This window comes from Pseudomonas sp. R45(2017) (assembly GCF_002112305.1).
In the GTDB taxonomy this organism is placed as follows: Bacteria; Pseudomonadota; Gammaproteobacteria; order Pseudomonadales; family Pseudomonadaceae; genus Aquipseudomonas; species Aquipseudomonas paraglycinae.
This window is the reverse complement of the sequence record NZ_NEHH01000006.1, coordinates 57,672-288,357: the sequence shown is the minus strand read 5'-3', so window position 1 is coordinate 288,357 and position 230,686 is coordinate 57,672. Positions and strand designations below refer to the sequence as shown.

Sequence of the window (230,686 nt, the reverse complement as noted above, 5' to 3'; positions counted from 1 at the left end):
CAAGAGCAAACCTGAGGTCAACGTCGAGGCCAATGGCCCGGCCACAGCGACTCCGGGAATGATCAAGGCAGCCCCGGGCGAAAACCCGGCGAGCATCCACGAGCCTGGCTACACCGTCGGCGTCGAAGCCCAGGTGCAACCGGCCTACTGGACCGCGGACTGGTCGCGCTACGTAATGCGCGGGCTGATCCTGCTGCTGTTCATCGCCTCGATTCTCAAACTCTCGGCGCAAAGCTTCTCGCCGTTCCTTTACTTCCAGTTCTGAGGGATCTGACATGACCCGCTCATTACGCATTTTCTACATCGCGCTGTTTCTGGTGACCCTGCTGGTGCTCGGTCTGTGGTCGGTGCGCAGCTTCTTCGGCTTCAGCACCAACGCCGATGCGACGGTGCTCAACGGTCGCTGGACCAAAGCCGTGGAAACCCACTACGACGACGAATTCCCGATCAAGCGTCTGGGCACCAACCTCTGGGCCGCGCTGGATTTCAAACTGTTCAACGAAGGTCGTCCGGGCGTGGTGCTCGGCCGCGATCAGTGGTTGTACAGCGATGAGGAATTCAACCCGATCGTCAACGAAGAGCTGAACCTGCAAGGCAACTATGCGCTGGTCGAAGGTGTGCGCCAGACCCTGAAAGAGAAAGGCGTAAAACTGGTGATGGCGATCGTGCCGGCCAAGGCTCGCCTGTACCCGGAACACCTGGGTGAAGTGAAACCGGCAAGCATCCACGCCAACCTTTATCAGGACTTCCACGCCCGTGTCGCGGCGGACAAGATCCTCGCCCCCGACCTGCTCGGCCCGCTGCAAGCGGCCAAGCAGAACGGTCAGCAAGTGTTCCTGCGCACTGACACCCACTGGACCCCGGAAGGCGCGGAAATCGCCGCCAACACCCTGGCCAGGACCATCGCCGACAAGTTCCCGCTCAGCGGCGAGCCGCAGCGTTTCGTCACCACCCCGGCGGAGAAGGTCACACACAAGGGCGACCTGCGTCTGTTCCTGCCGCTGGATCCGCTGTTCGAAAACCTGATGCCGGCCAAGGAACCGCTGCAAAAGCGCAACACCGTGGCCGTCGAGCAACCTGCCGGGGACGACGCCCTGTTCGCCAACAGCGAAGTGCCGGTGGCCCTGATCGGCACCAGCTACAGCGCAAACCCGAACTGGAACTTCGTCGGTGCGCTCAAGCAAGCGCTGCACAGCGACGTGGTCAATTACGCCGAAGATGGCCACGGCCCGATCCTGCCGATGCTCAGCTACCTGAAAAGCGATGACTTCAAGAACAGCCCGCCACAGGTGCTGATCTGGGAGTTTCCTGAACGATATCTGCCTGTGAACAACGAAATCGGCGACGCCGACCCGCAGTGGGTCGCAGAGCTCAAACAAGCCGGCGCGCGCCAACAAAACGTAGCCATCAACACTAAATCCGAGACGCCCGATCGGGCGCAAAACTGAAAGAGAGGTAACACCATGACTTTCACTACAACTCCTCGTCGTCTCGCCAAACGCTTCGCTCTGGTTGCCGGTCTGAGCGTGCTGTCGGTCCAGGCCTTCGCCGGTGGCGACGCTGCGCTGTACGGCCCGACTGCACCGAAAGGCTCGACCTTCGTGCGCGTCTACAACGCCAGCAACGCTGAAGTCAGCGCCACCGTCGGCAGCACCAATCTGAGCGACGTCGCGCCGCTGGCCAGCAGCGACTTCAGCTTCATGCCGGGCGGCGACTACAGCGCCAAGGTCGGCAGCCAGACCCTGCCGGTGAAACTCGCCGGTGACCATTACTACACCTTGGTCAACAACGCCTCCGGCGCGCCGCAACTGATCGAAGAACCACCGTTCAAGAACAAGCAGAAATCCCTGGTGCGCGTGCAGAACCTCAGCGACAAGTCGCTGACCCTGAAGACCGCCGACGGCAAGACCGACGTGGTGCCGAACGTCGCCGCCAAGGGCCGTGGCGAGCGTGAAATCAACCCGGTGAAAGTCAGCCTGGCGCTGTACGAAGGTGACAAGAAAGTCGGCGACGTGAAACCGGTCGCCCTGGAGCGCGGTGAAGCAGCCGTGCTGTACGTCACCGGCAACGGCAGCAACCTGTCGCCAGTCTGGGTGAAACGCCCGGTGTCGACTCGCTAATCGCTCGAGCTATCAGCTACAAGCCTCAAGCTGCAAGTGAAGTGCTTCTAACTCGCCGCTTGCAGCTTGCAGCTCCCAACTGCATTTTTAGGAGTAAACAATATGATTCCGGTGATCTTGTCAGGTGGTAGCGGCTCACGTCTTTGGCCGCTTTCGCGCAAGCAGTTTCCCAAGCAGTTCCTCGCCCTGACCGGCGAACACACACTGTTCCAGCAAACCCTCGAGCGTCTGGTGTTCGAAGGCATGGACACCCCGATCGTGGTCTGCAACAAGGATCACCGCTTCATCGTCAACGAGCAGTTGGCCAGCCGCAATCTGGAATGCCAGCGGATCCTGATGGAACCGTTCGGTCGCAACACCGCGCCGGCCGTGGCGCTGACCGCGATGATGCTGGTCAATGAAGGTCGCGACGAACTGATGCTGGTACTGCCGGCCGACCACGTTCTGGAAGACCAGAAAGCCCTGCAACGCGCCCTGGCCCTGGCCACCGTCGCCGCCGAAAACGGCGAGATGGTGCTGTTCGGCGTACCGGCCACCAAACCGGAAACCGGTTACGGCTACATCAAGTCCACCGGCGATTCGCTGCTGCCGGAAGGCGTCAGCCGCGTCTCGCACTTCGTGGAAAAACCCGACGTCAAACGCGCCACCGAGTACGTCGAATCCGGCGGTTACTACTGGAACAGCGGCATGTTCCTGTTCCGCGCCAGCCGCTTTCTCGAAGAGCTGAAAAAGCACGATCCGGACATCTACGACACCTGCCTGCTGACCCTCGAACGCAGCCAGCAGGATGCCGACACCGTCACCCTGGACGAAGCCACCTTCGCCTGCTGCCCGGACAACTCCATCGACTATTCCGTGATGGAAAAAACCCAGCGCGCCTGCGTGGTGCCGCTGACTGCCGGCTGGAGCGATGTTGGCTGCTGGTCGTCGCTGTGGGAGGTCAACGAAAAGGACGCCAACGGCAACGTCAGCAAGGGCGACGTGGTGATCCAGGACAGCAAGAACTGCATGATCCACGGCAACGGCAAACTGGTGTCGGTGATCGGTCTGGAAAACATCGTCGTCGTCGAAACAAAGGACGCCATGATGATCGCCCACAAGGACAAGGTTCAGGGCGTCAAGCAGATGGTCAACACCCTCAACGCCCAAGGCCGCAGCGAAACCCAGAACCACTGCGAGGTGTACCGTCCGTGGGGCTCGTACGACTCGGTGGACATGGGTGGCCGCTTCCAGGTCAAGCACATCTCGGTCAAGCCGGGCGCGTGCCTGTCGCTGCAGATGCACCACCACCGCGCCGAACACTGGATCGTGGTCAGCGGCACCGCCGAAGTGACCTGCGACGAGAACGTGTTTCTGCTCACTGAAAACCAGTCGACCTACATCCCGATCGCCTCGGTGCATCGCCTGCGCAACCCGGGCAAGATCCCGCTGGAAATCATCGAAGTGCAGTCGGGCTCGTACCTGGGCGAAGACGATATCGAGCGCTTCGAAGATATCTACGGTCGCTCTACCCCGATCGAACGCGGCGTGTCGGTGAAAACCATCGCGCAGTAAGCGTTCCGTAAAACAAGAAGTCCCCGTCCAGCCCGCTGCGTCCCCTATCCGCAGCGGGTTCGGCGGGGGCTTTTTTTTCGCCAACCGCCTCCAGGCTTAGGTAGGATGAACCTTCCCTGCCCACGAGGTTTCGCGACATGTTCATCGGCGTCTTGCTGGTCATCACCTGGCTGATCCTGCTGTTGCGCTACCCGGCCAAGGCCTTGCCGGTGTCCATGGCCGCCGCCGTTGGCCTCGGGTTGGTGGCGATGTGGGTGGTGTGGCTGGACAACCGCGAGGTCAAGCAACTGGCGCGCCTGGAACTGCGCATCGTCTATGCCCCCGAACACTGCCCCGCCGACCGCCCGCTGCTGCTCAAGATGAACAACGGCAACGACGTGCCGCTGACCGAACTGCGCTGGCGCATCGCGGCGTACGCGCCGGGCGACACCGTGAACCTGGCCGACAATCAATACGCCGCCCCGCGCTATCGCGGCCCCGGCGAATTGCAGCCCGGCGGCAACTGGGAAGACTGTCTGCCGATGCCGCCGTTGCGTCCCGGTTATCGCCCGCAGACCCTGGAGTTTCGCGCCGAGCGATTGCAGGGTAGTTTCTCCGACTGATCCCCTCTCCCACTCTTTTTGCACAAGGAAAGCGCCATGCCCGTTGCGTTGATTACCGGTTGTTCCAGCGGCATCGGCCGCGCCCTCGCCGATGCCTTCAAAAGCGCCGGTTACGAGGTCTGGGCCAGTGCGCGCAAGGCTGAAGATGTCGCGACACTCGGTGCGGCCGGGTTCACGGCGGTGCAGCTCGACGTCAATGACAGCGCAGCGCTGGAACAACTCGCCGAACGGATCAACCAGCAACATGGCGGCCTCGATGTGCTGATCAACAACGCCGGTTACGGCGCCATGGGGCCGCTGCTCGACGGCGGCGTTCCGGCCATGCAGCGCCAGTTCGAAACCAACGTGTTTTCGATTGTCGGCGTGACCCGTGCGCTGTTCCCGGTACTGCGCCGGGCCAAGGGCCTGGTGGTGAATATCGGCAGTGTTTCCGGGGTGCTGGTAACGCCATTTGCCGGCGCCTATTGCGCGTCGAAAGCGGCGGTGCACGCGTTGAGCGATGCGTTGCGCATGGAGCTGGCGCCGTTCGGGATTCGCGTGATGGAAGTGCAGCCGGGGGCAATTCAATCGAGCTTCGCCAAGAATGCCGGGCATGAAGCCGAACAACTGATCAACGAACAATCGCCGTGGTTTCCGTTGCGTGAAGGCATTCGGGCGCGGGCCAAGGCCTCGCAGGACAAACCGACCCCGGCCAGCGAATTTGCTGCCGAGCTGCTCAAGGCTGTGCAGCAGAGCAAGCCGCCACGCCTGATCCGCATCGGCAATGGCAGCCGGGCGTTGCCGTTGCTGGCGACGTTGCTGCCGAAAGGGTTGCTGGAATTAACGTTGATGAAGCGCTTCGGCTTGCGCGGGCAACTCTGAAACCGCGTCAGCCCCATCGCGGGCAAGCCCGCTCCCACAGGTTTTTGTGTCGTACTGGATATCTGAATGCCACGCTAAACCTGTGGGAGCGTGGCTTGCCCGCGATGGCGCCAGTGCAGACACCGCAGAGCTTCACCCCCAGCCTTTCATGAAATCAATGAACGCCCGCACCTTCAACGGCAGGTGCCGGGTGTCCGGGTACAACGCGTATACCCCTTGCTGGGCGAAGCGGTAATCCGGCAGCAAACGCTGTAACCGACCGGCGTCGAGGTCTTCCTGAATCAGCCACTGCGGCAGAATCGCGACGCCTTGCCCGGTCAATGCAAAGGCACGCAGGGTCGCAGAGTTGTCGGCAACAATGGCAGTGGTTCCCGGTTTTGGCTGGTAGACATGCTCGGTGCCGGCCGGGTCGCTGACCGTCATTTCCGGCACTCGCCCATGCCCGAGCGTCGGCATCGACTCCAGCACCGCCAGCGTATCGACCGGCACAAATCGCTCGATCAAACCCGGCGCCGCCACTGCAAACACCTCGAACGTCGACAACTGCACCGCCCGCAGATTGGAGTCGTGCATGCGGCCCAGACGAATTGCCATGTCAAAGCGTTCGGAGATCAGATCGGCATGGGTCGAGGACGTGGACAGGTGAATGTTCAGTTGCGGTTGCTGCTGTCGAAACACCTCCAGCGCCGGCACCACCTGAGCCAGCGCGAACTCCACGGTCGTGGTGATGCGCAGGGTGCCCTTGAGTTGCGAGTGCTCCGAACGCGCTTCCTCGATGGCCAACCGTGCTTCGTCCAGCGTGCGCAGACAGCGTCGGTAAAAACGTTCGCCGGCATCGGTCAGGGCCAGTTGCCGGGTGTTGCGGGTGAGCAAGGTGACGCCCAACTCTTCTTCCAGCCGTTTGAGGTTGAAGCTCACCACCGCCCGCGTTTGTCCCAGCGTATCGGCGGCTGCGGTCAGCGAGCCGGCCTCGACCACGGCTTTGAAGGTATCGAATCGATCCAGGCTGACCATGTTCGCAGCGCTCCCCGTCAAAATAATTTTGACAAACTAGCAGCCAAACCAGCGTATTTCTATTGCCGCCAGCGCCCTACCCTGCACGCCTCATCACAGGGAAGCTGCAATGGCCTATCGCTCGAAAGTCGCGCTGGTGTATCTGTTGGGGTTCGCCCTCGACCTGCTGAACATGTTCGCCGCGAGCATCGCCTACCCGGACATCGCGGCGCAGTTGCACGCCTCGGTGACGCAACTGGCCTGGATCACCAACGCCTACATGCTCGGGCTGACGCTGATCATTCCGATGAGCGTGTGGCTGGCTGCACGGGTGGGCGAGCGGCGGCTGATCCTTGGTTCGTTGCTGGTGTTCGGGATTGCCTCCGGGCTTATCGCTCAGGCGGGGTCGATTGAAAGCCTGATCGGCTGGCGACTGCTGCAAGGGCTGGGTGGCGGGTTACTGCTGCCGGTCGGTCAGGCCTTGGCCTATCGGGAGTTTCCGGCGACACAACGCGCGCACTTCACCGGTGTGGTTTTGCTGGTGGCGCTGATGGTGCCGGCCCTGTCGCCGGCGGCTGGAGGCTTGATCGTTGAGGCATTGTCGTGGCGCTGGATTTTCCTTCTGAACATGCCGGTGGCGCTTTTCGCTTTCGGCCTGGGCCTGCTCTGGTTGAAAGCGGATCAGGCAGCGAGTGAGCGCCCGACACTGGACGCCCGCGGCCTGCTGCTGGCGGTGGCAGCGCTGAGTCTGTTGCTGATGGCCGTCAGTCTGGCGAGTGCCCCCGCAACCCGACATCTCGCGGGCGGTGTCCTGCTGCTCAGCGTCATCACCTTGTGGATCTACCAGCGCGATGGCTGGAACAAACCGGGTGCAGTCCTTGATCTTCAACTGATCAAGAACCCGTCATTGCGCCTGGCGATGCTGATCTATCTGTTCGTGCCCGGCATCTTTACCGGCACCAACATGATTGCCGTGTTGTACCTGCACGATCTCGGTTTCGGCGCAGCACAGACCGGGGCGCTGATGCTGGCCTGGGCGGCGGCCTCGGGCGTGGCGATCATGCTGGGTAAACGCAGCTTCAACCGGATCGGTCCCAAGCCGTTGCTGATTGTCGGCATGCTGCTGCAATGCCTCGGCATCGTCGTGCTGATGCAGATCGATCAACCCGCCAGCGGCCCGTTGATCCTCGCCTATGCCCTGATGGGACTGGGCGGCAGTCTGTGCAGTGTCACCGCGCAGACTCTGGCATTTGTCGGCATCACGCCGGAGAAAATGGGCCACTCCAGCGCTCTGTGGAATATCAACCGCCAGCTCGGCTTCTGCCTCGGCGCGGCACTGCTCAGTTCATTGCTTGGCGCCTTGGGAGCCAGCGGATTCAAATACTGCTTTCTCGCCGCTGCACTGCTCACGCTGTTGCCGATAGCCGCCGTGCTGCGTTTCGACTCGACAAAATTACTCGCCCTTCTGCGCTCACCTCACCTTCAGGAAAAATCCACATGACTGACTACGCCGACTATTTTGACGAAGTGATCCAGGCCCATGAGGCCATCGAACGATGGTTTGCCGTGGAGGAAGAAGAGGCCGCACTGGAGCGATTGCTGACGCGGTTTTCGCCCCGGTTTTCCATGATGACGCCACTGGGGCGAGTGCTGGATTTCGAGGCCTTGCGTGCGCTGTTTCAAATGGCGGGCGGCAAGAAGAGCGGGTTCAGGATCGAGCTCGACGAGCTTCGCGGGATTGCCTTGCATGAAGGCGGCGCGACGGTGAGTTATCGCGAACAGCAGACCGATGCGAGCGGGTTGCACACGGATCGACGTTCAACCGTGGTGTTTGAAAAAACCGAATCCGGGCGGGTGATCTGGCGGCATCTGCACGAGACGTTTTGCCAGGGCTGACACCGTCCGGTTATGGCGAGGGAGCCTGCTCCCTCGCCAAAGGATTACTCGGCAGCGTCCTGCTTCACCACCACCGTGCAGGTAATCCCCGCCGCCAGCAGCACACCCTCCGGCACTTCATCGATGTGAATCCGCACCGGCACTCGCTGGGCCAGACGCACCCAGTTGAAGGTCGGGTTCACATCGGCGATCAGCTCGCGGCTTTCCGGGTTGTCGCGGTCGTAGATGCCGCGGGAAATGCTCTCCACGTGGCCCTTGAGGACTTCGCCGCTCATCAGTTGCATGTCGGCTTTGTCGCCAACGCGCACGTGGGGCAGTTTGGTTTCTTCGAAGAAGCCATAGACCCAGAAAGAGTTCATGTCGACCACGGCCATTTTCGCTTCGCCGATGCGGGCGTAGTCGCCGCGATGCACGTTGAGGTTTGTCACGTAGCCGTCCACCGCCGCACGTACCTCGGTGCGTTTGAGGTTGAGTTCGGCGGCTTCCAGTTGCGCCTGGGCCTGTTGGTAATCGGCCAGTGCGGAGTCGGCGATGTTGCTGGCGTCGTCGCGGTTTTCCTTGGAGATCACCAGGTTGTCGAGGTCGGCGCGGCGATGGGCGTTGACCTTGCGCATCTCCCACGTGGCCTTGCGCGAAGCCACCAGCGACTGCGCCTGTTTCACCGCCAGGCGGTAGTGCTCGGGGTCGATCTGCATCAGCAGATCACCTTTCTTCACCAACTGGTTGTCGCGTACCGGCACGTCGACCACTTCACCGGTGACGTCGGCCGCGACGTTGATGATGTCGGCGCGCACCCGGCCGTCGCGGGTCCACGGCGTGTTCATGTAGTGCTCCCACAACGTGCGGCCGATCCACAATGCCAGGGCCAGCACCAGCAGGGTCGCGAGCAGGCTGAAAAACTTTTTCATCGGGACAATTCTCAGACTCAACGGTAGACAGTCAGCGCCATGGCGCCGAACAGACAGGTAAACAGGCTCAGGCGCAGCAGCGCCGGGTGCCAGAAGAAGCGGTACAGATCGAACCCCGAAAGGAACCGGTCCAGCGCCCAGGCCAATGCCGCAGCGACGAAAAACATCAGGGTCATGGTCGGCATGTACACACCGTGGAAGGCGATTTCACGAGGCATGGGCAAGTCCTTCGGGCTTGGCGATGGCGTAGGCAGCGAGTGGCGATTGCGGGTCGAGCAGCGAGGTGCGGATGAAGTGCAAATAACTCTTCACCCGACGCAGCGCCGAGGTATCAAAGTGCGGTGCGAACGGCTCGTCAGTGGCGGCAACCCGGCTGATCGCGTGATCGACCGCGACCAGCGCGCGTTCCAGATTGCTCGAATTCGGTTGCAGGAACAGCCGCACCAGCGAACGCCCCATGACCCGGATCGCCTGACGCCATGGCTGGGATTCGGCATACGCCGGATGCACCGGCAGGATCGCCTGTTCCTTGCGCAACTCGATGATCGCGTGGCCGACTTCCAGCACCACAAACATCCAGCGCAGCAGGTTTTTCTGCACCAACGGCTGACCGGCTGCCAGGCCATAAGCCTGATGCATCAAGTCGCGGGTACGGCTTTCGAAACTCGACGCCAGGCCCTTGAGTTTGCCGCTGATCGCGTACACCACTTGCCCGCGCAGGTCCTGCTCCAGTCGCCGCCACAACCAGCGGCTGTTCGGCGGCAGAATGATCGCGCCCGCCGCCGCGCAAACCAGCATGCCCATGACCATGGCGATGTAGTCGTTGATGAAGGTGTAGGGGTTGTAGATCGTCAGGTTGTCCGGTACCGAACCGGTGCTGAAGAAGATCAGCAGACCGAGGCCGACACCGGCATATTGCGGTCGCGAAGCGAGGAACGAGCCGAGCACGATCACCGGCGCGAGCATCACGCACAGCAGCGGAAAACCGTCGATCCACGGGAAGATGAAAAACATCTCGACGAAGCCGATCAACGCCCCGAGGAACGTACCGCACGCCATCTGAAACGCCATGCGTTTCGGGTTCGGTGTCGCCGCCGACAGGCCAACAGTGGCGGCAGCGATCAGGGTCATGGTGGCGCCGCTCGGCCACGCGGTGGCGACCCAGTAACTGCCGAGCACGACCAGAATGAATGCGGCACGAATCCCCGAAGCTGCCGCCGCCCACCAACTGGTTTGCGGGGTGAACGGTTCGTCCCAGCGCTCGCGTTCGTGGCTGTGATCGGCCAGCGAAGCATGGGTCTGTGCATAACTGTGCAAGTCATCGACGAAGCGATAGAGCAACTCGTATGCGGTGTGGAAATCCAGTTGTTCGGCGTCGCTCGGCTCGCTCTCCTGGAAGATCGCCCGCAGGCTGCGCACCCGCGCCGGCAAGCCTTCCTTGTAAGCCGCGAGCGCCAGCACCAGACGCGCCGCGTCCGGACTGGTCAGGGCGCGGCCGCTGAAGCCGTCGAGCACTTCGGCCAGGTCCTGCAGACCCGGTTTGATTGCCGCTTCCACATGGTCGGCGCCGTTGCGGCGCAGGCGTTCGAGCAACTGGTGCAAGGCGTTGAAACGGGTGGTGATGCCCATGAATTCGCTGTTCAGGCGACTGAGTCGACCGTTGCGCCGACGCATGTGCGGGTCTTCGAACACGGTCACGCTGCGCAGTCCTTCCAGCCCCACCGCTTCGGCGATGAAGCGTACGTTGCTGGCCTCGAACGACTCCGGTTTGCTGCGCCCGCGCAGGCCATCGGTGACGAACAGGGCGAACACACCGAAGCGCTGATACAAGGCGTTGCGCATCGCCGCGCTGGCGGTTTGCGGCAGGATCGCGGCGCTGACCAGGGTCGAGCAGAGAATCCCCAGCGAGATTTCCAGCACTCGCCACACCGCCGCCATGAACGCGCCGTCAGGATGGGCTAGCGCCGGCAGGCCTACCATCGCAGCGGTGTAACCGGCCAGCACAAAACCGTAGGCGCGGAAGTTGCGGCAGCGGGCGGCGCCGGCCGAGCAGATGCCGACCCAGATCGCCAGCGAACCGAGAAACAGTTCGGTGTTCTGGGCGAACAGCGAAATCAGCGTGACCATCATCGCCGACCCGGCCAGAGTGCCGAGGAAGCGATAGAAACTCTTGGCGAACACCTGACCGCTTTGCGGCTGCATGACGATGAACACGGTGATCATCGCCGTGCGCGGTTGCGGCAATTCCAGGCGCATCGCCAGCCACAGGGTCAGGAACGCGGCAATCAACACCTTGAAGATGTAGACCCAGGTCACGCCATCGCTGCGCGCCCAGTCGAAGAAACCCCGGCGCCATTCCAGGGAGTAGAGCCAGCGCAAAGGTGCGGGCAAGGGAGTCATTAAGTCTTGCTCAGTGGTCGAGGGCTTGAAGAAGGGCCGGGGTTTTCGGTGCAGCGGTCTGTTCGGCTGTCGGCACGTCTTTACCCGCACCAAGGCCACCGCCCAATGCCGTCACCAGTTCCGCATGGGCGCTCAAGCGCGCCGCCTGCACCTGCTGCTCGACCTGCTGCTGTTTGAACAGCAGGGTCTGGGCGTTAAGCACGTTGAGGTAATCGGTGAGGCCGCGCTGGTAGGCGATCATCGCGATGTCGTAAGTCTTCTGCGCGGTGGCCACCGATTCGGCGGCGAACGTCTGCTGCTTGTCCATCGACTCGCGGCGGATCAACTGGTCCGAGATGTTCTTCAGCGCATTGACCAGTGTCTGGTTGTAATGCGCGACGGCGATGTCATAACCCGCCGAGGCTTCGCCCAGTTCGGCACGCAGTCGCCCGCCGTCGAAGATCGGCAGCGAGATCGCCGGCCCGACGTTGTAGTTGAGCTTCTTGCCGGTCAGGAACTCCAGCGCCCCGCCGCCGGTGGCCATGTAGCCGAGGCTGCCGACCAGATCGACGTTGGGGTAGAACCCGGCATGCGCGACCTCGATCCCGCGCGCCTGCGCCGCCACTTGCCAGCGACTGGCGACCACGTCGGGACGCTGGCCGAGCAGTTCGGCGGGCAATGCCGACGGCAGTTTCAACGCCGCGCCGAGGGACAGGGTCGGACGCTGCAACTGCGCACCGGCGCCCGGGCCTTTGCCGGCCAATGCCGCGATCTGGTTGCGGCTCAGAGCGATCTCTTCGTCCAGTGCATCCAGTTGCCGATGGGTTTCCGGCAGCGGGGTTTCGGCCTGGCTGACTTCAAAGTGCGTACCAATTCCGCCGTTCAGGCGTTTCTGCGCCAGCTCGAGAATCTGCTGTTGCTGCTTGAGCGTCGCCGCCACGATGTCGCGCTGGGCGTAATGCAGCGACAGCTCGATGTAGGCGCGCACGATGTTGTTCTGCAATTCGAGCTGCGCCTGACGCGCCTCGGCCGCGCTCATGTGCGCCAGATCGACGGCCCGCTCGGTGCTGTTGCTTTCACGCCCCCAGAGGTCGAGGGCATAACTGAAACCCAGCGCGGCGTTGTTGTCCCAGGTGGTGCTGTTGGCCAGCTCACCGGGACCGTAGAACTGGTCGGTCGGCCAGTTGTGGCGCTTGAGGGTCGACTCGCCATTGATCTGCAACGACTCGGCGGCTTCGGCGACACCGGCCAGTGACCGGGCCTGACGCACGCGCGCGGCGGCCATGGCCAGGGTCGGGCTGCCTTGCACGGCAAGGTCGATCCAGCGATTGAGTTGCGGGTCACCGTAGACTTGCCACCATTGGGCGGTGGGCCAGTTTGCGTCACGGGCGGCGTGGGCGATGGCCTCGTCGGTGGCCAGTTCATTGGCCTCCAGAGCCTTGCCCTGCGGGGCAATTCCTCCGGTTCCAATGCAGCCGCCGAGACCTAACGAAAGAGCCAGAACACTGAGCGGCAAAAGCGCTCTGTTGATGCGACGCGGCACTGCTGCGAATTCCTGAGGTGGGAGATGTTTCGAGGTGGGCGCAATTCTAGGGGGGTGCCATGACGGCGATAAGCTGGGAATCCTGTGAATCTTTGTTACCGTTAACGAGATAATCCCTTGGTCGGGGGTCTCAGCCCCTGAAACTTCGTGTCACAATTTGCCATCTCCCTTGAGAGCACCCCATGGACACTTTGCAAAACATGCGCGCCTTCAGTTGTGTAGCCGAAGCCGGCAGCTTCACCGCCGCCGCCGTGCAACTCGACACCACCACCGCCAACGTCTCGCGCGCGGTCTCCAACCTTGAGGCCCACCTGCAAACCCGCTTGCTCAACCGCACGACCCGCCGGATCGCCCTCACCGAAGCCGGCAAGCGCTACCTGCTGCGCTGCGAGCAGATCCTCGCCTACGTCGAAGAGGCCGAAGCCGAAGCCAGCGAAGCCCACGCCCGCCCGGCCGGACAGTTGAAAGTGCACACCATGACCGGTATCGGCCAGCACTTCGTGATCGACGCCATTGCCCGCTACCGCAAGACCCACCCCGACGTGACCTTCGACCTGACCATGGCCAACCGCGTGCCGGACCTGCTCGACGAAGGCTACGACGTGTCCATCGTCCTCGCCCGCGAACTGCCGGACTCGGGCTTCGTCTCGCAACGCCTGGGCATCACCTACAGCATCGTCTGCGCCTCCCCGGCCTACGTAAAAGCCAACGGCTGTGCACAAAAACCCAGCGACCTGCTGAACCACGCCTGCCTGCGCCTGGTGAGCCCGGTGATCCCCCTGGAAAAATGGGCCTTCGACGGCCCTGACGGCCAGGAAATGGTCACCATCAACAGCTCACCTTTCCTGGTGAACTCCGCCGACGCGATGAAAAGCGCGATCACCAGTGGCATGGGTGTCGGTGTTTTGCCGGTGTACGCCGCGATTGAAGGCTTGCGCAATGGCTCGCTGGTGCGGGTCATGCCCAACTACCGCTCGCAGGAACTGAACCTGTACGCGATCTACCCGTCGCGGCAGTACCTGGATGCGAAGATCAAGACCTGGGTTGAATACCTGCGTGGATCGTTGCCGGAGATATTGGCGGGGCATCAGGCGGAGTTGGCGGCTTATGAGATGAGTGGGAGTCTGGCGGGGGTGCGGGTGGCGAATTGAGTTGGCCGGTCTGAAAAATGGGGGAATACGGAGGGCGCCAACCCCTCACCCTAGCCCTCTCCCAAGGGAGAGGGGACCGACCGAGTTGTTTGGGAGAAGTACGCCGATATGACACACCGAGGTGAATTCGGGTTTTAAAAAAGCACACATTCCGTCTCTGCTTTGGCTTCCCACCACTCAACACGATGAGCGTTAGCTCGAGTACCGCTTTTGACGTGCCGGCCCCTTCGGCAGGCTGAGTGGAGGGATTTATCCGGGGGTGGGAGCGCAGCGACCGTGCGGCGCAGCCTCATGCATCGAGAGGAGGTGCAGCGAAGCAAACCGTAGGCGATGCCCCCGGATGAATCCCGGAACGAAGGAACACCGAGCCAAAGCGAGGTGCCGAACGCCGGGGCCCAGCGTTTTTGGTTACTTTTTTCTGGGCCGGCATTCCGGGCGTTTGAAAAAAGTGACTCGCCGTAAGGGCGAAACCCTAAGAAGCCGTTACCGCAGCAACGGATATTCACCCAAAACCCCAAGAACCTGGTCGGCCCAAAGGCCGCCAAGACAACCCAAAACAGAAATGTTAGCTTGCTTGGCATCACACCAGCCGCCAAGCCCGAGCCCAATGCCAATGAAAAAAACAGTCCTGGCCTTCAGCCGCATCACCCCCCCCATGATCGAACGCCTGCAACAGGACTTCGATGTCATCGTCCCCAACCCGAAAAACGGCGACATCAACGCCCAGTTCAACGAAGCCCTGCCCCACGCCCACGGCCTGATCGGCGTCGGTCGCAAACTCGGCAAGGCCCAACTGGAAAACGCCGCCAAACTCGAGGTGGTCTCCAGCGTCTCCGTCGGCTACGACAACTACGACCTCGCCTACTTCAACGAACGCGGGATCATGCTCACCAACACCCCGGACGTCCTCACCGAAAGCACCGCAGACTTGGCCTTCGCCCTCATCATGAGCAGCGCCCGCCGCGTCGCCGAACTGGACGCCTGGACCAAGGCCGGCCAATGGCAGGCCAGCGTCGGCGCACCACTGTTCGGTTGCGACGTACACGGCAAGACCCTGGGCATTGTCGGCATGGGCAACATCGGCGCCGCCGTCGCCCGTCGCGGACGCTTCGGCTTCAACATGCCGATTATCTACAGTGGCAACAGCCGCAAGACCGAACTGGAACAGGAACTCGGCGCGCAGTTCCGCAGCCTTGACCAACTGCTGGCCGAAGCCGATTTCGTCTGCCTGGTGGTGCCGCTCAGCGACAAGACCCGCCACCTGATCAGCCATCGTGAACTGGCACTGATGAAGCCGGACGCGATTCTGGTGAACATCTCCCGTGGCCCGGTGGTCGACGAGCCGGCACTGATCGAAGCCCTGCAAAACAACCGCATTCGCGGCGCCGGCCTCGACGTCTACGAGAAAGAACCGCTGGCCGAATCGCCGCTGTTCCAGCTGAAAAACGCAGTGACCTTGCCGCACATCGGCTCGGCGACGAATGAAACCCGCGAAGCCATGGCCAACCGCGCACTGGCCAATTTGCGCAGCGCCCTGCTCGGCGAGCGACCGCAGGATCTGGTCAATCCGCAGGTCTGGAAAGGCTGACAAAAAAAGGGGCAGACGTCGCCAAACGTCTGCCCTTTTACTGCCAGAACACTCAGGCCAGTTTGCCGTGACTCGGCATTACCGGCGCCTTGGGTTTGCGGAACACCAGCACATTGCCCAGCATCACCAGCACCAGTCCGGCCAGTGCCGGCGCCGTCCATTGGTAGCCTTCGGCAAACGCCGAAACATTCAAAGCCACCACCGGGAACAGTACCGTGCAATAGGCTGCGCGTTCAGGCCCCATGCGACCGACCAACGTCAGGTACGCCGTGAAACCGATCACCGAACCCGGTATCACCAGGTACAGCAGCGCGCCGATGTAACGCGACGTCCATTCCATCTCGAACGGAATGCCTTTAATCAGACACCACACCGACAGCATCGCCGCGCCGTAGGCCATGCCCCAGGCATTGGTCGTCAGCGGCTTGAGGCCGGCCTTCTGTTGCAGGCTCGAGAGCATGTTGCCCGCCGAGAAACACAAGGTGCCGCAGAGTGCCAGGCCAAGGCCGAGCAGAGTTTGCGGACTGGCGTGATGCCCGGCCAGCTCCGGCCAGAACAACAGCCCCAGACCAAACAACCCCAGCGCTCCGCCCATCAACACATTGCGCGCAATGCGCTGGCCGAAGAACACCCGCGCATTCAGCGCGTTCCACAAGGTCGCGGTGGAGAACACCACCGCCACCAGACCGCTGGGAATCCATTGGCTGGCGGTCAGGAAACACATGAAGTTGACGCAGAACAGGCACAAGCCCTGCGCTACGCAGATCAGATGCCCGCGCCGGTTCATCGGTTGCAGGCGACGGCTGAGCAGCAACAACGCAAACAACACCAGCGCCGCGAGACCGAAGCGGTAGACGATCGATACCGGAATCGCCACCACGCCCAGTTGCCATTTAAGGGCGATCCAGGTGGTGCCCCAGATCAGTACGGTCAACAAATACAACGACAGGTTCATGGCAGACACTCCTCGATTGGGTTTCAGTGTCCGCCTGCGCCCTCGACACTCGCTTGCATAAACTTGCGCTTTTGTCGGCGCGCAGGCTGGCAGCGCGAAATCTACGGAGTAGGATGCAAAGCGTTGAAGAGAACCGACCATGGCCGCCATCGATACCCTGCAAGTCTTTCAAGCCCTCAACAATTCGCCAAATGCACGCCTTGTGCACAGCGCCGAGTTGGGTGACGGCTTGTCTGCAGCTTTGTGGACCAATCATCACGACGCCCAGGAATACGAAGCGCCGAGCCATCACACCCTCTCCTGCTACATCGCCGGCGGCACCGGCACCTTCCGCCGTGGCGAACCCGGTAACAAGGGTGGCCCGGACAAGCTGTGCATCCTGCCGGCCGATCACGAATCGGGTTGGGTCATCAACGGTGATATTCGCCTCGCTCACCTGTACTTCAGTGCCGAACAATTTGCCTTGGGTTGCGTCACGCTGCTGGATCGCGAGCCTCGGGAAATGCAGCTGCGCGAACAGACTTTTCTCGAAGATCCACAACAGGCCCGACGGTTTCGCCAGTTACTGACCCTGAACTGGGACGAACCCGGCGAGCGCTTGCTGACCAGCAGCCTGGCCCACGAACTGATCAGCCATACCTTGCTGAGCCAGGTCGGCGTACGCCAAGGCTTGCGCCTCAAGGGTGGACTGGCGCCGCATCAGCGCCGGCAACTGGTGGAATTCATCGACAGCCAACTGACCGAGCCGATCAGCCTCGGGCAACTGGCAGGCTTGTGTGCGTTGTCGGAATACCACTTTGCGCGGATGTTCCGGGTGAGCTTCGGCCTGCCGCCGCATCAATATGTGCTGGCGCGGCGTTTGAGCCGGGCGCGTGAGTTGTTGCGGGGCACGGCATTGCCATTGGGGGAGATTGCCCTGGCGTGCGGATTTGCCAGTGCCAGTCACTTCACCAACCGCTTTCGCCAGGTGCTGGGTGGAACGCCCGGCGAGTATCGCCAGGCGTTTTTGCGCTGATCAGAACTCCAGCGTGCTCGACAACGAAATCTGCCGCGAGTCGCCCATCGACACGAAGAACCGGCTCGCCGCCGAGGTGTAGTAAGTGCGATCAAACAGGTTCTTCACGTTGAGCTGGAACTTGACCTTCTGCCCTTCAACCTTGGTGTCGTAAGTGGCGAACGCATCGGCCACGGTGTAGCTCGGCAGGTCGAAATCATTCACCGCGTTACCCGCTCGTTCACCCACATACCGCGCACCGGCGCCGACCCGAAGCTGATCGCCACCGATCACGCTGCCGAAGTCGTAAATCGCCGACAACGAGCCGGTATTCTTCGCCACGTTTTGCAGCTTGTTGCCTTTGTAGTCCGGATCTTCCGTGACCTCGGCGTCGGTGTAGGCGTAGCTGCCGATCATGCTCCAGCGGTCGCTGAGCTGGCCGGTCAGATCCACTTCCAGACCACGGGAACGCACTTCGCCGGCAGCGCTGTAAATCGTGGTCGGGCCTTCGGAATTGGCCACCAGCACGTTGCGTTTCTTGATGTCGAACAGCGCGATGTTGCCGGTGACACGCCCCGGAATGTCGAGGCGTGCGCCCAGCTCCCAGGACTTGGCTTCTTCCGGCGCAATGCTGCCGTCGAGCACGGTACTGCTGCCGCTCAGCGGAGCGATGGTCGAGTTGGGTTTGAACGATTCGGTGTAGCTGCCGTAGAACGACAACGCGTCGGTGTAGCGATACACCAGGCCTGCGCGCGGCACCCACTTCTGGCCGTTGCTGTCGGTGTTGGCCTTGAACGGCACGCCTTTGCCGGCGTACTGGTCGTACTCCTGGAAGCGCCCGCCGGCCACCAGAATCCACTGGTCGTTGAGGTGGATCGAGTCCTGCAGGAACACCGAATCGCTGCGCAGTTCGTCGGTCTGCGCACTGTCCGCCGGGCTGACGGTGGTGCCTTCGACTTCGCGGCCGTAGACCGGGTTGACGTAGCTGAAGGTGCTCAGGCTTTTCTGGCGGATCAGGTCGGCGCGGTAGATCTTGCGATACTCGTCGTCGACACCGAACACCAGATCATGCTGCATGCCCAGCACGTTGACCTTGCCTTCGAGACTGGCGGTGGTGAAACGGTCGGTGCTGATCGCGCCCTGGGTGCCGTCCATGCTGCGGGTCAGGGTGCCTTTTTTGGTGTCGATCGCCGTTACGCGGACCTGGCTGGCGTCGTAGGTTTCGCGGTTCCAGCTGTAGCCGAAATGGGCTTTCCAGTCGTCGTTGAGTTCGTGATCGGCCTCGAAGTGATAGAGGTCAGAACGCCCTTCCATGTCGTTGAATTTCTCGTCGAGACGTTCGTTGCGCGAGATATCCAGCGGATGGTTGGTGCGCGGATCGATCAGGGTTCCACGATCGAACGGGGTCAGGAATTCGCGGTGCTCATAGGCAAACAACAGCTTGGTGCGCTCGCCATACCAGGCCAGCGACGGCGCGACCAGAGTTTCACGATGCGTGCCGAAGTTGCGCCAGTAATCTTCGTCTTCATGGTCCAGCACCATGCGATACGCGAGGCCGGAATCCCCCAGCGCACCGGTGCTGTCGAAGGAGCCGCCGCTGCCATTCTTGCCGTCGCCGTAGGTCGAGCCGCGCAGGGTCAGCGCGTTGTACTGGGTCAGCTCAGGCTTCTTGCTGACCATGTTGACCACGCCGCCTGGATCCTGAATCCCGTAGAGCAGCGAGGCCGGGCCCTTGAGCACTTCGACGCGATCCACGGTCGCGTTCATGCCACGGCCCTGCACCACCGGCATGCCGTCGCGCATGATCGAGCCGTTGCGGTTATCGCCGAAGCCACGGGTCATCACCGAATCCTGGGTGCTGCCCAAGGTGTTGCCTTGGGTGATGCCGCTGACGTTGGCCAGTGCATCATCGAGATTGCGCGGTGCCTGGTCGCGAATGACCTGAGCCGGGATCACGTTGACGGTCTGCGGGATTTCCTGAAGCGAAGCGGAAGAGCGCATCACCGAACTGGTTTCCGGTGGCTGGTAGCTCATCGGCTGGTTGACCACCGAAGTGATGGTGGTCGCGCCCAGATTCAACGCACCTGCGGTCGGTTGCGGTTCGAGCGCCAGGGTATGGCTGTCGGTGCGGCGGAAGGTCAGGCCGGAGCCTGTGAGCAGACGTTGCAGCGCCTGTTCGGCACTCATCTGGCCGTTGATCGCTGGAGCGGTCAGGCCATACGGCGCCTCATCGGTGTAAACCACGCTCTGGCCGGTGACGCGGCTGAAATCGCTCAGGGCCTGAGGCAAGGGCTTGGCGGCCAGGGAAAAACTGAACTGCTTTTGTGGCTGACTGCTGACGGATTCAGCGGCCAGCGCCACGCTCACCGGCAACAGGGCCAATGCCGAAAAACTCAAGGCCGAAACGCCTAACCACTGTTTGACCGAACCCGATTTTGCCCTGGACTTCATTGCTCATGACCTGTGTAGAACCGCAGCGGATGCGAATGACTCGCACTTTCTGTCACTACACGAATGGCGTCCGGGTTTACCTCACCACAAAGTTGAAAATATTTTCAGCGCAGGATGATCAGCTTGCCCAAGACCTGATGCTGCTCGAATCCCAACACCCCTTGCAGCGAGTTCAACACTGCCTGCGGGTCCTTGCTCGGAAAGCTGCCGCTGACCTTGCGCGCCGCCAGTTCGTCGTTGAGCAACACGATCCGTCCGGGGTAATAACGCCGCAGATCCTGCACCACATCGGCCAGTGTCGACTTGTAGTAAGTCAGCCAACCCTGGCGCCACGCCAGTTGCGCTTCGCTGTCCACGGCGTGCAGTTTTTCCGCAGTGCCTGCGCCGTACGCCACTTGCTGGCCGGCGGTGAGAATCTGCTGTTGATCATCACGGGACGCTGTCACGCCAACGCGTCCGGACAGCACAGTGACTTGTGCGCCATGGGGTTGCAGGCGCACTTCGAACTGAGTGCCGAGCACCCGCGCCTGGCCCTTCTCGGCCTCGACCACAAAGGGATCGCCCGTGTGAGTCACGCTGAAAAATCCGGCGCCGCGGCGCAATTGCACATGCCGCTCGCGATGACTGAAATCCACGGCGATGGCGCTGTCGGCGTCCAGCGTCACCTGCGATTGATCGGCCAGCGTCACGGTGCGAATCTCGCCCGGTGCCGACACGTAATCGGCGCCCAGATCATCGACCCAGCGCTGCGGCTGCCAACCTGTGCCGAGGCTGATCATCAACAACAGGCAGGCCGCCATGGCCAAAGCGCCGGCCCAACGCCGGATCTGTGGACGACGCGGCCGGTTCATCGCATTCAGATAGCCCTGCAGGGCGAACGCCTCTTCATCGGCCAGAGTGCGCGCCGGCCCTTCGCTCAATTCCCACACCACTTGCGCCTGGGCGTAGGCCTCGGCGTGGGCCGGGTCAGCGTGCAGCCATTGGCTGAAGGTCAGTTGATCACCGGTGCTCGGGCGGTCGTGCAGCAGGCTCAGCCAGGCGAACGCGGCCTGTTCCTGAGCGGGCGTCGGGATGACGCGGTCGGTGTGATTCACGGTGCTTTCCATGGCGTGCGTGGCGCGGGTTCGCGCAGGCTGGCCTTGCAGGCCTCGAGGGCGCGCATCATATGTTTTTCCACGGCGCTTTGGGACAGGCCCATGGCTTTGGCGATCTCGGCGTACTTGCGCCCGTGAATGCGATTGAGCAAAAAAATCTGCCGCGTGCGCTCGGGCAGCGCGCGCAACGCCGCTTCGACATGGCGCAAATCGTTGCCTGCTTCAAGTGCGGCTTGCGGTTCGCTGGCGCTGCTGTCCGGCTCCTCCGGTTGCCAGCCTTCGTTGACCCGCACCCGCGCGCCTTCGCTGCGCAAATGATCGATGGCGATATTACCGGCGCAGCGCAACAGATAAGTGCTGAGTTCTTCGACCTGAACCAGCGGTCGACGCCAGAAACGCAGGAACAGATCCTGCACCAGATCCGCCGCCGTCGCCCGGCAACCGACGCGCCGGCTCACCAGCGCTTCCATCTGCGAACGCTGGGACAGGAACACCTGAAGAAAATGCGCACGGGCGCCATGGGGTTCGCCGTCGCGATGCTCAGGAGGATGGCCGATCAACATGTCAGTTCAAGGCCCACGCAGCGACCGGGCTGGCGAGCAGGCTCAGTCCGGCCATGGTCAATGCCAAACGTGGTCGATAGGGCAACAACAGCACCAGAGTCAGCGCGCTGAGCATCAACACCGCGCACCAGTCGACCAGACCGAAGCTCCAGCCCTTCATGAAAACCGCCGCCCAGAGCGACAGCCCCAGCAACATCCAGCCTGCGAGCTTCAGACCTTGCCGACGGCGGGCCGAAGGTTTGTGGCCCAGCAGCTCTTCGTGATGCCGGGGCATCGCCAGGCACAGCGCGGTGAAAGCGGAATAACAGAGCAACAGCGCCAATAGCATTCAGTTCGCACCTTGCTCGAGGGTGATCGGCCGGGCCTTTTCGCGGGCTGGTTTTTTCACGCTGACGGTGTACCCGGCGCGCTGCATTTTTCGGGCAGCCCAGGCGAGGAAAAGGCCGCTGCCCAGACACGTCAGGTCAAAACCGGCCAAGACCCAATCGCCTTCGGGCACTGTCACGCCGAGGTGATACGGGGAGGTCAAACCGTTAAGAAGCGGCACTGCGACAAACAGTGCGGCTCCCAGAGACAGCTGTTCGACCCAGGCCCTGCGTCCCGGTCGAAACAGGGCGTGCACCACGCTCAAGCCCCAGGTGATGAAGAACGCGTTCACTTCCCAGTCGTCACGCCCGACCAGACTCACCGGCAGCAGACGATTGGCCCAGAAGAACACGGCGACCGCTGCCACCAATCCGGCCATGCTGGCGATGTTCAGCACTTCCACCAGCCGCAGTTCGAAAGGCATCACTCCCGTCTTGGCGTGTTTGAGCTGACGCTTGCCGAGCCAGATCACCAGCCCGGTGCCGATCATCGCCGTGCCCGCCAGACCGCAGATGAAATACAGCCAACGCAGCACCGGCCCGGCAAAGTGCCCCATGTGCAAACCGTAGAAACTGCCGGCCACTGCCATCGCCATCGGCTGTTGAGATGGGGTGCCGATGATTTGCCCGCTGACGCCATTAAAAGTCACCGCGCTGCCGGCATCGTTCACCACCCGGTCGGAACCCGCACGGGACATCACCACCGAGGCGTTGGCATCGCCCGGATTGTTCACGCTGATACGCCCGACATGTCCACCCGACCATTGCTCGCTGGCCGACCGCAACAGTGGCGCCAGCGGTGCCAGTGTCGCCGGTTGACCGGCAGGCTCGGGAACGTTGGCGGCGGGAAACACCTCGTCGTAAAACGCCCGGACATTGTTGCCGTACGAAGCCAGAATGCTCGCCGGCATTACCATCGACATGAAGATCACCAGACTGCTGTAGGTGATCATCAGATGAAACGGCAGCACCAGCACGCCCACCGCGTTGTGCCCGTCGAGCCACGAACGCTGGCCCTTGCGGGGGCGGAAGGTGAAGAAGTCCTTGAAGATTTTCTTGTGGGTGATGATCCCGGTGATCAGCGCGACGAACATCACCATCGCGGCGATGGTCGAGAGCCAGCGGCCCCACGGATAAGGCATTTGCAGCTGGAAGTGGAAACGGTAGAAGAACTCGCCGCCCATGCTTTCTCGGGCCTGTACTTCGGCACCGGTCTGCGCGTCGAGGATCTTGCGAGTGAATGCACCCCGTTCACCGGGTTTGGCTGGCGTCTGCTGCCAGCCCACGCTCAGACCGGGATCGCGGGCGTCGGGCAGGCCAATGATCCAGCGCGAAGCGTCGGGGGCGTTTTGTTGCAGATACTGCTGGGCCAGCGTCAGGCTTTTTTCGGCATCCAATGGATGGGCGTGGATTTCCGGCTGCATCCAGTGACTGGTTTCGTCCTTGAAATAGGCCAGGGTTCCGGTCAGAAAAATCGCGAACAACAGCCAGCCGAAAACCAGCCCGGTCCACGTATGCAGCCAGGCCATCGCCTGCCGAAAACCCTCTTTCATGCCAGCCCCAGACCGCGTGCAGCCCCGGAAACGGTGGCCAGAATCACGCTCGGCACCAGCAAACCGACCCACGCCGACCATGCGCTGCGACAGGCGAAACACCAGAGCACCGCCACCAGATAGACCAGGAACGAGACGGTCATGCCGGTGACCACCGCTTCGGCACGGTTCAGCGGCAACCACAGCGTCAGCGTGACACTGGCCAGCGCCGCGACCAGATAGCCGCCAAACACCGCCGCGAGCACTCGCGACGTGACGGCCAGACGATAGGACATGGGAAGAGCGGCGAGTTTGGCTTTCATGTTTCGACCCTGAAACGGTTAACGCCCGATCAACAGACCGAGACGACAGGCATGCGATATTAATGATAAATATTCTCATACGCAAAAGAGTCTGATTGCCGGGCATCACTGACAGCCCTACAATGCGAACCATTCTTGTTCTCTAACGCATCCCGCATGCGCCCGGAGTAATGCCGTTGTCGTCCGCCCATCCTGTCGAATCGCTGTATCAGGCCCACCACAGCTGGCTCACCGGCTGGCTGCGGCGCAAACTCGGCTGCCCGGACAGCGCCGCCGATCTGGCCCAGGACACCTTCATCCGGGTGCTGACCGCCCGCGAGCCGCCGGTGATCATCGAGCCGCGCGCATTCCTCACCACCTTGGCCAAACGCGTGCTGTTCAATCATTACCGCCGCCAGGATCTGGAGCGCGCCTACCTCGACACCCTCGCGCAGATGCCGGAAATGGTCGCGCCTTCGGAAGAAGAGAAAGCGATCATCCTGCAAACCCTGATGGAGCTGGATCAGTTGCTCGACGGTCTGCCGCGCGCGGTCAAACGTGCATTTCTGCTGGCGCAGGTCGATGGCCTGACCTATCCGCAGATCGCCGCCGAACTGGGCATTTCCGTGGCGACGGTCAAACGCCATCTGAATAAAGCGGCGATGCGCTGCTACTTCGCCCTGTGAATCCGCCGATGGATTTTTCCGCGCAAGTCGCCGAACAGGCGGTGCACTGGTTGCTGGAAATGCAGCAAGGCCAACTGAGCCCGCGCCAGCAACAAGCCTGGCAGCAATGGATCGACGCCCACAGCGAACACCGCCGTGCGTGGGAGCACATTCAGCGAGTCAATTCGCGGTTGCGCGGGTTGTCGTCGCCACTGGCCCACGCCGCGCTGAATGCGCCGAAGTCAGGCAGCCGTCGTCAGGCGCTGAAGTTGTTGCTGATTCTCGGCGCTGGCTCGGCGGTCACCTGGGGGATGCGCGAGCACAATCCGTTGCCATCGCTGCTGGCCGATTACCGCAGCCCGGTTGGTCAACGCCGCAAGATCTCGCTCGGCGCCGGCGGCCAATTGCAGCTCAACACCGCCAGCGCGGCGGATGTCCGGGGCGATGGCCTGATCCGCCTGCTCGAAGGCGAAGTGCTGCTGACCGCCACTCAATCCTTCGAAGTGCAAACCGCCCAAGGCCTGTTGAAAACCCAGGGTGCGCGGATCAACGTGCGGCAGTTTGCCGACCGTACACAGATCGCACTGTTTGAAGGTCGGGTCGAATTGAACGCGCAAGGTCGCGCGCCGATGCTGCTGCCGGTCGCCCGACAACTGAGTTTCAGCGCCACCTCCATCAGTGACGCCAAACCGCTGGACGCCAACAGCGGTGCCTGGGCCGACGGCATGCTGGTGGCCGCGCACATGCGCCTGGGCGATTTCCTCGATGAACTGGGTCGCTACCGCCGCGGGCAGCTCCATTGCGATGCGAAAGTTGCTGAATTGCTGATCTCAGGGACTTATCCACTGGACGACAGCGAGCGGATTCTCGATCTGCTGGAAATCAGCCTGCCGGTGAGAGTGAAGCGTTTTACTCGCTATTGGGTGACGGTCGAAGCCAGAGCCTGATCGCTCCGCGCCCCTGTAAAAAATAAATGAGCCGTTTTTCAGATCTGGCGTGACAGAGAAGGAAAGCCCCCCTTGATTCAACCTTCTCAGGACCGTCCTCCATGCACCCCACCCGCCTCACGCCGCTGGCCCGAACCCTGCGCAACCTTGTCCTCGGCGCCAGCCTGAGCTTCAGCGCCCTTCCCTATGCGCTGGCTGCCGACACCAAGGCTTACCACATCGCCCCGTCGTCGCTGGAGAATGCCCTCAACCAGTTCGGCCGCGAAGCCGGTGTGCTGATTTCGTTCGGCTCGCAGGTTACCAGTGGTGTGCAAAGCCGTGGCCTCGAAGGTAGCTACACAACCGAGCAAGGTCTGAATGCACTGCTTGAAGGCACCGGTCTGCAAGCCCGCGCCGAAGGCGGCAATGCCTTCAGCCTCCAGCCGGCGAACGACAGCGCCCTGGAGCTGGACACCTCGAAAGTGGTCGGCGACTGGCTGGGTGAAGCCGCGCAGGTCAACGTCTTCGAACATCCCGGCGCCCGTGACGTGATTCGCCGCGAAGAATTCGAACGCCAGGGCGCGACCCAGGCCCGTGATGTGCTCAACCGCATTCCCGGCGTCAACGCCCCGGAAAACAACGGCACCGGCAGCCACGACATGGCGCTGAACTTCGGCATTCGCGGCCTCAACCCGCGTCTGGCCGCACGCTCGACGGTGTTGATGGACGGCATTCCGGTGCCGTTCGCGCCTTACGGTCAGCCGCAGTTGTCGTTCGCGCCGATCAGCATGGGCAACATGGACGCCGTGGACGTGGTGCGCGGTGGCGGCGCCGTGCGTTACGGCCCGCAGAACGTCGGTGGCGTGGTCAACTTCGTGACCCGGGCGATTCCGGACGAGCCGACCGTGAAAGGCGGTTTCCAGACCGAAACCAGTCCTTCTTCCAGCCATGACGGCTTCAAGACCAGCGCCAACCTGCTGGCCGGCGGCACCAATGCCAACGGTCTGGGCGGCGCGTTGCTGTACTCCGGCACTCGCGGTGGTGACTGGCGCGAACACAGCGATACGGAAATCGACGACCTGATCCTCAAGGGCAAATACCAGCTCGACGAAGCCAACAGCTTCAACGCCATGGCCCAGTATTACGAGGGCAAGGCCGACATGCCCGGCGGCCTGAACGTCGCCGACTACGATGCCGACCCGTATCAGTCGACCCGGCCGAAGGACCAGTTCTGGGGCCGTCGCACGATGTTCAATTTCGGCTATCGCTATCAGGAAGATCGCCGCGAGTTCACCGCCAATACCTTCTTCACCAAAACCCTGCGCAGCGGCTATCTGGATCAGGGCACGTTCCTGTCGCTGTCGCCGCGCGAATACTGGGTTCGCGGTCTGGAAACCCGCTTCGCCCAGGGCTTTGACCTTGGCGCCACCAGCCATGAAGTCGGCGTCGGTTATCGCTACATCAACGAGGCCGGCCACGAACTGCGCTATCGCACGCCGATCGCCAGCAACGAATACCCGACCACCAACAGCCGCAATGACCGCGACACGCGCGGCGGCACCGAGGCCAATGCGTTTTTCGTCGATGACCGGATCGACATCGGCAAATGGACGATCACCCCGGGCGTGCGCTACGAGATGATCGAGTCGCAGCAGACCAACAACCTGACCAACGTCAAATACAAAGGTGACTACAACACCGCGCTGCCGGCACTGAACGTGCTGTATCACCTGACCGACAGCTGGAACCTGTACGCCAACACCGAAGGTTCGTTCGGCAGCGTGCAATACAGCCAGATGCCCAACCGCGTCAGCAGTGGCGAAGTGAAACCGGAGAAGGCCCGCACCTGGGAAGTCGGCACCCGTTACGACAACGGCGCGCTGCGAGCGGAAATCGGCGCGTTCCTGATCAACTTCGACAACCAGTACGAAAGCAACCAGACCAACGACTCGGTGATCGCCCGTGGCGAAACCCGCCATCAGGGCATCGAGACCAGCGTCAATTACGCTCTCGACGACTTGAGCCCGGCGCTGGCCGGCTTCGATGTCTACGCCACTTACGCCTATGTCGACGCAACCATCCGCGAAGACGGGCCGAACAAGGGCAATCGTGTGCCGTTCTCGTCGAAACACAAAGGCACGATCGGCGTCGGTTACACCGAAGGGCCGTGGAAGCTTAACCTGGACAGCAGCTTCCAGAGCGACCAGTTCGCCGATAACGCCAACACCTCCAAAGAAAGCGCCGACGGCAGCACCGGCAAGATCCCAGGCTACATGCTGTTCAGCAGCCGTGCCGGTTATGACTTCGGCCCGCAGCTGTCGGACCTGAACGTGGCGGTGGGGGTGAAAAACATCTTCAACACGCAATACTTCACCCGCTCGTTCGATGACAACAACAAGGGCAAGTATGTCGGTGAGCCGCGCACGGTGTACGTGCAGACCTCTGTCGCTTTCTGACCCCTGCTGAAAACAGAAAGGGCCTGCAATTGCAGGCCCTTTCTCATTGGGTGGCTTGGAAAATCAGCGCATCAACTGTTGATCGCTGCCTGTTCGTTCTCGTCAAACTCTTCCGCCAACAGCTTGTCATTGGCTTTGCTTGTGAATGGCACCACAGCGGCTCGCGGTTTGCCGCGCAGTTTGCCAAACAGGTGCTCCAGCGCGTGCTCCAGTTTTTCGGCTGCACCATCGATCGCCTGTTCCAGCGAATCGGCTTTGTGGGTGACGGAAATCGGTTGATGGCCTTTTGGCCGCGCTTCCAGTTGGCAGCGCAAATCATGGGGACCTGGTTTGTCACCGTTCTCGTCGCTCAGATGGACTTCGACACGGGTCAGGTCTTCCTCATAACGGTCGAGCGTGCTCTCAATTGTGGTTCGTACCCACTCCTCCAGTCGTTTGCTGCTTTGAATATGGTTGTCGCTGTTGACTTGGATTTGCATAGTTCATCCCTTATTTCAGCTAGCTCGCAAGAGGCCTGGAACAGGATTTCGTGACCTCTTGATTACAACAATCGGCCCGCCGGACGAACATTTCAACCCCTGAAAAAAGATAAATATTCATTCGCAAAAAAAGCCGGACAACCGAGTAAAGCGCTGGTAAGGTCGGGAGTTGGGTCGCTCCGGCACCCCGAAAAATCTGCTCACAATTGGCCATCACCCAACGGGTGCAGGCTGCGGAAAATCCCCGCCTCTTCCACCAGCCAGTCATGCACCGCACGCACGCCCGGATGGCTCAACGCTCCCGGCGCGTAGAGCAATACATAGCGCTTGTGATTGGGCACCGAAATCCCGAACGGCACGATCAACGTCCCCCGCTCCAGCTCGTCGTTGAGCAACGTGCGCCGGGCAATCGCCACGCCCATGCCGGCAATCGCCGCTTCGATGGTCAGGTGGTTGCGATTGAACGTGTGCCCGCGCCGCACATCGGCACCCTCGAAACCGATGGCATTCAGATAAAACTCCCACTCCGCGTATTCATAGCTGCCGCGCCAGGCGGTGATGTCATGCAACAGCGGGAAGTGCACCAGATCCGCCGGCCCGTGCAGCGGCGGCCGCCCGCGCAACAGACCCGGCGCGCACACCGGGAAAATCTGCTCATCGAGCAAGGCTGTGGATAACAACCCCGGATAGCTGCCGTCGTTCAGGTCGATGGCCAGGTCGAAATCTCCCTCATGCAACGGCACGCTGCTGTCCTCCGCCACCAGCCGCAACTGGATGTCCGGGTAACGCTGTTGCAGACGCGGCAGGCGCGGGGTCAGCCATTTGCTGAGGAACGACGGAATCGAACGCACCCGCAGAATCCCGCTGATCATCCCCGCATCCAGGCGACGCAATTCCGCATCGATGCTGCCGTAAGCCTCGTTGACCGTGATCGCCAGTCGCTGCCCTTCCGCGCTCAGCTCCACACCGCGCGCGCGGCGATGAAACAGGCGAAATCCCAGCCGCTCTTCCAGCTGTCGGATTTGCTGACTCACAGCCCCCGGCGTGATGTGCAGTTCCTCGGCACAACGGGTGAATGACAGGTGCCGCGCGGCACAGGAAAACACCTGCAGCCAGACGTAAGTCTGGGCGTGCAATTGACGACTCATGGTTTAGTCCTGCTAAAGGCTTACTTAGGAAGTTTCGTTAGTCACGTTGAAGCGAGGCAGGCAGTATCGCCGACATTGCGCTTGTCCTACAAAAAATGGCAGCGATTCCTACTCCATTGCTTGTAAGGGTTTAGCATGGCTATCAGTGTTTTCGATCTATTCAAAGTCGGCATCGGCCCGTCCAGTTCCCACACCGTCGGCCCGATGCGCGCTGCGGCGACCTTCGCCCAGGCGCTGATCGACCAGCATTTGCTGAACGATGTGCAGCGGGTGGAAATCCGTTTGTACGGCTCGCTTTCGGCCACCGGCGTCGGCCATGCCACTGACCGTGCAACGGTCATGGGCCTGATGGGCGAATGGCCGGACAGCATCGATCCGTCGACCATCGAGCCACGCATCCAGCAACTGCGCGAGACCGGCCAACTGTCTCTGGCCGGTAAACGTTCAATTGCCTTCAACTGGCAGCACGATCTCCTGCTGCTGGACGAGAGCCTGCCCTACCACCCGAACGCCATGTCGCTGACAGCCTTCGGTGCATCCGGGCAACTGTTCGAGCAAACGTACTACTCGGTCGGCGGCGGTTTCATCATCGAAGCGGCCGAAGCGGAATCGGGTGTGGCGCCGGCCGGCGACGTCGAGTTGCCTTACGAATTCTCCAGCGCCGTCGAACTGCTGGCGCTGTGCAAGCAGCACAACCTGCGGGTTTCCGAACTGATGATGGCCAACGAACGGGCCTGGCGCAGCGACGCCGAGATCCGCAAGGGCCTGCTGCACATCTGGTCGGTGATGCGCGAGTGCGTCGAGCAAGGCCTGCGTCACGAAGGCGTCCTGCCAGGCGGTCTGAATGTTCCCCGTCGTGCGGCGAAATTGCACCGCAGCCTGCTGGAAATCGGCAAGCCGAACGTCATCAGTTCGACCCTGTCGGCGATGGAGTGGGTCAACCTGTTCGCCCTCGCCGTCAACGAAGAGAACGCCGCCGGCGGGCGCATGGTGACTGCACCGACCAACGGTGCCGCCGGGATCATCCCGGCCGTTCTGCACTACTACATGAAATTCAATCCAGACGCGTCCGACGATGACGTGGTCGCCTTCTTTCTGGGCGCGGCAGCGGTCGGCATCCTGTGCAAGAAAAACGCCTCGATTTCCGGCGCCGAAGTCGGCTGCCAGGGTGAGGTCGGCTCAGCTTGCGCCATGGCCGCTGCGGGTCTCGCCGATGTGCTCGGCGCCACGCCTGAGCAACTGGAAAACGCCGCCGAAATCGGCCTGGAACACAACCTCGGCCTGACCTGCGACCCGGTCGGCGGGCTGGTGCAGGTGCCGTGCATCGAGCGCAACGCCATCGCTGCGGTGAAGGCGATCAACGCCACGCAAATGGCCCTGCGCGGCGACGGCAAACACTTCATTTCCCTCGACCGGGTGATCCGCACCATGCGCGATACCGGCGCCGACATGCATGACAAATACAAAGAGACTTCACGGGGCGGCCTGGCCGTGAGCTGGGTGGAGTGCTGAGGAGCACTCCCTGACTGCCCGTAACACGTGAGCCCGAGCAAGAATAATAACGAGGCAAAAACGATGACCGATGTACGCACACCTGCTGCCGAAAATCCCGCTGTAGACCGCACACGCAACAACGAAACCGCCCACAAGGGCTGGAGCAAATTCGACACCACCTGGATGCTCGGCCTGTACGGCACGGCCATCGGTGCCGGCACCTTGTTCCTGCCGATCAACGCCGGTGTCGGCGGCTTCTGGCCATTGCTGATCCTGGCGTTGCTGGCGTTCCCGATGACCTTCTTCGCACACCGGGGCCTGACCCGCTTCGTGCTGTCGGGCCGCTCCGGTGACATCACCGAAGTGGTGGAGGAACACTTCGGCATCGGCGCCGGCAAGCTGATCACGCTGCTGTATTTCTTCGCGATCTTCCCGATCCTGCTGGTGTACAGCGTGGCGCTGACCAACACCCTGAGCAGCTTCCTCGAACACCAGTTGCACATCGCCCCGCCGCCACGTGCGGTGCTGTCGCTGGCGCTGATCCTCGGCTTGATGACCATCGTCCGCTGTGGTCAGAGCGTGATCGTCAAAGCCATGAGCGTGCTGGTGTATCCGTTCGTCGCCGCGCTGCTGTTGCTCGGCATCAGCCTGATTCCGAACTGGAACGGCGCATTCTTCGCCAGTGCTCAAGAACCGATGGAAATGTCGGTGTTCCTCAAGACCCTGTGGCTGGCGATCCCGGTGATGGTGTTCTCGTTCAACCATTCGCCGATCATTTCCGCCTTCGCCGTCGAGCAGAAACAACGCTACGGCGACCAGGCTGAACGCAAGAGCAGCGGCATTCTCGCCATGGCTCACGGCATGATGGTGGTGACGGTGATGTTCTTCTGCTTCAGCTGCGTGCTGGCACTGTCGCCGGCGGATCTGGCAGCGGCCAAGGCGCAGAACATTTCGATCCTGTCGTACCTGGCCAACCACTTCCAGACTCCGGTCATCGCTTACGCCGCGCCGCTGATTGCGCTGGTGGCGATCACCAAATCCTTCCTCGGCCACTACATCGGCGCCAGCGAAGGCTTCCAGGGCATGATCGTCAAAAGCCTGCGCAGCCGTGGCCGGGTGATGTCGGCTAGCTGGCTGAACCGTGCGACCGCGCTGTTCATGATCCTCAGCTGCTGGGCCGTGGCGACCTTCAACCCGAGCATCCTCGGCATGATCGAAACCCTCGGCGGACCGGTGATTGCCTGCCTGTTGTTCCTGATGCCGATGTACGCGATCCGCCGCGTGCCGGCCTTGCGCCAGTATTCGGGCCAGGTATCCAACGTATTCGTGGTGCTGATCGGCCTGATTGCACTGTCAGCGATCATCTACTCGGTTCTGCCCTGAAACGGGCCGCAAACGAAGAAGGCGAGCCATGGGCTCGCCTTCTTTTTGGCCGGTTTCATTGTTCGACAATATTCCCGGCATGTCCCTTGCTACATCACTGAAGGAGACAGGACCACGGAAAGGCCAATGGTCAGGTTTGGCGAACCAACCCGATCAAGGCCGGTCAACAACTGCACGTTCAATCAGGCGGTGACGCATCATGGACAATCCTTTTCAGATCATTACCGATGCCTTCGCGCCGGACTATCAGATCAACCTGAGCATTCAGGGGCTCGACGGCAGCATCATGCTGACCCTCTCCAATGGCGGCCGGATCGTCGCCAAACGGATGATCAGCGCCGAACAGCGCAACGACCCCAAACGCCTCAAACGGCTGGTGCAAAGCATTCAGTTCGGCATCGCCATCGAACAGGGCCACAGCGCCATGGCGATCCTTGATGCCATGACTCGCGGCGACGGAATCACTCCGCCACCGCGTCGGGCCAAACATCAGCCCCGGCCAGCCGCCGGCCTTTAAAGTTCGCCCTTCTCCACTTCCGGATGTTCACTGGAACCCGTGCCGATCTTGCGGTGCGGGTTCTCGATTTTCACCGAAGGGAATTGCGACGAGGCGTAACGCACCACCAGAATCGAGAACGCCAGCAGCAGAATCCCGCCGCACAGGTAGATGATGCCCATGTCCGGCGGGTTGTGGTGCGAGACGTTGGAGATCAGCAGGCGGGTCAGTGCGGTGATCGCCACGTAGATCAGGAAGCGCACCGGCATGTGGTTGGTCTTGAAGTAAATCCCGACCATCGCCCCCAGTTCCAGATAGATGAACAGCAACAGAATGTCATCGATCTTGATGTGCCCTTCCTCGAGCATCCCGAGAAATTCCATCACCGCCGCCCACGCGGTCACCGCACCAATGGCGAACAGCGCCAGATAGTGGAAGGTCTCGACGAACAGGTTGCCCAGGGACTCGGCCAGTTGGTGCACGTTTTGCCGCAGTTTCTCGGCCCAGTTGATTTTCACGTTGAAGATTCCTTAGCCCGGTTCGAGCGGATGTTGCTTGCTGGACGTGACGGTTATTGCACACGTACGCAGATGCATGCAGAAAAGAGGCCACGCCATCATGGCGAGGCGGCGCGGAACCCGCGCCGTGGCGTTTGGTCGCACCTGTGCGCAGGTATCGGGCTGACAAAATCCGAATCCGGTCTACATTGAAAAGCCACTACCCAAAGCGCAGGGATTCGCTTATCCTTTTCGCTGTATATAGATACAGTAGTCGCAAAGACAACTTAATGTGAAGGCATGTGAGGTGGTGAATGGCCGTCGAAGTGGTATACCGCAGCAGCCGAGATCTGGAGCGCTTGTTCATGGATAAAGCCGAAGCTGACCGTCATGACAAAATGCTCGAACTGGCCGAACTGTTGGCCGAAGTGCTGGAAAAAGCCGTTCCTTCGTTGAGCGAGCAGCAAGTGGAAGAAGTCGGGATCTTCATGGCGAAGAACCGCGATGTGTTCGCCCGGGCGTTCAAGAGCCAGCCTGATGCACTGTCGGAGCTGATCAACGCACCGGCGGCACCGGTTGTGGCAACCGAGCCGGCAGACGTGGCCGAACCGGCAGAAGCGCCAGCCAAACCTGCCAAAGCGGCGAAGGCTGCGAAGTAAGCGACACTTGGATTGAAGCCTCTGAATTGAATAGCCCCTGAGTTGAAAGACTCGGGGGCTTTTTCATGCCCGGACAAACCTCAGCGGTACAACACCTTCTCCGCCAGCTCGTCCGCCACCCGCGCGGGTGAACGTTTTTCCGCCTGGGCATGGGCGAAGACTTCGGTCAGACGCGAACTGATTTTCGACAGGTGCGCGGTAATGGTCGTCAGTTCTTCGCCCCGATGCTTGAGGGAAACGTAGATCAGCCCGCCGGCATTGATCACGTAATCCGGCGCATACAGGATTCCGCGCCGTTCGAGTTGATCGGCGACATCCAGGTGCGTCAGTTGATTGTTGGCCGAGCCTGCCACCGCCGAGCAGCGCAACTGGGTGACCGTGTGGCTGTTGAGCACACCGCCCAAACCGCACGGCGCGAGGATGTCGCACGGCGTGCTGAGCAACGCGTCGTTGGCAATCGGATGGGCGTTGAGCTGTTCCATCGCCAGTTGCACCTTGCCGTGGTCGATGTCGCTGACCAACAGTTCGGCACCGGCTGCGTGCAGCTGTTCAGCGAGGGCATAACCGACGTTGCCCAGCCCCTGAATCGCCACGCGCAAGCCTTCGAGGTTATCGCTGCCCAGCCGCGCCATGGCCGTGGCACGAATTCCGGTGAACACGCCCATCGCCGCATGCGGCGCGGGGTCGCCAGCCGAAGTGGTGCTGGTGACATGCTGGGTCTGCTGGGCGATGCAATCCATATCCGCCACTGACGTGCCGCTGTCGATGGCAGTGATGTAGCGCCCGTCGAGCTGATCGATGCAACGGCCGAAGGCTTCGAACAAGGCGCCGCGGTTTTCGACATGGGCCGGCCGCACGATCACGGCCACCCCACCGCCCTGGGCGAGACCAGCCAATGCGGCCTTGTAGCTCATGCCCTGGGCCAGGCGTATGGCGTCCTCGACCGCGGATTCGTCGTTCGGGTAGGCAAGATAACGACACCCGCCCAGGGCTGGCCCGAGGCGACTGTTATGAATGGCAATGACCGCCTTCAATCCGGACACCGGATCAACGCTAAGGTGCAGCGATTCCAGGCGAGTGCTTTGCATGAGAGCGAACATCGGCAGGCTCCCGAATCACTTCTGGTAGACGCCAGTATAGGCTTGCGCCTGAAAATTGCTGAAGCGCACGGGAATAAGGCCCGACAGCGACCAATGCGTTGCGGCATAACCCGATGGCAGAGCGGCCCGGCACTGGACGAATGGCAAAGACGGGGCTAAAACGAGGCATGCCCCGGAGATTTAGATGAGTCCGCGCCAACGTTTCTTCGAGTGTCTGCACCGTTCACCGCCCGCGCTGTTCGAAGCGGCGTTGTGGATGGCTGCCGAGCACGACAAACAAGCCGATCCCGAAGCGCTGTTGCAGGAATTCAAGGAACTGCAGCAGCGGGTCAGCTATGGCTTGCCGTTGCTGCCGGTCAGCGAGCTGGCGCAACCGCTGCTGCGGCGCATGACCGATCTGGGATTTGCCCAGGATGATTTCGTACCGCTGCGTCCGCAGGCCGCAATGGTGCACAAAGTCATGCAGACCAAACGCGGCCAGCCGCTGGCGCTGGCATTGATCGCCCTGGAACTGGCTCGTGGCCTGGAGATTCCGCTGGTGGGCGTGAACTTCCCCGGGCATTTCCTGCTGAAGGTTCCCGGGGCCGATCACCTGCTCGATCCGTGCGGCGGACGGCGCCTGTATCCGAACGACTGCCGCGAACTGCTGCACCGCCAGTACGGCCATCAGATGAAACTCAACGCCGACCACCTGCTGACTGCCGAACCGATGCAGATGCTTCAGCGTCTGTCACGCAACCTGCGCCAGCTGCACCTGACCCACGACGACTTCATCGCGGCGCTGATCGATGCCGAGCGCGTGCTCGAACTGGGCAACGCCAGCGCCGCCGACTATCTGGCCCGGGCCAGTCTGTACCAGCGCCTCGATTGCCCGAACGCCGAGCGTTTCGATCTGGAGCACGCGCTATTGCTCAGTGACGACCCGATTCAGCGACTTCGCCTGACGGAACGGCTGGGGCATCTGCCACCGAACTCAGTCGTCCACTGATCCCTTGTGGGAGCGAGCTTGCTCGCGAATCAGGCGACACGGTCGATCAGTCAAACCGCGTTATCGTTCTTCGCGAGCAAGCTCGCTCCCACAGGATTTTGCGCAAGCTGCGAAGGCGAACGCACCTGAATGATCAGCAACGCCGCAATCACCGCCGGAATCGCGCAGAAGAAGAAAATCTGCTCCACCGGAATGTGCATCGCCAACAACAGGCTGCCGAACAGCGGCCCGAGAATCGAGCCGAACCGCCCTACTCCCAATGCCCAGCCGGTGCCGGTGGCGCGCACGTGCGCCGGATAGAAATTGCTGGCGAACGCGTTGAGCGTCAGTTGCCCGCCGATGATGCAAAACCCCGCCGCAAACACACAGGCCACCAGATAACGCGGATTGTCGTGATTCAGCCCCAGCAGGATCGTGCACACCGCCGCGCCAGCCAATACGCCGGACAACAGTCGTACTTTGCTTTTCAAACGGTCGGCGAACCACGCCATGCAAATTGCGCCGAGCGTGCCGGCGAACAGGAACATCGACGTCACCAGGTTCGCTTCGTTAAGTTTCAGACCACTTTCCAGCAGCAGCGACGGCAGCCAGCTGATCATGAAATACAGCAGGATCAGGCTCACGAAAAACGTTGCCCAGATCAGCAAGGTCGGGCGTGCGTAACCGTTGCGGAACAACTCCACCACGGTCAGTTTGCTGCCCTGCTCGCGTTCGTTCTGCTCGACCGATGCGGCCGGTGGCTGCCAGTCCGGCAGCATCCGCGCGGTGACTTTGCGCAGGCGTGCGTAGGGCGGCGCGTCACGCAGCAGGCGTGGCAAGGATTCCGGCAGCATCCACCAGAGAAACGGAAACAGCAGCAACGGCGTGACACCGCCGGCGAGGAACACTGCCTGCCAACCGAAACGGTCGATGAAACCGGCCGCGACAAAACCACCCGCCGCACCGCCGAATGAAAAGCCGCACGCCGCCAGCGTGACCATCAACGTGCGCAGGCGAGGCGGTGAATATTCCGACATCAACGCCATGGCGCTGGGCATCGCGCCGCCCATGCCGATGCCGCAGATGAAGCGCGCGATCATCAGGGTATTCAGGGAATCGGCGAACACCATCAGCACTGTGAGACTGGCGTAGATCAGCACGCAGGCGAGCAGAATCCGTCGAACGCCGAAGCGGTCGGCCAGCGGCGTCACGGCGAGAGAGCCGAGGGTCAGACCCAGCAAGTTGGCGCTGAACACCGGGCCGAACGCGGATTTTTCCAGACCCCAGTCCTGCGCCAGCGCCGGCACCACGTAACCGAGCACCTGGGCGTCATAGCCGTCGGTGACCAGCAGCAAGGCAAGAAGAATCAGGAGTAACCACTGAAAGCGGGACACAGGACGGGCGTCGAGTGCCGCCCGGAAGCTGGCAATCTGGTTGTGCATCGCAAGGTACCTGTTTTGTTTTTATGATTTTTTGCGGGTAACCGGAATGGCCCCGTGCGCTGCACGGGAGCCATCAAACGCTACTTCGGGGTGTCCGGCTGATTCGCCGGATGCGCCGCAATGAACGCCGGATGCTCAGCGGCCAACGCGGCCACCCGACGAATCCGTGGAAACGCCTCCAGCGAAACGTTGAACCGCTCGGCCGCGTACAGCTGTGGAATCAGGTACACGTCCGCCACGCACGGCCACTCGCCGAAACAGAAGCCGCTGTCGCCGATCAACTGCTCCACCGTCCCCAGCCCCTGACTGATCCAGTGGCCGATCCACTCGTTCACCTGCGGCTCGTCATGCCCCAGACCGCGCAGGCGATTGAGCACGCTGACGTTGTGCAACGGATGCACATCGCAGCCGATCACCGCCGCGACGCCGCGCACCTGGGCGCGGGCAACAAGGTCTTCGGGCAGCAACGGCACCTGTGGATAACGTTCCTCCAGATACTCGATGATCGCCGGCGACTGAATCAGCAACTTGCCGTCATCAGTGCGCAGCGCCGGCACCCGGCCCTGCGGATTGATCGCCAGATACGCCGGTTGCCGATGCTCACCGCCGGGCGGTGCGATCAGGTTGACCGGCAACGCCTGATAGTCGAGGCCCTTGAGTGCCAACGCGATCCGCACCCGGTACGACGAGGTGGAACGGTAATAGGTGTAGAGATCCATGAGCCGCTCCTGTCAGCGCGCCGCCAGCACGGTGCCACGGCATTCGCCGAAACCGATCGAGGCAAAACCTTCGCGTGCGCAGCGGGCGCGCAGGATGATTTCGTCGCCGTCTTCAAGGAACTTGCGCACTTCACCGGACGCCAGTTCGATCGGCTTTTTACCGCCCTCGGTGATTTCCAGCAGGCTGCCGAACTGACCGTTTTCAGGGCCGGACAAGGTGCCCGAACCGAACAGGTCACCGGCCTGCAACTGGCAGCCGTTGACGCTGTGGTGCGCGACCATTTGCGCGACGGTCCAGTACATATAGCGGGTGTTGCTCAGGGTCAGGCGATGGGCCGGCAGGTTCTGTTCGCGCATTTTCTCGGTGAGCAGCAGCACTTCCAGCTCGATGTCGAAACCACCACCCTCCTGATCACCTTTGTCGAGCAGGTACGGCAGCGGCTGCGGATCACCTTGCGGACGCGCCGGTTGCGCAGTGCGGAATGGCGCCAGCGCTTCGGCAGTCACCACCCATGGCGAAACACTGGTGATGAAGCTCTTGGACAGAAACGGACCGAGCGGCTGGTATTCCCAGGCCTGGATGTCACGGGCCGACCAGTCGTTGAGCAGGCAGAAACCGGCGATGTGTTCAGCGGCGTCACCGATGGCGATCGGCTCGCCCATCTCGTTGCCCTGACCGATCCAGATCCCCAGTTCCAGCTCATAGTCCAGCCGTGCGCACGGGCCGAAGGTCGGCTCGGTCGCGCCGGCCGGCAGGGTCTGGCCTTTCGGGCGGCGCACGTCGGCACCGGAGGCGCGCACGGTAGACGCACGACCGTGGTAGCCGATCGGCACGTGTTTGTAGTTCGGCAGCAACGGGTTGTCCGGACGGAACAGTTTGCCGACGTTCTGCGCGTGTTCGATGCCGACGTAGAAGTCGGTGTAGTCGCTGATGCGCGCCGGCAGGTGCAGCTGGCAATCGGCAGCCAGCGGCAGCAGTTTCACGCCCTGGGCTTCAATGTTGCCGCGATGAGTGCTGCCCTCGCTGAGCAGTTCCAGCAGACGTTCGCGCAAGGCAACGCGGGCGTCGCGGCCGAGTTCGAAGAACGCGTTCAACTGACCGCCGCGCATGGCTTCGACGGCACTGCGCGCGACGCCGTCGAACAGACCGGCCTCCAGCGCCACTTGCAGATCGAAGATGTGTTCGCCAATCGCCACGCCCGCGCGCGGTGCCGAGCCGTCGATGCTGAACACGCCCAGCGGCAGGTTCTGCAGCGGGAATTCGGTGTGGTCGTTGGCCGAAGCGACCCAACTGCGGGTGATGGAATTCTGAGTCATGGGTTATCTCCGGGTCGGGTCGAACGTGGCGGGCAGCGTGGCCCAGCAGGCGTCGTAAGTGGATTGCAGTTGCGGGCAGTCGAGGGCGAAGCGGCTTGGGCGCAGCACCTGGCTGGTCTCGAACATGAAGGCCATGGTGTTGTCGATCTTGGCCGGCTTGAGGTCCGCGTTGATGGCTTTGGTGCAGGTCTCGCCGTCCGGGCCGTGGGCGCTCATGCAGCTGTGCAGGGACGCGCCGCCGGGCAGGAAGCCTTCGGCTTTGGCGTCGTACTCGCCCTGGATCAGGCCCATGAATTCGTTCATCAGGTTGCGGTGGAACCACGGCGGACGGAAGGTGTTCTCGGCCACCATCCAGCGCGGCGGGAAGATCACGAAGTCGAGGTTGGCCAGGCCGTGGACGCTGGTCGGCGAGGTCAGCACGGTGAAGATCGACGGATCCGGGTGATCGAAACTGACGGTGCCGATGGTGTTGAAGCGGCGCAGGTCATATTTGTACGGCACGTTGTTGCCGTGCCAGGCGACCACGTTCAGCGGCGAGTGATTGAGTTCGGTGCCCCACAACTGGCCGAGGAACTTCTGCACCAGGGTGGTCGGTTGTTGCAGGTTTTCGTAGGCGGCCACCGGGGTCAGGAAGTCCCGCGGATTGGCCAGGCCGTTACTGCCGATCGGCCCCAGATCCGGCAGACGCAATGGCGCGCCATGGTTCTCGGCGACGTAGCCGCGCGCTTGCGGATCTAGCAGTTCGACGCGGAATTTCAGGCCCCGTGGCAACACGGCGATTTCCAGCGGCGCCACTTCCAGTACACCCAGTTCGGTGGCGATGCGCAGGCGCCCGAGTTGCGGCACCAGCAGCAGCTCGCCGTCGGCGTTGAAGAAAACGCGCTCCATCGAACGGTTGGCGCAGTAGTGATAGATGCTGATGCCGGCCGGTTTTTCGGCGGCGGAGTTGGCCGCCATGCTCACCAGACCGTCGATGAAATCTGTCGGTTCGGCCGGGATCTCCAGCGGGTTCCAGCGCAGGCGATTGGGGGTCACTTCACCCAATGGTCCGCCCGCCAGTTGCCGCTCCAGTTTGACGAATGCCGGGTGATTGGCCGACGGCTGGATCCGGTACATCCACGTGCGCCGCGCTTCGCTGCGGGTCATGGTGAACGCGGTGCCGGAGAACAGTTCGGTGTACAGACCGTAAGGGGCTTTCTGCGGGGAGTTCTGGCCGACGGGCAGTGCGCCGGGCAACGCTTCGGAGCTGAATTCATTGCCGAAACCGGACTGGTAAGCCAGGGCTGAATCGAGGTTCATGGAGCCTCCTGAACAGGGAGTCGGCATGGCCGGACGCTCTGGATCGGAGGTCTTGGCACGCCGGGGTTATTTTTATCGTAATTCAATTACGCATAACGTAATTTGCTCGCTATCCAGCGTCAAGCTATAAAGACGCCCATTCGTTCCGGGACACGGCAGCACCATGGAAAAAACCAGCGACAGCAACGGCAAACAGAAAGTCCGCTCCGCCGAAGTCGGCACCGACATCCTCAAGGCCCTGGCCGAGTTGTCGCCGTCCACTTCGCTGTCGCGTCTGGCCGAACATGTGCAGATGCCCGCGAGCAAGGTTCACCGTTATCTGCAGGCCTTGATTGCCAGCGGTTTCGCAGAACAGAACACTGCCACCAACCACTACGGTCTCGGCCGTGAAGCGCTGCGCGTGGGCCTCGCTGCTCTGAACAGTATGGACGTGCTGAAAGTCGCCGCTCTGCCGCTGGCCGAGTTGCGCGACGAACTCAACGAAACCTGTTTCCTGGCGGTGTGGGGCAATCAGGGCGCGACCGTGGTGCACATCGAACCGGCGGTGCGCGCGGTGACGGTGGTGACGCAACTGGGCTCGGTATTACCGTTGCTCAGTTCCTCCACCGGCCTGGTCTTCGGCGCGTACCTGCCGCACCGGGAAACCGACGAATTGCGCGAGCAGGAAATCGCCAGCGGCGGCCATCCGCTGGCAGACGAAAAAGCCTATGCGGCGTTGTGCGAGCAGATCCGCGAACGCGGTCTGCATCATGTCCACGGCTTGCTGATGCCCGGCGTCGATGCCTTGTCGGCACCGGTGTTCAACGCCCTCGGGCAGGTCGCGGCGGTGTTGACCATCGTCGGCCCGACCTCGCTTTTCCACGCCGACGAAAACGGCCCGGCGGCGCAGCGGTTATTGGCTGCGACGCGGGCCGTGAGCTGGCGGATGGGTTATCAGCCAGATTGATGAGGCAAGGGGTCAGCCGATGATTCGGGTTTTACTGTCCGCGATCACATAGGGAGAAGCCACGGCGGTGACATAACCAATGCCCACTGGCACCCCGGTCGCGGTCGATACGATCTCGGAAATATCCTTGACTCGCGACAGCAGCCCCACCGCCGAAACAGATCCGCCAACGCCAGCCACAATCCCCACATACAGGAGAATGGAGCTTCTCCAGGCCGAGGCGAGATGGTTCTTGCCGGCTTCGTCATCCCCCAGGCCGTAGGCAACGATGCCCTGGATGATCGACCGTGTGATGCGCACGATGCTGTTCACCAATCCCACCGGCGGGACAAACAGCGAGACGATATCCACCGCAAGCTCGGTGATCACCATGACCGTGTTCCAGAAACGCTCGGCAGGTGTGGTGGTTTGATAGTCAACGTCGCTGAGCACACGGGAAATCATGCTGTCGAATTCGAACTTGAAATGGGTCACGACAGAACTGTTGTTCAACGCCGGGGTTGGGAGAGCGCCTGACGCGTTCTGGCAGCGAATGACAAAGTTCTGTACGACACTCCTGTGTTCGAGCCTGGTCAGTGCAATAACGTGATTTCCCAGGTCGGCGTCCTTGAGCCCCAGTGTCAAGGACTCCAGCGGACGGAAACTCATGCCATCCGGAGCCTTCGGAATATAGACCAGCAGCTGCAGTTTCCCTGCCACCCGGCGTCCAAACGTATAAGCGCCCTCGATGCGTCGCCCTTCAAGAACCAGCGTGTAGATACCGTCCTGCGGGGTAGTGCCCGGCTTGAACGGATCCAGTTCATGAGGACGGTCATGATCGAGCCCGTCGACCAGTCCCGCCAGCCAGTTGAACTGTTCGGCGGACAAAGAGCCCTGCATCTTCTGGGTCAATGCCGCCCTGAGCATTTCGTTCTGCTTGAGCTTGCAGAACAGTTTCGCCTTGAGATCCAGCGACGCGCCGTTGGCGAAACGGTCGACCAGATGCCACTCATACATCATGCCCGGCCGCAAACCGATCAACGATTTGACGACCGTCGCATTCAGACCGCCCAGTGAAGAACCCTCCCTGGAGACGAATGCCACCTGATCATCGTCTGGCCAAAGCTGCCATTGAATGAAGAGATGGGTGAGCGTCATCCAGTCCTGCCCTTTCACCTTGACATCAACGCGATCAGGATCGATCAACGGGTGGTTCGGGTCAGAACGACGCAGATGACTGTTCAACCGTTCCATCACCTGGTCTCGTGAAAAAGAAACCAACGTGGGGATATTAAGCTCCTCTTTCGAGAGTTCGTAGAGCGCCCTGAAATCCGTGTTCAATCGGGTAAGCATCTCGCGATCGCGCGCCGCAGCACTCCTGTACCAGGCAGGAGTAGCCACCTGTTCCTCGGCAATTTCCCAATCGATGATTTCATGAATGGCCCCCATCAGCGGCCCGTCTTCGTGCCCCCGGTTCCACTCCACCAGGGTGACACCGCCCCACCACCATGGCTGAAACACAGGGCCCGGTTCGTCATAAGAGAGCTCGTCTTTCACGAAAGCTGCGCGGTCCTTGCTGAAAGCCTGACCGGTCAGGAATTCACGATCACGTGGCTCGAATCCCCAAGAGATGAACTGGCGCTTCAACCCCGTCAGATCGGAGAATTCGTACCACTGCTGCCCGGTCGGGGCACCCGGCGCATACAGCACATGTAATTGACGGTCTGGCGCAGCTCCCCTTGCACGAAACGCAATCATGTCCCTGAACGGCCTGTAGCGCTGACGAAACGCAACGCCAAACGCTTCGACTCCCGGGTCGCCATACAGATACCGCTGCACCATGTTCTGTGCTTGCGGGCCGATGTGTTTTTGCAGGACGGCGGCGAAGTGGCTGAGCGCAATTTCCTGCCCCAGGACTTCGCGCATGGCTTCGCGGATCCGCGCCTGTGCGAATCGCTGATTGCGCTCACTGGCATATTGCACACGCAGATCAAACTGGCGGATGGCGAGTTCGATACTGGAAGCCGTCAGTCGCGGATTGTTGTGAAAGGCTTCGAGCTTGATCGTGTAGGGAGCCGCCGTGTCATGCACGCCGTACATGAACAACTGCGTCAGGGTTTTACGCTCGACATGTTCGATACGCCGAGTGCCCATGCGCAACGAATGTTGCACTGTCACCCAGACAGTATCAGGGTCCACTCGCCGGGTATCGCCCGCGCTGATGTGGGTTTCGACAGCACCGCGCACGTAGTCCTGAAAAGAAGATACCCCTTCCATGGCCTCATGCAGGCACACCTGCCCCCTGAGCAGTTCCTTTTCCAGAGAGGCGAACATTTCCTGATGGTTGGCGGTGGCATCCTTCAACCATTGCGGCCGGGCGTTTCGGTTCATCAGGGCCAGTAGTCTGGCGACCCGCCCCCGGGCAGCGTCGATGACCGCCTGCTGCTGAAGGGCGCTCTCGACCGAACGCACGAGAGCAGGCCGATCCCCGCCCGGCGCCTGTAACCGGCGAAGATGGTAAGCAACGTCGCGTTGTTGTTTTTCAAGAAGCTGGGCGGTGAGGGTCTGGAAGATTTCGCCTTGAATGTTCAGGTAACGGATATCCGGAACGCTGCCGACCTGCTCGGCATCTTCCTGTGAAACACTCCTGAGCAGTTGTGCCCGGGTTTCTGCATTGCCCAGGCGTTGCTGCAACGCTTGATGCATCAAGGCGGCGGTGCGGAACGTTTCCAGGCCGTTCACGGAGGTGTAGAGCACTACCCATTCGTCATCGTCCAGAACCAGTTCGGGGATAGAGCGCCCCGTGAGGTAGGTGACAAAGCAGCCGGCCAGCGTTGCGAATCGACCATTTTCCAGTTGCAGTGAAAGACTGTAGGCCGGAGTCAAAGATGTGCCCTTGATAAAAACGGCATAGCTTTCCTCTACCTCCGGCCGAACGCCTTGCATCTGCACCGTCGCGCCCAATTCCTGCCAGAACAGCGCTGCATGGACATCCTGCAACTGACGCCGGCGCGAAGCCAGCTCACGCCCCTTGTCGTCCTTCCCCGAAGAAGCAGCCCAGTATTGCGCCAGCAAAGGTGTGTATTTCTGCGCCAGCGCCCCCAGCACATTACCGATCAACGAACCGACGGCGACCACATCCAGCCCGTGAATCCGGTCCTCTTCATCCGTGGAGTCAGGCCAATCGAAGACGCCGTACAGACTGGCGTCATAGACGGGCGCATTACCGGACATCAGGCACTGCATGAACACGTCCATCAACAACCCGGTCGGTTGCGGATTCACAATCCCTAGACGCTGGGCGGTAATGTACGTTTTGCTGATATAGATATCCGGCGATAACTGTTGAAGTTCCTTTAACACCAGATCCTGTAAAAGCGATTTGAACGACGGTAGTGCACCCAGTAAACCTTCCAGGTCGTCCCTGTGCTGATTGATTTTATTCAGATGCTTTTCCGCCGAGAAACTTTCCACTGCGCTCATGATAAAACTCCGTTATTACACGTATTAACAGGACGACAAAACATCGCCCAAGCTGTGCAAACAACTTAACCGGAGTAAAACCAACAAAAACACCCACTATCCTTTGCAAGACATTTAAAGGATCAAACTTAAAAAAAACCAACACACTGATTAAATGACGATTAACAACATAAACCCAGCATTCTAGCGCGCGCCACGGCATGCGTACGGCGTTCGACGCCCAACTTTGCATGAATCCGCCGGACATGAGTTTTAACGGTATGCAACGAGATGAACAACTTGTCCGCTATTTGTTTATTGGAACTTCCCGCCGCAATCAACCCCAACACTTGCGACTCTCTCAAACTTAATGAATTTTCACTCTCGCCACTTTCAGAAAACTGATGTCCGGATAATGATTCAGATCGAATAACCGTCGCGGCATCATCGAACTTCATGACCAGGCACTGCAAGTTGAACTGGCAGGCCAGCATGCGGCCCTTGTCGAAATACTGCCGGGCAGATTCCCGATCATTGAGAATTGATGCCACCTCGCTCATTGCCAGCAGCAACTCGGTTTCCAGAACAATCATCCGGCAAGACCGAGCCTGCTCGAGCAGAGACTGCAATCGCAGCACGGGCTGCTGCGTCTGCCCCAAACGGGTCTCGGCCAGAATCAGCAAACACTCGATACGCGGAATCAGTTCCAGCGTTGCCGGCGGCGCCTGCCGTGCCCGCGGGCCACGATAATGCCTGAGCACTCGACTCAACGCTTCGCGAGCCAGTTCTGGCCGCCCTTGTTGCAGCCAGAATTCACTGCTGAGCTGCAGCAGAACGCCGCGATAGACCGTGTCCGGAATCTGCCGCTGCTGCATGAGCCGCTCGGCATCACGCAGACGCATGAACGCCTGCGGGTAATCGCCCTGATCGGCGGCCAGTTGCGCCTGCCCCAAAAAGCCATAAAGCACCCGCTTGTCAAAGCTGCACAGGCAATCGTCGAGCCCTTGTTGAAAGAATCCGGCGGCCCGATCCTGCTGTCCCATGCTCAGCGCCAACCGCCCGCGACGCAGGGCAATACGGCCCAGCAACGGCGTCGGCCGCTCGACAGACAAGCCGAGCATGTCGCAAAGATTGGCCAGCAATTCTTCGGCACGAGCCGACGCGCCCCGTTGCTCCAGCAGTTGGGCGTGATCCAGTTCCAGCAACGCTTCGAACAGCAATGAACCCTCAGCCCGGGCCAGGCACAGCGCTTCACGATTGATCGAATGAGCCAGCTCCAGATCACCGCACAGCAACGCCTGCTGAGTGCGGCCCGACAGGCACAAAAGACGCGCCGCCCAGGCCTGCGGCGAAAGATCGTTCAAGGCCTGCTCGAAATGCTCGCGCGCCTCGTCCATGTGCCCCTGCAAATGCAACAGCCAGCCTTGCTGAGCCTGCCAGCGGGCGATCAATTGCCGTTGCTGACCCGCCGACGGCGGCGGTAGAAAACGCGACAGCTGCCCGATGCAATCCGCCGCCTGGGCAAAACGCCCGGCAAACAACAGCGCTGCCGTGATCAGCCCGACCAGTTGCGCCGAACCCAGCAGCAATTCCTCGCCGCGCTGCTCGTAGAGACGCAGTAGCAACACAACAGTCTGCTCCTCGAACAGGTGCTCGAAGCTGAAGTGCTGCAGCAGGCTCACCGCGACCTCGTACTCTTCGGCCAGCAACGCCTGTTCGAAGGCGCATTTCCAATGCTGTGCGGCAGCAAACCACTGACAGGCCCGACGATGCCAGGAACGTCCGGCCGACCAGGGTTCGTCGCGCATCAGACGCGACAGCGGAGCGCATACCTGCAACCAGTCCGGCGACCCTTGCCAGGGTTCGATAAAACACCCGAGCGTTTGCAGCGTGCGCATCCACTGCGCCCCTTCGCCGGCACCGAACAGGTGATCGCACAGACTGGCGTTGAACCGCGGCAAATGCGCCAACACCCGCCAGGCCTCTGCCAGTTCCGGGCTCAAACCACTGAACAGTTCGTGTTGCAGATAGTCCAGCAAGGTGTCCATGCGTTGCTGCGGCAAGGTCTTTTGCGACCAGTCGCATTTTTGCATCAACAGGATCCGCACCCCGGCGCACCACCCACCGCAGCGCTGGAGGATTCGCCCGGCTACGTCGTCGGCCTGGGCTGGCGGAAGGTGCCGCAACAGTTGCGCGATCTCGCCACGACTCAACGCCAGCGCCGCGCGATCGCATTCGTACAAGGCATCATCGAGCAGCAGGCGAGGCCAGTTGCATTGCGGGCGCCGACGGGTGCCGATCCACCAGGTGACGGCAGGGCTGGCAAGCGCCAGCAGGCGGTCGAGGAGCGCATCCAGCGCCGGATCTTCAACACGGCAGTAATCGTCGAGAAACACCCAGACCGGCGAGGACCGGCGCGCCAGTTCATTTAGCAACGACGACTCATCCGCCGCTGCCAGCCCGAATGCCTGCGCCAGTCGCTCGCAAAATGCCGCGACACTTATCGACATGCCCACCAGCGGCAGCCAGCACACCGTACATTCGAGGGGCGCCTGCAACAGGCATTCGGTGAACAGCGTGCTCTTGCCACTGCCGGCCGGTGCGCAGATCAGCCGGACCCGTGCCGAAGACTCCAGCAATGATGCAGTCAGACGTGGACGTGGAAGATGATGAGCCGAGAGTCTGGGCAAGAATCCCGGACGATCCGGAGCGTGGGTCATGGCGGTCATCGGGTACGCCTTTTTATCGTTGTACGCTCACCCTAGTCCTCTCCCCGGTGCTTGTTGACGAGTATTCAGTACGCTGATTGGCGCCCATAAAAAAGGCGACCGTATGGTCGCCTTTTGCCTTGCCAATGTATCGAAACCCTTACCTCACGCCCTCGGCGCGCAGGGCCGACGGGGTGTAGTCGGCGGCCTTGGCTTCGAAGCCGAATTCGAAGCTGTGCTTCTCTTCGTTCTTCATCCCCAGGGCAATGTAGCGGCCGGCGATGATGTCGTAGAGCGCTTCGAGGGTGTAGGCCTGGGCCTGGTGATCGTAGTAGTACTGCGCGTGTCCCTCGGCCACTCGCCACAGCTGCCCGCGACCGTCGTAGTGATCGGCCAGCGCCACTTGCCAGCTGTCCTCGTCGATGTACATGTGGCGCTTGGCGTAGATGTGCCGCTCGTTCGGTTTCACCGTGCCGACCACTTCCCAGACCCGGTGCAGTTCATAGCGGGTCAGGTCCTGGTTGATGTGCCCCGCCTTGACGATGTCGTCGTACTTGAGACTCGGCGAGTCGAGCTTGTAGCTGTTGTACGGAATGTACATTTCTTTCTTGCCGATCAGTTTCCAGTCGTAGCGGTCCGGCGCGCCGGAAAACATGTCGAAGTTGTCCGAAGTGCGCAGGCCGTCGGCAGCGGTGCCCGGCCCGTCATAGGCGACCTGCGGCGCACGCCGCACCCGGCGCTGCCCGGCGTTGTAGATCCATGCCAGGCGAGGTTCCTTCACCTGATCGAGGGTCTCGTGCACCAGCAGCACGTTACCGGCCAGACGCGCCGGCGCTGTCACCGACTGTTTGAAGAAAGTCAGAACGTTGGCGGCTTTTTCCGGATCGAGATCCTTCATCAGTTGCGGCACGGCGATCTCTTCTTCAAAGCGGATCGGCGTGTAGCTGCCATTGGTTTGCGGGGTCACCTGCGTGATGATCCGCCGCAGGTTGCCGCCGTGATAACGGGTGATGTGGTTCCACAACACCTCGACGCCATTTTTGGGAATGGGGAACGCGTAGTAGCGGTTACCGGTGAAATTGGCCAGTCCGTTGCCGTCGTTGATGCTGGTGACGTTCAGCGCGCTGCGTTTGGCCGATTCGTAGATTTCCGGCGGCACGGCCACGGTGCGATGGGTCGGGTAGACCGGGATCTTGTACGTCTCGGGGTAGCGCTTGAACATCGCCACCTGGCCGTCGGACAGTTTGTCCTTGTACTTGTCGACGTTGGCGGCGGTGATGGTGAACAGCGGTTTTTCACTGGCGAACGGGTCAGCCAGAAAGCCCTTGCCGTCGACCGCACCGGCGTTTTTCGGGATACCGCCGGTCCAGGCCGGAATCGAGCCGTCGGCGTTGCCGGCCTTCTCGGCGCCCAGCGGCGTCAGGCTGGTGCCAAGCTTGTTGGCTTCGTCCGGCGACACCGCCGCGATCACGTTGGCGGCCAGCAGGCTCAGGGCCAGGACACCGCATTGCAGAATCATCTTGCGCATTGCATTCATCCTTCTCGGGCAGATCAGAAGTTCACACCGAAGCTCAGGGCCACGAAGTCACGGTCTTCGAGGGTGTTGTAGTCACCGCCGAAAAAATCGGTGTAACTCAGGCTCGCGGTATAGGTGTTGCGGTAGTCGGCATCGACCCCGACGCTGACGGCCTTGGCGCCTTCGTTGAACAGACCGTTGGGGCCATAACCGGCGACGTCGTGGGACCAGGACAGGTTGGGCTTGAGGTTGATCCCGCCGATCACGTTGGCGTAATCGAGGATCGCCCGGGCGCGATACCCCCAGGAGGTGGAGGTGACGAAACCGTCGGTGTCACCGCCGAAACCGTACTGGCCGTAGACCGAGTCACGGCCGTAACGCAGCTTGCTGCGCGACTCCAGGCCGCCAACCCGCACCACCGCCGCTTCGCCGACCAGGGTCAGACGCTGAGCGCCCCAGACCTGATCGAAAAAGTGCGTCAGCGTGCTCTGGATCTGGGTCACTTCCTTGCGTCGGTAGCCCTTGTTGTCAGCACCCGGCGAGGTAACCAGCGGCGACGCGGCACCGCCGGCAATCGGATTGAGCAGCGCAAGGGTCAGGTCATTGGTGTTGACCTGCACCGGCGCGTTGGGGCGGTAGCTGATCTCGCCGGTCCAGGCGGTGCCGGTCGGCAGCGTGGTAGAGAAACTCGCGCCATACAAGCGGATGTCTTCCGGGTATTCGAGGTAGTACTGACCGCGACCGAGCATCACGCTTTGCGCCAGTCCCGATCCACTGCCGGGCGCCAGCCGGTTGGCGATCCCGACCATGCCCGGCAAGGCCGCGAGGGTCGACAGGCCGGCGGTGCTGGTGCCAACCGTCGGCGTGCGGCTGTGATAGTTCATGAAGTAGAGGCCGTACTCGGTGTCATCGCCGAGCCAGCGCAACGCCGTGCCCCATTGCCCGGAATCCCGCGCATCGCGGTCGCCGCCACGGGGCACGATCACGCCTTCGCGGGTCACCTGGATCGGCTGGCCAAAGGCTGCCGCCAGCGGCGCCAACGGGGCGATCGCCGGGCTGCCGACGGTGTAACCGTTGTTGCAACCGTCCGCCGCCACGTCGACACCGAAGAAGGTGCCGCAGTTGTCGAGGACGGTCTGATCCCATTCCAGTTGATAGAAGCCTTCGACCGTCAGTTGGTCGGTGAGCCCCTGAGAGGCGAACAGCATGTTCACCGGAATCAGCCCTTCCTTGATCTCCGCACCTGGCCGGCGAAACGCCGAGACGTCGATCGGGTTGATGCTGTTGATCGAGTTGCCGATGAAGGTACTTTCGCCCCAGCTCACTACTTGCTTACCGGCACGCACGGTGCCCGGCAGGTCGGCGATGGAGTAGTTGTGATAGACGAACGCATCGAGAATCTGCGCGCCGGAAGACTTCGCGCCTTCTTTGCGACCCTTGTCACTGATCTGTTTGAACTCGCGGTCTTCGTCCTTGAGTTCGAAGTCGTACCAGTACTTGCCGCGCACGAACACACCGGTGTCGCCGTACTTCAGTTCGAGGTCGTGGATGCCTTTGAAGATCTTGGAAAAGGTCTCGCCCTTCTTGAAGTTCAAACGCCCGTCATCACCGGTGGAAGACTGGCCGGTCCCGCCGTTGACAGTCCCCACCAGCGACTTGTCGGCATCGCGCATGCCCCAGCTCGCACCGACCGACAGCGACGAATCGAAGGTGCCTTCGATTTCCCCGATATTGAAAGCGACCGCGTGCGCCTGGGCACAGCAACCCAAGGCCACCGCAGCGGCAAGCGCGTGCGGTGTGAAGATGGCGCGCATTGTTGTTTTTGTCATGCGTCTTCCCCGGTGAGTGACAGAAGACCCCACCCTACTGCCGCCACGCAGGGACGATAAGCGCACCAAGGAGGTATTCACACTGTCGCTCAAAAGGATGAATCCCCGCCTGCAGCAAGGCTTTGCGCCCGCCATGAACAGGCTGGATGGATCACTATCAACGCAACGGATAATGACGACCCCGGTGCGCGCCACTGTTACATGCCCCGTAACAGTGCATGTCCGGAATCGCTATTTTTCCCTGAGGCGCCAGCCCTTATTCTGAGCGGGCTTTCACGGCAGACCGCCAGTAAGCACGAAGTCCACGACCGAGTCGTCGGCAACCGATTTCTGATGGACCGAAGCGTTTTCGATCTATCGCCCAGGTGTTCACTGACGTTGATTTGTAGCTCCTTGATCCAACGTCTTACCTTGGCCGCTGCGTTTGCAGCGGCCTTTTTTATGCCTGCTGAAAAGCCGAACGCCCTATCTTTCGAACAACTTCGAAAACAATGTCGGACATTTCCTCTTGCACCAAAGAAATATGACCTGAACGTTGAAAACCCAGGAACCCTCTTTCAAAACGAAACACCATTACTTACGGAGCTCTCGGATTTTGTAACCAGAGTTTTGTTGTAACTTGAAGCACCTCAAACATTCGCTGGCGACACAGGCGCCGCTTTCAACAGCACCATTTTGCCAGTGAGCCAACACGCACATTCAAAAGGATATGAATATGCAGAAACCTCCACCCTTTGTATTAACAGAGGCTGTCCATACGACAGCAATTGCACCGCCAAACACTCCCATCATTCGCGGGACATCCCCTGTTCTGCCCCATAGCGGCACGTTTGGCATCCCACATAACGTTGTAGCCAGTTCGCGGGAGTTCACTGCTGCCAAACTAAAGATTGAACAGGACTTTCAATCTCAGAACCAACAACTGGTGCAATCGATTGAGCAGGAACTCGCCGCAACACGTCTGGAAGGCAATACCCATCCGCTTCCTCCCGCGCAAGCAATCACTCGAGAGCTAGGAGTACGCCACACACTTATTGCTAGAAAGACCGCTCAACTTCATCAAAAAAATATTCTTGTTAACCATTTTTTGGGGAGACGCCACTCAATAAGGACTTCCATGTTTTTTATCGACAAGCGCAGAACATGGATAGCAACGTCAGGCCTCGTGGTCTTGCCATGCAGGCTTGGGCGACCTCGTACAGAGCCGCCCACGAAGCGATCTTGCTGACGCAATCCATCGCCATACTTAACCAGCAACAGGTCGGAGTACAAAAATGGCTGGCCGCCGTGCAGGCCAATGATCAAGAGCGAATAGCGGCTGAACAGCAAGCGCAAAGAGCGGCGGCCGAACTGGCGCGCATCAATGAACAGGCACGACTCGCAGCACTGGCAGAAACTGCGCGTCGGCAAAAAGAACAGCAGGAAATTCAGGCGCGTGAACAGGCGCGCGTTGCAGCGCTGCTCGAGGCGCAAAGGCTGGCGGATGAGCTGGCACAAATCGCCGCCGCAGCCGCTGCGCGACAAGTCGCCGCCGAGCAGGCACGCCTGCAAGCGCAAGCCGAAGTTCAGCGCCGCGAAGAGGAACGCCGGCAACTGGCTGAAAAAACACGTCGGGAAAAGCAGCAGAAAGCGCTGAGAAAAGCACAAAAGAAACAGCGAAAAAAAGCACGCAAGATCGCCAGGGAGCAGGCGCAACGGCAAGCCGAAAACGCCAAAACCGGACAACCTCCGCTCTTTGCCAATGCGGGTTCGATGGCCGCTTTGGGTCCCACCTTTACCGGCCCGCTCGGCGTTTTTGGCAACAACCTGGCCACGACTCTGGCGCTCAGAACTTCGCTGCAAACGGCGGTTTCTTTGGCGCTGGCTGCCATCTCCACTGCTGCCGCACCGGTGATCGTCGGGTTCGCGGCGTTGCTCGCCCCTTCAAAACTAGGGAACAGCGACCTGTATTCGGCCAGCGTTCCCTTGTCAGACCTCGCACCGGATCTGAATGAAGATCTTCATCACGTGGCGGCCGTCGGGGGAACAGTCGATCTGCCGGTCAGGCTGGGCTCGTCGACGATCGGCGACAAAGTCGAATTCGTCGTAGTCACGACGGACGGAGTGACAGTCCCCGCCCCTGTTCCCGTGAGAGCCGCTCGCTTCGACGCCAGTAAAAACGTCTACGTTTCCACCGCCAGCGACACCAACGGCCCCACGCTGACCTGGACGCCGTTGGTACAGCCACAAGATACCTCGACCCACCTGCCGCTGGCCGATAACGATCCTCCGGTCTACGACGGTGCTGAAGTTGTTCCAGACGAGGGACGGATCGATCCGTTTCCCGAGCTGGATCGGTATGGGTTTGGCGGGTTTATCACGGTCTTTCCAACTGAGTCCGGATTGTCGCCGTTGTATGTGGTTTTCAGCAGTCCCTATGAGGGAGGCGTTGAAGGTGGCGAGCACAGTGGCCGCGCGTTTAACCCCGAGGAAACAGGTGGACCAATTCTTGACTTGGAATGGTCCCCTGTAACTGCAACATCAGAAGGAGCAAGCACTGTGCGACTACACATCTCAAGATTTCCTGAATCGGCCGCCAATAAGGTAATGATTGATCGCCTGGAAAAAATCATCAGCGGAGAGCTTGAGATAACGGATACAGACAAGCGCTTCTACACTCATGAGTTGAGAGAGCTAGAAAGATTCAGAGCCTTGGGATATGGGGATAACGAACGACCTGATCCGAACTCTCCTGTGTGGAACAATGTTCACACAGCAACGCTGGAAGACTTCAAACTCAAAGACGATGCTTCGCTGCTGTACACACCTGAAGCGCTGGCCGCCGACGCAGAACAAGTGGAACTCGAATACCAAAGGTTGTTGAAGGAGATGTGGAAATGAATACTGTCGAACAAATCGTAAAAAACGAGTCCCTTGATGACATCGTTGCAGTGTTCGCGTTGATCAAAGCAAATCCACATCTGGACAGGATGATCAGACTCTATAACCGTGACATCCTCAAAGAGTATGGCGCACTCGAAAACGCCTACTCCCGCCTCTTCGCCGCCGGGGTACTTGCTCTCGGAGAGCACGGCCTGGCGATCAAAGGCCCGAACTGGTCCCCACCAAAATTCATGATCGAAAACAGATACACCTGATCGGCAAATCGGCCACCAGGCTCTCACCTAGTGGCCACTTCAGGTTACAACGAATACTTCTGCAGATTCCCCATCATTTCCTTCAGCGCTTCGATGTTGTCCTTCGGATGCGCCGCGCCTTCGAAATCACAGATCTGCTGCCAGTGCGCCGCGACGTCTTCCGGGGAAAACCCGACGCGAGGATCGAACCCGGCACCCAGGCTGCGCTCCCAGCGCACCTTGCCCATCCAGCCGCCGCCGACTTCGAACAGGCCGGAAGTTTCCTGGCATTGTTCGCTGGCCAGGTACACCACCAGCGGGCTGACCAGCTCCGGTTTGAGTTGTTCGAACACTTGCGGCGGGATCAGGCCTTCGGTCATGCGCGTGCCGCCGGTGGGGGCGATGGCGTTGACCAGGATGTTGTTCTTGCGACCTTCGATGGCCAAGGTACGGGTCAGGCCGTAGAGGCCGAGTTTGGCCATGCCGTAATTGGACTGGCCGAAGTTTCCGTAGATGCCCGAGGTCGATGCGGTGAAGATCACTCGCCCATAATTTTGCTCACGCAGGTGCGGCCATGCGGCACGGGTCACTTTGTAGGCGCCTTCGACGTGGACGCGATAGACCAGATCCCAGTCGGCGTCTTCCATTTTGTGGAAGGTCTTGTCACGCAGGATCCCGGCGTTGTTCACCACCACATCGACGTGGCCGAACACATCGAGCGCGTTCTGCACCAGTTTGTCGCCGTCGGTGACCGAGTCATGGTTGGCTTCGGCGATGCCGCCGGCCTCACGGATTTCCGCTACCACGCGGTCGGCAGCCGAAGCGTTTGCGCCTTCGCCCTGGGTTGAACCGCCGAGGTCGTTGACCAGCACTTTGGCGCCCTGTTTGGCGAACAGCAAAGCGTGAGCGCGTCCCAGGCCACCACCGGCTCCGGTGACGATCACGACTTTATCTTCGAAACGCACAGACTCATTCATCGGGGCAACTCCAGCAGACCTGAGGGACAGTGTCCCCGAGTGTCAGGCACGACGCGTTCGGTCACAACGAACACGGCTGGGGCTGAATGGTGCGCGATAAGGCTGGGGGATGATGAAAACGTGCCGCGGCGCCCGGCGCCTGCGGCACGAACTCAGGAACACGCCACCTTGCGCGGCGGCAACACGAAGTGATCGCGAAATTCGAGGTAGTGCTTGAGCACCTGCACCGGCGCTTCGGTTTGCGGGTAGTGGCCGATGCCCGGCAACAGCACGGTGTCCGCGTCGGGAATCAGCTCGCGATAACGCTCGACCATGTGCGCGCCGGAAATCGGATCGACCTCGCCATCGATCACCCGCAACGGCACCTCGCCGCGCTGCATCGCTGCGACCCAGCGATCACGCTGGACCCTGCGCTCGGGAATGTAGTGGATCAGCTTGTGCATGACTCGCGGCCCACGATTGCATTCGATCAGGCTCCAGAAATCATCCATCTCGCTTTCGCTGGGCCGGGTGTCCGGGCCGAAGATCTGCCGGAAACTTTTTACCAGCGCATCGCGGGTAAACGCCCGGCCGATCATCCAGCCCAACGGGCTGAGCAACAGTTTTTGCGTCAGCAGCGGCCGATGGGTTTCCGGGAACAGACCGCCGTTGAGGAACACGCAACTGGCGACCTCGATCAGGTCTTCGTAATGCCGGGCCAGCAGTTCCTGGGCAACGCTGTCGCCGTAGTCGTGGGCCAGAATGTGCACCGATTGTTCGACCTGCAGATGCGCCAGCAAAGCCTGTTGCAGATCGGCCTGCTCCAGCAGGCTGTAAGTGTGATTCAGGGGTTTGGCCGAGTCGCCGAAGCCGAGCATGTCGCAGGCAATCACCCGGTAGCGCTGGGACAGCGGTTGCCACAGGTAATGCCAGTCCCAACTGGCCGTCGGAAAGCCATGGATCAGCAGCAGCGGATCGCCCTGCCCGGCCGTCCAGTAGCGGATCGGCTGACCACGGAAGACAAACGTCTGGCTGCGTTTGCGCCAGGCACTCAGAGGGATCTCGGCGAGAGGCATTAGAGTTTATACCCCGGGTCTTGTTTATCGAGTTTGCGCAGCAGCGCCGGCCAGGCCAGCGCGCCACCCATGCCTTGAGCACTTTTGGTGACGCCGGCGATCATCGCCTTGGCGCCTGCCAGAATCTGCGGTTCGATGGCGATCAGTTCGGCACCGCCGGTCTGCGCCATGACCTGAATGTCGCAGGCGCGCTGGAAGGTGAACATCATCAGGAACGTGTCGGCGATGGTGCCGCCACAGGTCAGCAGACCATGGTTGTGCAGCATCAGGAAATTGCAGTCACCGAGATCCGCCTGCAACCGCGCTTTCTCTTCATGGTTCAGGGCCACACCTTCATAGGCATGAAAGGCCAGGCTCGACAGCACGAACAGCGATTGCTGACTGATCGGCAACACGCCCTGCTTCTGCGCCGACACCGCGACACCGGAAGCGGTGTGGGTGTGCAGCACGCAGGCCACGTCGTGCCGCACTTCGTGCACGGCGCTGTGGATCGTGTAACCGGCGGGATTGATCTCGTAAGGGCTGTCCATGAGTTTGTTGCCGGCCTGGTCGACCTTCACCAGACTCGAGGCGGTGATCTCATGGAACATCAGGCCGAACGGGTTGATCAGGAAATCTTCGGTGCCGGGCACCTTGGCGGAAATGTGGGTGAAGATCAGATCGTCCCAGCCATGCAGCGCGACCAGACGATAACAGGCGGCCAGATCGACCCGGGTCTGCCATTCCGCGGCACTGACCTGGTCTTTGACGTTCACGGACGAAGGGACGGGGGCTACGCTCACTGTATGCACCTCTGCGTTCTTATTGTTTTTGCGTGTGTCAGCAGTCTAGTCAGCCATGGACGGCCGCGTAGTTGCATTGGCAGCCAGCTTGATGACTGAACGAGTCAGCCACGCAAACAGCTTGGATCCATGTCAAAGCAACGACGCCAACAAAGGTGCGGCGAACAGATTGAGCAACCCCGTCAGCACCATCACCAACCCCGCCACCGAACCTTCCTCGCCGCCCACTTCATGGGCCCGGCTGACCCCGGCACCGTGCGCACCGACGCCGAACAATGCCCCGCGCGCCAGGGCGCTGCGCAGCGGCAGCCACTTGAGCAGCACACCGCCGAGCATGGCACCGAACACTCCGGTGAACATCACGAACACCGCTGTCAGCTCCGGCACGCCACCCAGGTCCTGCGCCAGCGGCATGGCGAACGGTGTGGTGATCGAACGCGGCACCAGCGACAGCGTCACCGAACTGTCCAGTGCCAGTGCTTTCGCGAGGCCGAACGAAGTGCCAATCGACGCGGCGCTGCCGGCCAGCATGCCCAGCAGCAACGCCGACCAATGCCGCACCAACAAACGCCGCTGCTGCCAGATCGGCACCGCAAACGCCACGGTGACCGGCCCGAGCACCAGCATCAGCCAATGGGTGTTACTCGAATATTCGGCGTAAGCGGTGTGCAGCGGCACGGCAAGCGCCAGCAGCAACGCAGGGACCAAAATCAGGGGCGACAGCAAGTAGCGCCCGGTCCGGCGATACAGCCAGCGACTGAACAGATAAGCCAGCAACGTGAATGCCAGCCAGAACATCGGCATCAGCTCAAGCTTCATGGGACCGCCTCAGGCGCACAGCCAGCTCCACGGTGAACGCGGTCACCAGCATCACCATCAGCGTACTGGCGGCGATCACCAGCAGAATCCGCCAGCCGTCGTCACGCAGCAATGCGCCGTAATCCAGCAGGCTCATCAACGCCGGAATGAAGAACAGCAGCATCTCCGCCATCAACAAGCCTGCGCCCATTTGCAGCGCCGCCGGTTTGACCCAGCCAAGCGCAAAGCCCAGCAGCAACAGGGCCATGCCGATCACGCCGCCGGGAATCGGCCAGGCCAGCCACGCTGCGATCTGGCAGCCGAGCAGGTAGAGAGCGAGCAGCACGGCCAGTTCGGACAGCAGGCGGGAGAAGTATTTAACGGTCGAGGCTTTCATCGGTGGGCTCCTTTCAGGTGCCTATTTTACGAACCCGACTGCCATCTCCGAAGCGAATTGTTAGACTCAAAGCCATTCCAATATGGAATCAGGCCATGGAATTCAAACAGCTCAAAAGCTTCGTCGAAGTGATGCACCAAGGCGGCTTCACCCAAGCCGCGAAGACCCTGCACATCAGTCAGTCCGCCGTGAGCAAGCAGATCGCCCAGCTCGAACAGAGCCTCGGCACCCCATTGCTCGAACGGCTGGGTTCGCAAATACGCCTGACCGCCGCCGGCAGCGTGGTGCTGCAACGGGCAGAAGGCATGCTGCGGTTGCGCAATGAATTGCTCAGCGAACTGGATGATCTCAGCCATCTGGCACGCGGCGAGCTACGTCTCGGGCTGCCATTGCTCGGTAGCGATGCATTGTTTGCCGGGCTGTTCGCCGAATACCGACGGCGTTACCCGAACATCAGCGTGCAGTTGCTTGAAGGCGGCAGTCGCAATATCGAACAGGCGGTGCTCAGCGGGGAGCTGGAGTTGGGCGGCAGCCTGCTGCCGAAAGATCCGCAGTTCGACTTTCAGCCGTTCTGCGATGAACCGCTCGATGCGCTGCTACCGGTGGATCACCCACTGGCTACAAAAGGTGAAATCGGTCTGGAGGAACTGGCCGATACGCCGTTCCTGCTGTATCAGCGCAGTTTCGTGCTCAACGATCGTTTGCTTCAGGCGTGCCAGCAGATGGGCTTCACGCCGAAGGAAGGCGGGCGCAGCGGGCAGGCGGATTTTCTCGCGGCGCTGGTCGCCGCCGGGCAAGGCGTGGTGTTGCTGCCCAGCGTGGTGGCGCGCGGACTGGTGCGGCCAGGCGTGGTTCGCCTGACCTTGAACGCGCCGGATTACTTGCGCTGGGACATCGCTTTCATCTGGCGCCGGGGCGCCTATCTGTCGAAGGCTGCACAGGCCTGGCTGGCGCTGTTGCGTGAACGCGGGATCAGCCCTTGAGCGTGGCGATCAACTGTTCCAGCCAAGGCTCGGCGTCGGTTTCCGGGGTAACGCTTTCGCTGGCGTCGATGCGCAGCATGTCCTGCACTTCGCGTACACCCAGTTCGCCGAACAACTCGCGCAATTGCTCGCCGCCGCCGCAGAACGTGTCGCCGTAACTGGCGTCACCCAAGGCGATCACCGCGCCAGGCAAACCACGCCAGGCCGCCGGCAATTGGTCGCGAATCGCCGAATACAACGGTTGCAGGTTGTCCGGCAGCTCACCCATGCCGGTGGTCGAAGTCACGCCGAGCAAGGCTTCAGGGCCAAACGCCTGGAGATCGGCAAGGCTGGCGCGGGCGTTGTAGAAGGTTTCAAAACCGGCGGCGTTCAACAGGCTCTGAGCGTGGCGAGCGACTTCTTCGGCCGTGCCGTACACGGAGCCGGAGAGGATGGCGACTTTCATCAATCTGATCCTGAAACTGAAAAAAAGAGCGGCGATAGTAACAGCCAGCGGCGCTCTGTTGCGATTGGCTCTCGATAAGCGCTGATGGCCAGTAGACAGCGCCGGTCGATCTTCTAGAATGCCTGCCACCGAAATCCTTGTAAGGCTTCATAGATGATCAATGCCAGTCTGCTGCAAATGGTGATCAACGCGTCGAACGAAGGGATCGTGGTGGCAGAAAAGGAAGGCGATCAGGACAACATCCTGATCTACGTGAACCCGGCTTTCGAAAAAATGACCGGCTACACCCGCGAGGAAATTCTCTATCAGGACTGTCGCTTCCTGCAGGCTGGGGATCGTGACCAGGCCAGTCTCGGGGTAATTCGCGAGGTTTTGAGAGAAGGCGGCTCATGCCGGGAAATCCTGCGTAATTATCGCAAGGATGGCACGCCGTTCTGGAACGAGCTGTCCCTGTCCACGATTAAAAATGCCGATGACGGAATGACCTATTTCGTGGGCGTGCAAAAAGACGTCACCGTTCAGGTCAAGGCCCAGCAGCGGGTTGTGCAACTGGAAGCCCGGGTTGCGGCGCTGGAAGCCGAACTCGCAGAACTGAAAGCGACGAACGGCGCAAACAAAACCGCGAACTAATTGTCATTAACTACAATCACCAAAGACTTTGTAATTATTCATTTCGAGTTAGCCATGCAGCGTGACGCCCTCCTGACCCAGGATGAGCTGGATTTCATCCAGACCATGCAACACAACCCGCAACTCAATGTGCGGGATGCGACGTCGAGCCTGCTGGTCAATGGTGGTTCGCAGATCCGTGATCTGCTCACGCGTCTGGCGGCCCATGAGCAAGTCACCATCCAGGCCAACTTCGAAAATCAGCAGATGACTTTCCCGCTGCATCTGGTGGAAGACGAGTTCCACGCTCTGCACCTGCGCCTGGGCGTACCGAGCATTTATGAAGACGGGCCGATGGTGCGCCCATGGCGCCTGACCCTGGAAGAGCCGGTGGCACTGGAAAATGCCAAGGGCCAGCCGGGAACGTTGTGGGTTCACGAGGTTTCGCACAAGGGTGTGTTGCTGGAAGTGCGCAACAAAACCAAACCGCCGAAGCACTTTGCGTTGTGGTTCAGCCCGTCAGGCTACGAGCGGATTTCCCTGCGCGGGACGTTCGAGCGGGAAACCGAAAACGGCTTTTATGCTTACGAGCTAAGCCAGAGCGATGCCGACGAAACCGAGCGTCTGCGCCAGTTCATCCTGCAACAGCATCGCCTGACCCACCCTGCCCTGCACACCTGATTCTCAGGTATCCAGCGTCCCTGCCAGGAACTGATTCATGCGCTGGCGCATGGTCGCCCCTTCGTTGCCCAGACAGCCAACCGATGATCCGGCCAGGCTGTCCTGCGCCAGATCGGCAGCATCGCCTGCCAGCATCAACTGACAATCCAGACTCAAGGCCAGACGATTCAGACGTCGCGGCAGCTCGGCGGTCGGCGCGTGATTGGAAAACAGCACCAACGCCTGGGGCCGGGTCTTTTCGCACACCAGCGTCAGCTCGTCGAACGGCTGACCGGTGGTGAGCACACGAACCCCCGCGTCATTGCCGCTGAGAAACAGCGCCGCCACCAGCAATTCAAGCTCACGACATTGACCGGCCAGCGCGCTGACGATTACCTTGCGCGGTTGCGAGCCGCGCAGCACGACGATGCGCTGCAGCACCTTCGCTCGCAGAAAACCATCGAAGAACAGCCACTCGCTGGTCTGCCCGAACGCGTCCTGACGCTGGAGCATTTGCAGCCACAGCGGCATCAGGATGTCCTGAAACACTACGGGCAAGGCATAGGAGGAGAAAATCTGTCCGTAGACCCGCTCGAGCAACTGATCGTCGAACGAGCTGACTGCCTGCCGGACCTGTTCCTGCCACTGGAGGTAGTCAGCCTGCACCAGGTCATCGGGAATTAAGTGGGCCAGCACCTTCATCGGCTCGGTCTTGGCGAGGATCCTGCCGATCTTGCTCACGGCGACACCCCGATCGATCCAGTCGACGATGCTGCGAACGCGCTCGATATCGGTCATGGAATACAAACGATGCCCACTTTCGGTGCGTGTCGGCTCGATCAAACCATACCGACGCTCCCAGGCGCGCAACGTGACCGGGTTCACGCCGGTCACGCGCGACACTTCGCGAATCGGGAAAAGCTCCTCGCGCTCCAGCGCAACAGATGCCTGCGAAGCAGGGCGAACGTCTGTAATGACAGGCATTTGGGCGGACACGTCCTTGTTGGCGAAGTTGGATCCCATTCTACTCCGGATGCCCCTCCCCGGTTCAACCGACAAAATGAGACGAAAGTCTCTGGTTTTGTCACGATAATCAGGAATAATCCTTGCTTGTCGAAAAACGCAGCCCTCTACCCCGGCGCTGCGTCAGGCGAAACTCCTACCCGGAGCGACGCAAATGCAATACGGAGATACACAATGTCTACTTCCCCCGTCACGCTGATGGTCGCGCGTCGTGTCGCCAATGGTCGTTATCAGGATCTGATCGCCTGGCTGCGAGAAGGCGAACAACTGGCCACCGACTTCCCCGGTTATCTCGGCTCCGGCGTACTGGCCCCGCCTCCCGGCGACGATGAATTCCAGATCATCTTCCGCTTCGTTGACGAACAGACCCTGCACGCCTGGGAACACTCGGCATCGCGCACCGCCTGGCTGGCTCGTGGCAGCGATCTGTTTGCTCACCCGACGGAACATCGGGTCAGCGGAATCGAAGGCTGGTTCGGTGCAGCTGGCGCACGTCCTCCTCGCTGGAAGCAAGCGGTGGCGATCTGGCTGGCGTTCTTCCCGGTGTCGCTGCTGTTCAATTTCGTGCTGGGCCCGCTGCTCGCGGAAATGAGCCTGTTGACGAGGGTCTTCATCAGCACGCTCTGCCTGACCCCGTTGATGGTCTACTTCTTCATTCCGCTGTCGACCCGCCTGCTGGCCGGCTGGCTCAACCCGGCGCCTGCACGCCCGCTGCCTGCCGCACCCTCCACGCAAAATCGCTGAAGCCGTCGCTCGCGTCGCTGTTATAGTTTTTGCTCTGACTTCGACGCGAGCCGTACATGACTTCTCACACAGCTCCCATCCTCATCACCGGCGCCGGCCAGCGGGTCGGCCTGCATTGCGCGCAGCGTCTGCTGGAAGACGGTCATCGGGTGATCTTCACCTACCGCAGCGAACGGCCGGGTGTGAAGGCATTGCGGGATCTGGGCGCCCTCGGGCTGCACGCGGACTTTTCCAGTGAAGCCTCGATCCTCGCGTTCATCACCGAACTGAAGACCCACACCGAGAGCCTGCGCGCCATCGTGCACAACGCCTCGGAATGGCTGGCGGAAATCGGTGACGGCGAAGCCGAAGCCTTTAGCCGGATGTTCAACATCCACATGCTGGCGCCGTACCTGATCAACCTGCATTGCGCCGAACTGCTGCAACGTTCGAGTCCTGCCGACATCATCCACATCAGCGATGACGTCACCCGCAAGGGCAGCAGCAAACACATCGGCTATTGCGCCAGCAAGGCCGGGCTCGACAGTCTCACGCTGTCCTTCGCCGCGCGCTACGCGCCGTCAATCAAGGTCAACGGCATCGCGCCAGCCCTGCTATTGTTCAATCCCGACGACGACGCGGCGTACCGCGCCAAGGCGCTGGCCAAGTCCGCGCTGGGCATCGAACCCGGCAGCGAAGTGATTTATCAGAGCCTGCGCTATCTGCTCGACAACCCGTATGTCACCGGCACGACCCTGACCGTCAACGGCGGGCGGCACGTCAAGTAATACGCCCCGCGAGGATGCTCCATGACCCGTTCCCTGCCCGAGAATTACCGCGAGATCCTGATCGGTCTCGGTGAAAACCCTGACCGCGAAGGACTGCTCGACACGCCGGTGCGGGCGGCCAAGGCCATGCAGTACCTGTGTCACGGCTACGAACAGAGCGTCGACGAGATCGTCAATGGCGCGCTGTTTGCCTCCGACACCGACGAGATGATCATCGTCGCCGACATCGAGCTGTACTCGTTGTGCGAACATCACCTGCTGCCCTTCATCGGCAAGGCCCATGTGGCTTATATTCCGACGGGCAAGGTGCTGGGGCTGTCGAAGATCGCGCGGCTGGTGGACATGTTCGCCCGCCGCCTGCAGATCCAGGAAAACCTCACCCGCCAGATCGCCGAGGCGGTCCGGCAAGTCACCGATGCCGCCGGTGTCGCGGTGGTCATAGAAGCCCGGCACATGTGCATGATGATGCGCGGTGTCGAGAAACAGAATTCGACCATGAACACCTCGGTCATGCTCGGCGCCTTCCGCGAGTCGAGCAACACCCGCCAGGAGTTCCTGCAATTGATTGGACGGAGCAAGTAAATGCCACAACTTCAACCGGGAATGGCGCGCATCCGGGTCAAGGATCTGCGCCTGCGCACCTTCATCGGGATCAACGAGGACGAAATCCTCAACAAGCAGGATGTGCTGATCAACCTGACCATCCTGTACGCCGCGCAGGAAGCGGTGCGAGACAACGACATCGACCACGCGCTGAACTACCGCACCATCACCAAGGCGATCATCGCGCATGTGGAAGGCAACCGTTTCGCGCTGCTCGAACGCCTGACCCAGGAGCTGCTGGATCTGGTGATGGCCAACGAATCGGTGCTGTACGCCGAAGTCGAAGTCGACAAGCCGCATGCCTTGCGTTTTGCCGAGTCGGTGTCGATCACCCTTGCCGCCAGCCGCTGAACGTGTCTGGCGCTACGGGCGTCAGACTTTTATCATCCGCGCCACGATTTGACTGCACAGAGCCCATCATGACCGAGCAACAACGCCTCGAACTCGAAGCCGCCGCCTTCCGCCGGCTGGTCGCCCACCTGGACAGCCGCAAGGACGTGCAGAACATCGACCTGATGAACCTCGCCGGGTTCTGCCGCAACTGCCTGTCCAAGTGGTACAAGGCCGAGGCCGACGAGCGCCGGATCGAGGTCAGCCTCGACGATGCCCGTGAAGTGGTTTACGGCATGCCGTACGCCGACTGGAAAGCCCAATATCAGCAAGAGGCCAGCGCCGAACAACAAGCGGCGTTCGCCAAAGGAAAACCCAATGAGTGATCTGAACACCCTGCGCGCCAGCCTCAAGAGCGGCGAACACGTTTTTGCCGACACCCTGTCGTTCATCGCCGCCGGTTACGACTACCAGCCTCAGGCGTTCAACAACGGCGGCGTGGAAAACGCGGCCGGGCAGAACGAAGGTTCGTGCAAGACTTTGGGTCTGGCGCTGCTGGAAGGCCTGAGCGATGAAGAAGCGCTGCTGGCGTTCGGCGAACACTACCGCTCGGTCGTGGCAACCCCTGAAGGCAGCGATCACGGCAATATCCGTGCGCTGATCCAGCACGGTCTGGCGGGCGTGAAATTCGAAGCGCAACCGCTGACCCGCCGCTGAATCCCGACACAACACTATCCCTGTCAGATCGTTCCCACGCTCCGCGTGGGAATGCAGCCGGGGACGCTCCGCGTCCCAAGGACGCAGAGCTTCCAGATGAGGCATTCCCACGCAGAGCGTGGGAACGATCATTGTCGTGGTGCCTGTGAATAATGGGCATGAAAAAACCGGCCAATTGGCCGGTTTTTTTGTGTCTGCGTTCTTAGAACGAAACGTTCTGCAGATCGTCCAGGTAACGCTCGGTGTCCAGTGCCGCCATGCAGCCGGCGCCGGCCGAGGTGATGGCCTGACGGTAAACGTGGTCGGCCACGTCGCCGGCAGCGAAGATGCCTTCGACGCTGGTCGCGGTGGCGTTGCCTTCACGGCCGCCCTGAACCACGAGGTAGCCGTCCTTCAGCTCCAGCTGACCTTCGAACAGCGAGGTGTTCGGGGTGTGGCCGATCGCGATGAACACGCCGTCGACCTTGATTTCGTCGAAGCTGCCGTCGTTGTTCTTCAGACGCGCGCCGGTCACGCCCATGTTGTCGCCCAGCACTTCGTCCAGGTTCGCGTTCAGTTTCAGCTCGATCTTGCCTTCGGCCACACGGGCGTTGAGCTTGTCGATCAGGATCTTCTCGGCGCGGAAGGTTTCGCGACGGTGGATCAGGGTGACCTTGCTGGCGATGTTGGCCAGGTACAGGGCTTCTTCGACAGCGGTATTACCGCCACCGACCACGGCCACCGGCTTGTTGCGATAGAAGAAACCGTCGCAGGTCGCGCAGGCCGAAACGCCTTTGCCCATGAACGCTTCTTCCGACGGCAGGCCCAGGTAACGAGCGCTGGCGCCAGTGGCGATGATCAGCGCGTCGCAGGTGTAGGTGCCGCTGTCGCCGGTCAGGCTGTATGGCTTGGAAGCGAAGTCCACAGCGTTGATGTGATCGAAAACGATCTCGGTTTCAAAACGCTCGGCGTGCTCGCGCATGCGCTCCATCAGCACCGGGCCGGTCAGACCGTGGACGTCGCCCGGCCAGTTGTCGACTTCGGTGGTGGTGGTCAGTTGACCGCCGGCCTGCATGCCGGTGATCAGCAGCGGCTTGAGGTTGGCACGGGCAGCGTAGACGGCAGCGCTGTAACCGGCAGGGCCGGAACCGAGGATGATCACTCGCGAATGACGGACTTCAGACATGAACCTGCTCCTGTTGACCGGCCAAGATACCTGGCCGGACGCCGGACTGCCGGCGGGAATAAAAAAGGACTGTGGATAACCTTGGGGAAGGCGTGAGCTCGACAGTCCTGTAAAAAGTTGGGTGCAGCGTATCGAGGGGGGCAAGATTAAGGAAATACGGTTTAACAATCCAGCTCATAGGTGGTCTCTATGCCGACACACTGACGAGATGGACGTCTTTGTTACAGTGAATGTCCATCCCGCCGCCGCGCTTTCACAGGTTCTGCAAAGTCGGTAAGGTCGGCGCGTTTTCCCTTGTTCGGAGCACCTTATGCCCGCCCCTGTTCTCTCCGGCCCGCAATACCTGCGCGAAGGCCTCAAACTGGTCTTGAGCCCTGGCCTGCGCCTGTTCGTGCTGCTGCCGCTGGCCATCAACCTGGTGCTGTTCGTCGGATTGATCTATCTGGCCGGCCACCAGTTCAGCCTGTGGGTCGACACGCTGATGCCGTCGCTGCCCGAGTGGCTGAGTTTCCTCAGCTACATCCTGTGGCCGCTGTTTGTGGTGCTGGTGGCGTTGATGGTGTTTTTCACCTTCACCATGCTGGCCAACGTGATCGCCGCACCGTTCAACGGTTTCCTCGCGGAAAAAGTCGAAGTGGTAGTGCGCGGCACCGACGACTTCCCGGCCTTCAGCTGGGGCGAACTGATCGCCATGATCCCGCGCACCCTGGCCCGGGAAATGCGCAAGCTCGGTTACTTCCTGCCCCGGGCGATCGGCCTGTTCATCCTCTCGTTCATCCCGGTGGTGAACATCGTCGCCGCACCGCTGTGGCTGTTGTTCGGGGTATGGATGATGGCGATCCAGTACATCGACTACCCGGCGGACAACCACAAGCTGGGCTGGAACGAAATGCTCGCCTGGCTGCGCCAGAAGCGCTGGCAGAGCATGAGCTTTGGCGGGATCGTTTATCTGGTGTTGCTGATTCCGGTGGTCAACATCCTGATGATGCCGGCCGCCGTGGCTGGCGCGACACTGTTCTGGGTCCGCGAACGGGGTGCCGAGAATCTTGTGACGCAACGCTGAGGCCGCGTCACAAATCCATCATCCGAACGTCACAACCACGACATGGCCTCAGCCGACACTGAGGTCATGACGACAGCTCTACATATCACCCTCATCAGCGAAACCTTCCCACCGGAAATCAACGGCGTGGCCAATACCCTTGGCCGCTTGTGCGACGGCTTGCGCGCACGCGGGCACCGGGTGGAACTGGTGCGACCGCGTCAGGCTGACGATCCTCAGCGCAGTGAAGATGACTCGCTGCTGCTGTGCCGGGGCTGGCCGTTGCCGGGTTATCCGGGGTTGCAATGGGGCCAGTCGTCGATGCACAAGTTGCTGCGGCGCTGGACGCGCCAGCGCCCGGACGTGCTCTACATCGCCACCGAAGGTCCGCTCGGGCTGTCGGCCTTGCGCGCGGCGCGCCGTCTGGGGATTGCCGTGGTCAGCGGCTTTCATACCAATTTTCAGCAATACACCCACCAATACGGGCTGGGATTGCTGACGCGCTTGCTCACCCACTACCTGCGCTGGTTTCACAATCGTTCGGCCATGACTCTGGTGCCGAGCGTCAGCCAGCGCCTGGAGCTGGAGCGTCGGCACTTCGAACGCCTGGCGCTGCTGTCGCGGGGTGTCGACAGTCAGTTGTTTCACCCGGCCAAACGCCTGAATGCCTTGCGTGAGCAATGGGGTCTTGGCGAGCAGGACATTGCTGTCATTCACGTAGGACGCCTGGCGCCGGAGAAAAACCTCGGCCTGCTCAAGCGCAGTTTCGAAAAGCTCGCCGGTACGTATCCACAACGCAACCTGAAGCTGATCGTGGTCGGCGACGGACCGCAACGAATGGCACTGGAGAAGGAACTGCCCGAGGCGATTTTCTGCGGCTCGCAACGGGGCGAAGCACTGGCAGCGCACTATGCGTCGGGGGATGTGTTTCTGTTTCCGAGCCTGACCGAAACCTTCGGCAACGTCGTGCTGGAAGCGCTGGCCTCAGGCCTTGGGGTGGTGGCTTACGATCAGGCCGCGGCGGCCCAGCATATTCGCCATGGCTACAACGGCGTGCTGGCGATGCCCGGGGATGAGGAGGCGTTCTGCGAGGCAGCGGCGTGGCTGCTGGAAGAAGACGAAAGGTTGCGCTGCGTACGCCTGAACGCACGCCAACACGCCAGCCGCCAGGGTTGGGCGGCTATCGTCGAACAGTTTGAAAACCATTTGCTGGGGGCTTGCCGCGACCTGCGCGACAAGCCGCCCACGGCGATCAAACCAGCGTCATCAACGCCTCACGGCTGAACGGCAGAATGTCCTGCTCGCGGCCTTCGCGCACTTTCTGCGCCCAGTCCGGATCGACCAGCAGCGCACGCCCCACCGCCACCAGATCGAACTCGTCGTTGTTCAGACGCTCCAGCAGTTTTTCCAGACTGGCCGGTTGCGCGACCTTGTCGGTGTTGACCATGAACTGCAGGAACTCGCCATCGAGGCCGACGCTGCCGACGGTGATGGTCGGTTTGCCGGTCAGCTTGCGTGTCCAGCCGGCCAGGTTCAGGTCGGAACCGTCGAATTCCGGCTCCCAGAAACGGCGCGTCGAGCAATGGAAAATGTCCACGCCAGCGTCGGACAACGGCTTGAGGAATTCACCCAGCGCTTCGGCGGTTTGCACCAGACGCGCGGTGTAGTCCTGCTGTTTCCACTGCGAGAAGCGGAAGATGATCGGGAAACCTTCGCCCACCGCCGCACGCACAGCCTGAATCAGCTCGATGGCGAAACGCGAACGGTTGGCCAGGCTGCCACCGTATTCGTCGGTGCGCTGGTTGCTGCCTTCCCAGAAGAACTGGTCGATCAGGTAACCGTGGGCGCCGTGGATTTCCACGCCGTCCATGCCGATGCTTTGGGCATCTTTCGCCGCTTGGGCGAAGGCTGCGATCACGTCCTGGATGTCCTGTTTGGTCATGCCGTGTACGACGACCTGACCGTCCTTGAGTTTTTCCGACGGGCCGTAACCCGGCACGCTTGCGTCCGGCTCGGTGCCCAGACGGCGCACATTGCCGACGTGCCACAGTTGCGGAACGATCTTGCCGCCTTCGGCGTGCACCGCGTCGACGACTTTTTTCCAGCCGGCCAACGCCGCTTCACCGTAGAAGTGCGGCACGTTCGGGTAACCGTTGGAAGCCTGGTGGCCGACGGTGGTGCCTTCGGTGATGATCAGGCCGACACCGGCCGCCGCGCGACGACGGTAGTACTCGATCACTTTGGAATTGGGCACACCGCCTGGAGAAAACGAACGGGTCATCGGCGCCATGACCACGCGGGTCGGCAGTTCGAGGGCACCGAGCTGGAACGGTTTGAACAGGGCTTGCACGGGCATGGGAGGCTCCACGAAAAATTGATCGACGGGCATGCGATTCATATGACGGCGATAATATGCGGAGTTCCAATCAACCGATAGCACTATTGATCTGAATGATTAAGGGTCAAAAGGCAGGCGAAAAAAATCGCAGCGCGAGGGCTGCGATTTTTGTGTTTCAGCTCAGGGCTTTTTCAATCGCCGTAATCACCGAAGGATCATCCGGCGCCGTGCGCGGCGAGAATCGGGCCAGTACCCGACCGTCCTTGCCGAGCAGGAATTTCTCGAAATTCCAGGTGATGTCACCGGGAAACTCCGCGCCCTCGCCCGCCAGCAGGCGGTAGAGCTGATGACGATCGTGACCGTTGACTTCGAGCTTTTTCGACAACGGAAAACTCACGCCATAGTTGAGGCTGCAGAATTCCTGGATCTCCTGCTCACTGCCCGGTTCCTGACCGGCAAACTGGTTGCACGGCAGGCCCAGCACACTGAAGCCTTTGCCTTTGTATTGCTGATAAAGGTTTTCCAGCGCCGCGTACTGTGGGGTCAAGCCGCATTTGGAGGCGACGTTGACCACCAGCACGACTTGGCCCTTGAAGGGTGCCAGCGGTAGCTCCTGACCATCCAGGGCTGTCAACTTAAGGTCGTGAAAAGCACTCATGACGAACTCCAGATTCCCGTTTTCTACTCGAAACAGCCACTTGGCGAGGCCACCAAGGACAGCCGCGGACTAAAAAGGCGCCCTCGGGCGCCTCTCCAGTACTCGAAGCTTAGCGCAGAAAATCAGTGGTGATGGCCACCTTCGCCATGGACGTGACCATGAGCGATTTCTTCCTGGCTGGCGTCACGGATGGCAACGACCTTCACTTTGAAGTTCAGGCGCTGACCGGCCAGCGGATGGTTGCCGTCGACAGTGACATCGTCGCCGTCCAGGTCACGAATGGTGACGATCTGCATCTGGCCGTCCGGCGCCGAAGCGTGGAACTGCATGCCGACTTCCAGCTCGTCAACGCCTTCGAACATGCTGCGGCTCAGGGTGCTGACCAGTTCAGCGGCGTATTCGCCGTAGGCATCTTCCGGCTCGACGGACACTTCCAGATCGTTACCGACTTCTTTACCTTCCAGGGCTTTTTCCAGGCCCGGGATGATGTTGCCTGCGCCATGCAGGTAGACCAGCGGAGCGCCGCCGGCGGAGCTGTCGATGACCTCACCAGCGTCGTTGGTCAGGGTATAGTCGATGGAGACAGCCTTATTGGCGGCGATCAGCATGGGGCGAGACCTTTTGCATAAGAATGAAGAACGGACAAGTCTAAACAAGGATTTGCCCGAAAGCGAACAGAACCCGGACAGACGGGATCGATTGGCGCCCGTGACCGTCACCGGATTCCATCAGGACGAGGACGGCCACTGGGTCGCCGAACTGTCCTGCGGCCACACCCAGCACCTGCGCCACCAGCCGCCGTGGCAGTCGAGAGCATGGGTGCTGGACGCAATGCAACGTATTGAAAAAATAGGCCAACCCTTTGCTTGCGGTTGGTGCGCTCAAGGCTCGGTTAGCGATAACCTTGGCGACTGAAATTCGGCAGATCGGCACACAGAGGCGATCGCCATTGCCATGCACCCTTAGAGAATCCGCATGCAAACTTTTTTTATCGCGCCCACCGATTTTGGTGTGGGTCTGACCTCCATCAGCCTCGGGCTGGTGCGCACGCTGGAGCGGGCCGGGCTGAAAGTCGGCTTCTTCAAACCGATCGCCCAGCCGCATCCAGGCGACACCGGCCCTGAGCGCTCCACCGAACTGGTGGCCCGCACCCACGGCCTGAAACCGCCGCAGCCACTGGGCCTGGCCCACGTCGAGCGGATGCTCGGCGACGGCCAGCTCGACGAGTTGCTCGAAGAAATCATCACCCTCTACCAGCAGGCCGCCATCGGCAAAGACGTGCTGGTCGTCGAAGGCATGGTGCCGACCCGCAGCGCCAGCTACGCCGCGCGGGTCAACCTGCACCTGGCCAAGAGCCTGGATGCCGAGGTGATTCTGGTCTCGGCCCCGGAAAACGAAGTGCTGACCGAACTGTCCGGCCGCGTCGAGTTGCAGGCGCAACTGTTCGGTGGGCCGAAAGACCCGAAAGTCCTCGGCGTGATCCTCAACAAGGTCAAGACCGACGAAAGCATGGACGCCTTCGCCGCGCGTCTGAAAGAGCATTCTCCGTTGCTGCGCACCGGTGATTTCCGTCTGCTCGGCTGCATTCCGTTCCAGCCCGAACTCAACGCCCCGCGCACCCGCGACGTCGCCGACCTGATGGGCGCCCAGGTGCTCAACGCCGGCGACTACGAAACCCGGCGCATGACCAAGACCATCATTTGCGCACGCACGATGCGCAACACCGTGGACCTGCTCAAGCCCGGCGTGCTGGTGGTGACCCCCGGCGATCGCGACGACATCATCCTCGCCGTCAGTCTCGCCGCTATCAACGGCGTGCCGCTGGCCGGCCTGCTGCTGACCAGCGACACCCTGCCGGATCCGCGCATCATGGACCTGTGCCGTGGCGCGTTGCAGGCCGGTCTGCCGGTGCTGTCGGTGAGCACCGGCTCCTACGACACCGCCAACCTGCTCAACGGCCTGAACAAGGAAATCCCCGTCGATGACCGCGAACGCGCGGAGATCATCACCGACTTCGTCGCCAGCCATCTGGACGCCAACTGGTTGCACCAGCGCTGCGGCACGCCACGGGAAATGCGCCTGTCGCCGGCGGTGTTCCGCTATCAATTGATTCAACGCGCCCAGGCCGCCAACAAACGCATCGTTCTGCCCGAGGGCAGCGAGCCGTTCACCGTGCAAGCGGCGGCGATCTGTCAGGAACGCGGGATTGCCCGTTGCGTGCTGCTAGCCAAACCGGCAGACGTTGAAGCCGTGGCCAGAGCCCAGGGCATCACGCTGCCGCCGGGGCTGGAAATCCTCGACCCGGACCTGATCCGCGAACGCTACGTCGAACCGATGGTCGCCCTGCGCAAGAGCAAAAGCCTCAACGCGCCGATGGCCGAGCAGCAACTGGAAGACACTGTGGTGATCGGCACCATGATGCTGGCGCTGGATGAAGTCGACGGCCTGGTCTCCGGCATCATCAACACCACCGCCAACACCATCCGCCCTGCGCTTCAGCTGATCAAGACGGCGCCGGGCTTTACGCTGGTGTCGTCGGTGTTCTTCATGCTGTTCCCCGAGGAGGTGCTGGTCTACGGCGACTGCGTGATGAACCCGCACCCGAGCGCCAGCGAACTGGCCGAAATCGCCCTGCAAAGCGCCGACTCGGCCGCCGCCTTTGGCATCACCCCGCGCGTGGCGATGATCAGCTACTCCAGCGGCGAATCCGCCACTGGCGAGGAAGTCGAGAAGGTCCGTGAAGCCACCCTGCTCGCCCACGAACAACAGCACTCGCTGCTGATTGACGGGCCGTTGCAGTACGACGCCGCCGCCAACGAAACCGTGGCCCGGCAACTGGCGCCGAACAGCCAGGTGGCCGGTCGCGCCACGGTGTTCGTGTTCCCCGACCTCAACACCGGCAACACCACCCACAAAGCCGTGCAGCGCAGTGCCGATTGCGTCAGCCTCGGCCCGATGCTGCAAGGCCTGCGCAAACCGGTGAACGATCTGCCGCGCGGCGCGCAGGTCGACGACATCGTCTACACCATCGCCCTGACCGCGATTCAGGCTGCCAACCGACCTCTGGATATCTGACCCGATGCTGGCTTTCCTCCCTGCCACCCTGCGCGGCGTGATCGCCGCGCTGCTGCTGGCGCTGAACACGATCCTGCTGTGCTCGTTCCTGTTTCTCGTGGCGCTGATCAAAGTGCTGCCGTTCGACCTCGCACGCCGCGCCTCGCGCTGGCTGATGAGCCACACCCACGAAGCCTGGATCAGCAACAACAAAGGCTGGATGAACCTGGTGCGCCGCACCCGCTGGCACCTCAGCGGCCTGCAAGGCCTGGACTACCAGCACTCGTACCTGATCACCAGCAACCACCAGAGCTGGGTCGACATCCTGGTGCTGCAATACGTGCTCAACCGACGCATCCAGCCGCTGAAGTTCTTCCTCAAACAGGAACTGATCTGGGTCCCGGTCATCGGCCTGGCGTGGTGGACACTGGGCTTCCCGTTCATGAAGCGCTATTCGAAGGCGTACCTGGAAAAACACCCGGAAAAGAAAGGCAAAGACCTGGAAACCACTCGCAAGACCTGCGCGAAATTCCGCGACAACCCGGTAGGCATCTTCAACTTCGTTGAAGGCACACGCTTCACCGAGGGCAAACACGCGCAGCAGCAATCACCGTTCAAACACCTGCTCAAACCCAAGGCCGGCGGCATTGCGTTCGTACTGGATGCAATGGGCGAACAGCTGGAATCGATCGTCAACGTCACCATCCACTACCCCGGCGGACGCCCTGGCTTCTGGGACCTGCTGTGCGGCAACGTCCGAGACGTAGTGGTGCACTTCGAAGAACTGAAAATCCCACCGCAGTTCATCGGCAAAAACTACGACCAGGACGGCGAATACCGCCTGCAATTCCAGGGTTGGATCAACCAGCTGTGGCAAGACAAGGATGCGCTGCTGGAACAGATGCACCGCGAATATCCCAACCGACGCTGATCCCCCTGTGGGAACACCTGAAAGAAATTGATCGCCTGTCAGGCCGCCATCGCCAGCAAGCTGGCTCCCACAGGAAAGCAGTTCGCTTTTAGCTTTTGGCTTTTCGCTTCCCACCACTCAACACAATGAGCGTTAGCTCGAGTACCGCTCTTGACGTGCCGGCCCCATCGGAAGGCTGAGTGGAGGGATTCATCCGGGGGTGGGAGCGCAGCGACCGTGCGGCGCAGCCGCATGCATCGAGAGGAGGTGCAGCGAAGCAAACCGTAGGCGATGCCCCCGGATGAATCCCGGAACGAAGGAACACCGAGCCACAGCGAGGTGCCGAACGCCGGGGCCCAGCCTTTTGGTTACTTTTTGGCGTTTGAAAAAGTGACCCGCTGTAAGAGCGGAACCGCCAGCCGCAGCACCAGAAAAAACGGATATTCACCCCAAACAACCCAAAAAAAAGCCCGCCAATGATCACTCATCGGCGGGCTTTTTCATTCGCAGCTAACGCTTAAATCGCACCACGCTTACGCAACAGATCCAACACCTGCTTCACGCTTTCATCCAGCGACAACGACTGGGTATCAATCACCAGATCAGCATCCAGCGGCACATCATACGGGAACGACTCACCCGGAATGTTATCGCCACCCGCAGCATACAACCCTTGCGGATCACGCTCGGCGCACACAGTCGGCGAAGCCTGAACATAAACCGTCAGCAAACGCTCCTTGCCAATCAGATCCTTCGCCTGCTCACGACCTTCAGCACTCGGCGCCACAAACGCCGCAAGCGTCAGCAGACCCGCCTCGTTGAACTGACGCGCCACATGCGCGGCACGACGCCAGTTCTCGGTGCGACCCGCGCGATCCTGCGGCAGCCCCTTATTGAGGTCATGACGCAGATTCTGACCATCCAGCACAAACACCGCACGACCGAGGTCGAACAGCTTGCGCTCGACCGCATACGCCAAGGTGCTCTTGCCCGCACCGGACAGGCCGCTGAACAGCACGGTGGCCGGTTGCTGACCGAAACGCTGAGCGCGCTCTTCGGTCGCTACATGGGCCAGTTTGCCGTGGTGCGTAGCCGTGCCATGGGTCACCGGCTGAGCGACGATCATGCCGGCGCCGACGGTGCCGTTGGTCAAACGGTCGATCACGATGAACGCGCCGGTGGTGCGGTTGCTGTCGTAACCGTCGAGGGCGATCGGCGCGTCGAGCGCGATCTTCACCTTGCCGATTTCGTTGAGCTGCAACGCGCTCGCCGGGCCTTCTTCGAGGGTGTTGACGTCGACCTTGTTGACGATGCTGGCGATGGAGCCCGGCACGTAACTGGTAGCACGCTTGATGTCGTATTTCTTGCCCGGCAGCATCGGCTCTTCAGCCATCCACACCAGCATCGCTTCAAAGCTGTCGGTCACTGGCGGAACATTGTCGGCGTGGACCAGCAGGTCGCCACGGGAGATGTCGATCTCATCTTCCATGGTCAGCGTTACCGCCTGGCCAGGACCTGCGTGTTCCAGTTCACCCTCGAAGGTGACGATGGATTTCACGCGGCTGCTCTTGCCCGACGGCAGGACCACGACTTCGTCGCCCTTCTTGACGATGCCGCTGGCCAGGGTGCCGGCGAAACCGCGGAAGTTCAGGTTCGGACGGTTGACGTACTGCACCGGGAAACGCAGATCGGTGAAGTTGCGGTCGCCCGCCACTTCTACGGTCTCGAGGATTTCCATCAGCGACTGGCCGGTGTACCACGGCGAACGCTCGGACTTGTTCACCACGTTGTCGCCCTTGAGAGCGGACATCGGCACGAAGTGCATGCTCGTCGGCTTCATCTTCAAGCCTTCGGCGAACTTCAGGTAGTCGGCCTTGATCGACTCGAACACGCCCTGATCGAAGCCCTTGAGGTCCATCTTGTTGATGGCGACGACGATGTGCTTGATGCCCAGCAACGAGGCAATGAAGCTGTGGCGACGGGTCTGGGTCTGCACGCCGTAACGGGCGTCGACCAGGATGATCGCCAGGTCACAGGTGGACGCACCGGTGGCCATGTTGCGGGTGTACTGCTCATGGCCGGGGGTGTCGGCGATGATGAATTTGCGCTTGGCGGTGGAGAAATAGCGGTAGGCGACATCGATGGTGATGCCCTGCTCACGCTCGGCCTGCAGGCCGTCGACCAGCAATGCCAGGTCGATGTCGTCACCGGTGGTGCCGACTTTCTTCGAATCGCGGGTGATGGCTTCGAGGTGATCTTCGTAGATCATCTTCGAGTCGTGCAGCAGGCGCCCGATCAGGGTGCTCTTGCCGTCATCGACGTTACCGCAGGTCAAAAAGCGCAGCAGCTCTTTACGTTCGTGCTGGCCCAGGTAGGCGAGGATGTCCTCGCTGATCAAATCAGATGCGTGGCTCATTGCATTCAAGCTCCGAGCTGTAAGCTTCAAGCGGCAAGCTTGTCGGCGTACAGCTAGTCAGAAATTTTGTTAATCAACCCGCCCAGCATTCGAGAAAGCTCGCGAGTTTCCATAATCCAGTTTTCAGCCAGCGGATCTGCGATGTATGCAATGTCTCGAGCAATAAGGACCTGGGTTCGCAACTCCCCACAAGAGCCTTTCGCAACCCAAAGAAAATGAATTTTTTCTCTGGTACTACGACGCTCCATGCCTTCGGCGATATTGGAAGGCACTGAAAGTGCTGAGCGGGTGATTTGGTCCTTGAATCCAAAATCCCCACATCGTGCGAACTCTCTGTAGATCCCCACTGCCAGACACTTGCTTCGCTGCCAAACAACCAGCTTCTCGAAATCCATTACGAGCCATCCGATTCCGGCTCACAGCAACCGTCTGCAAGCACCAAACTGCAAAGTTACGCATACCGCCTTTAACTTGCAGCTTGCGGCTTGTAACTCGAAGCTTAAAAGTACCCCTGACGTTTCTTGTCTTCCATCGAGCCTGCGCCATCGTGGTCGATGACCCGGCCCTGGCGCTCGGAAGTTCGCGTCAGGAGCATTTCCTGAATGATGTCCGTCAGGCTTTCGGCCTCGGACTCCACCGCGCCCGTCAACGGGTAGCAGCCAAGGGTACGGAAACGCACTTTCTTTTTGACGATGCGCGCCTTGTCCTCGTCGGACAGGTGCTCGAGGATGCGCTCGTCGTCGATCATGATCAGCGTGCCGTTCTTCTCGATCACTTCGCGTTCGGCCGCAAAGTACAGCGGTACGATCGGGATGCCTTCGAGGTAGATGTACTGCCAGATGTCCAGTTCGGTCCAGTTCGACAGCGGGAACACACGAATGGATTCGCCCTTGTTGACCTTGCCGTTGTAGACGTTCCACAGCTCGGGACGCTGGTTCTTCGGGTCCCAGCGGTGTTTGCTGTCACGGAACGAGTAGACGCGCTCCTTGGCGCGGGACTTCTCTTCATCGCGACGGGCACCGCCGAAAGCGGCGTCGAAACCATGCTTGTCGAGTGCCTGCTTCAGGCCCTCGGTTTTCATGATGTCGGTGTGCTTGGCGCTGCCGTGGGTGAACGGGTTGATGTTCTGCGCCACGCCATCGGGGTTGATGTGAGTGATGAGGTCCAGGCCAAGCTCTTCGACCATCTTGTCGCGGAACTTGTACATTTCCTGGAATTTCCAGCGGGTGTCGACGTGCATCACCGGAAACGGCAGTTTGCCCGGGAAGAACGCCTTGCGTGCCAGATGCAGCATCACGGCGGAGTCTTTACCGATGGAGTACAGCATCACCGGGTTGTCGAACTCGGCGGCCACCTCGCGGATGATGTGGATGCTTTCCGCCTCCAGCTGTTTCAGATGCGTCAGTTTGTCGACCATGGCTACTCACGAAAGCTTTCTTATGAACGGCCAGCGGGCCGTGTTCGAGCGAGGAATCCTAGCACAGCGACCTCTTCTAATCAGGACGCCAACTAGATCGAAAGGGTATATGAATATGCCCGCCCGTTCGGGTGCTTTCAGGCAAAAGTCAGATCGGATTCGGGCAGTCGATGAAGATGTGCTCGAGGGCGAAACGCTTCGCCAGATAGTCGCCCAGCGCCTGCACGCCGTAGCGTTCGGTGGCGTGGTGGCCGGCGGCGATGAAGCTGATGTCGTTTTCCCGGGCGCTGTGGAATGTCTGCTCGGAGGCTTCACCGCTGATGAACAGATCGACGCCGGCGGCGATGGCGTTGTCGATGTAACCCTGGCCGCCGCCAGTGCACCAGCCGACCCGACGGATCATCGCGCTGCCTTCGACCAGCAGCGGCTCGCGGCCCATGACTTCCTGCACTTTGCGGGCGAAGTCACGCGGGGTCATCGGCTCGCTCAGCGAACCGACCAGACCGACGATCTTCAGGTTGTCCGGATCCAGTGGCCCCTCGACGGTGATGTCCAGCTGACGGGCCAATTGCACGTTGTTGCCGACGTCCGGGTGCAGATCCAGCGGCAGGTGATAACCGAGCAGACTGATGTCGTGCTTGAGCAGCGTCTTCAGTCGGCGCTGCTTCATGCCGGTGATGCACGGGTTCTCGCCCTTCCAGAAATAACCGTGATGCACCAGCACCAGATCGGCTTCGGCCTCGACGGCGGCATCGAGCAGCGCCTGACTGGCAGTGACGCCGCTGACGATGCGCATCACCTGCGGACGGCCCTCGACCTGCAGGCCGTTGGGGCAATAATCGGCAATTTTCGCACTGCCGAGGTAACGGTCGGCTTCTTCGACCAGGGTGCTCAGGGCGACGGCCATGAAAGACTCCTAAATATCCCGTTCAGAGGCACGCGCGGCCTCGTATAATGCGCGACATTATGGGCGGTCTGCCCCCGCCTGCAACTTTTCCAGGACGTGCTTAATGCTCAAGGCGCTGCGTTTTTTCGGCTGGCCGCTGTTGGCCGGTGTGCTTATCGCTCTGTTGATTATTCAGCGTTACCCGCAGTGGGTCGGGCTTCCGAGCCTCGACGTCAACCTGCAACAGGCCCCGCAGACCACCAGCGTGCAGCAGGGGCCAGTGTCCTATGCGGACGCGGTGACCATCGCTGCGCCGTCGGTGGTCAACCTCTACACCACCAAAGTCATCAACAAGCCGAGCCATCCGCTGTTCGAGGATCCGCAGTTCCGCCGCTTCTTCGGTGACAATTCGCCGAAGCAGAAGCGCATGGAATCGAGCCTCGGCTCCGGCGTGATCATGAGCCCGGAAGGCTACATCCTGACCAACAACCACGTCACCAGCGGCGCCGACCAGATCGTCGTGGCGCTCAAGGACGGTCGCGAAACCCTGGCCCGAGTGATCGGCAGCGACCCGGAAACCGACCTCGCGGTCCTGAAGATCGACCTGAAAACCCTGCCATCGATCACCGTCGGCCGTTCCGACAACATCCGCATCGGCGACGTCGCACTGGCCATCGGTAACCCGTTCGGCGTCGGCCAGACCGTGACCATGGGCATCATCAGCGCCACCGGCCGCAACCAGTTGGGCCTGAACAACTACGAAGACTTCATCCAGACCGACGCGGCGATCAACCCGGGCAACTCCGGCGGTGCGCTGGTCGACGCCAACGGCAACCTCACCGGCATCAACACCGCGATCTTCTCCAAGTCCGGCGGCTCGCAAGGCATCGGCTTCGCGATCCCGGTGAAACTGGCGATGGAAGTGATGAAGTCGATCATCGAGCACGGTCAGGTCATTCGCGGCTGGCTGGGCATTGAAGTGCAACCGCTGACTCAGGAACTGGCCGAATCGTTTGGCCTGTCCGGACGTCCGGGAATCGTGGTGGCGGGGATTTTCCGCGACGGCCCGGCCCAGAAGGCCGGTCTGCAACTGGGTGACGTGATCCTGAGCATTGACGGCGAACCGGCCGGTGATGGCCGCAAATCGATGAACCAGGTGGCGCGGATCAAGCCGACCGACAAGGTCACGATTCAGGTGATGCGCAACGGCAAGGAGATCAAGCTCACGGCTGAAATCGGTCTGCGTCCGCCGCCGGCGCCGGTGAAGGAAAAAGAAGAGTAAGACTTTGTTCGCGTCACTGACGCGAATAACAGACATTCTCAACAGGCATGTTATATTGTTTCAATTAGCACATTGGAACAACATAACATGTCGTCTCGAAAAAAGGCCTCCCTCCTCGGCCTTACCCTTGGCCTGCTGGGCGATCCTGCGTTTGCCGATGAACCGCAAACGCTTGAACTCGACGCCATCAGCGTCATCTCCGATTACGAATCCCCTGCCGGCCCGGTCAAAGGCTATCGCGCTACCCGCTCGTCCAGCGCCACCAAAACCGACACCGCGATCCGCGATATTCCGCAGGCCATCAGCGTGGTGCCCGCCAGCGTGCTCAAGGATCTGGGCAGCACCAGCGTAGAACGCGCGCTGGATTTCGCCGGTGGCGTGTCGAAGCAAAACAACTTCGGTGGCCTGACGCTTTACGAATACAGCGTGCGCGGCTTCACCACCTCTGAGTTTTACCAGGACGGCTTCAGCGCCAACCGTGGTTATCCGAGCACACCGGACGCCGCCAACATCGAGCGCATCGAAGTGCTAAAAGGGCCGGCCGCCAGCCTGTATGGCCGAGGTGATCCGGGTGGCACGGTAAACATCGTCACCAAAAAACCGCAGCCCGAGCCCTTCACCACCCTGCAAACCAGCGCTGGCAGTTGGGATCGCTATCGCACCGCGCTGGACGTCAACACGCCGCTGGATGATCAGGGTGATGTGCTGTCGCGGATCAACCTCGCAGTCGAGGACAACAACAGTTTTCGCGACCACGTCGACAGTAAACGTGTATTCGTTGCCCCCTCTTTCAGTTGGCAGTTGAACCCGAACACCAGCCTGCTGGTGGAGAGCGAATTCGTGCGTCATAGCTCGACCTTCGACCGCGGCATCGTTGCGCCAAACAATAAATGGAGCGGCGTCTCGCGCTCGACATTCCTGGGTGAGCCGAACGACGGCAACATCGACAACCACAACAACAGACTGCAAGCCACACTTAAGCACCACCTCAACGATGCCTGGAAACTGCGCCTGGCCAGCCATTACAAGGAAGGCAAACTCTGGGGTTTCGCCTCCGAAAACCGTCCCTTGAATGCCGATGGCCACACCGTCAACCGCCGCTATCGCGAACGCGATACCAACTGGCACGACAGCATCACCCAACTGGAACTGCGCGGTCTGTTCGACCTCGGCACCTGGCAGCACGAACTGCTGATCGGCAGCGAGTACGAGAACTTCCGCAAGAACGAGCGCGTCACCACCATCGCCGGCGGGCCTTACGCCATCGATATCTATAACCCGGTGTACGGCCAGCCCAAACCCAACGGCGCACGCTCTGGTACAGACTTCTTCGAACACGTCGAAAGCCATGCGCTGAACCTGCAGGATCAAATCGTCTTCAGCGAAAAACTGCGCGGGATGATCGGGGCGCGATTCGAGCACTTCGAGCAAACCATCGATGACCACAGCCGCAACACCACCAGCCGCCAGACCCACGACGCGCTCACCCAACGTGCCGGCCTGCTCTATCAACTGACACCGGACACCGGCCTGTTCGCCAACGCCTCGACCTCATTCAAACCGAACAACGGCCTCGATGCGGCTGGCAAATCCTTCGATCCGGAAGAAGGCGTGGGTTACGAAATCGGGATCAAGAACGAGCTGTTCGACGAACGTTTAAGCAGCACCCTCGCCTTCTTCCATATCGACAAGGAAAACGTCCTCGCCCTCGACCCGGGCACCGATACCAGCCGCGCCATGGGCAAGGCCCGCAGCCGGGGTTTCGATCTGCAGGTCACCGGGCAAGTCACCGACGCCGTCAGGGTGATCGGCGCCTTCGCCTGGATCGACGCCGAAGTGACCAAGGGGGATGCCGCGATCCCCGCCGGTAGCCGCATCCTCGGGGTCGCCAAACGCAGCGGCAGCGTGCTGGGTGTCTACGAGTTTCAGGACGGTCGCTTGCGCGGCTCGGATATCGGCGCGGCGTTCACTTACGTCGGTGACCGCTCAGGTGAGTCCGGCAGCGATTTCGAGCTGCCGGCCTATCACACCGTCGACCTGCTGGCCCATTACAAGGCCAGCGACACCGTCACTCTCGGCCTGAACCTGAACAACCTGTTCGACGAAAAGTACTACGAGCGCTCGTACAGCAACTATTGGGTCAACCCCGGCGAGCCGCGCAATTTCACGGTCAGCCTGACATTCAACCTGTAAAAGGACGTCACCATGCATTACGGCAAACTCTTATTGATCATCGCTGCGCTGTTCGCTGGCCAAGCATCAGCGCATGGTCTGTGGACCGAACAACGACGCGGCAATATCGAAGTGATCTACGGCCACGGCGCAGAAGACAACGCTTTCAAAGCGCAGAAAATCAGCGGTGCATGGGCATATGACGTCAGCGGCAAGATGATCCCGGTCAACGTGCAACGCCTGACCGATCATGCGCGACTGCAACCGCTGAAACCGCCGGCGGTAATGGCCGTGGCCCTGAACAACGGCATGTGGTCGCAAACCGCCGACAAGAAATGGATCAATGAGGGACGCAGCAAGGTACCGGGCGCCATCGAGTCGACCGAGACCCTCAAGTACAGCCTGGCGATTTATCAGCCGGGAGCGAAGCTGCCCAAACTCAATCAGATCAAATTGCTGATTTTGCCGGAGGTCGATCCTCTGACCGTCGGCCCAGGGAAATCATTGCCGGTGCGGGTGTTGCTGGATGGCAAACCGGCAGCGGGCGTGAAGTTGATCGGTGACTACCGCAGCGCGCCGAATACCTTGAGCACTGAAACCGACAAGGACGGCCGCGCTCAGGTGCTGGTGCGTAACGAGGGATTGAATGTGATTGCGGCGCAGGTGGAGGTGCCGGTGAAGGACAATGCAGAGGTGAGCAGTCGGGGGTTATTCAGTTCGTTGACGTTCCTGGGCGAACCGCATCACGAATGAACCAACGCTGATCCCTGTGGGACGAAACCCACAGGGACCAGCGTCGTTTCAGAGTTCGCCCAGACCGTCGATCAACGCCTGATTCTGCTCCGGCGTGCCGATCGAGATCCGCAGGAACTGGGCAATCCGCTCCTGCTTGAAGTGGCGCACGATCACGCCCTGCTCACGCAGTTTGGCCGCCAGCCCCGCCGCATCGTGTTGCGGATGCCGGGCGAAGATGAAGTTCGCCGCTGACGGCAGCACTTCAAAGCCCTTGGCCTGCAACTGCGCAACCACCCACTCGCGACTCTCGATGACCAATGCGCAGGTCTTGTCGAAGTACTCGCGATCTTCGAACGCCGCCGCCGCGCCGACATTCGCCATGCGATCGATCGGGTAGGAGTTGAAGCTGTTCTTGATCCGCTCCAGCGCCTCGATCAGGTCCGGATGGCCGACCGCCAGACCGACCCGCAGGCCCGCGAGCGAACGGGACTTGGACAGGGTCTGGGTCACCAGCAGGTTCGGATAGCGATCGACCAGGCTGATCGCGGTTTCGCCGCCGAAGTCGATGTAGGCCTCGTCGACCACCACCACCGAATCCGGGCTGGCCTTGAGGATCTGCTCGACCGCTTCCAGCGCCAGCAGGCAACCGGTAGGCGCGTTCGGGTTGGGGAAGATGATCCCGCCGTTCGGCTTGGCGTAGTTCGCCGGGTTGATCTGGAACTGCGCATCCAGCGGCACCGCGTCGAACTTGACGCCGTAAAGGCCGCAATAGACCGGATAGAAGCTGTAGCTGATGTCCGGGAACAGGATCGGCTGATCGTGTTGCAGCAGACCGTGGAAGATGTGCGCCAGCACTTCGTCCGAACCGTTGCCGAGGAACACTTGATTGCTTTGTACGCCGTAGTACTTGGCGACGGCGTTTTTCAGCAGATCGCTGTTCGGGTCCGGGTACAGACGCAGGTTGTCGTTGAGTTCGGTCTGCATCGCCGCCAGGGCTTTTGGCGACGGGCCGTACGGGTTTTCGTTGGTATTGAGTTTGACCAGACGGGTCAGCTTCGGCTGCTCGCCCGGCACGTAAGGCACCAGATCCTTGACGAACGGGCTCCAGAATTTGCTCATGTTCAGTTCCCCTTCACTTCGTCTTTGATGCGGTATTCGGCGCTGCGCGCGTGGGCGCTCAGCGATTCGCCACGGGCCAGGATCGATGCGGTCTTGCCGAGTTCCGAAGCACCGTCCTCGGAGCAGAAGATGATCGAAGAACGCTTCTGGAAGTCATACACGCCCAGCGGCGAGGAGAAACGCGCGGTGCCGGAGGTCGGCAACACATGGTTCGGACCTGCGCAGTAGTCGCCCAGCGCTTCGGAGGTGTGGCGGCCCATGAAGATCGCGCCGGCGTGGCGGATCTGCGGCAGCCAGGCCTGCGGGTCTGCGACCGACAGTTCAAGGTGTTCCGGCGCGATGCGGTTGGCGACTTCGATGGCCTGGGCCATGTCGCGCACGTGAATCAGGGCACCACGGCCGTTGATCGAGGTTTCGATGATGGTCGCGCGATCCATGGTCGGCAGCAGTTTGTCGATGCTGGCGGCGACCTTGTCGAGGAATTCGGCGTCCGGGCTGACCAGAATCGCCTGGGCGTCTTCGTCGTGCTCGGCCTGGGAGAACAGGTCCATGGCGATCCAGTCCGGATCTGTCTGGCCGTCGCACACCACGAGGATTTCCGACGGGCCGGCGATCATGTCGATGCCGACCTGACCGAATACGTGACGCTTGGCCGTGGCGACGTAGATATTGCCCGGGCCGACGACCTTGTCCACCTGCGGCACGCTTTCGGTGCCATAGGCCAATGCGGCAACGGCTTGCGCGCCACCGATGGTGAACACCCGGTCGACGCCGGCGATGCACGCCGCCGCCAGCACCAGCTCGTTGACCTCACCGCGCGGGGTCGGCACCACCATGACCACTTCGGTCACGCCGGCGACCTTGGCCGGAATCGCGTTCATCAACACCGACGACGGGTACGACGCCTTGCCGCCCGGCACGTACAGACCGGCGCGATCCAGTGGCGTGACTTTCTGGCCCAGCACCGTGCCGTCGGCTTCGGTGTAGCTCCAGGAGTCCTGCTTCTGTTTTTCGTGATAGCTGCGCACGCGGGCGGCGGCTTTTTCCAGCGCTTCGCGTTGCGGGACAGTGATGCGGGTCAGGGCCAGTTCCAGACGCTCGCGCGGCAGGATCAGGTCCGCCATCGAAGCGACTTCGAGGCCATCGAATTTCTGGGTGAACTCGACCAGCGCCGCGTCACCGCGCTCGCGCACAGCCTTGATGATGTCCAGCACCCGCTGATTGACCGAGTCGTCAGACACACTTTCCCAGCTCAGCAGATGATCCAGATGATGCGCGAAATCCGGGTCAGCAGCGTTGAGTCGGCGAATTGCAGTCGGTGCGGTCATAGCGAGAGCCTCATAGGAATGGCAAAAACTCAGGCGCCCTAACTTAGCAGTCGTTTCCGCTTGGGCACCTGAGATTCTGGCTATGAGGCGGATAGACGGGCGCGACTTAACGTCGCGCAGGTACATCAGCCGCGGTGTCGAGACTCCACTGCCTTGCGCAGGGTGTCGATCAACGCCTGGATTCGGGCGTGTTGCATTTTCATCGAAGCTTTATTGACCACCAGACGCGAGCTGATCGTGGCGATCAGTTCCTGGGGTTCCAGGCCGTTGGCACGCAGAGTGTTGCCGGTGTCGACCACGTCGATGATCTTGTCGGCCAGACCGATCAGCGGTGCAAGTTCCATCGAGCCGTACAGCTTGATGATGTCGACCTGACGGCCCTGCTCGGCGTAGTAACGCTTGGCGACGTTGACGAATTTGGTGGCGACGCGCAGGCGGCCCTTGGGCTCGACCGCGCCGACCTTGCCGGCGGTCATCAGCTTGCACTGGGCAATCTGCAGATCCAGCGGCTCGTACAGGCCTTGGCCGCTGTATTCCATCAGCACGTCTTTACCGGCAACGCCGAGGTCGGCCGCGCCATGCTCGACATAGGTCGGCACGTCGGTGGCACGCACGATCAACAGGCGAACGTCTTCCTGGGTCGTGGGGATGATCAGCTTGCGGCTCTTGTCCGGATTCTCGGTCGGCACGATGCCCGCTTCGGCGAGAAGCGGCAGGGTGTCGTCAAGGATGCGGCCCTTGGACAGTGCGATGGTCAACATGGGAAACGTCAGTCCTTATCAAGGTACTCATGTCCGGTCGCAATCGGCGCCGGACATACATCGAGGGCGTTACCACCCCCGATCAAAACGAATTCAACGGACACTTCCCTGTGTCCAGATGCAGCGACTAGCCCGGAACGCGACGGATCTTGGCGCCCAGCATCTGCAGTTTTTCCTCGATGCACTCGTAACCACGGTCGATGTGGTAGATGCGGTCGATCAGGGTATCGCCTTCAGCCATCAGGGCCGAAATCACGAGGCTTGCCGAAGCCCGCAGGTCGGTAGCCATCACCGGCGCGCCCTTGAGGATTTCAGTACCGGTAACGATGGCCGTGTTGCCTTCGACCTGGATCTTGGCGCCCATGCGGTGCAGTTCGTACACGTGCATGAAACGGTTTTCGAAGATCGTCTCGATGACCGCACCAGTGCCTTCGGCAATCGCGTTGAGCGAGATGAACTGCGCCTGCATGTCGGTCGGGAACGCCGGGTACGGCGCGGTGCGCACGTTGACCGCTTTAGGGCGCTTGCCGTGCATGTTCAGCTCGATCCAGTCTTCGCCGCTGGTGATTTCGGCGCCGGCTTCACGCAGCTTTTCCAGAACGGCTTCGAGAATGGTCGGATCGGTGTCCTTGACCTTCACACGGCCACCGGTAACCGCAGCGGCCACCAGGTAGGTACCGGTTTCGATACGGTCAGGCATGACTTTGTAGAAGGTCGAACCCAGACGCTCGACGCCGTCGATGGTGATGGTGTCGGTGCCGGCACCGGATACCTTGGCGCCCATGGCGTTCAGGAAGTTCGCCAGGTCGACCACTTCAGGTTCGCGAGCGGCGTTCTGCAGTACGCTGCGGCCCTTGGCCAGAGCAGCAGCCATCATGATGTTTTCGGTACCGGTCACGCTGACGGTATCGAAGAAGAAGTGCGCGCCGCGCAGGCCGCCTTCAGGGGCCTTGGCCTTGATGTAGCCGCCTTCGACGTCGATGACCGCGCCCATGGCTTCCAGACCTCGGATGTGCAGGTCGACCGGACGCGAGCCGATGGCGCAGCCACCAGGCAGTGCGACTTCGGCTTCACCGAAACGTGCGACCATCGGGCCCAGCACCAGGATCGAGGCACGCATGGTTTTCACCAGTTCGTACGGAGCGATCAGGGTCTTGATGGTGCGCGGGTCGATTTCGACGCTGAGCTTTTCGTCGATCACAGGCTCGATGCCCATGCGACCGAACAGCTCGATCATGGTGGTGATGTCGTGCAGGTGCGGCAGGTTGCCAACGGTAACCGGGCCATCGCACAGCAGGGTGGCGGCCAGGATTGGCAGGGCGGAGTTCTTCGCCCCGGAGATGCGGATCTCGCCATCAAGACGAGCGCCACCGGTAATAATCAATTTATCCATAAGAATCTCGACGCCCTAGGGCTCAGGTGCGCTCGGCCCAGGCCGCGCTGCTGAAAAATTTCATAGTGACCGCGTGGATGCTGCCATCGGCGATCCAAGGGTTCAAATGGGCATAGATGCTTTGCTGACGCTTGACCGGGCTCAACGCCGCCAGTTCATCACTAATCACGTTCAGCTGGAAGTTGCAGCCTTCGCCTTCAACTTCCACCAGCGTTCCTGGCAGCTTTCCTTCAAGGAAGCTCTTCACTTCTACGGCCTGCATGCTCAACCTCAATCGGCGCCCTGTGCGCACGGGTCGGACATCATACAAAAAAGCCCCGCGCCTGCGAACCCCGCTGCGCAGGACTCTGACGGGGGGCTTCTCTATAGATGCGGGTTCAGGGTTGCGCCAACAGCTCGGTCAGTTCGCTGACCTGAGCAATTTCACGCATGTCTTCGGGCATCCCGCGGATGCTGACCGCCTTGCCGGCGGCCTTGGCATCGCGAATGAAGCACAGCAGCAGCGACAGACCGACGCTGCTGGACTTCTCCACCGCCGAGCAATCGATCACCAATGCCGGGGCATTGCACGACTTGATCAGCGCCCTGCCCTGCTCGCGCAGGTCAGGGGCGGTGCGATAATCCAGCACGCCGCTGAGCTGCAGCTCACTGGCTTCGTCCAGACGAATGGCCGACTCGGTCATTGGGCTGGCTTCTCGTTCTGCTCGGCCGACTGCTTGGCTTTGGCGACTTCACCGGCCCAGCCGTTGATGGTCTTGTCCAGGTCGTTGCCATTGCGCTGCATCGCGTCGGCGAACTGGTCACGGAACAGTTTGCCGATGTTGATGCCGTTGATGATCACGTTACGCAGTTTCCACTCGCCGTTGATCTTCTCGAGGGTGTACGACACCGGATAAATCGCGCCGTTGTTGCCCTTGACGGTCATGCCGACGCTGGTGCGGTCGCCCGATTCATCCTTGGGCGCATCGACGGTGATGCCCTGGTTGTTGTACTCGAGCAAGGCGTTGCCGTAGAACTGGAACAGGCCGCGCTTGAAGTTTTCCTCGAAGGTCTTCATCTGCGCCGGGGTTGCCTTGCGCGAATACTTGACCGTCATGATGCTCTTGGAAATGCCCTCGGCATCCACGACCGGCCCGACGATGGTGTTCAACGCGGTGTAGAAGTCCTGCGGATCCCGCTTGTACTTCTCTTTATTGGCCGACAGATCGGCGAGCATCCGGTTCGTGGTGTCCTGAACCAGATCGTGCGCCGATTGTGCCGCCACGGCGTTAGCCACCAGCGGCAGTGCCGCAAGCAACACCAACAGGCCACGTCGCAAGGTAGAGATCATTCAAATGCTCCTCATTTGGCGTCTTTGCTAACGGTATTGAGCAGGAATTTACCGATCAGGTCTTCCAGTACCAGAGACGACTGGGTGTCGTGGATGGTTCCACCATCCTTGAGCGGAGTGTCTTCCCCGCCCACGCTGATACCGATGTACTTCTCGCCCAGCAGACCCGCAGTCAGGATAGATGCTGTGGAGTCGGTCGGCAGATTGTCGACGCTTTTATCCACTTGCAGGGTCACCCGACCGGTGAAGCTGTCGCGGTCCAGATCGATCGCGGTGACCTTGCCGATGGTCACACCCGCCATGGTCACTTTGGCTCTGACCGTCAGACCGGCGATATTGTCGAAATAGGCGTAAAGCTTGTAGGTATCGGTGGTCGAAGTCGGAGACAGGCCACTGACCCGCAGGGCCAGCAGCAACAAGGCCAGGATCCCTGCCAGCAGGAACAGGCCGACACCGATTTCCAGGGTGCGGTTTTGCATCAGAAATCTCCAAACATCAAAGCGGTCAGAATAAAGTCCAGGCCGAGTACTGCCAGCGAGGCGTAAACCACGGTCTTGGTGGTGGCACGACTGATCCCCTCGGAAGTGGGTTCGCAGTCATAGCCTTGAAATACGGCGATCCAGGTGACGACAAAAGCGAATACTGCACTTTTGATGATGCCGTTGAGCACATCGTCACCGAAGCTCACGCTGTTCTGCATGTTCGACCAGTAGGAACCTTCGTAGACGCCCAGCCAGTCGACGGCGACCCACGATCCGCCCCAGATGCCGACCACGCTGAAGATCATCGCCAGCACCGGCAGGGAAATGAAGCCGGCCCACAGACGCGGAGCGATGATGTACTTGAGCGGGTCGACCCCGATCATTTCGAGGCTGGACAACTGCTCGGTGGATTTCATGTTGCCGATTTCCGCCGTCAGCGCCGAACCGGCACGACCGGCGAACAACAGCGCGGTCACCACCGGCCCCAGTTCACGCAGCAGGGTCAGCGCCACCATCTGCCCGACAGCCTGCTCCGAGCCGTAGCTCGACAGGATGTTGAAGCCCTGCAGCGCCAGCACCATGCCGATGAAAATCCCGGACACCACGATGATCACCAGCGACATCACACCGACGGAGTGCAGCTGCTTGACCAGCAGGCCAAAACCGCCACCGATGCCGCCACGACCGAGCAAGGCATGAAACAGGAACAGGGTCGAACGCCCGAACACTGCGACGCTGTCGATTCCGGCGAGGCCGAAGCGACGTACACGCTCCATTAATGTAATTCTGCGCATCAGCGGCGCTTCCCCAGAAGATCTGCGCGGTAATCCGGCGCTGGAAAGTGATACGGCACCGGGCCGTCGGGTTCACCGGTCATGAACTGGCGGATACGCGGATCGTCCGAGTTCATCAGTTCGTCCGGCGTGCCCTGCCCCAATACCTGCCCATCACCGACCACATAGATGTAGTCGGCGATGCTCGCGGTTTCGGCGAGATCGTGGGACACCACGATGCTGGTGATCCCCAGGGCATCGTTGAGCAGACGGATCAGGCGAACCAGAACGCCCATGGCGATCGGATCCTGGCCGACGAACGGTTCGTCGTACATGAGAATCTGCGGATCGAGGGCAATGGCCCGGGCCAAGGCGACGCGGCGCTTCATGCCGCCAGACAGCTCGTCGGGCATCAGTTCGATCGCCCCGCGCAGCCCCACCGCCTGCAATTTGAGCAGCACGATGTCGCGGATCATCTCGTCCGGCAGGTCGGTATGAACACGAAGCGGGAAGGCGACGTTCTCGAACACATCGAGATCGGTGAACAGCGCACCGCTCTGAAACAGCACGCCCATGTGCTTGCGCGCATCGAACAGATCGCTGCGCGACAGCTTCGGCAGGTTCTGGCCGTTGACCCAGACCTCGCCTTTGGATGGCCGCAACTGCGCGCCCATCAGGCGCAGCAGCGTGGTCTTGCCACACCCGGAAGGCCCCATGATGCCGGTGACCTTGCCGCGCGGGATGCGGATATCGACGTTATTGAAAATGCTCCGCGCACCGCGCTTGAAGGAGACTCCCTTCAGCTCGACCGCGTAGGCGTTATCGGCACTCATCTAAACTCCTTGCGATGCAGCCTCTCACTCGGACGCCTGGCTTCCTGGAAGAAAGCCCCTACATCCCGGGCAGGCCGAACTGGCGGCGAACTATATCACTGCAAAGGGCAAGCGCCCAAGGCCTGCACCGGCCCGCATTCGGCGAGTTGAAGGGCTTCAGGCCTTATTTACAGAGTTTTGGTAACGAGGAATGACAAAGCACGACGAACTTGCGTGAGGCTTTTCAACATAACCGCTATAATCGCCGCCTTTTCATCGGGCTATACGATTTCTGACATGAGCCAAACCAGCGACCTGATTCAATCGGCACAACGCACCATCCGCCTCGAAGTGGAAGCCGTACAAGGCTTGTTGCCCCATATCGACGCCGATTTCGTACGCGCTTGCGAGATGATTCTGGCCAGCAAGGGCCGTGTTGTCGTGGTCGGTATGGGCAAGTCCGGGCACATCGGCAACAAGATTGCCGCGACCCTGGCCAGCACCGGCACCCCGGCGTTTTTCGTGCACCCGGCCGAGGCCAGCCACGGCGACATGGGCATGATCACTCGCGATGACGTGATTCTGGCCCTGTCGAACTCCGGCTCCACTAACGAAATCGTCACCCTGCTGCCACTGATCAAGCGCCTGGGCATCCAGCTGATCAGCGTCACCGGCAACCCGCAATCGCCGCTTGCCAAGGCTGCCGAGGTCAATCTCAACGTTCACGTCGAACACGAAGCCTGCCCGCTGAACCTCGCACCGACCTCCTCGACCACCGCTGCGCTGGTCATGGGCGACGCCCTGGCCGTGGCGCTGCTGGAAGCGCGCGGCTTCACTGCCGAAGATTTCGCCTTTTCCCACCCGGGCGGCGCACTGGGCCGACGCCTGCTGCTGAAAGTGGAAAATGTCATGCACGCCGGTCAGGAACTGCCGCAGGTACAGCGCGGCACCCTGCTCAAGGACGCGCTGATGGAAATGACCCGCAAGGGTCTGGGCATGACCGTCATTCTTGAAACGGACGGCAAACTGGCCGGGATCTTCACTGACGGCGACCTGCGCCGCACCCTGGATCGCAGCATTGATATCCATAGCGCCACCATCGACCAGGTAATGACCGTGCACGGCAAGACCGCCCGCGCCGAGATGCTCGCGGCCGAAGCCCTGAAAATCATGGAAGACCACCGAATCAACGCGCTGGTTGTCGTAGATGAAGAGGATCGCCCGATCGGCGCCTTCAACCTCTCCGATCTGCTGCGCGCAGGAGTGATGTAAATGAGCACCGATCTGCTGCAACGCGGCAAAGCCATCAAACTGGCGGTTTTCGACGTCGACGGTGTCCTCACCGACGGTCGCCTGTACTTCCTTGAAGACGGCAGCGAGTTCAAGACTTTCAATACACTCGATGGCCAGGGCATCAAGATGCTGATGAATGCTGGTGTACAGACCGCCATCATCAGTGGTCGCAAGACCCCGGTGGTCGAACGCCGGGCAAAAAACCTGGGGATCCCGCACCTGTTTCAGGGCCGCGAAGACAAACTGGTCGTGCTCGACGGTCTTCTGGAGCAACTGGGCCTAAGCTATGAGCAAGTGGCTTACCTCGGTGACGACCTGCCGGACCTGCCGGTGATCCGCCGTGTAGGGCTGGGCATGGCCGTGGCCAACGCCGCCCCCTTTGTGCGCGAGCACGCCCATGGCGTCACCCAGGCCCGTGGCGGCGAAGGTGCCGCCCGCGAATTCTGCGAACTGATCCTGCGCGCCCAAGGCAGCCTCGACGCCGCCAACAACGCGTACCTGTGAGTCCAACCATGTTTAGCAAAAAGTTTCGCAACATCCTGCTGTTCGGTTGCATCGCAGCGATATTCGGTGCGGTCGGCTACTGGAACATCAGCCCGGAACGCTTCCTCGACAAACCGCCGGTTTCGGCAGAGGAAAGCCCGATCGACTGGTATGCGACCAATACCCACACGATCCAGTACCTCGAAGACGGCAAAGTGCAGTACGAAATGACGTCCGACAAGGCTGAGCACGTCAAGGCGACCGACATTACACTGGTCACCAAGCCTGATCTGAACATGTTCCGTGGCACCGATTTCCCATGGCACGTGACCAGTGAACGCGGTGAAGTGAACTCCGGTGGCACCGAGGTCGAGCTGATCGACTCGGTACGCGTCAAGCGCACCGACGAAAAGAACCGCGACACCCTGATCACCTCCACTCGCATGACGGTGTTCCCGCAGCAGCAATATGCGCAGACCCAGCAACCCGTTAGAATCGACGGCGCTGGCGGTGTATCGACTGGCGTAGGAATGAAAGCGTATTTGAAGGAAAGCAGGATACACCTGCTATCGAACGTAAGAGGACAGTATGAGGCTCGTTAAAACCCTCCCTATTTTGCTCAGTCTGGGCGCAGCACTGGGAAGCGTGAGCGCCTGGGCTCTGCCGAACGATCAAGAGCAGCCAATCCGTATTCAGGCCGACGATGCCCAGCTGGACGACAAGAACGGCGTTGCTACCTATAAAGGTGACGTGATCATCACTCAGGGTTCGATGATCGTCAAAGGCAATACCGTGACCATCACCCGCACCCAGACCGGCGATATCGACGTCGTGACCTCGGTGGGCAACCTTGCCTACTTCGAGCAGTTGCAGACGGCGGGCGACACCAAGCCTGTACAGGGCTGGGGCGTGACCATTCAGTACCACGCCGCGCAAAACCGCGTTGTGCTGATCGACAAGGCGAAAGTCGTCGACAAGGACAACAACACCACTCAGGGCGAGAAAATCGTCTATGACACGGTGAAAAAGCTGGCCAGCGCTGGTCGTGCCACCGGCAACAAGGTCACCGAAGCGCGTCCGCGCATTGACATGGTGATCCAGCCGAAGAAGAAAACCGACGAGAAAACCCAGTAATGGCAACTCTGAAAGCTCAGCACCTGGCCAAGGCCTATAAAAGCCGCCAGGTCGTGCGCGACGTCAGCCTGTCGATCGACAGCGGTCAGATCGTCGGCCTGCTCGGCCCGAATGGCGCCGGCAAGACCACCTGCTTCTACATGATCGTCGGTCTGGTCCAGGCCGATCAGGGTCGCGTACTGATCGACGATCTGGACGTCAGCCACCAGCCGATGCACGGTCGCGCCAAGGCCGGTATCGGCTATCTGCCGCAAGAAGCGTCGATCTTCCGCAAACTGTCGGTAGCCGACAACATCATGGCCATCCTTGAGACCCGTCAGGAGCTCGACAAGGCCGGTCGTCGCAAGGAGTTGGAAAGCCTGCTGCAGGAATTCCACATCAGCCACATCCGCGACAACCTCGGCATGAGCCTGTCCGGTGGTGAGCGCCGCCGGGTGGAAATCGCCCGTGCACTGGCCACGGCACCGAAATTCATCCTGCTCGACGAACCGTTCGCCGGTGTCGACCCGATCTCTGTCGGCGACATCAAGCAGATCATCCACCACCTCAAGGCCAAGGGCATCGGTGTACTGATCACCGACCACAACGTCCGTGAGACGCTGGATATCTGCGAAACCGCCTACATCGTCAACGATGGCCAGTTGATCGCCGAAGGCGACTCCGCGACCATCCTCGCCAACGATCTGGTGAAGGAAGTCTACCTGGGCCACGAGTTCCGCCTGTAAGCTCGACGGTATTCGACCAGCCGTCCGGGTGCTGTAACGTTGAAGCGCTTTTTTATACGCTTTTATTGTTACAGCGCTCTAGGCAAACACGACAGTTTCAGGCATATAATTTGCTTAAGTTTGGCGCTCCGGCGCCCTGTAGTGGATGGCGCATAGCGCCGGCGAATAAGGTGTTAAGCCCCTGCCATGAAACCATCGCTAGTCTTGAGAATGGGCCAGCAGCTGACGATGACACCGCAGCTGCAACAGGCCATCCGCCTGCTCCAATTGTCGACCCTGGATCTGCAACAGGAAATCCAGGAGGCTCTGGAATCCAATCCGATGCTCGAACGCCAGGAAGACGGCGACGACTTCGACAACTCCGATCCCATGGCCGACAACGCCGAACAGAAGCCCAACACCGAGATCCAGGAACCTTCTTATCAGGAGACCGCGCCGACAGTCGACAACCTCGAAGACGGCGAATGGAACGAGCGAATCCCCAACGAACTGCCCGTTGACACCGCCTGGGAAGACGTCTACCAGACCAGCGCCAGCAGCCTGCCGAGCAGCGACGATGACGAGTGGGACTTCACCACCCGCACCTCCGCCGGCGAGAGCCTGCAAAGCCACCTGCTGTGGCAGTTGAACCTCGCACCGATGTCCGACACCGATCGCCTGATCGCCGTCACCCTGATCGATTGCATCAACAATCAGGGCTACCTGGACGAAACCCTCGAAGAAATTCTCGAAGCCTTCGATCCCGAGCTCGACATCGAGCTGGACGAGATCGAAGCCGTCCTGCACCGCATCCAGCAATTCGAGCCGGCAGGCATCGGCGCACGCAACCTGGGCGAATGCCTGCTGCTGCAATTGCGCCAGCTGTCGGCCAAGACCCCTTGGCTGGCCGAGGCCAAACGTCTGGTCACCGATTACATTGACCTGCTCGGCAGCCGCGACTACAGCCAGCTGATGCGGCGCATGAAGCTCAAGGAAGATGAACTGCGCCAGGTCATCGAACTGGTGCAGAGCCTCAATCCGCGCCCAGGCTCGCAGATCGAATCCACCGAAGCCGAGTACGTGGTGCCTGACGTCATCGTGCGCAAGGACAACGAGCGCTGGCTGGTCGAGCTGAACCAGGAATCGGTACCGCGCCTGCGGGTCAACGCCCAATACGCCGGTTTCGTGCGCCGTGCCGACACCAGCGCCGACAATACCTTCATGCGCAATCAGTTGCAGGAAGCTCGCTGGTTCATCAAGAGCCTGCAGAGCCGCAACGAAACCCTGATGAAAGTAGCCACCCAGATCGTCGAGCATCAGCGCGGCTTTCTGGAGTACGGCGACGAAGCCATGAAGCCGCTGGTCCTGCACGACATTGCAGAGGCGGTTGGCATGCACGAGTCGACGATTTCCCGGGTGACCACGCAGAAATTCATGCATACCCCACGGGGCATATATGAACTGAAATACTTTTTCTCCAGCCATGTGAGCACCTCAGAAGGCGGTGAATGCTCGTCCACGGCGATCCGCGCGATCATCAAGAAACTGGTTGCCGCGGAAAATCAGAAAAAGCCGTTGAGTGACAGCAAGATCGCTGGTTTACTGGAGGCACAAGGCATTCAGGTGGCTCGCCGCACCGTCGCCAAGTACCGCGAATCCCTCGGGATCGCGCCTTCGAGCGAACGCAAGCGGTTGATGTAAGCCACGTTACAGCGTTCCAGTGGCAGGCTTTTCGGCCTGCCGCTTTATGCACTGGCAACGAAGGAGAAGCTGTATGCAAGTCAACATCAGTGGACACCAACTGGAAGTTACCCAGCCTCTGCGCGAGTACATCGAGCTCAAGCTCAAGAAGCTCGAAGGGCATTTCGACAAGATCACCAACGTACAGGTCACGATGTGCGTCGAAAAGCTGAAGCAGAAAATCGAAGCCACGCTGCATATTCCCGGCAACGAGGTCGTCGCAAACGCGGAACATACCGATATGTACGCTGCGATCGACGCGTTGACCGACAAGCTTGATAAACAACTCAAAAAGCATAAGGAAAAGACCCAGAGCCTGCTTCAGGGCGCTACCGGTCGATAACCCCCACCCCCATGATCCGACTTGAAAGTATCCTGACCCCCGGCCGTTCCCTGGTGAACGTGCCGGGCGGCAGTAAAAAGAAAGCCCTCGAACAAATTGCCAACCTGATCGCCCGGGAAGTCCCGGATCTGGAGATGCAAGATGTCTTCGAGGCATTGATTGCCCGTGAAAAACTGGGATCCACCGGTTTTGGCAACGGCATCGCCATTCCTCACTGCCGCCTCAAGGGCTGCGAAGCGCCGATCAGTGCGCTGATGCACCTTGATGCCCCTATCGATTTCGACGCTATCGACGGCGCGCCTGTGGACCTGCTGTTCGTCCTGCTGGTGCCGGAAGCCGCCACCGATGCGCACCTGGAGCTGTTACGCCAGATTGCCAGCATGCTCGACCGCAAGGACGTGCGCGACAGACTGCGCAGCGCGCCAAGCAACGAAGCCTTGTACCAGGTTGTACTGGAAGAACAGAACAGGCCGTAACCATGCGCTTGATCATTGTCAGTGGCCGTTCCGGCTCGGGTAAAAGTACCGCCCTGGATGTCCTTGAGGACAACGGCTACTACTGCATTGACAACCTGCCAGCCGGCTTGTTGCCAGACCTCGCCGAGCGCGCGCTGGTTCATACCGAAATGCTCCAGCCACAGGTGGCGGTCTCGATCGACGCCCGCAACCTGCCGAGCCATCTGTCACGCTTTCCAGAGTTGCTCGAGGAAGTGCGCAGCCGGCACATCCAGTGTGATGTCCTGTACCTGGACGCCGATGACGAAACGTTGCTCAAACGTTTTTCGGAAACCCGTCGTCGCCACCCGCTCAGCAATGCCAATCGCTCGCTGGCCGAAGCCATCAACGACGAAACCGCGCTGCTGGGCCCGATCGCCGATCTGGCCGACCTGAAGGTCAATACCACCAATCTGAACCTCTACCAGCTGCGCGATACCATCAAGCTGCGACTGTTGAACCAACCGGAGCCGGGGACTGCATTTCTGGTGGAGTCGTTCGGTTTCAAACGCGGCATGCCGGTGGATGCGGATCTGGTGTTCGATGTACGCTGCCTGCCCAATCCGTACTGGAAACCGGAATTACGCGCACAATCCGGGCTCGATGAGCCTGTGGCGGAATACCTGGCGGCGCAGCCGGAAGTCGAAGAGATGTTCCAGGACATCTATGCGTACCTGTTCAAATGGCTGCCGCGCTTCGCTGCGAGCAATCGCGCTTATGTGACCATTGCCATTGGCTGCACCGGCGGACACCACCGTTCCGTCTACCTGACCGAACGCCTGGGTCAGGCCCTGCAGAAAACCCTGAAGAACGTCCAGGTTCGCCACCGCGACCTCAGCTAAAGGATTCACACCGCGATGCCTGCTCTGGAAATCGAAATCATCAACAAGCTGGGCCTGCATGCCCGGGCGTCGGCAAAGTTCGTTGGCGTGGCGGGTCAATATCCCGACTGCACGATCAGAGTGGGTCGCACCCCGGAAACCACGGTTGATGGCAAAAGCATCATGGCGATGATGATGCTCGCCGCCGGCAAGGGCACCAAAATCCACCTGAGTACTGAGGGTCATCAGGAACAGGAAGCCATGGATGCGCTGGTCGCGCTGATCAACAACTACTTCGACGAAGGCGGTTGAAAGCCTTTAGTGTCGAGGGAGGGAGCAAGCCTCCCTCTCATCCCAACGCCGTATCCATCACCATCATCAGGCAGAACCCGATCAACAATCCCAGGCTCGCCAGCTTGTCGTGACCATTGCGCCGCGACTCCGGGATCACTTCGTGAGTCACCACCAACAGCATTGCCCCGGCCGCCAGCGCCAGTCCCAGGGGTAATAACAGTTCCGCCAGGCTGACCAGCCATGCACACAGCAGTGCAAACACCGGCTCGACCAGGCCCGATGCCGCCCCGATCAGAAACGCCTTGACCCGCGACATCCCGGCTCCGGCCAACACCAGCGCAATGACCAGTCCTTCCGGCACATCCTGCAAGGCGATGCCCATCGCCAGGCTGTCAGCATCCGGCATGCCGCCGCCAGCGGAAACACCGACGGCCATGCCTTCCGGGATGTTATGGGCAATGATGGCAAACACGAACAACCAGATACGTGGCGGAATCACCGGATGCTCGACAGTGCCGATGAGCATTTCCGGCGAAGCCCCGGACACCTTGCGATCCACCAGATACAGGCCGAACGCCCCGAGCATGATGCCGAAACAGATCAAACCACTGGCGCCCCACCGGCCAAGCCCCAGACTTTCGGCGGCGGCGATTCCCGGCACGATCAGCGAAAACGCGGTTGCCGCCAGCATCACACCGGCGCCAAAACCCAGCAGCGTATCGCCCAGGGCCTGGGGCATGTTGCGGATCACCAGCACCGGAACAGCCCCGAGTGCGGTGCCAAGGGCGCAAATCGCCCCGCCCTGTAGAGCCCGCGACAACCTCGGTTCCAGATTCAGCCACTCCAGTCCGTGGGCGACCAGCAAGGTCATACCCGCCAACAGCAGCAGCGATCCGATTGCGTAACGAAACATACGCCCACTTCCGATCGCCAGTGTTTCAGTGCCCATAGTCACCCTTGGATTGTTTTTATAGGAGACTTAAACCAGCGCGGCCTGATAGCGCACAGCAACTTCCGGCCAGTTGATCACGTTGTAGAAAGCGCTGATGTATTCCGGCCGACGGTTCTGATAACGCAGATAGTAGGCGTGCTCCCACACGTCGAGGCCGAGTATCGGCGTGTTGCCGTTCATCAGCGGGCTGTCCTGGTTACCGCTGCTTTCCACCACCAGTTTCTTTTCCGGGTTGACGCTGAGCCACGCCCAGCCACTGCCGAAGCGGGTCAGCGCGGCTTTGGTGAAGGCTTCCTTGAAGATGTCAAGGCCGCCCAGTTGCTCATCGATCGCCTTGGCCAGCGCACCGTCAGGTTTGCCACCGCCGTTGGGCACCATCACTTCCCAGAACAGCGAATGGTTGGCATGACCGCCGCCCTGGTTGATCACCGCCGCACGAAGCTTTTCCGGCAGTTGCTGGACGCTGGCGACCAGCTTCTCCACCGGCCAGTCCGCGAATTCGGTGCCCTCGACCGCAGCGTTCAGATTGTTGATATAAGTCTGATGATGCTTGGTGTAGTGGATCTCCATGGTTTGCGCATCGATGTGCGGCTCCAGTGCGTCGTAGGCGTAAGGCAAGGCTGGCAGGGTAAAAGCCATTTCAGTGGACTCCATGGTGATGTTGGGCAGGCACGCGGCGCGCATTGCCGGTATCCGGGTGCAGCAAGCGTTGGGTGCGCGGGTATTCGCCGTGTTCGCTGATGAAATTGAGCAGCTCGACGTAGGTCTTGCTGCTCTGGCGAAGGGCCGCTTCACGCAGCGCCGGGCGCAGGCGCTCGTCCTGCATGGTCTGCAACAGTCGTCGATGGATCGCGCACAGGTACTCGGCGCTCTCCTCCGGCTGGTTCAGGCGCAGATGCAGGTCGGCCAGGTTGTGATGAGAAATGACGCAGGCCGCCACCGCTTCGTCGGCATCGGCCCAGCGCTCGAACAACACCTGTGCCAAAGCCAGGGCTTGCAGGTAAGCCTCGCGGGCATCGATCAGCTCGCCCAGCATGAAGCAGCGATTGGCCCGTTCGATCGTGCGTTTCCAGTGCTCCATGGTGAACCTCCAAAGCGGTTGCGGTGCTTACACGCCGCCGGCGGTGAGTTTCTCGGGATTGAGCAACTCTTCCAGCTGGCTACGCGACAGGTCGGTGTGCTCCAGCGCGACATCAATCACCGGACGACCTTGTTTGTAGGCCTGCTTGGCGATCTCGGCAGCCTTCTGGTAACCGATGATCGGGTTGAGTGCGGTCACCAGAATCGGGTTGCGCGACAGCGCTTCCTTGAGGCGCGACTCATTGACCTTGAAGCTGGCAATCGCCTTGTCACCCAGCAGACGGCTGGAGTTGGCCAGCAACTCGATGCTGCTCAGCAGGTTCTGGGCGATGATCGGCAGCATCACGTTCAGTTCGAAATTGCCCGACTGACCGGCGATGGTGATCACCGAGTCATTGCCGATCACTTGCGCGGCCACCATGGCGGTGGCTTCCGGAATCACCGGATTGACCTTGCCCGGCATGATCGAGGAACCCGGCTGCAGCCCTTCCAGTTCGATTTCACCGAGACCGGCGAGCGGGCCGGAGTTCATCCAGCGCAGGTCGTTGGCGATTTTCATCAGCGACACGGCGGTGGCCTTGAGCTGGCCCGACACGGCCACGGCAGTGTCTTGCGAGCCGATCAGAGCGAACAGATCCTTGCCCGGCGTGAACTGGACGTTGGTCAACTGGCTCAATTGGCGGCTGAAACGCGCAGCAAATTCCGGATGCGCGTTGATCCCGGTACCGACCGCCGTGCCGCCCTGGGCCAGGGATTGCAGGCTTGGCAGCAAATCCTGCAGGTGACCGATATTGGCCTTGAGTTGCTGCGCCCAACCGTTGAGCACCTGACTCATGCGCACCGGCATGGCGTCCATCAAGTGGGTGCGGCCGGTCTTGACGTGGTGATGCACCTGCTCGGCCTTGCGCTCGATCACTTGCACCAGATGCAGCAACGCCGGCAACAGTTGTTCGTGCAGGGCCAACGCCGCGCTGACGTGGATGGTGGTCGGAATGATGTCGTTGCTGCTCTGCCCGCAGTTGACGTGGTCGTTGGCGTTCACCGGCTCTTCGAGCAGGCGGCTGGCCAGGGTGGCGATCACTTCGTTGGCGTTCATGTTGGAACTGGTGCCGGAGCCGGTCTGGAAGATATCCACCGGGAAATGCTGCATGAAGTCGCCTTCCAGCAGACCTTGGGCGGCATCGCTGATGGCTTTGCCTTGCGCGGCGCTGAGCTGGTTAAGTTCGACGTTGGCGCGTGCGGCCGCCGCTTTCGCCAGAATCAGGGCGCGGATGAACTGGGTCGGCATCGGTTTGCCGCTGATCGGGAAGTTATCCACTGCGCGCTGGGTCTGCGCGCCGTAGAGAGCGTCCACCGGCACCTGCAGTTCGCCCATGCTGTCGCGCTCAATACGTGTCTTGGTCATCTGAAAATCCTTGCACCAGTTCAATAAGAGGAATCGAGGGTTGCAACTCGCAGGTGGCGAGCTGCCAGGTGTAGCTTTGCCAGCGTTTGAGCCGGCATTTGCACAGTGACAGGCGCTCCATTTCACGCAGCGGGCGCCAGGCTTGATCGAGGCAGAGGCTGCGCCAGTGCCACGGCAACGCGATGTCGGTGGCCGTGTCGAGCAGCAGACGGAAAGAGGTTTCGGCGACCGTCCAGGGCGAGGTCGCCGTGCAGCAGGCCAGATACCGGCCTTCAGCCAGGTAGTGTTCGATCAGGCGCGGTTCGTCGGGATCCATCGCGCAACGGATCTGGCGACTCATCCAGCGCCAGCTTTCGAGGTACGGCTGCTCGTGCAAGGCAGAACTCATGATTCTGGGCTCATCCGATAATGAGATTTATTATTATATGATAATGAGAACCAAAACAAGAGTGGCTTTTTTGCTGCCCTGATCAACCCGAAAAGTTTGCGGACACAAAAAAGGCGCGCCACCCAATCGGATGACACGCCTTTTTTTGTACCTGCCTGGGGCTTAGCTGCCCGCGACAGTCATCTTCTCGATCAACACCGAACCAGTGCGAATGTTGCTGCGCAGTTCCAGATCGTTACCCACCGCGACGATCTGCTTGAACATGTCACGCATGTTGCCGGCGATGGTCACTTCCTGCACCGCGAACTGGATTTCACCGTTCTCGACCCAGAAACCCGCCGCACCGCGCGAGTAATCACCAGTCACCATGTTCAGGCCATGGCCCATCAGTTCGGTGACCAGCAGTCCACGCCCCATGCGCCGCAGCAAGGCAGCCTGGTCTTCATCGCCATGGGTGACGAACAGGTTGTGCACGCCGCCCGCGTTGGCGGTGCTCGGCATGCCCAGTTTGCGACCGGAATAGGTGCCAAGGATGTACGAGACCAACTCGCCTTTCTCGACGAACGGTTTGGCATAGGTCGCCAGGCCGTCACCATCGTAGGAAGCACTGCCCATGGCGCGCATCAGGTGCGGACGCTCGTCGATGGTCAGCCATTCCGGGAACAGCTTCTGCCCCAGGGTGCCTTCGAGGAAAGACGATTTACGGTACAGACTGCCGCCGGAAATCGCCGACAGGAAGCTGCCGAACAACCCACCCGCCAGTTCCGCCGAAAACAAAACCGGCACTTCGCAGGTCGGCACCGGACGCGCACCCAGACGGCTCGCTGCGCGCTGTGCCGCGCGCTGGCCAATGCTCACCGGATCCGCCAGCAAGCTGCCCTGACGGTTCACGTCATACCAGTAATCGCGCTGCATCTGGCCATCGGCTTCGGCAATCATCACGCAGCTCAGGCTGTGTCGGGTCGAAGCGTAACCACCGATGAAACCGTGGCTGTTGCCGTACACACGGCAGCCCTGATGGGTGCTCAACGTGGTGCCATCGGCATTCTTGATGCGTGCATCGGCGTCGAACGCGGCGGCTTCGCAGAGCAGCGCCTTCTCGATGGCCTGCTCCGGGGTGATGTCCCATTGGTGGAACAGGTCGAAATCCTGGACATCCCGGGCCATCAGCGCGGCATCGGCCAACCCCGAGGCCTCGTCTTCGGAAGTGTGCTTGGCAATCGCCAGCGCCGCAGCGACGGTTTCGCGAATCGCATCCGGCCCGGTGGCGGACGTACTGGCCGAGCCCTTGCGCTGGCCGACGTACAGCGTGATGCCAAAACCCTGATCGCGGTTGAACTCGACCGTTTCGACTTCACGTTGACGAACCGACGTCGACAGGCCCTGCTCCAGCGATACCGCTACTTCACAGGCACTGGCCCCCTGACGCTTGGCTTCGGCGATGATCTGCTCGACCTGTTCCTGCAGTGCCGGCAATGCCTGTGGGCCGACGCTTTCAACTGCACTCATGCTCATCTCCACTCAAATTCTGCTTTCGGCTGGGGCCTTCGAGCGACCGGGCCGGACAAGCGGCCCCCGACTGGTTATCATGGCGGCGTTTCTTTGCGGACTGCCACCATGGTTGATTCTTACGACGACTCCCTCGATACGGGAGAAAAAAGCAAATCCCAGGTCAAACGCGAGCTGCATGCTCTGGTTGACCTTGGCGAGCGCCTTACAACGCTCAAGCCCGACTTGCAGGCAAAACTGCCATTGACCGACGCCCTGCGCCGGGCCCTGGCCGATGCGCCCAAGCACACCGCGAACATCGCGCGTAAACGGCACTTGCAGTTCATCGGCAAACTGATGCGCGATCAGGACACTGACGCGATTCTCACCTTGCTCGATCAACTCGATGCCTCTACCCGTCAGTACAACGAGCGTTTCCACAACCTCGAACGCTGGCGTGACCGCCTGATCGCCGGTGACGATGCCGTGCTGGAGAAATTCGTCGTCGATTACCCGGACGCCGACCGCCAGCAACTGCGCTCCCTGATCCGTCAGGCCCAGCACGAGGTTGCGCAAAACAAACCTCCTGCCTCGAGCCGCAAGATCTTCAAATACATCCGTGGGCTGGACGAGACTCAACGCGGCCTGCGTTGATATTCGCCACCGGGTGGCCGCACCGCGCGCCACCCGAAGCTCCATCCCTTCTTACGCGCCCGTGCCACCCACGGTGATCGCATCGATTTTCAGGGTCGGCTGACCGACACCCACCGGCACCGACTGCCCATCCTTGCCGCAAGTCCCCACACCGCTGTCCAGCGCCAGATCGTTACCGACCATCGACACCCGGCTCATCGCTTCCGGACCGTTGCCGATCAACGTTGCGCCTTTGACCGGCGCAGTGATCTTGCCGTCCTCGATCAGATACGCCTCACTGGTAGAGAACACGAACTTGCCGCTGGTGATGTCGACCTGACCGCCGCCGAGGTTGGCGCAGTAGATGCCCTTCTTCACCGACGCGATGATTTCCGCCGGATCGCTCTGGCCGCCAAGCATGTAGGTGTTGGTCATCCGTGGCATCGGCAGGTGCGCGTAGGATTCCCGGCGACCGTTGCCGGTGCGGGCCACGCCCATCAGCCGCGCATTGAGCTTGTCCTGCATATAACCCTTGAGTACGCCGTTTTCGATCAGCGTAGTGCACTCGGTCGGCGTGCCTTCGTCGTCGACGCTCAGGGAACCGCGACGACCGGCCAACGTGCCGTCATCGACGATGGTGCAAAGTTTTGATGCAACCATCTCGCCCATGCGCCCGCTGTAAGCCGAACTGCCCTTGCGGTTGAAATCGCCCTCCAGACCGTGACCGACCGCTTCGTGCAGCAGCACGCCAGACCAGCCCGAACCCAGAACCACCGGCAAGGTGCCGGCCGGTGCCGGAATCGCTTCCAGATTCACCAACGCCTGACGCAACGCTTCACGGGCATAACCCATGGCGCGGTCTTCGGCGAGGAAATAACGGTAGTCGGTACGCCCGCCGCCGCCATGACCGCCACGCTCGCGACGGCCGTTCTGCTCGACGATCACGCTGACGTTGAAGCGCACCAGCGGACGCACATCGGCAGCCAGGCCGCCGTCGGTCGAGGCCACCAGAATGCGCTCCCAGACTCCGGCCATGCTTACGCTGACCTGCTGGATACGCGGATCGAGGGCGCGGGTCGCTACGTCGATGCGCTTGAGCAATTCGACTTTTTCAGCGCGGCTCAGGACTTCCAGCGGGTTGTCCGGCGCATACAACTGGGCGACGTCCTGGGTGCTGAACGCCTGCACCGTGCCGTTCTGCCCGGCGCGGGAAATCGAACGGGCCGCACGGGCCGCTGCGCCGAGAGCTTCGAGGGTGATCGCATTGCTGTAGGCGAAACCGGTTTTCTCACCCGACTGCGCCCGCACGCCAACACCCTGGTCGAGGTTGAAACTGCCTTCCTTGACGATGCCGTCTTCCAGCGACCAGGACTCGGATATCTGCCCCTGGAAATACAGGTCGGCCGCATCGATGCCTGGACCCGCCAGATCACCGAGCACGCCTTGCAGGCTCTCGATCGTCACGCCGCCGGGCGCCAACAGGTGATCACTGACTGAGGACAACAACTCGCTCATAGGTTTTACGCCTTAAATTCGTGTTCTGAAGCAGGTCGCTGTGCGCCCTGCGAAAAAAACCGCCGATGACCGGTCACCGGCATTCGCGCCCGGATGGACGCTTGTTCATTGCTGTCGCGTTCGGCCAGCAACACGGCTTCGCCTTGCTCTTGCTGTGCCAGCACGCGGCCCCACGGATCGACAATCGCCCCGTGGCCAAAGGTTTCCCGCGGCCCCGGATGCGTCCCGCCCTGGGCTGCCGCCAGCACGTAACACTGGGTTTCAATGGCTCGCGCGCGGATCAGTACATCCCAGTGGGCCGCCCCCGTCACCGCGGTGAAGGCCGACGGTGCGGTAATCAGTTCGGCCCCGGCTGCGCGCAATTCGCTGTACAGCTCCGGGAAGCGCAGGTCGTAGCACACCGTCAGGCCGATTCGGCCGACCGGCGTGTCCGCAACCACCACGCCACTGCCATAAGCATAGTCATCGGATTCGCGGTAACGGCCGCGATTGTCCGCCACATCGACATCAAACAGATGCAACTTGTCATAGCGAGCAACGATTTCGCCCTGATCGTTCACCAGCAACGAGCAGGCACGGGACTTCGCCTCGGGCTGTCCCACAGGCGGCAACGGCAACGTGCCGGCCACAATCCATAACCTGAGGTCGCGGGCGGTCTGTTTCAACCAAGGCAGGATCGGGCCTTCACCAAGCGCTTCGGCGCGGCCGATGTCGGCGATGTCGCGACGGCCCATGGCGGCGAAGTTTTCCGGCAGCACGGCCAGCTTCGCACCGGCGTTGGCCGCCTGTTCGAGCAAACGTCGGGCATCGCGCAGATTGGCCAGCACATCGCTCTGGCTGACCATTTGAATCACCGCTAAAGACATGGCGCACTCCGCAAGAGGTATGCGGCCATGCTACTCCATCGGTTCAGGGGCTGGCTGTTCAAAAAGGCTTGTCGAAGGTGATTTTCGGCTCTTTCCATGGGCCTTTGACGGTGTATTTGACGCTGGCGAACCGCGCCACGCGATCGCCGATCAGCTTGTCGATCAGAAACAATGCGCCGCCGACCGCTGGCGCGCCGACAATCAGCGCGGCAATCGGCAGGTTGTTGGTCACCGGCAAAGTCACCAGCAATTTGGCATCCACCTTGTCGCCCACCAGATCCAGCGTGCCGTCCAGTTCCAGGTTGCTCGAAGGACCGGTCAACTTGATCGGTTCTTTCGTCACATAAACGCCGTTGGTCGCCTCCAGCAATCCCTTGACCCGGTCATAGCTGAGGCCCTTGCCGAAGAGGTCGGAGAAGTCGAGGCGCAAACGCCGGCCAATCGAGTTGAAGTTGAGCAGTCCGAACACGCGCAAGGCCTGAGCGCCGCCCTCCACTTCAACAAACTGGCCTTTGTTGAGGGACGCATCGAGGGTACCGGAGAAGCGCTTGGTCGCCAGCCACGCCGGCGAGCCCGGCCAGCGGCCATCGACATCCATGTGGAATTCTTCGCTGGTCACACTCGGCGCAAAACCCCATCCCTTGAGGACATCGGCGAGGTTCTTGCCGCCGATCCGCCCCTTGTACCAACTGGTCGTGGCACCGGGCGTGCCTTCCCAGCCGCCGCTGCCCTGCAAAAGAATGCCCTTGAGGCCCAGATCGAGGTTGTTCAGGGCGATGCCCTTGGCGGTCGGCCGAACCTTGAGCGACCAGCCGCCGACCAGATCCTGGCCCTGGAACAATTGATTGATGGTGATATCCAGCGCCGGAATCTTGCTCGGATCGACCGAGGCCAGCGGGTCCGGCGCATTCTCGTCGGCCTGCACCGTAGGGTCCGGTGCCGGCAACCGCACGTATTGCAGGTTCACCGCAATCGGCGCGCCCTTGGCGTCGGGAATGCCGGCCGTGCCTTTGGCCTGCTGACTGTCGAGGGCCAAAGCCCAGACTCCAGGCTTGCGATTAACCTGCACTGCCGCCTGATCCAGCGTGGTGCCGAAAGCCGTAAGCTTGCCGATCTTGAAGTCCGCGCTGCTGAGCAACTGCTTGGCGTTGCCGCCTGGATCCTGGCCGGCGTACTTGTCCAGCAGATCCTGCCAGGGTTTGACATCCAGCTCGGACAACACGCCGCGTATCCGCAAGCCTTTGTTACCCGGCAACACCGCTTCGCCGGCGCCAAGGAACAACTCGCCACGGCCATCGGCGAAATTGCCTGGTGGCGCGGCGAAGGTGAGGTTGGCCAGTTGATCGTAGTTGACCCAGTAACGCCGCTCCTGCCCCTGTAACGTCATGCGGAACACAGTGTCACGCCCGACATCGGCCGCCATGCCGAACGGCGCCGGCAGATCCACTGCCACGCCCTTCAGGCTTGAACTGACCATCAACTGGCTGTCGGCACCGTCCAGATTCAATTGCAGTTGATAAGGGATAGTCCCGGACACCGGCAACGGTTGAGTCACGCCCAGCCAGTCGGTGAGTTTCTTGACCTCGACCTGCCCCGACGCCGCCACCCGGGTCTTGAGTTTGCCGGGGCCGCCGTCGGCGAAGATCTGCGCAGTGACCGGTTTGTCGAAGGCCCGGGCACTGATGTTCTGCCCGCTCAGGCCCTTGGCGCTGTCGAAGCGGAAATCACCCTTGAGCTGGCTCAGTTCGAGCTTCGGCTCCGCCAGGTTCAATCGCGCATTGGCGGTTTTGAAGTCGACGAGGATTTTCGGCTGATCGCCCTTGGCCAACGGCACATCGAGTTTGAGCTTGCCCTGCAGATCACCCGCGCCTTCCCAGCCGGCGAAGGTATCGGCGGTGCCGATCGGTGCTTCCTGAAGAATCTTCAGGCCATCGCCCAACCCACCCGCGAAGGTGCCGTCGAGGAACATATGGCTGTGCTCGCCGCTCGGCACATGGGGAATATTGACGAAGACATCGCTGACCTGGGTGTCGAGCAATTGGCCCTTGCTGGCGAGAATCCGCACACCGCTGTCTTCGATGAACACGTCACCGCTGACCTTGCTCACGTGCGGCCAGCCCGGCTGGAACGCCAGCTCGGCGTCGTGCACCTTGAAGAACAGGCTGATGCTGCGATCCGCTTCCCCGGCGTTCTTGTTCAGCGAACCCTGATACTGGAAGAAGCCCTGATCCACCGCGCCCTTGAGAATCGCCGTGCGCAGCCACTCGTCGAGGGCCGGGCTCAGGACTTCCGGCAGGTACTTGGCGGTGTAGCGACCGTCGCCATCCACCAGGCCGACCCGCAGGTCCATGTAGTCTTCCTGGCTGTGATCGAAATGCAGGCGGATCAGGAAGTCGCCGGCAATCTTGCCTTCCTCGCCGAGCACCTTCAGGTACGGTGCGATCAGAGTGAAACCTTCTTTATCGAGCTTCCAGGTCAACCGGGCGTTGGCCTGAATGTATTGCCATGGCTTGGCGAAGATCGGATCAAGGTGCAGGACGAAGTCCTTGCTGTCCATGCGCAGCTCGCCGCCGCCGAGATTGCCGGTAAGGCTGCCGCTGACATTCCGTGCCGCGGGCGCGCCGTGGTAGGCGTCGAAGCCGACTTGATCAAGGTTGGCGGCGAAGCCGAATTTGCTGTCGTCGGTGGCGTTCGGCCGGAAATCCAGCAGCACGTTACGCAGCCCGCCGGTGACTTTCAGGCGCTCGACCACAGTGGCGAAGCCTTGGGGCAACGGGCCGAGGGCATTGAGCAAAGGAGTGATCGGGGTCAGGTCGAGCCGGTCGGCCTGCAGATGCCAGAGCTCTTCGTTCTTGTCGGTGGCGGCAGTCTGTTTGATCTGCACATGCGATTCCCAACGGGTTTCGCCGAAATTCATCGCCAGCGAATCAAACGTGACAGTGGCCCCCTCGGGACCGCGCTGGAAATAGCCGTTGAGCGCCAGATTGTTGATCTGGATCGGCTTGCGTTCGGCGTAGGCACCGGTCAGTTGCGGCGCATTGAGGCGGATCGCAGCACTCTGCAACGCCCCCTCGCGCCAGTTGACCCACAGCTCGCCGCCGGCCTTGATCTCGGAGAAATTCCATTGCTGGGTCAGGCGCTCGGGCAGCCATTTCGACCAGTCACTCTGCGGCAGGCTGACATAACCTTCCACTTCGCTGCTCTGCCACTGACTCGGACGAATCCGCGTGCGCAGGCTAAGCGCCACGGGCTGGCCGTCAGGCAAGGTCAATCGTGCATCGAGGCGCTGGCGGCTGGTGCCGGTCTTGAGATTGAGGCCGACATACGTGAAGGTCAGCGGTGCCTGCTCCCGCGGCTGCAAGGTCACCTGGCTGTCGAGCACCGACAGTTGCTGAATCATTTGCATGCGGTTGAACAGTTGCTCGGGATCCATGGGCTGATCCTGCTGCACCGGCAAGCCTTCCAGCGCCCACTTTCCGTCCTCGCCTTCCTTGAGGCTGATCTTCAAACCGTTGAGTTCAAGATGGGCGATGCGCACTTCGCGGGCCATCAGGCTGGCCCACAGATCAGGCACTGCACGCACCCGATCCAGGCGCAGGGCATTGGCGCCGCTGCCGACCATCACATCGTGGGCCAGCAGGATCGGTGCAAATCCGCTCCAGTTGCCTTCCAACTCGCCGATCTGCAGCGGCAGACCCAGGGCGGCGCTGGCCTTGTCTTCGATATCGGTGCGGTATTCGGCCACCAGTGGCGTGAGTTCCCGGCCAAGACTGACGTACAACGCCATCAATACCAGAACCAACGCGCACAGGCCCAGACCCCAGCGGGTCAGTGCGGCCAAAATGCGTGTCAGACGTTCCATGTCAGTTGGCTCCCATGGCAAAAATACTGCAAAAAGCTGAGGCCAGCCGTTTCAGGAAAAGGGTGACGCAGGGGTTCAGAGCAGCACCACGTCATATTGTTCCTGGGAATACATGGTTTCTACCTGGAAGCGTATGGTGCGCCCGATGAAACCTTCAAGTTCGGCCACGTTACCGGACTCTTCATCGAGCAGGCGATCCACGACTTTCTGGTTCGCCAGCACCCGATAACCCTCGGCCTGATAGGCCCGGGCTTCACGCAGGATCTCGCGGAAAATCTCGTAGCAAATGGTTTCCGGGGTTTTCAGCTTGCCCCGGCCCTGACAGCTGCTGCACGGTTCGCACAGCACTTGCTCGAGGCTTTCGCGGGTGCGCTTGCGCGTCATCTGCACCAGGCCCAACTCGGTGATGCCGATGATGTTGGTCTTGGCGTGATCGCGCTCCAGTTGTTTCTCCAGGGTACGCAGCACCTGACGCTGGTGCTCTTCGTCTTCCATGTCGATGAAGTCGATGATGATGATTCCGCCCAGGTTGCGCAGGCGCATCTGCCGGGCAATCGCGGTCGCGGCTTCGAGGTTTGTCTTGAAGATGGTTTCTTCAAGGTTGCGATGACCGACGAACGCCCCGGTGTTCACATCGATGGTGGTCATGGCTTCCGCCGGATCGATCACCAGGTAGCCGCCAGACTTCAGCGGAACCTTGCGTTCCAGGGCTTTCTGGATTTCGTCTTCGACGCCATACAGATCGAAAATCGGTCGTTCACCTGGGTAGTGTTCCAGACGATCGGCGATTTCCGGCATCAGTTCGGCGACGAACTGCGTGGTTTTCTGGAAGGTTTCCCGGGAGTCGATGCGGATCTTCTCGATCTTCGGGCTGACCAGATCGCGCAGGGTGCGCAGCGCCAGGCCTAAGTCCTCGTAAATCACGCTCGGTGCGCCGATGGTCTTGATCTGTTCGTTGATCTGATCCCACAGGCGGCGCAGGTAGCGGATGTCCATGAGGATCTCATCGGCCCCGGCACCTTCGGCGGCGGTACGCAAAATGAAGCCGCCGGCCTCCTTGATGCCTTCTTTGGCCACGCAATCGCTGACCACCTGCTTGAGGCGTTCGCGCTCGGCTTCGTCTTCGATCTTCAGGGAAATGCCGACGTGGGCGGTGCGCGGCATGTACACCAGATAGCGCGACGGGATCGACAGTTGCGTGGTCAGCCGCGCACCTTTGGAACCGATCGGGTCCTTGGTGACTTGCACCACCAGGCTCTGGCCTTCGTGTACAAGCGCACTGATGCTTTCCACCGCAGGACCTTCGCGCAGGGAAATTTCCGAGGCATGAATGAAGGCTGCGCGATCCAGGCCGATGTCGACGAAGGCCGCCTGCATGCCCGGCAGGACCCGCACCACCTTGCCTTTATAGATGTTGCCGACGATCCCGCGTTTTTGCGTACGCTCGACGTGCACTTCTTGCAGCACACCGTTTTCGACCACCGCCACGCGCGATTCCATCGGCGTGATGTTGATCAGAATCTCTTCACTCATGGCAGGGTCTCGTTCAGGCATGTTCACGATAAAGGCCGCATCTTGTCCGTTCGACGCTCATTGCGCGTTCAGGGTTTGCCAACAGGGTATGCCGAAATGGCCGAGCAGTTCTGCGCTTTCGCACACCGGCAAGCCGACGACCGCCGAGTAACTGCCATTGAGGCCGGCGACGAACACCGCGCCAAGCCCCTGAATGCCGTAGCCACCCGCCTTGTCCCGGGGTTCGCCGCTGGCCCAGTAGGCGGCAGCTTCTTCGCGGCTGATCGACCGGAACCGCACCAGGCTGCGCACCACCCGCGACTCGCAGCGCTCGTCGTCGAGCACGGCAATCGCCGTCAGCACTTCATGCTCCTTGCCGGACAACATCATCAGCATGGCGCATGCGTCGGCTTCGTCCACCGGTTTGCCAAGAATTTTGCCGTCCAGCACCACGGCGGTATCGGCGCCCAGTACGCAAAACGCTACGTCGGAAGCGACGGTGCGCCGCCCGGCCTCGGCCTTGCCGCGCGCCAGGCGCTCGACGTAGGCCGATGGGGATTCATTGGCGAGAGGGGTTTCATCGATATCCGCGCTGATGGCGGTAAACGGGATGCCGATCTGCGTGAGCAACTCACGCCGACGCGGCGATCCTGAGGCGAGGTAAAGCGGCTTCATCCAAACATCTCCCTGTTGAGTGCCCTGCCTCATGGCACCGGTGGGGGCCCATGCCTGACCGAATCAGTTGATTTTGTAGCGCCGGCGCAATCCACGCAAAGCGAAGCTGACCCAAGGCCAGAGCAAGGCACTGACCAGTGCCGGCAGGACCAGCGCGAGGGTCGGCTGACGGTTGCCGGTCAAGGCACTGAGCCAGAGTTGTACGAGCTGGGCGAGGCCGAAGATCACCAGGATCACCAGGCTCTGCTGCCACATCGGGAACATTCGCAGGCGCTGCTGCAATGACAGCACCAGGAACGTGATCAAAGTCAGGATCAAGGCATTCTGACCGAGCAGATCGCCCTGCAGCACGTCTTCGGCCAATCCCAGGCAGAAAGCTGTGACCATGCCGACGGTGTGCGGCAAATACAAAGCCCAGAAAGTCAGGAGCAAGGCCAGCCAAAGCGGGCGCAGGATTTCCATGAAAATGGGCAGTGGCGATACGCTGAGCAGAATGCCGACAATAAATGTCAGCCAGACAATCCAGCCGTTACGCGATGCGGTAGCCCCGACCATTATTCTTGCCTCCCGGTGGTCGCCGGCGCAGTGACAGGCGGTTTGACCGCTGGTCGAGCCGCCGGCTGATTCGCCGGTGGTTTGCTGGCCGCTGGTGTGGCTGCAGGCGGTTTGCTTGCAGCGGGTTTGGCCGGTGTAGTGCTGGCAGCAGGCGCAGCCGGCGACGCCGCCGTGGCAGGAGTCGCAGCTGCGGCAGGCGGGGTGACGATCTTCGGCACCGTAGACGGAATCACCGGACCGCCACCGAAGGCATCAAGGTTTTCCTGAGCCTGCGCAGCATCGTTGGCACGCTCTTCCGCGGTGCGGTTGTCACTGAACACCAGCAACAGGTAACGGCTGCGGTTCAGTGCGGCGGTCGGCACGGCGCGAACAATGGCGAATGGCTGGCCGGAATCGTGAATCACTTCCTTGACCGTCGCCACCGGATAACCGGCCGGGAAACGCTGACCCAGGCCGGAGCTGACCAGCAGATCGCCTTCCTTGACGTCAGCAGTGTCCGCCACGTGGCGCAGTTCCAGACGCTCGGGGTTACCGGTGCCGCTGGCAATCGCCCGCAGACCGTTACGGTTTACCTGCACAGGAATGCTGTGGGTCGAGTCGGTCAGCAGCAGCACACGGGAGGTGTACGGCATCAGTTCGACCACCTGCCCCATCAGACCGCGAGCATCGAGCACCGGCTGACCGAGCACCACGCCATCACGCTCACCTTTGTTGATGATGATGCGATGGGTGAAAGGGTTGGGATCCATGCCGATCAGCTCGGCCACTTCGACCTTCTCGTTGACCAGCGCGGAGGAATTGAGCAACTCGCGCAGACGGACGTTCTGCTCGGTAAGGGCGGCAAGCTTCTGCATGCGACCCTGCAACAGCAGGTTTTCCGACTTGAGTTTTTCATTTTCGGCGACGAGCTCGGTGCGACTGCCGAACTGGCTGGCGATACCTTCCCACAACCGTCCGGGCAGGTCGGTAATCCAGTAGGCGTCCATCAGCACCAGCGAGGCCTGGCTGCGTACGGGTTTAAGAAGGCTAAAGCGCGCGTCAACGACCATCAGCGCGACCGACAGTACGGCCAGCACCAACAAGCGCACGCCCAGTGAGGGGCCCTTGGCGAAAAGCGGTTTAATAAGCCGCTCCTCCCAGGCAAATGTTCTGTTTATTCATACGGCATCAAACCGGCCTGGATGAAGACTGACAGAAGATAAACGCCAACAGGCAGCACTGCAAAGTGCTGCCTGTGCGCTCACCCACGTATTGCATCCGGCGATTATTCGCTGGAGAGCAGGTCCATGGTGTGCTTGTCCATCATTTCCAATGCACGGCCACCGCCGCGAGCGACGCAGGTCAGCGGATCTTCGGCAACGATCACCGGCAGACCGGTTTCCTGGGCCAGCAGCTTGTCGAGGTCACGCAGCAGCGCGCCACCACCGGTCAGTACCAGGCCACGCTCGGCGATGTCGGAAGCCAGTTCCGGCGGCGATTGCTCCAGAGCACTTTTCACGGCCTGAACGATGGTAGCCAGCGACTCTTGCAGAGCTTCCAGCACTTCGTTGGAGTTCAGGGTGAATGCGCGTGGAACGCCTTCGGCCAGGTTGCGACCGCGAACGTCGACTTCGCGAACTTCGCCGCCCGGGTAGGCCGTACCGATTTCCTGCTTGATGCGCTCGGCGGTGGATTCACCGATCAGGCTGCCATAGTTGCGGCGCACGTAGGTGATGATCGCTTCGTCGAAGCGGTCGCCGCCAACGCGTACGGATTCGGCATAGACCACACCGTTCAGGGAGATCAGCGCGATTTCGGTAGTACCACCACCGATATCCACGACCATCGAACCGCGTGCTTCTTCAACCGGCAGACCGGCACCGATCGCAGCGGCCATCGGCTCTTCGATCAGGAACACTTCACGGGCACCGGCGCCAAGGGCCGATTCACGGATGGCACGACGCTCAACCTGGGTGGATTTGCATGGAACGCAGATCAGCACACGAGGGCTGGGCTGCAGAAAGCTGTTTTCGTGAACCTTGTTAATAAAGTATTGCAGCATCTTTTCGCAGACGCTGAAGTCGGCGATCACGCCGTCCTTCATCGGACGAATGGCAGCAATGTTGCCCGGCGTACGGCCGAGCATGCGCTTGGCCTCGGTGCCGACAGCGACGACACTTTTCTGGTTACCGTGTGTCCGAATGGCCACAACCGATGGCTCATTCAGGACGATACCGCGCTCGCGCACGTAAATAAGGGTGTTGGCAGTGCCCAGGTCAATGGAAAGATCGCTGGAAAACATGCCACGCAGTTTCTTGAACATGGGAAAGGGACCCTAGGCAACGCGTGGGTAAAAAAGTGCGGCAAACTCTAACAACGACAGGGATTTTGGGCAAGGCGCCAATATGTTAAATTGGCCGCTTTTCTGTGCACCAAGCCCCACAATCGCGGCCTTATGACCGTAGAAGTGCGGTAGTGTTCCGACAATCTAACACACGGACGCCGTCCGTCCTGTTTTCCACTGGAGAAACCCGATGGCGCTAGAACGCTCCGACGTGGAAAAAATCGCTCATCTGGCCAGCCTTGGCCTGAATGACGCCGATCTTCCACACATCACTTCGGCCCTCAATAGCATTCTCGGGCTGGTCGACGAAATGCAGGCGGTCGATACCGACGGTATCGAGCCGCTGGCCCACCCGCTGGAAGCCAGTCAGCGCCTGCGCGCCGACGTCGTGACCGAAAGCAATAACCGCGAGGCTTATCAGTCCATCGCACCAGCGGTCGAAAACGGCCTGTACCTGGTTCCGAAAGTCATCGACTAAAGGGAAAGAGCCTGCAATGCATCAATTGACTCTGGCCGAGATCGCCCGCGGTCTCGCCGATAAAAAGTTTTCTTCCGAAGAGCTGACCAAAGTCCTGCTGGCGCGCATTACCCAGCTCGATCCGCAGCTCAACAGTTTCATCAGCCTCACCGAAGAGCTGGCCCTCGAGCAGGCGAAAGCCGCCGACGCGCGCCGGGCCAATGGTGAGAGTGGCGCCCTGCTGGGTGCGCCGATCGCCCATAAAGACCTGTTCTGCACCCAGGGCATTCGCACCAGCTGCGGCTCGAAGATGCTCGACAACTTCAAGGCTCCATACGACGCCACCGTGGTGTCGAAGCTGGCCGCCGCCGGCACCGTGACCCTGGGCAAGACCAACATGGACGAATTCGCCATGGGTTCGGCCAACGAGTCGAGCTGGTACGGCGCGGTGAAAAACCCGTGGAACCTGGAACACGTACCGGGCGGTTCGTCCGGTGGTTCGGCGGCGGCGGTTGCCGCTCGTCTGTTGCCTGCTGCGACGGCCACCGACACCGGCGGTTCGATCCGTCAGCCAGCTGCATTCACCAACCTCACCGGCCTGAAACCGACCTACGGTCGCGTGTCGCGCTGGGGCATGATCGCTTACGCCTCCAGCCTCGATCAGGGCGGCCCATTGGCTCGCACTGCCGAAGACTGCGCGATTTTGTTGCAAGGTATGGCCGGCTTCGATCCGAACGACTCCACCAGCATCGATGAGCCAGTGCCAGACTACGCCGCTGGTCTTAACGGTTCGCTGCAAGGCCTGCGCATCGGCGTGCCAAAGGAATACTTCGGCGCCGGTCTCGACCCGCGCATCGCCGAGCTGATCCAGAACAGCATCAAAGAGCTGCAGAAGCTCGGTGCCGTGATCAAGGAAATCAGCCTGCCGAACATGCAGCACGCGATTCCTGCGTACTACGTGATCGCCCCGGCAGAAGCCTCCTCCAACCTGTCGCGTTTCGACGGCGTGCGCTTCGGCCACCGCTGCGAAGATCCGAAGAACCTGGAAGACCTGTACAAGCGCTCCCGTGGCGAAGGCTTTGGTGCCGAAGTGCAGCGCCGGATCATGGTCGGTGCCTACGCACTGTCCGCCGGTTACTACGACGCCTACTACCTGAAAGCGCAGAAGATCCGTCGCCTGGTGAAGAACGACTTCATGGCTGCCTTTAATGAAGTCGACATCATCCTCGGCCCGACCACGCCAAACCCGGCCTGGAAACTCGGCGCCAAGAACAGCGACCCGGTCGCTGCCTACCTGGAAGACGTCTACACCATCACCGCCAACCTCGCGGGCCTGCCGGGCCTGTCGATGCCGGCCGGTTTTGTCGATGGTCTGCCGGTTGGCGTGCAACTGCTCGCTCCGTATTTCCAGGAAGGCCGTTTGCTCAACGTTGCGCACCAGTATCAGTTGAACACTGACTGGCACACCCGCACCCCAACCGGCTTCTGAGGAGACATACATGCAATGGGAAGTCGTGATCGGGCTGGAGATTCACACCCAGCTCACCACCCGGTCGAAAATCTTTTCCGGTAGTTCCACCACGTTCGGCTCCGAGCCGAACACCCAGGCCAGCCTGATCGACCTGGGCATGCCCGGCGTGCTGCCGGTGCTGAACCAGGAAGCTGTGCGCATGGCGGTGATGTTCGGTCTGGCGATTGACGCCGAGATCGGTCAGCACAACGTGTTCGCCCGTAAAAACTATTTCTACCCGGATCTGCCGAAGGGCTACCAGATCAGCCAGATGGAATTGCCGATCGTCGGCAAGGGTCACCTGGACATCGCGCTGGAAGACGGCACGGTCAAACGCGTCGGCATCACCCGCGCGCACCTGGAAGAAGACGCCGGCAAGAGCCTGCACGAAGAATTCAGCGGTGCCACCGGCATCGACCTGAACCGTGCCGGCACACCGCTGCTGGAAATCGTTTCCGAGCCGGACATGCGCAGCGCCAAGGAAGCCGTGGCCTACGTCAAGGCGATCCACACGCTGGTACGTTACCTGGGCATCTGCGACGGCAACATGGCCGAAGGCTCGCTGCGTTGCGACTGCAACGTGTCGATCCGTCCGAAAGGCCAGGTTGAATTCGGCACCCGCTGCGAGATCAAGAACGTCAACTCGTTCCGCTTCATCGAGAAGGCGATCAACTCCGAGATCCAGCGTCAGATCGACCTGATCGAAGACGGCGGCAAAGTGATCCAGCAGACCCGTCTGTACGATCCGAACAAGGACGAAACCCGTCCGATGCGCAGCAAAGAGGAAGCCAACGACTACCGTTACTTCCCCGATCCGGACCTGCTGCCGGTGGTCATCGAGGACTCGTTCCTCAACGACGTGCGCGCCACCCTGCCGGAGCTGCCACCGCAGAAACGCGAGCGCTTCCAGAGTGCTTTCGGTCTGTCGGCCTACGACGCCAACGTGCTGGCCACCAGCCGTGAGCAGGCGGACTACTTCGAGAAAGTCGCAGCCATCGGCGGCGACGCCAAACTGGCGGCGAACTGGGTGATGGTCGAGTTGGGCAGCCTGCTCAACAAGCAGAACCTGGACATCGAGGATTCGCCGGTTTCGGCCGAGCAACTGGGCGGCATGCTGCAGCGCATCAAGGACAACACCATCTCCGGCAAGATTGCCAAGGTGGTGTTCGAAGCGATGGCCAACGGGGAAGGCAGCGCAGACGAGATCATCGAAAAACGCGGCCTGAAGCAAGTCACCGACACCGGCGCAATCTCGGCGGTGCTGGACGAAATGCTTGCGGCCAACGCCGAGCAGGTCGAGCAATACCGAGCGGCAGACGAAGCCAAGCGCGGCAAGATGTTCGGCTTCTTCGTCGGTCAGGCCATGAAAGCCTCCAAAGGCAAAGCCAACCCGCAGCAAGTGAACGAACTGCTGAAAAGCAAGCTCGAAGGCTGACGATGGTCCCGCGCCCGAGGATCGTTCCCACGCTCTGCGTGGGAATGCCGCCTCGGACGCTCCGCGTCCATTGCGGTGTGACGCAGAGCGTCACGGGGGTGCATTCCCACGCCGGAGCGTGGGAACGATCACTTGGGAGCTTTTGAATGAAACGTCTGCTCGGCGCCTGCGCCCTGCTCTCTTTGCTGGCCGGCTGCGCCAGCACAGATGTCATCGACCCGCACGGTTACGACCAGACCGGCGTCGCCTCCTATTACGGAGCCAAGCACCACGGTAAACGCACCGCCAGCGGCGAAGCGTTCAACCAGAATTCCCTGACCGCCGCCCACCGCCAGTTGCCCTTCGGCACGCGGGTGAAGGTCACCAACCTGAAAAACGATGAATCCGTCGTGGTCCGCATCAACGACCGCGGACCGCACACCCGTGGCCGTCTGATCGATGTTTCACGTGCGGCGGCCGAACAGCTCGGTATGCTGCGCAGTGGAACCGCCCGGGTTCGGGTGCAGGCCCTCGACGACTGATGGAGCGTCCACCATTTTCGGACTGACCGACTTACCCCTGATCAGCGTGATCGAATTGCTCAGCGGGCTGTTCCTGCTGATCGCCGGCGCCGAGCTGATGGTGCGCGCCGCCGTGCGCCTGGCCGCGCGCCTGCATGTACGACCGCTGATCATCGGCCTGACGATCGTTGCCCTCGGCAGCAGCGCCCCGCAAATGGCCGTCAGCCTGCAAGCCGTGCAGGCGCACACGCCGGACATCGCCGTCAGCAGCGTGATCGGCAGCAGCATTTTCAACATTCTTGTCACCCTCGGCCTGTCGGCGCTGATCATCCCGCTGCGGGTGTCGCGGCAACTGGTGCGCCTGGACATCCCGTTGATGATCGGCGCGAGCCTGTTGGTGTTCGTGCTGGCGTGGAATGAAGAACTCGGGCGCTTCGACGGCATTCTGTTGCTCGGCGCCCTCGCCCTGTATCTCGGATTACTGCTGCGCCAGTCGCGGCACTCTACCCGCCCGCATTCCGATCAACCGCACGATCCGCAGGCGCCGTGGTTCACCAGCCTGCTGATGATTGTCGGCGGTCTGGGCATGCTGGTGTTCGCCGGACACCTATTGCTGGGTGCGGCTGTGGTCGTCGCCACCGACCTGGGGTTCTCCGAGCGAGTGATCGGTCTGACCGTGGTCGCGGTCGGCACCTCGCTGCCGGAGCTCGCCACCTCGCTGATCGCCGCGCTGCGCGGTCAGCGTGACATCGCAGTGGGCAACGTGATCGGCGCCAACCTGTTCAACCTGCTTGGGGTGCTGGGCCTCACCGCGCTGATCGCGCCGACGCCGCTGTCGGTGTCACCCAACGCACTGGATTTCGACCTGCCGGTGATGCTCGGCGTCGCCGCGCTGTGCCTGCCGGTGTTCTATTCCGGTTATCGCGTGACACGGGCCGAAGGTTTGCTGCTGTTGGGTTTGTATCTGGCGTACGGGCTGCACGTGGTGTCGTTCACCACCGGCATGCCACTGGCCGGCAAGCTTGAACGATTGATGCTGTTTTATGTGCTGCCGACGCTGCTGACGTTTCTGTTTTTTACGTCCGTGCGCGCCTGGCGCCGCCAACACCACAAGAGGGATGTGCCATGACCGAATCGAAGAAATCCGGGGTTGAAGTCCGCCGCCAGGTAATGGGTGACGCGTTTGTCGACCGCGCGCTGGGCAACGCCACCGAGTTCACCCAACCGTTGCAGGATTTCGTCAACGAACACGCCTGGGGCGGCGTGTGGAATCGCGAAGGTTTGCCGCTGAAAACCCGCAGCCTGATCACCCTCGCCGCGCTGACCGCGTTGAAGTGCCCGCAGGAATTGAAGGGCCACGTGCGCGGTGCGTTGAACAATGGCTGCACGGTCGATGAGATCCGCGAAGCGCTGCTGCATTGCGCGGTGTATGCCGGCGTGCCGGCGGCGATCGATGCGTTCCGCGCGGCGCAGGAAGTGATCGACAGTTACCAGAAGCCTGAGTAACCGCCGGCCTCAGATCCACCCGCCCCACTGCAAGAAGAAGATCCCGATGTTGGTGGTGATCGCCGCCATTAACGTGGTCAGCACGATGATCGCCGCCGCCAGTTCATGATTGCCCTGGGCCGCACGGGCCATGACAAAACTGGCGGCGGCGGTCGGGCTGCCGAAGTACAGGAACAGAATCCCCAGCTCCGCCCCGCGAAAGCCCCACAGCCATGCGCCCAGCGTGGCGATGACCGGCAGGCCGATCATCTTCACCAGACTCGAACTGAGCGCCATGTTGCCGCTCTTGCGCAGCGCCGCCAGCGACAGCGTGCCGCCAATACAGATCAGCGCCAGCGGCAATGTGGTTTGAGCCAGGTATTGGCCGGAGGTTTCCAGCCAGCCCGGCAGACCGATCTTGAAATAAGCGAACGGCGCTGCCGCGATCACGCTGATGATCAGCGGATTGCTGACCACGCTTTTGCAGATGCTCCACGGATCGGACTTGATCACCGGGCTGTAGACCGCCAGCACGATGGTCGACAGGGTGTTGTAGAACAGGATCACCAGCGCCGCGAGAATCGCTCCGAGGGAAATCCCGTAGTCGCCGTACATACTCGCCGCCAGCGCCAGGCCGATCACCCCGTTGTTGCCGCGAAACGCGCCTTGGGTGTAGATGCCGCGATCTTCACGCGGACAACGGAAAATCGCCCAGCCCCAGGCCACGGCAAAACTGGCCAGCGTGGCGAGGGCGAAATAGATCAGCAGCGCCGGTTGCAGCGCGGCGTGCAGGTCGGCATGCAGGATGCCGAGAAACAGCAGCGCCGGCATGGTGACGTTGAACACCAGCGACGATGCCGTGTGGATGAAGTTGTCGTTGATCCAGTCGATGCGCTTGAGCAGCACACCGAGAAACAGCATGGCAAACACCGGCGCGGTGATGTTCAGGGTTTCGAGGAAGATTGCCAGCATGCCGGGGAGCCTTGGAGGTGAGCGTCGTTAGGGGGCTAATGATAAGCCACTTTCACCCTGATCGTTCCCACGCTCTGCGTGGTAACGTCTCCTGTGACGCTCCGCGTCACGCTGTTGGGACGCTCCGCGTCCCCGGCTGCATTCCCACGCGGAGCGTGGGAACGATCAACGGGGTGGTCTCAGGTGATAGGCGCCGGATTGAACAACGTAATGTCGTTATGCAGCTTGTGCTTCTCCGCCCACGTCTGCTGCTTGCCGCTCGCCACATCCAGGTAGTAGTGGAACAACTCCCAGCCCAACTCCTCGATGGATGCGCGACCGGTAGCAATCCGCCCGGCATCGATATCGATCAGATCCGGCCAACGCTGAGCCAGCTCCGTACGGGTCGAGACCTTCACCACCGGCGCCATCGCCAACCCATAAGGCGTGCCACGACCGGTAGTGAACACATGCAGATTCATCCCCGCCGCCAGTTGCAACGTACCGCAGACAAAATCACTCGCCGGCGTTGCACAGAAAATCAACCCCTTCTGCTTGAAACGTTCCCCAGGGCCGAGCACGCCGCTGATCGCACTGCTGCCGGACTTCACGATCGAGCCCAAGGACTTCTCGACAATGTTCGACAGCCCGCCCTTCTTGTTGCCCGGCGTGGTGTTGGCGCTGCGATCCGCTTCGCCCTTGGCCAGGTAACGGTCGTACCAGTCCATCTCGCGCACCAGTTCCTCGGCAACGGTTTTGGTCTGGGCCCGTGAGGTCAGCAGGTAGATCGCATCGCGCACTTCGGTGACTTCGGAAAACATCACCGTCGCCCCCGCCCGCAGCAGCAAGTCCGAGGCATAACCGAGCGCCGGGTTGGCAGTGATGCCGGAAAACGCATCGCTGCCGCCGCACTGCATGCCGAGGATCAGCTCGGACGCCGGCACGGTTTCGCGGCGACGCTGGTCGAGTTTCTTCAGGCGGACTTCGGCCAGTTCCATGATCTGCTCGATCATCTCGGTGAAACCGTGACTGGAATCCTGCAAGCGATACAGCCACGGCTCGCTCAGATCCACCGACGCATCGTCCTCGTGCATCACCTGCCCCGCCTGCAATTTCTCGCAGCCCAGGCTGATCACCAGCGCCTCGCCACCGAGGTTCGGGTTGCGCGCCAGATTGCGCACGGTGCGGATCGGGATGTAGGCGTCGGTGGCCGTGATGGCCACGCCGCAACCGTAACTGTGGGTCAGCGCCACCACGTCATCGACGTGCGGGTACTTGGGCAGCAGTTCATCCTTGATCCGCTTCACTGCGTGATCCAGCACCCCGGTGACGCACTGCACGGTGGTGGTGATCCCGAGGATGTTGCGCGTGCCGACGGTGCCGTCGGCGTTGCGATAACCCTCGAACGTGAAGCCTTCCAGCGGTGCCTGCGCGGCCGGCACATCGGTGGACAGCGGCAGGCTGTCCAGCGGCGGCGCGGTCGGCATGCGCAGTTGATCTTCCTTGACCCAACTGCCACGGGGAATCGGCTGCAACGCGTAGCCGATGATCTGGCCGTAGCGAATCACCGTGCCACCCTCGGGGATATCCACGAGGCTGACCTTGTGACTCTGCGGCACGAAATCCACCGTCACCAGGCCATCGGCAAATGCGGTGCCGGCCGGCACGCCCTGGTCGTTGACCACTACCACTACGTTGTCCCGCTCGTGCAGGCGGATGTAGCGCGGCGAGTCGGAATGTTCAATCAACTGCATGACGCCGCTCCTCAGGAATGCGCTTGAGACAATTTACCAGCCGCTTCGGAACCACCGTTGGTTGGCGGCTCTTTCAGGACCACACGCTTGATCGGGCCGACGATCACCAGGTAGCTGAACACCGCCACCAGCGCGTTGGCGCCGACGAACACCAGCGCCCATTTGAACGAACCGGTGGAGCTGATGATGTAGCCGATGACGATCGGAGTGGTGATCGAGGCGATGTTGCCGAAGGTGTTGAACAGGCCCCCGCTCAGACCGGCGATCTGTTTTGGCGAAGTGTCGGAGACCACCGCCCAGCCCAGCGCGCCCACGCCTTTGCCGAAGAATGCCAGGGCCATGAAGCCCACCACCATCCATTCAACGTCGACATAGTTGCAGGCCACGATGCTGCTCGAAACCAGCAGACCGGCAATGATCGGCGCCTTGCGGGCGAAGGTCAGCGAATGGCCCTTGCGCAGCAGATAATCGGAAATCACCCCGCCGAGGACGCCGCCGATAAAACCGCAGATCGCTGGCAACGAAGCAATGAAACCGGCCTTGAGGATGGTCATGCCGCGTTCCTGCACCAGGTACACCGGGAACCAGGTCAGGAAGAAATAGGTGATGCCGTTGATGCAGTACTGGCCCAGATACACGCCGAGCATCATGCGGTTGGTCAGCAGCTGGCGGATGTAATCCCATTTCGGGCCGTCTGCCTTTTTGCCTTGTTTCTGGTCCATGTCGACCATGCCGCCGTTGTCGGCGATGAACTTTACTTCCGCTTCGTTGGCCATCGGGTGTTGGCGCGGGCTGTGGATAACCTTCAGCCAGACCAGCGAGAACACGATACCGAGCAGGCCCATGACGATGAACACGTGCTCCCAGCCAAAGGAGAACACGATCCAGCCCATCAGCGGTGCGAACAGCACGGTCGCGAAGTATTGCGCCGAGTTGAAGATCGCCGAAGCGGTACCGCGTTCAGCGGTCGGGAACCAGGCCGCGACGATACGGGCGTTGCCGGGGAACGATGGCGCCTCGGCCAGACCGACCAGGAAGCGCAACATGAACAGCGCGACGATGGCCGTGGACATGCCGAACTCACCGACGAAGCCTTGCAGCACGGTGAACAGCGACCAGGTGAAAATGCTCAGGGCATAGACTTTTTTCGAGCCGAAGCGATCGAGCAGCCAGCCGCCGGGGATTTGCCCGGCCACGTAGGCCCAACCGAATGCAGAGAAGATGTAGCCGAGGGTGACCGCGTCGATGCCGAGGTCTTTTTGCAAACTGGAACCGGCGATCGCGATGGTGGCGCGGTCGGCGTAGTTGATCGTGGTCACCAAAAACAGCATGAGCAGGATCAAATAGCGGACGTGAGTCGGCTTGGACGATTGCATGTAGATGTACTCCCACTGATTATTTTTATGCGGGTAAAACATTCTTTGGTCTTGTGCCGCGCAGGGCCTCAGGCGAAGGCCCGGCGCGGGTGCAGCGATTTACGAACCGATGTAGCTGGTCTTCACGACCGTGTAGAACTCTTGCGCATAGCGGCCTTGCTCACGTGAGCCATAGGATGAACCCTTACGGCCACCGAACGGAACGTGGTAATCCACACCGGCGGTCGGCAGGTTGACCATCACCATCCCGGCCTGGGAATGACGCTTGAAGTGGTTGGCGTACTTCAGCGACGTAGTAGCGATACCCGCCGACAGACCGAATTCGGTGTCGTTGGCCATGGCCAGTGCAGCCTCGTAATCGGCCACGCGGACGATGTTGGCCACCGGGCCGAAGATCTCTTCGCGGCTGATGCGCATCGACGCTTCGCTGTCGGCAAACAGAGTCGGCGCGAGGAAGTAGCCCTCGGTGTCGCAGGTCACCAGACCACCGCCACTGACTACGCGCGCACCTTCGGACTGACCGATGTCGATGTATTTCAGGTCCTGCTCAAGCTGCGCTTGCGAGACCACCGGACCGATGTCGGTACCGGCCTTCAGCGCGTGGCCGACCTTGATCGACTTCATGCGCTCGGCCATGGCTTCGACGAACTTGTCGTGAATCCCGGCGGTAACGATCAGTCGGCTCGAAGCCGTGCAACGCTGGCCGGTGGAGTAGAACGCGCTCTGCACCGACAGCTCGACCGCCTGCTTGAGGTCGGCGTCGTCAAGGATGATCTGCGGGTTCTTGCCGCCCATTTCCAGCTGAACCTTGGCCTGGCGCGACACGCAGTTGACGGCGATCTGACGGCCCACACCGACGGAGCCAGTGAAGCTGATGCCATCGACTTTCGGGCTGTTGACCAGCGCTTCACCGACCACGCGACCGCTGCCCATCACCAGGTTGAACACGCCGGCCGGGAAGCCTGCGCGGGAGATGATTTCAGCCAGCGCCCAGGCGCAACCCGGCACCAGATCCGCCGGTTTCAACACCACGCAGTTGCCGTAGGCCAGGGCCGGGGCGATTTTCCACGAAGGGATGGCAATCGGGAAGTTCCACGGGGTGATCAGGCCGACCACACCGAGCGCTTCGCGAGTGACTTCTACGTTGACGCCCGGGCGCACCGACGGCACGTAGTCGCCGGACAGACGCAGGCATTCACCGGCGAAGAACTTGAAGATGTTGCCGGCGCGGGTCACTTCGCCGATGGCTTCGGGCAGGGTCTTGCCCTCTTCCCGGGCCAGCAGGGTGCCGAGCTCTTCGCGGCGGGCGAGGATTTCAGTGCCGACTTTGTCCAGCGAGTCGTGACGGGCCTGAATGCCCGAGGTCGACCACGCCGGGAACGCGGCGCGGGCGGCGTCGATGGCGGCGTTGACCTGAGCCAGGTCAGCCTTGGCGTAATCGCCGATGGTGTCGCTCAGTTCGGACGGGTTGATGTTCGCCGAGTAATCGTTACCGGCGACCCATTCACCGTTGATGTAGTTGTCATAGCGCTTGGTCACGAATCATTCTCCTGACGCAAAAGGCCGCTGATCGCTCAGCGGCCTTGTTTATAGAGTTGTGTTACTGCGCACCTTGCTTGTCGATCAGCGCGGCGAGCATTTCGTACTCTTCGCCGGTCAGGTCGGTCAGCGGCGCACGCACCGGGCCTGCGTCATAGCCGGCGATCTTGGCGCCTGCCTTGACGATGCTCACGGCGTAACCGGCCTTGCGGTTGCGGATGTCCAGGTACGGCAGGAAGAAGTCGTCGATGATCTTGCCGACGGTGGCGTGATCTTCGCGGGCAATCGCGTGGTAGAAGTCCATCGCGGTTTTCGGGATGAAGTTGAACACCGCCGACGAGTAGACCGGCACGCCCAGGGCCTTGTAGGCAGCGGCATAGACTTCGGCGGTCGGCAGACCACCGAGATAGCTGAAGCGATCGCCAAGGCGACGACGGATCGACACCATCAGTTCGATATCGCCCAGACCGTCCTTGTAACCGATCAGGTTCGGGCAGCGTTCGGCCAGACGCTCCAGCAGCGGCGCGGTCAGGCGGCAGACGTTGCGGTTGTAGACCACCACGCCGATGTTGACCGATTTGCACACGGCTTCAACGTGAGCGGCAACGCCGTCCTGGCTGGCTTCGGTCAGGTAGTGCGGCAGCAGCAACAGGCCCTTGGCGCCCAGACGCTCGGCTTCCTGAGCGTATTCGATGGCCTGGCGGGTCGAACCACCGACACCGGCGAGGATCGGCACGCTGCTGGCGCAGGTGTCGACGGCAGTCTTGATGATTTCCGAGTATTCGCTGGCAGCCAGAGAGAAGAATTCACCGGTGCCACCGGCGGCGAACAGGGCTGAAGCACCGTACGGGGCCAGCCATTCCAGGCGTTTGATGTAGCCAGCGCGGTTGAAATCGCCCTGGGCATTGAAATCGGTCACCGGGAACGACAGCAGGCCGGCGGAGAGGATGGACTTCAGTTCTTGTGGATTCATTATTCGAACACCCTGGTAGCAACGTTTTTTTGTGAGTGGACCGTTCAGCCTTCGCCGAAGTTGTAGGTCATCGTACAACTTAAAAGATAACCGTCAACTGCATTTCATCGCTGGAGGGCATTTTTTGTCGGACAAGATTTCTTTTTGACGTAGGAGATTTCTCGACTACGATTGATTTAACTGTATATACATACAGTTAAATAAAAACTTGCCGACGACATATCAAGGAGAAAGAAATGTCCGGTCTACGAACAAAATGCCTTGAAAAAACCACACCGGTCATCGCCCGTTTCGATGACCTTTTCACCCCCGGCGGCATCGCCTTCAGTGCCGAAAATCCGCATCTGTTGCTGCACATCGCCGACTCGCACAGCGATGTCGAACCCGTGACCGCCCTGACCGCTCAAGCCTTGAAAGGCAAACCGAAGTTACGCTTCGAAGGCGCAGAACACACGGCTATCGGCGACAACACCCGGCTGCGCTTTATTGAAAGCGCCGAGCCGGTGCTCGCGCAAAATGTGCCGCTGCATCTGCCGAACGGGTTGGCGCTGACCTACGGCCAGGTGCTGGCGCTGGGTGGTGATTTCTATGGAATCGTCGACCGTCCGATCAATGAAGGGTCGACTTCGGCCGATCGCCTTCAGCGCTTCACGGCGGCCTTCGACAGCCTCGCCGCGCTGACGACCTCGAAGACCGAGGCGACGCAAATTCTCGCAATCATGCAAAAAGAGATCGACGCGGTTAAACAGGCGATCAAGGACGGCAAACAACCCCATGAGGCTTATGACGCTTTTGGAGATACGTTGTCGGAAGAGTGGAACAAGATCACTGGCGGCGGCAGTTTTGTCTCAGCCCTGTTCCCGCTCGGTCGCTACCTGAAACTGGCCGCGAACAACGCCGACCACTTCGGCGAATGGGCTCGCCAAGCCTACATCGCCGGCCACACCGCCGCCCTGCAAACCGCTGCAGCCGCCCACGCCAGTCAGGACGAACTGCGACTGGAACGGGCCTACGCGATGAATGCGTTCGCCGACCACTACCTCACCGACCTTTTTTCTTCCGGGCATTTGCGGGTGCCGCGCAAGGTCATGGCCGCCGCCGTGACACCTAGCGACCTGGGTTCACTCATCACTCGCTTCATGCACGACGAAGACAGCAAGTTTGGCCTCAAGGTGCGTAACGGCCATGGCGAGCAATGGCGGGCGTTCGGTGACAAGCGCTACTTCGACGCCACGGACGCCGACAACCGCAATCAGGTGACTCTCGCGGTGCAGGATTCGGCAGACGAGGTGTATGCCGCGTATTCCAGCGGCAATGTGCCGACCACCTTCAACGCGCTGCAACGGCTGCCGGATCTGACGGCCGTGCTGGATCCGGCCAACAACTTCTCGCCACTGTTCCGCCTTCAAGGCAACAAAGTGCTGCGGCGCAAGGACGTCAACAACCTCAACGACACTGCCACCGTCGACGACTGGTGGGGCTGGAGCACTTACCTGCTGCTCAAGGACTATCACCCAAGCGGCAACACGAATTAAGGAGCGATTCGATGACGATTAAATTGAAACTGGAACTGGCCTCGGGCCAATCGATGAAAGGTGCGCCGCTGCAACTGCTGCGCGACGGCGTGGCCATCGCCCGCACGTCGGTGGATGCTCAGGGCCAGGCGACCTTCGACGTCAGGCCCGGCCCAGGCAAACTCGCGGTCAGGGTGGATCGTTCGATTCTGCCCCGCAGTTGAAATGCCCGGACAAGATTGCCCCGGCGCGCCTCACCGATTCGCCGGGTAAAGTGCGACGACTGCCGCGAAGGATCGCGGCAGATCTTTCAAGGAGAACAAAGCATGACGTTTGCCGCTGCACACCTTCCGCAATTCCCCGACCATGCCAGCGACTCGATCATCCTGCGGCTGTCGACGCTGGATGACGACCTGATCGTTCAGGTACCCGATGGCCAGAACACACCGCCGAACTGGGATGTGTACCCGATCCTCGGCGATGATCCGGAAGAGCCTGAATGGCAGGGTTTGTCGGAGCCGACCGGCGTCTGGGATGACGCACTGGATGACATGGTCGGCCTGACCGGGATTGAACTGAGCATCCCCAGATTCGAACTGGAAAAGTACCTGAACAGTACCGTTGAGCTGCGCTACAAGTTTGCTGATGAGTCCAGTCTGGAGCCGTGTTCGGAGCCGTTGAAACTCTACATCGAAGCCTGATCATGACGCGCGGCGGAATCAATTACGACCGCTTGTCGCCACTGTCATTTCTGACAGTGGCGCTCCGCCCCTCAAGAACGCTCAACTTACGGAGTAAAAAACGATTGCACTTACCCCTACCAGGAGAGTTTGTCATGCAAAAACTTGCCGCAGCAGAAGCACCTCAGGCGCCGAATGGAGTGCTGGACACCCAGAAACTGAGTGGTGCTTTTCTCCTCGATTTCTTTTATGAAGAGAAAGCAGCAAACCAACAGATCGACATAACAATTGAAGTTAAGCCTGACCGTTTTAGCATCCCTATAGAAAAGCACGCTAGATTTACGACGTTCATAGCCGAAAAGGAACAGTTCTCTCTGGGTTCAAAAAGCCTGTTCGACTATCAATTCAAAAATGGGTCCGCAGTTATCCACTTCATCGCAACAATAAACGGAACTCCACAACAGTCAGACACGTTAGAGCTGTCTATCGTCGACACCATATGACGTTTTCCCGCCCCTTCGGAGTTCAACCCTGCGCCTGCGCCTCTTCATGGGCCTGACGCAGCCGTTCGCGGCTGTTGGTCAGGTGCAGGCGCATGGCCGCGCGGGCGGCATCGGAATCCTGACGGGCGATGGCCTCGTAGATTTCCTCATGCTCGCGGCTCAGGCGATTCATGTAGTGCTGCTGATCGTCATGGGCCAGGCGCGCCGAGTTCAGCCGCGTGCGCGGAATGATGCTGGTGCCCAGGTGGGTCATGATGTCGGTGAAGTAGCGGTTGCCGGTGGACAATTACCTGAACCGTACCGTTGAGCTGCGCTACAAGTTTGCAGACGAGGCCAGTCTTGAGCCTTGCTCGGAACCACTGCTTCTGCACATCGAAAGCTGAATCACCATCAACCACTCGTCGAAACTGTTATTTCTTACAGGTGCGGCCACCAACCAATCCAGCCCTAATACTCTTGGCGTCATCACCCGACGCCAACGGCCAAGAGCCGGAACATACACTTTTCGATTGCAATGACAAAAGGACTTACATCATGACCGCACAACAAAGTGTCGTAGCCGCACCTGACTTGGAAGAGGCAGTTAAAGGAGTCGCTTACATTGAGAAGCTGAGTGATCCAACTCCCGCTTCAGTGTCCCAATACTTTGAAGCAGCAATCGGCGACGTGATCGAGATGCTCGTCAGCACCTCGACCGGAAGCAATTGGAGTTCTAAATACACACTGAGCCAGCCATTATTCCCTGTCACCTTTGACATTCCAAAAAGCACGTTTGCCAATAACCTGGTGTCGGGAGCTACGGCTAATTTGCGCTACACGATTGCTAAAACCGGCAGCCCGGATGTAGTCACCTCCCCGACTTTGACAGTACGCCTCGAACCGTAATCAACCCTCAACCCTGAGCCTGCGCCTCTTCATGGGCCTGACGCAGCCGTTCGCGGCTGTTGGTCAGGTGCAGGCGCATGGCCGCGCGGGCGGCATCGGAATCCTGACGGGCGATGGCGTCGTAGATTTCCTCGTGCTCGCGGCTCAGGCGATTCATGTAGTGCTGCTGATCGTCATGGGCCAGTCGCGCCGAATTCAGCCGCGTGCGCGGAATGATGCTGGTGCCCAGGTGGGTCATGATGTCGGTGAAATAGCGGTTGCCGGTGGACAGCGCGATTTGCAGATGGAACTGGAAGTCCGACGCCACTGCATCGCTGGCGTGGGCCACGCTGTCATTCAGCGCATCAAGGGCCGCGCGCATCGCAGCAAGTTGCTCGGTGCTGCGGCGCTGCGCGGCAAGGCCGGCGGATTCGACTTCGAGGCTGATACGCAATTCGAGAATGGCCAACACGTCACGCAGGGTGACCACGGTGGCCGGGTCGATCCGGAAGCCGCTCGGGCTCGGGGTGTCGAGCACGAAGGTGCCGATGCCATGACGGGTTTCCACCTGCCCCGCCGCCTGCAAACGGGAAATCGCCTCGCGCACCACGGTGCGGCTGACGCCATGGGCTTCCATGATCGCCGACTCGGTGGGCAACTTGTCGCCGCGCTTGAGCAGACCGTCGCGGATCTGCTCGGTCAGCACCGTCACCAGTTCCTGAGCCAGGCTGCGGCGCTTGCGAGGGAGTCGCGGGGTGTCGATCAGGTTTTCCATGGTCTGCATCTTGTCTCGAAAATTCGGCTTGTGGGCATCATAGCTCAAGCGGGTTGTACGATCACTTTCCGTTTCCACACAAACCCTGTGGGAGGCGGCAAGCCAGCCCTCACAGGGTTTGTGTGGACATATCAGGCAGTCACGTTCTGCTCAACCAGGTGACCACTGTCGATGCGCACATGCCGTGGATGGAAGCGCTTGAGGCTGCTGCGATGGCCGACGCTGACGATGCTCAGGCCCGGCAACTGGTCAATCAACGCCTGATACAGCGTGGCTTCGTCTTCTTCATCCATCGCCGACGTCGCTTCGTCCATGTACAGCCATTGCGGTGCATAGAGCAGCGCGCGGGCGAAGGCCAGACGTTGCTGTTCACCCGGCGAGAGCATGCGCTGCCAGTGATTGGCCTCGTCCAGTCGAGCCACCAGATGCGGCAAACGGCAGGTTTCCAGCACTTGTGCATAACGCTCGGGCGCGTAGGTGTCGCCCGGTTGTGGATAACTCAAGGCGTCGCGCAGGGTGCCGATCGGCAGATACGGTTTCTGTGGCAAGAACAGATAACGCGAAGCCGGCAATCGAATACTGCCGTGCCCGGCCGGCCACAAATGGCCCATCGCCCGCAGCAGCGTGGATTTACCGCTGCCGGAGCGGCCACTGAGCATCACCCGCTCGCCCTGCTCCACGGTCATGTCTGCACTGGTCAGCAGGTGACGACCGTCAGCCAGATCGAGGCCCAGGTTATGAACCTTCAGCTCATTGCCCTGATTCTGCACATCAATGGCCGGTGCGCGTTCTTCGTTGTCGGTCATCGCCTGACGGAAGCTCAGCAGACGATCACACGTGGCGCGCCATGCGGCGAGATCCGAATACGCGTTGATGAACCAGCTGAAGTTCTCCTGCACGTTGCCGAATGCCGAGTTGATCTGCATCAGCTCACCGAGCTCGATCTTGCCGGTCAGGTAACGCGGGGCCGCGACGATGAACGGGAAGATGATTGCGATCTGGCCGTAACCGGAGGTGAAGAACGTCAGGCGCTTGGACACGCGCATGATGTCCCAGAAGTTGTGCCAGACCAGACCGAAGCGATTGCTCAAACGCCGATTCTCGTTCGGTTCGCCGTTGTACAGCGCAATGCTCTCGGCATTCTCACGTACTCGCACCATGGAGAAACGCAGGTCGGCCTCGAAGCGTTGTTGTTGGTTGTTCAGGCCGATCAGGCGTCGACCGATCAGGTGCGTCAGCCAGCTGCCGACCGCCGCGTACAGCAGCGCACACCAGAACATGTAGCCGGGAATCTCGATGCCGAACACCTCGATGCTGCCCGACACACCCCACAGAATGATCGAGAACGACACCAGGCTGACCACCGTGCGGATCAGGCCCAACGCGAGACTCAAGGTGTTGCTGGTGAAGGTGTTGAGGTCTTCGGAAATCCGCTGGTCAGGGTTGTCGGTGTAACCGCCCTGCTCCAGCTGGTAATAGTTTTTGTGCCCGAGCCAGCGCTTGAAATGGTTCTCGGTGAGCCATGCCCGCCAACGGATGGTCAGCATCTGCGTCAGGTACAGGCGATACACGGCGCCGAGGATTGCCACCGCCGCAATGCCGCAGAAATACAGGATCAACTGCCAGAATGCCGCCTCATCCTTCTTTTGCAGGGCGTTATAGAAATCCTTGTACCAACTGTTGATCCACACCGAGATCGCCACGCTGAACAACGTCAGCGCGATCACGGCGATCAGCAACGTCCAGGCCTTGCCCTTCTCTTCGCTGCGCCAGTAAGGCGTGGTCATGGCCCACACCTTGCGAAAAAACTGCCCGCGCACAGTATCGTTGACCGCGGAATATTCAGCGTTCTGATTCATGGAAAAGGCTCGATAAAGAAAAGAACAGACACGCACCGATCATAGATGATCGGTGCGCTTTATCGCGAGGGCTGGCGATGGTCGTTCAGCGCAGGTTCAGCGACGAACCGGGCGCTTCTGCAATTTGCGCTGCAGGGTGCGGCGGTGCATGCCCAGGGCGCGGGCCGTGGCGGAGATGTTGCCTTCGTGCTCGGTCAGCACGCGCTGGATGTGCTCCCATTGCAGGCGATCCACCGACATCGGGTTTTCCGGCACCAGGCTGTCGAGGTCGGCGTGTTCGGACAGCAGCGCTGCCAGCACATCGTCGGCGTCGGCCGGTTTGCACAGGTAATTGCAGGCGCCGCGCTTGATCGCTTCAACCGCGGTGGCAATGCTCGAGTAACCGGTGAGGATCACCACGCGCATTTCCGGGTCCAGCTCCAGCAGCTTCGGCAGCAGGACCAGACCGGAGTCGCCGTCCATTTTCAGGTCCAGCGCGGCGTAGTCCGGCAGATCGGCCTGGGCGATGGTCAGGCCTTCTTCGGCGGAACCGGCGGTGCTGACGCGGAAACCACGGCGGGCCATGGCACGGGCCATCACCCGGGTGAAGGTCGCGTCGTCATCGACCAGCAGCAAATGCGGCAGTTCTTCGCCTTCGACTTGGATTTCGTCACTCATGTTGCTCTCCTCGGGCGCCGTGGGGCAGGCGCAGCTCGGTGAGCGTGCCGCCTTCCTCATGACTATAGAGTTTCACTGAGCCGCCGGCGCGTGTCACGCTGGCCTTGCTCAAAAACAGGCCCAGGCCGAAACCTTTGCCCTTGGTGGTAAAAAACGGTTTGCCGATCTGCTCGGCGATGGCCAGCGGCACACCGGCGCCATGGTCGCGGATGCTGATGGTCAGGTCTTCGGCGGTCCAGTCCAGGGTCACCTGAAGGTTTTCCGGGCAGGCGTCGGCGGCGTTGTTCAACAGATTCAACAAGGCCTGGGTCAGATCCGGCGGCGGCGCAACTCGCGGCAACGGGCCCTGGCCCAGACGCTGGAAGCGATAGCTGGCTTCCGGGCGCATCAGGTGCCAGCGGTTGAGCGCCTCGTCGAGCCACTCGGTGACGTCCTGCATCTCCACCGCCATCCGGCGATTGGCTTCGGCGGCGCGCACCAGTTGTTGCAGGGTCTCCTTGCAGAGCTTCACCTGATCCTTCAGCACCTTCAGGTCTTCCTGAAGCATCGGATCGTGGTGGTCCTGCTGCATTTCATTGAGCAACACGCTCATGGTCGCCAGCGGTGTGCCCAGTTCATGGGCGGCACCGGCGGCCTGAGTCGCAACGGCCAGCAATTGCTGATCGCGCAGGCCTTCTTCCCGGCGGATCGCGCGCAATTCTTCCTGCCGCCGCAGCTCTTCAGCCATCCGCGCGGCGAAAAACGTAATCACCGCTGCTGCAAGAGCGAAGCTCAGCCACATGCCGTAGATCTGCAGGTTCTCCCGGGCCACCGGCAGGGTTTCCAGCGGATAGAAGTGCGTCAGCATCAATGTGTACAAGGCCAGCGCAATACCGGACAGCACCACCGAATACCGCCATGGCAGCGTCACCGCAGCGATGGTCAGCGGCACCAGATAATACGAAACGAACGGGTTGGTCGAACCACCGGAGAAATACAGCAAGGCACTGTGGATAACCAGGTCGCAGGCCAGTTGCAACGCATATTCGAGCTCGGTGACCGGCCACGAAGTGCGCAGGCGCACGGCGGTGAACACACACAGCAGAATCGAACAGCCGAGGGTCATCACCAGTTGCACCCACGGCAACGGCAACAGATCCAGCCAGTAGGCCAGGCCCACGGAACCGGCCTGCGCGGCGAGCACCAGGGTGCGGATGAAAGTCAGCCGCCAGAGGTTCTGGCGAGTGGCGGAAGTCAGTTGTACGGGGGCGAGCATGAGCTCTCCTGATGAGCGCTCCAGGCGGATCGCACGGAGTATAACCAAGGCGCGGGCTTGAGAGGCGAAAGTGCGGCAAACAACCACACCCAAAAGCAGTTGCAAGTTGCGAGCTTCAAGCTACGAGCAAAAGCTTGCGGCTTGCAGCTTGAATCTCGTCGCTGGCCTTGTCATCTGTATAGAAGTTGTAACTGGGCGAACCGGATCATAAAAGCTAGAGTCTGATGGTTTCACGCAGGCCCCCGAACCATCACCTGCGCCCTCATCAAGGAGCTTTCATGCACACATTTCGCCGCAGCGCCGCCCTTCTCGCCCTGACCGTCGGCAGCATCGCCAGCCTTCCGGCCCTGGCCGCCGATGAGCTGCACTACAACCAGATTTCCCTGCGCGCCGAAGTCAGCCAGGAAGTGGCCCGCGACCTGATGATCGTGACCCTCTACACCGAAGAACAGAACACCGACCCGGCCAAACTCGCCGCCGACGTCAGCACCACCATGAACAAGGCCCTGGCCCAGGCCAAGCAGGTCAAAGACATCACCCTGCGCCAGGGCAGCCGCACCAGCTACCCGATCTACGACACCAAAGGCCAGAAAATCACCGGCTGGCGCGAACGCGCCGAACTGCGCCTGGAAAGCGCCGACTTCGCCGCCCTGTCCAAACTCACCGGCGAGCTGCTGACCGACCTGAAAATGGGCGGCATGGACTTCGCCATCGCCGACCCGACCCGCAAGGCCAGCGAGGACCAACTGCTGAAAGAAGCCGTCACCGCCTTCAAGGCCCGCGCCCAACTGGCCACCGACGCCCTGGGCGGCAAGGGCTACAAAATCGTCAACCTGAACCTCAACAGCAACGGCTTCCCACAACCGTACATGCGCGCCCCGATAATGATGAAAGCCGCCGGCATGGACGCAGCACCGGTCACGCCTGAAGTCGAAGCCGGCACCAGCCAGGTCAGCCTGACCGCTGATGGCTCGATTGAAGTGTTGATGCAGTGATTGAATGACGACTGAATGAAAAACCGGCGATCAGTGATGATCGCCGGTTTTTTTATACCTGGGATTTGTGTTGTCAGGTTTGCGGATCAACCCGGTCCAGCGCGCGGTTCACTGCGAGCTCGGCCAGCATGATGATCTGCTGGATGCCGAGCGCCGTACTGCGCTGCGGGCCCGAAAGCTCATTGGCGAAATTGCTGGCGATGGTATTGGCCGAGGCCAGGGATTCGCAGGCGTTGGCCAGCAGGCTTTCGGTGTCGACGTTGGGCGTGACCATGTACATCGTGCTCGGGCGCGGTTTGGAAGGGTTGGGGCACAGGTAATAGTCGAGGGCGCGTTTGATGGCTTCGCGGTTGCGGGCGAGGTCTTCGGCGCGCATGGCTTCTTCGAGTGGGGTGGGTGATTCGAGGGGTGGGTCGGGGACAACCTTGTTCATTGATTAACTCCTTGCTGACTTGAAGCCACCAAATGCCGTTCTCACGCGGCGAAGAGGTGGCAGCTATGTGCGGGGTGAGAAACCGGGCAAGGAGATTCCGGCCAGACCGAAGTCTGCCCGCACACGGCCGCCATAAATCAATTACAGGCAGCAGAAAAGCTGGCGGCAATTATGGTCGGACTGGCGTTCGAATAACACTCGCTTGCCTGGGTTCTCACACCCAATCACAGAGTTTTCTGCGACAACCAAAGACTAGGGATCGTGGTTCCGACGGACAACCTGAAAAACTTGTGGGAAGGTTCGGTGAATCCCACACATCTTTAAACATCCGAAAATGGAACGCGGAGCGTCCCGGGCTACATTCCCACGCGGAGCGTGGGAACGATCAAAAGCTGCCCTCTCCCGGAGGGAGAGGGAACTGACCGCGTCGTTTAAATGAAATACGCCGACGTGAGATATCGAAGGTGAATTCAAAATCCGAAAAGCACACAAACCGCTCTAGCTGTTGCCCCACCACCACTCAACAGGATGAGCGTTAGCTCGGCTGCAGCTTTTGATCTTGATCCACGGGCGACGTCGGAAGGCTGAGTGGAGGGATTTATCCGGGGGTGGGAGCGCAGCGACCGTTTGGCGAAGCCAAACACATCGAGAGGAGGTGCAGCGAAGCAAACCGTAGGCGATGCCCCCCGGATAAATCCCGGAGCGAAGGAACCCCGAGCCTTAGCGAGGGGCCGAACGCAGGAGCAAGCGTTTTTGGTTACTTTTTAGGCGTTCGTAAAAAGTGACCCGCCGTAAGGGCGGAACCATAAGAAGCCGTTACCGCAGCATCGGATATGCACACAATCACCCCAGATATACCGAGATAGACACCTCACCTAGAAAAACGATATTTCCGCGCCCACCGAAACCCCGGCTACCCTCCTCCCCACAACTACCTCCAGTGCACCCGGGGACTCCATGGATCGATTCACCTTCAAACCACTTCTAATAACCCTGGCCCTGACCGCCATAACCCCAATCGCCAACGCCGCAACAACCCTCGTCTACTGCTCAGAAGCCAGCCCCGCAGGCTTCGACCCCAGCCAGTACACAAGCGGCACCGACTTCGACGCCTCCGCCGAAACAGTCTTCAACCGCCTAACCCAATTCAAACGCGGCGGCACCGAAATCGAACCCGGCCTGGCGACCAATTGGGACGTAAGCCCGGACGGCCTCCAATACACCTTCCACCTGCGCCAAAACGTAAAATTCCACACCACCGACTACTTCACCCCGACCCGAACCTTCAACGCCGACGACGTCCTCTTCACCTTCCAGCGCCTGCTCGACCCGGAAAACACCTTCCGCAAGGCCTACCCCGCCGAATCCCCGTACTTCACCGACATGGGCCTCAATACCACGATCAAATCCGTGGAAAAGCTCGACGAAAACACCGTGCGCTTCAACCTGAACAACGTCGACGCCGCCTTCGTGCAAAACCTCGCCATGAGCTTCGCCTCGGTGCAATCGGCCGAATACGCCGCCCAATTGCTGAAGGAAGGCAAAGCAGCAGACCTCAACCAGAAACCGGTCGGCACCGGCCCGTTCGTGTTCAAGCGCTATCAGAAGGACGCGCAGATCCGCTACGCGGCGAACAAGGACTACTGGAAACCCGAGGACGTGAAGCTCGACAACCTGGTGTTCTCGATCACCCCGGATGCCGCCGTTCGCCTGCAAAAGCTCAAGACCGGCGAATGCCAGGTCAGCGGCTACCCGCGCCCGGCCGACATCGAAGTGATGGAAAAAGACCCGAACCTGCGGGTGTTGAAGCAGGCCGGTTTCAACCTCGGCTTCCTCGCCTACAACACCACCCACCCGCCGCTGGATCAGCTCAAAGTGCGCCAGGCGCTGGACATGGCCATCGACAAACCGGCAATCATCAAAGCGGTTTACCAGAGTGCCGGGCAGCTAGCGCAAAACGCCTTGCCGCCAGCGCAATGGTCGTTCGATCCGAACATAAAAGACGCGCCGCACGACCCTGCAAAAGCCAAGGCGCTACTCAAGGAAGCCGGGGTTGCACCCGGTACAACCATCAACCTCTGGGCCATGACCGTGCAACGCGCCTCGAACCCGAATGCGCGGATGTCGGCCCAGATGATCCAGCAGGATTGGGAGAAGATCGGTATCAAGGCCAACATCGTCAGTTACGAATGGGGCGAGTACATCAAGCGCGCCAAGAATGGCGAACACGACGCGATGATTTACGGCTGGACCGGTGACAACGGCGACCCGGACAACTGGCTGGGCGTGCTTTACAGCTGCGCGGCGGTGAAGGGCAGCAACTACGCCAAATGGTGCGATCCGGCCTACGACAAGCTGGTACAGCAGGCCAAGGTATCCAGCGATAAATCGCAACGGGTAAAACTGTATCAACAGGCGCAACTGATCCTTAAACAGCAGGTGCCAATCACGCCGATCGCCAACTCCACGGTGTTCCAGCCGCTGCGCAAGGAAGTCACTGACTTCAAGATCAGCCCGTTCGGTCTAACCCCCTTCTATGGCGTGGGTATAAATAAGTAACACCCGGCCCCAATCCGGCGCGCACAACGTGACCAACGCACCGTTTTGGGGCTTCGTTTGCACCGTAAAAACCGTCCGCAAACGGTCAAATGCGTCAGAAGTTATACGGATGCGACATTAAGGTACGTTCGTGCCACGCTTTGACGCCGCCGAGCGCTCTGGATCTTGCATTGGGTATGGGCCCTGCATAAGTATCCGCAGGCACGACTCACGAGGTCGTACCTCACAACTAAAAAATGACAACAAATCATGAGGCCAACATGCTTAAACACGCGGTCATTCCGTTTTTAGTCGGCGCAGGCTTGTTAGCCTCCGCACCTTTCGCCACCGCTGCGACTAACCTGGTGTTCTGCTCCGAAGGCAGCCCGGCCGGTTTCGATCCAGGCCAATACACCACCGGAACCGACTTCGACGCCTCAGCCGAAACCATGTTCAACCGTCTGACCCAGTTCGAGCGTGGCGGTACCGCCGTGATTCCTGGTCTGGCGACCAAGTGGGACATTTCTGATGACGGCCTGACTTACACCTTCCACCTGCGTGAAGGCGTCAAGTTCCACACCACCCCGTATTTCAAGCCGACTCGTGAGTTCAACGCCGACGACGTGCTGTTCACCTTCAATCGCATGATTAACAAGGATGACCCGTTCCGTAAGGCGTACCCGACCGAATTCCCGTACTTCACCGACATGGGGATGGACACCAACATCACCAAGATCGATAAAGTCGACGACCACACCGTCAAGTTCACTCTGAAAGAAGTCGACGCCGCGTTCATCCAGAACATGGCCATGAGCTTCGCGTCGATCCAGTCCGCCGAGTACGCAGCCCAGCTGCTGAAAGAAGGCAAGGCTGCCGACATCAACCAGAAGCCGATCGGCACTGGTCCGTTCGTGTTCAAGAGCTACCAGAAAGACTCCAACATCCGCTACACCGGGAACAAGGACTACTGGAAGCCTGAAGACGTGAAGATCGACAACCTGATCTTCGCCATCACCACCGACCCGTCGGTACGTATCCAGAAGCTGAAAAAGAACGAGTGCCAAGTCACCCTGTTCCCTCGTCCGGCCGACCTCGCGGCACTGAAAGCCGATCCTACGCTGAAGATGCCTGACCAGGCTGGTTTCAACCTGGGCTACATCGCCTACAACGTGATGGACAAGGTCAAGGGTAGCAACGAGCCGAACCCGCTGGCTGACCTGCGCGTGCGTCAGGCACTTGACATGTCGGTGAACAAGCCACAGATCATCGACTCGGTTTACCAGGGTGCGGGCCAACTGGCCGTCAACGCCATGCCGCCGACCCAGTGGTCCTACGACACCACCATCAAGGACGCCAAGTACGATCCTGAGAAAGCCAAACAGCTGCTCAAGGAAGCCGGCGTCAAGGAAGGTACCGAGATCGTCCTGTGGGCGATGCCGGTTCAGCGTCCGTACAACCCGAATGCCAAACTGATGGCCGAAATGCTCCAGTCCGACTGGAAGAAAATCGGTCTGAACGTGAAGATTCAGAGCTACGAGTGGGGCGAGTACATCAAGCGTTCCAAAGGTGGCGAGAACCAGGGCATGCTGATTGGCTGGAGCGGTGACAATGGTGATCCGGACAACTGGCTCAACGTGTTGTTTGGTTGCGACTCCCTGAGTGGCAACAACTTCTCCAAATGGTGCGACAAGAAATTCGACGGCCTCGTGAAAGAAGCCAAGCGCACCACTGACCAGGCCAAGCGCACCGAACTCTACAAAGAGGCGCAGCACGTCCTCAAAGATGCAGTCCCTATGACACCTATCGCTCACTCGACGGTGTATCAACCCATGCGCGCCAACGTGCAGGACTTCAAGATCAGCCCATTCGGCTTGAACTCCTTCTACGGCGTCAGCGTCAGCAAATAAAAGAAGCAGCGGCGACGTGTTCAGCGTCGCCGCTGTTTTTTTTGCCGAGAAGTCAGGAATTTGCCTACAACCTTTTCCGCCCCGTCTTACTGGGTTGGTTCAGGACGTGTTGCCTTTTCCTACGAGTCTTTAGGACTCAGCGCATTTACTGCCAGACCCACGGCCCCTACCGTCGGGTTCTGACCAGTGACTGCGTGGGCTATCGGTTTTGCTGCCGTATTGGTTTGAGCTCAATGCCGCCACCACATCCCTGGACGGGATCGCGGCGCATTGAAAAACACTAAAAAAAGAGGGAGCGTCATGCGCCATACCTTGGTTTTTTCCGCATTGCTGGGCGCCGGCCTGTTGGCCGCCACGTCCGCCAGTGACGCCGCCAGCAACAGTCTGGTGTTCTGCTCCGAAGGCAGTCCGGCCGGTTTCGATACCGCGCAGTACACGACAGCGACCGATAACGACGCCGCCGAACCGCTGTACAACCGACTGGCCGAGTTCGAAAAAGGCGCGACCAATGTCGTACCGGGCCTGGCAACCAGCTGGGATATTTCCGAGGATGGTCTCAAGTACACCTTTCACCTGCGTGAAGGTGTGAAGTTTCATACAACGCCGTACTTCAAACCTACGCGCGATCTCAACGCCGACGACGTGCTGTTCACGTTTAACCGCATGCTCGATCCGCAACAGCCATTCCGTAAGGCTTATCCGACCGAGTTCCCGTATTTCAACGGGATGAGCCTCAACAAGAACATCGCCAAGGTCGAAAAGACCGGGCCGCTGACCGTGCAGTTCACGCTCAACAGCGTCGACGCCGCGTTCATCCAGAACATCGCCATGAGCTTCGCCGCCATCCTGTCTGCCGAATACGCCGACAAGCTGCTGGCCGAGGGCAAGCCGAGCGACATCAACCAGAAGCCGATCGGCACTGGGCCGTTCGTGTTCAAGAGCTACCAGAAAGACTCGAACATCCGCTACACCGGCAACCCGCATTACTGGGATCAGAGCCGGGTGAAGCTGAAGAACCTGATTTTCGCGATCAATACCGACGCTTCGGTACGTGTGCAGAAGCTCAAGGCCGGTGAATGTCAGGTCACCCTGCACCCGCGTCCGGCCGATGTGCCGGCACTGAAGAACGACCCGAAACTGCAATTGATCGAGAAACCAGGCTTCAACCTCGGCTATATCGCCTACAACGTGCGTCACAAGCCGTTCGACCAGCTCGAAGTACGCCAGGCGCTGGACATGGCAGTGAATAAACAGGGGATTCTCAACGCTGTTTATCAAGGCGCCGGCCAACTGGCCGTCAACGCCATGCCGCCGACCCAATGGTCCTACGACGACACCATCAAGGACGCCGCCTACAACCCGGAAAAAGCCAAAGAGCTGCTCAAGGCTGCCGGCGTCAAGGAAGGCACCGAGATCACCCTCTGGGCGATGCCGGTACAACGTCCGTACAACCCGAACGCCAAACTGATGGCCGAGATGCTCCAGGCCGACTGGGCCAAGATCGGTCTGAAAGTGAAAATCGTCAGCTACGAATGGGGCGAGTACATCAAGCGCACCAAGAATGGCGAGCACGACATCAGCCTGATCGGCTGGACCGGTGACAACGGGGATCCGGACAACTGGCTCGGCACGCTCTACAGCTGCGACGCCATCGGCGGCAACAACTACTCCATGTGGTGCGATCCGGCTTACGACAAGCTGATCAAACAGGCGAAGGTCGTCACCGACCGCGACCAGCGCACCGTGCTCTACAAACAGGCCCAGCAACTGCTCAAGCAGCAGGTGCCGATCACGCCTGTCGCTCACTCGACGGTCAACCAGCCACTGAGCACCAAAGTCGAAGGGTTCAAGGTGAGCCCGTTCGGTCGCAACGTTTTTTCGGGTGTCAGCATCGATTAAACAAAAAACCGATTAGCCGCAATGCTGAGGGGGCCGTCTACCCCCTCACGCAAGCGCTTTGCCGAAACTCGCCTATCAGGCCTTTTGCAAACGTTTGCGATGTGTGAATGAGTTCTAAACCAATAACCGGCCAACCCAAAAAAGCCGGCATAAAAAGAAAGTAAAGGAGCTTCACCCATGAAACTGAGCAGCACCGCGATACTGGCCCTGGCCATCAGCAGCATCACCGCCACGGCGTACGCAGAACCTGCAAGTCAGGAGTTCGTCCCTACCACATTGGCCGGCAGCAGCGCCCAAAGCGAGGCCAAAGGCTTTATCGATGGACAAAGCCTGGGCGGCACAACGCGTAACTGGTATGCCAACGAACTGCGTCGTCGTGACGACAGTTTCAGTTACGTGAAAAACAGCGACAAAGACACCTCGCCAGTGGTCAGAACAAAGACCCCGCGTCGTATCAACTGGGTTCAGGGCACCATCGTCAACTACACCTCGGGCTTCACCCAGGGCACCGTGGGCGTCAGCACTGAAGTGGCCGCTTACAACGCCATCGTGCTGGATCGCGACCGCAAGGACATCGCCGGTGGCTCCAACCGCACCCTGGCTCACTCCGACGGAGACGCGGTAGACCAGTGGAGCAAACTGGGTCTGGCCAACGTCAAGTTCCGCGTGTCGAACACCACGCTGACCGCCGGTCGTCAGAACTTCAGCACGCCGATCGTCGACGTCATCGGCAACCGTCCGCTGCCTTCGAGCTTCGAAGGGATCAGCCTGCACAGTGAAGAATTCAACAACCTGTCGTTCGACCTGGCCGGTTTCGACCGCGTTTCGCCACGTACCGAGCAGAGCCTGTCGAAATTCCGTTCCGAGTACTCCGCAACCGGCGTCGAGACCGACAAGGTCTACACCGGCGGCGTTAACTATCAGCCGTTCAAGAGCCTGAAAACCAGCCTGTACGTCGCCAACGTCGAAGACTTCTGGAATCAGTACTACTTCGGCGGTACCCACGAACTGGGTGACAGCCAGGTCCTGAGCCTGACCACCGGTCTGAACTACTACAAGACCGTCGACGAAGGCAAAAAACTGATGGGCAACATCGACAACGATACCTACTCGTTGTCCCTCGGCCTGACTCACCAGGCCCACAGCCTGACCTTCTCGTACCAGCAAGTGAACGGTAACGAGTACTTCGACTACCTGCATGAAACCAACGGCATCTACCTGGCCAACTCCCTGCTGTCGGACTTCAACGGCCCGAACGAGAAATCCTTCCAGATCGCCTACGGCATCAACATGGCCGAATACGGCGTACCAGGCCTGAAGTTCAACATCTATCAGGCTCGCGGCTGGGGCATTGACGGTACTCACTACCGTGGCACGGCTTACACCATTCCAGATGACAAGCGCGGCGACCTGAGCCTGATGGACGGCGAATCGCACTACGAATACGGCATCGGTGCTTCCTACGCCGTGCAGAGCGGCCCGCTCAAGGCCACTGCGATTCGCGCGACGTACACCACTCACCGCGCCAGCGAACACCAGGCTGACGGCAACATCAACGAGTTCCGTCTCGTGACCACCATTCCATTCAACATCCTGTAAAAACCGCCAGCCGACGGCTGACTCAGTGACGAGTCGGCCGTTCGGCTTTTTGTCTTCAACCGATTGCAGAGGGTTCTTGATGAAAATGCTTCCCCTACGAGCGGCCATCGCGGCTGCGTTGCTGAGTGTCGCTGTCGGCGTCTCGGCCAAACCCTTGGTGGTCTGCACCGAAGCCAGTCCGGAAGGCTTCGATATGGTCCAGTACACGACTGCAGTCACTGCCGACGCGGTGGCCGAAACCATCTTCAACCGTCTGGCGGACTTCAAGCCCGGCACCACCGAAGTGATTCCGGCGCTGGCCGAGTCCTGGGACATCAGCGAAGACGGCCTGACCTACACGTTCCACCTGCGCAAAGGCGTCAAGTTTCACACCACCGAATATTTCAAGCCGACCCGCGACATGAACGCCGACGACGTGGTCTGGAGTTTCCAGCGTCAGCTGGACCCGAATCACCCGTGGCACAAGCTGTCGAGCGTGGGCTTTCCGTACTTTGAAAGCATGGGCTTCAAGGAACTGCTGAAAGGCGTTGAGAAAGTCGACGACAACACCGTCAGGTTCACCCTGACCCGCCGCGAAGCGCCGTTTCTGGCCGACATCGCCATGGCGTTCTCCTCGATCTACCCGGCCGAATACGCCGACCAGTTGCTCAAGGCCAACAAGACCGGCGACCTGAACAACAAACCGGTCGGTACCGGCCCGTTCATCTTCCAGCGTTACGCGAAAGACGCCCAGGTACGCTTCAAGGCCAACCCGGACTATTTCCGTGGCAAGCCGCCGGCTGACGCGCTGATCCTGGCGATCGCCACCGACAACAACGTGCGCTTGCAGAAACTCAAGGCCAACGAGTGCCAGATCGCGCTGTACCCGAAACCGGATGACATCCCGAGCATCAAGAAAGACAGCAACCTGAAAGTCGACGAACTGGATGCGATGACCGTCTCCTACGTCGCCATGAACACCCAGCACAAGTACATCAGCGACGTGCGGGTGCGCAAAGCGATCGACATCGCCTTCGACAAGGAAGCCTACGTCAACGCCCTGTTCGGCAAAGGCAACGCGTCGGTCGCGGTCAACCCGTACCCGCCAACCCTGCTGGGCTACAACCACGAGCTGAAGAACCCGCCACGTGACCTCGATGCTGCCCGCAAGCTGCTCAAGGAAGCCGGCGTACCGGAAGGCACCGTGTTTACCCTGTTTACCCGTAACGGCGGCGGCCCGACCAACCCGAACCCGATGCTCGGCGCGCAGATGATGCAGGCTGACCTGGCGAAAGTCGGGATCAAGATCGACATCCGCGTGATGGAATGGGGTGAGATGCTCAAACGCGCCAAGGCCGGCGAGCACGACATGGTTTCCGCCGGATGGGCGGGCGACAACGGCGACCCGGATAACTTCCTGACGCCTATGCTCAGTTGCGAAGCCGCCAAGAACGGCGAAAACTACGCTCGCTGGTGCAACGAGAAATTCCAGGCCCTGCTCGACGAAGCACGGGCTAAAGTAGATCCGGCCGAACGCGCCAGGCTGTATGAGCAGGCTCAAGTGCTGTTCAATCAGGACCAACCGTGGATCAGCATGGCCCACACCCGCATGTTCACCGCAATGCGCAACAACGTAGAGGGTTATCACATCAGCCCTCTGACAACCAATAACTTCGCCACCACCCAGGTGAAGTAGATAAGAAACTCCCGGCGATCCTGACCCCAGGGTCGCCGGGCACGCCTAACCGGCTGATGAGGTACCACACACGATGTTTAGTTTTATTGCCCGCCGACTGGGGTTATTGATCCCCACGTTTTTCGGCATCACCTTGCTGACTTTCGCGTTGATTCGCATGATTCCCGGCGACCCCGTGGAAGTGATGATGGGCGAACGTCGGGTCGACCCCGAAATGCACGCTCAGGCAATGGAACGCCTCGGTCTGAACAAACCGCTGTACGCCCAGTACCTGGACTACATCGGCAAACTGGCCCACGGCGATCTCGGCGAATCCCTGCGCACCCGTGAGAGCGTATGGACCGAGTTCACCTCCCTCTTCCCGGCGACCCTGGAACTGTCCATGGCCGCCCTGCTGTTCGCCGGCATCCTGGGCCTCCTGGCCGGGGTGATCGCGGCCCTCAAGCGAGGATCCCTGTTCGACCACGGGGTGATGGGCATCTCCCTCGCGGGTTATTCGATGCCGATTTTCTGGTGGGGTCTGATCCTCATCATGTTCTTCTCGGTGAGCCTGGGCTGGACCCCGGTGTCCGGGCGGATCGACCTGCTTTACGACATCGAGCCGCGCACCGGTTTCATGCTGATCGACACCCTGCTGGCCGATGACATGGGCGCCTTCCTCGATGCCCTGCACCACCTGATCCTGCCGGCCATCGTGCTGGGTACCATTCCGCTGGCGGTGATCGCGCGGATGACCCGTTCGTCGATGCTCGAAGTACTGCGTGAAGACTACATCCGCACCGCCAAGGCCAAAGGCCTGTCGCCGTCGCGCGTGGTGTTCGTGCACGGCCTGCGCAACGCGCTGATCCCGGTACTGACCGTGGTCGGCCTGCAAGTCGGCACCCTGCTGGCCGGTGCGGTCCTGACCGAAACCATCTTCTCCTGGCCCGGCATCGGTAAATGGCTGATCGAAGCCATCGGCGCCCGGGACTACCCGGTTGTGCAAAACGGCATCCTGTTAATCGCCTGCCTGGTGATTCTGGTCAACTTCGTGGTGGACATCCTCTACGGCTTTGCCAACCCACGCATCCGTCATCAGCGCTGAGGTCAATACCCATGAGCACTCCAACTTCCTCAGTAGTCACCGCCGCCACCGCCGTGGATCAAAGTCTGCTGTACCCGTCCCCGTACAAAGAGTTCTGGCAGGCCTTCGCCAAGAACAAGGGCGCCGTCGCCGGCCTGCTGTTCATGCTGCTGGTGATTTTCTGCGCGATCTTCGCGCCGTGGGTCGCCCCGCATAACCCGAGCGAGCAATACCGCGACTTCCTGCTGACGCCGCCGGCGTGGCTCGAAGGCGGGCAGATGCAGTTCCTGCTCGGCACCGATGAACTGGGTCGCGACCTGCTGTCGCGTCTGATCCAGGGTTCGCGCCTGTCGCTGCTGATCGGTCTGTCGTCGGTGGTAATGTCGCTGATCCCGGGGATCCTGCTGGGTCTGTTCGCCGGTTTCTTCCCGAAAGTGGTCGGCCCGACCATCATGCGTCTGATGGACATCATGCTGGCCCTGCCGTCGCTGCTGCTGGCCGTGGCGATCGTCGCCATCCTCGGCCCAGGCCTGATCAACACCGTGATCGCGATTGCCGTGGTGTCCTTGCCGTCCTACGTGCGTCTGACCCGTGCCGCCGTGATGGGTGAGCTGAACCGCGACTACGTGACCGCCGCGCGCCTGGCCGGTGCCGGTCTGCCACGCCTGATGTTTATCACCGTGCTGCCGAACTGCATGGCACCGCTGATCGTTCAGGCGACCCTGAGCTTCTCCTCGGCGATCCTCGATGCCGCCGCCCTGGGCTTCCTCGGCCTCGGCGTCCAGCCGCCAACCCCCGAGTGGGGCACCATGCTGGCTTCGGCCCGCGACTACATCGAACGCGCCTGGTGGGTGGTGAGTCTGCCTGGTTTGACCATTTTGCTCAGCGTGCTGGCAATCAACTTGATGGGCGACGGCCTGCGCGATGCGCTGGACCCGAAACTCAAGAACGCCGCCTGAGGAGATTCCCATGTCACTGTTAGAAATCAAGAATCTCAATGTTCGCTTCGGCGACAAGAACGCCACCCCGGTCGTCGACGGCCTCGACCTGAAAGTCGACAAGGGCGAAGTCCTGGCGATCGTGGGCGAGTCGGGTTCCGGCAAGTCCGTGACCATGATGGCGCTGATGGGCCTGATCGAGCACCCGGGGATCGTCACCGCCGACTCGCTGAGCTTCGACGGCAAGAACATGCTCAAGCTGAACAACCGTCAGCGTCGGCAGATCGTCGGCAAAGACCTGGCGATGGTGTTTCAGGACCCGATGACCGCGCTGAACCCGAGCTACACCGTCGGTTTCCAGATCGAAGAAGTGCTGCGCCTGCACCTGAAAATGTCCGGCAAGCAAGCGCGCAAGCGTGCGATCGAGCTGCTGGAAAAAGTTGAAATCCCGGGCGCCGCCAGCCGTATGGATGCCTACCCGCACCAACTGTCCGGCGGGATGAGCCAGCGTGTGGCGATTGCCATGGCGATTGCCGGCGAGCCGAAACTGCTGATCGCGGACGAGCCGACCACCGCACTCGACGTGACGATTCAGGCACAGATCATGGATCTGCTGCTGGCGTTGCAGAAAGAACAGAACATGGGCCTGGTGCTGATCACCCACGACCTCGCCGTGGTGGCCGAAACCGCCCAGCGCGTGTGCGTGATGTACGCCGGTCAAGCCGTTGAAGTCGGACAGGTGCCGCAACTGTTCGACATCCCCGCCCACCCGTACAGCGAAGCGCTGCTCAAGGCGATTCCGGAACACAGCCAGGGTGCCGAGCGTCTGGCCACCCTGCCGGGCATCGTTCCCGGCCGTTACGACCGCCCGCAAGGCTGCCTGCTGTCGCCGCGCTGCCCGTACGTGCAGGACAGCTGCCGCGCGCAGCGTCCGACCCTTGACCCGAAAAGCCACAGCCTCGCCCGCTGCTTCTATCCGTTGAACCAGGAGGTGGCGTAATGGCCGTCGTACTTACCGCCCGCGACCTGACCCGTCACTACGAAGTCTCCCGTGGCCTGTTCAAGGGCCACGCCACCGTGCGCGCCCTCAACGGCGTGTCGTTCGAGCTGGAAGCCGGCAAGACCCTCGCCGTCGTCGGTGAATCGGGCTGCGGCAAATCCACCCTCGCCCGCGCCCTGACCCTGATCGAGGAGCCGTCATCCGGCTCGCTGAAAATCGCCGGGCAGGAAGTGGCCGGCGCCGACAAGGCCCAGCGCAAGCAACTGCGCAAAGACGTGCAGATGGTGTTCCAGAGCCCGTACGCATCGTTGAACCCACGGCAGAAAATCGGTGATCAGCTGGCCGAGCCGCTGTTGATCAACACCAACCTGTCAGCTGCCGAGCGTCGCGAGAAAGTCCAGGCGATGATGAAGCAGGTCGGCTTGCGTCCCGAGCACTACCAGCGTTATCCGCACATGTTCTCCGGCGGTCAGCGTCAGCGTATCGCGCTGGCCCGCGCCATGATGCTGCAACCGAAAGTGCTGGTGGCGGACGAACCGACCTCGGCGCTGGACGTGTCGATCCAGGCGCAGGTGCTGAACCTGTTCATGGACATGCAGCAGGAGTTCAACACCGGCTACGTGTTCATCTCGCACAACCTGGCGGTGGTGCAGCACGTGGCCGATGACGTGATGGTGATGTACCTCGGTCGCCCGGTGGAAATCGGTCCGAAACACGACATCTATGCCCGTCCTCTGCACCCGTACACCCAGGCGCTGTTGTCGGCGACCCCGACCATCCACCCGGATCCGGACAAGCCGAAAATCAAGATCGTCGGCGAGCTGCCCAACCCGCTGAACCCGCCGCCTGGCTGCGCGTTCCACAAGCGCTGCCCGTACGCCACCGCGCGTTGCAGCAGCGAAGAGCCGGTCCTGCGCCAGCTCGACACGCGTCAGGTTGCCTGTCACTACGCCGAGCAATTCCTCGACGGCGCGGCCTGAAAAAACCCGCCCCGTTTCCCGGGGCGGGTTGTTGATGAGTTGACCAAACCCCTTCTGCCCCGATTGCGCATCGATCGGGAAAGAAGGGGTTTTCTTTTGCGCGGAATCTACGTCTGGCTGTCGCCTTCGTCCGGATCGTCGGTGTCCGGCTCATCGGTGGTCGAGTCGTCATCGTCGGCGCTGCCACCCTGGCCCTGATCGCCCGGCTCGGACTCGGACTTGGCCAGCATCAGCGCGCTGTGCCCCACCTGCCCGCTGGAGGCCTGGGTATCGTGATCCTCGCACTCGGCCCAGGCCGTCGCAGTGCCGAGGGACAGCATCACCATCACTTTCAACAACAGCAGAACGCGTAGCAACCTGTTTTTCATGGTCGAGTCCATCCTGTTCCAGGTGAGAAATTCATGCTGACCTGACGCTGATTGAAATCTAGTTCCGATCCGCCGGGTTCACCAGATAGGACGCTAACCAATGCCCGGAAATGCCATGCGTGGACAGACCGCTTTCGAATAACGCTCATAACCGGATCGGCTAAGCAAGGCCGCTTCTCTCAAACGCCTGATGAGCAACCTATCGGTAGCCAATAAAAAGCCCCCGAGGCTTACGCAACGGGGGCTTTGGGGGGAACAGCTCAGCGCTTAGTGATGCTCGCGCGTCGCACGGAATTTCACGTCCGGCCAGCGCTCTTCCATCAGGGCCAGGTTGACGCGGGTCGGCGCGAGGTAGGTCAGGTGACCGCCGCCGTCCAGTGCCAGGTTTTCCACGGCCTTGTTGGAGAATTCTTCGAGCTTCTTCTTGTCGCTGCATTCGATCCAGCGCGCGGAGTACACGGTGATCGGCTCGTAGGAGCACTCGACCTTGTATTCCTCTTTCAGGCGGCTGGCGACCACATCGAACTGCAGCACACCGACGGCGCCGAGGATGATGTCGTTGCTACGTTCCGGGAAGAACACCTGGGTCGCGCCTTCTTCGGCGAGCTGTTGCAGGCCCTGGCGCAGTTGCTTGGATTTCAGCGGGTCGCGCAGGCGTACGCGGCGGAACAGTTCCGGGGCGAAGTGCGGGATACCGGTGAAGCCCAGGGTTTCGCCTTCGCTGAAGGTGTCGCCGATCTGGATCGTGCCGTGGTTGTGCAGACCGATGATGTCGCCGGCGTACGCTTCTTCCAGCTGTTCACGCTCGGAGGAGAAGAACGTCAGGGCGTCGCCGATGCGCACGTCCTTGCCGGTTCGCACGTGGCGCATCTTCATGCCTTTCTCGTACTTACCGGAGCAGATACGCATGAAGGCGATGCGGTCGCGGTGCTTCGGGTCCATGTTCGCCTGGATCTTGAAGATGAAGCCCGAGAACTTCTCTTCCACCGGCTCCACGGTGCGCTCGTTGGCCACACGTGGCAGCGGGCGCGGGGCCCAGTCGACCACGGCGTCGAGGACATGGTCGACCCCGAAGTTGCCCAATGCAGTACCGAAGAACACCGGGGTCAGTTGACCGTCGAGGAATTCCTGCTGATTGAACTCGTGGCAGGCGCCCTGCACCAGTTCCAGCTGTTCGAGGAAACGCTCGTACTCGTCGCCCAGGTGTGCGCGGGCTTCGTCGGAATCGAGCTTCTCGATGATCTTGGTTTCGGTGCGTTCATGACCGTGACCGGCGGTGTAGACAATGATGTAGTCGTCGGCCAGGTGGTACACGCCCTTGAAGTCGCGGTAGCAACCGATCGGCCAGGTGATCGGCGCAGCCTTGATCTTCAGGACGGCTTCGATTTCGTCGAGCAGTTCGATCGGGTCGCGGATGTCACGGTCGAGTTTGTTGATGAAGCTGACGATCGGCGTGTCACGCAGACGGCAGACGTCCATCAGCGCGATGGTACGTGGCTCTACGCCTTTACCGCCGTCGAGGACCATCAATGCCGAGTCCACCGCGGTCAGGGTGCGGTAGGTGTCTTCGGAGAAGTCTTCGTGGCCCGGGGTGTCGAGCAGGTTGATCATGTGTTCGCGATACGGGAACTGCATGACCGACGTGGTGATCGAGATCCCCCGCTGCTTTTCCATCTCCATCCAGTCGGATGTCGCATGGCGGTCGGATTTACGGGATTTCACCGTACCGGCCACGGCAATCGCCTTGCCCATCAGCAAGAGCTTTTCGGTGATGGTGGTTTTACCGGCATCGGGGTGGGAAATAATGGCGAAAGTGCGGCGTTTCGCGACTTCGGCGGCCTGTCTGGTCATGGGAAATCGCCTGGCGGTGATTCAAAAAAGGGCGGCGATTATAGCCCAACTCGATTCAATAACCGAACCGTTGAGCACATTAAGGGTGGCCAAATGCTGCCTCAGATGGGAACCTTTTAAAGCACGGAGACGTCCATCCCCTGTAACGACATTTCGTCAGGGGCTGAAAAATCAGCAAGTTAGCCTGACGAGGCTGCGCTCATGGCTGGCTTTCAGACCGCTTTTGCCGGGCTGAAAAAAAGCTGCTTCTCGCGAACACTGACTCCGGCAGCCAGGCATGGCATGCCACACGGAGCAGCGGTCGCCGACTAAAAAAAAGGAGTCCGCCTGTGGCTATCCGCTATGGCAAAGGGCTGATGGGAGGTGCGGTGGTGATCGCGCTCCTGGCCCTGCTGGTCCACTGGATCGGCATCAACACGATCGAACACTACCGCGACGATTTGTTGTTTTACCTGCAAGCTCACCTGATTCTCGTCCTCGCTTCAATGCTGGCCGCCCTGGTCGTGGGCATTCCCGCCGGTATATTCCTGAGCCGCCCGACCATGGTCGGCCGCGCCGAACGCTTCATGCAGATCTTCAACATCGGCAACACCGTGCCTCCGCTGGCCGTGCTCGCGATTGCCCTGGGGATTCTCGGCATCGGCAGCGGTCCGGCGATCTTCGCTTTGTTCCTCGCCTCGCTTTTGCCGATTGTGCGCAACACCTATGAAGGCCTGAAAAACGTCCAGGGCTCGCTGAAAGAAGCCGCCGTCGGGATCGGCATGACTCCGCGTCAGGTGCTGTGGAAAGTCGAGTTGCCCAACGCCGTGCCGATCATCGTCGGCGGTGTGCGGGTGGCGCTGGCGATCAACGTCGGTACCGCGCCGCTGGCCTTCCTGATCGGCGCCAACAGCCTCGGCAGCCTGATCTTCCCCGGCATCGCCCTGAACAATCAGCCGCAACTGCTGCTCGGCGCCGCGTGCACCGCGCTGCTGGCGTTGCTGCTCGATGGCGTGGTCACCCTCGCCAGCCGTCTCTGGCTGGAACGCGGTTTGCGCCCGTCTTGAGGCTTTGCGAAGGAATATTTATGAAAAGACTTAGTTTGATTCTGGGCTGCGTGCTGCTCTTCGCAGGCATCGCCCAAGCCGCCGACAAACCGGTGATTCGCCTTGGCGCCCGGGTATTCACCGAGCAGACCCTGCTCGCGGAAATCACCGCGCAATACCTGCGCAGCAAAGGCTACGACGCGCAGATCACCGGTGGCCTGGGCAGTAACCTGGCCCGCAGCGCCCACGAAACCGGGCAACTGGACATGCTCTGGGAATACACCGGTGTGTCGCTGGTGGCCTACAACCATGTCACCGAAAAACTCGACAGCGCACAGTCCTACGCCCGGGTGAAAGAACTCGATGCGAAGAAAGGCCTGGTCTGGCTCACGCCGTCGAAATTCAGCAACACCTACGCCCTCGCCCTGCCGAAAAAAGTGGCCGAGCAATACCCGCAAATCCACACCATCAGCCAGTTGAACGACGTGTTGAAGGCTGAAGCCAAGACCAACCACCTGGTGGCGCTGGACACCGAGTTCGCCAACCGCTCCGACGGTCTGGACGGCATGGTCAAGCTCTACGACATGAACCTGACTCGCAAGAACATCCGGCAGATGGACGCAGGCCTGGTCTACACCGCGCTGCGCAACGGTCAGGTGTTTGCCGGTCTGGTCTACACCACCGACGGTCGCCTCAATGCTTTCGGCCTGAAGCTTTTGGAAGACGACAAGCATTACTTCCCGGACTACACCGCCGCGCCGGTGGTGCGTCAGGCCTACCTCGACGCCCACCCGAAACTGGCGGAGCAACTCAAGCCGCTGGCCGAACTGTTCGACGACGAAACCATGCGCCAGCTCAACGCGCGGGTCGATGTTGATCACGAGAGCCCGTCGAAAGTCGCTGCCGATTTCCTGCGCCAGCATCCACTGAACTAAAGGAGGAAAAGTCATGGAATTTTTGAACGCCTTTTCCCACCTCGACTGGCAGCAGGTGATGCACCTGACCTGGCAGCACATCACGCTGGTCGGCATCGCCGTCAGCCTGGCGATCCTCATCGGCGTGCCGCTGGGCATCCTGATGACGCGCTTCCCGAGCCTCGCCGGTCCCTTGCAGGCCAGCGCCACGGTGCTGCTGACCGTGCCGTCGATTGCGCTGTTCGGCCTGCTGCTGCCGTTCTACTCGAAATTCGGCCAGGGCCTCGGCCCGATGCCGGCGATCACCGCCGTGTTCCTTTATTCACTGCTGCCGATCATGCGCAACACCTACCTCGCCCTGACCGGCGTCGAACCGGGCATTCGTGAAGCCGCACGCGGCATCGGCATGACCTTCGGCCAGCGCCTGCGCATGGTCGAGTTGCCAATCGCAGTGCCGGTGATCCTCGCCGGCGTGCGCACCGCCGTGGTGATGAACATCGGCGTGATGACCATTGCCGCAACCATCGGCGCCGGCGGCCTCGGCGTGCTGATCCTCGCCTCCATCAGCCGCAGTGACATGTCGATGCTCATCGTCGGCGCGCTGCTGGTCAGTCTTCTGGCGATCTTCGCCGACCTCATTTTGCAGTGGCTGCAACGTTCGCTGACTCCAAAAGGACTCCTCAAATGATCGAACTTCAAAACCTCAGCAAGACCTTCCAAAGCAACGGCAAAGATGTGAAAGCCGTGGACTCGGTAAGCCTGACCGTCAATGAAGGCGAAATCTGTGTGTTCCTCGGGCCATCGGGCTGCGGCAAAAGCACCACGCTGAAAATGATCAACCGCCTGATCAAGCCGACCTCGGGCAAGATCCTGATCAACGGCGAAGACACCACCGACCTCGACGAAGTGACCCTGCGTCGCAACATCGGTTACGTGATCCAGCAGATCGGTCTGTTCCCGAACATGACCATTGAAGAGAACATCGTGGTGGTGCCGAAACTGCTCGGCTGGGACAAACAGAAATGCCACGACCGCGCCCGCGAACTGATGAGCATGATCAAGCTTGAACCCAAGCAATACCTGCATCGTTACCCGCGTGAATTGTCCGGCGGCCAGCAGCAACGGATCGGCGTGATCCGCGCGCTGGCGGCGGATGCGCCGCTGCTGCTGATGGACGAACCATTCGGCGCGGTCGACCCGATCAACCGCGAGATGATCCAGAACGAATTTTTCGAGATGCAGCGTGCGCTGAACAAGACCGTGATCATGGTCAGCCACGACATCGACGAAGCGATCAAGCTCGGTGACAAGATCGCAATCTTCCGCGCCGGCAAACTGTTGCAGATTGACCACCCGGACACCCTGCTCGCCCATCCGGCGGACGACTTTGTCAGCAACTTCGTCGGTCAGGACAGCACCCTCAAGCGTCTACTGCTGGTGAAGGCTGAAGATGCGGCGGATAACGCGCCGTCGGTGAGCCCGGAAACCCCGGTGGCCGATGCGCTGGAGTTGATGGACGAGCATGACCGTCGTTATGTCGTCGTCACTGACGCGGAGAACAAGGCGCTGGGTTATGTGCGCCGTCGTGATCTGCATCGTCAGACCGGCACCTGTGCGCAATTCCTGCGCGAGTTCAACGCCACGGCGGCATACGACGAGCATTTGCGCATCCTGTTGTCGCGCATGTACGAGTTCAATCGGGCATGGTTGCCGGTGATGGATGCCGAGCGAGTGTTCCTCGGCGAAGTCACCCAGGAGTCGATTGCGGCTTACCTGAGTTCGGGCCGTTCGCGCGGAATGAAGACCAATATCGTGTCACCGGCCGAAGCGGTGGCCTGATCAAATGCAAAAGGGCTGTTCGACAGCCCTTTTTTTCGACCGCCGGAATCTGAAAGCCGTGATTATTTTGCCGACTATGAGCCGGCAAGAAATATCAACACGTCAGAAGGTTGAACCCGCCCGAAGATCTCTGCCTCAACCAGCAACTTCCCTCGCACCTCCCCTTCTCGCCGCCAACGTCGCCGATGTTGAAGTGAACGCACTTATCTAAGACTTGGCACACATCAGCGTCGAACGTGCAGGTATTTTTAACACCTGAAAATTATTGCGGAACATCTGACCGTCATCTCGGTCGGCTACAAAGAGTGATATCCGCGACGCACGTCAGAAGCGTGCAAAAACGCGACATTTTTAGTTGATCTCAGGCCCCTCACGCCCTAAAGTTCGCGCCGAACGTCCATGCTGGAAACGATCCATCCGGCTCAAGTACTGACGACGAGACAGCAAGGCCAAGGGAAAGAAAGACTACATTTCCCATGGCCTTTTTGCTTTCGGCGACATGCCTTGGGAAGTAGGCGAACCAAAGTGGGGATACGGAGGGCGTTCAGGAGGGTGTGTCATCAATGAATTCACGAGTGCGCCGGGTCTGCTTTTGCGCAGGGCAAGGCGCGAGGCCCGCAGTTTGGTTGTTCCAAATAAGGGACGAGCAACGCAGCCCTGCGCAAAAGCAGGCCCGGCCCTTCGGGTTGTGCCTGAGCGCGCGCCATGCTGCGTTGCAGGCCTTGCGAAGGGAGCGACCATTAGCGGCGGCCTGCGCCTTGCCTGGCACGCGCTCAGGCGCAACGCACTCGCGAATTCATTGATGACACACCCTCGCACCCATTGTTTTTACGAGTTTGCCCATAGGAGCTCCCAAGTATGTCGATCCAGGTCGAAGACTATTTCGCGCGCGAAACCTTTCAGAAAATGAAGGCGTTCGCCGACAAACAGGAAACCCCGTTCGTGGTGATCGACACCGCAATGATCGCCCAGGCCTACGATGACCTGCGCGCCGGTTTCGAATTCGCCAAGGTCTACTACGCGGTCAAGGCCAACCCGGCCGTCGAGATCATCGACCTGCTCAAAGAGAAAGGTTCGAGCTTCGACATCGCCTCGATCTATGAGCTGGACAAAGTGCTGAGCCGCGGCGTCAGCGCGGATCAGATCAGCTACGGCAACACCATCAAGAAGTCCAAGGACATTCGCTACTTCTATGAGAAGGGCGTGCGTCTGTTCGCCACCGACTCGGAAGCCGACCTGCGCAACATCGCCAAAGCCGCACCGGGCGCCAAAGTTTACGTGCGCATCCTGACCGAAGGCTCGACCACGGCCGACTGGCCACTGTCGCGCAAGTTCGGCTGCCAGACCGACATGGCCATGGACCTGCTGATCCTCGCCCGCGACCTGGGCCTGGTGCCGTACGGCATCTCGTTCCACGTCGGTTCGCAACAGCGTGACATCAGCGTCTGGGACGCGGCGATCGCCAAGGTCAAAGTGATCTTCGAGCGCCTGAAAGAAGAAGACGGCATCCACCTGAAGCTGATCAACATGGGCGGTGGCTTCCCGGCCAACTACATCACCCGCACCAACAGCCTGGAAACCTACGCCGAAGAAATCATCCGCTTCCTGAAGGAAGACTTCGGTGATGACCTGCCGGAAATCATCCTGGAGCCAGGTCGTTCGCTGATTGCCAACGCCGGCATCCTGGTCAGTGAAGTGGTGCTGGTCGCGCGTAAATCCCGCACCGCCGTCGAGCGTTGGGTTTATACCGATGTGGGCAAATTCTCCGGCCTGATCGAAACCATGGACGAAGCAATCAAGTTCCCGATCTGGACCGAGAAGAAAGGCGAGATGGAAGAAGTCGTGATCGCCGGCCCGACCTGCGACAGCGCCGACATCATGTACGAAAACTACAAGTACGGCCTGCCGCTGAACCTGGCGATCGGTGATCGCCTGTACTGGCTGTCGACCGGTGCGTACACCACCAGTTACAGCGCGGTAGAGTTCAACGGCTTCCCGCCGCTGAAATCGTTCTACGTGTAAGCGATGCTGGCGTAATGCAAAAAGCCCATGACGTGTCATGGGCTTTTTTATGGATGCGATTCAGGCGTTCTGTAACTCGGTGCAACGGTGAGCGTAGGCCTGCGCAAGCGCCTGGATTCGCGGATCGGTTGCGCTCGCCAGCGTCTGGCTGGCCACGCGCAGGAAATTCAGGTTGCCGCCAGTCAGCGCTTTCTCCAGCCAGATGAGCGCATCATCGATCCGCCCCTCATCTGCCAGCACCGCTGCATAGCTGAATTGCCCGCGAAAGTCCCCGCCCTCGGCCGAACGTCGATACCAGTCACGAGCCGCTGCGGGATCCGCCGCACACACCTGCCCTTCCTCCAGATAACGCCCGAGCAGGTTCATCGACTTGGCATGCCCGACCTCGGCCGCGCTTTGATACAGCGCGATGGCCTGAAGATGATCGACCGCAACACCGCGCCCGGTTGCCAGCAGGTTGGCCAGGTTATACATCGCCCAATCCAGCCCGGCATCCGCTGCAACGCGATATTGCTGGGCGGCAATCGCTGCGTCGGCCACACAACCCCATCCGTGCTCATGGCAGCGACCGAGCATGTTGCGCGCCATCAGATGACCTTGCCCGGCGGCAATCTCAAACCAGCGCAAGGCCAGCGGCTGGTCCTGAGCGATCCCGTGACCATCGAGCAGGATCTGCCCGAGCAGCGCCTGCGCTTCCAGCACGCCCTCACCCGCCGCCAGCAGAATTGCCTGCGCTGCGCGGGCAGGACTCTCTTCGAGCATGGCGGTGAGGCGTTCGCCGTCGAGGACTTCTTCGCGACGTAACCGAAAATCCGCCACTTACACCTCGACCCAGCGACGCAGCAGGTTGTGGTAAGTGCCGGTGAGGCGGATCAGCGAAGGGTGATCGGGCATGTCCTGGGTCAGTTGCTGGATCGCCCCGTCCATCTCGAACAGCAAGGCTCGCTGGCTGTCTTCGCGCACCAGACTTTGGGTCCAGAAGAACGAGGCATAACGCGCGCCGCGAGTGACTGCGTTGACCTTGTGCAGGCTGGTGCCGGGATACAAGACCATGTCGCCGGCGGGAAGCTTCACTCGCTGGGTGCCGAAGGTGTCCTGGATCTCCAGCTCGCCGCCGTCGTAATCCTCTGGCTCGCTGAAGAACAGCGTGGCCGACAGATCGGTGCGCACGCGCTCGATGCTGCCCTTGGGCTGACGCACCGCGTTGTCGATGTGGAAATCGAAACTGCCGCCCGCCGAGTAGCAGTTGAGTAACGGCGGGAATACTTTGTGCGGCAGCGCGGCCGACATGAACAGCGGGTTTTTCCACAGGCGTTCAAGCATCGCGGCGCCGATTTCCTTGGCCAGCGGATGGCCTTCCGGCAGTTGCAGATTGTGCTTGGCCTTGGCCGATTGATAGCCGGCGGTGATCTTGCCATCGGCCCAGTCGGCCTGTTCCAGCGCCTCGCGAATACGCTGCACTTCGTCTTTCGCGAACAGCCCGGGGATGTGCAGCAGCATGGCAATGTCACCTGATGGCAAAGAGGCGGCAATGGTATTGATTCTTATTGACTGTGTAAAACCCGCTAGACGAATGAACTGGTAAAAACCGTAAGGTTAAATTGTAAAGAATGTAAATTTGTCGCGAATAGTAATGTTTCGCAATTGATACGAATACCTGTTTACCCTATATTCCGCCGCCTCAAATCCTTGGGGAGGGGAATAAAAATGGCACGTCAACCAGCACAAGTACCGGTCAGTTCACCACGTCTTCTCGCTTCCGCCATCGGCGTGGCGATCACCGCCGGCTCCGCAGGCCACATGGTGTTCGCCGCCGAAAAAACCGACAGCAAAGCCACCGGCAATGCCATCGCCCTGGACGCCACCGCCATCACCGGCGAAGCCCAGGACTCGACGTCCTACCAGGTCGAGAAAGCCTCCTCGCCCAAGTACACCGCGCCGCTGGTTGATACCCCGCGCTCGGTCACCGTTATCCCGCAACAAGTCCTGAAAGACACCGGCGCCCTGAACATGCAGGACGCGCTGCGCACCGTGCCGGGCATCACCTTCGGTGCCGGTGAAGGCGGTAACCCGCAGGGCGACCGTCCGTTCATCCGCGGTTTCGACGCCCAGGGCGACACCTACCTCGACGGCGTGCGCGACACCGGTTCCCAGAGCCGCGAAATCTTCGCCGTGGAAAACATCGAAGTCAGCAAGGGCCCGAACTCCGCCATCGGCGGTCGCGGCGCGGCGGGCGGCAGCATCAACCTGGTGAGCAAGAAAGCGCACCTGGGCAACTCGTTCGACGGTGGTTTCACCTGGGGCTCCGACCAGACCCAACGCTACACGATGGATGGCAACTACCAGTTCAGCGACACCGCTGCCGGCCGTCTGAACCTGATGAGCCACGAGAGCAACGTCGCCGGTCGCGACAAAGTCGACTACGACCGTTGGGGCATCGCGCCGTCCCTTGCCTTCGGCCTGGGCACCGACACCCGCGTCAACCTCGACTACTACCATCTCGAAAGCAACGACACCCCGGACTCGGGCATCCCTTACACGATTCCGGCCGGTGGCTCGGCGGCGCGCACCAAGTCCAACCCGGACAAGCCGTACGCCGGCGGCGATCACAGCAACTTCTACGGTCTGGATCGCGACTTCCGCAAGGGCCGCACCGACACCGCGACCTTCGCCATCGAGCATGACCTGAGCGACTCGCTGACGATCAAGAACACCCTGCGTCACGGCACCAGCATGCAGGATTACATCCTGACCCAGCCCGACGACAGCAAAGGCAACGTGAACAACGGCAGCGTCTGGCGTCGCGCGAACACTCGCGTGAGCAACACCGAGACCACCACCAACCAGACCGACCTGTTCGGCAACTTCTACCTCGCCGGCTTCAAGAACAGCTTCTCCACCGGTGTCGAATACACCCGTGAGGAAAGCAGCAAATCCTCGTACAACGTCAACACCGACACCACGCCGCGCACCTCGGCCGTGACCACCAACTGCAACCCGGGCCTGATCGGTGCTGCCAGCGGCTACAATTGCACCTCGCTGTCGAACCCGAACCCGAACGATCCGTGGAACGGCGCAATCTCGCGCAACTACGCCGGCACCGACACCCAGTCCGATACCTACGCGCTGTATGCGTTCGACACCCTGGAGCTGTCCGAGCAATGGCTGGTGAACATGGGCCTGCGTTACGACCACTTCGAAACCGGCTACAAGACCTACACCGCCGCCGGCAACACCACCTCCAAAGGTTCTGACACCAGCGAGTTCGTCACCGGTCAGCTCGGCATCGTCTACAAGCCGGCAGAGAACGGCAGCATCTACGCGTCCTACGCCACCTCGGCCACTCCGCCGGGCAACACCCTGGGTGAAGGTCAGGAAGGCAACCCGCTGGGCGGCACGCCGGATCGCAACGGCAACCTGCTCAAGAGCGACATGGAGCCGGAAACCACCAAGAACTACGAAATCGGTACCAAGTGGGATCTGCTGAACGATCGCCTGTCGCTGACCGCCGACATCTTCCGCACCGAGAAAGAAAACGCGCGTGTCCAGGTGGATACCACCTCGTACGAAAACGCCGGCAAGACCCGCGTTCAAGGTATCGAGCTGTCCGCCAGCGGCAAGATCACCGACAAGTGGCAAGTGTTCGCCGGTTACGCCTACATGGACAGCGAACAGATTGACGGTGGCGACCTGCCGGCCAACAAGGCCAACAACGGTAACGAGCTGCCTAACACGCCGAAAAACAGCGCCAGCCTGTGGACCACTTACCAGGTCACGCCGAAGCTGACTATCGGTGGCGGTGCGTTCTACGTGGATGACGTGTTCGGCAGCGTGGCCAACACCACCATGGTCGATTCCTACGTTCGCTACGACGCGATGGCTGCGTACAAGCTGAGCAAGAACGTCGACCTGCAACTGAACGTGCAGAACCTGACCAACGAAACCTACTACGACAAGGCCTTCTCGACTCACTTCGCCAACCAGGCGGCGGGCCGTACGGCATTGCTGAGCACCAACTTCCACTTCTGATCGAAGAGGGAAGTACCGGGCCCCGTTCATTCATTTGAGCGGGGCTTTTGTGCGTAATAAAGAACGTTTCTCGATAGGCCACGGCATAATGCACGCCGTGAACACAATTTCCGAACGGACAAGGCAAGCGACGTGTTGAAGAAAACCCTGTTCCAGTTGCACTGGTTTTTTGGCATCACTGCCGGGCTGGTGCTGGCCCTGATGGGCATCACCGGTGCTGCCTATTCGTTTCAGGACGAAATCCTCAAAGCCCTCAACCCTTCCGTGTTGCAGGTCGAGAAGCAGGTCGCTGGCGTCCTGCCGCCCGCCGACCTGGTGGCGCAGATCGAAGCGGCCTCGGGCAAGAAAGTCTCGATGCTCTCGGTCGAGACCGAAAGCGGCAGCGCCGGCCGCGTCTGGTTCACCCCGCCCAAAGGCGAGCGCCGGGGCGAGATGCGCTACTTCGATCCCTACACCGCCGAGTTCAAGGGCGACGCCACCGGCCAGGACTTCTTCGGCCTGATGCTGCGACTGCACCGGTTCCTCGCCATGGGCGATACCGGCCGCAACATCACCGGCGCCTGCACCCTGATGCTGCTGTTCTTCTGCCTGTCTGGCCTGTACCTGCGCTGGCCGCGCCAGTGGAACAGCTGGCGCGTGTGGCTGACCCTCGACTGGAAGAAAAAGGGCCGCAGCTTCAACTGGGATCTGCACTCGGTGTTCGGCACCTGGTGCATGCTGGTTTACCTGCTGCTGGCGCTGACCGGACTGTCCTGGTCCTATGAGTGGTACAACAAGGGCCTGACCAAATTGCTCTCCGATGCGCCGCAAAACGAGCGCGTGCGCGGCGGTCGTGGCCCGGCCCCCGAAGGCCCGGCGCCGACTGCCGATTACGCCGCGATGTGGGTCAGCATCTACAGTTCCGCAGGTCCGGGCCTCGCCTCCTACAACATCCGCATGCCGCCGGTGGCCGGCCAACCGGCGACCGTGTTCTATCTGCTCGACAGCTCGCCCCATGACCGCGCGCTGAACCAGATCACCCTCGACCCGGCCACCGGCGTGGTCAAGCGCGTCGACCGCTACGCCGACAAAAGCTTCAAGGCGCAATTGCTGACCAGCATTTACGCGCTGCATGTCGGCAGCTATTTCGGATTGGTCGGACGGATCATCGTCACAGTCGCGGCGGTGTTGATGCCACTGTTCTTCATCACCGGCTGGTTGCTGTATCTGGATCGCCGCCGCAAGAAAAAGCAGATCAAGGATGCCCGCAAAGGTCTCGACCAACCGGCCGGCGATACACCGGCGTGGCTGATCGGTTTCGCCAGCCAGAGCGGTTTTGCCGAGCAACTGGCGTGGCAGACCGCCGGCCAGTTACAGGCGGCCGGATTGCCGGTGAAGGTGCAGCCGCTGGCGAATGTCAGCGAGCAGGATCTGCGCGAATCGAACAACGCGCTGTTCGTGGTCAGCACCTTCGGCGACGGCGAAGCGCCGGACAGCGCTCGCGGTTTCGAGCGCGAAGTGCTGAAGAACGCCTCGACCCTCGACAGCCTCAATTACGCGGTGCTCGGCCTCGGCGACCGTCAGTATCAGCACTTCTGCGGTTTCGCCCGACGCCTGCATCAATGGCTGGGCGAACACGGCGGCAAGACCCTGTTCGCCCCGGTGGAAGTCGACAGCGGCGATCCTTACGCCCTGCGTCACTGGCAGACCCAGCTCGGCCTGATCACCGGGCAAGCACCGGTCGATACCTGGCAGGCACCGAGCTACGAGAACTGGACGCTGGTGCGCCGCGACCTGATGAACCCGGACAGCAGCGGATCCCCCGTCTTCCTGCTCGGCCTGACCGCGCCGACCTCCCGCAGCTGGCTGGCCGGCGATCTGGTGGAAGTACTGCCACGCAACTGCCCGTGGGCGATCGAGCATTTCCTCGACGGCCTCGGCATCCGTGGTGAAACCAGCGTCAAGGTCAACGGCCTGGAAGAGTCGCTGGAGGTCGCCCTCGCCACCCGCCAGCTGCCCGAGCACCGCGCGCATCTGGTGGGCCTGCACGCTCAGGCGCTGGTCGATGCGATGGTGCCGCTGGCGATGCGCGAGTACTCGATCGCCTCGATTGCCGCCGACGGCGTGCTGGAGCTGATCGTGCGTCAGGAACAACACGCCGACGGCAGCCTCGGCATCGGTTCCGGCTGGCTGACCGAGCATGCTCCGGTCGGCGGCAGCATCAGCCTGCGGGTCCGCCGCAACAGCGGTTTCCATCTGCCGAACGCTCCGGTGCCAATGATCCTGCTGGGCAACGGCACTGGCCTCGCCGGGCTGCGCAGCTTGCTCAAGGCGCGGATCGCCGACAATCAGCAGCGTCATTGGCTGCTGTTTGGCGAGCGCAATCGCGAGCACGATTTCCTCTGCCGTGCGGAGCTGGAAGAGTGGTTGATCAATGGCGATCTGGAACGCCTGGATCTGGCGTTCTCGCGGGATCAGGCCGAGAAGATTTACGTGCAGGATCGTCTGCGCGAATCGGCCGGCGAGTTGAAGAAATGGCTGGCGGACGGTGCAGTGATCTACATCTGCGGCAGCCTTCAAGGCATGGCGTCGGGCGTGGATCAGGTGCTCAATGAAGTGCTGGGCGCCGCTGAAGTCGAACGCCTGATCGAACAGGGTCGCTATCGCCGCGACGTTTACTGATTCACCTTGGGTCACTGTGGGAGCAACCTTGCTCCCACAGTGACCCAAGGTGCTGCATTCAGACCGGCTGCAGCTTCTGCTCGAACACCGCAACACCCTCCAGATCCCGCAACACCACGCTCATCTCCCCGCTCTGGCCGTCAATGTTCACCTCACCGAAAAACTGAAACCCGGCAAACGGCGAGGCGTTCTGTACCGCCGGCGCCTTCTCGAATACCACTTGCGGGCCAAAGGTCTTGTCCAGCGGATTGGGTCCGAAACTGCCGGCGTTCAACGGTCCTGCGACAAACTCCCAGAACGGTTCGAAATCCTGGAACGCCGCGCGATCCGGGTGATAGTGATGCGCCGCGCAGTAATGCACGTCCGCCGTCAGGAACACGAAATTGCGCACCTGCTGCGCGCGCAAAAAGCCCAGCAGTTCGGCGATTTCCAGCTCACGTCCCTGCGCCGGACCTGGGTCGCCGTTGGCCACCGCTTCCCAGCGCGCAACACCGGGACTGACCTCGCCATCCGGCACGCCAAGACCAATCGGCATGTCGGCGGCGATGACCTTCCACTGGGCTTTCGACGCCTTCAGTCCGTGCTTGAGCCAGTTCAATTGCTCGCGCCCGAGGAACGGTTTTTCCGCCCCGAGATTGTCATCGTTGGCCCCGCGATAACTGCGCATGTCGAGCACGAACACATCGAGCATCGGCCCGTAGCTCAGCTTGCGATAGATGCGCCCGCCGCCATCGGCAGCCTGCAAACGCATCGGCGAATATTCGAGCCAGGCCTGGCGCGCACGGCCGACCAGGGTATGGATATTTTTTTCCTGATAACGTTCGTCGAGCTGTTTGCCCGGCGACCAGTTGTTGACCACTTCATGGTCGTCCCACTGCCAGATCTGCGGCACTTCGGCATTGAAGCGGCGGACGTTTTCGTCCATCAGGTTGTAGCGGTAATTGCCGCGATAATCGTCGAGGGTCTGGGCGACCTTGCTCTTGGCTTCCGTGGTGAGGTTGCGCCAGATCCGGCCACCCTCCGTGGTCAGTTGCGCCGGCACCGGGCCGTCGGCATAGATGGTGTCGCCGCTGTGGATAAAGAAGTCCGGCAGGCGCATGCGCATGGCTTCATAGATGCGCATGCCGCCGATATCGGGGTTGATGCCGAAGCCCTGGCCGACGGTGTCGCCGCTCCACACGAAGCGGATATTGCGCCGCGCGGTCGGTGCACTGCGCAAGTGACCGAGCCACGGTTCGCTGGCGACGCCGGTGCGGGCGTCCTTGAAATACACGCGGTAGAAAATCGCCTGATCGGCGGGTAACCCGGTGAGTTCGACGCGAGCGGTGAAATCGCTGCGGGCATCAGCCAGCGCGGAAACGACACGACGTGGATGGCGGAACTGGCTGCGGGTGTCCCACTCCACCACCATCTGCGCCGGGCGGTCGGCGCGGCTCCAGATCATCGCGCGGTCGCCCTGCAAGTCGCCGGATTGCACGCCGTCAGTGAGTTGCGGTCGATCCTTGACCGACGCGATCACGGCCGGCGCCAGCCCCGGCATCAGCAGTCCGGCGCCGACGGCTTGCATCACGCGCCGGCGACCGGGATTGAAATCGCTCATGGTGTTCTCCCTGAAAAAAGGAAAACTTAAGCACTGCTAGATGAAAGGGGTGTGACACCTCACGCCTTCGCGGGCTCCAGCGCCAGTTCCACGGCCTCCGGCCGCTTGACCAGCGCATACACCACCGCCGTCAGCAGGCTGCCCGCGACGATTGCCAGCAGATACAGCAGCGCATGGTTGATCGCGTTCGGGATCGCCAGCACGAACAGGCCACCGTGGGGCGCCATCAGTTTGCAGCCGAAGTACATCGACAGCGCACCGGTCAGCGCACCGCCGGCAATGCTCGCCGGGATCACCCGCAACGGGTCTTTCGCGGCAAACGGAATCGCCCCTTCGGAGATGAAGCACAACCCGAGCACCAGCGCCGCTTTACCGGCTTCGCGTTCAGTCTGGGCGAACTTGCGCCGGGCGATGAACGTGGCGATGCCGAGACCAATCGGCGGCACCATGCCGGCGGCCATGGTCGCGGCCATCGGTGCGTAACTCTGCGAGGCCAGCAGCCCCACCGAGAATGCATACGCAGCCTTGTTGATCGGCCCGCCGAGGTCGACGCACATCATGCCGCCCAGCAGCACACCGAGCAGAATCGCGTTGGTGGTGCCCATGCTGTCGAGAAAATGCGTCAGCGCCGCGAGCATCCCGGCCACCGGTTTGCCGACCACGTAAATCATCACCAGCCCGGTGAACAGACTGGCGAACAACGGGATGATCAGAATCGGTTTCAGCGCTTCCAGGCTTTGCGGCAGCGCCACATAACGACTGATCGCCTTGGCCGCGTAGCCTGCGATAAACCCGGCGACGATTCCGCCGATGAAACCGGCGCCCAGGGTGCTCGCCAGCAAACCGCCGATCATGCCCGGCGCGAGTCCGGGACGGTCGGCAATCGACCAGGCGATGTAACCGGCCAGCAAAGGCACCATCAATTTGAACGCGGTCTCGCCACCGATCTGCATCAGCGCCGCCGCCAGCGTGCCTTCTTCCTTGAACGCGGTGATGCCGAACACGAACGACAAGGCGATCATCAGACCGCCCGCCACCACCATCGGCAGCATGAACGACACACCGGTCAGCAGGTGTTTGTAGACGCCGCTTTTCTCTTGTTTGGCCGGGGCCTTGCCGTCGCCGGCAGCGCTTTCCACGACACCTTCGGCCAGGGCTTTTTTCAGCGTGGCTTCGGACTGTTTCAACGCAATCCCGGTGCCGCAGCGGTAGATTTTCTTGCCGGCGAAACGCTCGGTGGCGACTTCAATGTCAGCCGCCAGCAGCACCACGTCAGCCTCGGCAATCGCGGCTGCGCTCAGCGGATTGCGCGCGCCGACCGAGCCCTGGGTCTCGACCTGCAGGTCGTAGCCCAGACGCTTGGCGGCTTGCTGCAAGGCTTCGGCGGCCATGAAGGTGTGGGCGACGCCGGTCGGGCAGGCGGTGACCGCGACCAGACGCGGCGCTTGAGCGCTGGCAACCATCGGCGGCGCTTCGGCAGCGACGTACACCTCGGCCTCGACTGCGCCACGTCGCAGCACGTCTTCGACATCCTGCAGGGCTTGTGCCGGTGCAATCCGAAAGACTTTCTTGCCGATGAACCGGGTCATGTCCACCGGTCCCGTGGCCACCAGCAACACCCACTCGGCAGCCTCGATGGTGGCAGCCGACAATTCACGTTCCGGGTGCGCGGCGTCTACCACTTCGACGCTGGTGCTCCAGCCCTGACGCTGGGCCGCAGCATCCAGCAACCGGGCGCACAGCACACTGGTGACCATGCCGTTCGGGCAGGACGTGACAATGGCTAACTTCATGACAAACCCTCTTATTGTTCTGTCAGGAGGCGCACGCGCACGCCCTGTTCGAGCTGCACCAGTTGCGCAGCATCGTGAATACCGAAACCGATCTGGGTCACCGCCTGCGCCGCAATTGCGGTGGCCGTGCGCAGGGTTTGTTCCGGCGTATCGGCGCTGAGCAGACCGTGGAGCATGCCGGCCAGCAACGAATCGCCGGCACCGACCGTGCTGGCGACGCTGACCTTCGGTGGTGTCGCATGCAGCGCCGAGCCGACGCTGAACCAGTTCACACCCTCGGCGCCATGAGAAATCACCACATGCTCGATGCCTTGGGCGTGCAACCGATTGGCCGCTTCGGCCTGAGACGCGTGGGACAGCACTTCACAGCCCAGCGCATCGGCCAGCTCTTCGGTGTTCGGCTTGATCAGCCACGGGCCGGCCTTGAGCGCCGCACGCAAGGCATCGCCGCTGGTGTCCAGAGCGACTTTCAGGCCCAACGTTTTCAAGCGTTCGACCAGTTCGCGCAACCACTGTGCAGTGACTCCGCGCGGCAAACTGCCGGCGACCACCACCGCGTCATGTCCCGGCGCGATCTGCACCAGTCGATCCAGCAACGCCTGTTGCGCCACTACGCCGACCACCGGCCCCGGGCCGTTGATGTCGGTGATGCGTCCATCCTGCTCAGCGACCTTGATGTTGCTGCGGGTCTCGCCGGGCACCCGGATAAACGCATCGGTGAAGCCACGTTTGGCGAACAGGGTTTCGAAGGCTTGCAGATTGTCTTCGCCGAGAAAGCCGCTGACCGTCAGTTCATGACCGAGGTCGGCCAGCACTTGTGCGACGTTGACGCCCTTGCCGGCGGCGTGGGTATGCATCTCGTCGCTGCGATTGACCTGACCGGCCTCCAGACGTGGCAACTGCACCGTAAGGTCCAGCGCCGGGTTGAGGGTCAGGGTGAGAATCTTGGCCATTACAGGGCCTCCACTAATGCGCGCACTTCGTTGGCGCTGCCCACGGCCAGGGCTTGTTGAGCAAGGGTTTGCGATTGCGTCAGGCTGAGTTCGCGGATGCGCGCCTTGACCTCGGCGATGCTGCGCCCGGAGACGCTCAGTTCATCCACACCGAGGCCGACCAGCACCGGCACCGCCAGCGGATCCGCCGCCAGCTCGCCGCACACACCGACCCATTTGCCATGGGCATGGGCCGCGCGCACGGTGATGTCGATCAGTTGCAGCACCGCCGGGTGCAGGCCGTCAGCCTGGGCGGACAGGGTCGGATGACCACGGTCAATCGCCAGCGTGTACTGGGTCAGATCGTTGGTGCCGACGCTGAAGAAGTCCACCTCTTTGGCCAGCACCGGCGCCAGCAACGCGGCAGACGGCACCTCGATCATGATCCCCAGTTGCAGGTCGGCAACCGGGATTTCCAGACGCAAGCGTTCGGTCATGTCGCGGGCCTGACGCCACTCTTCGACGCTGCCGACCATCGGGAACATGATCCGCAACGGACGGTTGCCCGCAGAACGCAGCAAGGCACGCAATTGCGCCTCCATGATCTGCGGACGCTGCAAGGTCAGGCGAATCCCGCGTACGCCGAGGAACGGGTTTTCTTCCTTGGCAATCGGCCAATACGGCAGCGGTTTGTCGCCGCCGACATCAAGCGTGCGCACCACCAGCGGGCGACCGGCGAGGCCGTCGAGGACGCGGCGGTATTCGGCTTCCTGAGTCGCCTCGTCCGGTGCCTGTGGATGAGCCATGAAAATCAGTTCGGTGCGCAGCAGGCCGATGCCTTCGGCGCCCTGCTCCACCGCGCTGATCACACCGGCGCTCTCACCGATGTTGGCGAACACTTCCACGGCGTGGCCATCGGTAGTGTGCGCCGGTTGATGGCGTTGTTCGGCGGCGGCTTTCAGGCGTTGTTCGCGGGTGTCGCGTTCTTCGCTGGCGCGTTGCAGGGTCGCGGCATCCGCGTCCACATGCAGGCGACCGCGCTGGCCGTCGAGCAGCAGCGGCGTGCCCGGTTTCAGCAGCAATACCGCAGCGCCCGCGCCGACCAGCGCCGGAATCCCCAACGCGCGAGCCACGATGGCACTGTGCGCGGTGGCGCCGCCACGGGCGGTGAGAATCCCCGCGACCCGCGCCGGATCCAGACGCGCTACGTCGGACGGGCCGACTTCGTCCATCACCAGAATGTACGGTTGCTCTGGCTCGGCGGGCGTCTGCACGCCACACAGTTGCGCCAGCACCCGGCGACCGATGTCACGCAGATCGGCGGCACGTTCAGCGAGCAACGCGTCCTGCAACGCTTCCTGTTGTTTCGCGGCGGCCTCGATCACGGCCATCCAGGCTGCTTCGGCGCTTTCGCCCTGCTTGAGGCGAGTGTCGACTTCGTCGGTGAGTTCCGGGTCGTCGAGCATTTCCTGGTGGGTGATGAAAATCTCGCGGATTGCCTTGGCCTTGCTGCGTTCGATCAGGCCCTGAATGTCCTGACGCACGTCGGCCAGCGCTTGCTTGAGACGCTCGCGCTCGATGGCAGCGGACTCGCCGCGCAACGGGTAATCGATGGTTTGCTGGACCTGAATGTGCGCCGGGCCGATGGCGATGCCGGGGGCGGCAGGGATCGCTTGCAGCAGACTGCCGGAGGCCGGGGCAGTCAGCACTTCTGCAATGTCCGTAATCACTTCACGCTGTTGACTGACTGCGGGCAACGGTTCGACTTCTTCGCCGAGGCCTTCTTCGATGGCGGCCAGCAACGCCGGCAATGCGTCAGCGGCGATGCTCGGTTCGGCGATAATTTCCAGCACCTGCCCGCGACGGGCGCCGAGGCTCAGCAGTTTGCTCAGGCTTTTCACCGATACCGCGCTGTCCTGACCGTCGACGATGCGCACACGGATTTCGCCGTCAAAACTCTTCGCCAGTTGCGCGAGGATCTTCGCCGGCCGCGCGTGCAGACCATGGGCGTTGGCCAATGCGATACGCGCACTCGGCCAGTCGGCCGGCAACTCACCGCCGAGCACCTCGAGGACTTTGCGGCTGCTGGTGGCGCGGCCCAGTTCATGGCCGCGACCTTCGATCAGCAACGCGCACAACCGCTCAAGCAACGCCTGATGCGCTTCACCCAGACTGGCCAGACAGAACAGACCGCTGAGCGGCTGGCCGAGGTAGCGCATCGGTTTGTCCGGCGTGACGAACGCCAGCCCCGGACGCTTCACGGTCTGTTCGCTGTGCAGCCACCACAGGCCATCGCCCAGCGGCAGCGCTTCAACTTGCTGCAACACCCCTGCGAAACCGTTGCTCACGCAATCGGCCTGGCGCAGCAGACGTGCCCCGCGCCAGACCAATTCTTCGAAATCGTCGGCGGAAACCCCGAGGCCAATCATCTGCGCATCCAGCGCCAGCTCTTGCGGCGCGCCTTGCAGCAGTTTCAGCAGCGCTTCGGGCGAACTCGCGCGGCGCAGGGCCTGACCCAGATCGGTCTCGCCGAGGGCGCGGGTCAGCAGTTGCAGCAGGCGCAGGTGTTCGTCGGATTTGGCGGCGATGCCGATGGCCAGATAAACGATCTGGCCATCGCCCCAGTCCACGCCGTCGGGAAACTGCATCAGGCGCACGCCGGTGGCGAACACCTGATCGCGGGTTTCGGGCGTGCCGTGGGGGATCGCAATGCCTTGGCCGAGGAAGGTCGAACCCTGAGCCTCCCGGGCCTGCAGGCCGGCGAGGTATCCGTCGGCGACCAGACCATCGGCGACCAGATGACTGGCCAGCAATTGCAAAGCGGCGGGTTTATCCACAGCCGACTGGCCCATGGATATCTGCTCTACAGTGAGCTCGAGCATGCGATCTCCTTTTTGGCGCGGTGGTGCGCCAGGTATTGTTTTGAATGGTTGCAGCTTAGGCGCTGTAGGCCATCCTTTTCAGGAGGCAGTTTTGGCGGTTTCACGGCAGAACCGGCCAAAGGCGTCTAAAACGTAGAAAATACGCTTGCTGAAACGTTTAATCTAGATTGATCGGCACGTTACTCGATAATGTCCCATCCTTGAAGTCCAACTTGTCGGATGCGCTGCGACAATGGTCGCCTGCCTGAATCGGGTAGGATTGGCGAAAATGTCGCGGCAAGCTCGAAAAAACAAGGAAATCCCGGGTTGAAACTCAGTGATATCGCGCGGTTGGCCGGAGTGTCCGTGACCACCGCCAGCTACGTCATCAACGGCAAGGCCGAACAGCAACGCATCAGCACCGCCACCGTCGAGCGGGTGCGGGCGGTGGTCGATCTGCACGGCTTTACCCCCAATCCACAGGCGGCCGGGCTGCGCAGTCGGCACACCCGGACCCTGGGTTTTATCCTGCCGGATCTGGAAAACCCCAGTTACGCGCGGATCGCCAAACTGCTGGAGCAAGGCGCCCGTGCGCGGGGCTATCAGCTGCTGATCGCCAGCTCCGACGATGCACCGGACAGCGAGCGGCAACTGCTGCAACTGTTCCGCGCCCGACGCTGCGATGCGTTGATCGTCGCCAGTTGTCTGCCGGCCGGTGACGACAGTTATCGCCAGTTGCAGGCCAAGGGTCTGCCGATCATTGCCATCGACCGGGTGATGGATGCCGAGCATTTCTGTTCGGTGGTCAGCGATGACCGCGAAGCCAGCCTGCACCTGACCGAAAGCCTGCTCGACCCGCAGCCGAAACAGATCGTGCTGCTGGGCGCCCGCCCGGAACTGAGCATCAGCCAGGAACGTGAAGCCGGGTTCAAGCAAGCCCTGGCCGGGTTCAAGGGCGAAGTGCTGATCGAACACGCCGAGTCCTTCAGCCGCGAGTGCGGCAAGCAGTTGATGGAAGAACTCCTGCAACGCCTCGGGCATTTGCCGGATGCGCTGGTGACCACGTCCTACGTACTGTTGCAGGGCGTGTTCGACGCGCTGCATGACTTCCCGTTAAAAAACCGTCCGCTGCGCCTCGGCACATTCGGCGACACCCAGTTGCTCGACTTCCTGCCGCTGCCGGTCAACGCCATGGCCCAGCAGCACCAGTTGATCGCCGACAAGGCGCTGGAACTGGCACTCGCAGCGGTCGAGCAATCGGACTATCAGTCTGGCGTGCAAGCCATTGCCCGTACCTTCAAGCAGCGTATTCACCGGGATTGAGCCGTGGAGCTGATCGACAGCCACACCCATCTGGACTTCCCCGACTTCGACGCCGACCGCGCGGCGCTGCTCACCGAAAGCCGCGCCCTCGGGGTGCGGCGAATGGTGGTGCTCGGGGTCTACGAGGGGAACTGGCAGCGGGTGTGGGATCTGGTGCAAAGCGACGCCGATTTGTACGCTGCGTTCGGATTGCATCCGGTCTATCTCGATCAGCATCGGCCTGAAGACCTGCATGCACTGGGCGATTGGCTGACACGGCTGAAGGGTCATCGGCAGCTGTGTGCGGTCGGCGAAATCGGCCTGGACTACTTCATCGAAACCCTCGACCGCGAACGCCAGCAAGCGCTTTTCGAGGCACAACTACAATTGGCGGCAGATTTTGAACTGCCGGCATTGATCCATGTGCGGCGCAGCCATGCGGCGGTGATCGCCACGCTCAAGCGCTTCAAGCTCAAACGCGCCGGCATCATTCACGCCTTCGCAGGCAGCCGTGAAGAAGCGCGGGAATACATCAAGCTCGGTTTCAAACTCGGCCTCGGAGGTGCACCGACCTGGCCGCAGGCGTTGCGCATGCACCGGGTGCTGGCCGACTTGCCGCTGGATTCGGTGGTATTGGAAACCGACTCACCGGACATGGCACCCGCCATGTTCCCCGGCGTGCGCAATACGCCGGCGCATTTGCCGGCGATCTGCACGTCACTCGCCGCTTTGATGAGCATCGATCCGGAACAACTGGCCGCCGCCAGTACGGCTAACGCTTGCCAACTGTTTCACTGGTAAACAGTCGGCAGGACACGTCAAACCCGGAACGCGCTGATCAATTGCTTCAACTCGACCACCTGCGCCGACAACGCGCGGCTGGCATCTTCGGTCTGATGCGCGCCTTCTGCGGTGCGCTCACCGGCACGGTTGATCTCGACGATGTTCTGGTCAATGTCGTGGGCCACGGCGGTCTGCTGCTCGACGGCGGCGGCGATTTGCTGATTCTGGTCGACGATCATGCCGACAGCGCCGAGGATGTTTTCCAGCGCCTGCTGGACCTTTTCTGACTGCCCCACCGTGCCGTTGGCCATCTGATGGCTGACGCCCATGGCCTTCACCGCCGCACCGACGCCACCGTGAAGCTTGGCGATCATCTGCTCGATTTCTTCGGTCGATTGCTGAGTGCGTTTGGCCAGCGTCCGGACTTCGTCAGCGACCACGGCAAAACCGCGCCCCTGTTCGCCCGCCCGCGCAGCCTCGATCGCGGCATTGAGCGCCAGCAGATTGGTCTGTTCGGCGATGCTCTTGATCACTTCCAGAACGCGGCTGATCGACTGACTGTCGCTGGCCAACTGGTTGATCACCAGCACCGACTGATCGATTTCGCTCGCCAGTGCCGCGATGCTGCCCTGCTGCGATTCCACCAGTCCGCGACCACTGATGGTTTCGTCGTTCACGCTGTGGGCGCTGCTGACCGCGGCCGCCGCACTGCGTGCCACCTCCAGCGACGTTGCAGACATCTGGTTCATCGCGGTGGCCACTTGCTCGATCTGCGTGCGTTGCCCGGCGACCGCCTGATTGCTTTGCGCCGAGACGTTTTCCACTTGCCCCGCCTGTCGCTCGACCTCGCCAACGGTGTGGCCGACCCGTTCGATCAGGTCGTGGATTTTCCTCACCGTACCGTTGAACACTTCGCCCAACTCGCCGAGTTCATCGCGGCTGTTGGCGCGGAAATTCACTGTCATGTCGCCTGCCGCGACTTTATCCATCATGGCGCCGAGGTTTTTCAGGGTGGCGCGAGTCGAGGCGTAGAACCCGCCGTAGAGATAGAAAATCAACACGAACACCACCGACAACGCCACGGCTTGCAGCACCATGTGCGTACGGTTTTGCCCCAGTCGCTGCTGCAATTGGGTGTCGAGGAATTTCAGGGTGGCGTCGTTGAGCTGATAGGTCTGGTCCATCAGCCCGGTGACCTGGTCATAAAACCCCTGCCATGGAGCGTCGAGGGTTTCGGCCATCACCACTTGTTCTTCGATCAGTGTGCCGGCCTGTTTCAGCGATGCCTTGCTGGCATCGGCCGGTGCACTCAGGGAATCACGGGCGGCTTTGCTGGAGCCCAGCGCGTCCTGCAATTTCAGGCCATATTCGGCCTGAAGTTTTTCGATCTGCACCAGCAACTCGTCGAAGCGGGTGCTCGACGAACTGTTGAGAAAGCCCTGGCCCAATGAATACGAGCCCATCGCCCGACCTTCGCCCAAGGCCTGGGTGACGGCCGGCGTGGTCGCGGTGATCAGCTCGCTGAGCTGGCGTATGTCGCTCTGATTGTCGCGACTCAATCCGGCCTGACTGGCCACGATCTGGCTGAAAATCTGCGCATTGCCCAGCAGTTTGCCGATCAGCGCACTTTTGCTTTGCAGGGAGTTTTCCGCTTGCTGGGCCTTGAAGGCGGCGATCATTTCATCGCGCTTGGTCTCGAAGAACTTGATCTGCTCCGGATCCTCCGTCATGGGCGTCAGCCCTTGCAGGCGCGCCAGGACGTTTTGCTCAAGGCTGGTGATCTGCGCCTCGACATTGCCGGCCTTGCCGGACTGGCCGAGGGTGACATTGATCTGCACCAGATTGTTGAGGGTTTCCAGATCCCGGCGCAGGGTCAGGCTGCTGCCCAGCAGATCGAGGCTCTGCAGCTCCACCCGGGTGCCCTGGAATTCACGGTAGGAATCGCGCACCAGATAGAAATTGGTCACCAGCATTGGCACCAGGAACAGCACGCTGATCAGGCTGAACTTCATGCCGAAGCTCAAGCGGTTCATCAACGAGACGGCGGGATAGAGCAAGCTCTTCACTGGAAGTCTCCCTTGGTTTTTTCTTGTTTTTATTGGCAGGCGCGGGGCGACAGCAGATAGCCACTATCGGGCGCCATCTCTGTATAGCTCAAATCGAAGGGAGGTTTTGTAACTTAAGGTTAACGAGGAGGATTGCCCCCCTCGTCACTTGAACGGCCTACGCCAGCACTGTCCACAGGGCAAAGCCGGCATACCAAAGCACCGCCGCCCGCAGCAGCAGTTCCCACAGGCAGTCGAGGGTGTTGATGCCTTCGGGACCGACAGCGGCCGGCGGGATTTCCCCGGCAGCCAGCCCGACCTTGTTGATCAGTTGCGCAGCGCTGATGTTCCAGTTCAGCAGTTCGTGCAGCATCACCCGACTGACAGCGACGAAGTTGCCGACCAGAGCAAGACTCGCCGCCAGCAGGCGTACCGGCACCCAGTCGAAGGCGTGGCGCAGTTGCCCTGCCCGTTCCGCCACCGCCGGGTTCTGGGCGTTTTCTTCCGCCAGCGCCAGCAAGCGATAGCTCAGCGCCGCGACCGGGCCGAGCAGGAAGTACCAGAAAATCACCGCAAAGAAACTCTGGTAGGCCTGCCACAACAGATGCCGTTGCACTTGCTCCAGCAATTGCTCGCCGCTTTCGGCGCAGATGTTCAGATCACGCTTGGCCACATGGGCGGCGGCCTGCAGATCCTCACGGCGCCAGGCGTCGCGAAACGGCCCTAGTTCGCCGAGCAGATCGCCGCGCCCCAGGCTGTAAATCACCACCAGCAAATGCACCGGCAACGCCAGCAGACCATAGGCCACCGGCTCCAGTACCAACAGCAGCAAGCCCAGCAACGCCACCGGCAGCAGCACCAGAACAATCAGCACCAGCCACGGCTGTTTCGCCAGCCCACCGGTTTCAAGCTTGTGCAGTTCGCGGATCCATCCGCCATCGCCTTGAACCCGTTGGCGCAGGGCCGAGAACTTCTCGATCCATACCGCCAGCAGTAACACCAGAAAACTCATTGTCCTTCCTCTTGTGCCAGGGCGGCGCGGTAGCGTGCCCAGTCGAATGCGGGTCCGGGATCGGTCTTGCGTCCTGGGGCGATGTCGCTGTGCCCGCAGATGCGCTCGACGGTGATCGCCGGGAACGCCGCCTGTATCTGCCGGGTCAGCACGGTCAACGCCTGGTACTGCGCATCGGTGAACGGCAGATCATCGGTGCCTTCCAGCTCGATGCCTACGGAAAAATCGTTACAGGTTTCCCGTCCCTCGAACACCGAAACGCCGGCATGCCAGGCACGCTCAAGACAGGAGACAAACTGGGTGACCTTGCCGTCACGTTCGATCAGAAAATGCGCAGACACGCGCAGGTCGGCGATCCCGGCAAAGTAGGGATGTTCCGTGACATCCAGACGATTCTGGAAAAATTCCTGCACCTTGCCGGTGGCGAACTGCGCCGGTGGCAGGCTGATGTTGTGGATGACCAACAGGGAGACTTCGCCCGCCGGGCGTTCATTGAAGTTGGGCGAAGGGCAGACCTGCACCCCGTGACACCACCCGCTTGCGGGATCCAACTGCATACCGATTCCTTCAACGCCGACTGTGTTGGCGACCAGTATGCCGTGATCGGCCCCCGGCGCGCGATCACTTGCCGCGATTGAGCCGCCGCAGATTGCCGATTACCGACTCCAGCGCACGGTCGAACAACAAGGTGTCGTCCAGCGTCCGCACCGCGCCGCGACGGAATGCCAGGGCCAGTTCAGTGCGGTCGCGCTCCAGCACTTTCATCCCGGTGCGGTCGACGAACACGTACTTGTTGGTGGCCTCGATGATCGCCGCCAGCTTGCAGCGCAGGGTGTGTTCTTCGTCTTCTTCGAACGCCACCCAACTGCCCAGGCGCAACTGATCGACCTGACGCAAACCTGCGTCGTCGGCCGGCAAACGCGCCGGCGTGCGTGGCTGAAGGCCATCGTCGGCCATCTGCAAGACAATCGCCTGCGACACTTCAATCATTTCCGGCAATGCGGTTTGATCCGGCTCGCTGGACGGTTCGAGCAGGCGCACATGCAGCGCTTCCAGCTCACTGAAGAAGCCGCTGGTGGCAAACGGATCGAAGGCCGAACTGCTCAGGCCGTCGCGCAATGACTTGAGCAACCCCGGCACTAGCGCCAGCAGACGCAGACCGGCTTCGGCGTCGTCGTGGCGCTGCACGCTCCAGATCAATTGCTCCATGGTCTGCACGTCGGCCTGCCACTCGGCAGACTGATCGCCGTGCTTGAGGCAGGTCAGCAGCAAAACCTTGCTCCAGGCCTCCTGCACGAACGTCACCACCGACGGTGGCAGGACTTTGCCCAGCAGGCCCTGGTTCAGCGCCTGCTCGACACGCTGGCGGGCCAGTTCGGTTTTCGCCCGGCCCTCTTCGGCATCGCGTAAACGCTGTTCAAGCAATTCGCTGCGACGGCGTTCGTCACTGGTGAACGCGAGGAAGTCCGCCAGCAACTCGGAAAAAATCGCCGGGTCATCGTCGAAATCCGTCAGCAGGCGCTGCACCACTTGCTCGATGCGCAGGTACAGGCTGTCGCGCGCATTGCCGTCACACTCGCCCCAGCCCATCGCCGCTTCGGCGATTTCATTGAGCAGGCGACGCGCCGGGTGGCTGCTGCGGCTGAAGAAGCTTTTGTCGATCACCGCGACCTTCAACATCGGGATCTGCAACCGGGCGATCAGTGCCTTGAGCGAATCCGGCAGATTGCGATCATCGAGGATGCAGTCGAAGACCATCGCCACCAGATTGATCACGTCCTCGTCCGCCCCGCCGACGATTCGTGATTTGCCGCTGCGCACGCTGACCCGGGTCAGCAACTGTTCAAGTTGATGGCGCAGATCGAAATCGTCCTGCACTGCCAGCGCCGGTACGTATTGCTGCAGGTGCGAGAGCAGGCGCAGCAGGTCGCGGGTGGAAATCGGCTGGGCGGGAGCGCTGGGCTCCAGGGTCGGCGCAACGGTGCCGCGCACGTGCAGCAGCAACTCCTGCAACGCGGCGAAGACCTCCTGCACGCCCGCATCGGTCTGGGTTTTGTCGACGCCCTCGAATTCGCTCTGCACGCTGGCCACAGCCTGATCGATGGCGCGACGGGCCGGCGCCGGCTTGAGCTCGGGCAACACGCCCGTGGCGATCAGCAGTTGATTGGCTTCGGCGTAGAGTTGATCGGTATCGGCCAGCACATAGCGTTCGAACAGTTTGAGCAGGATCAGTTTGACCTTGATCTCCACCCCCAGATTGCGCCCAGCCTGCAAGAAGTATTCGCAAAGCATCGCCGGGCCCAGCGGGTTGTATTGATCGTCCAGGGTCTTGCCCAACAGCGCATTGAATCGCGCGGTCAGTTGGTCGAGGGCGAACCCGTCGCGATTCAGCACGCGGCCGACCATGGTTTCGACCGCGACGTTGCGCTCCATGTCGTCGGTGCGCGCGGTAGTGTCCTCATTCTGCAAGGCATGAGAGAGGACGGTGGGGACGGGATCGAATTGAGTGAGGCCGACAAAGGCTTCGAAAAATTGCTCGAGAAAGCCGCGCTCGATGTTCTTGCGCTTGAGGCGCAGGTCGCGCATGGCTTCGAAGAAAATGTTCTGTTCGACGTCGTTACGCGCGCGATCGGCCATTTCGAACAGGGTGTCGTCGGCGTTATCGAACAGCTCCTGCAAACCGTTGCGCAGGCGCTGGGCAGCCTTGTCGCGAACCTGAAGCAGAATCACAGGCAGGCGGGCGAGCGGCGAGTGAGTCGCCTGATCGGTAGTGGCCTTGTGCAGAGGCACTACATTCCCGTCGTTGTGCATCCAAGCCTCCTGAAACGGTGATTTGCCGACGTCAAACTCATGGCGTCAAATGCAAGGCGGATTATCTTGCAAAAGATGTCCCCGGCGCCAGAGCCGTCAGGGTTTCCCCTATGCGCCGACACCTTGCAGTGACCACGACAGAAACGGGTTTGCTCAAAGAAAATCGACCGGATGCAGCGCTGCGTGGCTGTTCTCGCCTTGGGTTGGCCGACGCCATGCCCCTATAATCGGGCCACTTAGTTTGTGGAGCCCGTTATGCCGAATCTACGTCTCGCCGATTTGACCGCCGAAATCGAAGCCAACGTGCGCCGTGCGTTGCTCGAAGACATCGGCAGCGGCGACATCACCGCGCAACTGATCCCGGCCGAACGTCTGGCCAAAGCCACCATCATCACCCGCGACGCCGCCGTCATCAGTGGTACGGCCTGGGTTGATGCAGTGTTCCGCCAGCTCGATCCAAGGGTGGCGGTGCACTGGCAGGTGCGCGATGGCGAACGGGTTTCGCCGAATCAGCCGCTGTTTCATCTGGAAGGCCCTGCCCGTTCGCTGCTGACCGGTGAGCGCAGCGCCCTGAACTTCCTGCAATTGCTGTCGGGCGTAGCGACCCGCGCGCAGTACCTGGCGGACTTCGTTGCCGAGACTTCGGTGAAACTGCTCGACACCCGCAAGACCCTGCCGGGCCTGCGTCTGGCGCAGAAATATGCGGTCACCTGCGGCGGCTGCCATAACCACCGCATCGGCCTGTACGACGCGTTCCTGATCAAGGAAAACCACATCGCCGCCAGCGGTGGCATCCCGCAGGCCATTGCCGCTGCACACAAGATCGCCCCGGGCAAGCCGGTGGAAATCGAAGTGGAAAGTCTGGAGGAGCTGAAAGAAGCGCTGGCCGCTGGTGCCGATATCATCATGCTCGACGAACTGAGCCTCGATGACATGCGCGAAGCCGTGCGCCTGAACGGCGGCAAGGCAAAACTGGAAGCCAGTGGCGGCATCAACGAAAGCACGCTGCTGCCGATCGCTCAGACCGGGGTGGACTACATCTCGATCGGCGCGATGACCAAGGATGTGAAGGCCGTGGACCTGTCGATGCGCCTGAGCATTTAAGGGCAGCGGCAAGATGCGAGCTACAAGCTGCAAGCCAAAGCGGTTGTGCTTTTACTTGTAGCTTGCGGCTTGTAGCTGGCAGCTCTCGTCAAACGACGAGATTGTTCATCTCGCAGTACTCTTCCCACTCGACACCCAGCACTTCAGCCGCTTCCTTGTGCAGTTCCAGGCGCTTGGCCTCGAACTCCTCAGGCGTGCTGGTGTACTTGAGGGTCAATTCCCAGGGTTGCAGGCCCTGGGCTTCGGCTTCGTCTTCGAACGCCCACTGGATCTGGTCCTTCTGCTCATCGGGACTCAGATCCTTGATCTCGTCCATCAGCTCAGACGCATCAAGCTTGTACTTTTCCAGCGCTTGTTCGTGGCGTTGCTCTTGAGTTAACTCGGTCATGGCGTTCTCGCTGATCATAAGAATGGAAGATGGATGTGGATCATCAAGGATCTCTCTGACGCGGACTGTCCGGCCTTCGGAACCATTCGGGATCATCTGAAAACTGCTAAGCGATGCTCATGCAGGCACCGAATATAGGACGTTTGCATGACGAATTACACGGCTCTTTACATCTCTCCCACAAAAAGTTGACCTGTGGAACATAAATGCCGGTTCAAAAGGATTGGGGAGAGGTGGTGCCCGAGACAGGAATCGAACCTGCGACCTTCGCGTTACGAGTGCGCTGCTCTACCGGCTGAGCTACACGGGCGGTGGGCTAAACCTAGCACTGGTCTTGCAGGTCGGCAACTTCGTCGAATGACTCGATATTTCACGGACAAAAAAATGCCCCGCCGTTTTCACGGCGGGGCATTTTCATTGCGCTAGGACTGCGGGGGTGATTAAACGCCCGAAGCCTTGGCAGCTGCCACGTCTTTGATGGACAGCTTGATACGGCCGCGGTTGTCCACGTCCAGTACCAGCACTTCCACTTCCTGGCCTTCTTTCAGGATGTCGGTCACTTTCTCTACGCGAGCGTCGCTCAGCATCGAGATGTGAACCAGACCGTCCTTGCCCGGCAGGATGTTGACGAATGCGCCGAAGTCGACGATGCGCTCAACCTTGCCGACGTAGATCTTGCCGATCTCGGCCTCTGCGGTGATCCCCAGAACGCGCTGACGTGCTGCTTCAGCCGCTTCCTTGGTTTCGCCGAAGATCTTGATCGAGCCGTCGTCTTCGATGTCGATCGAAGCCTTGGTCTCTTCGCAGATCGCACGGATGGTCGCGCCACCTTTACCGATAACGTCACGGATCTTGTCGGTGTCGATCTTCATCGCGATCATGGTCGGAGCGTTGGCCGACAGTTCGGTACGCGACTGGCCGATGATCTGGTTCATCTGACCGAGGATGTTCAGGCGCGCTTCCAGGGCTTGGCCCAGAGCGATTTCCATGATCTCTTCGGTGATGCCCTTGATCTTGATGTCCATCTGCAGCGCGGTCACACCTTTGGCGGTACCGGCAACTTTGAAGTCCATGTCGCCCAGGTGGTCTTCGTCACCCAGGATGTCGGTCAGAACAGCGAATTTCTCGCCTTCTTTAACCAGACCCATGGCGATACCGGCAACCGGCGCCTTCATCGGAACACCAGCGTCCATCAGGGCCAGGGAAGCGCCGCAAACGGAAGCCATCGAGCTCGAACCGTTGGACTCGGTGATTTCCGATACCACACGGATGGTGTACGGGAACACGTCAGCGGCTGGCAGCATGGCCGAAACCGAACGACGGGCCAGACGGCCGTGACCGATTTCACGACGACCGGCGCCACCCATGCGACCACACTCGCCCACCGAGAACGGAGGGAAGTTGTAGTGCAGCATGAACGGGTCTTTTTTCTCGCCTTCCAGGGTGTCCAGCAGTTGTGCGTCACGGGCGGTGCCCAGCGTCGCGACTACCAGAGCCTGGGTTTCGCCACGGGTGAACAGTGCCGAACCGTGGGTCTTCGGCAGAACGCCGACTTCGATGTTCAGCGGACGTACGGTGCGGGTGTCGCGACCGTCGATACGTGGCTTGCCGTTAACGATGTTTTCGCGAACGGTGCGGTATTCGATTTCGCCGAAAGCGGCTTTGACGTCGGCAGCCGAAGGTTGGCCTTCTTCACCGGACAGCTTGGCAACAACCTGGTCACGCAGCTCGCCCAGACGCGCATAACGGTCGGCCTTGATGGTGATAGTGTAAGCCTGGGAGATCGCTTCGCCGAACTCGGAACGGATAGCAGCCAGCAGCTCGGTGGCTTCTGGAGCAGGTGCCCAGGTCCAGGTTGGCTTGGCAGCTTCGGCAGCCAGTTCTTTAACCGCGTTGATTACGACCTGGAACTCGTCGTGAGCAAACAGTACCGCGCCCAGCATCTGGTCTTCGGTCAGCTCTTTGGCTTCCGATTCAACCATCAGCACGGCGTCCGAAGTACCGGCAACAACCATGTCCAGGCTCGAGGCAGCTTGCTGCTCGTAGGTCGGGTTCAGCAGGTAGCCGGTGCTTTCGTGGAAAGCCACGCGAGCGGCGCCGATCGGGCCGTCGAACGGAATACCGGAGATCGCCAGGGCTGCCGAGGTACCGATCATCGCAGCGATGTCCGGATCGGTCTTTTTGCTGGTGGAAACGACGGTGCAGACAACCTGCACTTCGTTCATGAAACCTTCCGGGAACAGCGGACGGATCGGACGATCGATCAGTCGGGAAGTCAGGGTTTCCTTCTCGGAAGGACGGCCTTCACGCTTGAAGAAACCGCCAGGGATCTTACCGGCAGCGTAAGTCTTTTCCTGGTAGTGAACGGACAGAGGGAAGAAGCCCTTGCCCGGATCGGCTTGCTTGGCACCGACTACGGTCACCAATACGCTGACGTCGTCGTCAACGGTGACCAATACTGCGCCGGAGGCCTGACGGGCGATACGGCCAGTCTCGAGGGTAACGGTCGACTGACCGAACTGGAATTTTTTGATTACCGGGTTCACGGTGTCCTACCTTCTTTGTGGCTCTTGGGGGAACTGGTTTCTTGCGAAATTCTTGGGCAATGCCGGGAATCGGCCCGACGCCTGTCCAGGGTAAAACGTGTATCCAGATAAAACTTGAGGCTGGGAGCCTGCCGGACGCCGGCGGAAACCCGCTGACATCTGACAGACAACCAACCTCATAGCGCAATCGCTGATTAGCGACGCAGACCCAGGCGAGCGATCAGAGCGCTGTAACGGCTCACGTCCTTGCCTTTCAGGTAGTCCAGCAGCTTGCGACGCTGGTTAACCATGCGGATCAGACCACGACGGGAGTGGTGGTCTTTACCGTTGGCCTTGAAGTGACCTTGCAGTTTGTTGATGTTGGCGGTCAGCAGTGCAACTTGCACTTCTGGCGAACCAGTGTCACCAACAGCTTGCTGGTAGTCGGCAACGATTTGAGCTTTTTCTTGAACGTCGAGAGCCATGAGGCAATCCTTTTATCAGGAAACCGTTTCAAAAACAGTTTCAACAGGCCAGGGACAAATCCCTGTATCTATAAATGAGTAGTGACCGTGCCTGTTGACAGCCACACTCGCCGGCCTGCTGTTACACAGACCGGTTTCCGGTCATTCTGACCGAATCAGTCGACGCGGCGCGATGCGCCCGTCTTCGCTCACTTCACCGATACCGATGAAGCGACCGTTGTGATCCTGTACCCGCACCATGCCGAACTTCGGAGCATCCGGGGCACGTACCGGCTGGCCGTTGAGCCAGTAGAACGCGCTCGCTTCCGAGAACTGCAGCAACGGCCAATCCTGCAGGCCGCTGTCCGATGGCATCAGGAAGCGGTCGACCGCTTCGTTGCCGCCTTCGGCATGTACCGCTTCCAGCTCTTCGAGGGTCACGGTCTGCGCCAGGGTGAAAGGCCCGGCCTGGGTACGACGCAGTTCAGCGACGTACGCACCACAACCGAGTTGCTCACCGATATCCTCCACCAGGGTGCGAATATAGGTGCCCTTGCTGCAATCTACTGCAAGACGCGCAGTATCGCCTTCGAAGGCCAGCAATTCCAAGCGCGCAATAGTAACAGAACGCGGTTCGCGCTCCACTACTTCGCCTGCACGGGCCAACTTGTACAGCGGCTGGCCATCACGCTTGAGAGCGGAGTACATCGGCGGTATCTGACTGATTTGCCCACGAAATTTCGGCAGAACCGCTTCAATGTCGGCCTGACCAACGGTCACCGGACGCTCCTGCAAAACCTCACCTTCGGCGTCCGCCGTGGTGGTGGTCTTGCCCAGTTGCGCCAGGGTTTCGTAACCCTTGTCGGAATCGAGCAGATACTGCGAGAACTTGGTCGCCTCGCCAAAGCACAGCGGCAGAACGCCGGTGGCCAGGGGATCGAGACTGCCGGTGTGACCGGCCTTCTCGGCGTTGAGCAACCAGCGGACCTTCTGCAACGCGGCGTTGGAGGTGAACCCCAGCGGCTTGTCGAGCAGGATGATGCCGCTGACGTTACGACGGATACGTTTGACCTGAGCCACCGAGTTACTCCTTGGTGTCTTCGGGTTCTGCCGCAGCCACGTGCTGATTGTCCTCAGCCACGGCGCGCTCGATCAGGGCCGACAGGTGCGCACCCCGCACGACGCTTTCGTCGTAGTGGAAGTGCAATTGCGGCACGCTGCGCAGCTTCATTTCGCGGGCCAGCTGCATGCGCAGGAAACCGGCAGCAGCGTTGAGCACCTTGATGCTTTGCGCGATGTCTTCAGCGTTATCCTGCCCCATCACGGTGATGAAGATCTTCGCGTGACCGACGTCACGGCTGACTTCCACAGCGGTAATGGTGACCAGACCGACGCGCGGGTCTTTGACTTCACGACGGATCAGTTGGGCCAGCTCACGCTGCATCTGATCGCCGATACGTTGGGTACGGCTGTATTCTTTTGCCATGATTTGTTACCTGTTACTGCCCCGCGGTGAAACCCGCAAGGTCTGAAAGCGGCAAACGCCCGGCCTGACAAAAGCCAGACCGGGCGTTGCGTTTAGAGTCCTGACGCCGTGCCGCGCACTTGCATGCGGCGGCCCGACGTGGCCCTTGAAGTGCGCGAGTCAGAGGCTGCGAGCAACCTGAACCTTCTCGAAGACTTCGATCTTGTCGCCGACTTTGACGTCGTTGTAGCTCTTCACGCCGATACCGCACTCCATGCCGGCACGTACTTCGGAAGCGTCATCCTTGAAGCGGCGCAGGGATTCCAGCTCGCCTTCGAAGATAACGATGTCTTCACGCAGTACACGGATCGGACGGTTACGGTGAACAGTACCCTCGATCACCATGCAGCCGGCGATGGCGCCGAACTTAGGCGAACGGAACACGTCACGGACTTCGGCCACACCGAGGATGTTCTCGCGAACGTCGCTGCCAAGCATGCCGGTCAGGGCTTTCTTGACGTCTTCGATGATGTCGTAGATCACGTTGTAGTAACGCATGTCCAGACCTTCCTGCTCGACGATCTTCCGTGCGCCGGCATCGGCACGCACGTTGAAGCCGAACAGTACAGCGTTGGAAGCCAGTGCCAGGTTGGCATCGGATTCGGTGATACCACCGACGCCGCCACCGACCACGCGCACTTGCACTTCGTCGTTGCCCAGGCCGTTCAGAGCGCCCTGCAAGGCTTCCAGCGAACCACGGACGTCGGATTTGAGGACGATGTTGAGCGTCTTCTTCTCTTCCTGACCCATGCTTTCGAAGATGTTTTCCAGCTTGCCGGCGTGAGCGCGAGCCAGTTTGACTTCGCGGAACTTGCCTTGACGGAACAGAGCCACTTCACGGGCTTTCTTCTCGTCGGCAACCACGCTCATCTCGTCGCCAGCGTCAGGCGTACCGTCCAGGCCGAGGATCTCGACCGGAATGGCCGGGCCCGCTTCCTTGATCGGCTTGCCGTTCTCGTCGAGCATGGCGCGCACGCGGCCATAGTTCGAGCCGACCAGCACCATGTCGCCTTGACGCAGCGTACCGTCCTGAACCAGAACAGTCGCCACCGGGCCACGGCCCTTGTCCAGACGCGATTCAACCACGACACCACGGCCAGGAGCCGATGGAGTGGCAGTCAGTTCGAGAACTTCGGCTTGCAGCAATACAGCTTCAAGCAGTTCGTCGACGCCGGTACCCATCTTCGCGGAAACCGGAACGAATGGAGTGTCGCCACCCCAGTCTTCGGAGGTCACGCCGTGGGCCGACAGTTCGCTACGGATGCGATCGAGATCTGCACCCGGCTTGTCGATCTTGTTCACCGCAACTACCAGCGGAACGCCAGCAGCAACAGCGTGCTGAACAGCTTCGATGGTTTGTGGCATCACGCCGTCGTCCGCCGCAACCACCAGGATCACGATGTCCGTCGCCTTGGCACCACGGGCACGCATGGCGGTAAACGCGGCGTGACCAGGGGTGTCGAGGAAGGTGACCATGCCGCGTTCGGTTTCAACGTGGTATGCACCGATGTGCTGGGTGATACCGCCGGCTTCGCCAGCAGCTACCTTGGCACGACGGATGTAGTCGAGCAGCGAGGTCTTACCGTGGTCAACGTGACCCATTACGGTCACAACCGGCGCACGAGGAACTGCTTCACCTTCGAACTTCAGGGACTCGGCCAAGGAATCTTCCAGAGCGGTGTCGCTGACCAGGGTCACTTTGTGGCCCAGTTCTTCGGCTACCAGTTGAGCAGTTTCCTGATCAAGCACCTGGTTGATGGTCGCTGGAGTACCCAGTTTGAACATGAACTTGATGATTTCGGCAGCTTTAACCGACATCTGCTGAGCGAGATCGCCAACAGTGATGGTTTCGCCGATCTTCACTTCACGCACGACAGGACCGGTAGGGCTCTGGAAACCGTGGGCGTTGCGTTTCTTCAGCTTGGCCTTGCCGCGACCGCCGCGACGGAAGCCATCGCTTTCTTCATCGGTAGTGCGTGGCGCCACACGTGGAGCCGGAGCCTTTTCCTTGACCGATGCGCGATGCGGAGCGTTTTTGCGCTCGCCATCACCACCGCCACGACGGTTGTTGTCGTCGGCACGTGGTTTGTCCGGACGGCGCTGTTCGTCACGCTTGCGAGTGTCGGCAGCTGGGGCAGCAGCCACAACCGGCGCGGCTTCGCGCACTGGTTCGGCCACTGGCGCAGGTGCAGCGACGGCTTCGGAAGGAGCGGACGGCGCAGCAGGCTGGCGACGCGCTTCTTCTTCGGCGCGAACGCGGGCTTCTTCTTCAGCCTTCTGACGGGCAGCATTTTCTACTGCGCGACGTTCATCCAGTTCACGCTTGCGCTCGGCTTCGATTTCTTCCGGGCTACGCTGTACGAAAACTTTCTTCTTGCGGACTTCAACGCTGATGCTTTTGCTGCCAGCCACACGCAGGGTGCTGGTGGTTTTACGCTGCAGCGTGATCTTGCGTGGTTCTTCCACTTTCGCCTTGTGGCTGCTTTTCAAGTGGGTCAGCAGGGATTGCTTCTCACTGTCAGTCACATTTTCTTCGGCGGCGGTGTGCGGCAGACCTGCCTCACGCATCTGCTGCAACAGGCGCTCTACCGGTGTTTTGACCTCATCGGCCAGTTGTTTCACCGTGACTTGCGTCATGCACTTCTCTCCTCAGGCCGCGCCTAATTACTCGAACCAGTGGGCTCGGGCGGCCATGATCAACTTGCCGGCACGATCATCGTCAATGCCGTCGATGTCGAGCAGGTCGTCAATAGACTGCTCGGCCAGGTCTTCGCGGGTAATTACGCCGCGCACCGCCAGTTCCATCGCCAAATCCTTGTCCATACCCTCAAGCGAGAGCAGGTCTTCGGCCGGATGGGCGTCTGCCAGCTTTTCCTCAGTAGCGATGGCTTTGGTCAACAAGCGATCCTTGGCACGAGCGCGAAGCTCGTTGACGATGTCTTCGTCAAAGCCGTCGATGTTGAGCATTTCTTCCAACGGTACGTAGGCAATCTCTTCCAGGCTGGTGAAGCCTTCGTCTACCAGCACCTGAGCCAGCTCTTCGTCGACTTCCAGCTCGTCGATGAAGTTGCGCAGGATGTCGCCGGTTTCCGCTTGTTGCTTAGCCTGGATGTCCGATTCGGTCATCACGTTCAGGGTCCAGCCAGTCAGCTGGCTCGCCAGACGCACGTTCTGACCACCACGACCGATGGCCTGAGCCAGATTGTCTGCGCCAACGGCGATGTCCATGGCATGGGCATCTTCGTCAACGATGATGGCCGCCACTTCTGCCGGCGACATGGCATTGATCACGAACTGAGCCGGGTTGTCGTCCCACAGGACGATATCGACACGCTCGCCACCCAACTCGCCCGACACGGCCTGGACGCGCGAACCGCGCATACCGATGCACGCGCCTTGCGGGTCGATGCGTTTGTCCTTGGAGCGGACAGCGATCTTGGCACGCGAACCCGGATCACGGGATGCGGCCATGACTTCGATCAGGCCTTCAGCGATTTCCGGCACTTCGATACGGAACAGCTCGATCAGCATTTCCGGCGCGGTACGCGACAGGATCAGCTGAGGGCCGCGGTTCTCGGTGCGGATTTCCTTGAGCAGCGCACGCAGACGCACGCCAACACGGAAGGTTTCGCGAGAGATGATGTCTTCACGGGCCAGCAACGCTTCAGCGTTATTACCCAGGTCGACGATCACGTTGTCGCGGGTCACTTTCTTCACGGTGCCGGAGATGATTTCTCCCAGGCGCTCGCGATAAGCGTCAACCACTTGAGCGCGCTCGGCTTCGCGCACTTTCTGCACGATGACCTGCTTGGCGGTCTGCGCAGCGATGCGGCCGAACTCGATGGACTCGATCTTTTCTTCAACGACGTCGCCAACCTTGGCGCCAGGGTGCGTTTCAGCAACCTTGCTCGGCCAGGTTTCGATGGCCGGATCATCGAGATCATTCTCTTCGACGACCGTCCAGCGACGGAAAGTTTCGTAAGAACCGGTGTGGCGGTTGATTTCCACACGCAGATCAACTTCGTCTTCAAAACGCTTTTTGGTAGCAGTGGCTAGAGCCAGCTCCAGCGCTTCAAAAATTACGCTTGCCGGTACACCCTTTTCATTGGATACCGACTCAACAACCAGCAGTACTTCTTTGCTCATCGTACGCCTCGCCTTTCGCAAGCCATTGGATCCGCGGGATCCGCGTCTCAGTCAAAACTGGGAATAATGTTGGCCTTGTCGATCATATCGATCGGCAACAGGAACTCATGGTCATCTACCTGCACCACGACGTCCTGCTCTTCTACACCGCGCAGAAGGCCCTGAAAGTTGCGTCGACCTTCGAAAGGCGAGCGCAGCTTGATCTTCACTTGTTCACCGACATATTTGGCAAACTGCTCAAGAGTGAACAGTGGGCGTTCCATGCCTGGCGAGGAAACTTCAAGGGTGTATTCAACGGAGATCGGATCTTCAACATCCAGCACACCGCTGATCTGACGGCTGACGATGGCGCAATCGTCCACCAGTACGCCGCCTTCCTTATCGATATAAACGCGCAACATTGAGTGGCGACCTTGAGCCGAAAACTCAATACCCCAGCATTCATAGCCTAGGGCCACGACCACCGGGGCCAGCAAGGCCTGCAACTCTTCTAGCTTGCTCGACACCTGAACCCCCTCGTGCATGTATGTGCATGCTATGCAAAATAAAAAAATGGGCGAAACGCCCATCCTTGAAACGCCGTCGAACAGCGGCGTCGAAAGTGTCCAGCTAACAAAAAGCCCCTTAAAAGGGGCTCCTTAAACTGGTTGCGGGGGCCGGATTTGAACCGACGACCTTCGGGTTATGAGCCCGACGAGCTACCAGACTGCTCCACCCCGCGACAAAGCTGGGGCGGAAGTATACGACCGATCCCTTATAGGGTCAATGTAACCTTCCACCTGCAAGAAAGCCCGCAACAGCGGGCTCTCCTGACTAATTGGTACCGAGAAGGGGACTCGAACCCCTACACCCTATGGGCACAACCACCTCAAGGTTGCGTGTCTACCAATTCCACCACCTCGGCAATACTACGTTTGAAACTCTTCTTACTTCTGCTCTTGAGCTGGAGGTACGTCAGTCGCTGGAGTAGCCGACTTTTGCTCTTGAAGCACCGGGACATCATCAGAAGCCGGTTGTTGCTTTGGAACTTCCAACACTGCCGGGTTTGGCAAACCTGCTTGAGTCAGCTGATGAGCCTTCTCTTTAGCAAAGTATCCTAACCCCAAGCTGGTTATGAAGAAACCGGCGGCAAGTATAGCAGTAAACTTACTAAGAAAGGTAGAGGAACCTTGGCTTCCGAACACAGTATTTGAAGCACCTGCTCCGAAAGACGCGCCAGCATCCGCACCTTTACCCTGCTGCAGCAAAACCAGAGCAACTACGCCCAATGCACCCAGCAGATGAAAAACGACTACGACTGTTTCCAGCATTTTTTCAGTTTCCCGCGGCGCGACAAATCGCACCGAACTCATCTGCATTCAGGGAAGCTCCACCAATGAGCCCCCCATCGATATCCGGCATGCCGAACAGTTCGACCGCATTGGCCGCCTTCACGCTGCCGCCGTATAGAAGCCGCACACCTCGTGCCACTTCAGAATTCTCTGCCGCCAACTGCTCGCGAATGGCTTTATGCACATCCTGAGCCTGTTGCGGCGTTGCAGTCAGTCCAGTACCAATCGCCCAGACCGGCTCGTAAGCGATCACTGCGTTGGCAAAAGCACCGACACCCAGCTCCTCGATGATACTGCCCAGCTGACGCCCGACAACCTCAAGAGTTTTTCCGGCTTCACGCTGCTCCAGGGTCTCCCCTACGCACAACACCGGAATCAAGCCACATGCCTGTGCCGCTGCGAACTTGCGATTCAGCATTCCGTCTCGCTCGCCCATGATCTGACGGCGTTCGGAGTGCCCGACAAGCACCAGGGAACAACCTGCATCCACCAACTGACTCGGCGCAATCTCGCCCGTCAACGCACCTTGCATGGATTCCACCGCAGAGTTCTGCGCACCGACCGAAATCGATTTGCCTTTCAAGCCATCAATCACTTGATTGATATACAAGCAAGGCGGGAATACCGCGACATCAACACCGCTTGGCAAGGCCAGATGACGAAGGCCGTTGATCAGCTCAGCGACGCTGGCGCGGGTACCGTGCATCTTCCAGTTACCAGCTACCATAGGGCGACGCATGCTGTACCTCGTCGGTCAAAGTGGGCGCAGATGTTACCCAACACAATCATGGCTGGCAAGCCGAATCAGGCAGAAACTTCAGTTACCAGTTTTGCCAGTTCTTCGGCATAGCCACGAACCTGGGTTTCGTCCTCACCTTCGACCATCACACGCACCAGAGGCTCTGTCCCGGACTTGCGCAAAAGCACACGGCCACGACCCGCCATCGCCTCGGTCACACGCTTGCTGGCTTCCTTGACAGCCGGATGATCAAGCGGGCTGTCGCCACCGCCGAAACGTACATTGATCAGCACCTGAGGACACTTGCGCAGGGCCTGGCGCGTTTGCGCCAAACCTTCGTTACGGGCTTTCAACGCCATCAACACCTGCAACGCCGCGATGATCGCATCGCCAGTCGTCGTGTGATTGAAGCAGACGACATGTCCGGAGTTCTCGCCCCCGACCAGCCAATCACGCTCCAGCAATTCGGCAATCACATAGCGGTCGCCGACATTTGCACGCACAAAAGGAATACCCAGATCCGCCAGAGCCAGCTCCAGACCCAGATTGCTCATCAGCGTACCGACCACCCCCCCCTGCAACTTGCCTCGCTCATGCAGATCGCGCGCAATAATGAAGATCAGCTCATCGCCATCAACAATCGCACCCGTGTGATCAACCATCAACACCCGGTCGCCATCGCCGTCGAATGCGATCCCGAGGTCAGCGTGCTCCGACAGCACCGCCGCCTGCAACTGCCCCATGTGAGTGGAGCCACAGTTGTCGTTGATATTCAGACCATTGGGCTGCGCGGACAGCACCACGACTTCGGCACCCAGCTCACGGAAAACGCTCGGTGCGACCTTGTAGGTTGCTCCGTGTGCGCAGTCGATGACAATTTTCAGGCCAGAAAAACTGGTACCCGTCGGTACAGAACTCTTGCAGAACTCGATATAGCGACCGGACGCATCATTGATTCGCGAAACCTTGCCGATCTTGCTCGACTCAACGACCGTCATCGGCGTGTCGAGCAGCTCTTCGATCATCAGCTCCAGCTCATCAGGCAGCTTGGTACCTCTGCCGGAGAAAAACTTGATGCCGTTGTCGTCATGCGGATTGTGCGATGCGCTGATCACGATTCCGGCCTCGGCCTGGAATGTACGCGACAAATAGGCGATGGCCGGAGTCGGCATCGGACCGAGCAGCATCACATCAGCACCTGCGGAAGTCAGGCCGGCCTCAAGGGCCGACTCGAACATGTAGCCGGAAATCCGCGTGTCCTTGCCGACCAGCACCTTGCAGGCGCCCATCTTGCGAAAGGCCATGCCGGCAGCCCAGCCGAGCTTGAGCATGAAGTCAGGAGTAATCGGATATTCCCCGACACGACCACGAATGCCGTCAGTACCAAAATATTTCTTGCTCATAAGTGCTCCATCATTCTTATTCGGCTGATTCCACGGCTGCGAGCATTCGCACCACGTCCACCGTTTCCGCCACATCATGGACGCGCAATATACGCGCACCCTTCACCGACGCCAGTGCAGCCAGTGCCAAACCACCGTATAGACGCTCGCCCACCGGGCGATTCAATGCGTGACCGATCATGCTTTTGCGCGAAACGCCCACCAACAGTGGCCGCCCCAGCGCATGCAGGGCTTCCATATGCTTGAACAAGCTTAGATTGTGCTGCAGGGTTTTGGCGAAGCCGAAGCCCGGATCAAGAATGATCCGCTCGGCCGGAATACCTGCCACCTCACACTGAGCCATGCGCTCGGCGAGAAATTCGCCCACCTCCCGGGTGACATCCTGATAACGCGGATCATCCTGCATGTCGCCAGGCTCGCCGAGCATATGCATGAGACATACAGGCAACCCGGTGGCAGCAGCAGCATCCAACGCGCCATCCCGCCGTAGCGAACGAACGTCGTTGATCAAACCGGCACCCAACCGCGCTGTTTCGCGCATGACCGCCGGAGTGGACGTATCGACCGATATGACCACATCCAGCTCGCGGTTGATCAGCTCAACGACAGGAGCGACACGTTCCAGCTCCTCCAATGGAGAAACCGCCCGCGCGCCGGGCCGGGTTGACTCCCCACCCACATCGATCAGCGTTGCACCCGCCGCAACCATGGTTTCGGCATGACGCAAGGCCGCATCGAGCTGGCTGTATCGGCCACCGTCGGAAAATGAATCGGGAGTGACATTGAGAATGCCCATGACATGCGTCCGGGCCAAATCAAGAACCCGGTTGCCGCAAGGCAACCGGGTCAGGGACTGTACAGAAGTCATTTCAAACCTTAAACGTCGGCAGCCGGACCGCCAATCGGTGTTTCCGGACGCTCGCCCTGAATGACAGGAGGCGTACCAGTACCGGTACCGCCCGACCAGTCGCGAGGCTCGCGAGGTGTACGACCGGCCATGATGTCGTCGATCTGTTCGGCATCGATCGTCTCGTACTTCATCAGGGCATCCGCCATGGCATCGAGCTTGTCGCGATTGTCCGTAAGGATCTGCTTGGCGGTGCCATAGCACTGATCGATGATGCTGCGCACTTCGGAGTCGATCAGCTTCGCTGTCTCACCGGAGAAGCTCGCATTCTGACCGCCACCACCGCGACCGAGGAATACTTCACCTTCCTCTTCCGCGTACATCAACGGACCGAGTTTTTCCGACAGGCCCCACTTGGTCACCATGTTCCGCGCAATCTGACTCGCGCGCATGATGTCGTTGGAAGCACCTGTGGTCACACCGTCGAAGCCCAAAGTCATCTCTTCAGCAATACGGCCGCCGTACAGCGAGCAGATCTGACTGATCAGCGCACGCTTGGACAGACTGTAGCGATCCTCTTCCGGCAGGAACATGGTCACACCCAGCGCACGACCGCGCGGGATGATCGACACTTTGTAGACCGGATCATGCTCGGGCACGACGCGACCAACAATGGCGTGGCCTGCTTCGTGATAAGCGGTGTTCTGCTTTTCCTTCTCGGACATGACCATGGATTTGCGCTCGGCGCCCATCATGATCTTGTCTTTGGCCAGTTCGAACTCTTTCATTTCGACGATGCGCTTGCCGGCACGGGCGGCGAACAGCGAAGCCTCGTTGACCAGGTTCGCCAGATCGGCACCGGAGAACCCCGGAGTACCACGTGCGATAACGGCCGGAGCAACGTCGTCACCCATTGGCACTTTACGCATGTGAACCTTGAGGATCTGCTCGCGACCACGGATGTCCGGCAAACCAACCACCACCTGACGGTCGAAACGACCAGGTCGCAGCAACGCAGGGTCCAGCACGTCAGGACGGTTGGTCGCAGCGATGACGATGATGCCGTCATTCATTTCGAAACCGTCCATCTCGACCAGCAACTGGTTGAGCGTCTGTTCGCGCTCGTCGTGACCGCCACCCATGCCCGCACCACGATGGCGACCAACGGCGTCGATCTCGTCGATGAATATAATGCACGGAGCGTGTTTCTTGGCCTGTTCGAACATGTCACGAACGCGGCTGGCACCGACACCTACGAACATTTCGACGAAGTCGGAACCGGAAATGGTGAAGAACGGCACTTTGGCTTCGCCGGCAATCGCCTTGGCCAGCAAGGTTTTACCGGTACCCGGAGGGCCGACCATCAGCACGCCGCGAGGAATGCGGCCGCCCAGGCGCTGGAACTTGCCCGGATCACGGAGGAACTCGACCAGTTCGCCCACTTCTTCCTTGGCTTCGTCGCAACCGGCAACGTCAGCCAGGGTGGTTTTCACCTGATCTTCGGACAGCAGACGCGCCTTGCTCTTGCCAAAGCTCATCGGCCCGCCCTTGCCGCCCGCACCGCCCTGCATCTGGCGCATGAAGAACATGAACACCGCGATGATCACCAGGATCGGGAAGCTGGCCACCAGAAGCTGGGTCCAGATGCTTTGCTGCTCAGGCTGCTTGCCTTCGACTACAACGTGGTTGTCGACCAGATCGCCGATCAGGCCATTGTCCTGGATTGCCGGACGAATGGTCTTGAAGCTGTCGCCATCGTTGCGTTTGCCGGTAATCACGTAGCCGTCGACGGCCACGCGCTCGACCTTGCCATCCTTGACCTGCTGGATGAAGTCGGAATAGTTGAGGGTCTGCGGCTCGTTAGGGCTGGAGAAGTTGTTCATCACCGTCACCAGGACAGCCGCGATGATCAACCACAGGATCAGATTCTTTGCCATATCGTTCAATTAACTACCCTCTGAAGCAAGCTCCGCTACTGGCGCGCGCTTCGCATGATATTCACCGGCCTAACTTACTACATTACCTACAGCTCTGGCAGGCGCCGTCTGTAACCCTTTGTGAAACACTTTCTACACAATATTCGCTTATGCGCGCGGGGCGAAATACGAAAAACCTATCACCCCGCCAAAAAACCTCGTTTTACTCGCTACGACCGCGATAGCCCCAAGCCAGCATGTACTGCTCGCGAGAGCTGCCACGAGAGGAGTCCGGCTTGATCATCTGGATCTTGTCGAACTTCTTTCGAGCATCCTTCAGGTAAACATCGAACCCTTCGCCCTGAAAAATCTTGATCACAAAATTGCCACCCGGCTTGAGTATCCGCTCCGCCAGATCAAGCGCCAGCTCGCAAAGGAACATGGCTTTTGGCATATCCACTTCAGGCGTACCACTCATATTGGGGGCCATATCGGAAATCACAAGGTCCACCTGCGAATTACCCACAGCCTCAAGGATCTGAGCGAGCACTGCATCCTCGGTGAAGTCACCCTGAATGAAAGTCACGTCCGGAATACTGTCCATTTCCAGGATGTCCGAGGCGATCAATCGCCCCTGACCACCGATCAGCCGGCTGGTGACCTGCGACCAGCCGCCAGGTGCCGCGCCGAGGTCGACGACGTTCATGCCCGGACGGATCAGTTTGTATTTCTCTTGGATCTCCAGAAGCTTGTAACTCGCACGCGAGCGGTAGCCATCCTTCTGCGCTTGCTTCACATAGGGATCATTGACATGTCTTTTCAGCCAACCAAGGCTTGTCTTGGAACGCGCCATTGGGCACCTCGTTGATTAGGGTCGTGATTAATTGGGCGGATCCACGAGCCCTCGGGTAAAATGGCCGCCATTTTACAGAATCCAGACGAAAGGGTCAGATTATGCCGCTCACTCCAGAGCAGAAGAAACAGTACAAATCCATTGGCCACCACCTGAAACCAGTTCTGACTGTGGCTGACAACGGTTTGACTGAGGGTGTTCTAGCCGAACTCGAACGCGCATTGGCAGATCACGAGCTGATCAAGATCAAGCTCAACATCCTCGATCGCGAGGCGCGCCTGGCGTCCGTTGCAGAGCTGTGCAAGACCGGCAAGGCCGATCTGGTGCAAGTCATCGGCAAGATGGCACTGATTTACCGCAAGAACTTCAGCGTCAACAAGCAGCTGTCGAACGTCCATCGCTTCAAGTGATGGCAAGGGTCAAGGGTGTGCTTCGCGCACCCTGCCACTCCATCCCGGCACCGGCTGCAATACCAGCACCAACCCGGAAAAACCCAACACAAGAAAGCTGAACACCTGCCAGCGCTGCGCATCCGGCCAGCCGACACGCACTGCGACAAACATCGCACACGCATACAACGCCATCAGCAACACCTGCCCGCGAAAATCCCGCCATAGACTGGCAAGGCCCTCGGCCTGTACCAGCACCAAAGCCTGAAATATCACACACGCGACGGCAAAACCCACTACCGCCACTTCAAACGTACTTGCAACTTCGTCGATCAGCAGCGGAGCCAGGCCAATCCGACCCAGCACCGGCCGCAGACCGAGATGTACCAACCACAGGCCACCGACCCACAACATCTGGGCCAGTTGCCAGAGCATCGCGCCCGCATGCAGCGGGCGCCCACCCTCAGATGTGACGGACTTCGACAATCTCGTACTCGATATCGCCACCTGGCGTTTTCACGACGACCGTATCGCCCTCTTCCTTGGCAATCAAGGCGCGAGCGATCGGCGAGCCAACCGAAATCTTGCCGAGTTTGATGTCCGCCTCATCCTCACCCACGATCTGGTAAGTGACGCTTTCATCAGTCTCGACGTTGGCGATTTCGACGGTGGTGCCGAAAATCACTTTGCCGGTGTGCGGAATGGTCGTCACATCGATGATCACCGCGTTCTGCAGGCGACCTTCGATGTCACGGATCCGCGCCTCGACCATGCCTTGCTGTTCGCGCGCGGCATGGTATTCAGCGTTTTCTTTCAAGTCACCCAACTCGCGGGCCGTACCGATGTCCTGGCTGAGCTTCGGACGAACGACCTTGGTCAAGTGAGCATGCTCTTCTTCCAGGGCCTTGGAGCCCTGGACGGTCATTGGGTATTTATTCATGCCTTCAATCCTGCGTGTAGATCCTGCAAGCGGCGCACGGTCTTCTCGGGACCGAACTTCAGCGCTTCACAGATAGCTTCGCCAGCAGCAATGGTGGTGGTGCAGTAAATCTTGTGCTGCAAGGCGTTACGGCGAATGGAATAGGAATCGGCGATCGACTGGCGACCCTCGGTGGTGTTGATGATCAGGGTGACTTCGTCATTCTTGATCATGTCGACCACGTGCGGACGACCCTCGGTCACCTTGTTCACGCGACGCACTTTCAGACCTGCGGCTTCGATCAGCTTGGCAGTGCCGGCAGTGGCGACGACTTCGAAGCCCAAGTTGATCAGATCACGGGCCACGCCTGCAACCAGTGGCTTGTCATCGTCGCGCACGCTGATGAATGCGGTACCGCCGGTCGGCAGCACTTCGCTGGCGCCCATCTGGGCTTTGGCAAAGGCTTCGCCGAAGGTGTCGCCGACGCCCATCACTTCACCGGTGGACTTCATCTCTGGGCCGAGAATCGGGTCAACACCTGGGAACTTGGCGAACGGGAACACCGCCTCTTTCACGCTGTAGAAGTTCGGGATGATTTCCTTGGTGAAGCCGATTTCCTTCAGGGTTTTACCGGCCATGACGCGGGCCGCGATCATCGCCAGGGAAACACCGATGCACTTCGACACGAACGGTACGGTACGGGAAGCACGCGGGTTGACTTCGATGACGTAGATGTCTTCGCCTTGCAGCGCCAACTGAACGTTCATCAGGCCGACCACGCCCAGTTCCAGGGCCATTTTCTTGACCTGTTCGCGCATCTCGTCCTGGATGTGCGCCGGCAGCGAGTACGGCGGCAACGAGCACGCGGAGTCACCGGAGTGAACGCCCGCCTGTTCGATGTGCTGCATGATCGCGCCGATCACTACGTCCTTGCCGTCGCAGACCGCATCCACGTCCATCTCGATGGCGCAGTTGAGGAAGTGGTCGAGCAGCACCGGGCTGTCGTTCGACACTTGCACCGCGTCACGCAGGTAACGCTTGAGTTCTTCTTCCTTGTAAACGATTTCCATCGCCCGGCCGCCCAGTACATAGGACGGACGCACCACCAGCGGGTAACCGATCTTCGCGGCAGCGCGAACAGCTTCGTCTTCGCTGCGCACGGTGGCGTTTGGCGGCTGACGCAGGTTCAGGCGCTCGACCATTTGCTGGAAGCGCTCACGGTCTTCGGCACGGTCGATGGCGTCAGGGCTGGTGCCGATAATCGGCACGCCAGCAGCTTCCAGGGCGCGAGCCAGCTTCAGAGGCGTCTGGCCGCCGTACTGGACAATCACGCCTTTCGGCTTCTCGACGCGGCAGATTTCCAGCACGTCTTCCAGGGTCACCGGCTCGAAGTACAGACGGTCGGAAGTGTCGTAGTCAGTGGAAACGGTTTCCGGGTTGCAGTTGACCATGATGGTCTCGTAACCGTCATCGCGCAGCGCCAGTGCCGCGTGAACGCAGCAGTAGTCGAACTCGATGCCCTGACCGATACGGTTCGGGCCACCGCCGAGGATGATGATTTTGTCGCGACCGGACGGCGCAGCTTCGCACTCTTCCTCGTAGGTCGAGTACAGATAGGCGGTGTCGGTGGCGAACTCGGCCGCGCAGGTGTCCACGCGCTTGTAGACCGGGAACACTTCCAGCTTGTGGCGGTGAGTGCGCAGGTTTTTCTCGGTGACGCCCAGCAGCTTGGCCAGACGCTGGTCGGAGAAACCTTTGCGCTTGAGCTTGTACATCAGATCGCGGTCGATAGCGGACAAACCGAGGGTCTTGACCTTCTCTTCGTCCTTGATCAGGTCTTCGATCTGCACCAGGAACCACGGATCGATCATGTTCATGCCGAAGATTTCTTCGACGGTCATGCCGGCGCGGAAGGCGTCCGCCACGTACCAGATACGCTCGGCGCCCGGCACGGTCAGTTCGCGCTTGAGCACGCTCATGCTTTCCGGGTTGCTCAGGTCGACTTTCTCGTCCAGACCGCAAACGCCCACTTCCAGACCGCGCAGGGCTTTCTGCAGGGATTCCTGGAAGGTACGGCCGATGGCCATGACTTCACCGACCGACTTCATCTGGGTGGTCAGGCGCGCGTCAGCGTTGGCGAACTTCTCGAAGGCGAAGCGCGGCAGCTTGGTCACGACGTAGTCGATGGACGGCTCGAAGGACGCCGGGGTACGGCCGCCGGTGATGTCGTTCTGCAGTTCGTCGAGGGTGTAACCGACGGCCAGCTTGGCCGCGATCTTGGCGATCGGGAAACCGGTGGCTTTCGAGGCCAGAGCCGACGAGCGGGATACACGCGGGTTCATCTCGATCACGACCATACGGCCGGTGTCCGGGCAGATACCGAACTGAACGTTGGAACCGCCGGTCTCGACGCCGATCTCGCGCAGTACCGCCAGCGAGGCGTTGCGCAGGATCTGGTATTCCTTGTCAGTCAGGGTCTGAGCCGGGGCAACGGTGATCGAGTCACCGGTGTGCACGCCCATCGGGTCGAAGTTTTCGATCGAGCAGACGATGATGCAGTTGTCCTTTTTGTCGCGGACAACTTCCATTTCATATTCTTTCCAGCCGATCAGCGATTCGTCGATCAGCAGTTCCTTGGTTGGCGACAGGTCCAGACCACGGGCGCAGATTTCTTCGAACTCTTCACGGTTGTAAGCGATACCGCCACCGGTGCCGCCCATGGTGAAGGACGGACGGATGATGCACGGGAAGCCCAAGCGTTCGAGCACCGCGTTGGCTTCTTCCATGCTGTGGGCGATACCGGAACGCGGGCATTCCAGGCCGATGGCTTTCATCGCCTTGTCGAAACGCGAACGGTCTTCAGCCTTGTCGATGGTGTCGGCGTTGGCACCGATCATCTCTACGCCGAACTTCTCCAGAACACCTTCGCGCTCCAGGTCCAGAGCGCAGTTCAGAGCAGTCTGGCCGCCCATGGTTGGCAGCACGGCATCCGGACGCTCTTTCTCGATGATCTTGGCAACGGTCTGCCACTTGATCGGCTCGATGTAGGTCGCGTCGGCCATGTCCGGGTCGGTCATGATGGTGGCCGGGTTGGAGTTCACCAGGATGACGCGGTAACCCTCTTCGCGCAGGGCTTTACAGGCCTGGGCGCCGGAGTAGTCGAATTCGCAGGCCTGGCCGATAACGATCGGGCCAGCGCCGAGAATCAGGATGCTTTTAATGTCTGTACGTTTTGGCATGGGTTTGTCACTCAAATCCGCAGGTCAGTCGGCAAGCCGTCTTGATCGATTTCTGAAGTCCCGAGGGGGCCGCCGGTTCCGGGGCCGCCCTCGAGGGGCTTCTCGCTACAGTCTCAAGGCGAGCGCTTAGCGTCGCTTGGCCATCTCGTTGATGAAGCGGTCAAACAGAGGGGCCACATCGTTCGGGCCCGGGCTCGCTTCAGGGTGACCCTGGAAGCTGAACGCGCTCTTGTCGGTGCGCTCGATACCTTGCAGGGTGCCGTCGAACAGCGATTTGTGGATCGCGCGGACGTTGGCTGGCAGGGTTTCTTCGTCAACCGCGAAGCCGTGGTTCTGGCTGGTGATCATCACGACGCCCGTGTCCAGATCCTGCACCGGGTGGTTGGCACCGTGGTGGCCGTGGCCCATTTTCAGGGTCTTGGCACCGGAGGCCAGAGCCAGCAGCTGGTGGCCGAGGCAGATGCCGAAGACCGGAATTTCGGTTTCCAGTACTTCCTTGATCGCCTTGATCGCGTAGTCGCAAGGCTCCGGATCACCAGGGCCGTTGGACAGGAACACGCCGTCCGGTTTCAGAGCCAGTACGTCGGCAGCCGGAGTTTGCGCTGGAACAACAGTGACGCGGCAGCCGCGCTCGACCAGCATGCGCAGGATGTTGACCTTGACGCCGTAGTCATAGGCAACCACGTGGTAAGGCAGCTCGGAGGCTTCGATGGTCGCGTGGCTGTCGGTTTTCAGATCCCAGACAGTGGAGCGCCATTCGTATTGGGTCTTGGTGCTGACGACTTTCGCCAGGTCCATGCCCTTCAGGCCCGGGAAGCCTTGCGCCGCGGCGATGGCCGCTTCTTCGGAGATGTTGTCGCCGGCCATGATGCAGCCGTTCTGTGCGCCTTTTTCACGCAGGATGCGGGTCAGGCGGCGGGTGTCGATACCGGCGATCGCCACAACGTTGTTGGCTTTCAGGTAATCGGACAGGGACATCGTGTTACGCCAGTTGCTCGCTACCAGCGGCAGGTCACGGATGACCAGGCCAGCGGACCAGACGCGATCGGACTCGGCATCTTCCGGCGTGGTGCCGGTGTTGCCGATGTGCGGGTAAGTCAGGGTAACGATCTGTTGGGCGTAGGAAGGATCGGTAAGGATTTCCTGATAGCCGGTCATTGCGGTGTTGAACACCACCTCACCAACGGTCTGACCGTCGGCTCCAATGGCTTCGCCGCGAAAAATGCTGCCATCAGCAAGGGCGAGTATGGCTGGCTTAGTCAAGAAGACCTCCCGTAAATAACGCATGAAAGGGCAATCGCAGGTTGTAAAAAAGCGGAGTGACGTATGGACACGTCACCCCGCTTCTTCACTGAATTATTCTGCGCGCTTTTAGTGGACACACTAAAGCTGTAGCTTACAGAAAAAGGGTTTTTTGGTCTACCGCCAATGAGGCCGAAAGGCCGGAGAATGCGACAGGGCGTCGCTCAGCGGATTGAAACCGGCACAAACAGGGCGTTTGCGCCGGATTCAGAACATCTCAATGCAGGTCGAGCACGTCCTGCATGTCGTACAAACCAGGCTCACGAGCATCCAGCCACAACGCCGCACGCACCGCGCCCTTGGCGAACGTCATGCGACTCGAAGCCTTGTGCGTGATCTCCAGTCGCTCGCCCTCGCAGGCGAACAATACCGTGTGATCACCCACCACATCACCACCGCGAACAGTGGCGAAGCCGATGGTTTCGCGCTCACGAGCACCGGTGTGGCCTTCACGACCATAGACCGCGACTTTCTGCAGATCACGATCCAGCGCATTGGCGATCACTTCACCCATGCGCAGGGCCGTACCCGACGGCGCATCAATCTTGTGCCGGTGATGGGCTTCGATGATTTCGATGTCCGCATCATCCGCCAACACCCGTGCCGCCATGTCGAGCAGCTTCAGCGACAGATTGACGCCGACACTGAAGTTGGCGGCGAAGACGATCGGGATATCCTTGCCCGCGTCGGCCAGCAATTGCTTCTGCGCGGCATCCAGCCCGGTCGTGCCGATCACCATCGCCTTGCCGGCCTTGCGGCAGAAGGCCAGGTTTTTCAGCATCACTTCCGGCAGGGTGAAGTCGATCAACACATCGAACTCCTCCGCCACTGATTCCAGATTCCCGGACAGCGGCACGCCGATTCGACCGAGCGAAGCCAGCTCACCGGCATCCACACCGATCAGCGTACTGCCAGGGCGGACGATCGCGGCCGTCAGACCGGTCAGCGGCGCGCGCTGCTGCACCGCCTCGACCAGAATCTTGCCCATGCGCCCGGCAGCGCCCATCACAGCTATACGTCGCATGCCGACTCCTTACAGATCGCCGAAGAAGCGCTTCACACCGTCGAACCAACCGGTGGTTTTCGGGGAATGGCTGTTGTCGTCCGCCAGGGAGCTGCGGAACTCTTCCAGCAGCTCACGCTGACGACGGTTCAGATTGACCGGGGTCTCAACGGCCACACGACACATCAGGTCGCCTGCACCACCACCACGCACCGGCGCAACGCCCTTGCCGCGTACGCGGAACTGCTTGCCGGTCTGCGTCCCTTCCGGAATCTTCAGTTTTACGCGACCGTCGAGGGTCGGAATTTCCAGCTCGCCGCCCAGGGCTGCGTCGACGAAGCTGATCGGCACTTCGCAGAACAGGTGCTTGCCGTCACGCTGGAAGATGTCGTGTTCGCGGACGTTGATCACCACGTACAGGTCGCCGGTCGGCCCACCCTGAGTGCCCGCCTCGCCTTCACCGGACAGACGAATGCGGTCACCGGTGTCGACACCGGCCGGCACTTTGACGGAAAGGGTTTTGTATTCTTCGACGCGACCGTCGCCGTGGCAGGAATCGCACGGATCGGAAATGATCTTGCCCTGACCATGGCATCGCGGGCAGGTCTGCTGCACCGAGAAGAAGCCTTGCTGCATGCGTACCTGACCGATGCCGCCGCACGTCGGGCACGTCGATGGCGACGAGCCTTTCTTGGCACCCGATCCATCACATGGTTTGCAATTGACCAATGTCGGAACGCGGATATTCACGGTCGTACCGCGTACCGCTTCTTCCAGGTTCAGCTCCAGGGTGTAACGCAAATCGCTGCCGCGCTGAGCGCCGCCACGGGAACCGCCGCGACCGCCACCGAAGAAGTCACTGAAGACATCACCGAAGATGTCGGAGAAGTTCTGACCGCCGAAGCCTGCACCGCCGCCACCCATGCTCGGGTCGACGCCGGCATGACCGTACTGGTCGTACGCTGCACGCTTGCTGGAATCGGACAGCACTTCGTAGGCTTCGTTGGCCTCTTTGAACAGTTCTTCCGACGCTTTGTCATCGGGATTACGGTCCGGGTGATGCTTCATCGCCAGACGGCGATAGGCCTTTTTCAGGTCTGCTTCGCTTGAGCCGCGCTCAACACCCAACACTTCGTAATAGTCACGCTTAGCCATAAGTTCTTCATACTCTTGAGGACGTTCGGCAAACCCCTCCTGAGCTTCGCCAAACTCGTTGAGCCCCAATACAGGCCCGGACCCAACTCACGTCAATTCAACGATCCTGGTCTTTGGTTCATGCGGTATTTGCGGCGCGAAAAGCAGGAGCATTCCCGGCCATACCGCCAGCACCCGAACCTTGTCGCATGCTGTAAAAATTCGCGTATTCCAGATACGCCAACGCGGGAGCAAGCTCCCGCGCGGCGACATCCTACCAGTCACCGCCGCAAGGCAGTCAACCGGGCGACCAACAACTTACTTGTGGTCTTTGACTTCTTCGAACTCGGCATCGACAACATCGTCAGCCTTTTCAGCTTTCTCGTCGTGCGGTGCCGCGCCTTCAGCAGGCTGAGCCTGTTCGGCGTACATCTTCTGGGCAACCGGCGCAGAGACTTTCGACAACTCTTCAACTTTGGCGTCGATGGCAGCCTTGTCGTCGCCTTTGACGGCGGCTTCCAGGGCAACCACGGCCGCTTCGATTGCAGTCTTCTCTTCTGCAGTCACTTTGTCGCCAGCGTCAGCGATCATCTTGCGAGTCGAGTGAACCAGTGCATCACCCTGGTTACGGGCAGCGGCCAGCTCTTCGAACTTGCGGTCTTCCTCGGCGTTCAGCTCGGCGTCGCGCACCATCTTCTGGATTTCTTCATCCGACAGACCAGAGTTGGCCTTGATGGTGATCTTCTGCTCTTTGCCAGTCGCCTTGTCCTTCGCACCTACGTGCAGGATGCCGTTGGCGTCGATGTCGAAGGTCACTTCGATCTGCGGCACACCACGTGGAGCAGGTGGAATGTCGGCCAGGTCGAACTTGCCCAGGGACTTGTTCTGCGCGGCTTGCTTGCGCTCGCCTTGCAGGACGTGAATGGTCACGGCGCCCTGGTTGTCGTCGGCCGTCGAGAACACTTGCGATTTCTTGGTAGGAATCGTGGTGTTTTTCTCGATCAGCGCGGTCATCACGCCACCCATGGTTTCGATACCCAGGGTCAGCGGGCTGACGTCGAGCAGCAGAACGTCTTTCACGTCACCGGCCAGAACGGCGCCCTGGATCGCAGCACCCATGGCAACGGCTTCGTCCGGGTTCACGTCTTTACGTGCTTCTTTACCGAAGAAATCGGTAACTGCCTTCTGCACCAGTGGCATACGAGTCTGACCACCAACCAGAATCACGTCGTCAATTTTGCTGGCGTCGATACCGGCGTCTTTCAGAGCAATACGGCACGGCTCGATGGTACGGTTCACCAGATCTTCGACCAGCGACTCGAGCTTGGCACGAGAGATCTTCACGTTCAGGTGCTTAGGACCAGTCGCATCTGCTGTGATGTACGGCAGGTTGACGTCGGTCGACTGCGAAGAAGACAGCTCGATCTTGGCTTTCTCAGCGGCTTCTTTCAGACGCTGCAAGGCCAGAGGATCGTTCTTCAGGTCCATGCCGGACTCTTTCTTGAACTCGTCGACGAGGTAGTCGATCAGGCGCATGTCGAAGTCTTCACCACCCAGGAAGGTGTCACCGTTGGTGGCCAGCACTTCGAACTGGTGCTCGCCGTCAACTTCAGCGATTTCGATCACGGAAACGTCGAAAGTACCACCACCCAGGTCGTAAACGATCACGGTGTGATCGCCCTTGGCCTTGTCCATGCCATAAGCCAGAGCGGCTGCGGTTGGTTCGTTGATGATACGTTTTACGTCCAGACCCGCGATGCGACCAGCATCTTTAGTCGCCTGACGCTGACTGTCGTTGAAGTAGGCCGGAACGGTGATCACCGCTTCAGTCACAGCTTCGCCGAGGTAGTCTTCGGCGGTCTTCTTCATCTTTTTCAGGACTTCGGCGCTGATTTGCGGCGGAGCCATCTGCTTGCCGGAGGCCTCGACCCAGGCGTCACCATTGTTAGCCTTGACGATCTTGTAAGGCACCAGCTTGATGTCTTTCTGTACAACTTCTTCGTCGAAGCGGCGGCCAATCAGGCGCTTCACTGCGAACAGTGTGTTGTGCGGGTTGGTCACAGCCTGACGCTTGGCCGACTGACCCACCAGAATTTCACCATCATTGGCGTAAGCAATGATCGACGGCGTGGTACGCGCGCCTTCGGCGTTCTCGATAACTTTGGCTACGCCATTTTCCAGCACGGAGACGCAGGAGTTGGTAGTCCCCAGGTCGATACCGATAATTTTGCCCATGTTCACTCTCCCGAAACTTTGGATTTTTTTGCCGCAGCAGTGGTGGCTGACTGCGGTAATACTTAAACGCTTGACTTGTAAATGGGGGCCTTGCGGCTAATTTCAAGCCTTCTCGTCAATCGAAGGCGAAACTGGCGCCGGCGCCTTGCTGACCACGACCATCGCCGGACGCAGCAGGCGACCGTTGAGCTGGTAGCCCTTCTGGAACACCTTCAGAATGCTGTTCGGCTCCAGATCAGCACTTTCCTGCATGGCCATCGCCTGATGCTCCACGGCATTGAACGGTTCGCCTTCCTGCGGGCTTACAGCGACAAGCTGATAGCGCGTGAGGGTGTCGTGAAACATTTTCAGGGTCAGCTCGATGCCTTCGCGCATCGGACGGATGCTTTCGTCATCAGGGCTAGACAGCTCGAGACCACGCTCCAGGCTGTCGACGATCGGCAGCAGATCGCCGGCGAATTTTTCCAGCGCAAACTTGTGCGCCTTTTCGACATCCTGCTCGGCACGGCGGCGGACGTTCTGCAGATCGGCAGCTACGCGCAGCGATTGATCCTGCGCGGCGGCCAATTGCTCTTCGAGCACTTGTACACGGGTCGCCAGGTCATCACCCGAAGTCTCGGGCGCCTGATTGGCTTCTGGGTTTTGCGTATCTACTGTCTGTTCGTCAGCCATAGAATTCTCCTTTCAATATCGTCCGCGAGTTCGATTCGCGCTTCTGCCCCGATATATGGGGCCGCAAAATCAGGCTTCAAGGGCTGACAACGATTAACCCTACAAAAAAGTGCTGCATTGCCATTCCCTGGCGCGATAGGCATTTGATCGGATCATCCCCATCGACCTCGGCGAGGGCATTGTCAGCCCGAAACAAAACACTGTATAAATAACCAGACCTGAAGCCTGGGAGCGGCCTTTATGCTGGTGCACCTGTCCGTACACAACTACGCCATCGTTGAACATCTCGATCTCGAACTTGATCGCGGCATGAGCGTGATTACCGGGGAAACCGGCGCTGGCAAGTCGATCATGCTCGACGCCCTGGGCCTGACGCTCGGTGATCGCGCCGACAGCGGCGTGGTTCGACCGGGCGCCGACAAGGCCGATATCCTGGCGACCTTCGATCTGGCCGACATTCCCGAGGCCAGCGCTTGGCTCGCGGAACGCGACCTGGAAATCGACGGCCCGTGCATCCTGCGCCGGGTCATCACGTCCGAAGGTCGCTCACGCGGCTATATAAATGGCACGCCCTGCCCGCTCGGCGACCTTAAGGCTCTCGGTGAGCTGCTGATCGATATCCACAGCCAGCACGAACACCAATCCCTGCTCAAGACCGACACCCACCGGCGCCTGCTCGACGAATACGCCGGGGCCACCGATCTGGCGCGCCAGGTTCACCTGGCCGCCCAGCGCTGGCGCCAGACCCGTCAGGAGCTGGAGCGCCTTTCCAATTCCGGCGACGAACAGCGCGCGCGCCATCAGTTGCTCAGCTACCAGCTCGAAGAACTGGAAAACCTCGGCCTCGGCGAAAACGAACTGGAAGAACTGGAACAGGAACACAAGAACCTGACCAACGCCGAAACCCTGCTTGGCATCTGCCGGCAAGTGGTCGAGCAATGCAGCGAAAGCGATTCCGGCAACGTGTTGAATGCCCTGACGGCCAGCCTCAATCGCCTGTCGAGCGTGAACAATTCGGTCGGCGCGCTGGGTGAGGCGAGCAGCCTGCTGACCAGCGCGCAGATCCAGGTCGAAGAAGCCGTCGGCGAGCTCAATCGTTTTCTCGACAACTTCGACGCCGATCCGGCGCGCCTGCAATATCTGGAAGAGCGCCTGGACTCCATTTACACACTGGCGCGCAAACACCGCATTCAACCGACTGAAGTGGCAGAGATGCAGCAGAAGCTGCTCGACGAAATCGAAGCCCTCGACGCCAACGATGAATCCATCGAACGTCTCGCCGAGGAGCTTGCATCCTATGCCCGCCACTATCAGGAAAAGGCTCGGGAACTCAGTGAGCTGCGTCACCAGGCGGCCGGCAGCCTGGCCAGCGCGGTGGAGCAGGAGATTCAGCGTCTGGGCATGCCCGGCGGTCGCTTTACCATCGAATTGCGCGCCAACAACAGCAGCGAACTACAACCCAATGGCCTGGAGCAAGTTGAACTGCTGGTCAGCGCCAACCCTGGCCAACCCCTGAAGGCCCTGGCCAAAGTGGCCTCCGGCGGTGAGCTGTCACGGATCAGCCTGGCCATCCAGGTGATTACTGCCCAGACCTCTCGCGTACCGACGCTGGTGTTCGACGAAGTGGACGTGGGCATTGGCGGTCCGACGGCCGAAATCGTCGGCCAGTTGCTGCGCCGCCTCGGGGATCGCGGACAGGTACTGACGGTCACACACTTGCCGCAAGTCGCGGCCCAGGGACATCAGCACCTGTTCGTGCATAAAGTGCGCGGCGAGCAGGCGACTCACACGGCCGTTTCGAAGCTGAGCAAGAATGACCGTATAGAAGAAGTCGCGCGGATGCTTGGCGGCATCGATCTGACCAAAGAGTCTTTGGCGCACGCGAAAAAGATGGTCGTTACCGCAAAGGTTTAAGCACGCCAGAAAGCACGAAGGCGACCCTTGGGTCGCCTTCGCTCGTTTCGCGAACCTGAAATTCGCGCGACATGCTTACTTTTTGTTGCGTACGTACAGTACGAGATTGTGATCAACCATCTCGTAACCGTGCTTCTCGACGATCGCCTTCTGAAGTTTTTCGATTTCTTCGTCGAAGAATTCGATGACTTCGCCCGACTCCACGTTAACCATATGGTCGTGGTGGCCACCGTCGGCCAATTCGAATACCGCGTGGCCGCCGTCGAAGTTGTGACGGACCACGAGGCCAGCCGCTTCGAACTGGGTCAGAACACGGTAAACCGTGGCCAGACCGACGTCCTCACCAGCTTCCATCAACGCCTTGTAGACGTCCTCGGCACTCATGTGACGCTGCTCTGTAGAGTCGAGCATTTGCAGGATCTTGACCCGTGGCAGGGTCACTTTGAGGCCGGCTTTGCGTAGTTCGCTATTTTCAACCATGGTCAGCTTTCTCGCGATGCTGCTTCGCAGCTTCTCTTAATGCGGGTATGATCGGCGTTTACGTTGTCCCAGCCAAGATAGTGGAAGTCGCCCACCGATGCAAAACACCAAGCTCTTGCTAACCAGTTTCACCTTTGTGGGACTGCTCGCACTCGCCGGTTGTTCATTCCCCGGGGTTTACAAAATCGACATCCAGCAGGGCAATGTCGTCACGCAGGACATGATAGACCAGTTACGCCCGGGAATGACCCGGCCGCAAGTACGGTTTATCATGGGCAACCCTCTGCTTGCCGACACGTTCCATGCCAACCGCTGGGATTATCTGTACAGCCTGCAACCTGGTGGCGGTGAACGTCAGCAGGAACGCATGAGTGTCATTTTCGACTCGAATGACCGTCTTGTCAGCCTGTCCGGTGACTTCATGCCGGGCGTCAGCCGTGATGAAGCCATTCTCGGCAAGGACAGTGGCACCAGCGTGACCACTCCTGCTGAAAACGCCGAGCAGCCGAAACCGGAAAAACCGGCCAAGCCAGGCTCCTTGCTGGATCAGATCCAGAAGGACGTCGATGGTGTGGAAACCGTTCCGGTTCCAACGCCAGAACCGCTGGACACCTCGCCGCAATAATTTGCGACGCAATAAAAAACCCGGAAATTCCGGGTTTTTTATTGCCTGCAGATCAGCGCATCACTGATTTCTGGCTTTAGCCTCGGCAGCCTTGGCGGCACGCAATCGGCGCACCTCTTTCGGATCAGCCAACAGTGGTCGATAGATCTCGATGCGATCACCTTCCTGAACCTGTCGAGTATCCGGATCAGCAATCACTTTGCCGAATATCCCCAAAGGACAGCTCTTCAGATCCAGCTCCGGAAATTCAGCATCAATCCCGGACGCCATCAGCGCCGCACGCACCGTCGTACCTTCGGCAACACTGGTTACACGCAACACCTGCCGATCAACCGCCGCATACACCACTTCGATTTCGATCACCGGCTCAACCATGCATCTGCTTGGCGCGCTGGCAGAACGCATCCACCAGCGTATTGGCTGCCTGATTGAACAAAGGCCCGAGCGTCGCGCGGACCAGCGGCCCGGCGTAGTCGAAGGACAGATCCAGACTGATCTTGCAGGCCTTCTCGTTCAGCGCCTTGAACACCCAGACGCCGTGCAGTTGATTGAACGGCCCCTCCTCCAGGTTCATCTCAATCGACTGCCCCGGCACCAGCGTATTACGCGTCACGAAGTGCTGACTGAGACCACCCTTGGCCACGCCGACACTGGCGCGCATATGCTCAGGCGAGCTTTCAAGGACTTCTGCAGACGAGCACCACGGCAAAAACTCCGGGTAACGCGCCACGTCATTGACCAGATCGTAGAGAAATTGCGCCGGGTAAGGCAGCAGCGCCGATCGTTGAATATGTGTCGTCATGTAAGCGTCACTTCCAGAGCTGGGCGGCAAACACTACAAGAATGCCGATGGGCGCCACATAGCGCATCAAAAACAGAGACAGGGCGAACAGCGCCGGGCTGCGAATCGACAACTCGTCACGCACCGCCTCACGCCCCATCACCCAACCGGCAAACAGCACGAAGCACAGCCCGCCGAGCGGCAACATGATCCGCGAGGTGAAGAAGTCGATCACCCCAAAAAAGTCCAGGCCACCGGCCGCACCCCATTGGTAGAGATGGAACACCCCGCCATCGTTCACGAAAAATTTGGCTTCCTTCCAGATATTGAAGGAAAACACCGTGCCCAGGCCGACGAACCAGCAAGTGAAGGCCAACCAGAATGTCACCCAGGCACGACTGATTTTAGTCCGCTCGACCAGATAGGCGACCATCGGCTCCAGCAGGGAAATCGCTGAGCTCCAGGCGGCAATGGCCACCAGAACGAAGAACACCACGCCCATCAACTGGCCGAACAGCACGTTACCGAACGCAAATGGCAGGCTGACGAACATCAGCCCCGGGCCTTCGCTCGGGTTCAAACCACCGGCGAACACAATCGGAAACAAGGCCAGACCGGCCACCAGCGAAACAAAGGTATCGAGCAGCGCCACACCGACGACCGTGCCGGACAGCGAGGCTTCCTTGGTCATGTAGGCGCCGTAGATCATGATCGAGCCCACGCCCACGCTCAGGGAGAAGAACGCGTGGCCCATGGCCGGCAGCAAGCCGTCGAGGACTTTTTCCGGATGGAAGTCGAACATGAAATGCACGCCCTCCATGAAATGCCCGGTAGTCATGCTGTAGCCCAGCAGCACCAGCACCATCACGAACAGCAGCGGCATCATGATCCGCAGGCTGCGCTCGAGCCCGGCGACCACGCCCTTGGCGATCACTACTGCAGACAACAGCATGAAAACCGTGTGCCAAAGTGTCAGGCGCCACGGATCGGAGATGACATTACCGAAATACGCCCCGACCTGATCGGCCGTAGCGCCCTGGAAGTCTCCGCGCCCCATATCAATGATGTAATCCAGCGACCAGCCGCCGACCACACTGTAAAAAGACAGGATCAGCAACGCCGTGATCATCCCGGCGAACGCGCCCCACGACCACTTTCCCGAGTGCCCCGCTTCCAGCGCCAGCACCTTCAGGGCATTTGCCGGACTCTGACGGGCACGCCGGCCGATCAGGGTTTCGGCGAGCATCACCGGGATGCCGATCAACGCAATACAGGCCAGAAACATCAGCACGAAGGCGCCGCCACCGTAGACCCCGACCATGTAGGGGAATTTCCAGATGCTGCCCAATCCCACGGCCGAACCGGTCGCGGCGAATATGAAAACCCAGCGGCTAGCCCAACTGCCGTGGACAGAAACCTTGTCTGTCGACATCGTTTATCACGCCCAAGCGTTAGAAAAAGAGGCCGCATTGTCCGGGATTCACTCAACCTGCTCAAGCACGCAGCATCACCGTAGCCGACAGCCGTTTATCTCCATATAATGCCGCCCCTATGGCTAAACAGAAGAAACACCCAACAGGGACCATCGCGCAGAACAAAAAGGCGCGACACGATTACTTCATCGAGCACAAGTTCGAGGCTGGTCTGGTCCTGGCCGGCTGGGAAGTAAAAAGTCTGCGGGCAAGCAAGCTGCAACTGGTCGACAGTTACGTGCTGCTCAAGGATGGCGAAGCCTGGCTGCTTGGCAGCCACATCACGCCTCTGATGACCGCCAGCACCCACGTCATTGCCGACCCGGTGCGTACCCGCAAGTTGCTGCTCAACCGCCGCGAACTGGACAAGCTCGCCGCCGCCGTGCAGCAGAAGGGTTACGCCTGCGTGTGCCTGTCCTGGTACTGGAGCAAGCACATGGTCAAGTGCGAGATCGCACTGGGCAAGGGCAAGAAGGAATACGACAAGCGTGACACCGAACGCGAACGCGACGCCGGTCGCGAGTTACAGCGTGCGGTGCGCAACAAGGGCAAGGAAGACTGATTCTTCTGCCTGAATGACCGTTCCCGCGCCTCGCACGGGAGCGGTCTTTTTTACATCCCTTTACGTCGCTCGGCGCGAGCCATGCGCTGCACTTCCTGACGCACCTCTTCCAGCACTTCTTGCACATACAGAATGTGTCGGCTGGACACCTCACGCGCCTGTTCCGCGCGCCCCTCGATAATCGCCAGATACAACTCCCGATGCTGGGTGATCAGCATGTCGCGGGTTTCCGTGCGCTGCTTGTACATGCCACCGATGTTGGTCACGACGTTGCGCTTGAGCAGATCGAACAGCCCGCGAATGGTGTGCAGCAACACCGCGTTATGACTGGCTTCGGCAATCGCCAGGTGGAATTTCGCATCCGCCGCGCCCTCTTCCGCCCGGCTCACTTCGTCATGACGCGAATAGCAGTCCTGTAACTCTTCAAACGCAGCCGTCAGCCGTTCACGATCCACATCCGTGGCGCGCAATGCTGCGTAATAGGCACACGATGCCTCCAGCGTGTGGCGAAATTCCAGCAGATCGCGCTGCGCCTCGGGATTGCTTTCCAGCAATTGCAGCAGCGGATCGCTGAACGTCGAACCGAGGCTTTCCACGACATAGTTGCCGCCGCCCTGCTTGCTGACCAGCAACCCCTTGGCCGCAAGCTTCTGAATCGCCTCGCGCAAAGAGGGCCGGGAAACGCCGAACTGTTCCGCCAGAGTCCGCTCGGCCGGCAGACGCTCGCCAGACTTCAGCGTGCCCTCGAGAATCATCCCTTCCAGTCGCTCGACAATGTCGTCAGACAAACGGCGCTGACGTATCTGATCAAACCCCATCACTCAACTCTCCACCATCCCGACCGCTCGCCGGGCTCTCTATTCTGGCCTATCGACGCTGCGCCGACACCTGCCAGATGACGCCAATACAACCGGTGCAATCCGACTCGCCGTACGGTTGTTCGACAAAAGTTTTAGGGCGGCAAATTGACACACCGACATCAAGGCTTTTACCCTAGCCAACAGCGATTGTAAATTGGTCTTACCAATTAACCAAGAACGCTGACAGTGCCTGACCAACAACAATTAGGGGCCACCCCATATGCAAACCTGGCAACAGCTCTACAGCCCGCTCGGCAGTCTCGGCGTGTCCGCACTCGCGGCCGTCATCCCCATCGTTTTCTTCTTTCTCGCCCTGGCGGTGTTCCGCCTCAAAGGTCATGTAGCCGGCAGCATCACGCTCGCCTTGGCGATCCTTGTGGCGATCTTCGCGTTCCAGATGCCGGTCGACATGGCGTTCGCCGCTGCCGGATATGGCTTCGCCTATGGTCTGTGGCCGATTGCCTGGATCATTGTGGCCGCGGTGTTCCTGTACAAACTGACGGTCAAGAGCGGTCAGTTCGAGGTCATCCGCAGCTCGGTGCTGTCGATCACTGACGACCAACGCCTGCAGGTGCTGCTGATCGGTTTCTGCTTCGGCGCCTTCCTCGAAGGTGCCGCCGGCTTCGGCGCGCCAGTGGCGATTACCGCTGCGCTGCTGGTTGGCCTGGGTTTCAACCCGCTGTACGCCGCCGGCCTGTGCCTGATTGCCAACACCGCACCGGTGGCGTTCGGCGCATTGGGAATTCCGATCATCGTGGCCGGGCAAGTCACCGGCATCGACGCGTTCAAGATCGGCGCCATGACCGGCCGCCAACTGCCGCTGCTGTCGCTGTTCGTGCCGTTCTGGCTGGTGTTCATGATGGATGGCCTGCGCGGCGTGCGTGAAACATGGCCAGCCGCACTGGTTGCTGGCCTGAGCTTCGCCGTGACCCAATACTTCACTTCGAACTTCATCGGCCCGGAATTGCCGGACATCACGTCGGCCCTGGCCAGTCTGATTTCGCTGACCCTGTTCCTGAAGGTCTGGCAACCGAAACGTGCCGCCGGCCAGCACATCGTCGGCGCCGTATCCGCTTCGGTGGTCTCCGCCAGCGTCGGCGGTTTCGGCCAGAAGCGCACCACCGTCGCTTCGCCTTACAGCCTTGGGGAAATTTTCAAAGCGTGGTCGCCGTTCCTGATCCTCACCGTGCTGGTGACCATCTGGACCCTCAAACCCTTCAAGGCCATGTTCGCCGCCGGCGGTTCGATGTACGCCTGGGTGTTCAACTTCGCGATTCCGCACTTGGATCAACTGGTCATCAAGACCGCGCCGATCGTTGCCGCCCCGACCGCGATTCCGGCCGTGTTCAAACTCGACCCGATTTCCGCGACCGGCACTGCGATTTTCTTCTCCGCGCTGATCTCGATGCTGGTGCTGAAGATCAATTTCAAAACTGGTCTGACCACTTTGAAAGAGACCTTCTACGAACTGCGCTGGCCGATCCTGTCGATCGGCATGGTGCTGGCGTTTGCCTTCGTCACCAACTATTCCGGCATGTCCTCGACCATGGCTCTGGTGCTGGCCGGTACTGGCGCAGCGTTTCCGTTCTTCTCGCCGTTCCTCGGCTGGCTCGGCGTGTTCCTGACCGGTTCCGATACCTCGTCCAACGCCCTGTTCAGTTCGCTGCAAGCGACCACCGCGCACCAGATCGGGGTCAACGACACCCTGCTGGTGGCGGCCAATACCAGCGGCGGCGTGACCGGCAAAATGATTTCGCCACAATCGATCGCCGTGGCCTGCGCCGCGACCGGGCTGGTGGGCAAGGAATCCGATCTGTTCCGCTTCACCCTCAAGCACAGCCTATTCTTTGCCACGATCGTCGGCCTGATCACGTTGGCCCAGGCCTATTGGTTTACCGGCATGCTGGTGCATTAAGACTACAAGCGACATGGAAATAACCGACGCCGGTTCGTGATTCCGGCGTCAGCAATTCACAACCCGGTCTGTAAGGCTGCTGAAAGCAACGCGCTCTATATTCGGCAGCCTCAACAGACGGATAACCGGGCCCACCCGGAGACACGCCTGATGAGCGAGCTTTTTTACAACGCTGTGCCCAACGCCACTCGCGTCGCACCGCCACTGCCCGAACCCCGGCAATACCCCAGCGAGAAACCGTCGCGGGTCTACCTGTTCGGCACGTGCGTGGTCGACCTGTTCTATCCGGAAGCCGGGATGGACGCGATCCACTTGCTGGAGCGCGAAGGCATCCGGGTCGACTACCCGCAAGGGCAGAGCTGCTGCGGACAACCGGCCTACACCTCGGGTTACACCGAGCAGGCACGGGCGGTGGCGCGCTCGCAACTGGCGCTGTTTGCCGGGGACTATCCGGTGGTGGTGCCGTCGGGTTCGTGCGCCGGAATGATCCGCGAGCATTACGCCGACTTGTTCAAGGACGAGCCGGAAACGCTGAAACAGGTTCAGGCCCTCGCGGCCCGCACCTATGAATTGGCCGAGTTTCTGCTGTTCGTCTGCAAGGTGCAGCTCAAGGACAGTGGCGAGCCGGTGAAAGTGGCGCTGCACACCTCGTGTTCGGCGCGACGGGAAATGAACACCCACCTGCACGGCCGCGAGTTGTTGGCGCAGCTGAGCAACGTGGAACGGGTCAACCACGATCACGAAAGCGAATGCTGTGGCTTCGGTGGGACATTCAGCGTCCGTATGCCAGACATTTCCGGCGCGATGGTGGCTGACAAGACCCGGGCGTTGAAGGAATCCGGCGCGCATCAGGTACTCAGCGCCGACTGCGGCTGCTTGATGAACATCAACGGCTCGCTGGAAAAACAGAAGGAAGCGCTGCGCGGGCAACACCTGGCGAGCTTCCTCTGGCAACGAACCGGAGGTGCGCGATGAGCACTTCCACGATTATTCCTACGGTTGCCGTAGAAGAAGATTTCCGCACCCGGGCACACAACGCCCTGGGCGACTCGCAGTTACGGAACAACTTCCGCACTGCGATGGATTCACTGATGACCAAGCGGGCAGCGGCTTTCAGCGATGCCCACGAAAGAGAACACTTGCGCGCCCTGGGCAACTCGATCAGGGCGCGTGCGCTCTCCAAGTTGCCCGACCTGCTCGAGCAACTGGAACAGAACCTGACCCGCAACGGTGTGACAGTGCACTGGGCGGAAACGGTGGACGAGGCCAATGGCATCGTTCTTTCGATCATCCGCGCTCACGAGGCGCGGCAAGTGATCAAGGGCAAATCGATGGTCAGCGAAGAGATGGAGATGAACCATTTCCTCGAGGCTCGGGACATTGAATGTCTGGAGTCCGACATGGGGGAGTACATCGTCCAGCTCGACCACGAGAAGCCTTCTCACATAATCATGCCGGCAATCCACAAGAATGCCGGTCAGGTCGCGTCCTTGTTCCACGACAAACTTGGCGTGGAATACACCAAGGACGTTGACCAACTCATTCAGATCGGTCGCAGGGTCCTGCGGCAGAAATTCTTCGAAGCGGACATCGGCGTTTCCGGTGTCAACTTCGCCGTGGCCGAAACCGGCACCCTGCTGCTGGTGGAAAACGAAGGCAACGGCCGCATGACCACCACCGTGCCGCCGGTGCACATCGCCGTCACCGGCATCGAAAAGGTCGTGGAAAACCTGCGCGACGTGGTGCCGCTGCTGTCATTGCTGACCCGCTCGGCGCTGGGCATTCCGATCACCACCTACGTCAACATGATCTCCGGCCCGCGCAAGGAACACGAACTCGACGGCCCGCAGGAAGTGCATCTGGTACTGCTCGACAACGGTCGCAGCCAGGCCTTCGCCGACAGTGAACTGCGCCAGACGTTGAATTGCATCCGCTGCGGCGCCTGCATGAATCATTGCCCGGTCTACACCCGCGTCGGCGGCCATACCTATGGCGAGGTTTATCCCGGCCCGATCGGCAAAATCATCACCCCGCACATGGTCGGCCTGGCGAAAGTCCCGGATCACCCGAGCGCTTCTTCGTTATGCGGCGCCTGCGGTGAAGTGTGTCCGGTAAAAATTCCTATTCCTGCACTGCTGCGCCGCCTACGCGAAGAGAACGTCAAATCCCCCGACAGTCCTCATCAAGTGATGCGCGGCCAGGGCAGCAAGTATTCGCGCAAGGAACGCTTCATCTGGAACGCCTGGGCGAAGCTCAACAGCTCGCCGACCCTGTATCGACTGTTTGCGTTTTTCGCCACACGCCTGCGCGCGCTGACGCCAAACAACGTCGGCCCGTGGACACAAAATCACAGCGCGCCGAAACCCGCCGCCCGCTCACTGCATGACATGGCTCGCGAACACCTGGCCAAACAAGGAGACCGTTGATGAGCGCCAAGCAAAACATCCTCGGCAAGTTAAGGAAAAGCCTGACCGGCACCACGCCGATTGCCGACAACTTCGACGTCGATCTGGTGACCCAGCCTTACACCTACAGTGCCGAACAACGGATCCCGCAACTGCGCAAACTGATGGAAGCGGTGCACACCGAAATCCACCTGACCTCCGCTGAAGCGTGGCCGGCGCTGCTGGCGCAACTGCTGCGCGACCGCCAGTTGCCGAGCCTGCTGATCGCACCGACTACACCTCACGGGCAACGGATCACACAACACTGGGCGAACAATCCTGATCTGCCGGCGCTGAAATCCTACGACCGGCCGATGGAAGAGTGGAAAGCCGAGTTGTTCAACGACACCCCGGCCAGCCTCACCGGCACCCTCGGCGCCATCGCCGCCACCGGCAGCCTGATTCTCTGGCCGACCCGCGAAGAACCCCGGCTGATGAGCCTGGTGCCACCGGTGCATTTCGCCCTGCTCAAGGCCAGCCAGATCCGCGACAACTTCTATCAGGTGCAGCAGGAATTCGAGTGGGCGCAAGGCATGCCGACCAACGCGCTGCTGGTGTCCGGCCCGTCGAAAACTGCCGACATCGAACAAGTCCTGGCTTACGGCGCTCACGGCCCGAAAGACCTGGTGGTATTGATCCTGGAGGACCAATGACCTTACCGGCGACTTTCCTGCGCGATGCGCAGCAACTGATTCCAGCCGAACGGCGTTTCGACGATCCGCTGTCGACCCTGGCCTTCGGCACCGACGCCAGCTTCTACCGGTTGATTCCACAACTGGTGATCCGCGTCGAATCCGAAGATGAAGTGGTAGCGCTGCTGAAACTGGCCCAGCGCGATCAGGTCCCGGTGACCTTCCGCGCCGCCGGCACCAGCCTGTCCGGCCAGGCGATCAGCGATTCGGTGCTGATCGTGCTGGGGGATAACTGGAACGCCCGGGAGATCCGAGGGCAAGGCACGCAAATCCGCCTGCAACCGGGCGTGATCGGTGCCCAGGCCAATGCATGGCTGGCGCCATTCGGACGCAAGATCGGTCCGGATCCGGCGTCGATCAACGCCTGCAAGATCGGCGGCATCGTCGCCAACAACGCCAGCGGCATGTGCTGCGGCACCGCGCAAAACACCTATCACACGCTGGCGGGAATTCGTCTGGTGTTGGCCGACGGCACACGTCTCGACACCGAAGATGCCGCCAGCGTCGAGGCGTTTCGAGTCAGCCACGGTGAATTGCTGGAACGTCTGGCGACCTTGGGCCGTGAGACCAGCGCCAATGCCGAACTGGCCGCGCGAATCCGCCACAAATACCGTCTGAAAAATACCACCGGCCTGTCGCTCAACGCCCTGGTGGATTTCGATGAGCCTGTGGATATCTTGAGCCACTTGCTGGTCGGCTCCGAAGGCACTCTCGGTTTCATCAGCGCCGTGACTTACGACACGGTGATCGACCATCCGAACAAGGCCTCGGCGCTGATCGTATTCCCGGATGTGGAAACCTGCTGCAACGCCGTCACCGTGCTGAAAAGCCAACCGGTGTCCGCCGTAGAACTGCTCGACCGCCGCAGCCTGCGCTCGGTGCAGGACAAACCCGGCATGCCGGCTTTCGTACAGCAGCTGTCGAACAATGCCTGCGCGTTGTTGATCGAATCCCGCGCCGCCTCTTCCACTTTGCTGCAGGAGCAACTGGCGCAGATCATGGCGTCGCTCAATGGCTTCCCGGTGGAAAAGCAGGTCGACTTCACCGAAGACCCGGTCGAAAACGCCCGCCTCTGGGCGATCCGCAAAGACACCTTCCCCGCCGTCGGCGCCGTACGCAAGACCGGCACCACGGTGATCATCGAAGACGTTACCTTCCCGGTGGAGCAACTGGCGATCGGCGTGAACCGTCTGATCGAGCTGTTCGACAAACATAACTACGACGAAGCGATCCTTTTCGGACACGCGCTGGAAGGTAATCTGCACTTCGTCTTCACCCAAGGCTTCAACAGCGCGGAAGAAGTCGCACGCTATCAGGCGTTCATGGACGACGTGGCGCAACTGGTGGCCGTGGAGTTTGGCGGTTCGCTGAAGGCGGAACACGGCACCGGACGCAACATGGCGCCCTTCGTCGAACTCGAATGGGGCAGCGACGCCTATCAATTGATGTGGCAGCTCAAACGCCTGCTCGACCCCAACGGCATTCTCAATCCGGACGTGGTGCTCAGCGAAGACCCGCAGATCCACCTCAAGCACCTGAAACCGCTGCCGGCGGCCGACGAGATTGTGGATAAATGCATCGAGTGCGGTTTCTGCGAGCCGGTCTGCCCCTCGAAAGGCCTGACCCTGAGCCCGCGCCAGCGCATCGTGATCTGGCGCGACATCCAGGCAAGAAAACGCGCCGGAATCGACACCACCGAACTGGAAAAAGCCTACGAGTACCAGGGCATCGATACCTGCGCCGCGACCGGTTTGTGTGCGCAACGCTGCCCTGTAGGCATCAATACCGGCGAGCTGGTGAAAAAGCTTCGCGGCCGTCACGCCACACATACGAAAACCGCCAGCTTGATCGAAGGAAATTTCGCCACCACCCTGCAAGGTGCGCGTTTCACCCTGCATGTGGCCAACGGTGCGCGGATGTTGTTGGGTGCGCCGCGACTGGCGAATCTGTCAGCGACCCTGACGCGGCTGTCCAAAGGTCAGGTGCCGCTGTGGACCAACGCGATGCCGCAACCGGAAAAAGCCATTCGCTTCAGCCCGGCCGTGTCGGACGAACGCCCGCGCGTTGTGTACCTGGCGGCCTGTGTGTCGCGAGTAATGGGGCCGGCAGCGGGCGACAAGGAGCAGATGTCGCTGTACGACAAAACCCGTGGTCTGCTGGAAAAGGCCGGTTATCAGGTGGTGTTCCCGGACAATCTGGACAACCTCTGCTGCGGTCAGCCTTTCGCGTCCAAGGGCTATGCCGAACAGGCCGAACACAAGCGTCAGGAGCTGATCGGCGCATTGCTCCAGGCCAGTCGCGGCGGGCTTGATCCGATCTATTGCGACACCAGCCCCTGCACGTTGCGACTGGTACAGGACGTGGGAAATGTTCGCCTGGATCTGTATGACCCTGTGCGATTCATCCGTACGCATCTGATGGATCGTCTGGAGTTCACGCCGCAGGAAGCACCGATTGCCGTTCACGTGACCTGCAGTACTCAGCATCTGGGGGAAAGCCAGGCGCTGATCGACCTCGCGCGCAAATGCAGCAAGAACGTGGTGATCCCGGAAGGCATTCACTGCTGCGGTTTCGCCGGCGACAAGGGTTTCACCACGCCGGAGCTCAACGGCCACTCACTGCGAACGCTCAAACATGCGGTGCAACAGTGCAGCGAGGGGATTTCCACCAGCCGCACCTGTGAGATCGGTCTGACACAACACGGCGGAATTGACTACCACGGTCTGGTGTATCTGGTGGACCGGGTGACCCGGGCCAAAGCCCCCGCAACTGCCGTCTGAAGAAAAATAGAACCCTTGCGAGCGACCGCAGTCCACAGAACAGGCCCCGAACAATCGGGGCTTGTCCTCCATTCGGTTGCCCGTCCTGACGGCCAGCGAAGTCTGGATACCTCAGTTCAAGGAGATTCATATGAAACGTTCTGTACTGTTAGGTCTGTTCGTTACTGCCTCGATGATGGCGTCTGCTTCGTTCGCCGCCGACAAGCCCGCCGATTTGTGCGATGCCAATCTGCAAACCATCAACAACGCCAAGGCGCAGGCAATGGCCTCACCCGACCTGAATCAACGGGTAGAGGCCAGCGTGCAAAAGGCCCAGGCACTCAAGTCCCAGGGCAAGATCGACGAATGCGTGGCTGAAACCCAGCAAACCATTCTGGAAATCCGTAAAACCAGCGGAACCAACAACTGATCGAAGCTCAGGTCAACCTTCGGGTTGGCCTTGTGAGCCGTTTGGCGTACACTGCGCAGGCTTGTTGCTCACAAGATCCACAGAGCACCAGGCTCGGGGCCGTTTAGGATTCGACGCCGGTTGCGAAACTCTAGGTGCATGCCGACTTGGTAACAGAAGTCGTAAATCCACTGTTGCAACTTCTTATAGTTGCCAATGACGACCAATACGGTGCTGCTCTCGCTGCTTAATTGCAGCTGACATGCACTCCTGGTACCTTCGGGTCCAGCAATCATCAGGGGATGTCTGTAAACCCAAAATGATTGTCATATAGAACAGAATCGCCGTGCAGTACGTTGTGGACGAAGCGGCTAAAACTTACACAACTCGCCCAAAGCACCCTGCCCGTCGGGTCGCTGAGGGTTAACTTAATAGACACGGCTACGCATGTAGTACCGACAGCGGAGTACTGGCGGACGGGGGTTCAAATCCCCCCGGCTCCACCAACTCTCAACGACAAGGCCCGCCCAGTGCGGGCCTTGTTGCATCTGGAGATTCATCCCCGGAGACCTCATGCGCCAAGCACTGCTGATCATCGACGTCCAACCCAGCTTCTCCCCGCCGCAATGGCTGATCGACGGCATTCAATCACTGATCGGCAAACTGCCCAGCATCGCAACAGTCGAACGCCATGATGAAACCCGCACACCATTCCAGCGTCAGCTCGGCTGGCACCCGGCGGCGGACGATGACAGCCTGATCGCCGCAGACCGCATCTTCATCAAATACGGCTACGCGCCCTCCCCGGACACAATCGAATACCTGAAAAGCCTGAATCTGGATCGCGTGGTGGTCTGCGGCCTGCAAACCGAAACCTGCTGCCTCGCTGCCGGGTTTGCGCTGTTCGATGCCGGTTTGCAGCCGACGCTGCTCACGGATCTGACGGTGGGTTCTTCGTTGGATCGTTCGGGCGGGCTGGGGGTGCGGTTGTGGGAACATCACTTCAAGCACACGCTCACGTCGGGTGAACTTCGCTCCTGTCTGCAGGCGTCCTAGGAAATTTCCCGCAGCACGCGTCGACTTTCATGAGCTGGTTCAAGATGCTTCCAAACGCTAGTCTTCGCGCTCCGCTGCAACCCGGCAGATGGTTTACCAAAGGAATTCGCCGGGAGCCTGAAATCATGGAGCCTTGTCATGAAAAAAGACACCCGAGGCCAAATGAAAAAGGACCTCCCCACTCGCCTGCCGAGGCAGCGGGCGAGTGAACTCGGAGAGTTTTGCCGCATCGTTGGCAACCGGCTTAGCTTCGTAAGACCGGATGTCCGGACGCTTACGGCGTGTTTCAGCCGCAGCTCCGTTGAGATGGCGTTAAATCTAGGCGTGACAGGTACGGCTATCTGGCATAACCGGCGATTGGTGGCGAGTTTTGAAAAGGGGTCTCGTTCTATTAGAATTGCGCACCTCGCAAAGCCAGAACGACCAAATGGCATTTGATCCCCAAGGAAGGAATACTCTCTAATGACCGGTGAAGTGGAACAGCAGACCACCGCGCAAAACACACTACCCGAAACGCCAACGGAGATATCGAGACCTACCAGCTACCGGCAAGCGCTGTCTGGACTGCTTGCCGACATCAAATGGTGGCTTCCCTTGGCAGCGACATTAATTTCAACTTCACTTCTAACCAAATATTTGTGGCTTATCCATCACCCAGAATTGATTCTGAGCTCTTTGGGAAACCCATCGAACCTCGTAGCTTGGCTGTTTTTTACTTCACTCGTTCTAGCTTCACTTCTGGTTATCGTATCAGTGCCGTCGTTAGCCTTCATGATGTGTATTACACAATGTTCGCCCGGAAGGGAGTTAGAAAAAACGCTCGCCTTTCGATTCAGCCTTATTGTCGGCGGAGGATACGGACTACTCTCGCTTAATTTACTGGGTTCAACCTTTGGTATAGCCGTTGCTCCTGGCTACTTTTTCGTACTTGTCGCATTTGCTGCTGCTTGGGCAGCGTGGCATGTCCTCTGCAGCGAATCATCGCTCAAGGAAAAAGTACTGGAGCTCTCGCCCGGGCCTCGTAAACCTTGGCGTAGAAAAGGCTATCGCGCCGTTCGGCTTGGATGGCTAGGTCTATTGCTCGCTTTTACTTCAATGAGCGGAGTGTTTCCGGCTCAACTAGGTATTATGGCTTGGCGCGGCGGAGAGAACGGCTGGGAAGCACTTGGGGCTATCGGCGTCTGCTTGTTGATCATGTGTCTTTACCTAGCGCCTGTTATGTCTTTCTATTTATCGGAAGGCAACGTGCTGCAGCGTACCGGTCGAGCCGCTCTTGCCATGCTGGTATGCACTTTTGCCAATGCCGTTTTACTTCCTGCAATCTTGGATTTGTGGGTCTATTCCGCAGGCAATCTGATCAAGATCAGGGACAATACCGAGCTGAATTATGTCCTGGACGAAAAGGATTACCCAAAGGAGGTTTTTAATAAAAATCTCTGGCAGCTGGAGGCCTACGGAGGGCCCAATGGTTTGTACAGTGTGAGGGCGTTCCGTCAGTTTCGCTTTGGGGACATATTGTTGATCTGCCCTGGCCGACACAGAAATGTCGAACTGAAGAAGATAGGTAGCTACGCGCATCTATGCATTACGTTGTCTGACTCCAAGGTGAAAGTGGCGGCGCCTGTTGTAAGCAAGGACATCGCAGTGCTTCCCAAGCCGGACTGTGTTTTGGCGGCTCAAACGCCTACGCCCACTCCGCTATTGATTAAAAACACGGGGACATGCCTGTACCGAAGTCTTTATAAGTGAACGTACTCCGCCATGCGAATCAGGCGCAAGCCTGTACTCTGACGTTTGCTTTACTCAGGTATATACCTGAAAGGCACCGTTTCTGTGCGTGGCAATTAGGCGGATAGAGCAAACCGACGCAACTAGGGATTAGAAGCGTCCTCTTTCCGGGCGTACTACGCTGCGTGTCAGCCCAGCGTGCCAATACTGGCAGCATGCCTCCAGCCCGATCTGGTAAAGTCCACGGCAAGCCATAGGGACATAGCCAGCCATGGACAAGAAATCACTTTCCGAGCGCGACATCTGCAGCAAATACATCGCCCCCGCCATTCAGCAAGCTGGATGGGACATGCACAAGCAGGTGCGCGAGGAAGTCAGCTTTACCAAGGGCCGCATTATCGTCCGGGGCAAACTTCACAGCCGTGGCGAAGCACGCCGTGCAGACTTCATCCTCTATCACCAGGCCAACTTGCCTATCGCTGTGATCGAGGCTAAGGACAACAAACACTCCGTTGGCTCCGGCATGCAGCAAGCGCTCGCCTATGCAGAGGCGCTAGACGTACCGTTCGTGTTCTCCAGCAATGGCGACGGCTTCCTGTTTCACGACCGCAGTGGCACAGGCAGCCAGATAGAAAGCGAACTCACCCTTGATCAATTCCCCAGCCCTGCCGAACTCTGGCACCGCTACTGCCAGTGGAAGGGTCTGGATAATACCGCCCAGCGCAAGATCGAAGCCCCCTACTACGACGACGGCTCCGGGCGCATGCCTCGCTATTACCAGATGAATGCAATCAACCGCACAGTCGAGGCTGTGGCGCGCGGCCAAGACCGTATCTTGCTGGTGATGGCTACGGGCACCGGTAAGACCTACACAGCTTTCCAAATCATCTGGCGACTGTGGAAATCGAAACAGAAGAAACGCATCCTGTTTCTGGCCGACCGCAACATCCTGGTCGACCAGACCAAAAACAACGACTTTAAGCCCTTCGGCCAGGCGATGACCAAAATCGCCAAACGCCAGATTGATACCTCCTACGAGATCTACCTGTCGCTCTATCAGGCTGTCACCGGCACTGATGAAGAGATGAACATCTACAAGCAGTTCTCCCGCGACTTCTTCGACCTGATCGTGATCGACGAATGCCACCGTGGCAGCGCCTCAGAGGACTCCGCCTGGCGTGAAATCCTCGACTACTTCTCCGGTGCCACCCATGTCGGCCTCACTGCCACACCGAAGGAAACCAAAGAGGTATCAAGCATCACTTACTTCGGTGAGCCGATCTACAGCTACACCCTGAAGCAAGGCATCGAAGACGGCTTTCTCGCCCCCTACAAAGTGGTTCGCATTGATTTCGACAAAGACCTGCAAGGCTGGCGGCCACACAAAGGCATGCTCGATAAGAACGGCGAACTGATCGAAGACCGCATCTACAACCTAAAGGACATGGACCGTACGCTGGTTATCGAAGCGCGCACCCAACTGGTGGCGAAGAAGGTCACCGAACTGCTAACGGCCACCGATCCATTTCAGAAAACCATCGTCTTCTGCGACGACATCAACCACGCCGAGCGTATGCGCCAAGCCCTCGTCAATCTCAACCCCGAGCGAGTGGCTGAGAATCGCAAGTACGTCATGCGCATCACCGGCGATGACCAGGAAGGCAAGGCCGAGCTGGATAACTTCATCAACCCCGAAGAGCGTTACCCGGTGATTGCCACCACCAGCAAGCTGATGACCACCGGCGTCGATGCTCAGACCTGCAAGCTGATAGTGCTCGACCAGCACATCAAATCGATGACCGAATTCAAGCAAATCATCGGTCGCGGTACTCGTATCAACGAGGATTACGGCAAGTACTGGTTCACCATCATGGACTTCAAAAAGGCTACCGAGCTGTTTGCCGATCCTGCCTTCGACGGCGACCCGGTGGTGATTTACGCCCCAGATATCGACGACTCACCTGTACCGCCGGATGACCCACTTGCCGACGACGATGGCATCAGCGCAGGAAACGATAACGAGGGCAATGACCTGGATTTTACCGGCGAAGATGAGGGCAAAAAACGCATCAAGTACCTCATCGATAGCGTCCCGATTTACGTCGTCGCCGAGCGCGTGCAGTACTACGGTCCGGATGGTCGATTGATTACCGAGTCGCTGCACGATTACACCCGCGCCTGCGTGCAAAAACAGTTTGCTTCGCTGGATGACTTCCTGAGGCGTTGGAGTGATGCCGAGCAGAAAAAGGCCATCATCGAGGAGATGGCCATCCAGGGTGTGATGTGGGAAGCCTTGGCCGAAGAAGTGGAAAAGAAACAGGGCAAGCCGCTCGATCCGTTCGACCTGATCTGCCACGTCGCCTTCGATCAGCCCGCCCTATCACGGCGTGAGCGAGCCGAGCAGGTGAAAAAACGTAACTACTTTGCCAAGTATTCCGGAGCGGCCCGCCAAGTGTTGGAGGCGTTGCTGGATAAATACGCTGATACCGGTATCGAGCATATTGAGGACATCAAAATCCTGCAGCTTGAACCGTTTAGCCAGATTGGTGTGCCCATCGAATTGGTCAAGGCATTTGGCGGTAAAGCTGGTTACAGCAAGGCAATCCACGAACTGGAAGACGAGCTTTACGCAAGCTAAAGGCTAGACACCGACGACATGCCAAAGCACTCACTCCCACTATCCGGTAGAATTTCGCCCCCCTTGCGGTACGCGTTGAGAGAACACCATGTCCATTAGCTCCACCATCAAGTCGATTCAAGACATCATGCGCAAAGACGTCGGCGTAGACGGCGACGCCCAGCGCATTGGCCAGTTGGTCTGGCTGCTGTTCCTGAAGATCTTCGATGACCGCGAGCTGGAATGGGAACTGATGGACGACAACTACCGTTCGCCCATTCCCGACAGCTGCCGCTGGCGTACCTGGGCCGCCGACCCGGAAGGCATGACCGGCGATGCGCTGAAGGACTTTATCGACAATAACCTTTTTCCTCAGTTGCAGAACCTGCACGAGTACAGCAACACGCCCTCAGCCTTCGTGGTGCGCAGCGTGTTTGAAGACGCCTACAACTACATGAAGTCCGGGCAGTTGCTGCGCCAGGTGATCAACAAGATTCAGGAAGGCGTGGACTTCAACAAGGCCCAGGAACGTCACGAGTTCGGTAACCTCTACGAGCAACTACTGCGTGATCTACAGAACGCAGGTAACGCTGGTGAGTTCTACACACCCCGTCCGGTCACCGAGTTTATGGTGCGGATGGTCGATCCGAAGTTGGACGAAAAAGTTATGGACCCGGCCTGCGGCACCGGTGGTTTTCTCACCTGCGCCATCGAGCACAAGCGCAGCCGCTATGTAAATACCGCCGAGGACGAACGCATCCTGCAGGCCAGCATCTTCGGCGTGGAGAAAAAGCCGCTGCCGCACCTGCTGGCTACCACCAACATGATCCTGCACGGCATCGAGGTGCCCAGCCAGATCCGCCACGACAACACCCTAAGCAAACCGCTGATCAGCTGGGGCCCGAGTGAGCGCGTGCACTGCATCGTCGCCAACCCGCCGTTCGGCGGCATGGAAGAAGACGGCATCGAAACCAACTTCCCAGCCGCCTTCCGCACCCGCGAAACCGCCGACCTGTTTCTGGTGCTGATCATGCAACTGCTTAAAGACGGAGGCCGCGCCGCCGTGGTGCTGCCCGATGGCTTTCTGTTCGGCGAAGGCATCAAAAGCCGCATCAAGGAAAAGCTGCTGACCGAGTGCAACCTGCACACCATCGTTCGCCTGCCCAACGGCGTGTTCAGCCCCTACACCGGCATTAAGACCAACCTGTTGTTCTTCACTAAGGGCACGCCAACCAAACAGGTGTGGTTTTACGAACACCACTACCCGGCCGGCGTGAAGAACTACTCCAAGACTCGCCC

Annotated in this window: 206 protein-coding genes, 3 tRNA genes, 1 other RNA gene and 2 pseudogenes (2 of these 212 only partly in view); 96 read left to right on the top strand and 116 right to left on the bottom strand. The window is 60.4% G+C overall.

Features of this window, described 5'->3' with window-relative positions; genetic code table 11:
- The 6 genes from CAF74_RS16225 to CAF74_RS16200 all read left to right on the top strand — a co-directional run.
- Window positions 1–265, top strand: partial view of an MBOAT family protein gene (locus CAF74_RS16225; protein ID WP_011332552.1) — the 3' end only. It extends 1,301 nt beyond the left edge of the window; 265 of the gene's 1,566 nt are visible here — the last part of the coding sequence; its start codon lies off the left edge, out of view; its stop codon occupies window positions 263–265.
- Window positions 266–275: 10 nt separating this feature from the next.
- Window positions 276–1,448 (top strand): alginate O-acetyltransferase, encoded by a 1,173-nt coding sequence (locus CAF74_RS16220; protein WP_085746987.1) that lies wholly within the window; start codon window positions 276–278, stop codon window positions 1,446–1,448.
- A 15-nt stretch (window positions 1,449–1,463) separates the two neighbouring features.
- Complete coding sequence (locus CAF74_RS16215) at window positions 1,464–2,120, top strand: alginate O-acetyltransferase AlgF (RefSeq protein WP_064593524.1); 657 nt, start codon at window positions 1,464–1,466, stop codon at window positions 2,118–2,120.
- Between the two features lie 102 nt (window positions 2,121–2,222).
- Window positions 2,223–3,674 carry a mannose-1-phosphate guanylyltransferase/mannose-6-phosphate isomerase gene (locus tag CAF74_RS16210; RefSeq protein WP_011332549.1) on the top strand — a complete coding sequence of 484 codons (1,452 nt, stop codon included), beginning with the start codon at window positions 2,223–2,225 and terminating at the stop codon, window positions 3,672–3,674.
- A 137-nt stretch (window positions 3,675–3,811) separates the two neighbouring features.
- Window positions 3,812–4,276: a hypothetical protein gene (locus tag CAF74_RS16205; RefSeq protein WP_007957299.1), complete on the top strand. Its 465-nt coding sequence runs from the start codon at window positions 3,812–3,814 to the stop codon at window positions 4,274–4,276.
- 36 nt (window positions 4,277–4,312) lie between these two features.
- The gene (locus CAF74_RS16200) at window positions 4,313–5,137 is read left to right on the top strand and encodes an SDR family oxidoreductase (protein WP_085746986.1); all 825 of its coding nucleotides are present in this window, start codon (window positions 4,313–4,315) and stop codon (window positions 5,135–5,137) included.
- Window positions 5,138–5,269: 132 nt separating this feature from the next.
- Here the strand turns inward: CAF74_RS16200 and CAF74_RS16195 are convergent, their stop codons facing one another.
- Window positions 5,270–6,151, bottom strand: coding sequence for a LysR family transcriptional regulator (locus CAF74_RS16195; protein WP_085746985.1), 882 nt, complete (start codon window positions 6,149–6,151; stop codon window positions 5,270–5,272).
- A 109-nt stretch (window positions 6,152–6,260) separates the two neighbouring features.
- Here CAF74_RS16195 and CAF74_RS16190 point away from each other — a divergent pair, with 109 nt between their 5' ends.
- Together CAF74_RS16190 and CAF74_RS16185 are read left to right on the top strand one after the other, a co-directional pair.
- A complete protein-coding gene (locus CAF74_RS16190) occupies window positions 6,261–7,631 on the top strand; it encodes an MFS transporter (protein ID WP_085746984.1) in 1,371 nt (456 codons plus the stop codon).
- Window positions 7,628–8,026: a DUF4440 domain-containing protein gene (locus CAF74_RS16185; protein WP_085746983.1), complete on the top strand. Its 399-nt coding sequence runs from the start codon at window positions 7,628–7,630 to the stop codon at window positions 8,024–8,026. Before CAF74_RS16190 ends, CAF74_RS16185 begins: the two co-directional genes overlap by 4 nt.
- A gap of 44 nt (window positions 8,027–8,070) precedes the next feature.
- Here the strand turns inward: CAF74_RS16185 and CAF74_RS16180 are convergent, their stop codons facing one another.
- The 4 genes from CAF74_RS16180 to CAF74_RS16165 are packed head-to-tail and all read right to left on the bottom strand — an operon-like array spanning window position 8,071 to window position 12,856.
- Window positions 8,071–8,934 carry an HlyD family secretion protein gene (locus CAF74_RS16180; protein ID WP_085746982.1) on the bottom strand — a complete coding sequence of 288 codons (864 nt, stop codon included), beginning with the start codon at window positions 8,932–8,934 and terminating at the stop codon, window positions 8,071–8,073.
- Window positions 8,935–8,951: 17 nt separating this feature from the next.
- The gene (locus tag CAF74_RS16175; protein WP_003221811.1) at window positions 8,952–9,152 is read right to left on the bottom strand and encodes a DUF1656 domain-containing protein; all 201 of its coding nucleotides are present in this window, start codon (window positions 9,150–9,152) and stop codon (window positions 8,952–8,954) included.
- The gene (locus CAF74_RS16170; protein ID WP_085746981.1) at window positions 9,142–11,334 is read right to left on the bottom strand and encodes an FUSC family protein; all 2,193 of its coding nucleotides are present in this window, start codon (window positions 11,332–11,334) and stop codon (window positions 9,142–9,144) included. The genes CAF74_RS16175 and CAF74_RS16170 overlap by 11 nt, the downstream gene beginning before the upstream one ends.
- A gap of 10 nt (window positions 11,335–11,344) precedes the next feature.
- A complete protein-coding gene (locus tag CAF74_RS16165) occupies window positions 11,345–12,856 on the bottom strand; it encodes an efflux transporter outer membrane subunit (RefSeq protein WP_085746980.1) in 1,512 nt (503 codons plus the stop codon).
- Window positions 12,857–13,038: 182 nt separating this feature from the next.
- On the opposite strand from CAF74_RS16165, the gene CAF74_RS16160 reads away from it, so the two are divergent.
- Window positions 13,039–14,007, top strand: coding sequence for a LysR family transcriptional regulator (locus CAF74_RS16160; RefSeq protein ID WP_085608127.1), 969 nt, complete (start codon window positions 13,039–13,041; stop codon window positions 14,005–14,007).
- 613 nt (window positions 14,008–14,620) lie between these two features.
- Complete coding sequence (locus tag CAF74_RS16155) at window positions 14,621–15,595, top strand: D-glycerate dehydrogenase (protein ID WP_085746979.1); 975 nt, start codon at window positions 14,621–14,623, stop codon at window positions 15,593–15,595.
- Between the two features lie 52 nt (window positions 15,596–15,647).
- On the opposite strand, the gene CAF74_RS16150 is transcribed toward CAF74_RS16155, so the two are convergent.
- Window positions 15,648–16,550 (bottom strand): DMT family transporter, encoded by a 903-nt coding sequence (locus CAF74_RS16150; protein WP_085746978.1) that lies wholly within the window; start codon window positions 16,548–16,550, stop codon window positions 15,648–15,650.
- A gap of 139 nt (window positions 16,551–16,689) precedes the next feature.
- On the opposite strand from CAF74_RS16150, the gene CAF74_RS16145 reads away from it, so the two are divergent.
- The gene (locus CAF74_RS16145; RefSeq protein WP_085746977.1) at window positions 16,690–17,565 is read left to right on the top strand and encodes a helix-turn-helix domain-containing protein; all 876 of its coding nucleotides are present in this window, start codon (window positions 16,690–16,692) and stop codon (window positions 17,563–17,565) included.
- On the opposite strand, the gene CAF74_RS16140 is transcribed toward CAF74_RS16145, so the two are convergent.
- From CAF74_RS16140 to CAF74_RS16115, 6 genes are all read right to left on the bottom strand, one after another.
- Window positions 17,566–19,995 carry a TonB-dependent receptor gene (locus CAF74_RS16140; protein WP_085746976.1) on the bottom strand — a complete coding sequence of 810 codons (2,430 nt, stop codon included), beginning with the start codon at window positions 19,993–19,995 and terminating at the stop codon, window positions 17,566–17,568. It abuts the gene before it with no gap.
- 104 nt (window positions 19,996–20,099) lie between these two features.
- Window positions 20,100–21,089, bottom strand: coding sequence for a FecR family protein (locus CAF74_RS16135; RefSeq protein WP_085746975.1), 990 nt, complete (start codon window positions 21,087–21,089; stop codon window positions 20,100–20,102).
- Window positions 21,086–21,652, bottom strand: a complete 567-nt coding sequence (locus CAF74_RS16130) for an RNA polymerase sigma factor (protein WP_085746974.1) — start codon at window positions 21,650–21,652, stop codon at window positions 21,086–21,088. Before CAF74_RS16130 ends, CAF74_RS16135 begins: the two co-directional genes overlap by 4 nt.
- Window position 21,653: 1 nt before the next feature.
- The gene (locus tag CAF74_RS16125; protein ID WP_085746973.1) at window positions 21,654–21,980 is read right to left on the bottom strand and encodes a DUF3325 domain-containing protein; all 327 of its coding nucleotides are present in this window, start codon (window positions 21,978–21,980) and stop codon (window positions 21,654–21,656) included.
- On the bottom strand, window positions 21,981–23,570 hold the full coding sequence (locus tag CAF74_RS16120) for a PepSY domain-containing protein (protein WP_085746972.1): 1,590 nt from the start codon (window positions 23,568–23,570) through the stop codon (window positions 21,981–21,983).
- Window positions 23,567–23,872: a DUF3649 domain-containing protein gene (locus CAF74_RS16115; RefSeq protein ID WP_085746971.1), complete on the bottom strand. Its 306-nt coding sequence runs from the start codon at window positions 23,870–23,872 to the stop codon at window positions 23,567–23,569. The genes CAF74_RS16120 and CAF74_RS16115 overlap by 4 nt, the downstream gene beginning before the upstream one ends.
- Before the next feature lie 176 nt (window positions 23,873–24,048).
- Between CAF74_RS16115 and CAF74_RS16110 the strand changes: the two genes are divergently transcribed.
- The 3 genes from CAF74_RS16110 to fecA all read left to right on the top strand — a co-directional run bounded on the left by CAF74_RS16110 (window position 24,049) and on the right by fecA (window position 27,898).
- Window positions 24,049–24,537, top strand: coding sequence for a sigma-70 family RNA polymerase sigma factor (locus tag CAF74_RS16110; protein ID WP_007957265.1), 489 nt, complete (start codon window positions 24,049–24,051; stop codon window positions 24,535–24,537).
- The gene (locus tag CAF74_RS16105; protein WP_085746970.1) at window positions 24,534–25,463 is read left to right on the top strand and encodes a DUF4880 domain-containing protein; all 930 of its coding nucleotides are present in this window, start codon (window positions 24,534–24,536) and stop codon (window positions 25,461–25,463) included. Before CAF74_RS16110 ends, CAF74_RS16105 begins: the two co-directional genes overlap by 4 nt.
- A 101-nt stretch (window positions 25,464–25,564) precedes the next feature.
- Window positions 25,565–27,898 (top strand): TonB-dependent Fe(3+) dicitrate receptor FecA, encoded by a 2,334-nt coding sequence (gene fecA, locus CAF74_RS16100; protein ID WP_085746969.1) that lies wholly within the window; start codon window positions 25,565–25,567, stop codon window positions 27,896–27,898.
- 71 nt (window positions 27,899–27,969) lie between these two features.
- On the opposite strand, the gene CAF74_RS16095 is transcribed toward fecA, so the two are convergent.
- Together CAF74_RS16095 and CAF74_RS16090 are read right to left on the bottom strand one after the other, a co-directional pair.
- Window positions 27,970–28,377, bottom strand: a complete 408-nt coding sequence (locus tag CAF74_RS16095) for an HPF/RaiA family ribosome-associated protein (RefSeq protein WP_011332524.1) — start codon at window positions 28,375–28,377, stop codon at window positions 27,970–27,972.
- Between the two features lie 200 nt (window positions 28,378–28,577).
- Window positions 28,578–29,525, bottom strand: a complete 948-nt coding sequence (locus CAF74_RS16090; protein ID WP_011332523.1) for a LysR substrate-binding domain-containing protein — start codon at window positions 29,523–29,525, stop codon at window positions 28,578–28,580.
- Window positions 29,526–29,660: 135 nt separating this feature from the next.
- Between CAF74_RS16090 and CAF74_RS16085 the strand changes: the two genes are divergently transcribed.
- The 3 genes from CAF74_RS16085 to CAF74_RS16075 all read left to right on the top strand — a co-directional run bounded on the left by CAF74_RS16085 (window position 29,661) and on the right by CAF74_RS16075 (window position 32,919).
- Window positions 29,661–31,037, top strand: coding sequence for an L-serine ammonia-lyase (locus CAF74_RS16085; protein ID WP_085746968.1), 1,377 nt, complete (start codon window positions 29,661–29,663; stop codon window positions 31,035–31,037).
- 63 nt (window positions 31,038–31,100) lie between these two features.
- Window positions 31,101–32,402: an HAAAP family serine/threonine permease gene (locus tag CAF74_RS16080; RefSeq protein WP_085746967.1), complete on the top strand. Its 1,302-nt coding sequence runs from the start codon at window positions 31,101–31,103 to the stop codon at window positions 32,400–32,402.
- Between the two features lie 199 nt (window positions 32,403–32,601).
- A complete protein-coding gene (locus CAF74_RS16075) occupies window positions 32,602–32,919 on the top strand; it encodes a DUF3509 domain-containing protein (RefSeq protein WP_011332520.1) in 318 nt (105 codons plus the stop codon).
- On the opposite strand, the gene CAF74_RS16070 is transcribed toward CAF74_RS16075, so the two are convergent.
- Window positions 32,916–33,416 (bottom strand): phosphate-starvation-inducible protein PsiE, encoded by a 501-nt coding sequence (locus CAF74_RS16070; protein ID WP_007957255.1) that lies wholly within the window; start codon window positions 33,414–33,416, stop codon window positions 32,916–32,918. The genes CAF74_RS16075 and CAF74_RS16070 overlap by 4 nt on opposite strands.
- Window positions 33,417–33,709: 293 nt before the next feature.
- On the opposite strand from CAF74_RS16070, the pseudogene CAF74_RS16065 reads away from it, so the two are divergent.
- Window positions 33,710–33,967: pseudogene (locus CAF74_RS16065) on the top strand (YebG family protein); the annotation flags it as partial.
- Window positions 33,968–34,134: 167 nt separating this feature from the next.
- Here CAF74_RS16065 and CAF74_RS16060 read toward each other — a convergent pair.
- Window positions 34,135–35,154: a Glu/Leu/Phe/Val dehydrogenase dimerization domain-containing protein gene (locus CAF74_RS16060; RefSeq protein ID WP_085608113.1), complete on the bottom strand. Its 1,020-nt coding sequence runs from the start codon at window positions 35,152–35,154 to the stop codon at window positions 34,135–34,137.
- 184 nt (window positions 35,155–35,338) lie between these two features.
- Here CAF74_RS16060 and CAF74_RS16055 point away from each other — a divergent pair, with 184 nt between their 5' ends.
- Window positions 35,339–36,142 (top strand): SirB1 family protein, encoded by an 804-nt coding sequence (locus CAF74_RS16055; RefSeq protein WP_085746965.1) that lies wholly within the window; start codon window positions 35,339–35,341, stop codon window positions 36,140–36,142.
- Between the two features lie 50 nt (window positions 36,143–36,192).
- Here CAF74_RS16055 and CAF74_RS16050 read toward each other — a convergent pair whose 3' ends face one another.
- The 4 genes from CAF74_RS16050 to hmgA form a co-directional block, all read right to left on the bottom strand.
- Window positions 36,193–37,563 carry an aromatic acid/H+ symport family MFS transporter gene (locus CAF74_RS16050; RefSeq protein WP_085746964.1) on the bottom strand — a complete coding sequence of 457 codons (1,371 nt, stop codon included), beginning with the start codon at window positions 37,561–37,563 and terminating at the stop codon, window positions 36,193–36,195.
- An 80-nt stretch (window positions 37,564–37,643) separates the two neighbouring features.
- Complete coding sequence (maiA, locus tag CAF74_RS16045; protein WP_085746963.1) at window positions 37,644–38,282, bottom strand: maleylacetoacetate isomerase; 639 nt, start codon at window positions 38,280–38,282, stop codon at window positions 37,644–37,646.
- 12 nt (window positions 38,283–38,294) lie between these two features.
- Complete coding sequence (gene fahA, locus CAF74_RS16040; RefSeq protein WP_085746962.1) at window positions 38,295–39,599, bottom strand: fumarylacetoacetase; 1,305 nt, start codon at window positions 39,597–39,599, stop codon at window positions 38,295–38,297.
- A gap of 3 nt (window positions 39,600–39,602) precedes the next feature.
- Window positions 39,603–40,898 (bottom strand): homogentisate 1,2-dioxygenase, encoded by a 1,296-nt coding sequence (hmgA, locus tag CAF74_RS16035; RefSeq protein WP_085746961.1) that lies wholly within the window; start codon window positions 40,896–40,898, stop codon window positions 39,603–39,605.
- A 163-nt stretch (window positions 40,899–41,061) separates the two neighbouring features.
- On the opposite strand from hmgA, the gene CAF74_RS16030 reads away from it, so the two are divergent.
- A complete protein-coding gene (locus tag CAF74_RS16030) occupies window positions 41,062–41,844 on the top strand; it encodes an IclR family transcriptional regulator (RefSeq protein ID WP_085746960.1) in 783 nt (260 codons plus the stop codon).
- Between the two features lie 12 nt (window positions 41,845–41,856).
- On the opposite strand, the gene CAF74_RS16025 is transcribed toward CAF74_RS16030, so the two are convergent.
- The 4 genes from CAF74_RS16025 to CAF74_RS16010 all read right to left on the bottom strand — a co-directional run bounded on the left by CAF74_RS16025 (window position 41,857) and on the right by CAF74_RS16010 (window position 51,338).
- A complete protein-coding gene (locus CAF74_RS16025; protein ID WP_085746959.1) occupies window positions 41,857–45,306 on the bottom strand; it encodes a dermonecrotic toxin domain-containing protein in 3,450 nt (1,149 codons plus the stop codon).
- Between the two features lie 161 nt (window positions 45,307–45,467).
- Entirely contained in the window at window positions 45,468–48,014 is a 2,547-nt protein-coding gene (locus CAF74_RS16020) for a LuxR C-terminal-related transcriptional regulator (RefSeq protein ID WP_085746958.1), read from the bottom strand.
- 139 nt (window positions 48,015–48,153) lie between these two features.
- Window positions 48,154–49,521 (bottom strand): DUF1329 domain-containing protein, encoded by a 1,368-nt coding sequence (locus CAF74_RS16015; protein ID WP_085746957.1) that lies wholly within the window; start codon window positions 49,519–49,521, stop codon window positions 48,154–48,156.
- Window positions 49,522–49,544: 23 nt separating this feature from the next.
- On the bottom strand, window positions 49,545–51,338 hold the full coding sequence (locus CAF74_RS16010; protein WP_085746956.1) for a DUF1302 domain-containing protein: 1,794 nt from the start codon (window positions 51,336–51,338) through the stop codon (window positions 49,545–49,547).
- 1,143 nt (window positions 51,339–52,481) lie between these two features.
- On the opposite strand from CAF74_RS16010, the gene CAF74_RS16005 reads away from it, so the two are divergent.
- Together CAF74_RS16005 and CAF74_RS16000 are read left to right on the top strand one after the other, a co-directional pair.
- Entirely contained in the window at window positions 52,482–54,218 is a 1,737-nt protein-coding gene (locus CAF74_RS16005; protein WP_085746955.1) for an S-type pyocin domain-containing protein, read from the top strand.
- Window positions 54,215–54,475 carry a hypothetical protein gene (locus CAF74_RS16000; RefSeq protein ID WP_007957240.1) on the top strand — a complete coding sequence of 87 codons (261 nt, stop codon included), beginning with the start codon at window positions 54,215–54,217 and terminating at the stop codon, window positions 54,473–54,475. The genes CAF74_RS16005 and CAF74_RS16000 overlap by 4 nt, the downstream gene beginning before the upstream one ends.
- Window positions 54,476–54,519: 44 nt before the next feature.
- Here CAF74_RS16000 and CAF74_RS15995 read toward each other — a convergent pair whose 3' ends face one another.
- From CAF74_RS15995 to CAF74_RS15975, 5 genes are all read right to left on the bottom strand, one after another.
- Window positions 54,520–55,431: an SDR family oxidoreductase gene (locus CAF74_RS15995; RefSeq protein WP_085746954.1), complete on the bottom strand. Its 912-nt coding sequence runs from the start codon at window positions 55,429–55,431 to the stop codon at window positions 54,520–54,522.
- Between the two features lie 152 nt (window positions 55,432–55,583).
- Window positions 55,584–56,486, bottom strand: coding sequence for an alpha/beta fold hydrolase (locus tag CAF74_RS15990; protein WP_085746953.1), 903 nt, complete (start codon window positions 56,484–56,486; stop codon window positions 55,584–55,586).
- On the bottom strand, window positions 56,486–57,268 hold the full coding sequence (locus CAF74_RS15985; RefSeq protein WP_085746952.1) for a class II aldolase/adducin family protein: 783 nt from the start codon (window positions 57,266–57,268) through the stop codon (window positions 56,486–56,488). The genes CAF74_RS15990 and CAF74_RS15985 overlap by 1 nt, the downstream gene beginning before the upstream one ends.
- Window positions 57,269–57,400: 132 nt before the next feature.
- Window positions 57,401–58,087 (bottom strand): LrgB family protein, encoded by a 687-nt coding sequence (locus CAF74_RS15980; RefSeq protein ID WP_085746951.1) that lies wholly within the window; start codon window positions 58,085–58,087, stop codon window positions 57,401–57,403.
- Window positions 58,077–58,463: a CidA/LrgA family protein gene (locus CAF74_RS15975; RefSeq protein WP_085746950.1), complete on the bottom strand. Its 387-nt coding sequence runs from the start codon at window positions 58,461–58,463 to the stop codon at window positions 58,077–58,079. The genes CAF74_RS15980 and CAF74_RS15975 overlap by 11 nt, the downstream gene beginning before the upstream one ends.
- Before the next feature lie 95 nt (window positions 58,464–58,558).
- On the opposite strand from CAF74_RS15975, the gene CAF74_RS15970 reads away from it, so the two are divergent.
- Window positions 58,559–59,446, top strand: coding sequence for a LysR family transcriptional regulator (locus CAF74_RS15970; RefSeq protein WP_085746949.1), 888 nt, complete (start codon window positions 58,559–58,561; stop codon window positions 59,444–59,446).
- On the opposite strand, the gene CAF74_RS15965 is transcribed toward CAF74_RS15970, so the two are convergent.
- On the bottom strand, window positions 59,436–59,891 hold the full coding sequence (locus CAF74_RS15965) for a flavodoxin (protein ID WP_085746948.1): 456 nt from the start codon (window positions 59,889–59,891) through the stop codon (window positions 59,436–59,438). The genes CAF74_RS15970 and CAF74_RS15965 overlap by 11 nt on opposite strands.
- A 153-nt stretch (window positions 59,892–60,044) precedes the next feature.
- Here CAF74_RS15965 and CAF74_RS15960 point away from each other — a divergent pair, with 153 nt between their 5' ends.
- A complete protein-coding gene (locus CAF74_RS15960; RefSeq protein WP_085746947.1) occupies window positions 60,045–60,521 on the top strand; it encodes a PAS domain-containing protein in 477 nt (158 codons plus the stop codon).
- 54 nt (window positions 60,522–60,575) lie between these two features.
- Entirely contained in the window at window positions 60,576–61,181 is a 606-nt protein-coding gene (locus CAF74_RS15955; protein ID WP_085608095.1) for a hypothetical protein, read from the top strand.
- A 3-nt stretch (window positions 61,182–61,184) separates the two neighbouring features.
- On the opposite strand, the gene CAF74_RS15950 is transcribed toward CAF74_RS15955, so the two are convergent.
- Complete coding sequence (locus CAF74_RS15950) at window positions 61,185–62,144, bottom strand: MerR family transcriptional regulator (RefSeq protein WP_085747044.1); 960 nt, start codon at window positions 62,142–62,144, stop codon at window positions 61,185–61,187.
- Window positions 62,145–62,357: 213 nt separating this feature from the next.
- Here CAF74_RS15950 and CAF74_RS15945 point away from each other — a divergent pair, with 213 nt between their 5' ends.
- From CAF74_RS15945 to CAF74_RS15920, 6 genes are all read left to right on the top strand, one after another.
- On the top strand, window positions 62,358–62,927 hold the full coding sequence (locus CAF74_RS15945) for an antibiotic biosynthesis monooxygenase (RefSeq protein ID WP_085746946.1): 570 nt from the start codon (window positions 62,358–62,360) through the stop codon (window positions 62,925–62,927).
- Window positions 62,928–62,983: 56 nt separating this feature from the next.
- The gene (gene folM / locus CAF74_RS15940) at window positions 62,984–63,694 is read left to right on the top strand and encodes a dihydromonapterin reductase (protein ID WP_085746945.1); all 711 of its coding nucleotides are present in this window, start codon (window positions 62,984–62,986) and stop codon (window positions 63,692–63,694) included.
- Window positions 63,695–63,715: 21 nt separating this feature from the next.
- The gene (folE, locus tag CAF74_RS15935; protein ID WP_085746944.1) at window positions 63,716–64,276 is read left to right on the top strand and encodes a GTP cyclohydrolase I FolE; all 561 of its coding nucleotides are present in this window, start codon (window positions 63,716–63,718) and stop codon (window positions 64,274–64,276) included.
- Complete coding sequence (gene folX, locus CAF74_RS15930) at window positions 64,277–64,648, top strand: dihydroneopterin triphosphate 2'-epimerase (RefSeq protein ID WP_007957207.1); 372 nt, start codon at window positions 64,277–64,279, stop codon at window positions 64,646–64,648. It begins immediately after the preceding gene.
- A 68-nt stretch (window positions 64,649–64,716) separates the two neighbouring features.
- Window positions 64,717–65,013 carry a DUF1244 domain-containing protein gene (locus CAF74_RS15925; protein WP_007957206.1) on the top strand — a complete coding sequence of 99 codons (297 nt, stop codon included), beginning with the start codon at window positions 64,717–64,719 and terminating at the stop codon, window positions 65,011–65,013.
- Window positions 65,006–65,344 carry a HopJ type III effector protein gene (locus tag CAF74_RS15920; protein ID WP_011332495.1) on the top strand — a complete coding sequence of 113 codons (339 nt, stop codon included), beginning with the start codon at window positions 65,006–65,008 and terminating at the stop codon, window positions 65,342–65,344. The genes CAF74_RS15925 and CAF74_RS15920 overlap by 8 nt, the downstream gene beginning before the upstream one ends.
- A gap of 202 nt (window positions 65,345–65,546) precedes the next feature.
- Here CAF74_RS15920 and trxB read toward each other — a convergent pair whose 3' ends face one another.
- Window positions 65,547–66,509, bottom strand: coding sequence for a thioredoxin-disulfide reductase (gene trxB, locus CAF74_RS15915; RefSeq protein WP_085746943.1), 963 nt, complete (start codon window positions 66,507–66,509; stop codon window positions 65,547–65,549).
- Window positions 66,510–66,819: 310 nt separating this feature from the next.
- On the opposite strand from trxB, the gene cysZ reads away from it, so the two are divergent.
- A complete protein-coding gene (cysZ, locus tag CAF74_RS15905; RefSeq protein WP_011332493.1) occupies window positions 66,820–67,572 on the top strand; it encodes a sulfate transporter CysZ in 753 nt (250 codons plus the stop codon).
- 42 nt (window positions 67,573–67,614) lie between these two features.
- Window positions 67,615–68,835, top strand: a complete 1,221-nt coding sequence (locus CAF74_RS15900; RefSeq protein ID WP_085746942.1) for a glycosyltransferase family 1 protein — start codon at window positions 67,615–67,617, stop codon at window positions 68,833–68,835.
- Here CAF74_RS15900 and CAF74_RS15895 read toward each other — a convergent pair.
- The 3 genes from CAF74_RS15895 to CAF74_RS15885 form a co-directional block, all read right to left on the bottom strand.
- Entirely contained in the window at window positions 68,804–69,907 is a 1,104-nt protein-coding gene (locus CAF74_RS15895) for an NADH:flavin oxidoreductase (protein WP_064600676.1), read from the bottom strand. The genes CAF74_RS15900 and CAF74_RS15895 overlap by 32 nt on opposite strands.
- Window positions 69,908–70,064: 157 nt before the next feature.
- Entirely contained in the window at window positions 70,065–70,547 is a 483-nt protein-coding gene (locus tag CAF74_RS15890; RefSeq protein ID WP_007959082.1) for a glutathione peroxidase, read from the bottom strand.
- Between the two features lie 122 nt (window positions 70,548–70,669).
- Window positions 70,670–71,155, bottom strand: a complete 486-nt coding sequence (locus tag CAF74_RS15885; RefSeq protein WP_011332490.1) for a peptidylprolyl isomerase — start codon at window positions 71,153–71,155, stop codon at window positions 70,670–70,672.
- Here CAF74_RS15885 and CAF74_RS15880 point away from each other — a divergent pair.
- The 3 genes from CAF74_RS15880 to CAF74_RS15870 are packed head-to-tail and all read left to right on the top strand — an operon-like array spanning window position 71,124 to window position 74,532.
- Window positions 71,124–71,462 (top strand): DUF3565 domain-containing protein, encoded by a 339-nt coding sequence (locus tag CAF74_RS15880; RefSeq protein WP_085746941.1) that lies wholly within the window; start codon window positions 71,124–71,126, stop codon window positions 71,460–71,462. The two genes, CAF74_RS15885 and CAF74_RS15880, sit on opposite strands and share 32 nt — an antisense overlap.
- 60 nt (window positions 71,463–71,522) lie before the next feature.
- Window positions 71,523–73,622, top strand: a complete 2,100-nt coding sequence (pta, locus tag CAF74_RS15875; RefSeq protein WP_085746940.1) for a phosphate acetyltransferase — start codon at window positions 71,523–71,525, stop codon at window positions 73,620–73,622.
- 4 nt (window positions 73,623–73,626) lie between these two features.
- Window positions 73,627–74,532, top strand: coding sequence for an acyltransferase (locus CAF74_RS15870; protein WP_085608087.1), 906 nt, complete (start codon window positions 73,627–73,629; stop codon window positions 74,530–74,532).
- 496 nt (window positions 74,533–75,028) lie between these two features.
- On the opposite strand, the gene cysN is transcribed toward CAF74_RS15870, so the two are convergent.
- From cysN to CAF74_RS15850, 4 genes are all read right to left on the bottom strand, one after another.
- Window positions 75,029–76,927: a sulfate adenylyltransferase subunit CysN gene (gene cysN, locus CAF74_RS15865; RefSeq protein ID WP_085666894.1), complete on the bottom strand. Its 1,899-nt coding sequence runs from the start codon at window positions 76,925–76,927 to the stop codon at window positions 75,029–75,031.
- Between the two features lie 53 nt (window positions 76,928–76,980).
- Window positions 76,981–77,322 (bottom strand): four helix bundle protein, encoded by a 342-nt coding sequence (locus CAF74_RS15860; RefSeq protein ID WP_039769318.1) that lies wholly within the window; start codon window positions 77,320–77,322, stop codon window positions 76,981–76,983.
- A 104-nt stretch (window positions 77,323–77,426) separates the two neighbouring features.
- On the bottom strand, window positions 77,427–78,344 hold the full coding sequence (cysD, locus tag CAF74_RS15855; RefSeq protein ID WP_007912374.1) for a sulfate adenylyltransferase subunit CysD: 918 nt from the start codon (window positions 78,342–78,344) through the stop codon (window positions 77,427–77,429).
- A gap of 148 nt (window positions 78,345–78,492) precedes the next feature.
- Complete coding sequence (locus tag CAF74_RS15850; protein ID WP_085746939.1) at window positions 78,493–79,251, bottom strand: Nif3-like dinuclear metal center hexameric protein; 759 nt, start codon at window positions 79,249–79,251, stop codon at window positions 78,493–78,495.
- A 103-nt stretch (window positions 79,252–79,354) separates the two neighbouring features.
- Between CAF74_RS15850 and algW the strand changes: the two genes are divergently transcribed.
- The 3 genes from algW to CAF74_RS15835 all read left to right on the top strand — a co-directional run bounded on the left by algW (window position 79,355) and on the right by CAF74_RS15835 (window position 83,437).
- On the top strand, window positions 79,355–80,512 hold the full coding sequence (gene algW, locus CAF74_RS15845; RefSeq protein WP_085746938.1) for a Do family serine endopeptidase AlgW: 1,158 nt from the start codon (window positions 79,355–79,357) through the stop codon (window positions 80,510–80,512).
- Window positions 80,513–80,599: 87 nt separating this feature from the next.
- Complete coding sequence (locus CAF74_RS15840) at window positions 80,600–82,705, top strand: TonB-dependent siderophore receptor (protein ID WP_085746937.1); 2,106 nt, start codon at window positions 80,600–80,602, stop codon at window positions 82,703–82,705.
- Window positions 82,706–82,717: 12 nt separating this feature from the next.
- Complete coding sequence (locus tag CAF74_RS15835; protein WP_085654632.1) at window positions 82,718–83,437, top strand: DUF4198 domain-containing protein; 720 nt, start codon at window positions 82,718–82,720, stop codon at window positions 83,435–83,437.
- A gap of 48 nt (window positions 83,438–83,485) precedes the next feature.
- Here CAF74_RS15835 and hisC read toward each other — a convergent pair whose 3' ends face one another.
- The 10 genes from hisC to CAF74_RS15785 form a co-directional block, all read right to left on the bottom strand.
- Complete coding sequence (gene hisC / locus CAF74_RS15830) at window positions 83,486–84,538, bottom strand: histidinol-phosphate transaminase (protein WP_085746936.1); 1,053 nt, start codon at window positions 84,536–84,538, stop codon at window positions 83,486–83,488.
- A 2-nt stretch (window positions 84,539–84,540) separates the two neighbouring features.
- Window positions 84,541–85,866 carry a histidinol dehydrogenase gene (gene hisD, locus CAF74_RS15825; protein WP_085746935.1) on the bottom strand — a complete coding sequence of 442 codons (1,326 nt, stop codon included), beginning with the start codon at window positions 85,864–85,866 and terminating at the stop codon, window positions 84,541–84,543.
- A 125-nt stretch (window positions 85,867–85,991) separates the two neighbouring features.
- Entirely contained in the window at window positions 85,992–86,627 is a 636-nt protein-coding gene (hisG, locus tag CAF74_RS15820; RefSeq protein WP_085746934.1) for an ATP phosphoribosyltransferase, read from the bottom strand.
- 127 nt (window positions 86,628–86,754) lie between these two features.
- Window positions 86,755–88,020, bottom strand: a complete 1,266-nt coding sequence (gene murA, locus CAF74_RS15815) for a UDP-N-acetylglucosamine 1-carboxyvinyltransferase (RefSeq protein WP_085746933.1) — start codon at window positions 88,018–88,020, stop codon at window positions 86,755–86,757.
- A gap of 22 nt (window positions 88,021–88,042) precedes the next feature.
- Complete coding sequence (locus CAF74_RS15810) at window positions 88,043–88,282, bottom strand: BolA family protein (protein WP_039769303.1); 240 nt, start codon at window positions 88,280–88,282, stop codon at window positions 88,043–88,045.
- Between the two features lie 115 nt (window positions 88,283–88,397).
- Window positions 88,398–88,703, bottom strand: coding sequence for a lipid asymmetry maintenance protein MlaB (locus tag CAF74_RS15805; protein ID WP_085698468.1), 306 nt, complete (start codon window positions 88,701–88,703; stop codon window positions 88,398–88,400).
- Window positions 88,700–89,350 carry an ABC transporter substrate-binding protein gene (locus CAF74_RS15800; RefSeq protein WP_085746932.1) on the bottom strand — a complete coding sequence of 217 codons (651 nt, stop codon included), beginning with the start codon at window positions 89,348–89,350 and terminating at the stop codon, window positions 88,700–88,702. Before CAF74_RS15800 ends, CAF74_RS15805 begins: the two co-directional genes overlap by 4 nt.
- 11 nt (window positions 89,351–89,361) lie before the next feature.
- On the bottom strand, window positions 89,362–89,829 hold the full coding sequence (mlaD, locus tag CAF74_RS15795; RefSeq protein ID WP_085746931.1) for an outer membrane lipid asymmetry maintenance protein MlaD: 468 nt from the start codon (window positions 89,827–89,829) through the stop codon (window positions 89,362–89,364).
- On the bottom strand, window positions 89,829–90,626 hold the full coding sequence (mlaE, locus tag CAF74_RS15790; protein ID WP_007953561.1) for a lipid asymmetry maintenance ABC transporter permease subunit MlaE: 798 nt from the start codon (window positions 90,624–90,626) through the stop codon (window positions 89,829–89,831). The genes mlaD and mlaE overlap by 1 nt, the downstream gene beginning before the upstream one ends.
- Window positions 90,626–91,438 (bottom strand): ATP-binding cassette domain-containing protein, encoded by an 813-nt coding sequence (locus CAF74_RS15785; RefSeq protein WP_085746930.1) that lies wholly within the window; start codon window positions 91,436–91,438, stop codon window positions 90,626–90,628. Before CAF74_RS15785 ends, mlaE begins: the two co-directional genes overlap by 1 nt.
- Before the next feature lie 276 nt (window positions 91,439–91,714).
- Between CAF74_RS15785 and CAF74_RS15780 the strand changes: the two genes are divergently transcribed.
- From CAF74_RS15780 to CAF74_RS15735, 10 genes are all read left to right on the top strand, one after another.
- Window positions 91,715–92,689 carry a KpsF/GutQ family sugar-phosphate isomerase gene (locus tag CAF74_RS15780; RefSeq protein ID WP_064593399.1) on the top strand — a complete coding sequence of 325 codons (975 nt, stop codon included), beginning with the start codon at window positions 91,715–91,717 and terminating at the stop codon, window positions 92,687–92,689.
- Entirely contained in the window at window positions 92,690–93,214 is a 525-nt protein-coding gene (locus tag CAF74_RS15775; protein ID WP_039769294.1) for an HAD family hydrolase, read from the top strand.
- 8 nt (window positions 93,215–93,222) lie between these two features.
- Complete coding sequence (lptC, locus tag CAF74_RS15770; protein ID WP_007953568.1) at window positions 93,223–93,795, top strand: LPS export ABC transporter periplasmic protein LptC; 573 nt, start codon at window positions 93,223–93,225, stop codon at window positions 93,793–93,795.
- Window positions 93,782–94,327 (top strand): lipopolysaccharide transport periplasmic protein LptA, encoded by a 546-nt coding sequence (gene lptA / locus CAF74_RS15765; protein WP_074691817.1) that lies wholly within the window; start codon window positions 93,782–93,784, stop codon window positions 94,325–94,327. The genes lptC and lptA overlap by 14 nt, the downstream gene beginning before the upstream one ends.
- A complete protein-coding gene (gene lptB / locus CAF74_RS15760) occupies window positions 94,327–95,052 on the top strand; it encodes an LPS export ABC transporter ATP-binding protein (RefSeq protein WP_007953572.1) in 726 nt (241 codons plus the stop codon). The genes lptA and lptB overlap by 1 nt, the downstream gene beginning before the upstream one ends.
- Before the next feature lie 186 nt (window positions 95,053–95,238).
- Entirely contained in the window at window positions 95,239–96,732 is a 1,494-nt protein-coding gene (locus CAF74_RS15755) for an RNA polymerase factor sigma-54 (RefSeq protein WP_085746929.1), read from the top strand.
- Between the two features lie 73 nt (window positions 96,733–96,805).
- Window positions 96,806–97,114 carry a ribosome hibernation-promoting factor, HPF/YfiA family gene (hpf, locus tag CAF74_RS15750; protein WP_011332471.1) on the top strand — a complete coding sequence of 103 codons (309 nt, stop codon included), beginning with the start codon at window positions 96,806–96,808 and terminating at the stop codon, window positions 97,112–97,114.
- Window positions 97,115–97,125: 11 nt separating this feature from the next.
- A complete protein-coding gene (ptsN, locus tag CAF74_RS15745) occupies window positions 97,126–97,590 on the top strand; it encodes a PTS IIA-like nitrogen regulatory protein PtsN (protein WP_007953580.1) in 465 nt (154 codons plus the stop codon).
- A 2-nt stretch (window positions 97,591–97,592) separates the two neighbouring features.
- The gene (gene rapZ, locus CAF74_RS15740) at window positions 97,593–98,450 is read left to right on the top strand and encodes an RNase adapter RapZ (protein ID WP_085746928.1); all 858 of its coding nucleotides are present in this window, start codon (window positions 97,593–97,595) and stop codon (window positions 98,448–98,450) included.
- A 15-nt stretch (window positions 98,451–98,465) separates the two neighbouring features.
- Window positions 98,466–98,741: an HPr family phosphocarrier protein gene (locus tag CAF74_RS15735; RefSeq protein ID WP_085711786.1), complete on the top strand. Its 276-nt coding sequence runs from the start codon at window positions 98,466–98,468 to the stop codon at window positions 98,739–98,741.
- A 37-nt stretch (window positions 98,742–98,778) separates the two neighbouring features.
- Here CAF74_RS15735 and CAF74_RS15730 read toward each other — a convergent pair whose 3' ends face one another.
- From CAF74_RS15730 to pmbA, 6 genes are all read right to left on the bottom strand, one after another.
- The gene (locus tag CAF74_RS15730; RefSeq protein WP_085746927.1) at window positions 98,779–99,672 is read right to left on the bottom strand and encodes a ZIP family metal transporter; all 894 of its coding nucleotides are present in this window, start codon (window positions 99,670–99,672) and stop codon (window positions 98,779–98,781) included.
- Between the two features lie 30 nt (window positions 99,673–99,702).
- A complete protein-coding gene (locus CAF74_RS15725; protein WP_085746926.1) occupies window positions 99,703–100,314 on the bottom strand; it encodes a superoxide dismutase in 612 nt (203 codons plus the stop codon).
- A 1-nt stretch (window position 100,315) separates the two neighbouring features.
- Complete coding sequence (locus CAF74_RS15720; RefSeq protein WP_085746925.1) at window positions 100,316–100,756, bottom strand: hypothetical protein; 441 nt, start codon at window positions 100,754–100,756, stop codon at window positions 100,316–100,318.
- Between the two features lie 27 nt (window positions 100,757–100,783).
- A complete protein-coding gene (locus CAF74_RS15715; protein ID WP_085746924.1) occupies window positions 100,784–102,160 on the bottom strand; it encodes a lyase family protein in 1,377 nt (458 codons plus the stop codon).
- Complete coding sequence (locus CAF74_RS15710) at window positions 102,141–102,548, bottom strand: FagA protein (RefSeq protein WP_085711791.1); 408 nt, start codon at window positions 102,546–102,548, stop codon at window positions 102,141–102,143. Before CAF74_RS15710 ends, CAF74_RS15715 begins: the two co-directional genes overlap by 20 nt.
- A 162-nt stretch (window positions 102,549–102,710) precedes the next feature.
- On the bottom strand, window positions 102,711–104,057 hold the full coding sequence (gene pmbA / locus CAF74_RS15705) for a metalloprotease PmbA (protein WP_085746923.1): 1,347 nt from the start codon (window positions 104,055–104,057) through the stop codon (window positions 102,711–102,713).
- Window positions 104,058–104,165: 108 nt separating this feature from the next.
- On the opposite strand from pmbA, the gene yjgA reads away from it, so the two are divergent.
- On the top strand, window positions 104,166–104,690 hold the full coding sequence (gene yjgA, locus CAF74_RS15700) for a ribosome biogenesis factor YjgA (protein ID WP_085746922.1): 525 nt from the start codon (window positions 104,166–104,168) through the stop codon (window positions 104,688–104,690).
- Window positions 104,691–104,741: 51 nt separating this feature from the next.
- Here yjgA and tldD read toward each other — a convergent pair whose 3' ends face one another.
- From tldD to mreB, 8 genes are all read right to left on the bottom strand, one after another.
- A complete protein-coding gene (tldD, locus tag CAF74_RS15695) occupies window positions 104,742–106,184 on the bottom strand; it encodes a metalloprotease TldD (protein WP_085711794.1) in 1,443 nt (480 codons plus the stop codon).
- 5 nt (window positions 106,185–106,189) lie between these two features.
- The gene (locus tag CAF74_RS15690; protein WP_085746921.1) at window positions 106,190–107,050 is read right to left on the bottom strand and encodes a carbon-nitrogen hydrolase family protein; all 861 of its coding nucleotides are present in this window, start codon (window positions 107,048–107,050) and stop codon (window positions 106,190–106,192) included.
- Window positions 107,051–107,108: 58 nt separating this feature from the next.
- Window positions 107,109–110,912 (bottom strand): YhdP family protein, encoded by a 3,804-nt coding sequence (locus CAF74_RS15685; RefSeq protein ID WP_085746920.1) that lies wholly within the window; start codon window positions 110,910–110,912, stop codon window positions 107,109–107,111.
- A gap of 75 nt (window positions 110,913–110,987) precedes the next feature.
- Window positions 110,988–112,445 (bottom strand): ribonuclease G, encoded by a 1,458-nt coding sequence (gene rng, locus CAF74_RS15680; RefSeq protein WP_007953605.1) that lies wholly within the window; start codon window positions 112,443–112,445, stop codon window positions 110,988–110,990.
- Window positions 112,446–112,502: 57 nt separating this feature from the next.
- Window positions 112,503–113,099 (bottom strand): nucleoside triphosphate pyrophosphatase, encoded by a 597-nt coding sequence (locus tag CAF74_RS15675; protein ID WP_085746919.1) that lies wholly within the window; start codon window positions 113,097–113,099, stop codon window positions 112,503–112,505.
- A 63-nt stretch (window positions 113,100–113,162) separates the two neighbouring features.
- Complete coding sequence (mreD, locus tag CAF74_RS15670; protein WP_064593386.1) at window positions 113,163–113,654, bottom strand: rod shape-determining protein MreD; 492 nt, start codon at window positions 113,652–113,654, stop codon at window positions 113,163–113,165.
- A complete protein-coding gene (mreC, locus tag CAF74_RS15665; protein ID WP_085746918.1) occupies window positions 113,654–114,778 on the bottom strand; it encodes a rod shape-determining protein MreC in 1,125 nt (374 codons plus the stop codon). Before mreC ends, mreD begins: the two co-directional genes overlap by 1 nt.
- Before the next feature lie 140 nt (window positions 114,779–114,918).
- Window positions 114,919–115,956: a rod shape-determining protein MreB gene (gene mreB, locus CAF74_RS15660; RefSeq protein WP_002555108.1), complete on the bottom strand. Its 1,038-nt coding sequence runs from the start codon at window positions 115,954–115,956 to the stop codon at window positions 114,919–114,921.
- A gap of 211 nt (window positions 115,957–116,167) precedes the next feature.
- Between mreB and gatC the strand changes: the two genes are divergently transcribed.
- The 6 genes from gatC to CAF74_RS15630 all read left to right on the top strand — a co-directional run bounded on the left by gatC (window position 116,168) and on the right by CAF74_RS15630 (window position 121,385).
- Complete coding sequence (gene gatC, locus CAF74_RS15655; protein ID WP_085698446.1) at window positions 116,168–116,455, top strand: Asp-tRNA(Asn)/Glu-tRNA(Gln) amidotransferase subunit GatC; 288 nt, start codon at window positions 116,168–116,170, stop codon at window positions 116,453–116,455.
- 16 nt (window positions 116,456–116,471) lie between these two features.
- The gene (gene gatA / locus CAF74_RS15650; protein ID WP_085746917.1) at window positions 116,472–117,923 is read left to right on the top strand and encodes an Asp-tRNA(Asn)/Glu-tRNA(Gln) amidotransferase subunit GatA; all 1,452 of its coding nucleotides are present in this window, start codon (window positions 116,472–116,474) and stop codon (window positions 117,921–117,923) included.
- A gap of 10 nt (window positions 117,924–117,933) precedes the next feature.
- Window positions 117,934–119,379, top strand: a complete 1,446-nt coding sequence (gatB, locus tag CAF74_RS15645; protein ID WP_085746916.1) for an Asp-tRNA(Asn)/Glu-tRNA(Gln) amidotransferase subunit GatB — start codon at window positions 117,934–117,936, stop codon at window positions 119,377–119,379.
- 146 nt (window positions 119,380–119,525) lie between these two features.
- The gene (locus CAF74_RS15640; protein ID WP_011332454.1) at window positions 119,526–119,900 is read left to right on the top strand and encodes a septal ring lytic transglycosylase RlpA family protein; all 375 of its coding nucleotides are present in this window, start codon (window positions 119,526–119,528) and stop codon (window positions 119,898–119,900) included.
- A 46-nt stretch (window positions 119,901–119,946) separates the two neighbouring features.
- Window positions 119,947–121,008 carry a calcium/sodium antiporter gene (locus tag CAF74_RS15635; protein ID WP_085746915.1) on the top strand — a complete coding sequence of 354 codons (1,062 nt, stop codon included), beginning with the start codon at window positions 119,947–119,949 and terminating at the stop codon, window positions 121,006–121,008.
- Window positions 121,005–121,385, top strand: a complete 381-nt coding sequence (locus tag CAF74_RS15630; protein WP_011332452.1) for a carboxymuconolactone decarboxylase family protein — start codon at window positions 121,005–121,007, stop codon at window positions 121,383–121,385. Before CAF74_RS15635 ends, CAF74_RS15630 begins: the two co-directional genes overlap by 4 nt.
- Before the next feature lie 9 nt (window positions 121,386–121,394).
- On the opposite strand, the gene CAF74_RS15625 is transcribed toward CAF74_RS15630, so the two are convergent.
- From CAF74_RS15625 to kdgD, 5 genes are all read right to left on the bottom strand, one after another.
- A complete protein-coding gene (locus CAF74_RS15625) occupies window positions 121,395–122,336 on the bottom strand; it encodes an AEC family transporter (RefSeq protein WP_085746914.1) in 942 nt (313 codons plus the stop codon).
- A 179-nt stretch (window positions 122,337–122,515) separates the two neighbouring features.
- Window positions 122,516–124,069 carry a galactarate dehydratase gene (gene garD / locus CAF74_RS15620; protein WP_007953621.1) on the bottom strand — a complete coding sequence of 518 codons (1,554 nt, stop codon included), beginning with the start codon at window positions 124,067–124,069 and terminating at the stop codon, window positions 122,516–122,518.
- An 11-nt stretch (window positions 124,070–124,080) separates the two neighbouring features.
- A complete protein-coding gene (locus tag CAF74_RS15615; RefSeq protein WP_085608178.1) occupies window positions 124,081–125,445 on the bottom strand; it encodes an MFS transporter in 1,365 nt (454 codons plus the stop codon).
- A gap of 99 nt (window positions 125,446–125,544) precedes the next feature.
- The gene (locus CAF74_RS15610) at window positions 125,545–126,984 is read right to left on the bottom strand and encodes an aldehyde dehydrogenase family protein (RefSeq protein WP_085746913.1); all 1,440 of its coding nucleotides are present in this window, start codon (window positions 126,982–126,984) and stop codon (window positions 125,545–125,547) included.
- Between the two features lie 61 nt (window positions 126,985–127,045).
- Complete coding sequence (kdgD, locus tag CAF74_RS15605) at window positions 127,046–127,957, bottom strand: 5-dehydro-4-deoxyglucarate dehydratase (RefSeq protein ID WP_011332448.1); 912 nt, start codon at window positions 127,955–127,957, stop codon at window positions 127,046–127,048.
- 236 nt (window positions 127,958–128,193) lie between these two features.
- Between kdgD and CAF74_RS15600 the strand changes: the two genes are divergently transcribed.
- From CAF74_RS15600 to CAF74_RS15585, 4 genes are all read left to right on the top strand, one after another.
- Window positions 128,194–129,492 (top strand): phospholipase, encoded by a 1,299-nt coding sequence (locus CAF74_RS15600; protein WP_085746912.1) that lies wholly within the window; start codon window positions 128,194–128,196, stop codon window positions 129,490–129,492.
- Window positions 129,493–129,503: 11 nt separating this feature from the next.
- The gene (locus tag CAF74_RS15595; RefSeq protein ID WP_085746911.1) at window positions 129,504–129,695 is read left to right on the top strand and encodes a hypothetical protein; all 192 of its coding nucleotides are present in this window, start codon (window positions 129,504–129,506) and stop codon (window positions 129,693–129,695) included.
- A gap of 102 nt (window positions 129,696–129,797) precedes the next feature.
- Entirely contained in the window at window positions 129,798–130,172 is a 375-nt protein-coding gene (locus CAF74_RS15590; RefSeq protein ID WP_085746910.1) for a hypothetical protein, read from the top strand.
- 134 nt (window positions 130,173–130,306) lie between these two features.
- Entirely contained in the window at window positions 130,307–130,654 is a 348-nt protein-coding gene (locus tag CAF74_RS15585) for a hypothetical protein (RefSeq protein WP_085746909.1), read from the top strand.
- A gap of 22 nt (window positions 130,655–130,676) precedes the next feature.
- Here CAF74_RS15585 and CAF74_RS15580 read toward each other — a convergent pair.
- Window positions 130,677–130,940 (bottom strand): annotated as a pseudogene (locus CAF74_RS15580) (FadR/GntR family transcriptional regulator); the annotation flags it as partial.
- 248 nt (window positions 130,941–131,188) lie between these two features.
- Between CAF74_RS15580 and CAF74_RS15575 the strand changes: the two are divergent.
- Window positions 131,189–131,539: a hypothetical protein gene (locus CAF74_RS15575; protein WP_085746908.1), complete on the top strand. Its 351-nt coding sequence runs from the start codon at window positions 131,189–131,191 to the stop codon at window positions 131,537–131,539.
- Between the two features lie 7 nt (window positions 131,540–131,546).
- Here CAF74_RS15575 and CAF74_RS15570 read toward each other — a convergent pair whose 3' ends face one another.
- The 4 genes from CAF74_RS15570 to CAF74_RS15555 form a co-directional block, all read right to left on the bottom strand.
- On the bottom strand, window positions 131,547–132,293 hold the full coding sequence (locus tag CAF74_RS15570) for a FadR/GntR family transcriptional regulator (protein WP_175473381.1): 747 nt from the start codon (window positions 132,291–132,293) through the stop codon (window positions 131,547–131,549).
- A gap of 131 nt (window positions 132,294–132,424) precedes the next feature.
- Window positions 132,425–134,152: an ABC transporter ATP-binding protein/permease gene (locus tag CAF74_RS15565; RefSeq protein ID WP_085746907.1), complete on the bottom strand. Its 1,728-nt coding sequence runs from the start codon at window positions 134,150–134,152 to the stop codon at window positions 132,425–132,427.
- Window positions 134,153–134,248: 96 nt separating this feature from the next.
- Window positions 134,249–134,809 (bottom strand): response regulator transcription factor, encoded by a 561-nt coding sequence (locus CAF74_RS15560; RefSeq protein WP_003221630.1) that lies wholly within the window; start codon window positions 134,807–134,809, stop codon window positions 134,249–134,251.
- Window positions 134,802–136,064, bottom strand: coding sequence for an ATP-binding protein (locus tag CAF74_RS15555; RefSeq protein WP_011332442.1), 1,263 nt, complete (start codon window positions 136,062–136,064; stop codon window positions 134,802–134,804). Before CAF74_RS15555 ends, CAF74_RS15560 begins: the two co-directional genes overlap by 8 nt.
- Before the next feature lie 278 nt (window positions 136,065–136,342).
- Between CAF74_RS15555 and CAF74_RS15550 the strand changes: the two genes are divergently transcribed.
- Complete coding sequence (locus tag CAF74_RS15550; RefSeq protein WP_085746906.1) at window positions 136,343–137,059, top strand: SIMPL domain-containing protein; 717 nt, start codon at window positions 136,343–136,345, stop codon at window positions 137,057–137,059.
- Window positions 137,060–137,132: 73 nt separating this feature from the next.
- Here the strand turns inward: CAF74_RS15550 and CAF74_RS15545 are convergent, their stop codons facing one another.
- On the bottom strand, window positions 137,133–137,492 hold the full coding sequence (locus CAF74_RS15545; protein ID WP_085746905.1) for a DUF6124 family protein: 360 nt from the start codon (window positions 137,490–137,492) through the stop codon (window positions 137,133–137,135).
- A 957-nt stretch (window positions 137,493–138,449) separates the two neighbouring features.
- Here CAF74_RS15545 and CAF74_RS15540 point away from each other — a divergent pair.
- The 9 genes from CAF74_RS15540 (at window position 138,450) to CAF74_RS15500 (ending at window position 151,091) form a co-directional block, all read left to right on the top strand.
- On the top strand, window positions 138,450–140,051 hold the full coding sequence (locus CAF74_RS15540) for an ABC transporter substrate-binding protein (protein WP_085746904.1): 1,602 nt from the start codon (window positions 138,450–138,452) through the stop codon (window positions 140,049–140,051).
- Window positions 140,052–140,311: 260 nt separating this feature from the next.
- Window positions 140,312–141,937, top strand: coding sequence for an ABC transporter substrate-binding protein (locus CAF74_RS15535; RefSeq protein ID WP_085746903.1), 1,626 nt, complete (start codon window positions 140,312–140,314; stop codon window positions 141,935–141,937).
- 300 nt (window positions 141,938–142,237) lie between these two features.
- Window positions 142,238–143,836 carry an ABC transporter substrate-binding protein gene (locus CAF74_RS15530; RefSeq protein WP_085746902.1) on the top strand — a complete coding sequence of 533 codons (1,599 nt, stop codon included), beginning with the start codon at window positions 142,238–142,240 and terminating at the stop codon, window positions 143,834–143,836.
- A 177-nt stretch (window positions 143,837–144,013) separates the two neighbouring features.
- Complete coding sequence (locus tag CAF74_RS15525) at window positions 144,014–145,435, top strand: OprD family porin (protein WP_085746901.1); 1,422 nt, start codon at window positions 144,014–144,016, stop codon at window positions 145,433–145,435.
- A gap of 79 nt (window positions 145,436–145,514) precedes the next feature.
- Entirely contained in the window at window positions 145,515–147,110 is a 1,596-nt protein-coding gene (locus CAF74_RS15520; RefSeq protein WP_085746900.1) for an ABC transporter substrate-binding protein, read from the top strand.
- A 73-nt stretch (window positions 147,111–147,183) separates the two neighbouring features.
- The gene (locus CAF74_RS15515) at window positions 147,184–148,194 is read left to right on the top strand and encodes an ABC transporter permease subunit (protein ID WP_007953665.1); all 1,011 of its coding nucleotides are present in this window, start codon (window positions 147,184–147,186) and stop codon (window positions 148,192–148,194) included.
- A gap of 11 nt (window positions 148,195–148,205) precedes the next feature.
- Entirely contained in the window at window positions 148,206–149,132 is a 927-nt protein-coding gene (locus CAF74_RS15510) for an ABC transporter permease subunit (RefSeq protein WP_039769224.1), read from the top strand.
- A 10-nt stretch (window positions 149,133–149,142) separates the two neighbouring features.
- Window positions 149,143–150,111 carry an ABC transporter ATP-binding protein gene (locus CAF74_RS15505; RefSeq protein ID WP_011332433.1) on the top strand — a complete coding sequence of 323 codons (969 nt, stop codon included), beginning with the start codon at window positions 149,143–149,145 and terminating at the stop codon, window positions 150,109–150,111.
- Window positions 150,111–151,091 (top strand): peptide ABC transporter ATP-binding protein, encoded by a 981-nt coding sequence (locus tag CAF74_RS15500; RefSeq protein WP_085746899.1) that lies wholly within the window; start codon window positions 150,111–150,113, stop codon window positions 151,089–151,091. The genes CAF74_RS15505 and CAF74_RS15500 overlap by 1 nt, the downstream gene beginning before the upstream one ends.
- Before the next feature lie 107 nt (window positions 151,092–151,198).
- Here the strand turns inward: CAF74_RS15500 and CAF74_RS15495 are convergent, their stop codons facing one another.
- Window positions 151,199–151,459, bottom strand: coding sequence for a hypothetical protein (locus CAF74_RS15495; RefSeq protein ID WP_064384136.1), 261 nt, complete (start codon window positions 151,457–151,459; stop codon window positions 151,199–151,201).
- A 267-nt stretch (window positions 151,460–151,726) separates the two neighbouring features.
- Window positions 151,727–153,310 (bottom strand): peptide chain release factor 3, encoded by a 1,584-nt coding sequence (locus tag CAF74_RS15490; protein WP_011332431.1) that lies wholly within the window; start codon window positions 153,308–153,310, stop codon window positions 151,727–151,729.
- Window positions 153,311–153,666: 356 nt separating this feature from the next.
- Here CAF74_RS15490 and CAF74_RS15485 point away from each other — a divergent pair, with 356 nt between their 5' ends.
- The 5 genes from CAF74_RS15485 (at window position 153,667) to CAF74_RS15465 (ending at window position 159,110) form a co-directional block, all read left to right on the top strand.
- Window positions 153,667–154,356 carry an ABC transporter permease gene (locus CAF74_RS15485; RefSeq protein ID WP_172667905.1) on the top strand — a complete coding sequence of 230 codons (690 nt, stop codon included), beginning with the start codon at window positions 153,667–153,669 and terminating at the stop codon, window positions 154,354–154,356.
- A 20-nt stretch (window positions 154,357–154,376) separates the two neighbouring features.
- Window positions 154,377–155,270, top strand: coding sequence for a glycine betaine ABC transporter substrate-binding protein (locus CAF74_RS15480; RefSeq protein WP_085746898.1), 894 nt, complete (start codon window positions 154,377–154,379; stop codon window positions 155,268–155,270).
- A 13-nt stretch (window positions 155,271–155,283) separates the two neighbouring features.
- Window positions 155,284–155,937, top strand: a complete 654-nt coding sequence (locus CAF74_RS15475; RefSeq protein WP_007953690.1) for an ABC transporter permease — start codon at window positions 155,284–155,286, stop codon at window positions 155,935–155,937.
- Entirely contained in the window at window positions 155,934–157,088 is a 1,155-nt protein-coding gene (locus tag CAF74_RS15470) for a betaine/proline/choline family ABC transporter ATP-binding protein (RefSeq protein ID WP_007953692.1), read from the top strand. The genes CAF74_RS15475 and CAF74_RS15470 overlap by 4 nt, the downstream gene beginning before the upstream one ends.
- Window positions 157,089–157,946: 858 nt before the next feature.
- Window positions 157,947–159,110 (top strand): type III PLP-dependent enzyme, encoded by a 1,164-nt coding sequence (locus tag CAF74_RS15465; RefSeq protein ID WP_007953693.1) that lies wholly within the window; start codon window positions 157,947–157,949, stop codon window positions 159,108–159,110.
- Between the two features lie 60 nt (window positions 159,111–159,170).
- Here CAF74_RS15465 and CAF74_RS15460 read toward each other — a convergent pair whose 3' ends face one another.
- Window positions 159,171–159,929, bottom strand: a complete 759-nt coding sequence (locus CAF74_RS15460; RefSeq protein ID WP_256578380.1) for a tetratricopeptide repeat protein — start codon at window positions 159,927–159,929, stop codon at window positions 159,171–159,173.
- Window positions 159,930–160,610 (bottom strand): Fe2+-dependent dioxygenase, encoded by a 681-nt coding sequence (locus CAF74_RS15455; RefSeq protein ID WP_085746897.1) that lies wholly within the window; start codon window positions 160,608–160,610, stop codon window positions 159,930–159,932. It abuts the gene before it with no gap.
- Window positions 160,611–160,817: 207 nt separating this feature from the next.
- On the opposite strand from CAF74_RS15455, the gene CAF74_RS15450 reads away from it, so the two are divergent.
- Window positions 160,818–163,139 carry a TonB-dependent siderophore receptor gene (locus tag CAF74_RS15450; RefSeq protein WP_085746896.1) on the top strand — a complete coding sequence of 774 codons (2,322 nt, stop codon included), beginning with the start codon at window positions 160,818–160,820 and terminating at the stop codon, window positions 163,137–163,139.
- A gap of 132 nt (window positions 163,140–163,271) precedes the next feature.
- The gene (locus CAF74_RS15445; protein WP_085746895.1) at window positions 163,272–165,800 is read left to right on the top strand and encodes a sulfite reductase flavoprotein subunit alpha; all 2,529 of its coding nucleotides are present in this window, start codon (window positions 163,272–163,274) and stop codon (window positions 165,798–165,800) included.
- Between the two features lie 58 nt (window positions 165,801–165,858).
- Here CAF74_RS15445 and CAF74_RS15440 read toward each other — a convergent pair whose 3' ends face one another.
- From CAF74_RS15440 to ptsP, 4 genes are read right to left on the bottom strand one after another with little or no spacing between them, the layout of a single operon-like run.
- Window positions 165,859–167,400, bottom strand: a complete 1,542-nt coding sequence (locus CAF74_RS15440; protein ID WP_085746894.1) for an alkaline phosphatase — start codon at window positions 167,398–167,400, stop codon at window positions 165,859–165,861.
- 59 nt (window positions 167,401–167,459) lie between these two features.
- Window positions 167,460–169,193 carry a PTS fructose-like transporter subunit IIB gene (locus tag CAF74_RS15435; protein ID WP_085746893.1) on the bottom strand — a complete coding sequence of 578 codons (1,734 nt, stop codon included), beginning with the start codon at window positions 169,191–169,193 and terminating at the stop codon, window positions 167,460–167,462.
- An 11-nt stretch (window positions 169,194–169,204) separates the two neighbouring features.
- A complete protein-coding gene (gene pfkB, locus CAF74_RS15430; protein WP_085746892.1) occupies window positions 169,205–170,146 on the bottom strand; it encodes a 1-phosphofructokinase in 942 nt (313 codons plus the stop codon).
- The gene (gene ptsP, locus CAF74_RS15425; RefSeq protein ID WP_085746891.1) at window positions 170,146–173,007 is read right to left on the bottom strand and encodes a phosphoenolpyruvate--protein phosphotransferase; all 2,862 of its coding nucleotides are present in this window, start codon (window positions 173,005–173,007) and stop codon (window positions 170,146–170,148) included. The genes pfkB and ptsP overlap by 1 nt, the downstream gene beginning before the upstream one ends.
- A 306-nt stretch (window positions 173,008–173,313) precedes the next feature.
- On the opposite strand from ptsP, the gene cra reads away from it, so the two are divergent.
- Both cra and CAF74_RS15415 read left to right on the top strand, forming a co-directional pair.
- On the top strand, window positions 173,314–174,309 hold the full coding sequence (gene cra, locus CAF74_RS15420) for a catabolite repressor/activator (protein WP_085746890.1): 996 nt from the start codon (window positions 173,314–173,316) through the stop codon (window positions 174,307–174,309).
- A 3-nt stretch (window positions 174,310–174,312) separates the two neighbouring features.
- Entirely contained in the window at window positions 174,313–175,089 is a 777-nt protein-coding gene (locus CAF74_RS15415) for a TatD family hydrolase (protein ID WP_085746889.1), read from the top strand.
- Between the two features lie 17 nt (window positions 175,090–175,106).
- Here the strand turns inward: CAF74_RS15415 and CAF74_RS15410 are convergent, their stop codons facing one another.
- The 4 genes from CAF74_RS15410 to CAF74_RS15395 all read right to left on the bottom strand — a co-directional run bounded on the left by CAF74_RS15410 (window position 175,107) and on the right by CAF74_RS15395 (window position 180,939).
- Window positions 175,107–177,137 carry a methyl-accepting chemotaxis protein gene (locus CAF74_RS15410; RefSeq protein WP_085746888.1) on the bottom strand — a complete coding sequence of 677 codons (2,031 nt, stop codon included), beginning with the start codon at window positions 177,135–177,137 and terminating at the stop codon, window positions 175,107–175,109.
- A gap of 157 nt (window positions 177,138–177,294) precedes the next feature.
- Complete coding sequence (gene ampE, locus CAF74_RS15405) at window positions 177,295–178,128, bottom strand: regulatory signaling modulator protein AmpE (RefSeq protein ID WP_085746887.1); 834 nt, start codon at window positions 178,126–178,128, stop codon at window positions 177,295–177,297.
- Complete coding sequence (gene ampD / locus CAF74_RS15400) at window positions 178,125–178,685, bottom strand: 1,6-anhydro-N-acetylmuramyl-L-alanine amidase AmpD (protein WP_011332414.1); 561 nt, start codon at window positions 178,683–178,685, stop codon at window positions 178,125–178,127. The genes ampE and ampD overlap by 4 nt, the downstream gene beginning before the upstream one ends.
- Before the next feature lie 64 nt (window positions 178,686–178,749).
- The gene (locus CAF74_RS15395) at window positions 178,750–180,939 is read right to left on the bottom strand and encodes a DUF1631 domain-containing protein (RefSeq protein ID WP_085746886.1); all 2,190 of its coding nucleotides are present in this window, start codon (window positions 180,937–180,939) and stop codon (window positions 178,750–178,752) included.
- A 255-nt stretch (window positions 180,940–181,194) separates the two neighbouring features.
- Between CAF74_RS15395 and nadC the strand changes: the two genes are divergently transcribed.
- Window positions 181,195–182,043 carry a carboxylating nicotinate-nucleotide diphosphorylase gene (gene nadC, locus CAF74_RS15390; protein ID WP_007953729.1) on the top strand — a complete coding sequence of 283 codons (849 nt, stop codon included), beginning with the start codon at window positions 181,195–181,197 and terminating at the stop codon, window positions 182,041–182,043.
- An 88-nt stretch (window positions 182,044–182,131) separates the two neighbouring features.
- On the opposite strand, the gene CAF74_RS15385 is transcribed toward nadC, so the two are convergent.
- From CAF74_RS15385 to rlmE, 17 genes are all read right to left on the bottom strand, one after another.
- Window positions 182,132–182,431, bottom strand: a complete 300-nt coding sequence (locus CAF74_RS15385; RefSeq protein WP_085747042.1) for a DUF6388 family protein — start codon at window positions 182,429–182,431, stop codon at window positions 182,132–182,134.
- Between the two features lie 234 nt (window positions 182,432–182,665).
- A tRNA-Thr gene (locus CAF74_RS15380) sits at window positions 182,666–182,741 on the bottom strand.
- A 130-nt stretch (window positions 182,742–182,871) separates the two neighbouring features.
- Complete coding sequence (pnp, locus tag CAF74_RS15375) at window positions 182,872–184,977, bottom strand: polyribonucleotide nucleotidyltransferase (protein ID WP_011332410.1); 2,106 nt, start codon at window positions 184,975–184,977, stop codon at window positions 182,872–182,874.
- A gap of 194 nt (window positions 184,978–185,171) precedes the next feature.
- On the bottom strand, window positions 185,172–185,441 hold the full coding sequence (gene rpsO, locus CAF74_RS15370; protein WP_011332409.1) for a 30S ribosomal protein S15: 270 nt from the start codon (window positions 185,439–185,441) through the stop codon (window positions 185,172–185,174).
- A 141-nt stretch (window positions 185,442–185,582) separates the two neighbouring features.
- On the bottom strand, window positions 185,583–186,500 hold the full coding sequence (gene truB, locus CAF74_RS15365; RefSeq protein WP_007953739.1) for a tRNA pseudouridine(55) synthase TruB: 918 nt from the start codon (window positions 186,498–186,500) through the stop codon (window positions 185,583–185,585).
- A gap of 4 nt (window positions 186,501–186,504) precedes the next feature.
- Entirely contained in the window at window positions 186,505–186,906 is a 402-nt protein-coding gene (gene rbfA / locus CAF74_RS15360) for a 30S ribosome-binding factor RbfA (protein ID WP_007953741.1), read from the bottom strand.
- Between the two features lie 159 nt (window positions 186,907–187,065).
- Window positions 187,066–189,582, bottom strand: coding sequence for a translation initiation factor IF-2 (gene infB, locus CAF74_RS15355; RefSeq protein WP_085746885.1), 2,517 nt, complete (start codon window positions 189,580–189,582; stop codon window positions 187,066–187,068).
- A gap of 27 nt (window positions 189,583–189,609) precedes the next feature.
- Window positions 189,610–191,091 carry a transcription termination factor NusA gene (gene nusA, locus CAF74_RS15350; protein WP_003221546.1) on the bottom strand — a complete coding sequence of 494 codons (1,482 nt, stop codon included), beginning with the start codon at window positions 191,089–191,091 and terminating at the stop codon, window positions 189,610–189,612.
- Between the two features lie 47 nt (window positions 191,092–191,138).
- Entirely contained in the window at window positions 191,139–191,597 is a 459-nt protein-coding gene (rimP, locus tag CAF74_RS15345) for a ribosome maturation factor RimP (RefSeq protein WP_039769696.1), read from the bottom strand.
- Between the two features lie 138 nt (window positions 191,598–191,735).
- Window positions 191,736–191,812: transfer RNA gene (locus CAF74_RS15340), tRNA-Met, on the bottom strand.
- Between the two features lie 97 nt (window positions 191,813–191,909).
- Window positions 191,910–191,995, bottom strand: a tRNA-Leu gene (locus CAF74_RS15335).
- 22 nt (window positions 191,996–192,017) lie between these two features.
- The gene (gene secG / locus CAF74_RS15330; RefSeq protein ID WP_011332406.1) at window positions 192,018–192,401 is read right to left on the bottom strand and encodes a preprotein translocase subunit SecG; all 384 of its coding nucleotides are present in this window, start codon (window positions 192,399–192,401) and stop codon (window positions 192,018–192,020) included.
- Between the two features lie 4 nt (window positions 192,402–192,405).
- Complete coding sequence (gene tpiA / locus CAF74_RS15325; protein WP_007953744.1) at window positions 192,406–193,161, bottom strand: triose-phosphate isomerase; 756 nt, start codon at window positions 193,159–193,161, stop codon at window positions 192,406–192,408.
- Between the two features lie 65 nt (window positions 193,162–193,226).
- Window positions 193,227–194,564, bottom strand: coding sequence for a phosphoglucosamine mutase (gene glmM, locus CAF74_RS15320; RefSeq protein WP_085746884.1), 1,338 nt, complete (start codon window positions 194,562–194,564; stop codon window positions 193,227–193,229).
- A 16-nt stretch (window positions 194,565–194,580) separates the two neighbouring features.
- A complete protein-coding gene (gene folP / locus CAF74_RS15315) occupies window positions 194,581–195,432 on the bottom strand; it encodes a dihydropteroate synthase (protein ID WP_085746883.1) in 852 nt (283 codons plus the stop codon).
- A gap of 8 nt (window positions 195,433–195,440) precedes the next feature.
- On the bottom strand, window positions 195,441–197,348 hold the full coding sequence (gene ftsH, locus CAF74_RS15310) for an ATP-dependent zinc metalloprotease FtsH (protein ID WP_011332403.1): 1,908 nt from the start codon (window positions 197,346–197,348) through the stop codon (window positions 195,441–195,443).
- 202 nt (window positions 197,349–197,550) lie between these two features.
- Complete coding sequence (rlmE, locus tag CAF74_RS15305) at window positions 197,551–198,180, bottom strand: 23S rRNA (uridine(2552)-2'-O)-methyltransferase RlmE (RefSeq protein WP_007953751.1); 630 nt, start codon at window positions 198,178–198,180, stop codon at window positions 197,551–197,553.
- A gap of 101 nt (window positions 198,181–198,281) precedes the next feature.
- Between rlmE and CAF74_RS15300 the strand changes: the two genes are divergently transcribed.
- On the top strand, window positions 198,282–198,590 hold the full coding sequence (locus CAF74_RS15300) for a YhbY family RNA-binding protein (protein ID WP_007953753.1): 309 nt from the start codon (window positions 198,282–198,284) through the stop codon (window positions 198,588–198,590).
- 9 nt (window positions 198,591–198,599) lie between these two features.
- On the opposite strand, the gene CAF74_RS15295 is transcribed toward CAF74_RS15300, so the two are convergent.
- From CAF74_RS15295 to grpE, 8 genes are all read right to left on the bottom strand, one after another.
- On the bottom strand, window positions 198,600–199,004 hold the full coding sequence (locus tag CAF74_RS15295) for an MFS transporter (RefSeq protein WP_085746882.1): 405 nt from the start codon (window positions 199,002–199,004) through the stop codon (window positions 198,600–198,602).
- Between the two features lie 28 nt (window positions 199,005–199,032).
- Window positions 199,033–199,509: a transcription elongation factor GreA gene (gene greA, locus CAF74_RS15290; RefSeq protein ID WP_007953757.1), complete on the bottom strand. Its 477-nt coding sequence runs from the start codon at window positions 199,507–199,509 to the stop codon at window positions 199,033–199,035.
- A complete protein-coding gene (carB, locus tag CAF74_RS15285) occupies window positions 199,506–202,727 on the bottom strand; it encodes a carbamoyl-phosphate synthase large subunit (RefSeq protein ID WP_007953758.1) in 3,222 nt (1,073 codons plus the stop codon). The genes greA and carB overlap by 4 nt, the downstream gene beginning before the upstream one ends.
- A 126-nt stretch (window positions 202,728–202,853) precedes the next feature.
- Entirely contained in the window at window positions 202,854–203,990 is a 1,137-nt protein-coding gene (gene carA, locus CAF74_RS15280) for a glutamine-hydrolyzing carbamoyl-phosphate synthase small subunit (protein ID WP_007953761.1), read from the bottom strand.
- Between the two features lie 256 nt (window positions 203,991–204,246).
- A complete protein-coding gene (gene dapB / locus CAF74_RS15275; protein WP_085746881.1) occupies window positions 204,247–205,053 on the bottom strand; it encodes a 4-hydroxy-tetrahydrodipicolinate reductase in 807 nt (268 codons plus the stop codon).
- 9 nt (window positions 205,054–205,062) lie between these two features.
- Window positions 205,063–206,187, bottom strand: coding sequence for a molecular chaperone DnaJ (gene dnaJ / locus CAF74_RS15270; RefSeq protein WP_007953765.1), 1,125 nt, complete (start codon window positions 206,185–206,187; stop codon window positions 205,063–205,065).
- Window positions 206,188–206,484: 297 nt separating this feature from the next.
- Window positions 206,485–208,401 (bottom strand): molecular chaperone DnaK, encoded by a 1,917-nt coding sequence (gene dnaK / locus CAF74_RS15265; protein WP_085746880.1) that lies wholly within the window; start codon window positions 208,399–208,401, stop codon window positions 206,485–206,487.
- 102 nt (window positions 208,402–208,503) lie between these two features.
- Window positions 208,504–209,073 (bottom strand): nucleotide exchange factor GrpE, encoded by a 570-nt coding sequence (gene grpE / locus CAF74_RS15260; RefSeq protein WP_085746879.1) that lies wholly within the window; start codon window positions 209,071–209,073, stop codon window positions 208,504–208,506.
- Between the two features lie 240 nt (window positions 209,074–209,313).
- Between grpE and recN the strand changes: the two genes are divergently transcribed.
- The gene (gene recN, locus CAF74_RS15255) at window positions 209,314–210,987 is read left to right on the top strand and encodes a DNA repair protein RecN (RefSeq protein ID WP_085608031.1); all 1,674 of its coding nucleotides are present in this window, start codon (window positions 209,314–209,316) and stop codon (window positions 210,985–210,987) included.
- 75 nt (window positions 210,988–211,062) lie between these two features.
- On the opposite strand, the gene fur is transcribed toward recN, so the two are convergent.
- Entirely contained in the window at window positions 211,063–211,467 is a 405-nt protein-coding gene (fur, locus tag CAF74_RS15250; RefSeq protein ID WP_039769149.1) for a ferric iron uptake transcriptional regulator, read from the bottom strand.
- Between the two features lie 97 nt (window positions 211,468–211,564).
- On the opposite strand from fur, the gene CAF74_RS15245 reads away from it, so the two are divergent.
- Window positions 211,565–212,092: an outer membrane protein assembly factor BamE gene (locus CAF74_RS15245; protein WP_085746878.1), complete on the top strand. Its 528-nt coding sequence runs from the start codon at window positions 211,565–211,567 to the stop codon at window positions 212,090–212,092.
- Window positions 212,093–212,152: 60 nt separating this feature from the next.
- On the opposite strand, the gene CAF74_RS15240 is transcribed toward CAF74_RS15245, so the two are convergent.
- Genes CAF74_RS15240 through CAF74_RS15230 form a run of 3 tightly spaced genes read right to left on the bottom strand, consistent with a single transcriptional unit; the run spans window position 212,153 to window position 214,305 of the window.
- On the bottom strand, window positions 212,153–212,467 hold the full coding sequence (locus CAF74_RS15240) for an RnfH family protein (RefSeq protein WP_085746877.1): 315 nt from the start codon (window positions 212,465–212,467) through the stop codon (window positions 212,153–212,155).
- Window positions 212,460–212,894, bottom strand: a complete 435-nt coding sequence (locus CAF74_RS15235) for a type II toxin-antitoxin system RatA family toxin (protein WP_003221509.1) — start codon at window positions 212,892–212,894, stop codon at window positions 212,460–212,462. Before CAF74_RS15235 ends, CAF74_RS15240 begins: the two co-directional genes overlap by 8 nt.
- A gap of 7 nt (window positions 212,895–212,901) precedes the next feature.
- On the bottom strand, window positions 212,902–214,305 hold the full coding sequence (locus tag CAF74_RS15230) for a sodium-dependent transporter (protein ID WP_085746876.1): 1,404 nt from the start codon (window positions 214,303–214,305) through the stop codon (window positions 212,902–212,904).
- 119 nt (window positions 214,306–214,424) lie between these two features.
- Here CAF74_RS15230 and smpB point away from each other — a divergent pair, with 119 nt between their 5' ends.
- A complete protein-coding gene (smpB, locus tag CAF74_RS15225; protein ID WP_007953781.1) occupies window positions 214,425–214,907 on the top strand; it encodes an SsrA-binding protein SmpB in 483 nt (160 codons plus the stop codon).
- A 50-nt stretch (window positions 214,908–214,957) separates the two neighbouring features.
- On the opposite strand, the gene CAF74_RS15220 is transcribed toward smpB, so the two are convergent.
- Window positions 214,958–215,725 carry an FCD domain-containing protein gene (locus tag CAF74_RS15220; protein WP_039769141.1) on the bottom strand — a complete coding sequence of 256 codons (768 nt, stop codon included), beginning with the start codon at window positions 215,723–215,725 and terminating at the stop codon, window positions 214,958–214,960.
- 262 nt (window positions 215,726–215,987) lie between these two features.
- Between CAF74_RS15220 and CAF74_RS15215 the strand changes: the two genes are divergently transcribed.
- The 11 genes from CAF74_RS15215 to CAF74_RS15165 form a co-directional block, all read left to right on the top strand.
- Window positions 215,988–217,682 carry a lactate permease LctP family transporter gene (locus CAF74_RS15215; protein WP_085746875.1) on the top strand — a complete coding sequence of 565 codons (1,695 nt, stop codon included), beginning with the start codon at window positions 215,988–215,990 and terminating at the stop codon, window positions 217,680–217,682.
- A 150-nt stretch (window positions 217,683–217,832) separates the two neighbouring features.
- A complete protein-coding gene (locus CAF74_RS15210; RefSeq protein ID WP_085746874.1) occupies window positions 217,833–218,657 on the top strand; it encodes a (Fe-S)-binding protein in 825 nt (274 codons plus the stop codon).
- Window positions 218,654–220,108, top strand: coding sequence for a LutB/LldF family L-lactate oxidation iron-sulfur protein (locus tag CAF74_RS15205; protein ID WP_085746873.1), 1,455 nt, complete (start codon window positions 218,654–218,656; stop codon window positions 220,106–220,108). The genes CAF74_RS15210 and CAF74_RS15205 overlap by 4 nt, the downstream gene beginning before the upstream one ends.
- A complete protein-coding gene (locus CAF74_RS15200; RefSeq protein ID WP_085746872.1) occupies window positions 220,108–220,779 on the top strand; it encodes a lactate utilization protein in 672 nt (223 codons plus the stop codon). The genes CAF74_RS15205 and CAF74_RS15200 overlap by 1 nt, the downstream gene beginning before the upstream one ends.
- The gene (locus CAF74_RS15195) at window positions 220,776–223,598 is read left to right on the top strand and encodes an FAD-binding and (Fe-S)-binding domain-containing protein (RefSeq protein ID WP_085746871.1); all 2,823 of its coding nucleotides are present in this window, start codon (window positions 220,776–220,778) and stop codon (window positions 223,596–223,598) included. The genes CAF74_RS15200 and CAF74_RS15195 overlap by 4 nt, the downstream gene beginning before the upstream one ends.
- A 130-nt stretch (window positions 223,599–223,728) precedes the next feature.
- The gene (locus tag CAF74_RS15190; RefSeq protein ID WP_085746870.1) at window positions 223,729–224,007 is read left to right on the top strand and encodes a hypothetical protein; all 279 of its coding nucleotides are present in this window, start codon (window positions 223,729–223,731) and stop codon (window positions 224,005–224,007) included.
- A gap of 95 nt (window positions 224,008–224,102) precedes the next feature.
- Window positions 224,103–224,492: a transfer-messenger RNA gene (gene ssrA / locus CAF74_RS15185) on the top strand.
- 67 nt (window positions 224,493–224,559) lie between these two features.
- A complete protein-coding gene (locus tag CAF74_RS15180; RefSeq protein WP_085746869.1) occupies window positions 224,560–225,042 on the top strand; it encodes an isochorismatase family protein in 483 nt (160 codons plus the stop codon).
- Window positions 225,043–225,504: 462 nt separating this feature from the next.
- Complete coding sequence (locus CAF74_RS29010) at window positions 225,505–226,791, top strand: hypothetical protein (protein WP_139832907.1); 1,287 nt, start codon at window positions 225,505–225,507, stop codon at window positions 226,789–226,791.
- Window positions 226,792–227,041: 250 nt separating this feature from the next.
- The gene (gene hsdR / locus CAF74_RS15170; RefSeq protein WP_085746867.1) at window positions 227,042–229,408 is read left to right on the top strand and encodes an EcoAI/FtnUII family type I restriction enzme subunit R; all 2,367 of its coding nucleotides are present in this window, start codon (window positions 227,042–227,044) and stop codon (window positions 229,406–229,408) included.
- A gap of 88 nt (window positions 229,409–229,496) precedes the next feature.
- Window positions 229,497–230,686, top strand: partial view of a class I SAM-dependent DNA methyltransferase gene (locus CAF74_RS15165; protein ID WP_085746866.1) — the 5' portion only. The gene runs 280 nt beyond the window's last position; 1,190 of the gene's 1,470 nt are visible here — the first part of the coding sequence; the start codon lies at window positions 229,497–229,499; its stop codon lies off the right edge, out of view.

Bases quoted from the DNA above. Each gene is read 5' to 3' on its own strand.
- CAF74_RS16220 (WP_085746987.1), top strand. From the start codon at position 276: ATGACCCGCTCATTACGCATTTTCTACATCGCGCTGTTTCTGGTGACC.
- CAF74_RS16215 (WP_064593524.1), top strand. From the start codon at position 1,464: ATGACTTTCACTACAACTCCTCGTCGTCTCGCCAAACGCTTCGCTCTG.
- CAF74_RS16210 (WP_011332549.1), top strand. From the start codon at position 2,223: ATGATTCCGGTGATCTTGTCAGGTGGTAGCGGCTCACGTCTTTGGCCG.
- CAF74_RS16205 (WP_007957299.1), top strand. From the start codon at position 3,812: ATGTTCATCGGCGTCTTGCTGGTCATCACCTGGCTGATCCTGCTGTTG.
- CAF74_RS16200 (WP_085746986.1), top strand. From the start codon at position 4,313: ATGCCCGTTGCGTTGATTACCGGTTGTTCCAGCGGCATCGGCCGCGCC.
- CAF74_RS16195 (WP_085746985.1), bottom strand. From the start codon at position 6,151: ATGGTCAGCCTGGATCGATTCGATACCTTCAAAGCCGTGGTCGAGGCC.
- CAF74_RS16190 (WP_085746984.1), top strand. From the start codon at position 6,261: ATGGCCTATCGCTCGAAAGTCGCGCTGGTGTATCTGTTGGGGTTCGCC.
- CAF74_RS16185 (WP_085746983.1), top strand. From the start codon at position 7,628: ATGACTGACTACGCCGACTATTTTGACGAAGTGATCCAGGCCCATGAG.
- CAF74_RS16180 (WP_085746982.1), bottom strand. From the start codon at position 8,934: ATGAAAAAGTTTTTCAGCCTGCTCGCGACCCTGCTGGTGCTGGCCCTG.
- CAF74_RS16175 (WP_003221811.1), bottom strand. From the start codon at position 9,152: ATGCCTCGTGAAATCGCCTTCCACGGTGTGTACATGCCGACCATGACC.
- CAF74_RS16170 (WP_085746981.1), bottom strand. From the start codon at position 11,334: ATGACTCCCTTGCCCGCACCTTTGCGCTGGCTCTACTCCCTGGAATGG.
- CAF74_RS16160 (WP_085608127.1), top strand. From the start codon at position 13,039: ATGGACACTTTGCAAAACATGCGCGCCTTCAGTTGTGTAGCCGAAGCC.
- CAF74_RS16155 (WP_085746979.1), top strand. From the start codon at position 14,621: ATGAAAAAAACAGTCCTGGCCTTCAGCCGCATCACCCCCCCCATGATC.
- CAF74_RS16150 (WP_085746978.1), bottom strand. From the start codon at position 16,550: ATGAACCTGTCGTTGTATTTGTTGACCGTACTGATCTGGGGCACCACC.
- CAF74_RS16145 (WP_085746977.1), top strand. From the start codon at position 16,690: ATGGCCGCCATCGATACCCTGCAAGTCTTTCAAGCCCTCAACAATTCG.
- CAF74_RS16140 (WP_085746976.1), bottom strand. From the start codon at position 19,995: ATGAAGTCCAGGGCAAAATCGGGTTCGGTCAAACAGTGGTTAGGCGTT.
- CAF74_RS16130 (WP_085746974.1), bottom strand. From the start codon at position 21,652: ATGTTGATCGGCCATCCTCCTGAGCATCGCGACGGCGAACCCCATGGC.
- CAF74_RS16125 (WP_085746973.1), bottom strand. From the start codon at position 21,980: ATGCTATTGGCGCTGTTGCTCTGTTATTCCGCTTTCACCGCGCTGTGC.
- CAF74_RS16120 (WP_085746972.1), bottom strand. From the start codon at position 23,570: ATGAAAGAGGGTTTTCGGCAGGCGATGGCCTGGCTGCATACGTGGACC.
- CAF74_RS16115 (WP_085746971.1), bottom strand. From the start codon at position 23,872: ATGAAAGCCAAACTCGCCGCTCTTCCCATGTCCTATCGTCTGGCCGTC.
- fecA (WP_085746969.1), top strand. From the start codon at position 25,565: ATGCACCCCACCCGCCTCACGCCGCTGGCCCGAACCCTGCGCAACCTT.
- CAF74_RS16095 (WP_011332524.1), bottom strand. From the start codon at position 28,377: ATGCAAATCCAAGTCAACAGCGACAACCATATTCAAAGCAGCAAACGA.
- CAF74_RS16090 (WP_011332523.1), bottom strand. From the start codon at position 29,525: ATGAGTCGTCAATTGCACGCCCAGACTTACGTCTGGCTGCAGGTGTTT.
- CAF74_RS16085 (WP_085746968.1), top strand. From the start codon at position 29,661: ATGGCTATCAGTGTTTTCGATCTATTCAAAGTCGGCATCGGCCCGTCC.
- CAF74_RS16080 (WP_085746967.1), top strand. From the start codon at position 31,101: ATGACCGATGTACGCACACCTGCTGCCGAAAATCCCGCTGTAGACCGC.
- CAF74_RS16075 (WP_011332520.1), top strand. From the start codon at position 32,602: ATGGACAATCCTTTTCAGATCATTACCGATGCCTTCGCGCCGGACTAT.
- CAF74_RS16060 (WP_085608113.1), bottom strand. From the start codon at position 35,154: ATGTTCGCTCTCATGCAAAGCACTCGCCTGGAATCGCTGCACCTTAGC.
- CAF74_RS16055 (WP_085746965.1), top strand. From the start codon at position 35,339: ATGAGTCCGCGCCAACGTTTCTTCGAGTGTCTGCACCGTTCACCGCCC.
- CAF74_RS16050 (WP_085746964.1), bottom strand. From the start codon at position 37,563: ATGCACAACCAGATTGCCAGCTTCCGGGCGGCACTCGACGCCCGTCCT.
- maiA (WP_085746963.1), bottom strand. From the start codon at position 38,282: ATGGATCTCTACACCTATTACCGTTCCACCTCGTCGTACCGGGTGCGG.
- fahA (WP_085746962.1), bottom strand. From the start codon at position 39,599: ATGACTCAGAATTCCATCACCCGCAGTTGGGTCGCTTCGGCCAACGAC.
- hmgA (WP_085746961.1), bottom strand. From the start codon at position 40,898: ATGAACCTCGATTCAGCCCTGGCTTACCAGTCCGGTTTCGGCAATGAA.
- CAF74_RS16030 (WP_085746960.1), top strand. From the start codon at position 41,062: ATGGAAAAAACCAGCGACAGCAACGGCAAACAGAAAGTCCGCTCCGCC.
- CAF74_RS16025 (WP_085746959.1), bottom strand. From the start codon at position 45,306: ATGAGCGCAGTGGAAAGTTTCTCGGCGGAAAAGCATCTGAATAAAATC.
- CAF74_RS16020 (WP_085746958.1), bottom strand. From the start codon at position 48,014: ATGACCGCCATGACCCACGCTCCGGATCGTCCGGGATTCTTGCCCAGA.
- CAF74_RS16015 (WP_085746957.1), bottom strand. From the start codon at position 49,521: ATGCGCAAGATGATTCTGCAATGCGGTGTCCTGGCCCTGAGCCTGCTG.
- CAF74_RS16010 (WP_085746956.1), bottom strand. From the start codon at position 51,338: ATGACAAAAACAACAATGCGCGCCATCTTCACACCGCACGCGCTTGCC.
- CAF74_RS16005 (WP_085746955.1), top strand. From the start codon at position 52,482: ATGGATAGCAACGTCAGGCCTCGTGGTCTTGCCATGCAGGCTTGGGCG.
- CAF74_RS16000 (WP_007957240.1), top strand. From the start codon at position 54,215: ATGAATACTGTCGAACAAATCGTAAAAAACGAGTCCCTTGATGACATC.
- CAF74_RS15995 (WP_085746954.1), bottom strand. From the start codon at position 55,431: ATGAATGAGTCTGTGCGTTTCGAAGATAAAGTCGTGATCGTCACCGGA.
- CAF74_RS15990 (WP_085746953.1), bottom strand. From the start codon at position 56,486: ATGCCTCTCGCCGAGATCCCTCTGAGTGCCTGGCGCAAACGCAGCCAG.
- CAF74_RS15980 (WP_085746951.1), bottom strand. From the start codon at position 58,087: ATGAAGCTTGAGCTGATGCCGATGTTCTGGCTGGCATTCACGTTGCTG.
- CAF74_RS15975 (WP_085746950.1), bottom strand. From the start codon at position 58,463: ATGAAAGCCTCGACCGTTAAATACTTCTCCCGCCTGCTGTCCGAACTG.
- CAF74_RS15970 (WP_085746949.1), top strand. From the start codon at position 58,559: ATGGAATTCAAACAGCTCAAAAGCTTCGTCGAAGTGATGCACCAAGGC.
- CAF74_RS15965 (WP_085746948.1), bottom strand. From the start codon at position 59,891: ATGAAAGTCGCCATCCTCTCCGGCTCCGTGTACGGCACGGCCGAAGAA.
- CAF74_RS15960 (WP_085746947.1), top strand. From the start codon at position 60,045: ATGATCAATGCCAGTCTGCTGCAAATGGTGATCAACGCGTCGAACGAA.
- CAF74_RS15955 (WP_085608095.1), top strand. From the start codon at position 60,576: ATGCAGCGTGACGCCCTCCTGACCCAGGATGAGCTGGATTTCATCCAG.
- CAF74_RS15950 (WP_085747044.1), bottom strand. From the start codon at position 62,144: ATGCCTGTCATTACAGACGTTCGCCCTGCTTCGCAGGCATCTGTTGCG.
- CAF74_RS15945 (WP_085746946.1), top strand. From the start codon at position 62,358: ATGTCTACTTCCCCCGTCACGCTGATGGTCGCGCGTCGTGTCGCCAAT.
- folM (WP_085746945.1), top strand. From the start codon at position 62,984: ATGACTTCTCACACAGCTCCCATCCTCATCACCGGCGCCGGCCAGCGG.
- folE (WP_085746944.1), top strand. From the start codon at position 63,716: ATGACCCGTTCCCTGCCCGAGAATTACCGCGAGATCCTGATCGGTCTC.
- folX (WP_007957207.1), top strand. From the start codon at position 64,277: ATGCCACAACTTCAACCGGGAATGGCGCGCATCCGGGTCAAGGATCTG.
- CAF74_RS15925 (WP_007957206.1), top strand. From the start codon at position 64,717: ATGACCGAGCAACAACGCCTCGAACTCGAAGCCGCCGCCTTCCGCCGG.
- CAF74_RS15920 (WP_011332495.1), top strand. From the start codon at position 65,006: ATGAGTGATCTGAACACCCTGCGCGCCAGCCTCAAGAGCGGCGAACAC.
- trxB (WP_085746943.1), bottom strand. From the start codon at position 66,509: ATGTCTGAAGTCCGTCATTCGCGAGTGATCATCCTCGGTTCCGGCCCT.
- cysZ (WP_011332493.1), top strand. From the start codon at position 66,820: ATGCCCGCCCCTGTTCTCTCCGGCCCGCAATACCTGCGCGAAGGCCTC.
- CAF74_RS15900 (WP_085746942.1), top strand. From the start codon at position 67,615: ATGGCCTCAGCCGACACTGAGGTCATGACGACAGCTCTACATATCACC.
- CAF74_RS15895 (WP_064600676.1), bottom strand. From the start codon at position 69,907: ATGCCCGTGCAAGCCCTGTTCAAACCGTTCCAGCTCGGTGCCCTCGAA.
- CAF74_RS15890 (WP_007959082.1), bottom strand. From the start codon at position 70,547: ATGAGTGCTTTTCACGACCTTAAGTTGACAGCCCTGGATGGTCAGGAG.
- CAF74_RS15880 (WP_085746941.1), top strand. From the start codon at position 71,124: ATGGAGACAGCCTTATTGGCGGCGATCAGCATGGGGCGAGACCTTTTG.
- CAF74_RS15885 (WP_011332490.1), bottom strand. From the start codon at position 71,155: ATGCTGATCGCCGCCAATAAGGCTGTCTCCATCGACTATACCCTGACC.
- pta (WP_085746940.1), top strand. From the start codon at position 71,523: ATGCAAACTTTTTTTATCGCGCCCACCGATTTTGGTGTGGGTCTGACC.
- CAF74_RS15870 (WP_085608087.1), top strand. From the start codon at position 73,627: ATGCTGGCTTTCCTCCCTGCCACCCTGCGCGGCGTGATCGCCGCGCTG.
- cysN (WP_085666894.1), bottom strand. From the start codon at position 76,927: ATGAGCCACGCATCTGATTTGATCAGCGAGGACATCCTCGCCTACCTG.
- CAF74_RS15860 (WP_039769318.1), bottom strand. From the start codon at position 77,322: ATGGATTTCGAGAAGCTGGTTGTTTGGCAGCGAAGCAAGTGTCTGGCA.
- cysD (WP_007912374.1), bottom strand. From the start codon at position 78,344: ATGGTCGACAAACTGACGCATCTGAAACAGCTGGAGGCGGAAAGCATC.
- CAF74_RS15850 (WP_085746939.1), bottom strand. From the start codon at position 79,251: ATGGCCGTCGCCCTGAGCACCCTGGTCGAAGAAGCCGACCGTTACCTC.
- algW (WP_085746938.1), top strand. From the start codon at position 79,355: ATGCTCAAGGCGCTGCGTTTTTTCGGCTGGCCGCTGTTGGCCGGTGTG.
- CAF74_RS15840 (WP_085746937.1), top strand. From the start codon at position 80,600: ATGTCGTCTCGAAAAAAGGCCTCCCTCCTCGGCCTTACCCTTGGCCTG.
- CAF74_RS15835 (WP_085654632.1), top strand. From the start codon at position 82,718: ATGCATTACGGCAAACTCTTATTGATCATCGCTGCGCTGTTCGCTGGC.
- hisC (WP_085746936.1), bottom strand. From the start codon at position 84,538: ATGAGCAAATTCTGGAGCCCGTTCGTCAAGGATCTGGTGCCTTACGTG.
- hisD (WP_085746935.1), bottom strand. From the start codon at position 85,866: ATGACCGCACCGACTGCAATTCGCCGACTCAACGCTGCTGACCCGGAT.
- hisG (WP_085746934.1), bottom strand. From the start codon at position 86,627: ATGTTGACCATCGCACTGTCCAAGGGCCGCATCCTTGACGACACCCTG.
- murA (WP_085746933.1), bottom strand. From the start codon at position 88,020: ATGGATAAATTGATTATTACCGGTGGCGCTCGTCTTGATGGCGAGATC.
- CAF74_RS15810 (WP_039769303.1), bottom strand. From the start codon at position 88,282: ATGCAGGCCGTAGAAGTGAAGAGCTTCCTTGAAGGAAAGCTGCCAGGA.
- CAF74_RS15805 (WP_085698468.1), bottom strand. From the start codon at position 88,703: ATGACCGAGTCGGCCATTCGTCTGGACGAAGCCAGTGAGCTGCAGCTC.
- CAF74_RS15800 (WP_085746932.1), bottom strand. From the start codon at position 89,350: ATGATCTCTACCTTGCGACGTGGCCTGTTGGTGTTGCTTGCGGCACTG.
- mlaD (WP_085746931.1), bottom strand. From the start codon at position 89,829: ATGCAAAACCGCACCCTGGAAATCGGTGTCGGCCTGTTCCTGCTGGCA.
- mlaE (WP_007953561.1), bottom strand. From the start codon at position 90,626: ATGCGCAGAATTACATTAATGGAGCGTGTACGTCGCTTCGGCCTCGCC.
- CAF74_RS15785 (WP_085746930.1), bottom strand. From the start codon at position 91,438: ATGAGTGCCGATAACGCCTACGCGGTCGAGCTGAAGGGAGTCTCCTTC.
- CAF74_RS15780 (WP_064593399.1), top strand. From the start codon at position 91,715: ATGAGCCAAACCAGCGACCTGATTCAATCGGCACAACGCACCATCCGC.
- CAF74_RS15775 (WP_039769294.1), top strand. From the start codon at position 92,690: ATGAGCACCGATCTGCTGCAACGCGGCAAAGCCATCAAACTGGCGGTT.
- lptC (WP_007953568.1), top strand. From the start codon at position 93,223: ATGTTTAGCAAAAAGTTTCGCAACATCCTGCTGTTCGGTTGCATCGCA.
- lptA (WP_074691817.1), top strand. From the start codon at position 93,782: ATGAGGCTCGTTAAAACCCTCCCTATTTTGCTCAGTCTGGGCGCAGCA.
- lptB (WP_007953572.1), top strand. From the start codon at position 94,327: ATGGCAACTCTGAAAGCTCAGCACCTGGCCAAGGCCTATAAAAGCCGC.
- CAF74_RS15755 (WP_085746929.1), top strand. From the start codon at position 95,239: ATGAAACCATCGCTAGTCTTGAGAATGGGCCAGCAGCTGACGATGACA.
- hpf (WP_011332471.1), top strand. From the start codon at position 96,806: ATGCAAGTCAACATCAGTGGACACCAACTGGAAGTTACCCAGCCTCTG.
- ptsN (WP_007953580.1), top strand. From the start codon at position 97,126: ATGATCCGACTTGAAAGTATCCTGACCCCCGGCCGTTCCCTGGTGAAC.
- rapZ (WP_085746928.1), top strand. From the start codon at position 97,593: ATGCGCTTGATCATTGTCAGTGGCCGTTCCGGCTCGGGTAAAAGTACC.
- CAF74_RS15735 (WP_085711786.1), top strand. From the start codon at position 98,466: ATGCCTGCTCTGGAAATCGAAATCATCAACAAGCTGGGCCTGCATGCC.
- CAF74_RS15730 (WP_085746927.1), bottom strand. From the start codon at position 99,672: ATGGGCACTGAAACACTGGCGATCGGAAGTGGGCGTATGTTTCGTTAC.
- CAF74_RS15725 (WP_085746926.1), bottom strand. From the start codon at position 100,314: ATGGCTTTTACCCTGCCAGCCTTGCCTTACGCCTACGACGCACTGGAG.
- CAF74_RS15720 (WP_085746925.1), bottom strand. From the start codon at position 100,756: ATGGAGCACTGGAAACGCACGATCGAACGGGCCAATCGCTGCTTCATG.
- CAF74_RS15715 (WP_085746924.1), bottom strand. From the start codon at position 102,160: ATGACCAAGACACGTATTGAGCGCGACAGCATGGGCGAACTGCAGGTG.
- CAF74_RS15710 (WP_085711791.1), bottom strand. From the start codon at position 102,548: ATGAGTTCTGCCTTGCACGAGCAGCCGTACCTCGAAAGCTGGCGCTGG.
- pmbA (WP_085746923.1), bottom strand. From the start codon at position 104,057: ATGAGTGCAGTTGAAAGCGTCGGCCCACAGGCATTGCCGGCACTGCAG.
- yjgA (WP_085746922.1), top strand. From the start codon at position 104,166: ATGGTTGATTCTTACGACGACTCCCTCGATACGGGAGAAAAAAGCAAA.
- tldD (WP_085711794.1), bottom strand. From the start codon at position 106,184: ATGAGCGAGTTGTTGTCCTCAGTCAGTGATCACCTGTTGGCGCCCGGC.
- CAF74_RS15690 (WP_085746921.1), bottom strand. From the start codon at position 107,050: ATGTCTTTAGCGGTGATTCAAATGGTCAGCCAGAGCGATGTGCTGGCC.
- CAF74_RS15685 (WP_085746920.1), bottom strand. From the start codon at position 110,912: ATGGAACGTCTGACACGCATTTTGGCCGCACTGACCCGCTGGGGTCTG.
- rng (WP_007953605.1), bottom strand. From the start codon at position 112,445: ATGAGTGAAGAGATTCTGATCAACATCACGCCGATGGAATCGCGCGTG.
- CAF74_RS15675 (WP_085746919.1), bottom strand. From the start codon at position 113,099: ATGAAGCCGCTTTACCTCGCCTCAGGATCGCCGCGTCGGCGTGAGTTG.
- mreD (WP_064593386.1), bottom strand. From the start codon at position 113,654: ATGGTCGGGGCTACCGCATCGCGTAACGGCTGGATTGTCTGGCTGACA.
- mreB (WP_002555108.1), bottom strand. From the start codon at position 115,956: ATGTTCAAGAAACTGCGTGGCATGTTTTCCAGCGATCTTTCCATTGAC.
- gatC (WP_085698446.1), top strand. From the start codon at position 116,168: ATGGCGCTAGAACGCTCCGACGTGGAAAAAATCGCTCATCTGGCCAGC.
- gatA (WP_085746917.1), top strand. From the start codon at position 116,472: ATGCATCAATTGACTCTGGCCGAGATCGCCCGCGGTCTCGCCGATAAA.
- gatB (WP_085746916.1), top strand. From the start codon at position 117,934: ATGCAATGGGAAGTCGTGATCGGGCTGGAGATTCACACCCAGCTCACC.
- CAF74_RS15640 (WP_011332454.1), top strand. From the start codon at position 119,526: ATGAAACGTCTGCTCGGCGCCTGCGCCCTGCTCTCTTTGCTGGCCGGC.
- CAF74_RS15630 (WP_011332452.1), top strand. From the start codon at position 121,005: ATGACCGAATCGAAGAAATCCGGGGTTGAAGTCCGCCGCCAGGTAATG.
- CAF74_RS15625 (WP_085746914.1), bottom strand. From the start codon at position 122,336: ATGCTGGCAATCTTCCTCGAAACCCTGAACATCACCGCGCCGGTGTTT.
- garD (WP_007953621.1), bottom strand. From the start codon at position 124,069: ATGCAGTTGATTGAACATTCCGACTCGCCGCGCTACATCCGCCTGCAC.
- CAF74_RS15615 (WP_085608178.1), bottom strand. From the start codon at position 125,445: ATGCAATCGTCCAAGCCGACTCACGTCCGCTATTTGATCCTGCTCATG.
- kdgD (WP_011332448.1), bottom strand. From the start codon at position 127,957: ATGAATCCACAAGAACTGAAGTCCATCCTCTCCGCCGGCCTGCTGTCG.
- CAF74_RS15600 (WP_085746912.1), top strand. From the start codon at position 128,194: ATGTCCGGTCTACGAACAAAATGCCTTGAAAAAACCACACCGGTCATC.
- CAF74_RS15595 (WP_085746911.1), top strand. From the start codon at position 129,504: ATGACGATTAAATTGAAACTGGAACTGGCCTCGGGCCAATCGATGAAA.
- CAF74_RS15590 (WP_085746910.1), top strand. From the start codon at position 129,798: ATGACGTTTGCCGCTGCACACCTTCCGCAATTCCCCGACCATGCCAGC.
- CAF74_RS15585 (WP_085746909.1), top strand. From the start codon at position 130,307: ATGCAAAAACTTGCCGCAGCAGAAGCACCTCAGGCGCCGAATGGAGTG.
- CAF74_RS15575 (WP_085746908.1), top strand. From the start codon at position 131,189: ATGACCGCACAACAAAGTGTCGTAGCCGCACCTGACTTGGAAGAGGCA.
- CAF74_RS15570 (WP_175473381.1), bottom strand. From the start codon at position 132,293: ATGGAAAACCTGATCGACACCCCGCGACTCCCTCGCAAGCGCCGCAGC.
- CAF74_RS15565 (WP_085746907.1), bottom strand. From the start codon at position 134,152: ATGAATCAGAACGCTGAATATTCCGCGGTCAACGATACTGTGCGCGGG.
- CAF74_RS15560 (WP_003221630.1), bottom strand. From the start codon at position 134,809: ATGAGTGACGAAATCCAAGTCGAAGGCGAAGAACTGCCGCATTTGCTG.
- CAF74_RS15555 (WP_011332442.1), bottom strand. From the start codon at position 136,064: ATGCTCGCCCCCGTACAACTGACTTCCGCCACTCGCCAGAACCTCTGG.
- CAF74_RS15550 (WP_085746906.1), top strand. From the start codon at position 136,343: ATGCACACATTTCGCCGCAGCGCCGCCCTTCTCGCCCTGACCGTCGGC.
- CAF74_RS15545 (WP_085746905.1), bottom strand. From the start codon at position 137,492: ATGAACAAGGTTGTCCCCGACCCACCCCTCGAATCACCCACCCCACTC.
- CAF74_RS15540 (WP_085746904.1), top strand. From the start codon at position 138,450: ATGGATCGATTCACCTTCAAACCACTTCTAATAACCCTGGCCCTGACC.
- CAF74_RS15535 (WP_085746903.1), top strand. From the start codon at position 140,312: ATGCTTAAACACGCGGTCATTCCGTTTTTAGTCGGCGCAGGCTTGTTA.
- CAF74_RS15530 (WP_085746902.1), top strand. From the start codon at position 142,238: ATGCGCCATACCTTGGTTTTTTCCGCATTGCTGGGCGCCGGCCTGTTG.
- CAF74_RS15525 (WP_085746901.1), top strand. From the start codon at position 144,014: ATGAAACTGAGCAGCACCGCGATACTGGCCCTGGCCATCAGCAGCATC.
- CAF74_RS15520 (WP_085746900.1), top strand. From the start codon at position 145,515: ATGAAAATGCTTCCCCTACGAGCGGCCATCGCGGCTGCGTTGCTGAGT.
- CAF74_RS15515 (WP_007953665.1), top strand. From the start codon at position 147,184: ATGTTTAGTTTTATTGCCCGCCGACTGGGGTTATTGATCCCCACGTTT.
- CAF74_RS15510 (WP_039769224.1), top strand. From the start codon at position 148,206: ATGAGCACTCCAACTTCCTCAGTAGTCACCGCCGCCACCGCCGTGGAT.
- CAF74_RS15505 (WP_011332433.1), top strand. From the start codon at position 149,143: ATGTCACTGTTAGAAATCAAGAATCTCAATGTTCGCTTCGGCGACAAG.
- CAF74_RS15500 (WP_085746899.1), top strand. From the start codon at position 150,111: ATGGCCGTCGTACTTACCGCCCGCGACCTGACCCGTCACTACGAAGTC.
- CAF74_RS15495 (WP_064384136.1), bottom strand. From the start codon at position 151,459: ATGAAAAACAGGTTGCTACGCGTTCTGCTGTTGTTGAAAGTGATGGTG.
- CAF74_RS15490 (WP_011332431.1), bottom strand. From the start codon at position 153,310: ATGACCAGACAGGCCGCCGAAGTCGCGAAACGCCGCACTTTCGCCATT.
- CAF74_RS15485 (WP_172667905.1), top strand. From the start codon at position 153,667: ATGGGAGGTGCGGTGGTGATCGCGCTCCTGGCCCTGCTGGTCCACTGG.
- CAF74_RS15480 (WP_085746898.1), top strand. From the start codon at position 154,377: ATGAAAAGACTTAGTTTGATTCTGGGCTGCGTGCTGCTCTTCGCAGGC.
- CAF74_RS15475 (WP_007953690.1), top strand. From the start codon at position 155,284: ATGGAATTTTTGAACGCCTTTTCCCACCTCGACTGGCAGCAGGTGATG.
- CAF74_RS15470 (WP_007953692.1), top strand. From the start codon at position 155,934: ATGATCGAACTTCAAAACCTCAGCAAGACCTTCCAAAGCAACGGCAAA.
- CAF74_RS15465 (WP_007953693.1), top strand. From the start codon at position 157,947: ATGTCGATCCAGGTCGAAGACTATTTCGCGCGCGAAACCTTTCAGAAA.
- CAF74_RS15455 (WP_085746897.1), bottom strand. From the start codon at position 160,610: ATGCTGCTGCACATCCCCGGGCTGTTCGCGAAAGACGAAGTGCAGCGT.
- CAF74_RS15450 (WP_085746896.1), top strand. From the start codon at position 160,818: ATGGCACGTCAACCAGCACAAGTACCGGTCAGTTCACCACGTCTTCTC.
- CAF74_RS15440 (WP_085746894.1), bottom strand. From the start codon at position 167,400: ATGAGCGATTTCAATCCCGGTCGCCGGCGCGTGATGCAAGCCGTCGGC.
- CAF74_RS15435 (WP_085746893.1), bottom strand. From the start codon at position 169,193: ATGAAGTTAGCCATTGTCACGTCCTGCCCGAACGGCATGGTCACCAGT.
- pfkB (WP_085746892.1), bottom strand. From the start codon at position 170,146: ATGGCCAAGATTCTCACCCTGACCCTCAACCCGGCGCTGGACCTTACG.
- ptsP (WP_085746891.1), bottom strand. From the start codon at position 173,007: ATGCTCGAGCTCACTGTAGAGCAGATATCCATGGGCCAGTCGGCTGTG.
- ampE (WP_085746887.1), bottom strand. From the start codon at position 178,128: ATGAGTTTTCTGGTGTTACTGCTGGCGGTATGGATCGAGAAGTTCTCG.
- ampD (WP_011332414.1), bottom strand. From the start codon at position 178,685: ATGCAGTTGGATCCCGCAAGCGGGTGGTGTCACGGGGTGCAGGTCTGC.
- CAF74_RS15395 (WP_085746886.1), bottom strand. From the start codon at position 180,939: ATGCACAACGACGGGAATGTAGTGCCTCTGCACAAGGCCACTACCGAT.
- nadC (WP_007953729.1), top strand. From the start codon at position 181,195: ATGCCGAATCTACGTCTCGCCGATTTGACCGCCGAAATCGAAGCCAAC.
- CAF74_RS15385 (WP_085747042.1), bottom strand. From the start codon at position 182,431: ATGACCGAGTTAACTCAAGAGCAACGCCACGAACAAGCGCTGGAAAAG.
- rpsO (WP_011332409.1), bottom strand. From the start codon at position 185,441: ATGGCTCTCGACGTTCAAGAAAAAGCTCAAATCGTTGCCGACTACCAG.
- rbfA (WP_007953741.1), bottom strand. From the start codon at position 186,906: ATGGCAAAAGAATACAGCCGTACCCAACGTATCGGCGATCAGATGCAG.
- infB (WP_085746885.1), bottom strand. From the start codon at position 189,582: ATGACGCAAGTCACGGTGAAACAACTGGCCGATGAGGTCAAAACACCG.
- nusA (WP_003221546.1), bottom strand. From the start codon at position 191,091: ATGAGCAAAGAAGTACTGCTGGTTGTTGAGTCGGTATCCAATGAAAAG.
- secG (WP_011332406.1), bottom strand. From the start codon at position 192,401: ATGCTGGAAACAGTCGTAGTCGTTTTTCATCTGCTGGGTGCATTGGGC.
- tpiA (WP_007953744.1), bottom strand. From the start codon at position 193,161: ATGCGTCGCCCTATGGTAGCTGGTAACTGGAAGATGCACGGTACCCGC.
- glmM (WP_085746884.1), bottom strand. From the start codon at position 194,564: ATGAGCAAGAAATATTTTGGTACTGACGGCATTCGTGGTCGTGTCGGG.
- folP (WP_085746883.1), bottom strand. From the start codon at position 195,432: ATGACTTCTGTACAGTCCCTGACCCGGTTGCCTTGCGGCAACCGGGTT.
- ftsH (WP_011332403.1), bottom strand. From the start codon at position 197,348: ATGGCAAAGAATCTGATCCTGTGGTTGATCATCGCGGCTGTCCTGGTG.
- rlmE (WP_007953751.1), bottom strand. From the start codon at position 198,180: ATGGCGCGTTCCAAGACAAGCCTTGGTTGGCTGAAAAGACATGTCAAT.
- CAF74_RS15300 (WP_007953753.1), top strand. From the start codon at position 198,282: ATGCCGCTCACTCCAGAGCAGAAGAAACAGTACAAATCCATTGGCCAC.
- CAF74_RS15295 (WP_085746882.1), bottom strand. From the start codon at position 199,004: ATGCTCTGGCAACTGGCCCAGATGTTGTGGGTCGGTGGCCTGTGGTTG.
- greA (WP_007953757.1), bottom strand. From the start codon at position 199,509: ATGAATAAATACCCAATGACCGTCCAGGGCTCCAAGGCCCTGGAAGAA.
- carB (WP_007953758.1), bottom strand. From the start codon at position 202,727: ATGCCAAAACGTACAGACATTAAAAGCATCCTGATTCTCGGCGCTGGC.
- dapB (WP_085746881.1), bottom strand. From the start codon at position 205,053: ATGCGACGTATAGCTGTGATGGGCGCTGCCGGGCGCATGGGCAAGATT.
- dnaJ (WP_007953765.1), bottom strand. From the start codon at position 206,187: ATGGCTAAGCGTGACTATTACGAAGTGTTGGGTGTTGAGCGCGGCTCA.
- dnaK (WP_085746880.1), bottom strand. From the start codon at position 208,401: ATGGGCAAAATTATCGGTATCGACCTGGGGACTACCAACTCCTGCGTC.
- grpE (WP_085746879.1), bottom strand. From the start codon at position 209,073: ATGGCTGACGAACAGACAGTAGATACGCAAAACCCAGAAGCCAATCAG.
- recN (WP_085608031.1), top strand. From the start codon at position 209,314: ATGCTGGTGCACCTGTCCGTACACAACTACGCCATCGTTGAACATCTC.
- fur (WP_039769149.1), bottom strand. From the start codon at position 211,467: ATGGTTGAAAATAGCGAACTACGCAAAGCCGGCCTCAAAGTGACCCTG.
- CAF74_RS15245 (WP_085746878.1), top strand. From the start codon at position 211,565: ATGCAAAACACCAAGCTCTTGCTAACCAGTTTCACCTTTGTGGGACTG.
- CAF74_RS15240 (WP_085746877.1), bottom strand. From the start codon at position 212,467: ATGGTTGAGCCGGTGATCGAAATCGAAGTGGTGTATGCGGCGGTTGAT.
- CAF74_RS15235 (WP_003221509.1), bottom strand. From the start codon at position 212,894: ATGACGACACATATTCAACGATCGGCGCTGCTGCCTTACCCGGCGCAA.
- CAF74_RS15230 (WP_085746876.1), bottom strand. From the start codon at position 214,305: ATGTCGACAGACAAGGTTTCTGTCCACGGCAGTTGGGCTAGCCGCTGG.
- smpB (WP_007953781.1), top strand. From the start codon at position 214,425: ATGGCTAAACAGAAGAAACACCCAACAGGGACCATCGCGCAGAACAAA.
- CAF74_RS15220 (WP_039769141.1), bottom strand. From the start codon at position 215,725: ATGGGGTTTGATCAGATACGTCAGCGCCGTTTGTCTGACGACATTGTC.
- CAF74_RS15215 (WP_085746875.1), top strand. From the start codon at position 215,988: ATGCAAACCTGGCAACAGCTCTACAGCCCGCTCGGCAGTCTCGGCGTG.
- CAF74_RS15210 (WP_085746874.1), top strand. From the start codon at position 217,833: ATGAGCGAGCTTTTTTACAACGCTGTGCCCAACGCCACTCGCGTCGCA.
- CAF74_RS15205 (WP_085746873.1), top strand. From the start codon at position 218,654: ATGAGCACTTCCACGATTATTCCTACGGTTGCCGTAGAAGAAGATTTC.
- CAF74_RS15200 (WP_085746872.1), top strand. From the start codon at position 220,108: ATGAGCGCCAAGCAAAACATCCTCGGCAAGTTAAGGAAAAGCCTGACC.
- CAF74_RS15195 (WP_085746871.1), top strand. From the start codon at position 220,776: ATGACCTTACCGGCGACTTTCCTGCGCGATGCGCAGCAACTGATTCCA.
- CAF74_RS15190 (WP_085746870.1), top strand. From the start codon at position 223,729: ATGAAACGTTCTGTACTGTTAGGTCTGTTCGTTACTGCCTCGATGATG.
- CAF74_RS15180 (WP_085746869.1), top strand. From the start codon at position 224,560: ATGCGCCAAGCACTGCTGATCATCGACGTCCAACCCAGCTTCTCCCCG.
- CAF74_RS29010 (WP_139832907.1), top strand. From the start codon at position 225,505: ATGACCGGTGAAGTGGAACAGCAGACCACCGCGCAAAACACACTACCC.
- hsdR (WP_085746867.1), top strand. From the start codon at position 227,042: ATGGACAAGAAATCACTTTCCGAGCGCGACATCTGCAGCAAATACATC.